Source organism: Burkholderia semiarida (genome assembly GCF_029268935.1).
Taxonomy (GTDB): Bacteria; Pseudomonadota; Gammaproteobacteria; order Burkholderiales; family Burkholderiaceae; genus Burkholderia; species Burkholderia semiarida.
In genome coordinates this window covers 1-230,686 of record NZ_JAHLCL010000005.1, presented here as the reverse complement: position 1 = coordinate 230,686, position 230,686 = coordinate 1, and the positions used below count along the sequence as shown (strand labels likewise).

The window sequence follows — 230,686 nt, the reverse complement described above, 5'->3', positions numbered from 1 at the left end:
ACGGCTTCGAGCCGCCGGCGCGCGGCGGCCTCGCGTCGGCGCGCGCGATCGCTCGTGACGCGCGTGCGATGCAGCATCGACGCGACCGCGCATACCAGCGCCCCGATCAGCATGAACGTGCCGAGCTGCACGAGCCGGTCGGGCAGCGGCGCCGTATAGGCAGCCGGATCGGACAGGAACAGCGTCCACACGAGCAGCCCGCTGACCACCGTCGACACGATGCCGAACAGGAACGACGTCACCCACGCGGCGCCGGCGAGCAGCGGGTAATACAACACGAACGGCAGATTCACGCCGCCGAAGCGGATCGCGAGCGTCTGCAGCACGGTCGCGATCGCGACCAGCATCACGGCCGTCGCGTAATTTCCGGCCTGCGGCCGTGCAATTTCGGTCATCGGACACGCTCCTGCTGGGACAGTCGGCGGCGGCCGGCGCGGATGCCGCCGGCAGGCACGGCGCGTGCTGGCCCGCATGCTGGCCGATTCGCACCGGCGGCCCGGCCGCTCACGATGGAGATCTTCACGCCATGCCCGACCCGACACGCTGGCTCGTCGTCTCGCCGCATCTCGACGATGCCGTCTTCAGTTGCGGGCAACTGCTCGCGCACGCGCCCGGCTCGATCGTCGTGACCGTCTTCGCGGGGATGCCGCCACCCGGCACGCCCGCGCCGCCGTGGGACCGCCGCGCGGGGTTTCGCCACGCCGACGAAGCGATGCGCGCGCGCCGCGACGAAGACCGCCGCGCGCTCGCGCTGCTCGACGCCCGCCCCGTGTGGCTCGACTTCCTCGACGATCAGTACGGCATACCGACTACGTCGACCGCGATCGCGACACGCGTGGCCGCGGCGATCGACGCCCACCCGGGCTTCGGCGTGCTCGCGCCGGCCGGCCTGTTCCACCGCGATCATCTGCAGGTGCACGAAGCCATGCTGCGCCTGCTGCGCGACGACGATGCGTCGCGCGTCTGGCGCTTCTACGAGGACGCGCCCTACCGCCGCATCGACGGGCTGATGGCCGAGCGCGTGGCCGGCTGGCGCGAGCACGGCTGGCTCGCGCATCCGGTCGCCCCGCCGGCCGGCAGCGGGACGGACGGCGCCGCCGCGAAAGCCGCCGCCGTCGACGCCTATGCCAGCCAGGTCACGCTGCTCGAGCCTCATATGCGTGCCGCTCTCCGCGAACCCGAAACGATCTGGCGGCTCGAATGCGACGTCACGTCCGCGTAATGCCCGCGCGCATCGCGCTGCCGCCGCGCGAGCCGCGCGTGACCGCAATCGTGCTGACCTGCCGGCGCGCGGCCGAACTCGCGCGCACGCTCGACCACCTTTCCGCGCTGCCCGACCGGCCGGCGATCGTGGTCGTCGACAACGCGGCGGACGCCGAGACGGCCACGCTGATCCGCGAGCGCTACCCGCATGTCGCGCTCGTGCACGCGCCCGGCAATCTCGGCGCCGCCGGCCGCAATCTCGGCGTCGCCGCGGCCCGCACGCGCCACGTCGCGTTCTGCGACGACGACACGTGGTGGGCGCCCGGCTCGATCGCCGAAGCCGCGAATCTGCTCGACGCGTATCCGCACGTCGCGGCCGTCACCGCACGCGTGCTGGTCGGCCCCGACGAGCGCGAGGACCCGACCTGCCGGCTGATGGCCGACAGCCCGCTCGACGCGCCGGTCGCGCTGCCCGGCCGCCCGATCCTCGGGCTGCTGGCCGGTGCGACCGCATTCCGGCGCGACGCGTTCGTGCGCGCCGGCGGCTACCATCCGCGCTACTTCCTCGGCGGCGAGGAAGCGCTGCTCGCGCTCGATCTGTATCGCGCCGGCCACTGGCTCGTGTATGCACCGGGCCTGACCGTCCATCATCATCCGTCGACGCGGCGCGACCGGACGATGCGCGCGCACACCGCCGCCCGCAACGCGGTGTGGACCGCGTGGCTCAGATGGCCCGCCGCCGCCGCGTGGCTGCATACGGTGCGCATGCTGCCGCTGCTGCGCCGCGAACGTGCGATCGTGCGCACGTTCGCCGGGCTGCCGTGGATCCTGCGCGAACGACGCACGATCCCGCCACGGATCGAACACATGCGCCGTCTGCTCGAGCGCGATACGCGCCGCGAGACCGGAACGGGCACATGAGCGGGAACGTAAACGCGATCGTAGCGGCATCAGGAATCGGGTTTTTCCGCTTCGTCTTCCAGTTGCGCGAGCCGGTTGTAGATCGTCTTCAGGCTGACGTCGAGCACCTCCGCCGCCTGCGCCTTCACGCCGCCGCATTGGGCGATCGTGCCGAGGATCAGCTTGCGGTCGACTTCCTCGAGCGGCGTGCCGAACGGCACCGTCACGCGATCCTCGTGCGAATCGACCATGCTCGACAGCTCGTCCATGATCGGCGGCGGCAGCGTGTCGATCACGTCGGCATCGGTGAAGATGCTCGCGCGCTGCACGAAGTTGCGCAGCTCGCGCACGTTGCCCGGCCATTCGTAGGTCTTCAGCGCTTCGCGCGCGGCCGGCGAGAAGCGCAGGTTGCGGCCGCTCTCCTCGTTGTAGCGCTGCAGGAACGCATCGGCGAGCATCGGGATGTCGTCGCCGCGTTCGCGCAGCGACGGCAGCGGGATCGGGAACACGTTGATCCGGTGAAACAGGTCGGGCCGCAGCTTGCCGTCCGCCATCGCGGCTTCCGGGTCGCGGTTCGTCGCGGCGACGATGCGCACGTCGACGTCGATCTCGCGCGTCGAGCCGAGCCGCGTGACGCGCCCGGTTTCCAGCACGCGCAGCAGCTTGACCTGCGACTCGAGCGGCATCTCGGTGATTTCGTCGAGAAACAGCGTGCCGCCGTCGGCGCGTTCGAAGAAGCCCTTGTGCTGGCGTTCGGCGCCGGTGAAGCTGCCGCGGTCGTGGCCGAACATCTCGCTCTCGACGAGGTTCGCGGCGATCGCGCCGCAATTCACCGCGAGGAACGGCCCGCGGCGGCGCAGGCTCAGGTCGTGCACGGTCTGCGCGGCGAGTTCCTTGCCGGTGCCCGATTCGCCGGTGAGCAGCACCGACGCTTCGGTGCGCGCGACGCGGCCGATCGCATCGTAGACGGCCTGCATCGCGGGCGAGCTGCCGAGCATGCGGCCGAAGCGGCCGAGGCGCTGCAGCTCCGAGCGCAGCTCCGCGATTTCCTCGTGCAGCGCGGTCGTGCGCGGCACGCGCGCGAAGATGCTGTTCAGCCGCTGCATGTTGAGCGGCTTCACCAGATAGTCGCTCGCGCCGCGCCGCAATGCGTCGATCGCGGTTTCGAGGCTCGCGTGGCCGGTGGTCAGCACCATTTCGCAATGCCCGCGCTTGGGCAATGCGTCGAACAGATCCATCCCGTTGCCATCGGGCAGCACGAGGTCGCACAGCACGAGATCGGGGGTATGCGTCGAGACGAGCGTGCGCGCTTCTTCAAGCGTCGCGGCCGTATCGCACGAGAGCTGCTGCGTGCGTGCGAGCGTGGCGAGCATCGTTCGCGTATCGGCGTCGTCTTCGACGATCAGGACGTAAGGCATCGAGGCTCCTTGTAATGCGGGCCGGCGCGTACATCGGCCGGCGCCGCGACACGTGCAGCGCAATGCGCGTCACAGAGCCCACGACGGCATCCTCCACGCTGCACACGAATCGCAGACAAGCTGTCCTGCAATGAAAACGCGTGCTTAGCAGTATAGAAGAACGGTGTCTCGCATTCGTCGCCCATCGAATAAATCTATCCGCCGACGCAAGCCGCATTGCCAGATTCAATGTCGGCGAATCGGCATAAAAGGTATTCTGAGTACCTGAAAGACGACGTGTGTCACGTCGTTTCTACCTGGCCACGACACATTCGGTCAAAACTTCCCAATCCGGTTATTACCCCATGTCGAAATCCCACGATGACGGCACGCGACTGTTCGGTCGTTCGCGAACAATTCAGGATCTGCTGCTGAAAGTGTCGCGCGTCGCCGCCACCCGCGTGAGTGTGCTGGTGGTCGGCGAAAGCGGCGCGGGCAAGGATATCGTCGCCCGGCTCATTCACGACATGAGCCCGCGCCGTCGCGGCCCGTTCGTGCCCGTCAATTGCGGCGCGATTCCGAAGGACATCGCGGAGTCGCAGTTGTTCGGTCACGAGAAAGGCAGCTTCACGGGCGCCGTCGCACAGCACGTGGGCATGTTCGAAGCCGCGCGCGGCGGCACGCTGTTTCTCGACGAGATCGCCGAGATGCCGCTCGAATTGCAGGTCAAGCTGCTGCGCACGCTCGAAACCAACACGATCGTACGCGTGGGCGGTCACGAGCCGATCCCGCTCGACGTGCGGATCGTCGCGGCCACGCATCACGATCCGGTCGAGGCGATGCGCAGCGGCAGGCTGCGCGAGGACCTGTTCTACCGGATCGCGCCGATCGCGTTGCACGTGCCCGCGCTCCGGCAGCGCGAGGACGACGTCGGCGACATCGCGGTGCAGATCGTCGAACGGCTGAACGCGCGGCACCGCACGCGAAAGCGGCTGTCCACCCAGGCGATGAAGGCGTTGCGCACCTACACGTGGCCCGGCAACGTGCGCGAACTGCGCAACGCACTCGAGCGCGCGTTCATCCTCGCCGACGAGCAGATCGAACTGCAGTTGCCGCGCCGTCCGCCACCGCGCGAGGAAGTGCGCCACAACGCGATGACGCTGCATATCGGCACGACGCTCGCGCACACGCAGCAGCGCTTCATCGTCGCGTCGCTGCGGCATTTCAACGGCGACAAGCCGCGCACCGCGAAGGCGCTCGGCATCAGCCTGAAAACGCTGTACAACCGGCTCGCGCTGCTGTCCGAAAGCGAGCGCAACGCGGCAAGCGGCAACGCGCCACCGGCCGGGAATGCATCGAACGGCGGCGGCGCCCCCGCTGGGCCGCCTGCGTCGCCGTCCGCGACGACGCCGTGAGCGCGGCGGGGCACGCCGCCGCCGTCGCGTCGGCGGGTCACGCCGTCATGTCGCGCAGCGCGGCGTCCCAGTCGCGTGCGAAGCGTTCGATGCCGAATCGCTCGCACGCGTCGCGCCTGGCCGCCGCGCCCCACTCGCGCGCCAGGTCCGGATCGCGGATCAGCATGCGCATCGCGTCGATCAGCACGCCCGGCCGCGTATCGGCCACGCCGTTGCTGCCGGTCCTCACGAGTTGCGCCATCTCCGTCGTCGCGAGCGCGACGATCGGCAGCCCGATCATCATCGCCTCGATCACCGCGAGCCCGAGGCTCGTGTAGCGGATCGGATTGAAGAAGAACCGGTAGTGCGACAGGAACTGTGGCAGCGCGGGGTTCGGCACCTCGCCGATCCCGCCGAGTTCGGCCGACCCCATCCCGACGAGGTCGATCGGCACGCTGTGCCGCACGACCTCGAACAGATCCGCGCCGAGGCGCCGGCCGCGCCGCGCGAGATTGTTCACGACGGCCACGCCCTTCGGCAGCGTGCCGCGATACTCGATGCCTTCGGGCACCAGCACGCCATGCTCGATCACGCGCGTCGGCGTCACGCCGTTGTCCCACATCAGCGCGTTGAACGGCGTCACGTGCACCAGCAACACGTTCGGGTCCTGCACCGGATGCAGCGTGTCGGTCGGATGCTCGCGCGGCGGATCGTGCTCGACGAACAGCGTCGGCAGCGCACGTTGCGCTTCGCTCAGCAGCCGCAGGCGGTCGTGCTGGTAATGCTTCACGTGCTGGTACAGCACGCAGTCGAATTCGGTGTCGCGCACGCACTCGGCCGGCACCTCGTGCACGTTGTCGCCCCACGGCAGGTGCCCGACCCGGCCCGCATAGCCGGGCGGATGCTGCGGCTTCGTCACGATGTAGAAATCGTGCGGCGCCTGCGACAGGTAATACAGATAGTTGCCATGCACGTGCCAGGTCAGCACGCGCAACCGCTTAACAGACATGACGCTTCTCCTCCGCGAGCAGTTCGCCCGCCCGCTCGATCACGTCGCCGACGCCGATCGCCGTCGCGCACTCGTGCCCGTACGGACAGGTATCGAACATGCACGGCCGGCATGCCGGGTAGTTCGCGAGTACGCGATGGCGTTCGGCGTCGAGCGGCGCCCAGCGGGCCGTATCGCTGCCGCACGCGACGACGATGCTCGGCGTGCCGAGCGCCGCCGCCACGTGCGACACGCCCGTGTCGTTGCACAACAGCAGCCGCGCACGGGCGATCAGCGCGGCGAGCGCGCCGAGCGGCGTGCGGCCGCACAGATTCACGCACGGCCGCCCGAGATGCTCGGCGAATGCGGCGGCCAGCGCCAGTTCCGCGCGCGTGCCGGTCAGCACGATCTGCCAGCCGTCGTCGGCGAGCTGCCGCGCCGCCAGCGCGAAGCGCTCGACCGGCCAGCGGCGCGACGCCATCCGCGCGCCGGGATGGACGATCACGTAGCGGCCGGGATCCAGCCCATGTTCGTCGCAGAGCACGTGCCACAGCGCGTAGTCGAGCCCGCCGAGCGGGAATTCGAGGAAGTCGCCCCAGTCCGCGTAGCCGAGCTTGCGCGTGAGCGCCAGGTAGCGCGTCACTTCCGGCTCGTCGTCGCGCCACACGAGCGCGCAGTCGAGCGCGGCCGTGCCGCCGTCGGCCGGCACGAAGCCGGCCGTGCGCGCCGCGCCGAGCGACGCGACGATCGCGTTCGTGTGCGCGCCGCTGCCGTGCAACTGGATCGCGAGATCGAAGTCGCGCGCGCGGCATTCGGCGATGAATGCCTCGCGCGTGGCCGCGTCGGGTTCGGGCTGCTCGCCGAGCCCCGGTGCGCCGGGGAACGCGATGAAGCTGTCGACGTAGTCCGAAAAGCGCGACGCGAATTCACGCGCCCACGGCAGGCCGATCAGCGTGATGCGCGCATCGGGTTCGCCGCGCCGCAACGCCCGCAGCGCGGGCACCGCGCACAGCATGTCGCCGAGCTGCAGCGCGCGGAACACCGCGATCCGTTTCGGGCCGCGCGGGCCGTCGGAATCGAGGTCTGGATCGAGCTTCATCACGATCTGCTCCGGGAAACCCCGCCATGGATGGCGGGAAGGAAAGGTAGGGGGACGTCAAAGGAAAAGCACACGGAAGTGAAGCGCGCCGCGCATGCGCCAGTACAGCGACACGGGCGGAATCGCGATGGAGGTGACGATCATCTCGGCCACATGCGACGGCGTGAGCTGCGTGCCGCGCAATCGCTTCGCGCAGAACCCGGCGGTAATCGCGGCCCACACCGCCGCGCACACGATGGCCGGCGCCGGCCAGCCGGCCGCGAAACAGCCGAGCGCGCCGAGCGCGGCGAGCACGGCCGCGTAGTAATGCCACGGCGGCACGGGCCGGATATGGCGCCGGTAGGTCGCGCGATGCTTCTTGTACAGCAGCGCATCGAAATACACCTTCGACTGCGCGCCGATGCTCGATCCCCAGCGGGCGGGACGCACCGGATGCACGATGCGCGCGGCATCGGCCTCGACGATCGGCCCCGCGTGCTCGCGCAACGCGAACATCAGGTCGGCGTCCTCGCGCCACGCGCGCGTGAAGCGTTCGTCGAAGCCGCCGACGCGTTCGAGCGCCGCGCGCCGCACGAAGCAGTTCGCGGTCGCGAATTCCGCATGGGCGAGCCCCGCCGCGTCACGTTCGTAGTCGGTCGGGCACGGCCGCAACGGCACGTCGATCCGGCCGGCCGCGGCCGCCGCCGACGGCGCGGCCAGCAGCGCGGCCGCGCCGTTGCGCAGCCAGGCCGGATCGGGAATCGTGTCGTCGTCGGTGAACGCGATCAGCGCGCCGTCCGCGCTGCGCCACCCGACGTTGCGCGCGCCGGCCGGCCCCTGCGTGTCGGGCGCCGTCATGTAGCGGATCGCCGGCACGTCGGTCACGCGCGCGCGGCACGCATCGACCACGGCGCGCGCGCTGCCGGCCGGATCGTCGTCCACCACGACGATCTCGTAGGTGGCCGGATCGAACGCCTGCACGCACAGCGCATCGAGGCAGCGTTCGAGCAGATCGGGCCGCCGGTAGGTCGGCACGACGACCGACACGACCGGCGCCACGTGCGTGTCGCGCATGTTCATCTCGGCTTCTCCAGCAGGAACGGGCCGATCACGAGCGCGTCGAGCGGCGAGGTCCAGAAGCATTCGATCGCATCGCGCGGCGAGCACACGATCGGTTCGCCGCGCGTGTTGAACGACGTGTTGACGAGCACCGGCACGCCGGTGAGCGCGTCGAACTCGGTCAGCAGTGCATGCAGCAGCGGATGCTGGGTTTCATCGACGGTCTGCACGCGCGCGGTGCCGTCGATGTGGCGCACCGCCGGAATCTTGTCGGCGCGCTCGGGCAGGACGTCGTACACGAACAGCATGAACGGCGCGCGCAGCGGCGTGCGCCGGCCGCCGCTGAACCAGTGATGCGCGCGATCCTCGAGCACGACCGGCGCAACCGGCCGGAAATCCTCGCGATCCTTGATCCGGTTCAGCTTGCGCTGCATGTCGGGGTCGATCGGCGACGCGAGGATCGACCGTGCGCCGAGCGCGCGCGGGCCGAACTCCATGCGCCCCTGGAACCAGCCGATCACGCGGTTCGCCGCGAGCAGCGCGGCCGTCTGCGCGGCGACGTCGGCGAGCCGGCGGTACGGCAACTGTGCCTCCTTCAGGAACGCCTCGATCGCGTCGTCGTCGTAGGCCGGGCCGAGATACGCGTGATCCATGCGCCAGTCGCCGCGCGCGCCGCGCATCCGGAAGTCGGTCCACAGCGCGGCGCCGAGCGCCGTGCCCGCGTCGCCGGCGGCCGGCTGCACCCACACGTCGTCGAACGGGCCGCGATCGCGGATCCGCGCGTTCATCACGCAGTTCAGCGCGACGCCGCCCGCCATCGCGAGCTGCCGCTCGCCGGTCTCGGCGGCCAGCCAGTCGACCGCCCGCAGCGTCGTCTCCTCGAGCACCAGTTGCAGCGCATGCGCGATGTCGCAGTGATGCGGCTCGATCGGGCCGCCGCGCTCGCGCGGCGCACCGAACAGCGCGGCCAGGTCCGCGTCGACCACTTCATAGCGCCCTTCGCCGCGATACTGCACGAGCTTGCGCATCTCGTCGGCGAACACCGGCTTGCCGTACGACGCGAGCGCCATCACCTTGTATTCGTCGGACGAGTGCAGGAAGCCGAGATAGCGCGTCACGCGCTCGTACAGCAGCCCGAGCGAATGCGGCAGGTTCACCTGCCCGAGCCGCCGGTACGAGCGGCCGTCGAACACGCCGTAGCTCGTCGTCGCGCGCTCGCCGCGCCCGTCCATCGTCATCACCGCGCAGCGCTCGAACGGCGCCGCGAGAAACGCGCTCGCCTCGTGCGCGAGATGGTGCTCGATGAAATGCCAGCGGAACGGCCCGTCGTGCGTGACGCCGCGAAAACGCCGCTGCAGATGATGCGGCGCGCCGCCCGCGAGCTGGCGCGGCGCGTTGACGATCGACGACAGGAACAGCGGATGCCACGGCGACGCGCCGTCCTCGCGCGGCGCATGCGCGGACGGCGACAGCGGCAGGGTCAGCGCCGGCGCGGTGCCTTCGCGATCGAGTTCGAACCACGGGTCGTACGAATACGCGACGTGGTCGACATCCGCGAGCGTGATGCCGGCTTCCGCGAGGCAATAGTCGATCGCGTGGAAAGGCAGCTCCCAGGTCGAGAACGGCACCGGGCGCTTCGCGTGCTTCACGTGCGTGAAGCGTTCGTCCTCGGCCGCCGCGATCACGACGCCGTCGCGCACGATGCACGCGGCGCTGTCGTGGAAGGCGGCGTTGATGCCGAGCGTATGGATCGGGTCTGGCATGCGTCAGTTCCTCGTGATGACGTGCGCGAACGGAATCACGTTCGATGCGTGCGCCGCGGCCGGCTCTTCGCCGTGCACGGCAGCCCGCGCGGCCGCGCGTTGCGCATGGCGCGCGCTGCCGCGCAGCAGCGCATGCACGGCCGCGACCACGTCGTCGACGCTCACGCCGCGCAGGCACGGATGGCCGGGCTGGTCGCACACGCTGCGGTAGCAGTTGCGGCACGGCACATCGACGTTCAGCACACGGTGCGGCACACGCCACGGCGTGTGCTGCGGGTTGGTCAGCGCGTACAGGTCGACCACCGGCGTGCCGAGCGCGGCCGCGAGATGCACGGGGCCGCTGTTGTTCGACAGCAGCAGGTCGGCCGTCTCGATCAGCGCGCCCAGTTCGCCGAGCGGCAACGCGCCGGCGAGCGGCACGGCGCGCGGCCCCGCCCGTTCGCACACCGTGTCGACCAGCGCGCGTTCGTCCGCACTGCCCGTCACCGCGATGCCGTCGAACAGCGGCGCGACGGCGGCCGCCGCTTCACCGAACCGCTCGGCCGGCCAGCGCCGCGACGCCGCGCTCGCGCCCGGATGGACGACCAGCCAGCGCGCGCGCCCGGCATCCGGCTCGCGCGCGCCGCCGACGCGCTGCAACGCGGCCTGCAAGCGCGCGTGCACCGCATGCCGCGCCGCGTCGCCGGGCGCGAACGCCATCCGCCAGTCCGACGTCTTCGCGCCGACGGCGCGCACCAGCGCGAGCTGGCGCGCGACCTCGTGGCGCACGTGCGATTCCGGCTCGGTTTCCGGCACGCGATCGGTCAGCAATTCGTAGGGGTTTTCGCGGCAATGCGCGAGCCGCAGCGGAATACCGGCGAGCCAGCACATCATCGCGGCGGGCAACGGGTTCTGGCTGTACACGGTGAAGATCACGGCGGCGTCGAAGCGGCCGGCCAGCAGCCGGTCGATCATGTCGAGATCGGCCACCGGATCGCCGCGCACGTCGGGATGCTTGACCCACGGTGCGTCGTAGCTCCACACGTCGTCGACCATCGGCAGATGCCTGGCGAGCGCGGCGCCCGTGCGCGACGTCAGCAGCGTCAGCCGGCGGTCGCTGCCGCTTTCCTTCAGCGCACGCAACGCGGGCGTGGTCATCAGTACGTCGCCGATGCTGTCGAGCCGCACGCACAGGATGCGGCGGGCGCGGCTCCAGGCCGTGTTCATTGCCGCACCCACGCGCCGTGCCGGCGCACGGCTTCGCGCACGACGATGTCGGCGGCCAGGTCGACGCGATCGACGACGTGGTGCGGTGTGCGCGCCGCGTCGACACGCCATTCCGTCTCGTGGCCGCGGTCGACGAGGATCGTACCGCAGCGCGCGGTGCGGCCGGCTTCGACATCGTCGAGAATGTCGCCGATCATCCAGCTCCATTCCGGCACGGCGTCGAGCGCGGCCAGCGCGCGGCGCAGCATGCCCGGGCGCGGCTTGCGGCAGATGCACTCGACGCTATAGCGCGGCACGCTGCCCTGCGGGTGATGCGGGCAGTAAAAAAAATCCGCCAGCGTCGCGCCGTTCGCTTCGAACAGTTCGGCGAGACGCTGGCGGACCGCGCCAAGCTCGTTTTCGGTAAAGCGGCCGAGCGCGACGCCCGACTGGTTCGACACGACCGCCAGCGGCATGCCGGTCGCGCCGAGCGTGCGCAGCGCGCGCGCCGCGCCCGGCGCGAGACGCATGCGCGCGGGATCGACGTTGTACGGCACGTCGTCGAGCAGCGTGCCGTCCTTGTCGAGCAGCACCGCGCCGGGCAGCCGCCGTTCGCGCTTCAGGGCCATGACGTCTCCTTCATCGGCAGCACCATCAGCTCCGGCACCACGGTGCCCGGCGGCTGCGTCAGCACGAAGCGCACGGCGGCCGCGACGTGCTCGGGCGGCTGCAGCGTGTCCTCGTCGATGTCCGGAAAGCGGTCGAGCAGGAACGGCGTGCGCATCCCGCCCGCGACGATCGCCGACACGCACACGCCGCTCGGCCGCAGTTCCGCATGCAGCGCGTGCGAGAGCCCGAGCAGCCCCCACTTCGTCGCGTGATACGCGGACGCGTTCGGCCACGCCCGCTTCGACGCGGTCGACGCGATGTTGACGATGTGCCCGTTGCCGCGCGCCTTCATCATCGGCACGGCAGCATGGCACATCAGGTACGGGCCGAACAGGTTCGTCATCAGCACCTGCTGCCATGCGTCGACGCTCACGTCGTCGATCGGCGCGGTCACGTCGATCGCCGCGTTGTTCACGATCACGTCGAGATCGCCGAGCGACTCGCGCGCATCGTGCATGACCTGCAGCACCGATGCCTCGTCGCGCACGTCGAGCGGCCGGCCTACCGCGTGCCCGCCGTGCCGTTCGAGCCGCTGCGCGACGGCCGCCGCGCGGTCGCCGTCGAGATCGGCGACGACCACATGCGCGCCGTGCCGCGCCAACTCCTCGCAAATGGCTTCGCCGAGGCCGCGGCCGCCCCCGGTCACGAGTGCGGTCCGGCCGGCGAGCGGCGGTCTGGCTGGATCGTGAGTCGCGTTCACCTGCACCTCCTGTCGATGTCGGAAAACAATCCGGCTGACGGCGACACTTGTCGCGACAACCGTCCGTGCATGAGGTACAGCGAAAACCGTGCCGGCCTGCGCACGCATGCGCCACATCGGGCTACTGCATGCGCGCGCTGGCTTTTTTATAACCGGCTGTAAAAACGGGTCCGGGCGCCCGCGCGTGGGCGGCCCGATCCGGGCGGCCCCACCTGGGCGGCCCCACCTGGGCGGCCCCACCTAGGCGGCCCCCTCAGATCGCGAGCGCGTCGGGCGTCGCCTGCGCGCGGTGCTTCGCGAGCGCGCGCAGGCAGTGCGCGATGCAGCCCGCGAACGCCTCGTCGAACCACGGCTGCGCGCCCGACACACCCACCACGATGCCGCCGAGCGCGACGCCGCCCCACAGGTTCGTGTCGCCCGCGCGCAGCCGGTACGGCTCCAGCGCCTGCACGACATGCCCGTCGCGGCCCGTTTCCCAGGACAGCCGCGCCTTGGCGCGCGCGTAGGCGCGGTAATCGGCGTCCCAGTCCTTCGGGTCGGGCAGCGAAAACTCATACAGGATCGCGTCCTCGAACGCCGCGTCGCGCGGCCCGAGCGCCGGGTCCATGATCACGATGTGCAGGCAGCCGCTGTCGCCGACGAAATCGCTTTGCAGCGCGGCGGACAAGGTCGGCAACAGCAGCTCGACGGCCGCCACCGCGGCCTGGCGGTCGGCGAACGCACTACCGCCGCGACGCGCCGCGTTCGGGGCTTCGGGTGTCGTCGGATTCAGAAGGTTCGGCATGGATTTCTCCGGAGGAAAACGCGAGCGCACGCAACGCCGCGATCAGGTCGGCCGCTACCGCGGGCTTGGTCAGGTACGCGTGGAAACCGGCTTCGACCGCGCGCGCGCGGTCGTGATCGCGCGCATGGCCGGACAAGGCAAGCGCCTCGAGCGGCGCGCGGCCGTCGCGATCGCGTACGGCGTCGAGCTGGCGCACGCGCGCCATCACCGTGTAGCCGTCCTCTTCGTCGTCGCCGAGGTCGATGTCGCAGACGAGCAGCGCCGGCCAGTCGGCGCGGCGCGCGCGCCACAGGTCGTCCAGCAACGCCTGGCCCGACGCATACGCGCGCACGTCGGCGCCGGCCACCTTCAGCAGCGCGCCGAGCGCGTCGCGCGCCTCGTCGTGGTCGTCCACGCACGCGATGCGCAGGCCGTCGAGCGGCTTCGCCGCGCCCGGCGCACCGGCGCCCGCACGCGGCACGGCGTCGCCGGGTTGCATCGACGCCGGCGCCACCGCGCAGACCGGCAGCGACAGATGCAGCTTCACGCCGATGTCGTCGCGTTCGCGCACGACGTAGCCGCCGGCCTCCTCGATCGCGTCCTGCAATCGTTCGAGATCGATCAGCGACAGCTCGGTTGCGTCGACGCCCGCGCATGCGATCGTGATCCGCGCTTCCGGATCGTGGCGCCCCGTGCGCACCTCGAGTTGCCCGCCGCGGCTCGCGTCGACCGCACCGCGGCACAGTTCCCACACGAAGCGCCGCAGCGCGGCCGGATCGGCCTCGACGACGAGATCCTCGTCCGACAGATGGCGGAACACCGGCACGCCGCGCTGCGCGGCCGCCTCCGCCAGCGAATCGAGCACCTGCGACACGAGCGGATTGATGCGCACCGGCTGCCGCGCGAACTTCGCCTCCGTGCGTTCGAGCTCACGCTGCTTCGCCTGCAGCGACCACATCTGCGCATACACGCCGCCGCTTTCGAGCAGTTCGTCGTGGGTGCCGTGCTCGACGAGCCGGCCGTGCTCCATCACGAGGATGCGATCGGCATCGACGATCGTCGACAGCCGGTGCGCGATGATGAGGCTCGTGCGATGCCGCGCGACGCGCATCAGCTCCTGCTGGATCGCGCGCTCCGAGCGCGTGTCGAGCGCCGACGTCGCCTCGTCGAACACGACGATCGGCGGCGCCTTCAGCAACGCGCGCGCGATCGCGACCCGCTGCCGCTCGCCGCCCGACAGCCGCACGCCGCGCTCGCCGACGCGCGTGTCGTACGCATCGGGCAGCCGCTCGATGAACGCGTCGAGCTGCGCGCCGCGCGCGGCCGCGATCACTTCGCCGCGGGTCGCGTCGCGCTTGCCGTACGCGATGTTGTACGCGAGCGTGTCGTTGAACAGGATGGTGTCCTGCGGGACGATGCCGAGCGCATCGCGCAGGCTGCGCTCGGTGACGAGCCGCAAGTCCTGGCCGTCGATGCGGATCGTGCCCGCATCGGGCTGATACAGCCGGAACAGCAGCCGCGCGAGCGTCGATTTGCCCGAGCCGCTGCCGCCGACCACGGCGACCGTCTGCCCGGGCTCGATGCGGAACGACACGTCGGACAGGATCTGCCGGCTCGGCTCATAGCCGAAATCGACGTGCTCGAACTCGATCGCGCCGCCGCGCACCACGAGCGGCTGCGCGCCGGGCGCATCGCCGTCCTCGCCCGGCTTGCCGCGCGCGTCGAGCAGCCCGAACAGCCGCTCGATGTTCGTCATCGCGTCGTTCGCCTCCCGGAACACGAAGCCGAGCGCATTCAGCGGCAGGCTGATCTGGATGATGTACGCGTTGATCAGCACGAGATCGCCGACCGTCAGCGCACCGCGCGCGACCTGCTGGCCCGCGAGCAGCATCACCGCCGCGATCCCCGCGCCGATGCACGCGCTCTGCCCGATATGCAGCGTCGACAGCGCGTACTGGTTGTCCACGCCGGCTTCGCGCCATGCGTCGAGCACGCGGTCGAGCCGGTCGCGCTCGACGTCCTCGCGCGCGAAGTACTTGACCGTGTCGACGTTCAGCAGGCTGTCGACCACGCGCGAATTCGACTCGGCTTCCAGCGCATTCACGCGCCGCTGGTAACGCATGCGGCGGCGCGTGAATACGACCGTATACGCGGCATAGACGGCGAACGTGACGAAAATGATCGCGGTAAAGCCGCCGCCGTACTTGCTGATCACGATCACGAGCACCGAGCCGATCTCGATGGCCGTCGGCACGACCGTAAACACCGCGACGCCGAGCAGATAACCGATGCCGGCCGTGCCTTTCTCGAGATCGCGCACGACGGCGCCCGTCTCGCGCCGCGCATGAAAGCGCGCGCCGAGCCGGTGCAGGTGGCCGAACGTGCGCACGGTAAACGACGCGACCGTATGCTGCGTGACCTGCACGAACGTCATGTCGCGCACTTCGTTCAGCGCGTTCGACGCGAAGCGCACCACCGCGTAGGCGAACAGCAGCAGCACCGGCCACGCGACGGGCTGGGCGGCCGCGCGGCCGAAACCGTCCACGATGTCCTTGAGCAGCAGCGGCACCGAGACGGCCGCCGCTTTCGCGAGCACCAGCAGGACGACCGCCGCCACCACGCGCGCACGGTAACGCCAGATCGCGCGCCAGAGTTCGACGGCGATCCTGAGCCTCAAGCCCCGCTCGTCCCGGCGCTGCCGGCGCTCGCGGCCCGCGGCCGCATCACGGTCCTTGATTGGCGTCTCGTCGATTCCGGTCGTCATGCAGGCAGTGCTCGCGGTCGGGGCGCGCCGTTTCACGCACGGGCAGTCAGTGGCGCGGTTCGCGCTCCCGGCCGCCGACGACGGTGCCGGGCTCGGGATCACGCGCGGCGGGCTGCGTGGGCGTGACGGTCCGCTGGTGCGGATGCAGCACCATGCCCGTATCGTGTTCGCCGTCGCGGCGCACGCGCACGCGATTCTCGACGTCGCGCACGCCGAGGCAGCCGTCGGCCAGATCCTCGATGCCGTGCTTCATCCAGCGTACCGGCACCGTGCCGTCCAGCTCGACGCGACCGTCGGTCACCTGCACGGTGACGTCGCTCACGTCGATCTCCAGCGCATGCGCGAGCCGCTCGCATACGTCCTCGCGAATCCGCTCGTCCGAGCGCGTGTAGCCTTTCGGACCGCGGCGACGGCGCAGCGCATCGCGTTCGGCATCCCCGCCGAAACGCGACAGATCGGGGGCGCCGCCGTAGCGCGGGTCGCCGCCATCGCGCTCGCCGCCGTACCCGCTCATCCGGTGCGGGTCGCGCCATTCCGGGCGCTCGCCGCCATAGCGGCCTTCACGGCCCTCCACGCGGCGGCCCGGTTCGCCGTAGCCGCGCTCGGCGTCCCGCGCCAGCGGGCGCGCGCCGCCCTGCCGGTCCGCGTCGGCCGCGCCGCGCCGCTGCTCGACCGGCCGCGCCGCGCGCTCGGTCCATTCGCTGCCCCAGTCTTCCGGGCCCACGTCCTCGCTCGCGAAGCGGCGGTAAGCCGATTCGTCGTCCTCTTCCGGCCATCGTGCCGGATCGTCCGGGATGCCGCGCTCGCCAGCGCCCCGGTACGCGCGCTCGTCGCGCGCGTGCCAGTCGGGCGGGCCGCCACGCTCGCCGTACCGTCCGGGATATCGTCGTTGCATCGTGTCTCTCCTTGATCGCCTGCGCCGCGCACGGCGCCAAGCCGCGTCGCCGCACGCGTCGGTCGGGGCGACGCAAATCGCGTGCCGGCGTGGTTGCCGGACCGCGATGGTTGCGCGTCGCAGCGCGGGGACACCGTCAGGCGCCCCAATCTGCAACGCGATTGCAGTTTTTGCGCGCCGGGCGTCACGACACGTCGTCCGGGTCGCCCGATTCGTCGATGCGGCCGGGCTCGCCCAACCGCTCGGTGCGGTCCGGCTCGATGTCGGCGCCTTCCTCGAGCGTCGAGTCGCCGTCCGCCGACGCACGCTCGCCGGTGCCCGCGCGGTCCGTGTCGGTGTCGAGCGACGCGTCGCCGCGTTCGAGCGCGTGGTCGTCCAGCGGCGAATCGACGTCGAACGGATGGCGCCGCGCGCCCGCCGTGTCGCTGCCGCTGTCGGACGAGTCGCTCGGGCCGAGCGCGCGGCCGTCGCGGCCGCGGCTGGCGTTGTCGTCGTCCGGGCCGGCCGGTTCGTTGTCGGGATTCAGCGTGCTGTTCATGTCGGCCTCCTTGCCTGGCTCGCCGCCGGGCGATCGGCCGGACGGCCGCCGCCCGGCAGGCGTACTGCCCCGGTCGTGCAATCGGCATGCCGCGCCGGCCGCTGGCGCCCCGTCGTCGCCGGCACGCTGCACGGCACGGCCGATGCGCACCCATTGATCAGCTGAATCGAGTTCCTTTATTCTTTCGGAGGTGCCAATCGACCGTATGGCCGCCACGGGCTTGCCCGGCGGCGGTCGGGCGGCGTGCGGCCCACCGCGTTTCCGACCTGCTGCCCCGATGAAGAAAGACGACGCCGATCTTCACCCGCATCCACCGCCCGCCAGCTCGCCCGGCGCGCGGGACCTGCTGCATCGCTTCGCCGAATTCCGGTTCCAGACCGTGGTGGAGTCGATCACCGACTACGCGGTGTTCATGCTCGACCCGCACGGCAACGTCGCGACCTGGAACGCCGGTGCTGAGCGCATCAAGGGCTACCGTGCCGCCGAGATCGTCGGCCACCATTTCTCGCGTTTCTACCCGGCCGACGCGGTCGCGGCGGGCCGGCCGGCGCACGGGCTCGCGCGGGCCGCCGCGCAGGGCCACTTCGAGGACGAAGGCTGGCGCGTGCGCAAGGACGGCACGCAGTTCTGGGCGAGCGTGACGATCACGCCGGTGTACGACGCGACGCATGCGCTGTGCGGCTTCATCAAGATCACGCGCGACATGACCGAGCGCAAGCGGCTCGAGGAGCTCGAAGCGTCGACGCACCGGCTCAGCGTGTTCATCGCGATGCTCGCGCACGAGCTGCGCAATCATCTCGCGCCGCTGCGCAATTCGGTTGGCGTGCTGCAGAACCTGCCCGATCCGCCGCCCATGCTCGCGCAGTGCCGCGACGCCGTACACCGCCAGGTCGGGCAACTGACGCGGCTCGTCGACGATCTGCTCGACGTCGGGCGCATCACGGCCGGCAAGGTCGAACTCGACGATCGCCCCACGACCGTGCGGGACATCGTGTGCCGCGGCGTCGAGAGCGTCCAGCCGAAACTGGCCGCGCGCGGACAGTGGATTCGCGTCGACCTGCCGGACGATTCCGTGGTGCTGCACGGCGACGACGCACGGCTCGTCCAGGTGTTGCACAACCTGCTCGACAACGCGTCGAAATTCTCGCCGCACGGCGGCCGCATCGACGTCGTCGCGCGTATCGAAGGGCCGTCGGTCGCGATCCGCGTCGTCGATCACGGCGTGGGCATCGCCCCCGGCGCGCTCGAAACGATTTTCGATCTATTCGAACAGGAAGGCGCGACGGGCCGCTCCCCGTCCGGCGGTTTCGGGCTCGGTCTCGCGATCTGCCGGTCGTTCGTCGAACTGCACGGCGGGCGGATCGTCGCGGAGAGCGACGGCCCCGGCCACGGCGCGACGTTCACGGTATGGCTGCCGATCGCGCAGGTGGCCCGCGGCGGGCACGCCGCCGCGCCCGGGCCTGCCGCGCCCACGCAGCCGGCCGTCGAGCCGCTGCGCATCGTCATCGTAGACGACAACCGCGACTCGGCCGATACGCTCGCGGTGCTGCTGCAACTGAAAGGGCACGCGCCGCGCGTCGCGTACAACGCGAACGAAGCGCTCGCGCTCGCCCGCGACTATGCACCGCACCTGATGATTCTCGACCTGACGATGCCGGACGTCGACGGCTTCACGCTGCTGCGCGAACTGCGCGCGATCGACGCGCTGCGCGACACGACCTGCGTCGCGCTGTCCGGCCATGCGCGCGCATCCGATCTCGAGCGTACCGAAAGCGCGGGCTTCGACGACCATCTCGTGAAGCCCGTCGAGATGGCCGTCCTCGACGCGCTGCTGCAGCGCGTCGCGCGCGAGGTTCAGGGCACGCGGTAGCGCCTGTTCACGCTCAGGCCATCGCACGGCACATCGCCGCGCACGCCTCGCATGCGAGCGCACAGCGGCGGCAATGCTCGTGCGCATGCCGCGAACACTCGGCCGCACACAGATCGCACGCGTGCGCGCACAGCGCGCAAATGCGCGGGGCGAGCCCGCTGCGGCGCGCCATCGCGCCCGACGCGAACCGGCACAGCTGCGCGCATTCGATGTCGAGCGCGATGCACGTGGCCAACGCGTGCACGTCGCGCTCCGCGAGGCAGGCGGCCGCACAGGTGTCGCATGCGTGCGCGCAGGCGTCGCACGCGGCCATGCAGTTGTCGTACTGATCGTTCATAGCAGTGCTCCCGGTTTCGGTTTGCATCGTTTCGGTTCCTGTCGTCACGGCGTCAGCTTCACCTTCATCCAGCCCGGCTCGCGCACGTCGAACGCGCGATACGCATCGATCGCGTTCGTCAGCGGCTCGCTGCGCGTGAGCACCGACAGCGGGTCGAACGCACCGCTGCGCACGAGTTCGACGAGCGGCGGCGTGACCGTCCGGTGATTGCAGTTGCCCATCTTGATCGTGAGGTTGCGGTTCATCGCCTCGCCGATCGGAAACACGCGTGCGGCCGGCGGATACACGCCGATCACCGAGACCGTGCCGGCCTTCGCGACCGCGCGCACCGCCCATTGCAGCACCTGCGACGGCCCGTCGCCCGGCACCCAGTTGCGGCCGTCCGGCTTGCGGTGCGGCGCGACCGCGTCGACTTCCGCATCGAACGCGCGCGCGGCGTCGCGATCGGCCGCGGCCGGCCCGTGCGTCGCGCGCATCGCGTCGACGCCCACCGCGTCGATCACGCGATCGACGCCGATCCCGCCCGTCAGCCGTAATATCGTGTCCACCGGATCGTCCTCGGAAAAATCGACGATCTCGGCGCCCTGCGCGCATGCCATCTCGAGCCGCGACGCGATGCGGTCGACCGCGATCACGCGCCCCGCGCCCATCAGCTTCGCGCTCGCGATCGCGAACTGGCCGACCGGCCCCGCGCCGAACACGGCGACCGTATCGCCCGGCTTCACTTCCGCGAGCTGCGCGCCGAAATAGCCGGTCGGGAAAATGTCCGACATCAGAATCGCGCGATCGTCGTCGATCGCATCGGGCAGCCGGATCAGGCTCGCGTGCGCAAGCGGCGTGCGCGCATATTCGGCCTGCAGCCCGTCGAACGGGCCCGTATCGGCCGGCCCGCCGAAGAACGCGGTGCCCGCGCGCGGCCCGCCCGGGTTCGCGACGTCGCACTGCGCGGTGTAGCCCGCGCGGCAGTACGCGCAACTGCCGCACGCGATCGTCGACGGAATCAGCACGCGATCGCCGCGCCGCAGGTTGCGCACGTCGCGCCCGACCGCCTCGACGATGCCGACACCTTCATGGCCGAGAATCGTGCCCGGCTTCATTCCGCCGAGCGTGCCGCGCACCATGTGCAGATCGGTGCCGCAGATCGCGCTGGCCGTCAGGCGCACGACCGCGTCGGTCGCCTCGGAGACTTCCGGATCGGGCACCGTGTCGATGCGAATGTCGCCGATGCCGTGAAATACGACTGCTTTCATGTCAGGCCCTCCTTGTCGAAAGCGGTAACGGTGAATGTGACCGTCGAGCCGATCGAGCAAGGGGTGCGCCTGTGCAGCGCGTGCGGCGCCGTGATGCGCGGAGCGGAAGCGCTTCGGTTTCGGGGAGGGATCGCGCCTGCGCGTCAGTCCGTCGGTGGGCTGTTGCCGCTGTTGCCGCTGTTGCCGCTGTTGCCGCTGTTGCCGCTGTTGCCGCTGTTGCCGCTGTTGCCGCTGTTGACGTCACGCGCGTTCGAGATCGCTTCGACGAGCTTCAGTTCGTCGTCGATCGACAGCGTCGTGTCGGTCACGTCACCGCCCAGCGGCGCGAGCGCCGCGCTCAGCGCGTCGATGTCGAGCTGCGTCGCGGCCAGCCCGAGCGACACGGTGCCGGGGCGCGCCTTGCGCGCGACGCGATCGGTCAGCGCATCGTCCACCGGCCGCTCGCGCCACGCGTCGAGCGACGATTCGATGTGCGCGACCACGCTGTCGAGCAGCGATCCGGACGACACGCGGCCCGCGTCGATTGCGTGCGTGCGCAACTGTCCGTCGGTCGAGCACGCGACGATCACGACACCCGACAGCGCGACGACGTGCCGGTCGCGCAACGTGCCGAGTTCGGCCAACGCGCGACGGGCCGCGTCGAGATCGGGATAGGACAACACGATCAGCGTGTTCATCGGCGACTCCATGCAATCGGATGGGCGTGCTCAGTGCGGCAGCCCGAACGCGGCCTTCAGGCTCGCGACGACCATCTGCATCGCGATGGCCGCGAGAATCATCCCCATCAGGCGCTGCGTGACGGCCGTCACGCGCGGCGACAGGTAATGGCCGATCACCGGCGCCGACAGCAGCGACGCGGCCAGCAGCACGAGAAACGCGCCGAGCCCGAGCGCGAACGCGAGTTCCTGCCCGGTCGCGACGGCACCGTGCCCGAGCACGATCATCGTCGCGATCGTGCCGGGGCCCACCAGCAACGGGATCGTCAACGGGTAGATCGCGACGCTTTCGGCGGCCGTCGGATCGGCGCCTTCGTCGCTGCCCGGCGCATGCTGGCGGCTCGGCGCACCATGCAGCATCGACAGCGCGATCAGCAGCACCAGCAGCCCGCCCGCGAGGCGGAAATCGTCGATCGTCAAACCGAACACGCGCAGGATCGCGCCGCCCGCGACGGCCGACACGATGCAGCCGACCGTCACGCCGATCGCGGCCGTGAGCGCGACCTTGCGGCGCACGCCGTCCGCCGCGCCTTCGGTCAGCGACAGGAACACCGGGATGTTCGCGATCGGGTTCATGATCGCGAACAGCGCCGCGAACACCTTGACGGAAAAGGTCAGGTCGAAGGCCACAGGGTCGCTCCCGTCTCGCGCGGCAAGTGAAACGCCCACGCCGGTTCGTTTTCGATGCGCGGCGCACGCCATGCTGATACGATCCACGCACGACGTTCAATCACGACGGAGGGCCCCGATCGATGCAAGCCACCGACACTTTCATGGGTCACGAGATTCGCGTCGACGCGACGCGCAACGCGAACGGCGCGTGGGTTGCGCAGGTGCGGATCTTCCGCGACGGCGCGCCCGTCGATCTGCCCGCGCCCGAACTCGTCACGCCCGAATGGCTGACATGCGACGAAGCGCTGCGCGGCGGTATCGACCAGGGGCGCGTGATAATCAGGACGCGCGACCGGTAACCGCACCCGGCTCATCCGCGCAGCGTCGGCCGGCATCGCACGATGCAGGTCACGCATCGAAATCGAGGTCGCCGATCAGGATCTCGCGATCGCGCTGCGTCCGGGTGCTGAAATCGACCGGCAACTCCATCTGCCAGCGCTCGATCGTGACCGGCAGCGCCGCGAGATAGCGATCGAAGCGGCTGTGGTCGGGCTCGGCCAGCAGACCGGCGATCGCGTCGTCGCGCCACGCGAGCCGCGCGTTCAGCCGGTTCGGCAGGCCGACCGTCGACGTGAGGCCGATCACGTCGACACAGGTCGGGCTACCCTGCCCGTCGTGCGGCACGACGTCGACCTTCACTTCGCCGGGTTGATACAGGCCACGCAGGCGCGTCGCGATGCGCGGCGCAAACTCGGTTTCGAAACGGGCACGAACGTCGGGGTTCATTTCGCCTCCATTCAAGGTTCGGTGTGTATCGTCATGCTGCTTTCATGCGGAAGCCATCTGCCGCTCGAACGCTGCTTCGGCCTTCAGGTTGTCGAGATCGCGGGCGATCGTCGCGACCGCGAGCCGCGTGTTGCCGCGCCAGTACGCGATCGAGCAGTCGTGCGCGCCGAGGTCGCCGTCGATCTCGACGCGATCCCATTGCGCCGCATGCCCGACATAGCGGATCGTCACGTCGTAATGCTGGCTCCAGAAAAACGGCACCGCGTCGAACGGCCGCTGCTGGCCGAGCATGTTGCGCGCGGCGACGATGCCTTGCCGCTCGGCGACGACCCAGTGCTCGACGCGAATCCGCTCGCCCGTCAGCGGATCGGGCCAGCGCGCGATATCGCCGGCCGCGTAGATGCCAGGCGCGCTCGTCTGCAGGAAGCGGTCGACCGTGACGCCGCGTTCGACGGCGAGCCCGGCGTCCTGCGCGAGTTCGACGTTCGGATGCACGCCGATGCCGACCAGTACGACGTCGGCCGGCAGCACGTCGCCGCTCGACAGCGTCACGCTGTCCGGCCCGATCCGCGCGGGCGTCGCGCCGAGATGGAATACGACGCCGTGCGCTTCGTGCAGCGCCTTGATCGTGTCGCCGAGCGCATCGCCGAGCACGCGGCCCATCGGATGCGGATCGGGCGCGACCACATGCACGTCGAGCCCGCGCGTGCGAAACGCGGCGGCCGCTTCGAGCCCGATGAAGCTCGCGCCGACCACCACGCAGCGGCGCGCCGTTTTCAGCCTGGCGATCAGCGCGTCGCAATCGGCGCGCGAGCGCAACGTACACACGTGCGGCAGATGGGCGCCGGGCACGTTCAGCCGGTTCGGTTCGGCGCCCGTGGCAAGCAGCAGCGCGCCGTACTCGATACGGCTGCCGTCGGCGAGCTCGACCGCGCGTTGCGCCGGATCGATGCGCGCGACGCGCGTGTTGCAGCGCACGTCGATGCGCTGGTCGGTATAGAACGACGGCGCGCGCAACGGCAGCCAGTCGGCCTGCGCCGTGCCCGCGAGGTAATCCTTCGACAGATTCGGCCGGTCGTACGGCGGATCGGCATCGGCGCTCAGCAGCGTAATCGCATGCGGATAGCCTTCCTGCCGCAGCGTCACGGCCGCCGCGATCGCAGCGGCGCCGCCGCCGACGATCACGACCGACGCGGGCAGCCCGCTCGTCTTCAACGCAGGCGGCACCGCGGCCGGCCGCGCATCGAGTACGACCGCGCGGCCATCGCGCCGCTCGACGCGCCAGCACGGCAGCCCGTCGAGCGCCGGCGCGCGCTCCATCTCGCCGGTGCGCAGGCAGAACGCCGCGTGATGCCACGGACAGCGAATCGTGTCGCCGACCAGCAGGCCCTTGGCCAGCGGGCCGCCATAGTGCGGGCATTGCGCGCCCACCGCGAACAGTTCGTCGCCGCGGCGCACGAGCAGCACCGCCGCGTCGCCGACATGGCCCTCGATCATCGCGCCGTCGGCGAGATCGTCGAGCGCGATCCCTTGGGTGAGATCGGGCGAGGACGCAGCATCGCTTCCAGTCATGACGTGGCTCCCGAAAAGTCAGGTGACGATCCCATTATCGGCATTCGTCCTGAAAAGAAACAGGTACAGACGCCCCGCAGCGCACGCAAACGCGGACTGTAGCTTGCACGCGCTCCATGACCGGCGTGGAACGTGGTCGACGTTGCGGCGCAACACGCCGGCCGCGCTGCCACGGGGCGCGCAAGCCGCGCCGCACGCCGCGGCGCGCTCAGTCGATGCACGTTGCGACTAGCTTGCCGACGACGACAACCGCCTGCTCGATCTCCTGCGACCACGGGCTGCTGTAGTTCAACCGGATGAAGTTCCGGTAGTTGTCCGTGATCGAGAACATGTAGCCGGGCCCGATCGTGATCCCCTGCTCCAGCGCGAGCTGGTACAGCCGCATCGCATCGACCTGCGCGGGCAGCTCGACCCACAGCACGTACCCGCCCGCCGGGCTCGAAATGCGCGTGCCCTCCGGGAAGAATCGCGACACCATCGCGCGCATCAGGTTCGCCTGCTGCGCATACGCCTTGCGAATTCGCCGCAAGTGATGCTCATAGCCGTCGCGTTCGAGAAACTCCGCGATCGCGAGTTGCGGCAACGACGGCGTCGCCAGCGTATTCAGGAACTTCAGCTTCTCGACCTGTTCGCGATAGCGGCCCGGCAGTGCCCAGCCGATCCGGTACGCGGCCGTCAGGCTCTTCGAGAACGACGAACAGTGCAGCACGATGCCATGGCGGTCGAACGACTTCAGCATGCTCGGATGCGTATTGCCGAAATACAGTTCGTTGTACACGCCGTTCTCGATGATCGGCAGGTCGGCCTTCGTTGCGAATTCGACCAGTTCGCGTTTTCGCTCGTCCGGCATCTGAAAGCCCAGCGGGTTCTGGAAATTCGGCATCACCATGCACGCGGCGATCGGCTGCGACTTCGCGATCGCGGCCAGCGCCGCGATGTCGATCCCGTATTCCGGATGCGTCGCCACCTCGATCGCCTTCATCCCCATCCGCTCGATCGCGTGCAGCATCGCGTAGAACGTCGGCGACTCCACCGCGATCGTGTCGCCCGGCTTCGCCACCGCCTGCAGGCACAGGTTGATCGCCTCCGTCGCGCCGACCGTCACGATGATCTCGTTCGGGTCCACCGACATCCCGTTTTCCAGGTAGCGGCGTGCGATCTGCCGGATCAGCCGCGGATGGCCCGGCGGCAGCCCGTCGGTCACGCCCCACAGCGACTTGTCGCGGCCGGCCGCGTACGCATAGCGGTTCAGCTTCTCGAACGGAAACAGGCTCGGGTCCGGATACGGCGAGCCGAGCGGCACCGCATCGTCCGTGCCGATCGAGCGCAGCGTCGACAGCACGAGCCGGCTCACGTCGACCGACGACGAGATCGCGATCGGCTTCGACGGCCGCAGCTCGCGCACCGGCGCATGGCCGTCGTCGCGCCGCAGGTTCACGAAATAGCCGGACTGCGGCCGGCTTTCGAGCAGCCCGCGGCTTTCCAGCAGCAGATACGCGTGCAGCACGGTCGTGATGCTGATCCGGTGTTGCTGGCTCGCCTGCCGCACCGACGGCACGCGATCGCCGTGCCGATATACCCCTTGCCGAATGAGTCGCTCTACGTCGTTCGCAAATTTCTCGTAGAGCTTCATCCGCCTCGCCCCGCGAGCGATGAACCGGCCTGCGCGGCATGGGCGGCCCGGCCGCGCCGACGCACGAAGCCGGATAGCCGTCGCCGGGTGCGGGTGTCCCGGCTGGAACCTCGTCCGTTACCGAAGTTGAAGGCGAATAGCAATGCGAATCTCATGAAGACAAGGTTCGGCATCCTACTGCGTCATTTCGGCGAATGTAAGTGACAGTTTGGCGGGGAAACGGCAATTCCGGCCGGCGTGGTGAACAGATGCGAATGCGACGGCGCGGCCCGCGCGCGATTGCGCGGCAGCCGCTCGCCCGGCGCACGTCATGATGCATCGCAGATGGCGGCGCGCCGGCCGCCGCGAAGCGCGGCCTGCTCACGAATGCGCGCGCCCGCTCGCCCTCACGCGTCGTCGACGTTGTCCGCGTAGTGGTCGATCGCAACCTTGCACTCGTCGGACACCACCGTCAGCAGCGCGACGTCGTTCGACTCGAGCCACTTGCGGATCTGCAGGAACTGGCCGGTGCCGAGATTGGCGAGGCGGCCCGGATCGTCGGTCGTCACGTCGACGCTCGCGATCGCGCGGTTGCCGGGTAACGGCGACAGCGTCGCCGCGATGTCGAAGCGCCGGTACGATTGATCGATGCGCATGCGGTTCTCCCGAATCGGTTCGAAAGGTGCGCGCTCAGCCGAGCGCCTGGCGAAAGACCTTGCCGCCGAATCCCGTCACGACGTTGTTGACCGAGAACGGCGTGTCCTCCTTCGCTTCGAGAATGACCGCGACGCTGCCGGGCACGAGCCGCGCCGCGACCGTCTCGACGAACGTGCCGTCGAGCAGCGCGTTGCCGGCCGCCTGCGCGAGAATGCCGGCACCCGCGCCGGCCGCCATGCCGGTCACCACGCCGAGCGGCCCAGCGAGCAGGCCGAGCAACCCACCCGCGAGCGCGCCGATCACGCCGCCCTTGAACGGCCGCGATTCGGCGTCGAGCACCGCGAGCTTGCCGTTCGCGTCCTTCTCGACGACGATGCCATTCTCGATGTGGAATCCTTCGTTCTTCTCCGACAGCGCGTCGATATCGTGCGCGGCCTGGCGGGCCGTCTCGACGCTGCCGAACACGGCGACGATCAATTGTCTGGTCATGCAACACCTCGCGTAATTGAATGAGGGCGGAGCCGCCGCGCCGTGTACGGCGCGTCGGGCTTCGCTTCGAACGCCGCCCGCGCGTTACCGGCCGGCATGCACGTCGTCCTCGACATCGTCGACGTCCGCCGGAAAGCGATGCTGGCCGAAGCTCAGGATCAGCACGCCGACCGCGAGCAGCACGATCCCGAAGGTCGTCATCAGCATCCGCTCGGGGCTGTCGGTCGCGCCGCGCAGGATCAGGTCGCGCGCGAGCGACGTCATCGCGATGAACAGCGGGAACCGCACCGGCAACCGGCCGAGCCGCAGGTAGCGCAAGTCCATCGCGAGCACTTCCAGATACAGGAACATCAGCAGCAGGTCGGTCAGCGACACCTCGCCCGCGAGCACGACCTTCCACGCCTCCTGCGCCATCGCGAACGCGGTCGCGAGCCCGATCACGACCAGCCCGGCCAACTCGGCCGCATGAAGGAAATGGCCGAAGCGGCGGCGGATGCGTTCGGCGGCCGTATCGGCGGATGCAGTGGATGTATTCAACGCGCTCATAGTGTCGTAGGTGCCGCGATCGACGCGCCGTCGCCGTGGCAAGGGATCTCGGGGAACGGAAAGCCCGCGCCGGACGGCCCGCCGTGCCCGACGATTGCACCGAAAATACGCATCGCTTCCAAAAGGTTCATCATGATGACCGTCGCCGGGCGGAGCGAACCCAATCTACTGCATGCGCCACGCCCGCTCAAGAGCACAGCGTCGCCGGCTTCAGGAGTACAGCTGCACGCGCGCCGCGCCCAATCGGACCTCGATCAACCCATTCGAATGACAGATCGTCGATACGTGTTCCAAAGACCCGCCGAAGCTGCTAGATTGCAGGCTCGACGACGTTACGCGGTGCAGGCGGTCACGCGCCGGGCGAACGCGCGGCCCCCACGTCTGCCTCCCCTTCGCGCCGGGGGGCCGGCCGCCGCAGCGGCCCGTTGCGCGATGCCCGCGCAACGTCCTTCATCCGCACGTCACAAAGAGATCAGTCGCATGACACAGTCCAACCGTTCGCCTTCGCGCGCCGCGGCTGCCGCGGCCCGTCCGTCCCGACATGACTGACCGGCAGGCCGCGATGCAAACCAACCGTCCCCCGCTTTCCCAGGCCGTTCACAGCCCGATCACGCGCAGCGCGATCTTTCTCGTGGCGACGATCAATCCGGGCGCCGATCACGCCGACACGATCCGTTCATGGTGCGGCGACATCGCCGCGCTCGTGCGCTCGGTCGGCAAGCGCGTGCCGGGCGGCAACCTCACGTGCGTATGCGGCTTCGGCTCCGACGCATGGGATGCGCTGTTCGGCGAGCCGCGCCCCGCGTCGCTGCATCCGTTCCGCGAATTCGGCGCCGGCCAGCGCGTCGCCATCGCGACGCCCGGCGACATCCTGCTGCACATCCGCGCCGAAGCGATGGACCTGTGCTTCGAGCTCGCGACGCAACTGCTCGGCGCGCTCGGCGATGCGGTCACGGTCGTCGACGAGGTGCACGGCTTCCGCAATTTCGACCAGCGCGCGATGATCGGCTTCGTCGACGGCACCGAGAACCCGGAAGGCCGCGAGGCCGTCGACTTCACGGTGATCGGCGACGAGGACGCCGAATTCGCGGGCGGCAGCTACGTGCTCGTGCAGAAGTACCTGCACGACATGGCCGGCTGGAACGCGCTCGCGGTCGAGACGCAGGAGCGCATCATCGGCCGCACCAAACTGTCCGACATCGAGCTCGCGCCGGATGTGAAGCCGTCGTGCTCGCACAGCTCGCTGACCACGCTCGACGAGGGCGGCCAGGAAGTGAAGATCCTGCGCGACAACATGCCGTTCGGGCGCCCGGGCGCCGGCGAATTCGGCACCTATTTCATCGGCTATGCGCGCTCGCCGGCGCCGATCGAGCAGATGCTCGAGAACATGTTCGTCGGCCGCCCGCCCGGCAACTACGACCGCCTGCTCGACTACAGCCGCGCGGTCACCGGCTCGCTGTTCTTCGTGCCGTCGGCCGACCTGCTCGAAGCGCTCGCCGACCGCCCGGCGCCGGCCGCCGACGCCGCCCAACCGGAATCCACGCCGCCCGCGCCTTGCGCACCGCAGCGCGACGGCTCGCTGAACATCGGCTCGCTGAAAGGAACCCCGACCTATGAATAACCTGCATCGCGAACTCGCCCCGATCTCGTCGTCCGCGTGGGAACAAATCGAGGAGGAAGTGGCGCGCACCTTCAAACGCTCGGTGGCCGGGCGCCGCGTCGTCGACGTCGAGGGCCCCGCAGGCCCCGAACTGTCGGCGGTCGGCACCGGGCACCTGCTCGACGTCGCCGCGCCGCGCGAGCTCGTGAACGCGCGGCTGCGCGAAGCGCGCACGATCGTCGAGCTGACGGTGCCGTTCGAGCTGAGCCGCGACGCGATCGACAGCGTCGAGCGCGGCGCGCGCGACGCCGACTGGCAGCCGGCGAAGGAAGCCGCGCAGCGGCTCGCGTTCGCCGAGGACGGCGCGATCTTCGACGGCTACCGCGCGGCCGGCATCGTCGGCATCCGCGAAGGCACGTCGAACCGCCGGCTCACGCTGCCGGCGGATGTCGCCGCGTACCCGGACGCGATCAGCGACGCGCTGGAAGCGCTGCGCCTCGCCGGCGTCGACGGCCCGTACTCGGTCGTGCTCGGGTCGGACGCGTACACCGCGCTCAGCGAAGCGCGCGACCAGGGCTATCCGGTCCTCGGCCATATCAAGCGCATCGTCAGCGGCGAGATCATCTGGGCGCCGGCGATCAGCGGCGGCTGCGTGCTGTCCACGCGCGGCGGCGATTACGAGCTGCACCTCGGGGAAGACGTGTCGATCGGCTACACGAGCCACACCGACAAGAGCGTCCGCCTGTACCTGCGCGAAACGTTCACGTTCCTGATGCTGACGAGCGAGGCATCGGTGGCCGTGGCGCCGCAGGGCAACGCGGCCGCCTGAGCGCGGTTGCCGGCGCGCGGTGCCCGCGCGGGCGTCGCGCGCGACGGCCGCGACGCCGGCCGCAGGTTCGTCGCCGATCCAGCCCATCTCGCATGGAGGATGTCATGAGCGAATCGAATGACGCATTACAGGCGCTGCAGGCGTCTGTCGCTACCCTGAAGCAGACGGTCGACGCGAACGCGGGCCGCCAGGCCGGCGACACCGCCGTGCTGTTTACCGTCGTGTCGCTGATGCTGGCCGAGTTGCCGCCCGACACACGCAACCTGATCGAGGATTCGTTCTCCGTCTGGGCCAATGGTCTGCCGAATGCGGCACTGTCCGCCGACGTGAAACAGATCGCACGGCAACGGCTCGCGATGAACCTGTCGGACTGATCGCGGCTCACCATGGTTGCGCGATGCCCGGCGTCTACCGTGCAACCCGCCCTCGCCTTCGCCGGCCCCACGGCGCGCATCGGCTGCGGTGCGGGCGCGGTCGGACGTCACCGGTTCGCACCCGCGCCGCGTGTTGCATTGCGTGTTGCGCCCCGTTTCGCTCCCCGTTTGCCGGCGGCCGGCACCATGCGCGCCGATGTCGCACCGCGTGCCGTTCGCACGCCGTCGGTTCCCGCCCCCTTCCACCGCCAGCCGCACACGCCGCGCACGCCCGCGCCGCCGCGCGCTTGCCCGTCTGTACTCCTTGCCGCCGAATCGCGCGCCCATGTGAGGGTGCAATTCGCGGCCGGCCCGGCCAGGAACTGTGTCTTGGATGGCCCACGCCGATTCGTTATTTTGAACGCAGTCGAAGCGATGCCGCGGGCTCCTCGCGGCACTCGCGCTTCCCGCCCCGACCGCGACCGTGCGCCACGCCGGCGCGCGCCATGCGACCGCACGGGTGCGGCGCGCGCGCCGCCGCGGTGCGCGCCGTGCACGTGCGGTCGGGACGCGCGAGCGCCGCACCGCATCGGGCCGCACCTTCGACCCACCTTCACCGACAGGAGCCAGACCACCATGCCCGCACTTTGCGATATCTGCCACGCGCGGCCGGCCGTTGCGCGCGCAACCGTGATGCAGGACGGCGAGCGCAAGACGATCTCGATCTGCGATTACCATTTCCGTCAACTGATGCGGCATCAGAGCATGCTGAATCCGTTCGATTCGCTGCTGGGCGGAGGCGGACCGTCGTCGCTGTTCGGCGGGCTCGGCGACGAATCGCCGCTCGCCGCCGAGATTCCGCGCGAATCGGTCGACCCGACCGACGCGTTCAGCGAACAGACGCTCGAACTGCTGCAGCGCGCGGCCGAGAAGGCGCATGAATTGCGCCGCAGCGAACTCGATTCCGAGCATCTGCTGTACGCGCTCGCGGACACCGACGTCTGCGCCGCGCTGCTGAAGGAACTGAAGCTGTCGCCGGACGACATCAAGTCGTACATCGACGCGCATGCACACACCGGCACGGCCGCCCCCGATGCGCCGCTCGACAAGCTGTCGATCTCGCCGCGCGTGAAGAAGGCCGTGCAGTATGCGTTCCAGGCGTCGCGCGATCTCGGCCACTCGTATATCGGCCCCGAGCACCTGCTGATCGGGCTCGCGGCGGTGCCGGACAGTGTCGCCGGCACGTTGCTGAAGAAATACGGCGTGACGCCCGAGGCGCTGCGCCAGAAGGTCGTGAAGGTGGTCGGCAAGGGCGCCGAGGACGGCCGCGTCGATGCGCCGACCGGCACGCCGAACCTCGACAAGTTCGGCCGCGACCTCACCGCGATCGCGCGCCAGGGCAAGCTCGATCCGGTGCTCGGCCGCGCGCAGGAAATCGAGAGCACGATCGAGGTGCTCGCCCGCCGCAAGAAGAACAACCCGGTGCTGATCGGCGAGCCGGGCGTCGGCAAGACCGCGATCGTCGAAGGCCTCGCGCAGCGCATCGTCAACGGCGACGTACCCGAAGTGCTGCGCGACAAGCGGCTCGTCGAAGTCAACATCAACTCGATGGTGGCCGGCGCGAAGTATCGCGGCGAATTCGAGGAACGCGCGAAGCAGCTGATCGACGAGGTGACCGCGAAGCAGGACGAACTGATCCTGTTCATCGACGAGCTGCACACGATCGTCGGCGCGGGCCAGGGCGGCGGCGAAGGCGGCCTCGACATCGCGAACGTGCTGAAGCCCGCGCTCGCACGCGGCGAGCTGAGCCTGATCGGCGCGACGACGCTCAACGAATACCAGAAGTACATCGAGAAGGACGCCGCGCTCGAACGCCGTTTCCAGCCGGTGTTCGTGCCGGAGCCGAGCGTCGAGCAGACGATCGTGATCCTGCGCGGGCTGCGCGACAGCCTCGAGGCGCACCACCAGGTGACGTTCGCCGACGACGCGTTCGTCGCGGCCGCCGAGTTCGCCGACCGCTACATCACGTCGCGCTTCCTGCCCGACAAGGCGATCGACCTGATCGACCAGGCGGCCGCGCGCGTGCGGATCGGCGCGACGTCGCGCCCGGTCGACATTCAGGAAGGCGAAGCGCAGATCGCGCAACTGAAGCGCGAGCAGGATTATGCGACGTCGCGCAAGCGCTTCGACGAAGCGAAACAGTTCGAAGAGCAGATCAACGCGAAGCAGAAGGCCGTCGACGAGATGATGGAGGCGTGGCAGCGCAAGACCGGCTCGGAAACGCTCGAAGTGACCGTCGAATCGGTGGCCGAGGTCGTGTCGCGGCTGACCGGCATTCCCGTATCCGAACTCACGCAGGAAGAACGCCAGAAGCTGCTGAAGATGGAAGAGCAGCTGCGCGAGCGCGTGGTCGGCCAGAGCGATGCGGTGGTCGCCGTCAGCGATGCCGTGCGGCTGTCGCGCGCGGGGCTCGGCCAGACGCACCGGCCGATCGCGACGTTCCTGTTCCTCGGGCCGACGGGTGTCGGCAAGACCGAACTCGCGAAGGCACTGGCCGAGACCGTGTTCGGTGACGAGCAGGCGATCATCCGCATCGACATGTCCGAATACATGGAGCGGCATGCGGTCGCGCGCCTGATCGGCGCGCCGCCCGGCTACGTCGGCTACGACGAAGGCGGCCAGCTCACCGAGCGCGTGCGGCGCCGCCCGTACAGCGTGATCCTGCTCGACGAGATCGAGAAGGCGCATCCGGACGTCTACAACGTGCTGCTGCAGGTGTTCGACGACGGGCGTCTCACCGACGGCAAGGGCCGCGTGGTCGATTTCAGCAACACGATCATCATCGCGACCAGCAACCTCGGCGCGGCGATCATCATGGACAACCTCACGCAGCCGGAAGCCGCGCGCAAGACCGACAAGGCGATCCGCGACGAACTGATGCAGGTGCTCAAAGGGCATTTCCGCCCCGAGTTCCTGAACCGGATCGACGAGGTGATCGTGTTCCACGCGCTGTCGAAGGAGAACATCCGCGCGATCGTGCAGATCCAGCTCGACCGCGTGGTGCGCACGGCCGCCGCGCAGGACATCACGCTCGTGATGGGCGACTCGCTCGTCGCGCACCTGACCGAAGCCGGCTACCAGCCGGAGTTCGGCGCGCGCGAGCTGAAGCGTCAGATCCGGCAGACCATCGAGACGCGGCTCGCGAAAGAGATCCTCGCGGACCGGCTGAAGTCGGGCGACAAGTGCGAGGTCGACTACGACAAGGACAGCGACGAAGTGACGTTCAACAAGCTCGCCGCGCCTGAAGCGAAGGAAGCGAAAGACGCGAAGGACGCCGACGGCAAGGCCAAGCCGAACGGCAAGACCGCCAAGGCGGCAGCAGACGCGAAGCCGGAAGACACGCCCGCGGACGCCCCACCGCCTGCCGCGAAGCCGTCGGGCAAGAAGTCGTCCGGCGCGAAGAAGGACGCGCACTAAAAAAACGCATGCCCCGCCACCCGGGGCACGCATGACCGGCTCCGTCCGCCGGACGGAGCCGCCCCACGCCGCGACACGGCGCAACCGAGCCACCCGCATCGGGCCCGGCTATTGGAGATTCACCATGACAAATCGACGCGAAGTGCCAGGCATCAGGAAATACGACGGGCCCGCCGGCGGTTGGGGCGCGCTTCGCGCGACAGCCGATGCGGTGCGCACGCAGATGGAAACCATCGAGGCGCCGATCGTGCTGATGCGGACCAACCAGCCCGACGGCTTCGACTGTCCCGGCTGTGCGTGGCCGGACAAGGAGCACAAGTCGACGTTCCAGTTCTGCGAGAACGGCGCGAAGGCCGTCACGTGGGAAGCGACGACCAAGCGCGTGACGCCCGAGTTCTTCGCGGCGAACACCGTGTCGTCGCTGCTGCGCATGTCGGACTACGAACTGGAGAACATGGGCCGGCTCACGCATCCGCTCGCCTACGACCGCGCGACCGACACGTTCCGCGCGATCGAATGGGACGATGCATTCGCGCGCATCGGCGAAGTGCTGCGCGCGCTGCCGCCCGAGCAGGTCGAGTTCTACACGTCCGGCCGCGCGTCGAACGAAGCCGCGTACCTGTACCAGCTGTTCGCGCGCGAGCTCGGCACCAACAACTTCCCCGATTGCTCGAACATGTGTCACGAGCCGACCAGCGTCGGCCTGCCGCAGTCGATCGGCATCGGCAAGGGCACCGTGTCGCTGGAGGATTTCGACCACTGCGAGCTGATCATCTCGATCGGCCACAATCCCGGCACGAACCATCCGCGGATGATGGGCACGCTGCACGAGTGCGCGCGCCGCAACGTACCGATCATCGTGTTCAACCCGCTGCGCGAGCGCGCGCTCGAACGCTTCGCCGATCCGCAGGACATGATCGAGATGGCGTCGTTCGGCTCGACGCGGATCGCGTCGACGTACTACCAGGTCGATGCGGGCGGCGACGCGGCCGCGCTGAAGGGCATCATGAAGGCGCTGCTGAAGCTCGAAGCCGAGCAAGGCGGCGTGCTCGACCGCGACTTCATCGCGCAGCACACCAACGGCTTCGATGCATTCTCGGCCGACCTCGAAGCGACGTCGTGGGACGACATCGAGCGCGCGAGCGGCCTGAGCCAGGCGCAGCTCGAACAGGTCGCGCTCGCGTACGCGAAGTCGAACGCGACGATCATCACGTACGGGATGGGCGTCACGCAGCACAACAAGGGCACGGCCACCGTGCGCCTGATCGCCGACCTGCTGCTGATGCGCGGCAACATCGGCAAGCCGGGCGCCGGCGTGTGCCCGCTGCGCGGCCATTCGAACGTGCAGGGCAACCGCACCGTCGGCATCACGGAGAAGCCGTCGGCCGAATTCCTGAAGAAGATCGAGGACGTGTGCGGCTTCACGCCGCCCGCGCAGCACGGGCACGACGCGGTACAGGCGATGCAGGCGATGATCGACGGCACCGCGAAGGCGCTGCTGTGCCTCGGTGGCAACTTCGCGGTCGCGCTGCCCGATCCCGAGCTGTCGTTCCCGGCGATGGCGAAGCTCGACCTGAGCGTGCATCTCGGCACGAAGCTGAACCGTTCGCATCTGCTGGTCGGCAAGGAAACCTTCATCCTGCCGGTGCTCGGCCGCACCGAGTTCGACATGCAGGCCACCGGCCCGCAGTCGATCACGGTCGAGGATTCGATGTCGATGGTCCACGCGTCGGCCGGCAAGCTCAAGCCCGCGTCGGACCAGTTGCGCTCGGAGCCTGCGATCGTCGCCGGCATCGCGCACGCGACGCTGCCGAACAGCAAGGTCGCGTGGCTCGACCTGATCGCCGACTACGACCGCATCCGCGACCTGATCGACAAGACGGTATCCGGCTTCGAGGCGTTCAACGAGCGGATCCGCACGCCGGGCGGCTTCCGCCTGCCGCTGCCGCCCACCGAGCGCGTATGGCCGACGCCGACCGGCAAGGCGATGTTCTCGGTCTACAAGGGCGTGAAGGAGGACGCGGACGTGCTCGGCGCCGAGCAGGTGCTGCGTCTCATCACGCTGCGCAGCCACGATCAGTACAACACGACGATCTACGGTCTCGACGATCGCTATCGCGGCGTGTTCGGCCGGCGTGACGTGCTGTTCATGAACGCGGCCGATCTCGACAAGTACGGGCTCGAGCACGGCGACCTCGTCGACATCGAGACGGTCACCGCGTCGGGCCGCACACTGCGCCTCGAGAAGATCACCGCGATCGAGTACGACATCGCGCCGGGCTCGGTCGGTGCGTACTATCCGGAAGCGAACGTGCTCGTGCCGCTCGACTACATCGACAAGGAAAGCGGCACGCCGTCGTACAAGTCGGTGCCGGTGCGCGTCGCGCGCTCGGCGGTGGTCTGATCCGCGGGCGGGCGGGGTCGCGGCACACGCCGCGCCCTTCGGCCCGCCTGCCGCCCTGCTCCTCGGCCTCGCGGCCGCCGCATCGCTACCGATGCAGCGGCCGTTTCATTCGATCGCGTCGAACGACGCCGCGTTTACCGCGCCGCCGTCGGCGGCAGATGCGCCGCGCCCTGCCGGCGCCGGTACGCGCTGTCGCGCGTCGCGAGCCAGTAGTACAGCGGCGAGGTGAGCAGCAGGCCCACGAGCCACGACAGGTCCGCGCCGCCCAGATGCGCGGGAATCGGGCCCGCATACATCGGCGTGTTCATGAACGGAATCTGCACGACGATGCCGATCGCATACGCGAGCAGCGCCTGGGGGTTGAAGCGGCCGTACACGCCGCCGTCGGCCATGAAGATCGACTGAATATCGTACTTGCCCTTGTGGATCACGTAGAAGTCGATCAGGTTGATCGCCGTCCACGGCACCAGCACCACCAGCAGCGCAAGCACCAGATCGACGAGGTTGCCGACGAAGTTCGTCGACGCGCCGATCGCCGCATAGCAGCACGCGACGAAGATTACAACCGATACCACCGCGCGCGCCTTCGCGGTCGGAATCCACTTGTACGCGAACGTCTGCACCGACGTGATCACCGCGAGCACCGCGCCGTACAGGTTCAGCGCGTTGTGGCTGATCACGCTCAGCAGGAACAGCACGAGCATCAGCGGGCCGAGCGGGCCCGTCGCCTGCTTGACCGCATCCATCGTGTCCGCGCCGGCGGGCACCGCGAGCACCGCGACCGCGCCGAAGATGAACGCGAGCGTCGAGCCGATCGTGCAGCCGAGATAGGTCGCCCAGAACGTCGACGCGACGCCCACGTCCTCCGGCAGATAGCGCGAATAGTCCGACACGTACGGCGCGAACGCGATCTGCCACAGCGCCGACAGCGACACCGTCGCGAGCCAGCCCGCGAAGTCGAAACCGCCGCGCGTGAGGAAATCGGCCGTGCTCACGTGCGACAGGATCATCCAGAAGCCGACGGCGATGCCGATGCCGAGCACCCACGTGCCGATGCGGTTCAGGATGTGGATGAACCGGTAACCGACGATCCCGATCAGCCCGGAGCCGACCGCACCGATCACGATGCCGACGGGCACCGGCACCGACGGTGCGATGCCGTGCACCGACTTGCCGGCGAGCACGATGTTCGACGCGAAGAAACCGACATACATCACCGCCGCGATCACCGTGACGAGCAGCGCGCCCCACGAGCCGAACTGCGCGCGGCTCTGGATCATCTGCGGGATGCCCATCTGCGGCCCCTGCGCCGAATGCAGCGCCATCAGCACGCCGCCGACCGCCTGGCCCACGACGATCGCGACGATGCCCCACATCAGGTTCAGGTGGAACAGCTGCACGCCGAGCGCGCCGGTCACGATCGGCAGCGGCGCGATGTTGCCGCCGAACCAGAGCGTGAACAGGTCGCGCACCTTGCCGTGGCGCTCCGTGGGCGGCACGTAGCCGATCGTGTGTTTCTCTATCATCGGGGACGCATTGCGTTCCGCGTTCGTCATGGTGATGCCTCCTGTCGTGCGCGGCAATGCGCGCGGGCCGTTTTCGCCGGTGCGCGCCGGGATGCGCGCCTGCAATCGGGTCCGGATGCGCGATGCGCGGCAGACGGGGGCGGATGACGCCCGCCGGCGTACGCGGCCTCGTCGCGATCCAGGTTGGAGACGATGGTGCGCCACGTGGGTGGGGACCGGAAAATACTAAAAATATTTTCGGGATATACGAAAAAGCTCTGCAGCGGAATGTTCGGCGCCGGACGACTTCGGGTAAGGTGCCAGGGTCTGTTTCCCTATGGAACGCACGTGCGCCCGCGGCGGCACGCCGGGGCCGGGCATCAGAGGTGCTTGTGGCTCACTACACTTTGCGGCAACTGAAATACTTCATCACGACGGTCGAATCCGGCAGCGTCGCCGAGGCGTCGCGCCAGCTCTTCATCGCGCAGCCGTCGATTTCCAGCGCGATCAAGGGGCTCGAGGAAAGCTTCGGCGTGAAGCTGTTCATTCGCCATCACGCGCAGGGCGTGTCGCTGACGCCGAGCGGCACGCGCTTCTACCGGAAAGCGCAGGAACTGCTGCGCATCGCGCACGAGTTCGAACAGAACGCGCTCGCCGACAACGACGTGGTCACCGGGCAGATCGACATCGGCTGCTTCGAGACCGTCGCGCCGCTCTATCTGCCGCAACTGATCGCCGGCTTTCGCGAGCGCTACCCGGGCGTGAACATCCGGCTGCGCGACGGCGACCAGCAGGAACTCGTGCAGGGGCTGACGTCGGGCACGTTCGACCTCGCGCTGATGTACGACCACGATCTGGACGGCACGATCGAAACCGAGCCGCTGATGCCGCCACAGCAGCCGTACGTGCTGCTGCCGGAGCACCATCGGTTCGCGGGCCAGACGCACGTGTCGCTGCGCGACCTGTGCGTCGAGCCGATGATCCTGCTCGACGTGCAGCCGAGCCGCACGTACTTCGTCAGTCTGTTTCATGAACTCGGGCTCACGCCGAACATCGTGTTCGGCTCGCCGTCGATCGAGATGGTGCGCGGGATGGTCGGCCAGGGATTCGGCTTCTCGCTGCTCGTCACGCGTCCGCACTCCGAATACACGTACGACGGCCAGCGCGTCGTGACGATCGCGCTCAGCGAAACGGTGAGCCCGTCGGGGCTCGTGAGTGCGCGGCTGAAGCGCGGCCAGCTCACGAAGCAGGCGCAGTCATTCGTCGACTTCTGCCGCGAGCGGCTTGCGCAGATCGTCGCTCGAGCGGCGCGGTAAGCGCCGCGATCGCAAACAGGAACGGGAACAAGCACACGCACGCGCCGCACGATGCGATGCGTGCGTGTCGGCCGCCGGTTCAGCCGGCGCAAGCGAGATATGCGGCGAGGCGCGCCATCATCGCGTCGCATCCGTGCAGTTGTTCGAGCGTGACGAACTCGTCAGGCTTGTGCCCCTGATCCATGCTGCCGGGCCCGCACACGACGGTCGGGATGCCGGCCTGCCCGAACAGGCCGCCCTCGGTGCCGAACGCCACCGTGCCGAACGCGTCGGACCCGCTCAACGTCGCGAGCAGGCGCGCGGCATCGCTGTCCGGCGCGGTCGCCAGCCCCGGATACGCACCGAGCGGCTGCAGCCGGATGTCGGTATCGGGCTGCACCGCGCGCATCTTCGGCAACAGTTCGGATTCCGCATAGTCCTGCAGCGTTCTCGGCACGTCGTGCGCATCGAAATCGGGCAGCGCCCGCACCTCGAAATCGAATTCGCATTCGGCCGGCACGATGTTCAGCGCGCGGCCGCCCTTGATCAGCCCCGTCTGCACAGTCGAGAACGGCGGATCGAAACGGCTGTCGTGCCGGTCGGGCCGCGCGAGCGCCGCGCCGATCTCGCCGAGCCGGCCGATCAGCTTCGCCGCGTAGTCGATTGCGTTGACACCGAGCGGCGCATACGCCGAGTGGCACGCCGCGCCCTTCACGTGGCACCGCATCGCGAGCTTGCCTTTGTGGCCGAGCACCGGCTTGAGCTCGGTCGGCTCGCCGATCACGCATACGCGCGGGCGGTGCGCACGCTTGGCCAACTCGGCGAGCATCGGCCGCACGCCGACGCAACCGATTTCCTCGTCGTACGAGAACGCGAGATGCACCGGTTCGCGCAACGGCCGCGCGACGAACGCCGGCACGGCCGCGAGCACCGACGCGATGAAACCCTTCATGTCGGCCGTGCCGCGGCCGTACAGGCGGCCGTCGCGCTCGGTCAGCCGGAACGGCTCGACCGTCCACGCCTGCCCGTCGACCGGCACGACGTCGGTATGGCCTGACAGCGCCACGCCGCCGCGCACGTACGGGCCGATCGTCGCGTACAGGCTCGCCTTTGTGCGGTCCGCGTTGTGGAACAGCTCGCTCGCCACGCCAAAGCCCGCGAGATAGTCGCGGATGAAGCCGATCATCTCGAGGTTCGAATCGCGGCTGACCGTCGCGAACGCGATCAGCCGTTCGAGCAACGCGCGGCTCGACGTGTCATTCATCGCCCGGCACTCCGTAGCTCGGCGCGGCGGTCGGGTCCAGCGCGCGCGTCTGGTAGTCCTGCATCTGCGGCCGATACGCACGCCATAGCGCATCGAGCTGCCCGATCGGGTCGGTATCGGCCCAGTCGACGCGCAGGTCGACGATCGGCCAGACCACGTCGCCGGCCACCTTCAACGCGGCCGAATGCACGGGCCCCGCCTCGCCGCCGGCTACCATCGCCGCGTGCATCGCGGCCAGCAGACGATCGGCGAGCAAGCCGGACGCCTGCTCGAACGCGCGCACCATCGCGCCGATCACGTCGGGCGAAGCCAGCAGGTTGCCGGCCGCCACGCATTGCTCGCCGCGCACCGCGTGGTGCGTGCCGAGCGCTTCCTTGCCGGTGAAACACGCCGTTTGCCCCTGCCCGTCGATCACCGTGACCTGCCGGTACTGGCTCCAGCCGTTCGCGCTCAGCGCGCGGTCGAGCGCGGCGGCGGGCGCGAGCTGCTCGTGCTCGATCAGGTCCAGCGTCTGCGGCCCAAGGGCCGGCAGCGTGACGTTCTGCGTCGCGACCGCGCCGACGCCCGCGCGCACCCACGGGCAGCGTGCGCCCACCGCGATGCTCGACGAGCTGATCGCGATACCGAGCTGGCCCGTCTCCGGGCAACGCCCGACGATGGAGAAAGTCATGTCGCCTCCTGTGCGCGGTTCGGCTGCCCGTTGTCGGGAATCACCGCAATCACGTCGATCTCCATCAGCCATTGCGGCTGGCCGAGCGCCGAGACGACGAGCCCCGTCGAGATCGGATAGACGCCCTTCAGCCACTTGCCGACTTCCTGGTACACGGGTTCGCGATAACGCGGGTCGATCAGGTAGGTCGTCGTCTTCACGATGTGCGTGAGGTCGCTGCCGGCTTCCTCGAGCAACTGCTTGACGTTCTTCATCGCCTGCTCCGCCTGCGCGCGTGCATCGCCGAGGCCGATCAGGTTGCCGCCGAAATCGGTGCCGACCTGGCCGCGCACGTAGACGGTGTTGCCGGCGCGCACCGCCTGGCACAGGTCGTTGTCGAGCGTCTGGTTCGGGTAGGTATCCTTCGTGTTGAACATGCGGATACGCGTATGGGTAGGCTGGCTCATCGAAATCCTTCGAGTGTCGGTATGATCGCCCGCCGCGCCGGAAGCGGTCGCGGCGCGGCGGAATGGGTCGGGAGGTCAGTTCGCCGCTTCGGCGAGCGCGCGGGCTTCGGGCCGTGCCGCGTGCGCGGCCGCGCAGTGCTGCGCCGCGTCGTGGTACGCGAGGTACTTGCGCTGCGTGACGATGTGATCGGCGATGTGCTTCGCGTCGTGCCACACGCCCCAGATGAAGCTGGAGCCGCGCCGCGACAGCCACGGCAGGCCAAGGAAATAGATGCCCGGCTCCTTCGACACGCCGCGCTGGTGCTGCGGCTTGCCGTTCGGCGCGAATGCGTCGACGTTCAGCCAGCCGTAGTCGACCGCATAGCCGGTCGCCCACACGATCGACGTGACGCCGGCGGCGGCGAGATCGAGCGAGAGGAGCGGATGCGCGACGCATGCCGGGTCAGGCAGGATGCGGCGGGCTTCCGGTTCTTCCGGCAGGTCGAGGCCGTTGCGGGCCACGTAGGCGTCGGCCGCGTCGAGCAGTGACAGGTAGTTCTCGTCGCCACGCGCGAGATTGATCGCGAGATCGCGTTCGAAAGTGGCCACGCCACCGTCGAAGGCCTTGGTCAGCCCGACCAGCGTCACGCCCTGATTCGCGAGCGCGCGGAAATCGACCGTGTGGCCGCCGCGCGCGCCGCTCACCGCGATCGTCACGTGTTCGCGGCCCGGGGTCGCGACTTCCTTGTCCCATTCGCCGAGCACGCCGAGCCACCAGCAGAAGTCGCGGCCGCGATATGCGCGCGGCGGGCGATCGTGCGGCCCGACCGACAGATAGATCTGCCGGCCCGCGCGCTGTAGTTCGTCGGCGATCTGCACGCCCGACGAGCCGGCACCGACCACCAGCACCGCGCCTTCCGGAAGCTGGCCCGGGTTGCGATAGTCGGCGGAATGGATCTGCACGACGCGCGCGTCGTCCGGTGCGATCGGCGGAATCACCGGGCGCTGGAACGGACCGGTGGCGACCACCACGCGATTCGCGTCGATCGTGCCGTCGGATGTCTCGACGACGAAGCCGGGCTTGCCGGTGTTGCGCACGACGCTCTTCACTTCGACGCCGGTCCGGATCGGCGCGTTGAATTTGCGCGCATACGCTTCGAAGTAGTCGGCGACCTGGTCTTTCGATGCGAACGCATCGGGCGCGAGGCCGTCGAATTCGAGCCCCGGGAAGCGGTCGTGCCACGCGGGGCCGTTCGCGACCAGCGAATCCCAGCGCCCCGTGCGCCAGCGCTCGGCGATTCGGCTGCGCTCCAGCACGAGATGGGGCACGCCCAGCTTGCCCAGATGCTCGCTCATCGCGATGCCGGCCTGCCCGGCGCCGACGACGAGCGTATCGATTGAAGTTGTTTCGACTGCCACGGCTGTCTCCTTCTGAAGTGCGGCTCGGTGCGACGCGCGTGCTGTCGCGTGAGCTGGAATGGAGACATTCTGCTGACACGCCGCCGGGGGCGAAATGATGATTTTTGTTGGTGTTGACGAGAAAAAAGCTGGGGACGGCCTGGACGGCCGGCCGTACCGGCGCGCAGCGCCGATACCGTCGGAGGACACTGCACCGGCGCCCGCCTGCATGGCGGGCGCCGGCTTCAGCCGATCGTTTCGGCTACACGTTGGTCCATGCGCCAGTGCCGTGCTGATACTGCATCACGCCGCCGTGGAGCCGCACCCGCAGGTTGCCGTCCGGCACCTGCACCCATTCGGTCATGTCGAGACTCATCATCAACGCGACGAAGAAATCCTGCAGCTCTTGCGACGTGCTGGCCTGCCAGAGATCGATGCGCCCGAGGCACGCGCGCATGTTGCCCTGCTGCTGCATGATCGTCTCGACCTGTCCGGCAACGTCCGCCGCCGGATCGTAGACATTCGTGCCGTCGGGGCTCACGATCGACAGATGAATGCCGCGCACCAACGTCGGTTGACCCGGCGTTTGCTCGACGAGCGCGATGCAGCTCGTCATCGCGCCGAAATCGATTTCCGCCGCATCTCCCCATTTGCGCTCGCCAACCCCCAGCGGCGCGGGACCGTTTACGTTCTGAATGATGTAGGACATGGATTCCTCACATGACTGGACAACACTGCCGGTAGCAGGCCGCGACGTATTCATCACGAACGTGCGTCGCGCCCGCCGCTCACATCCCGCCTCGGGCCCGACGGCCCGGCGGGTCGTGTCGATTGATACTGTCGCCGCACGCGCGGCAGCGATCGCCCCACGGCTCGCCGGGCATGCTTGCCCGCGACGCGCGTGGGCGACGATGCGCGCCACGCCCTACGTGCCCTTCTTGTCCAGCAGCGCCTGATACCTCTGCAGGCTCTCGTCGATCTTGTCGAGCGCGACGCTCGCGGCTTCTCCTTCGATCGCCTCCGCGGCGCCGGCGACGATCGCCGCGGTCGCGACGAACAAGTCCGTCAACAGCAGGCCCACCGCATCCATCGCCATGCCTTTCACGTTCTCGTCGATGGTCTTCTGCGCCAGGTCCTTCATCAACACGCTCTTGCCCGCGATCGCCAGCGACGTCGTCGCCTCGAAGTAGTTGGCCGCCGCCTGCGCGACCATGCCGCCCGCCTGCGTGATCATCATGTTCGGGCCGACGGCGATCTGCGTCGTCGCGTAGGACGCCGCCTCCGCGTTGATCGCCTGCACGGTCTGCAGCGCCGACGAGGCGGCCCCGGTGGCCCCCGCGATCTGGTCCGGCGCCTTCAGCGCGTCGGTGAACCTGCGCTGCCGGTTGACCGGCCACGTGCGCGTGCCGGCTGTCGAAGCCGTGGCTTGCGATGCGACATCGGCCGCCGTCGTTGCTTCGGCCGCGGCGGCCGCGCCATCGTCCGGCGCCGGCGTCGCGCCGTCGCCGCGTCCGCCCAAAAGACCTTTCATGTTCATGATTCAGGTATCCCGAGAGTCATCGCGTACTAATGCGTGGAACCCGTCTTCGGCGCGCCCGCCTCCGGCTGCGACGCGCCGCCCGAGGCCGGCTTCGGCGACGCTTCGACGGACAGGATCATGGCCACGGCCTTCGACACCACGGCGTTCGAAATCTGGTTCAGCGCGGCCTGCTGCTGCGTCATGTTCTGCGCCGAGATGCCGACGGCCTGGCTGAACATCTGGTAAAGCATGCCCAGCGCCTGGGCCGGCGATCCCGCCACGACGTTGACGTTGGTCTGCGTCACCGCGTCGGTAATCTGCTCATTGACTGTGTCTGCCACGAGGCCTCCTCGGATCTCGGCTCCGGCATGCGGTTGAAGGAACGGGCGGGCCGGCAGGCCATCGACGCCGCGCATGCCGTTAGGAACGCTGCGTGCCGGCATTCGTGAACGCGCTCACGCGAGTTCCTCGCGCAACTTCTTGCGCAGCAGCTCGACGCGTTTTCTGGCGAGCGGCTCGTTGATCCCGAGCGTCGCGGCGATGTGCAGATAGGGCCGGTCCTCCTCGAACTTCAGCGTGAACAGCATCTGCTGCTGCGGGGAAAGCATCGACAGCGCCTGTTCGAGACGCAGCAGCTGTTGCCGCAGCAGCAGTTGCTGCTCCACCGACGGCGCGTGGCCGGCGAGCTCGACGGCGTGATCGTCGTCCCAGCCCGAGTCGAATTCGAGCATGCCGCTTTCGCGCACACGGCGGCGCGCGCCATCGAGGAACGCGTGATTCAGCGCCAGAAAGAGAAAGCCCGTCAGATTCCGCACGCGCTCGGGCGAGCGCTGCAGGTAAATGTGGACCTTGAGCGCGGTATCGGAAAGCAGTTCGTCGGCGCGGTGAATATCACCCTTGCACAACAGGCGCGCACGGCGCCGCAATTTCCCCTGCATTTCCCGCCATGCGCGGTCGAGCTGCTGCGCCGGAGACTCGGGCGCCGAGGCAGCGTGCTGGTTCGAGGTTGTCATCCCGTGTCTTCCTTTTTTTATGGAAAACACAGAATCGATTCGACGCCGGGAATGGCGCTGTTACCCGCGTAACACCGATATAACGATAATCGGGCGCAGTAAATTATCTTGATTATTATGAACGGAAATTTTAATTAGCCGGCATAGCCCGATCCGTCGTTTCAGGTGCGCCGCCGGACCTGACTGAATAACGGCATTGCGATGAACAAGAACGACTACCGCCGCGATGCGTCCGTGCGTCGGCATGCTGCTTCCCGTGTCGGTCGATCGAGCGCGCTTGCCGCCGGAGCGCCGCCCTGTCCGGACTGCTTGCCGATTATTTCAATACTTTCATTATTCATTTTTCACGCAATGCCGAAGGCAGCGTTTTTCGCTAGGTGGCCGCATCGTCAAACAACCTCGCGCGGAAACCATGCCTGCCCTTGCTAACGCTCAAACGCTGCGCAATATACCGATACTCGCCGGCCTCCCGGAAAGCCTGATCGCCCACATCGAGCGGCACGTGACGCCCTGGCCCGAACACGGCAATCGCCTGTTGTTCTTCAAGGGCGATCCCGGGGATTTCGTCGCGTTCGTGCACAGCGGCCGCGTCTACAAGACACTCCACGAGCCCGGCGGGCGCGAGATCATTCTCGGCCACTCGATGCCCGGCGAACTCATCGGCGAAAACACGCTGATTCGCGCGCACCGGCGCAGTTTCACCGCCCAGTTGAGCGCCGACTGCCGCATTTCACTGCTGTATCGCCAGTACTTCGCGCCGCTGCTGGCGAACGCGGAATTCATGGGGCGCATCCATGAGCAGCTGTGCCGGCACCTTCACCAGTTGAGCGACTTCGTCGAGTCGGCATGCCTGTACCGGGTCGAAGCACGGCTCGCGCGCCATCTGCTGAACCGCATGCAAGGGAACGATCTCGAGGTGCCGTTGCCGGAGAACCAGAGCATCCTCGCCGCGATGCTCAACGTCAGCCGGCCGCGACTGAACAGCAGCCTGCGGAAGATGCAGCGCGACGGCCTGATCCGGCTACATGAACACGGCGTGACGATTCAGAAACCGGAGCAGCTCCGGACCATCGTCGACGCCAATTGATGCCGCGGCAAGCGCGTGCGTCGGGCAGCGCCGCCGGGCGGGCGGGATGCGCGCCGGGTCATGCGGCGCGCGGTGAAGGTCAGCCGCGCCCGTGACCGAGGGCGTTCATCAACTGCGCGACGGCGGCGAGTTGCGATACGAAGCTGTCGTTCGCCGAGCGCGCCGCGCCGGCCGCCGCCGCCGGCGACCCGGCATAGAGCTGCATGACGCCGACGGTCGTGGCGGCAAGGTTGGACATCGCCTGGTTCGCCTGCATCTGCACCGCGTTGTGAAGCAGGATCGCGGACGCATGGCTGTTCGACTGCATGAGCGTGCCCAACGCCACGGCGGGCGCTTCGCCCACCACCTTCACGTTGGCTTGCGTGACCGCATCGGTCATCGCGGGAGAAACCTGTTCCGGCATGTCGTTGCTCCTGGTTGGTTCGCCGCTGACGCGCTGTCACGGCGAAAGCATGAGTGGGTCGGTCGCTGCCGCGCGCGGCACGGCGCCGCCGATGCGCCCGCTGGGGCCCGCTTGCGCGGGCGTGTCGACACGGCGTCCGACGCCGGGCGGCAGCACCCGATGGGAGCCGCCGCCCGGCGTCCGCGCCAGCGATGCGTCAGGCAAGCGCCTTGCCGAGCGCGAGCACGTCGGCCAGCACGGAAAGCACGCCGTTCGAGCCGATTTCCGTCGCGGATGCGCCGGCGCTCGCCGGCCCGAGCGTGTACAGCTGCATCGTGCCCACGTTCGTCGAGGTCGGCAGTTGCACCGCGGCCTGCGACTGCTGCTGCACCGCGTTCTCGAACAACACGCTCAGCGAGTGGCTCTGCGCCTGGTACAGCGAACCCGTTGCCATCGCGGGCGCTTCGCCGACCACCTTGACGTTGGTCTGCGTGACCGCGTCGGTGATCGCGGCGTTGACCGCGCACGTCGTGCAGTTGCAGGGGTCTTTCGGATCGTCTACGTCGTTTGCCATCGTATTTCTCCTGATTGGCGAACGGGCGCCGCATCGAATCGGTGCTGCCCGTTCTGTCGATTGCTCCGGAACATCGCGCGGCACCGCTGTTCAGGCGCCGGCGGCCATGCTGCCGACTCGCGGCACGGCGGTGGCATGGGCGGCTCACGCCGCTTGCGCCGCCGCTCGACCACGGCGTTGCGATGGCGCGTCAGCCCTTGACTGCCTTCCCGATCGCGATCACGTCGGCCAGAATCGAAATGATCCCGTTCGCGCCGATTTCCGTGGCGGCCGCGCCCGCGCTTTCCGGCCCGATCGTGTAGAGCTGCATCGTCCCCACGTTCGTCGACGTTTGCGACTGGATCGCGGCCTGCGACTGCTGCTGCACCGCGTTCTCGAACAGGATGCTGAGCGAATGGCTCTGGGCCTGGTACAGCGAGCCCATCGCCATTGCCGGCGCTTCCGCGACCACCTTGACGTTGACCTGTGTGACCGCATCGGTAATCGCGGGATTGACCTGGCACACTTGACACGTATCAGCCATTTGTTGCTCCTTGGTTCACGTAGTTGAGAGGTCGCACTTCGGGGCCGGCCGGTTTCGCGTTCGGCCGCATGACCCGCGTGCTACTCCATGGACGCTGCGCCGGGCGTATCGTGAACGGCAGCGGTGGGTTCGGCCGGGCCGGCCGGGCCGGCGCCGATGCTCCGCAACCGGTCCTCCATCGCGTCGAGCCTGACGGCGATCCCTCCGGCGAGCCGTTCGGCGAGCCGTTCCGCGAGCGCATCGCCGTATTGCCGGAAGCATGCTTCGATTTCCTGCCGGATCAGCCCCGTCAGTTGTTCCCCGATCATCGTCAGCGCCTCGCGGGTGCTGTCCTGGATCTCGACCGCGCCGGACGCCTGCGCGTCGGCCGCCGGCTCGTGCGCGTCGAGTACGCCCGATACTTTCCGCTGCTCCGACGCGAGCATGCCGAGGGTCGTCTCGTTCTGCGTATCGATCGTCTGCAGGATCCCGCGCATCTTCTCGTACGCCTTTTGCTGGTTGAGCTGCAGGAAATGCTTGATCTGTTCGCGCGCCTCTTGCCGCGTTTTGAATTGCGGCAATGGCGGCTTCGCGGCGCCCGCCTGCGCGGCCGGGCCGCCGGCGGGCGGCGGCGGGTTCCCCTGCCGGCTCGGCAGCCGCTCGAGCAACGCCTGTTCTTCGGGCTCGAGCGGCCGTCCGAGTCGCTTCTCGGCAAGCTGCCGCAGCAGCGGGGTCAGTGCTTCAGTGCTCATGGCTTACCCCTCCTCGCCGGTCGCTCGCGGCGCAATTACGTGCGGTTCGGGTTCGGATGGACGCCGCGTCACGGCGGCCTCGTCGGGGTGCTGCAATGGATATCGCATGGTGTTCTCCGGGAAAGGGACGTGCGACGGCCTTGCCGGAAATGTCGGCAGGACCGCTGCAAGGACGAACCGTGCGACGGGGATGTGAAGTCGGGAGGCGGTGCGGGCGGGCGGTGTGTGTCAGGTGAGCCGGTAAGCACCGACAGGAGCGGCCGTCGTTTCCGCTCGGGGAGGATCGGCGGCTTGCGGCTTCTCCGGCGGCATGTAGCCATCGGGCACATGCACGCGGCCCGTACGCGGCGACACGGGATGCGCCGCGGGCTTGACCGGCGACACCGGCGCGGACGTCGCCGCCTTCGCCGCGTCGATCAACGTCTCCTTCTTGCCGTCCCACCTGCGATGCGGATTGAAGGCAGCCAGCGACATATTCCGAGGGAGAACATCGTTCCTCGAACAGGCTGTACACGCGAAGCACAGGAAAACAGAAACCAATTGCATGAAGCCAATACGGCTGGCAGCAGTCGGACGTAATTGATTTCGCACGATTTCGAATACCCACGCAAGAAAAGCGAACCCATTATCGCCCGCTCATTATGGTGCCCACGCGCGAGACCCAGCGGATCCATCCGGTTTTTTCCGGGTGATATCATTGGCCCCCGGCAGTCGCACGCGACCGAGAAATACCGCGGCCTCGGCTTCGCTCGCAGACCGAACGCGACGCGATCCATTCGGGCCATTGCCCTACAATTCCTGACTGTGCGTACCGCCCCGAACTGGTAGCATGCGCACCGCTTCGCACGAAACGATGCGTTCGCGGAACACATGATCGTTCCCCTTTAGATGCCCGCGCGTGCCCCGCCGCACGGGAAGCCAGATTGAGCCCCATTTCCCCGCAACACCCCGGCCTCGCCCCGCGCGACCCGTTGCAGTAACGTTGGAGTGGCGCACCTCGCGCCTGCAAGCATGAAGAAATCGAAGCAGCCCATCCATTCCCCACGCGACAAGGACCGCACGCCGCTCGTACGCGCCGGCGCGTGGCTGCTGATGGCCGGCCTGCTGTATCTGCTGTGGCCGTCCGCCGAAACCGCCTACCTCGCGATGGAGTCGGTGATCCGCTGACGCGCACGTCCCCGGACGCACTACGCTATACTGCCGCGATGGAAACCCGACCCGCCTCGCCGATCGTGCATTGCTGGTGGCGCGCCTGACCCAGGCGGCCCGTTTCCTTTTGCATGTCCCAAACGTGATGCCGCCAGCGATGGCGGCATTCGCGTTTCTGCGCCGACATCATGGCTGGCGGCCTCGACAACCCGGAGCCAACGACGACCATGACTCACCCCGCCCGCCCGACCATTCTCACCGGCGACCGCACGACCGGCCCGCTGCATCTCGGCCACTACATCGGCTCGCTGCGCGCACGCGTGCAGATGCAGCACGAAGCGCGGCAATTCCTGCTGCTCGCCGACACGCAGGCGCTGACCGACAACATGGGCCGCCGCCAGCGCGTCACCGAGAACGTGATCGAGGTCGCGCTCGACTACCTCGCCGTCGGCATCGATCCGGCGATCTCGACGATCGTCGTGCAATCGCAGGTGCCCGAACTCGCCGAGCTGTCGCAATACCTGCTCAATCTCGTCACGGTCGCGCGCCTCGAACGCAATCCGACCATCAAGGAAGAAATCCGCCTGCGCGGGTTCGAGCGCGACATCCCGGCCGGCTTCCTCACCTATCCGGTGAGCCAGGCGGCCGACATCACCGCGTTCAAGGCGACCCACGTGCCGGTCGGCGACGATCAACTGCCGATGATCGAGCAAACCAACGAACTCGTGCGCCGCTTCAACGCGACCGTCGAGCAGCCGGTGCTGGTCGAATGCGAGGCCGTGCTGTCGTCGGTCACGCGGCTGCCGGGCATCGACGGCAAGGCGAAGATGAGCAAGTCGCTCGGCAACGCGATCACGCTCGGCTCGACGCCGGACGAGATCGCGCAAGCCGTGAAGGACATGTACACGGACCCCAACCACCTGCGCGTGAGCGACCCGGGCCAGGTCGAGGGTAACGTCGTGTTCACGTTCCTCGATGCGTTCGAGCCCGACGTCGCGAAGGTCGACGAACTGAAGGCCCACTATCGCCGCGGCGGCCTCGGCGATAGCGTGGTCAAGCGCGTGCTCAACGAGCGGCTGCAGGCGCTGATCGAGCCGATCCGCGCGCGCCGCCGCGAATTCGAGGCCGACAAGGCCGAAGTGATGGCGATCCTGAAGCGCGGCACGCTGCATGCACGGGAAGTGGCAGGCGCGACGCTCGCGGAGGTGAAGGGTGCGATGGGGTTGACGTATTTCGACTGATACGTTCCGGCGGCATGCGTTGACCGTCGGCATGCCGAGTAAAGCGATATCGCTCGGGACGCGGGGCTCCGACGCAGTCGAAAACTAGCGGCCGCGGGGCCTCACCACCGTCACGGCCGCTCGCGCCCCACCCCCGCCGCATGACACACGGCCTCGATCCGGTTGCCGGCCGGATCGACCAGGAAAGCCGCGTAGTAGTCGCCGTGGTACTGCGGCCGCAAGCCGGGGGCGCCGTCGGACTGGCCGCCCGTCGCGAGCCCTGCGTCGAAGAACGCATGCACCTGCTCGCGGGAAGCAGCCTTGAAACACCAGTGCCGCTTGCTCGCCCCGATTTCGGCGGGGTCCAGATACACCGCCAGAAAAGTCGACTCCGGGTCATTCGCGCTGCAACGTTCGCCATAGCCGCGCGCGTTGGGCCGGTCATAGACCTTGGTCGCGCCCAGCGCAGCCATGACGGCATCGTAGAAGGGGCGTGCCAGGTCGATGTCCGGAACACTGATCGACACGTGATCGAGAAGTTGCATGGTATGGGCTCCATTGAACGAGCCCGAGTCTACACAACCGTTCCCGGCCCGGCCGATCAACCTTACCGACGACTGCACTACCGACCGCGCCGCCTACGTGATCTGATACGTCGACGCCGGCACGAACTCCTCCGGCATCGGCCGATCGCCGAGTTCGAGCACCGACCGCTCGATCGTGCGCGTGATCGCATCGAGCGCGAGCGCATTCGGCGCGAGCCCGAACGGTTCGGCCACTTCGTTCGCGATCGCTTCGAGCGCGATCAGCGTGTACGAGATGAACACGCAGATCAGCGGCGTGAAGAACTCCGTCGAATCGACGAGCCCGAACGGCAGCAGCACGCAATACGCATACACGGTGCGATGGAGCAGCACGCTGTACGAAAACGGAATCGGCGTCGACAGGATGCGCTCGCAACCACCGATCGACTTGCCGAGCTCGTCGAGTTGCGTCTCGAACATCCAGCAGGCCGTGTCGCTGGCGGGCGCGCGGCCCAGCGCACGGACGATGCCGCCGCGCAGTTCGTCGAGGATCGCGACCGGCTTGTAGCATTTGCCGCCAAGCGCCGCCGTGCGTTCCGCCCCGAGAATGCGCTGCAGATCCGCGGTCGGATCGGTATGACGCAACTGATGCTTCAACGCATACGCGAGCGCGATCAGCAGGTCGGCGAGCCGGTTGCGCTCGGCGTCGCTCACGCTGTCGGGCAGGTAGCGATGCAGTTGCGACGTCACCGCGCGTGCGGCGATCAGCAGGTTGCCCCACAGATGCCGCGCTTCCTTGAAGCGCTCGAAGCTCGCGTTGTTGCGAAACCCGAGGAAGATCGCGAGCGCGAGCCCGAACAGCGTGAACGGCGCGGTGTTGAGCGGAATCTTCTCGCCGAAGATGCGCCCGTTCGTGAAGACCGCCAGCGTGCTGACGATCGCCATGAACACGAGCTGCGGAATGATCGATTGCAGCACGGAGCCGTTCCATACGAACAGCATCCTGAGCCAGTTCTGTCGTGGTCTGACGATCATGATGTTTTCTCGACTGCCAAAGGAATGCGCAACGCAGCCCGTTGCGCCCGCACCCGATGCGCAACGGCCCGCGCGTGGCGGGCCGCTTTCTGTCGGGCACCGTGCCGGGCACCGCGCCGCGCGTGATGATACGCGAGCGCCGCGCCCTGTCACCTCGCGTGCCGCTCAGTGATAGCCGATGTCGCCCTCGCGCACCTTGCCGCGAAACACGCGATACTGCATCGCGTTGTACACGAGGATGATCGGCAGCACGATGACGGTGCCGACCAGCGCGAACAACTGGCTCGAATGGCTCGACGACGCGTCCCAGATCGTCAGCGACGGCGGCACGATGTTCGGCCAGATGCTGATCACGAGCCCCGTGTAGCCGAGGAACACGAGCGCGAGCGTCAGCAGGAACGGCGTGGCCTCGTGCGCACGCTTCACCGCGTGGAAGATGCCCCACACGCATGCGACGACGAGGACCGGCACCGGCAGGAACCAGCCGAGGTTGCCGCTGCCGAACCAGCGGTGCGCGACGGCCGGCAGCCCGATCACGGTCCACAGGCTCACGACGCCCATCACCGCGAGCAGCACGCCCGTGAGCGGCTTCATCAGCAACCGCATCTTGCGCTGGAGTTCGCCGTCGACCTTCAGGATCAGCCAGCCGCAGCCGAGCGTCGCATAGGTGACGAGCACGCCGATCCCGCACAGCATGCTGAACGGCGACAGCCAGTCGAACGGCCCGCCCACGAAATGGTTGTTCTCGATCTTGATGCCCTGCAGCAGCGAACCGAGCACGATCCCCTGGCAGAACGCGGCGAGCGCCGAGCCGCCGATGAACGCCAGATCCCACATGTGCTGCGTGCGGGTGGCTTTCGCGCGCAGCTCGAACGCCGCGCCGCGGAAGATCAGCCCGACCAGCATCAGCACCAGCGGCAGGTAGTTGGCCGGCAGCAGCGTCGAATACACGACCGGAAACGCGCCATAGAGGCCCGCGCCGCCGAGCACGAGGAACGTCTCGTTGCCGTCCCACACCGGCGCGACGGTGTCGAGCATCACCTGGCGCTCGGCCTTCGCATCGAAAAACGGAAACAGCAGCCCGATGCCGAGGTCGAAGCCGTCCAGCATCACGTAGATGAACACGCCGAGGCCGATGATCGCGGCCCAGACGACAGGAAGATCGATGTGCATGGTTACTCCGCCTCGGTGACGTTCAGCGGCGTGGACAGCGCGCTCTTGCGCAGCCCCGGATGCCGGTGCAGCTCGATGTACCCGGCCTGGGCGGCCGGCCCGCGCTTCATCAGTTTCATCATGTAGTAGATACCCGTTCCGAATACCAGGAAGTACACGACCACGAAAATCAGCAGCGATACGCCGACCTGCTGCGCGGTGAGCGGCGCGACCGAATCGATGGTGCGCAGCACGCCGTACACGGTCCACGGCTGGCGCCCGACCTCGGTCGTGATCCAGCCGGCCAGCAGCGCGACGATGCCCGACGGCCCCATGCACACGACGAGCCACTGGAACCAGCGCGTCTCGTACAGGCGCCCGCCCTTTCTCAGCAGCAGCCCGAGCAGCGCGGTCAGCAGCATCAGCATCCCCAGGCCGGCCATGATCCGGAACGTCCAGAAGATGATCGGAGAATACGGGCGATCCTGCGGCGCGAATTCCTTCAGCCCGCGGATCTCGCCGTCCCAGCTGTGCGTGAGGATCAGGCTGCCGAGGTGCGGCACCTGGATCGCATAGCGCGTGGTTTCGGCCTGCATGTCGGGCAGCCCGACGAGGTTCAGCGCGGTGCCGCCCTTCTCGGTTTCCCACAGCCCCTCGATCGCCGCGATCTTCGCCGGCTGGTATTCGCGCGTGTTCAGCCCGTGCGCGTCGCCGACGAAGATCTGGATCGGCGCGAGCACCAGCAGCATCCACAGCGCCATCGAGAAGCTGCGCTTCACCGGCTCGTCGCGGCGGCCCTTCAGCAGGTGCCACGCGCCGCACGCGGCGACGATGAAGCCCGCGACGATGAACGCCGCGATCGTCATGTGCGCGAGCCGGTACGGAAACGACGGGTTGAAGATCACCTTGAACCAGTCGACCGGCACGACGAGGCCGTTTTCGATCTTGTAGCCTTGCGGCGTCTGCATGAAGCTGTTCGACGCGAGAATCCAGAACGTCGAGATCAGCGTGCCGACCGCGACCATCAGCGTCGCGAAGAAGTGCGCGCGCGGGCTGACGCGCTGCCAGCCGAACAGCATCACGCCGAGGAAGCCGGCTTCGAGGAAGAACGCCGTCAGCACTTCGTACGTGAGCAGCGGCCCCGTGATGTTGCCCGCGACGCGCGAGAACCCGGACCAGTTGGTGCCGAACTCGTACGCCATCACGACGCCGGAGACCACGCCCATCCCGAAGCCGATCGCGAAGATCTTCGACCAGAACTGAAACATGGATTTGTAGGCGGCGTCGCCGGTGACGAGATAGCGCCATTCCAGCACTGCCAGAAAGCTCGCCATGCCGATGCTGATCGCGGGGAACACGATGTGGAACGACACCGTGAATGCGAATTGCAATCGGGCGAGATGGAACGCATCGAAGATTTCCATGACCGTAATTTGCTCGTGGTTTGTGAGGACGTACGCTCGAAGCAGGAAATCGCGCGACGGCTTGGCGGCGACACATGCGAACGCAACCGGTCGCTCGCACGGCATCGAAGCGTGAATGACGATATCGCGTTTGCAACGATACTCGCAATCATTCGGACGTGCGCTGAAACTGTGATGCCCGCTCCGCCAAAGATGTGTGCACGGAAAACACTTTCCGTGCCGGCGGGACGCTCAGCTGTACTGCTTTCCCCGTTGCGGCGCTGTACCTGCGGTGCGCTGTTCGCTCCACTTAACATGTGATGCAACGCCAGCCCGCGGCGGTCGCGCGCCCTTCGGCGCCCCGCCCGGCGGCATCGATTCCCGTCGTTCGGCGCATGCGCCGAGCCCGGCCGGCCCGCCGGCCGCCCCGCCTGGAGAAACCTGCATGGAGTCCTGCATCCGCCGCGACGATCCGACCGGCAGTACCGCGTGTCGGGTGACGCGCCATCGTGCCGGCGACGCGCGCGACACCGTCGATCGCGTCGTCGACGAGACGCCGGTTGCACTCGTGTTCAACGGCATCTCGCACACGGTCATGATGGCGACGCCGATCGACCTCGACGCGTTCGGCCTCGGCTTCGCACTGAGCGAAGGCATCGTCGAGCGCGCGTCGGACGTCTTCGATATCGAGAGCGAATGCCGGCCCGGTGGCGCCGAAGTGCGGCTGACCGTGTCGCAGCAGGCGTTCATGGCGCTGAAGGCGCACCGCCGCGCGCTGGCCGGCCGCACGGGCTGCGGCGTGTGCGGCATCGAAAGCATCGCGCAACTCGACCTGCAGCCGCCGCGCATCGCCGCCGCCGGCGCGGCCGCGGGCATCGGCGCCGACGCGATCGCACGCGCCGCTCGTGCATTGCCGGCCCGGCAGACGCTGATGCGCGAGACGGGCGGCATCCACGCGGCCGCGTGGTGCGACCGCGACGGCGCCGTGCTCGACGTGTTCGAGGACGTCGGTCGCCACAACGCGCTCGACAAGCTGATCGGGCAGCTCGCGCGCCGCCGCGCCGACTGGAGCGCGGGCTTCGTGTTCCTGTCAAGCCGCGCAAGCTACGAACTGGTGCGCAAGGCCGCGCGGGTCGGCATCCCGATGGTCGCGACGATCTCGGCGCCGACGTCGCTCGCGATCGACGTCGCCCGCGAAGCCGGCGTGCGGCTGCTCGGCTTTTGCCGCAACGACGGCTTCGTCGAATACGTGTCGCCCGCTGTCGCGCCCTTCCACTCAACGGCGCCCGCACCGGCGCACCCGGCCCATTCGTCATGAAACACCTGCTCGATTTCGATACCGCGCAGCAGCAATTCGCCGGCGCGTTCGCGCCGCTCGACAGCACCCGGTCCGTGCCGATCGCGCAGGCAGCCGGCCACGTGCTGGCCGCGCCGCTGACCGCGGTGCTCGACCAGCCGCCGGCCGACCAGAGCGCGATGGACGGCTATGCCGTGCGGCACGTCGACCTCGCGCACGGCGAGCCGCTGCGCGTCGCACAGTGCTGCTATGCCGGCGACACGCCCGCGCCGCTCGCACCGCGCACGGCCGCACGCCTCTTCACCGGCAGCCTGATTCCGCCCGGCGCCGACACCGTCGTGATGCAGGAGCATGCGCGCGAACAAGCGGGCGACGTCACGTTCGACGCGCCCCAACGCAGCGGGTCGCACATCCGCCGCCGCGGCGAGGAAGTGCGCGCCGGCGATCGGCTCGTGCCGGCCGGCGTGCGGATGGGCGCGATGCACGTTGGCGTCGCCGCCGCGCAAGGGTTCGCGCGCATCGACGTGCGTGCGGCGCTGCGCGTCGGTATCCTGACGACCGGCGACGAGTTGATCGCGTGCGGCCAGCCGCGCGCGCCGCAGCAAATCTACAACAGCAACGCGCCGATGCTCGGCGCGCTGGTGGCGGGCACCGGCGCCGACGTCGCGATGAGCGTGCACGCGGCCGATACGGCGGCCGCCGTCGATCGGGCGCTGCGCGACCTGCACGCGCAGTGCGACCTCGTGATCTGCGTCGGCGGCGCGTCGGTCGGCGACAAGGACCTGCTGCGCCCCGCGCTGGCCGCACTCGGCGCGTCGCTCCTCGTCGCCGGCGTGCGCATGAAACCCGGCAAGCCGGTCGCGCTCGCACGCCTCGATGCGCGGCCCGTGGTGCTGCTGCCCGGCAATCCGGGCGCCGCGATGACGGCGTTCGCGCTGTTCGTCGCGCCGCTGATCCGCCGCCTGCAAGGGCGCGACACGTGCCTGCCGGCCGTGCCGTCGCTGCCGATCGACACCGGCTTCGAGCCGGATGCGCAGCGCGATCGGTTCGTGCGCGTGTGCTGTACGGTGGGCGCCGACGGCGCGCCGGTGCTCGACACGTTGCGCCAGCAAGGCGCCGGCACGCTGCAGTCGCTGGTGCAGGCCAGCGGGCTCGCGCGGCTGCCGGCCGGGAGCAGCATCGCGCGCGGCGACGCGGTACCGTATTACGAATTCGCGCGCTGGCTCGCATGAGCACGACGCCGAATACCCGCCCCATGCGGCGCCTTCGGCCGATTCGCCGTGCGTGCCGAACCTCCCGCGCGGCGAACTGTATTCCTGCCATTCGGGCGCGATTGTGTCTCTGCCGACGAAACCCGGCGGACTATGCTCACGATGAGGCTCGTCACGACCTGTGCGCCGACACGTCGGCACCCGCACGGCCGGGCGGCGACGCCCCTCCGCTTACTTCATGCAGGCCGACGACCCGATCGTGAATGCCATCGTTTCCGCCGCGCCGGCCGCCGCCGCTTTATCCGGCGGCGCGTCACCCGGCGCTTCTCCCCGCCCGTTCGACACGCTCGGCCGCCCGCTGCGCGACATGCGCCTGTCCGTCATCGACCAGTGCAATTTCCGCTGCGGCTACTGCATGCCGCGCGAGAGCTTCGGCGCCGACTACGCGTTCATGCCGTCGTCCGAGCGATTGTCGTTCGCGCAACTGGAAAAGATCGCGCGCGCCTTCACGTCGCTCGGCGTCGAGAAGATCCGCATCACGGGCGGCGAGCCGCTGCTGCGCCGCCACCTCGAAGCGCTGATCGAACGGCTTGCCGCGCTGACGACCGTCGACGGCAAGCCCGTCGAAATCGCACTGACGACCAACGGCTCGCTGCTCGCCGCGAAGGCACGCACGTTGCGCGACGCGGGACTGACGCGCGTGACCGTGAGCCTCGATGCGCTCGACGACACGGTGTTTCGCAGGATGAGCGACGCCGACGTGCCCGTCGCGCGCGTGCTGGCCGGCATCGAGGCCGCGCAGGCGGCCGGGCTCGCGCCGGTCAAGGTCAACGCGGTGATCGAGCGCGGCGTGAACGACGACCAGATCGTGCCGCTCGTGCGGCACTTCCGGCATACGGGCGTGGCCGTGCGTTTCATCGAATACATGGACGTCGGCGGCGCCAGCTTCTGGTCCGGCGACAAGGTGGTGCCGGCCGCGCGGATGCGCGAGCTGATCGACGAGCACTATCCACTCGTGCTCGTCGGCGAACCGGGGCACGACGCCACCGCGATCCGTTGCGCGCACATCGACGGCGCCGGCGAAGTCGGCTTCATCGCGAGCGTGTCGCATCCGTTTTGCGGCACCTGTTCGCGCGCCCGCGTGTCGGCTGACGGCCAGCTCTATACGTGCCTGTTCGCGACGCAGGGCACCGACCTGCGGCCGTGGCTCGACGAAGCGACGTCGACCGCCGACCTCGCCGCCGCCGTGCGCGAACGCTGGACGCGACGCGACGACCGCTATTCCGAGCGCCGGGCCCTACGGCCGGCCCGCGCGCCGGGCAAGACCTATCCGACCGTGCGCATGTCGCTCGTCGGCGGCTGACGGGCCGCCGCGCGATACAGGATGCGCCGCCCACTGGAGAACCTGTCATGACCACTTTCACCGAATCCCGCGCCGGGCTGCCGGACGATCCGCTGCGCGCCGGCAGCTCCGCGCCGCCCGTCGACCCGACCGAACCCTACCCCGAAGCGGCGCCCGCGATTGCCGCCGGCTTCGAGGTGCGCGTGCAGCATGCGCCGATCGACGCGGGCGCGGAACTCGCGCCGATCGTTCGTAATCCGAATGTCGGTGCGGTCGTGAATTTTCTCGGGGTCGTGCGCAAGGAAGGCGATGTGGACGACGTCGTCGCACTGGAAGTCGAGCACTATCCGACGATGACCGAACAGGCGCTGTGGAGCATCGTCGAGGAAGCGACCGCGCGCTGGCGGCTCGAAGCGGTCAGGATCGTGCACCGCGTCGGCCGCATTCCGCTCGGCCAGCCGGTCGTGCTGGTCGTGGTGGCCGCCGCGCATCGCGCGTCCGCGTTCGACGCGTGCGAATTCCTGATGGATTTCCTGAAGACCCATGCGCCGTTCTGGAAGAAGGAGATCCGGCACGACGGCGAATCCGGCTGGGTCGAGGCGAAGGCGCGTGACGACCAGGCGATGCGACGCTGGGGCTGATTGCGTTCGCTTCGCGTTTCCGATTCCGCCGCTCCTGCTCGAGACATCCCAATGAAACTGACGATCAAATACTTCGCAAGCATTCGCGAACGACTGGCAATCGACGAAGAAACCGTCGAGATCGATGCCCGCGAACTCACCGTCGACGCGCTGCGCGGCACGCTAGCCGCGCGTGACGCGCGCAGCGCCGAAGCACTGCGGATGGACCGCCCCGTACGCGCGGCCGTGAACCTCGAAATGGTGACGGGGGAATTCGTCGTGCGGGAGGATAGCGAGGTTGCGTTCTTTCCGCCGGTGACGGGGGGATGACGGGACGCGCGGGGACGCGGGCTCGCATGCAGTCGTTTCGACGCGACGACCGCGAACGCGGTCGTCGGCGCCGGCCGGGAAAAACAAAGCCGGCACGAGGCCGGCTGTGTCATCGAAGCGCGGCGTACCGCGCGCGTCCATTCACCGCATGCATGCCGTGGCCAGCTTCCCGACCGTGATCACCGCCTGCTCGATCTCCGGCGACCACGGGCTACTGTAGTTCAGCCGGATGAAGTTCCGGTAATTGTCCGTGATCGAGAACATGTAGCCGGGCCCGATCGTGATCCCCTGCTCCAGCGCGAGCTGATACAGTCGCATCGCATCGACCTGCGCGGGCAGCTCGACCCACAGCACGTACCCGCCCGCCGGGCTCGAAATGCGCGTGCCCTCCGGAAAGAACCGCGACACCATCGCGCGCATCAGGTTCGCCTGCTGCGCATACGCCTTCCGGATCCGCCGCAGGTGATGCTCGTAGCCGTCGCGTTCGAGAAACTCCGCGATCGCCAGTTGCGGCAACGACGGCGTCGCCAGCGTATTCAGGAATTTCAGCTTCTCGACCTGATCTCGGTAGCGGCCCGGCAGCGCCCAGCCGATCCGGTACGCGGCCGTCAGGCTCTTCGAGAACGACGAGCAATGCAGCACGATCCCGGTCCGGTCGTAGGATTTCAGCGAACTCGGATGCGTATCGCCGAAATACAGTTCGTTGTACACGCCGTTCTCGATGATCGGCATGCCAGCCTTCGTTGCGAACTCAACCAGTTCGCGTTTTCGCTCGTCCGGCATCTGGAAGCCCAGCGGATTCTGGAAATTCGGCATCACCATGCACGCAGCGATCGGCTGCGACTTCGCGATCGCGGCCAGTGCCGCGATGTCGATCCCGTATTCCGGATGCGTGGCCACCTCGATCGCCTTCATCCCCATCCGCTCGATCGCGTGCAGCATCGCGTAGAACGTCGGTGATTCCACCGCGATCGTGTCGCCCGGCTTCGCCACCGCCTGCAGGCACAGGTTGATCGCCTCCGTCGCGCCGACCGTCACGATGATCTCGTTCGGGTCCACCGACATCCCGTTTTCCAGGTAGCGGCGTGCGATCTGCCGGATCAGCCGCGGATGGCCCGGCGGTAGCCCGTCGGTCACGCCCCACAGCGACTTGTCGCGACCGGCCGCGTACGCATAGCGGTTCAGTTTCTCGAACGGGAACAAGCTCGGGTCCGGATACGGCGAACCCAGCGGCACCGCGTCGTCCGTGCCGATCGAGCGCAGCGTCGACAGCACGAGCCGGCTCACGTCGACCGACGACGAGATCGCGATCGGCTTCGACGGCCGCAGCTCGCGCACCGGCGCATGGCCGTCGTCGCGCCGCAGGTTCACGAAATAGCCGGACTGCGGCCGGCTTTCGAGCAGCCCGCGGCTTTCCAGCAGCAGATACGCGTGCAGCACGGTCGTGATGCTGATCCGGTGTTGCTGGCTCGCCTGCCGCACCGACGGAATCCGATCGCCGTGCCGGTACACGCCCTGGCGGATCAGGCGCTCGATATCGTCCGCGAGTTTTTCATAGAGTTTCATCGTGCGTCTCCTGCCGGCACGCGCCATCGCACCGCTTCGCCGTGTGCGTCCCATACGCACGTGTTGCAGATGTTTCGCCCGCCGACCGGGCCGCCGTGATTCCTGATCTTTCCCTCCGGTTTTGCCTTTTCCATCGCACTGGCTCTCTCTTGAAGATGCGCCGGCAGGGTTCCGATACGGCTGGATCTGCAGCACTGTGCACTTGATGGTGGAATCTTAAGAGAAGAACAGTTGGCGGCGAGTACACACATCGAGCGCGCGAACAAGAGTACAGTTCGGCGCGAATCGCGCATCGCGGGGGAACTGTACGTCTTATGAAATGGCCGGACGGCCGGTTGGCCAGCACCGCGCGGCCGAATCGGCCCGGGATGCCCGCCCACGCTTCACCGGCACGGCGCGCGCCGGGGCGCCGTTGCCGATCGGCGGGCGCCATTCGGTGGTGTTTTCGGAAGTCGCGCGTGCGGTCGACCTGCTCGTCAGCGTGTCCGTGTCCACGTTCGCGCTCGACGACGATGCGCCCCGTACGGCGGCCGGTGCCCGCGCGACGAATCCGGTCCGCCAGCGCGATATCGGGACGCAACGCTGGCGCCGCCTGAACCGCTTGTAGGATTTACCACCGGGTGTGATGGCGCGACAGCGCAGGCAGGTGCTGTCGTCGTATTCGTCGAATCGGTTGCGCACGGCAAGATCTCGTTCGACGAGCGCGGCGACCTGATCAAGCCGCCGTACACGCTGTTCCGTGTCGAACAAGGACAGTGGCGCAGCATTCGCACGGTCGGCGGCGCGTCGAACTGATCGACGCCGAGCGGCAGGCGGCAGGCGGCGTCATCGCGCCGTCTGCTGCCGCTGCACCTCCTGCGCTTTCATCTGCAGATACGCGCCGCGCTCCACTTCATGCAGTTGCTGCGGATACTGCTCGGTCGCGTCGAACCAGCGCGCGAGGCGCTGGTCGAGCGGCTTGTCGAGCGTCGCGAGGTAGGTGTCGATCGCGAGGTAGTAGCGCATCGTGTTGCGCTCCAGCAGCCCGCGCACGCCGCCGATGTACTGCGGCTGCGCGGCCGACGCGCCGCTGGCGGGCGTGAACCCGACCTTGTCGCTGCCGACCGTCGCGAGGTAGGTCTTCATCGCCATCCGGCCGACCGTGCCGAAACCATACGAATACGTGAGGTGCAGGAACGTGCGCGACGCGCCGACCGGCACGGCTTCGAGCGCAATCCGGTAATCCTTCGTGCCCATCGGGCCGCTGTCGGCGGTCAGGTCGACCTGGAAATAGTCGGGCGTCGCGGCCGCCACGCGATAGCGGAACTGCACGCGATAGGTATCCGACAGCTTTTGCTCGACCTTGCGGCCGAGGTTCACGTCGAGCACCGGGCCGTTGCCGCCGCTCGACGCACGACAGTACTTCGTGTTCAGGTGCAGGATCAGCACCGCGCACCAGTTCGCGGGGCCTTGCGCGGGATCGTTGAGCTGGCCGTTCACCACCGCGAACGGATAATCGACGACCGCATAGATGTCGCCCTTCAGCGAAGACGACGCTTCCGACGATTCGAGCACCACCGGCCGGTGAAACGCGTTGTCCTTCAGTTGCGCGCCGAGGCTGCGATAGCGCTCGAGCAGCGCGGCCGCGCCGTTCGCGCCCTCCGCGCCGAACGACAGCGCGCTCCATCCCACGCACACGGTCACGACGAGCGCGCGCCAGGCGCGGCGCGCCAGCCGCGTGCCGCGCGAAGCTCCGGATGTCTCCATGTTGGTACTCCCTGGCGCACGATGGTCGCGCGCATGTGTCACAGAATACGCCTGCCTGCTATGCGGTGCGGCATGCGGCGCGTTCGTCATCGGCCGCGCTTCACCGGCAGCGGCAAGCGCGCGGCGGTGATCCGGATCGGCGTCGCCAGCCATGCGCGATCGTCCCGGCGATCGCCGAACAGCTTGCGCGCCGATACCGTACCGGCCGCCGCGATCTGCTCGACGATGAAATCGACGTACCCTGGCTCGATGCCATAGCGATCTCCGGAATCGAAAATTCGTCTGACCTGCGTCGATGCCGTGCCGTTCCACTCATTTGTCGATACCGAACGCGCTCGACATCTGCCGTGCCCGCTTCACGTCGTCGCCATGCAGATAGATCGACGTCGTCGAGATCGACGCGTGCCGCAGGTTGTCGCGCACCGTCGTCAGCTCCGCGCCGCGCGCCAGCGCGTGCGTCGCATGCGTATGCCGCATCCAGTGCGGGCTCGCCTGGCGCAGCTTGTGCGCGAGCGCCGGGTTGTCGGCTTCGACGGCATCGGCCGTCTGCGCGAAGAAGCGCTGCATCACCTTCCACAGCCGCACGCTCGTGATCGCGGCCGCGTCGTCTTCCGCGAGGCTCGGAATCAGCGGCGTATCGGGCCGCCAGCGCGCCGGCGTGACCGGCAACCGGCGCGCGACCAGATAGCGATCGAGCGCCGTGCGCGCGAGCGGCGGCAGCGCGACGCGGGCGGCCTTGCTGCCCTTGCCGACGACCTTCAGCCACGCGTCGCCGTGCGCGTCCGTCTCGATGTCGCCGAGCGTCGCGCCGACCAGTTCGCTCGCGCGCAGCCCGGTCGCATAGCCGAAATCGAGAATGAAGCGCAGCCGTTGCGCGGCGGCCGGCGTCCAGCCCGACCGCGGCGCACCATCGGCCGTGCGCTTGCCGAATTCGAGCCCGTCGGCGATCGTGCGGACCAGCAGCCACTCGCCTTCGGTGAATGCATGCGACGTATCGAGTGCGGTCACGCCGCGCGTGTCGCGCACCTTCACGCCCGCGAACGGATTCGCGAGCAGGTAGCGCTGCTCGATCAGCCAGCGGAACAGCGCGCCGAGCACCGACAGCGTATACGCCGCCGATCGCGCGGACAACGCACCCGAGAACGGCCGCCAGTCGGGCGCGCCGCGCGGCCGCACGGGCCCGACCCAACGCTCGTGCGGCGTCGGGCGGCGGATGAACGCGCGATAGGCGAGCGCGTCCTCGGTCGTCAGCGACGACAGCGCGCGGCCGCGCTCGACGATCGCCCACAGGATCAGCCGCTCGGCCTCCTTGCGGTACGCGCGCCGCGTCGCGGCCGATTCGTGCAGCGACAGCCACGCGTGCACGGCCGCGTAATCGTTGTCCGCGTCGAGCGTGCAGGTCGCGCGCGGCGCGCGGAACGTGCCGGCCGAGCCGTCGACTTCGTGCGGCAGCTTCAATTGCTCCCACGGCACGATGCTGCCGCGCGGCGTCGCGGCGATCAGCGCACGCGCCCGTTCGGTCAGGTCCGGATGCGCGGCGAAGAACGCCTCGATGCGCCGCGCGCCGGCCATGCCGAGGCCCGCGATCGTGCGCCACCACTGGCGCCGGCGCGGAATCCGCACCGTCAGGTCGGCGAGCGTCGCGATGCCGTGCGCACGCAACGCAACGACCGCGCGTGCCGGCAGCCACAGGCCGACGTCGTCGCCCATCTGCGGGACCGGTGCGCGCGCATGACGCAACTGGCCGATCGCGTCGGTGGCCGCTTTCGCCTGCCGCAAACGCTCACCGTCCGGATGGCCGAGCCGTTCCACGAGATCGGGGCGGCCGACCTGCCGCGCGACGCGCACGAGGCGGCGGCGAATCGCGCCGATCACGCCGCGCGCCGAGCGCCCGTCGCCGAGCCGGTCGGGCAGATAGCGCTCGACGGCCTGGCGCACGGCCATGCCCGCGTACCACGCGCGCAGTGCGGCCAGTTCGTCGGCGTCGGGAAAGCCTGCGGGCGCAGGCGTGGAATCGGGGGAAAGCTGTGCAGTGAGGCGCGGTTTCATGGGCGCCAGTTTGACAGAAGCGCGGGCGGCCGGGTACGTCGCGCGCGAACCTCCAGAACGCAACGATGCGCGTGCGCGACCCCGAACCCTCCTCCGGGCATCACGCGAGCGCATCGGACCGTTCGAACCGACCTCAACCCGTGACGACAGGCGTGCGGCGCACTTCGGACAGGTAGATGAGAATCAGCGACACCCACACGATTCCGTACAAAAACATGAAGCAGGTCGTGCGCACGCGCAGCAGGTCGAGCAACATGCCGAACAGGATCGGCAGCAGGAAACCGCCGAGCCCGCCCGCGAGCCCGACGATGCCGGTGACGACGCCCATATTGTCCGCGAAATCGTCGGCGACGTACTTGAACGTCGAGGCCATCCCGAGCGCGAACACCGCACCGAGCACGAAGGTCAGCGCGACGAAGCCGGCCACCGGCATCGCGACGTTCAGCGTCGCGGTGCCGTCGATCGTGTGGATCACGAAATCGGTCGCCGGATACGACAGCAGGAACAGCGCGATCCACGCGACCCACAGCCCCCACCACGTGACCGCATGCGCGCCGAAGCGATCGGACAGCGCGCCGCCGAGCGCGCGCAGCACGGAGCCCGGCAGCGAAAAGCCGGCCGCAAACGCGGACGCCATCACCAGCGACATCCCGTATTCGCTCTTCAGGTACTGCGGGATCCACAGCGACAGCGCGGTGAAGCCGCCGAACGTGATCGAATAGTACTGGCAGAGCCGCCACACGCGCGGGTCGCGCAGCACCTTGAACGAATCGAGCATCGATCCGCCGCGCTTGCCCGCGCCCGGATCGGGCGCCGACGCGAACCAGAAGATCAGCGCCGTGACGAGCAGCGCGACCGCGTAGATGCGCGGCACGACGCGCCAGCCGTACGCGTCGAGCAGCACCGGCGTGACGAACAGGTTGACCGCCGCGCCGCACGTCCCCGCGCCGAACACGCCCATCGCAAGCCCGCGCCGCTGCGGCGGGAAAAAGCGCGCGACATACGGCGTGCCGACCGCGAACGACGCACCGACGCAGCCGAGGAACAGCCCGATCAGCAGGAACTGCCACAGCTGCGTCGCGTAGCTGACGACATAGACGGGCACCGCGCACACGACGAGCAGCACCGTCATCACGATGCGACCGCCGAAGCGGTCAGTCCAGGTGCCGAGCGGCAAACGCATCAGCGCGCCGGTCAGCACCGGCGTCGACGTGAGCATCCCGAACTCGGTGCTGTTCAGGCCGAGATCGGCGCGCAGTTGCACGCCGAGCACGCCGAACATCATCCACACGACGAAACACACCATGAATGCGAGCGTGCTCGCGGCCAGCACCGACCACGCGCGCAGCGGGACGGCCGGCGCGCTCACGACCGGCCCGGCGTTACCTTGTTGAGTTGCCATACGTCAACCTCGTTTTCATTGGACCAGCGGCCCGTTCGCACCGTCGAAGGTCACGCCTTCGACCCGTGCGCCGCCCGCGAGAATCGCCACGTACTGCCGCATCGCCTGCTGCCGTACGCGCGCGGCCAGGTGCGCGGCGATCTGATCGGCTGCTTCGTCGAACGGCACCGCATCGCCCGGCACGCGGCGCTCGATGCGCACGATGTGGAAGCCGAAGCGCGTGTTGACGAGCTTCGGCAGCACGCCGATGCTGTCGGTGTCGAACAGCGCGGCCTCGAATTCCGGCACCGTGTCGCCGCGCAGCAGTTGCCCGAGGCTACCGCCGACTTCGGCCGACGGACAGTTCGACGATGCGCGCGCGACCGTCTCGAACGTATCGGGCGCGGCCACGATGCCGGCGAGCGCCCGTTCCGCGCGCTGCCGCAGCGGCGCGAGCGGCACGCGGTCCGTCATCGCGAACAGCACGTGGCTCGCATAGACGATGTCGTTGCGGCGAAAGCGCGCCGGATGCCGCGCGTAATAGCGCTCGCACGCCTCGCGGTCGGGGTCGGGCACGTGTGTGAGTTCGCGTCCGAGCAATGCGTCGACCGCCGCGTCGTCGAGCGCCGCGCTTTCGTCGAGCAGCGCGAGCGACACCGCGCGCTGCCGCAGCAATTCGCGCACCGCGAGCGCGCGCCGCGCCGCATCGAGCGGATCGGGCGCATCGCCGTGATGCGCGGCTTCGGCCGCGATCGCGTCGTTGCCGATCGCTACGCCGTTGACCGTGAGCGGCGCCGTGACGACTTCGGAGAGAACGTCGTTCATGCAGCCTCCTCAGCGCTTGCGCACGAGCTGGTACGGGCGGATCAGGTACGCGACCGACGCGATCCCGCTCCAGACGTGCACCATCCGCGTGAACGGCGATACGAGGAAGATCGTGAAGCCGAGCAGGATGTGCAGCCGGTACGTGAGCGGCACGCCGACGAGCAGGCTCGCGATGTCCGGACGGAACGTGACGACGCCCTTCACGTAATCGGTGAGCTGTTCGAACATCACGCCGTCCATGTGGCGCGTCGACAGCACGACGGTGCCGAGCCCGAGCGCGAGCTGCACCCACAGCATCAACACGATCAGGATGTCCGACGTGCGGCTGTTCTTGCGGATGCGTGCGTCGCCCAGGCGGCGCCAGATCAGGATCGTCAATCCGATGATCGCCGCGACGCCGGCCGCGCCGCCCGCAACCATCGCGACTAGCTGGTGCCCGGACGCCGACAGGAACGGCGACACGAGCCAGTGCGGCGCCAGAAAACCGCCGAAGTGCCCGAGCACGACGACCAGCACGCCCCAGTGGAACAGGTTGCTGCCGAGTCGCAGCATGCCGTGGCGCAGCAGCTGTGATGAATCGCTTTTCCACGTGTATTGCTCGCGGTCGAAGCGGATCAGGCTGCCGACCAGCAATACGGCGAGACAGATGTACGGGTAGATCCCGAACAGGAACTGATGCAAGTAAGCGTTCATGTCATTCCCCAATTGGGCCCGCGCTCACGCGCCGCGGGCCGGCCGCTTGTCGTGGAACCGCACGGTCTGCTCGGTCGACGCCGGCGTTGCCGCGCCGACGAAGCGCACGGCCTCGTCCGCATACGACGCGTCGAGCGTGCGGTAGTCGTCGGCACTCGGCCGCTCGGCGGCAACGTCGTCGTCGGCAGCGTCGGGCGCGTCGGCCGGCGCGAGCCCGGCCATCGGCAGCAGCGCGCCGACGACGAAGCTGTAATGGCTGCCGCGCTGCGCGAGCTGGCCGGCCAGCGCGCTCAGGATCTCGCCGGTTTCGGCGAGCAGCTTGCGGGCATCGGGCGCCGGCAGCCGCGACAGGTATTCGAGAAACACGGGCAGGTAGTCGGGCAGCTCGCCCGGGTTCAGGAACAGCCCGTGCCGCTCGTACATCTGCAGCAGGTCGACCATCGCCTGCCCGCGGTCGCGCGATTCGCCGTGCACGTGCTCGAACAGGTACAGCGACGTCGCGCGGCCACGGTCGAACAGCCCGACGTAGTTCTCCTGCAGCGTCAGCAGATCGCGCTCGCGCACGTACGCAAAAAACCGGTAGAGGCCCGCGCGCACCGCTTTCGGCAAACGCGTGCGCTCGCGCAGGTGCGCGTCGATCGAATCGAGCGCGGCGACCAGCGATTCGTCGGGATAGTCGAGCAGCGCCGCGAGCGCCGCATAGGTCGGATCGGGTGCGGTGCTCGTCATCGGGCAGCCTCGTGAATCGGAATCGTCTTGTTGCCCTTCCTCGGGCTGAACAGGCTCGTCTCGGAACGGCCGTCCGAGCAGCCGTTGCCGAACGAAAAGCCGCACGACGCGCGCAGGTCGTACGCGTTCTCCGCGTATTCGCGGTGGGTGGTCGGGATCACGAAGCGATCCTCGTAGTTCGCGATCGCCAGATAGCGATACATCTCCTCGACCTGCGCGAGCGACAGCCCGACCTGATCGAGCACGCCGCGCGCATCGATGCCGTCCACGTGGCGCGCGCGCATGAACGCGCGCATCGCCAGCAGCCGTTCGAGCGCGCGCTTCACGGGCGCCTCGTCACCGGCCGTCAGCAGATTGGCCAGATAGCGCAGCGGAATGCGCAGCGATTCGACGTCCGGCAGGTAGCCGTTCATCCCCAGGTCGCCGCTATTGGCGGCCGCGTTGATCGGCGACAGCGGCGGCACGTACCACACCATCGGCAGCGTCCGGTATTCCGGATGCAGCGGGAACGCGATCTTCCAGTCGATCGCCATCTTGTAGGTCGGCGAACGCCGCGCGGCGTCGATCCACGCGGCCGGCACGCCGTCGCGCTCGGCCTGCGCGATCACGGCCGGATCGTCCGGATCGACGAACAGCGACAGTTGCGCTTCGTACAGATCCTTCTCGTTCGCGGCACTGGCCGCCTCGCCGATCCGGTCGGCGTCGTACAGCAGCACGCCGAGGTAGCGGATGCGGCCCACGCAGGTTTCCGAGCACACGGTCGGCTGGCCGGCCTCGATGCGCGGATAGCAGAAGATGCACTTCTCGGCCTTGCCGCTCTGCCAGTTGTAGTAGATCTTCTTGTACGGGCAGCCCGACACGCACATGCGCCAGCCGCGGCACTTGTCCTGGTCGATCAGCACGATGCCGTCTTCCTCGCGCTTGTAGATCGAGCCCGACGGGCACGACGCGACGCACGCCGGGTTCAGGCAGTGCTCGCACAGGCGCGGCAGGTACATCATGAAGGTGTTCTCGAACTGCCCGTAGATGTCCTTCTGCACGTTCTCGAAGTTGATGTCCTTCGCGCGCTTCTCGAACTCGCCGCCGAGGATTTCCTCCCAGTTCGGCCCCCACTCGATCTTCTCGAGCCGCTGGCCGCTGATCACCGAACGCGGCCGCGCGACCGGCATCGCGCGCGTGTTGCCGGCTTCCTGCAGGTGCGCGTAATCGAATGTGAACGGCTCGTAGTAATCGTCTATCTCGGGCAGGTGCGGGTTCGCGAAGATCTGCGCGAGCAGCCGCCACTTGCCGCCGAGGCGCGGCTCGATCCTGCCGTCCGCGCGCCGCTGCCAGCCGCCGCGCCAGCGATCCTGGTTCTCCCAGTCCTTCGGATAGCCGATGCCCGGCTTCGTCTCGACGTTGTTGAACCACGCGTATTCCATTCCTTCGCGGCTCGTCCACACGTTCTTGCAGGTCACCGAGCAGGTATGGCAGCCGATGCACTTGTCGAGGTTCAGCACCATCGCGATCTGTGCGCGGATTTTCATGACGTTTCTCCGATGCGAACGGCCTGCGTTGTCGGGTCGCTCGCGGCGTCTTCCCCGTCGAGCCAGTCGATCCTGTTCATCCTGCGCACGATCAGGAACTCGTCGCGATTCGAGCCGACCGTGCCGTAGTAGTTGAAGCCGTACGACAGTTGCGCATAGCCGCCGATCATGTGAGTCGGCTTCAGCGCGATGCGCGTGACCGAGTTGTGAATGCCGCCGCGCGTGCCGGTGATCTCGGATCCCGGCGTGTTCACGATCTTTTCCTGCGCGTGGTACATCATCACCATCCCGGACGGAATCCGCTGGCTCACGACGGCCCGCGCGCACAACGCGCCGTTCGAGTTGTAGCACTCGATCCAGTCGTTGTCGGCCGCGCCGATCGCCTTCGCGTCGTCCTCCGACATCCATACGATCGGGCCGCCGCGCGACAGCGTCAGCATCAGCAGGTTGTCGGTGTACGTGCTGTGGATCCCCCACTTCTGATGCGGCGTCAGGAAATTCAGCACGCGCTCCGGGTTGCCGTTCGAACGCTTGCCGACCATGTGCGCGTAGCTGCCGGTGTCGATCGGCGGCTTGTATGCGCACAGCGATTCGCCGAACGCGCGCATCCACGGGTGATCCTGGTACAACTGCTGACGGCCGGTCAGCGTGCGCCACGGCACCAGCTCGTGCACGTTCACGTAGCCCGCGTTGTACGACACGTGCTCCGATTCAATCCCGCTCCACGTCGGCGACGAGATGATCTTGCGCGGCTGCGCCTGGATGTCGCGAAAGCGGATCTTCTCGTCCGCGCGCGCGGCGGCCAGGTGCGTGTGGTCGATACCGGTGATGCCGGACAGCGCGCGCCATGCCTTCACCGCCACTTCCCCGTTGGTCTCCGGCGCGAGCGCGAGAATCACCTCGGCCGCGTCGAGCGCGGTGTCGATGCGCGGGCGGCCTTGTGCAGCGCCTTGAGCGACCGTGTAGTTGAGCTCGCCGAGCAGCTTCACTTCATCCCGCGTATCCCACCCGATGCCCTTGCCCGCGTTGCCGAGCTTGTCCATCAGGGGCCCGAGCGACGTGAAGCGCGCATACGTGTTCGGGTAGTCGCGCTCGACCGCGATCACGTTCGGCATCGTGCGACCCGGCACCGGTTCGCATTCGCCGCGCTTCCAGTCCTGCACGTCGAACGGCTGCGCGAGCTCGCCCGGCGTGTCGTGCGCGATCGGCGCGAGCACGACGTCGCGCTCGACGCCGAGATGCCCGTCGCACAGCTCGGAGAAGCGCTTCGCGATCCCCTTGAAGATCTCCCAGTCGCTCTTCGATTCCCATGCAGGATCGACCGCCGCCGACAGCGGATGAATGAACGGATGCATGTCGGACGTGTTCATGTCGTCCTTCTCGTACCACGTCGCGGTCGGCAGCACGATGTCCGAATACATGCAGGTCGTCGACATCCGGAAGTCGAGCGTGACGAGCAGGTCGAGCTTGCCGCGCGGCGCGTCGTCGCGCCAATTCACTTCCTCGGGGCGCGCGCCGCCCGTCGCGCCGAGGTCCTCCCCTTGCACACCGTTGGTGGTGCCGAGCAGATGCTTCAGGAAATACTCGTGGCCCTTGCCCGACGAGCCGAGCAGGTTCGAGCGCCACACGAACAGGTTGCGCGGGAAGTTGCCGGGTGCGTCCGGGTCCTCGCACGCCATCCGCAGCGTGCCGGCCTTCAACCGTTGCGCGATGTCCGCACCGGCCCGCGACGGGTCGTCCAGGCTCGCGCCGACCTTCAGCGGATTCGCCGCGAGCTGCGGCGCGGACGGCAGCCAGCCCATCCGTTCCGCACGCACGTTGTAGTCGATCGGCGAGCCGTGGAACTGCGCCCTGTCCGCGAGCGGCGACAGCAGCGCGCCCGGGTCCATCGTGTCGTAGCGCCACTGGTCGGTGTGCGCGTAGAAGAACGAGGTCGCATTCATGTGCCGCGGCGGCCGGCTCCAGTCGAGCGCGAACGCGAGCGCGGTCCAGCCGGTCTGCGGGCGCAGTTTCTCCTGGCCGACGTAATGCGACCAGCCGCCGCCCGGCTTGCCGATGCAGCCGCACATGATCAGCATGTTGATGATCGCGCGGTACGACATGTCCATGTGGAACCAGTGGTTGATCCCCGCGCCGATGATCACCATCGACTTGCCCTGCGTCTTGTGCGCGTTCTCCGCGAACTGCCGCGCGACCGAGATCACGTCCGCGCGCTTCACGCCGGTGATTGCCTCCTGCCATGCGGGCGTGTAGGGCAGGTCGTCGTCGTAGCTCGCGGCCACGTCGCGCCCGCCCAGCCCCTGGTCGAGCCCGTAGTTCGCGACGAACAGGTCGTAGACGGTCGCGACCAGCATGTCGCCGTCGCGGTTCGCCACGCGCCGCACGCCGATCCGGCGCGACAGCTCGGATGCGTGCTGCGTCGAATTGAAGTGCGCATGCGGCTGGTTGCCGAAGTACGGGAACAGCACGTCGACCACGTCGTCGTGCGCGGTCGTGCACGACAGCCGCGGCGACAGCGCCGCGCCCTTCGACGTCTCGCCGCGCAGGTTCCACTTGCCCTTGTCGCTCGATCCGTCCTTGCCCTGCTGGCCCCAGCGGAAGCCGATCGAGCCGACCGGCACGACGAATTCACCGGTCGCGTCGTCGATCATCACGGTCTTCCACTCCGGATGCGCGGCTTCGTCGAGCGCGTCGTCGAAGTCGGACGCGCGCACGAGGCGCTCGGGCACGTAGCCGTCGCCGTGCGGCACGAGGCGCACGAGCGCCGGCATGTCGGTGTAGCGCTTGCAGTAGTCGATGAAGTAGTCGCTCTTGCGCGCTAAATGGAACTCCTTCAGGATCACGTGCCCCATCGCGAGCGCGAGCGCCGCGTCGGTGCCCTGCTTCGGATGCAGCCACAGGTCGCCGAATTTCGCGCCTTCCGAGTAGTCGGGGAACACCGACACGACCTTGGTGCCGCGATAGCGCGCCTCGACGAGGAAGTGCGCGTCGGGCGTGCGCGTCTGCGGGACATTGGAGCCCCACATCATGATGAACGTCGAGTTGTACCAGTCGGCCGATTCCGGCACGTCGGTCTGCTCGCCCCAGGTCTGCGGCGACGCGGGCGGCAGGTCGCAATACCAGTCGTAGAAGCTCAGGCACACGCCGCCGATCAGCGACAGGTAGCGCGAGCCGGCGGCGTACGACACCATCGACATCGCCGGGATCGGCGAGAAGCCGACCACGCGATCGGGGCCATGACGCTCGACCGTGTAGACGTTTGCGGCCGCAACGAGCTCGTTGACCTCGTCCCAGCTCGCGCGCACGAACCCGCCGAGCCCGCGCCGGCTCTGGTACGACCGGCGTGCTTCGTCGTCCTCGACGATCGAGCGCCACGCGTCGACGGCGCCCAGCGTGCGGCGGCGTTCACGCCACAGCTTCACGAGCGCGCTGCGCACCATCGGGTGCTTGAGACGGTTCGCGCTGTACAGATACCACGAGTACGATGCGCCGCGCGAGCAGCCGCGCGGCTCGTGGTTCGGCATGTCCGGGCGCGTGCGCGGATAATCGGTCTGCTGGGTTTCCCACGTGACGATCCCACCTTTCACGTAGACCTTCCACGAGCACGAACCCGTGCAGTTCACGCCGTGGGTCGAGCGGACGATCTTGTCGTGCTGCCAGCGCATCCGGTAACCGTCTTCCCACTTGCGGTCTTCGTCTGTGACAGCGCCGTGTCCATCGGAAAAGCGTGGCCTCGTGGTGGAGAAATAACGCAATCTATCCAGGAAATGGCTCATGGGGATCTCGTTTTTCCGGTCTTTTTGCAGACCCTGATTATTTAAGGAGGTGAAATGCCGGTTGTAAAGGACAATCGGATTTCGATCATTTCGCCCTGCTCACCGTGGTCGAACCCATTGTCAGACGGATCCAAATATCACAAGTTGATACAAATCACGGAATCGTTCATCTGCCCGCAACAATGAGGGCAAAGGGAGAGCGCTCGAATCGCGCCGCCTGCTATGCTGCGCGCAACAACCGCGGCCGAACGTGCGCGACCGGCTGTTTCTGCCCGGCCAGGTCATTGCGGGGGTGCCCGTCAAGCCGGACCAGCACGACAGCGTGATCTTCGGCACGACGGACGCGGCCGGCCGCACGGCGAGGATTCGCCTGCCGAAATGGCATCCGCAAAAGAAGTGGGTGTTCAACGCGGTCGTCGGCGACGGCGACCTCGGCGAGTCGTTCCATCTGATCGACCCGGGCGGCCAAAAGGTGCACGCCGGCGTCCCGTATCTGCTAGACGTGGAGAACGGATATCTGCCGTGCGGCCATTCGGATGCGAACGGCGACACCGACTACGCGCAGTCGCGCACGCCGAGCAACGTCGATCTTCCGACAGGATTCCAGACGATCGGCTGAACGACGTCGGCTATCGGCTCGCCGATGCGGGCGTCGCGGTCGAGCGCGGGCTCGCGATGATCGACACGCATCTCGCGCAATCGCCGGACGTGGCGTATGCGCTCGACAGCAAGGGCTGGGCGCTGTATCGCCTCGGCCGCAACGACGACGCGCTCGCATGGTTCGACCGCGCGATCGCAATCCTCGCGAAGGACGACGACGCGCGCGAAGCCCTGGCGATCGGGCTCGAGCGCAAGGGCGAAGTGCTGTGGAAGCTGGGCCACCGGGATGAAGCGCGCAACGCGTTCGCGCAGGCGGAGAAAATTCAGCCGGCGAACGCCGCGCTGGCGGAAACGTTGAAGCGGTTGAACGTGCAGGCGCGCTCGGCCGGTGCGACGGCGCCCGGTACGAGCCGCACGTGACGACACGCGCGGCAAGCCGTGATCGTCGGGAAACCCCACATCACGGCTGGCGCGGATCGTCGCGGGACAGCATGTCGACGTGTGCGGATGCGTTCGCCATCGCGCGCGACGCGACGCATCACTCCTCGCCTTTCGGCCCCGGGTTCAACATCACGACGAAGCCGGCCACGCCGACGATCAACGCGATGGCGCCGCCGCGCAGCATCGTCGCGGCATCGAACAACAGGCCCGTCACGACGGCCATCATTCCGGCCAGCGACATGAACACGGCGATCGCCGCGACGACGATGCGGTACTGGCGGCGTATCATCGCGCGCACCGCGTCATGCCGCGGCCGAGGCCGCCTTCACGTCGGCGTCGTCGCCGCGAATCAGCAGCACCGGGCACTTCGAGCCGCGCACGAAGCGCTCGGCGACGCTGCCGAGCAGCACGCGCCGGATGCCGCGCCGCCCGTGCGTGCCGACCACCGCGAGATCGATGCCACGCTCCTTCACGTAGCGCTGCAGCCGCTCCGCGATGTCCTCGCCGATGCTCTCGGTCTCGACCAGTTCGGCTTCGCCCTTCGCGCCGGCCAGCGCGATGATCTGTTCGGCTTCGCGCAGCACCTTGCGCCCGTCGTCGCGGATTTCCTCGACGAGCGCGTGCGGATCGATACGGCCCGCATACGTGAACAGCACCGACTTGTCGACCACATACACGACGCTGACGTGCGCGTCGCCCGCCAGCGCCACCTTCACGGCCTCGGCAAGCGCCTGTTTCGACGAAGCGCTGCCGTCGACGGCCACCATGATCTTCTCGTACATGCGAACCTCGCTGGGGTGAGTTGCCGCGCGCGCTGTCGCGTGCGGCCATGTCGTCATCATCGGCCGACAGCGGGTTCCGGTCTTGACGACGATCAAGCCGGCAAACGTCCGGCCTGCGACCGGACGACGCGGGCGCCCGGACAAGCGGCGAAGCGGAACCGGAAGTGCGAACCACGTCGTCGATCAGGCCGCCGATCCGCATGTCGGTCCGAGCGTCCGGGCGGATTCCGCCGGCTTCCGTGCTCGCGTTGCCGCTCTCGATCCCGACACGACCGAACAGCCATCGCGCCGAAGGCGCTATCATCAACCATGCGACTTTCGTCCGGCCCTTTTTTGCCGGCCCCACTTTCAACTCGCTCAACCGACATGACAACGACTATCGAACGCGTGGACGGCGCCGCCCAGCATCTCGTCGCCGCCCGCCATGCCGGCTCGCCCGGCCCGCTGTTGCCCGATGCACTGCGTCCCGACGACATCGAGACCGCGCTCGCGATCCAGCAGCGCGTGGCCGATTTGCTCGGCGAACCCGTCGGCGGATGGAAATGCGCGCTGCCGCCGCCCGATCGCGTGATCCTCGCGCCGATCTTCGCGTCGACGATCCGCGAAGCCGATGCACCGTACCGCGTCGTCGGCGGACCGATCGTGCGGATCGAACCGGAAATCGCATTCGTGCTCGATCGCGACCTGCCCGCGCGCGAGCACCCGTACGACGAAGACGACGTGCGCGCGGCGATCCGCGAGGTGCGCATCGTGCTCGAGGTGCTCGGCTGCCGCTACGCGGAGCCCGCGCGCGCGTCGAAGTTCGAGCTGCTGGCCGACGGGCAATTCAACCAGGGGCTGTGCGTCGGCCCGGTCGTGCCCGATGGGTTGAACGTGCCGCTCGCGACGCTGGCGTTGTCGTTCGAAGGCGCGCTGAACCGCACGATCGACGGCAGCCATCCGGACGGCGATCCGCTCAAGCCGCTGGTGTGGCTCGTCAATTTCCTCGCGTCGCGCGGCGACGCGGTGCGCGCCGGCCAGATCGTGACGACCGGCTCGTACGCGGGCGCGATCGACGTGCCGCTCGGCGATGTGCTGACGGTCCGCTTCGGCGAGCTCGGCAGCCTGTCGGTGACGTTGACCGCGTGACGGTTCGGTCGCTTTCACGCTCCCGTCCGCCATGTCGCTGACACCGCTTCCCGCCCTGCTCGACGCGACGCTGCGCACCGTCGCGCGCCGTTACCGGCTGCCGCCGCTCGACCGCGCGTCGGCACTGACCGACGCGACGAATCCGGCCACCGCGCTGGCGATCGTGATCGAGGAAGCGCGCAGCATGCGGGCGGACGGCCACGCGCCCGGCGCGGACTTGCGGCAGCGCTTCATCGACGCGCTCGGGCGGATGATCCGCGATGCGATGGATCCGTCGTCCGGCGATCCGTCGTTTCAGGCATCGGTGCTGCGCCACGATGCGCCGAGCGTGCGCGAATACGCGTCGTTGTCCGCGCACGCGGAGCAGGACCGGCGCGCGCTGCACTCGGCCGTCAATGCGATCGCGCACCCGGCCAAGCTCGAGCGCAGCGCCCACGCATGGCAACGCGACGGCCTCGCGCGCCTGCACGCGGCCGCGGCCGCGGCGTCGTGGGCCGAACTGCACGCGGCGCTCGCGCACCTGCTCGCGCGGCCCGAGACGGCGACCGACGCGGCATTCGAGCAGGACATCGTCAGGCTCAAGGACAGCCCCGCGCTCGAACGCATGCTGCGGCTCGATGCGCTCGCCGCGGACGAGGACGTCCGTCGCTACCGCGCGTTGTGGGTGCGGCAGGGGCCGCTCGTCGGCAGCACGGTGGCCGTCGCGCAAGGCGCCGCGTCCCAGCGGCGCGGCGCGGCCGTCGAAGCGCTGGCGGCACAGGCGCTCGACGCATTGGCGCGCCGGCTCGACGCGGCGGACGAGCAGCGTACCTACCGCGTGGTCACGTCGATGCGCGTGCCGTCGTCGATCCCGGGCCGGCACGACCGCGCGAAAACCGAATGGGACGCGATCCTGCTCGAACGGGCGCGCGGCAGCGACCCGGCGCCTGCGTGGAACGTGCGCTTCCTCGTCGAGGCGAAGGCCTCCGCGGATGCCGCGACGACCGATCTGCCGCGGCTGCTGCGCGGCCTGAACCTGCTCGCGCAGGCGGATCCCGACACGGTCTATGCATTCGAGACGCACCAGGGCACGGTGCGCGTGCATGGCGCATCGCTGCACGCATTGACGACCGACGAAGCGGCGCTGCCGCGCGAAGTACTGTATTGCTGCGACGCGTCCGCGGACGCGACGCCGCGCCTGCTGGGCGCTGCGAGCCGGATGCAGTTGCTGTCCGCGCAGGCGAGCCTCGAATACGCGAGCGCGCTCGCGCGGCGGCCGGACGCCGATCCGGACGGCCTCGGCGTCATCTGGCATGCCCTGCTGACGCTGCCGCAATGGCAAGCCGTGCTGCATCAGTACCCGTCGTTGCGGCAAGTGCGCGAGCTGATGGTGGCCATCGACGATTTGCGCGCCACGCTCGACGAAATGAACGACGGAGGCATCGCCAGCAGCGTGTGCGCGTGAGGCGCGGGCACGGCCGCGACGCTCGCGCGCGCCCGGCTCGGTTGGCGCCCCGCCGGCCGTCACGCGCCGTGAGGTACGATACGCGCCGGGGCAGCGCGCCCCCTGAGAGACCCGGCCGTCGCGGCCCCTAACCAGCACAAGAAAAATGCGAAAAACACCGACGCTGCACCGCCACCTGTTCGCCGCGCTGGCGGCCAGCCTGCTCTGGATGCCGGCCGCCCATGCCAGCGGCGACGACGGCTGCTACGTGCCGACCACGCTCCGGCAGGCTTCATACTCGTGCGGCAACGTGCCGATGCTGACGCCCGCCAACGACACGCGCATCAACGCGATGCTGATGATGGCCGACAGCGCCAAGGTCGCGCAGGTGTTCCCGGACCCGAAGACCATCCCGGCGAAAGAGCGGATCAACCAGATCGTCGTGCCGTTCCCGATGGATTTCTCCGGATGGATCTACATCGGCCAGAAGGAGCCCGACAAGACCGGTAGCGCGGCGGACGCCGATGCGTCGTCGAACCGGTACGCGGACGGCGAAGGCAGCATCTGCCGCAGCATGAGCGCCGGCGTGGACGCGTTCAACGAAGCACTCGGCGGCGCCGGCGGCCTGCCCGCCGACGAAGCCGCCCGCCTGCGCGCGGCGCGCGCCGACATCGCGCAGAAAACCTGTGGCGCGGGCGCCGCGAGCGCCGCATGGGCGAAGCCGCCGGTCAAGTCGCCGCTCGGCCAGCAGTTCGCCGCGTACCTCGACGGCACGAACGCGTTCTATCGCGCCGACTTCCTCACCGCGACCCGCGCCTTCGCGAACGCATCGCACAGCGCGGACCCGTGGCTGAAGGAAACCGGCCTCTACATGGCCGGGCGCGCGCAGTTGAACGCCGCGCAAGCCAACGTATTCGACCACGACAGCCCGACGCCGACGCGCGCGCGCGTGACGAAGGTGTCGCTCGACGCGGCGAACACCGTGTTCCGAACCTACCTGAAGGTGTATCCGAAGGGACGCTATGCGGTGTCCGCGGCCGGGCTGTTGCGACGGGTCGCGTGGCTCGGCGGCAACGTCACGCAGCAGGCCGACCTGTACAGCCATGCACTCGCGCGCTGGTCGCCAGCGACGTCGAACGTGCCGCTGATGCAACTGGCGAACGAACTCGACAGCAAGCTGCTGTTCGGCCCGGAATTCGACGCCGGCCAGATCCAGTCGCCGACCGTACTCGCCACCGTCGACCTGCTGCGCATGCGCGCGTCGGACAGCAGCGATGCGAGCCGCAAGCCGATGACGCTCGACGAACTGCAGGCGCAGAAGCCGCGCTTCGCGAACGCGCCCGCGCTGTACGACTACCTGCTCGCGACCTGGTACGTGCAGATCGGGCACAAGCCGGACGCCGCCCTCGATCTGCTGCCGCGGACGCCCGCCGCGCCGCTCGACTACTTCGGCCTCAGCCAGCAGGCGCTGCGCGGGTTCGCGCTGGAGGACAGCGGCCAGAACGACACGGCCCGCCAGCTGTGGCGCGACCTGATCCCGCTCGCGAAATTCCGCTTCCAGCGCGAAATGCTGGAACTCGCGCTCGCGATCAACCTGGAACAGGCCGGGCTCGTCAACGACGCATTCGCCGACGATTCGCTCGTGCAGAACGCCGCGATCCTTGCGGTGCTGCTGCAGCGCGCGGCCAATGCCGACCTGTTGCGCGCGCAGGCGCAGAATCAGGCGACGAGCGGCGCGCTGCGCGACACCGCGCTGTATACGCTGCTGTACAAGGAACTCACGCGTTCGCACTACGCGGACTTCCTCGCCGATACCGCGCTGGTATCGGGCACGCCCGCCGATCCGTTGAAGCCGTTCATCGCCGCCGGCGCGAAAAACGAGGACGGCTACACGTGCCCCTCGGCGCGCGACATCGCCGCGACGCTGCAGCAGAATCCGGCCGATCCGAAAGGGCTGAACTGCCTCGCCGATTTCGTGCGCGTGCATCCGCCGGCGTCGGGCCTCGAAATCGATCCGGTGCCCGCGTGGGTCCGCAACGGGTCGAGCGCGGCCGCCACGCGCGTGCCGCCGACACTCGGCGCGGCGCCGTCGCAGTTCGCCGGCAAGCCGTACGAGCGGATGTCGAGCTACGTGACGGTGATGGCCGATACGCAGGCGAACCCGAACGATCGCGCGTACGCGTTCTACCGTGCGATCAGGTGCTATGCACCGGCCGGCGCCAACGAATGCGGCGGCAAGGAGGTGTCGAAGAGCACGCGCAAGCGCTGGTTCGACACGCTGAAGACGGCCTATCCGGGCAGCCCGTGGGCGCAGAAGCTCCGCTACTACTGGTAGGCCGCATGAAGCGCATCGCGTGCGTCGCGCTGCTGCTGGCCGCGCGCGTCGCGCTGGCCGGCACCGTCGACGCCGCGCGGTACGACGCGTTCTGGCTGTGGGCGGGCGTGAAGCCGCAGGCGGTCGTGCGCGACGCGCGCATCGTCTACGTGCTGCAAGGACAGATCGAGGCGTCGCCGCGGGACGAGTCGCAGGTGCGCGTGATCGCGCAGGGCGTCGCACTGCCGCCCGCGCCCGACGCGCGCGTGTGGCTCGTCTATCGTGCGCATACGCTGCGCTGGACACCGCGCGTCACGCAGATCATGCTCGCGCAGCTCGCGCGCTGGCGTGCGTCGGGCCGCACGATCGCCGGCATCCAGATCGATTTCGATGCGGGCACGCGCCACCTGCAGGATTACCTCGCGTTCCTGCGCACGCTGCGCGAGACCTTGCCCGCCGATTGCCAGCTCAGCATCACGGGGCTGCTCGACTGGAGCAGCCGCATCGATACCGACCAGGTCAACGCGCTCAAGGGCATCGTCGACGAGGTGGTCGTGCAGACCTACCAGGGCCGCCGCACGATCCCCGACTACGCGGCGTACCTGCCGCGCGTCGCGCGGCTGCAACTGCCGTTTCGCATCGGCGTGATCCAGGGCGGCGACTGGGACGCGCCGCCGTATCTCGCGACGAACCCGTGGTTCCGCGGCTACGTCGTGTTCCTGCGCAACGGCTGAAACCCGTCCACGCTGATAACGGGCCGCACGCGGCGCCAACGAAGCGGTAACGCCGAACGCCGCGGCAGTACGCTGCACTAAGCGGCGCCCGCGATCATGCTGCCGAGCCCGGCGAGCGCAATCGCGAGCAGCGCGAGCGCCGACGACGCCGAGATCCATCGCTGCTTCCGATGCATCGCCGGGTGGTTGATCGCCGCCATATAGCCGGTCAGGATCGTGAAATCGACCGCGATCCACAACGCGGCGAGGATCGCGAGGCTCACGCGCGAATCGGGCGTGATGGCGACGAACTGCGGAAAGAACGCGACGAAGAACAGCAGGTCCTTCGGGTTCGCGATGCCGACGAGGAAACCGCGCACGATGCCCGGCAAACCGCGCGGCCGCGCCACGGGTTCGCCCGCCGCGGGTTCGCCCGCCGCCGCCTCCGCTGCGGCCGCGCCGTCGCCGCCACGCTCGCGGGCGGCGCGCCATTCGCCGAGCAGCGTCCGGATGGCAAGCCCCGCGATGAACAGGCACCCCGCGACATGCAGCCCGGCAAGCAGGCGGGCGCTGACCATCACGACGCCGAACACCATCAGCATCGCACCCGCGATCATCACGAGGCTCGCGGCGTTCGCGCCCACCGCGGTCAGCACGCCCTGACGGAACCCGCGTCGCGCGACGGTGCCCGTCACGAGCATCACGACCGGGCCGGGCGTCGCGATGAGCAGCACGATCGCGGCGAGGTAGGCGAACAGCAGCGGGTAATGGAGCGTCATGACAAAAAGTTCTGTTTGATGAGTCGGGGGCGTGTACGTCACAGTGGCATCATGGAGGTCCGATATCGCGAAAGACACGGCGATAAGCAGTATCACGCGCCCGCTCTGTCGAGCTAAAACGGAAAATCCTGTCTGATGACATGAGTTTTATTCATATTCGAAATCCATGAAAGCCAAACCGCTTCCGCCCGTCTACGCGTTGCGCGCATTCGAGAGTGCCGCGCGCACCGGCTCGTTCACGCTGGCCGCCGAGGAACTGAGCCTGACGCAAAGCGCGGTCAGCAAGCACGTGAAGACGCTCGAAGCCTACTTCGGCCGGAAGCTGTTCGTCCGACGCGGGCCCAGGATGACCGTGACGGCGGAAGCCCATATCTTCGCGGCCGGCCTCAGGCGCGGGTTCCGGCAGATCGAGGAAGCGTGCATGCTGTTCCGCACGCAACGCGACGTGCTGCGGCTCAAGGCGCCCTCCACGCTCACGATGCGCTGGCTGCTCGACGCGCTGGCCGCCTTTCGCGGCACGCGGCCGGCGTTCGAGGTGCAGATCGCGAGCGTGTGGATGGATGTCGATACCGTGGATTTTTTCAGCGAATCCTACGATTGCGCGATCCTGCTCGGCGCGGGCAAGTTCGGCGAAAGCACGCATTGCGTGAAGCTGTTCGACGAATGGCTGATTCCGGTGTGCTCGCGGGCCACCGCCACGCTCGCGCGTACGAATCCCGCCGCGTGCGAGCTGATCCATCCGTCGCCCGACCGGCGCGACTGGCGCCGCTGGCTCAACGGCAGCGGTCACGATCTCGATGTGGACATCACGCGCGGGCAGGTGTTCGACATGCTCGAACAGGGGATCGCGGCGGCCATCGCCGGCCACGGGATGTCGATCGGCGACCTCGCGCTGTGCGCGACGGCCCTCGACGAGAAGCAGCTCGTGCTGCCGTTCAAGACGGCCGTGAGCACCGGCGATGCGTACTACCTCGTGTGGCCGGAAGACTCAGCGAAGACCGCGCAGGTGCGCGAGTTGCATGCGTTCCTGGCCGGCCGGATGCCGCGCCTCGCGCATCCGGGCGTTCGCTTCGTCGATTTGGGGTGAAGCAGAGGGCGGGCGATCGGCCCTTTTGCTCGCGCGGCCGGATCGCCGGTTTTCAATCGCGGCGCCGCCCGCCGCGGCGGGCCGGCGCCGCCACCGTCATGCCCGCACGAACGCCAGCAGATCGGCGTTCAGCACGTCCGCATTGACCGTCAGCATGCCGTGCGAATAGCCCGGGTACGTCTTCAGCGTGCCGTTCTTCAGCAGCTTGATCGACTTCAGCGCGGCATCCGCGATCGGCACGATCTGATCGTCCTCGCCATGCAGCACGAGCGTCGGGACGGAGATCGACTTCAGGTCGTCGGTCTGGTCCGTTTCCGAAAACGCCTTGATGCCGTCGTAATGCGCCTTCGCGCTGCCTTCCATCCCCTGCCGCCACCAGTTGCGGATCACGCCCTGGTGCACGGTCGCGCCTTCGCGATTGAACCCGTAGAACGGACCGCTCGCCACGTCGAGGAAGAACTGCGCGCGATTGTCGGCGAGCGCTTTCCGGAAGCCGTCGAACACCTCCAGCGGCAGGCCTTCGGGGTTCGATTCGGTTTTCAGCATCAGCGGCGGCACCGCGCTGACCAGCACGGCCTTCGCGACGCGGCCGGCCGGCTCGCCGTGCTTCGCGACGTAGCGCGCCACTTCGCCGCCGCCCGTCGAATGGCCGACATGCACCGCATTGCGCAGGTCGAGCGCCTCGACGACCGCGAACGCGTCCGCCGCGTAATGGTCCATGTCGTGGCCGTCCCAGACCTGCGCCGAGCGGCCGTGCCCGCGCCGGTCGTGCGCGATCACGCGATAGCCGTGCTGGACGAAGAACAGCAGTTGCGCATCCCAGTCGTCGCTGGACAGCGGCCAGCCGTGGTGGAACATGACGGGCTGCGCGTCTTTCGGACCCCAATCCTTGTAGAAAATCTCGACGTTGTCCTTCGTGGTGACGTATGGCATCGCGGTACTCCTGTGAGGTGGATGAACGTGGCGAACGGGCCGCCGCCATTATCGGCTTTATTGTGAAACCACGACGCTATCGTGCAATGCGATGGCCGATCATCCACCGGCAGGAAACGGACGCGGCGGCACGCGTCAGCCGTCGGTCGACACCGTCAGCGCCTCCCACGCGCGGATTTCGTCGTCCAGCGCCGCCAGCTTGCTCCGCACGAGCCGCAGCGCGTCGCTGCCGAGCAGCAGATGCGCGGGCGGATGGTCCGCCGCGATGACGGCGAGCATCGCCCGCGCGGCCTTCGCGGGGTCGCCCGGCTGCTTGCCGCTCTTTTCCTCGCGCGCACGGCGGATCGGGTCGAACAGCGCGTCGTAGTCGGCGATCGAGCGCGGCGTGCGCGCCATCGAGCGGCCGGCCCAGTCGGTGCGGAACGAACCCGGCGCGACGGCCGTCACCGCGATGCCGAACGGCTCGAGTTCCTTGCCGAGGGTCTCGGAAATGCCCTCCAGCGCGAACTTGCTGCCGCAGTAGTACGCGATGCCCGGCATCGTGATGTGCCCGCCCATCGACGTGATGTTCAGGATGCGGCCGCGCCGGCGTTCGCGCATGAACGGCACGACGGCCTTCATCATCGCGACCGCGCCGAACACGTTCACGTCGAACTGCCGGCGCATCTCGTCGAGCGGCGACTCCTCCATGATCCCTTCGTGCCCGTAACCCGCGTTGTTCACCAGCACGTCGACGGGCCCGACGTTCGCCTCGATGTCCGCGACGACGCCGTCGATCCGCTCGAAATCGGTCACGTCGAGCACGCGTGCGACGGCCGCCTGCGCGGACAGCGCCTCGAAGTCGCGCGCCGCCTGCGCGCTGCGCACCGTGCCGACCACCGTGTGGCCGGCGGCCAGCGCTTCCTGGGCCAGCGCGCGGCCGAAACCGCTGCTGACGCCGGTAATGAGCATGATGTTGCCGGATGCCATGTGAGCTTCTCCCGAATGTCGATTCAAGCGTGCATACTAGTCTGACGAAGGACGCCGAATAAGCCCGATTCCGCTGATTTTCTTGCACAAAACTATGAGCATCGTGCCCGTCTCCGCCCAACCTCCAGCGCTGTCGCCGCGCGACCGGAAGCGCCTGGTGGCGCTGCTGCGCGCGCTGGCGCCGAACGAGGGCTACAACCTGACCGCGCTGCCGAGCGTGCGCATCCTGCGCTCGAACCGCGCGCTGTCGCGCACGCCGGTGCTGTACGACCCGGGCATCGTGATCGTGTGCCAGGGGTCGAAGCGCGGCTACTTCGGCGGCGAGTGCTATCTGTACGACGAACACCATTACCTGGCCGTCTCCGTGCCGGTCCCGTTCAGCATGGAAACCGACGCGACGCCGGAGCGCCCGCTGCTCGCGCTGTACCTGCACCTCGATTTCACGCTGGCCGCCGAACTCGCCGCGCAGATCGATCGCGCGGGCGTCGCGGAAACGGTGCAGGCGCCGAAGAGCATGATGTCGACGCCGATGGACGAAGCGATGCACGCGTCGGTGCTGCGTTTCGTCGACGCGATGCAGCGGCCGCTCGACGCCGCCGTGCTCGGCCCGGCGCTGCTGCGCGAGCTGTATTTCCGCGTGCTGACCGGCGCGCAGGGCCATGCGATGCGCAGCGCGCTGGCGATGCGCGGGCAATACGGCCGGATCGGGCGATCGCTGCGCATGATCCACGCCGATTACGCGCGGCCGCTCGACGTGTCGCAACTGGCCGACGAAGCCGGCATGAGCGTGCCGAGCTTTCACAGTCACTTCAAGGCGATCACGCAGGTGTCGCCGATGCAGTACCTGAAATCGACGCGGCTGCATCAGGCGCGGCTGTTGATGGTGCGCCAGGACCTGACGGCGGAGGCGGCCGGCTATGCGGTCGGCTATACGAGCCCGTCGCAGTTCAGCCGGGAATTCAAGCGCCTGTTCGGCTTGACGCCGGCGAAGGAAGCGCGGCGCATGCGCGCGAGCTTCGCGATTCCGGAGGCGTTCGACGATGCGGTGTTCGTGTCGTCGCATTGACGTCGTTGACGTGCGCCGCCCCCCCGCCGCGACGCGCGCGTTCATCGCGCCGCATCGAGCGCGCGGCCGGGCGGCGACTTCAGGATGAACGCGGTCACGCCCCGGATGCCCTGCGGCGCCAGCGCGAGACTTCGGCTCTCGGGCCGGCCGCTGGCCGTCGCGGTCGCGGACAATACCGAGGCAGTGATGGCGGAATTCGGCGACCCGTCGCCCGACCACGCGACGCTGACGACCCATCCGGTCATCGCGCTGCTCGCGGTCGAGTCCATCAAGGCCGACGTGAGCGGCCGCGTCTTGATCGACGCGATGAGTCCGGCAGAATACCGGAAAGTGCTGAAGCATCCCGACATGCAGGCGATGCTCGCACCGCTCGACAAACAGGGCTGACCCACACGAGATACCGATGACCCAGTACACCTTCCGCCTGCTGAACGTCTTCGCCGAATCGACGTTCGGCGGCAACCCGCTGTGCGTGTTCGACGATGCGCGCGGCATGGACGACGCGACCATGCAGGCGCTGGCCGTGCAGTTCAATCTGTCGGAGACGACCTTCGTGCTGCCGTCCGAGCGCGCGCATGCACGCGTGCGCATCTTCACGCCCGGCTACGAGATGGCTTTCGCGGGCCATCCGACGCTCGGCACCGCGCACGTCGTGCGGGACCTGCTCGAGGCAGGCGATGCGCTGTCGCTCGAATTCAAGGCCGGCGTCGTCGACGTCGCCGCGCGCGGCGACGTGTGGACCTTCATCGCGCCGCACGCCGGCATGCCGAACACGGCGCCGTGCGCGTTGCCGAATGCGCAGGTCGCGGCGCTGCTCGGAATCGCGGAAAGCGACCTGCTCGCGCCGCCGCTGTGGGTCGACACCGGTGCCGACCAGTTGCTGGTCGCGCTCAAGGACCCGGCCGCCGTGCGGCGCGCGCAGCCCGATAGCGCGCACCTCGACGTCTGGCCGCGAAGCAGCCTCGGCCGCAAGACCGCCTATGTGTTCGCGTTCGATGCCGCGCGCCCGGGGACGGTCGTGTCCCGCTACTTCTTCGTGAAGCAAGGCGGCGGCGTGTCGGAAGACCCAGGCACCGGATCGGCCTGCGCGAATCTGGGCGGCTGGCTGCTCGCCGCCGGACACGATCTGCCGGCCGCGTTTCGGGTCGAGCAAGGCGAAGCCGTCGGCCGGCCCTGCCTGCTGCGCTTGTCGGTCGATGCCGCGGGCGAAATCGGCGTCGGCGGGCGCGTGATCGAAATCGGGCGCGGCGTGATCAACGTGTGACCGACGCACGCCCGCCGATGCCGACGCCGACGCTCATCGCGCGCCTACCCGCCACACCGTCACTTCGTGCAGCGTCTCGCCCGGCTTGAGCGCCGTCGACGGGAAGGCCGGATGATTCGGCGAATCGGGAAAATGCTCGGCCTCCAGCGCGAACGCATCGGTTTGCCGGTAGGCCGTCCCGCCCTTGCCCGCGACACTGCCGTTCAACCCGTTGGCCGTATAGAACTGCAGCCCCGGCTGCGTCGTGTACAGCTCGAGGAACCGCCCGGACGCCGGGTCGTAAGCACGCGCGGCAAACGCCGGCGCCGTCTGGCCGCCCTGGTCGAGCACCCAGTTCTGGTCGTAGCCATGCGCGATCGCAAGCTGCGGATACGCATCGCGCAAATGCGCGCCGATCGGCGTCAACTGGCGCAGATCCATCGGCGTGCCCGCGACGCTCGCCAGTTGCCCGGTCGGAATCGACGTGCCGTCGGTCGGCGTGAAACGCGATGCGGCGATCTCGATCAGTTGCCGCTCGACGCTACCGGCTGCCTGCCCCGCCAGATTGAAGTAGCTGTGGTTGGTCAGGTTGACGACCGTGTCCCGGTCGGTCGTCGCGCGGTAGTCGATGCGGATCTCGTCGTCGCGGGTCAGCGTGTAGGTGACGTCCGTCGTCAGCGTGCCGGGGAAGCCGTTCTCGCCGTCGGGGCTCACGTAGCGCAGCGTGACGCTCGAACCGGCCGCGTCGCTGTGCGTACCGGTGACCTTCCACACCTTCGCGTCGAAACTGTCCGGGCCGCCGTGCAGCGTGTTCGGCCCGTCGTTGACCGGCAGCGTCCACGTCTTGCCGCCGAGCGTGAAACGCCCGCCCGCGATGCGGTTCGCATACCGGCCGATCAGCGCGCCAAAATGGATGTTGCCGTTGTGCGCTTCGTAGTCGCGCAGCGAATCGAAGCCGAGCACGATGTCGGCAACGTGGCCGGTGCGGTCGGGCACGTCGAGCGCGGTCACGATGCCGCCGTACGTGATGACTTTCAGCGTCACGCCGTGCCGGTTCGCGAGCGTGTACTGGCTCACCGCCTGCCCGCTCGCGGTCGTCCCGTAATCGGCGCGGCTGATCGACACGTCGGGCGCCGCCGATGCGGCGGCTGCATGCAGCGCGAACGTTGCGAACACACCTATCGCGAGCATCGGTTGTCGCGGCCAGCGTCGTTTCATGAAAATCTCCAAGGTGGTGCGGCCCGTGCAGGCGCGCAAGTTGCATGCCCGCACGGCGCCACGTTTGCCATGCTGCGCGCATCGTCCGCCCGAGCGATCGCCGTCATGAACGCCGTCTCCGCCGATATCGCACGCACGCTGCGCGCCGCCCGCGATGCCTGCTTCGGCGCGGCGGCCGTGTGGCCGCTCGTCGAGCGCGCATACGGCGAGCTGCGGCGCTTCGATCACACGCTCGCGCATCTGGCGGAATTGTTCGCGCACCTCGCGCCGTATCGTACGGAACCGCCGTGGCCGGCCATCGAGCTCGCGGCTTGGGCCCATGATGTCGTCTACGCGACGACGCTGCAGGACGACGCGGACAACGAAGCGCGCAGCGCTCGTGCGGGTCGCGAACACGCACTGTACCGCGTCATGGTTGCACGCGCACGCATCGCATCCGTCCATGGGCCGCGATCTCGTGCTGGCCACGCAGTTGCACCGGCTGCCCGAAACATACGCCGCCGATCCGCCATGGCAGCGCGCGGGGCGGACCGGCGCACCCCGCCTTCGCATCGTGACGATCACGATCACGTATGGTCCGCGCGCCACCGGCGAGGCGTGACACCGGTCAAGCGCGTGAAGGTTCGCGAGAAATGGCTCTGATCGGCGAAGCCGCACGCGGCGGCGATCAGGCTCAACGGCACGTCCGGGTTGCGCATCCATTCCTTCGCCCGTTCGACGCGCTGCACGATGAGCCAGCGATGCGGCGGCAGCCCGGTCGTCCGATGAAACGCCTTGACGAAATGACTGCGAGACAGCCCGCACGCGCTCGCCACGTCGGCCAGCCCGATGTTGCCGTCGAGATGCGCGAGCAGCAGTTCTTTCGCACGGCGCGCCTGCGACGGCGTGAGCTTGCCGTCCGACTTTTCCCGCCGTTCGCCGATGCCGCCGTACCGGCACGCGACGTGCGCCTGAAACGCCAGCCCCACGTGATCGATGAAGATCTGCGACGCCTCGCCAGGCCGGGCCAGCGCGGGCAGCAGCGCGCGTCCGAGCGCATGGATGACCGAATCGTGGGTGCTCAGATGCGGCGGCAGATAAAGCTGCGGCCGCCGCCGGCCGCCGAGGTCGTCGACCGTTTCCTCGAGCATGGGGCGCGGCAGGTGGAAATGCAGGCAATCGAACGCGCCCTTCAGGTCGGCCACCCAGCGACGGTCGAGATCGTAGATCGACACGGTTCCCGCGTCGTACGGAACGAACGGCGCGGGGCGGCCATCGAGCCACAGATCCTGTTCGCCGAACGCATGCAACTGCAAGACGATCAGATCCGTATTCTCCAGTTCATAGGGCGCGGTCAGCCCCATGTTCCGGCGCAAGGTCTTGAGTCGGACGATACCGATTTGCCCCTTCGGCAACGCCTGCGTGACGATGGTCTGCCTGACGTCGGCCGGGATGAAATCGGAGGATGCGGTGTCCGGCTGAGCGGTGGTCATGGGACGATGCGAAGAGACGAATGACAGGAGTGGCCACTCTAGCAAATCACGGTGACGCGCGCCGCTCGCGCCGCGGCGGCACTGGTATGATGCGCCAGCCACCCCCTACCGGAATTTGCGATGAAGCTGTCATTCGAAGCGCTCGAAGCCCTGGACGCGATCGACCGCACCGGAACCTTTGCCGAAGCCGCGGAACTGCTGCATCGCGTGCCGTCCGCGCTGACCTACCTCGTGCAGAAACTTGAAAGCGATCTCGGCGTGGCGCTGTTCGACCGCAGCGGCCGGCGCGCGAAGCTCACGCATGCGGGACGCATCGTCGTCGAGGAAGGCCGCCGCCTGCTGCGCGCGGCCGAGCAACTCGAGCTGAAGGCGCTGCGTGCGCAACAGGGCTGGGAAACGGAAGTGCGCGTCTGTATCGACGAAATTCTGCCGTTCGGCGCGCTGTGGCCGTACGTCCACCGCTTCTACGCGCTCGGAATGGACACGCGGCTGCGCCTGTCGACCGAAGTGCTCGGCGGCGCGTGGGATGCGCTGATTTCGCGGCGGGCCGATCTCGTCGTCGGCGCGGCGGGCGAACCGCCGGAATTGCCGGGCATCGTCGCGCGGCCGATCGGCTCGCTCAGGCACGTGTTCGCGGTCGCGCCGTCCCATCCGCTCGCGGCGTTGCCCGAACCGCTCGCGATGGCGTCGGTCGTCCAGTATCGCGGCGCGGTGATCAGCGATACGTCGCGCGAATTGCAGCCGCAGTCCGTCGCGATCGATGCGGGCCAGCCTTACCTCGCGGTACCGACGCTGGCCGCGAAACTGGAAGCGCAATGCGAAGGGCTCGCGGTCGGCACGCTGCCGGAATGCATCGCGGCGCGCGCGATCGCCGACGGCAAGCTCGTCGCGCGCCAGGTGACGGGCATGCGCGACACCACGCACTGCTATCTCGCGTGGCGCGGCGACGAGGCGGGCCGCGCGCTGCACTGGTGGGTCGAGCAACTCGACCAGCCGGATCTCGTCGAGCGTTTCACGACACCCGACTGACGCACCCGTTCCCCGCCCGCCGGCACGCCGGGGCCGCACGCGCTGCCGCCCGGCCGCCCGCCGATGACTGACGGCCCGGCATCGCACGCGTCACGCAGCGCCCCGGCACGGCGCCACGCGCCGCGACGGCAAGCGCACGTCCATCCCGTCCCGCCGGCGACCCTCGCCATCCGCGCCGCGCGTCAGCCGAGCGAATCGTGCAGCCGCTTCATTTCCTTCTCGAGCCATCCGATCAGGCTGAACCCCGCGTGCGCCTGCTCGACCGGCGGAATCATCATCCTTTCCTCGGTCGCGACATGTTCGGTGAGCGACTCGCACATCAGCCTGCCGAGCGCCGGCTTCCTGCCGATCAGCGCCGCCAGATCCTCGCTGCGAAGCTGATGCACGGTCATCGCGGTCACCGCGTGGACGGTCGCATGAAGCCGCGTGCCGGCGAGCACGACCGACTGCCCGATCGCATCGCCGGGCGCCATCCGACGGACTTCGACGTCGCCCGCCGCGCCCGGCACGAACACCGCCGCGACACCCGATTCGACGATCGTCAGCACGCGCGACTCGGCATTCGACGCATAGATCACGTCGCCCTTGCCGAACGAACGCGATACCAGCGCATCGGCCAGCACGGCCAGATCGTCGTCGTCGACGCATGCGAACAATTCGACCGCCCGCAACAGCAGCAGCCGGCGCGATACCGGATGCGCTTGCGATGTCGATGGCGACGCACACGCCGGCGCGGCGCCCGCGAGCGGCCGCCACGCGACGCCCGCCGCGGCCAGGTGCCGATGCGCGAGATCGTAGAGCGCGTTGCGCACGGTGGTTTTCTTCTGCAGTGCGTCGACGTAACAGACGAGTTCGTACTGGATCGCGTTCGCGCGGAACGCCTTCACGACGGCGATCGGCGCGGGGCGCGCGAGCACGTCGAGCGAACTCGCCGCGGCCCGCTCCAGTGCGCCGACGGCGACGGCCGGCCGCACCGCGGGATCGAGGTCGAGCGCGAGCGTGACGCCGTGCAGGCCGGCCGGCTCGCTGAGGTTCACGATCGTGGCGCGCGCCGCCGCGCTGTTCGGCACGACGACCAGGTTGCCGAGGCTGTCGATCAGCTTCGTCGCGCGCCAGTTGCTCTCGACGATCCGCCCTTCGAGCTCGCCGATCGACACCGTATCGTCGAGCCGGAACGGTTGCGTGGTATTCAGCACGAGCCCGGAGAACACGTCGTTCAGCGTGTTCTGGAGCGCGAGACCGAGTATCACCGCGACGGCGCCGGAGGTCGCGACGAGGCCGCTCAACGGCAGGCCGAGCACGTAGCCCAGCGCGGCCACCGCGGCCGCGCCGAACACGATGCCCGCGGCGATGTCGTGAAAGAGCCGCTGGCTGTGCCATGCACGCGGCAGCAGCAGATGATTGAGCAGCAGGCTGAACACGATCGCGCACTGGAGCCACCATGCGATGCAGATCGCCTGGACCGCGATCCGGTCGAGCCCGCCGATTGATGCGGGCACCGCGAGCGGGCTCACGCCGGTCGCGAACAGCACGGCGCTCAGCGCGGCGAACGCCGCACAGCGCCGGATCGCGCGCGTCACGGGGCGCGCGTGCCCGAACAGCCGCCACGCGGCGAGATCGGCCAGCACGATCGGCGCGCCGTAGATCGCCGTATCGGAGAAATTCAACATGTCGGATCGCCAGCGCGGCGCGCGAAAGGGTCAAGGCGGCAAGACGAACGTCGCCGCGGGAACGGAATCATCGGACGCATCGCGTGCCGGCCGCCGTCGCGCCGGTCGCGGCTAGTCCCGCCGGCGCGCGACGCCCGGCAACGGCAACACGTAGCGGCCGGCGCCCGCGATCGCGATCGTGCCGAACAGGATCAGCAGCATCCATGCGAACTGCGCATCGCGCAGCGGCCAGTCCGGGTGCACGAACACCAACGCGACGAGCGTGACGATCATCACCGGCAGCGCCGCGAGCCTCGGGTACAGGCCGACGATCATGAAGATCGGGCACACGACCTCCGCGAAGATCGCGAACACGATCGACAGCGTGCGGCCGAGATGGAACGGATCCTCGATGGCCGCGGCTTCGGCCGTGTAATGCAGGATCTTCGGCAGGCCGTGAACCACGAGCAGCAGCACGCTGGCGGATACACGCAGGAACAGCAGGCCGAGATCGGTCGCGTGGCTGGAAAGGTCGGAGTGGGCAGGATTCATACGGCGTTTCGTCGATTGAGCGGGATGCACGGCGGCGTGCGCCGGGTGGCATGCCGGCGCCCGCCGTCCAGGCAATCTACGCGTGCCGCCTGCCGCTGTCCTGTATCCGGGCTGAATCGTTCTGAAACAGGCGAGCAGCGCGCGAACCCGGCGTCACGACTCGCGCGACGGCAACTCGGCCTCGGCCGCATCGAATCCGAGCGCGTGCACTTCCGACCACGCATCATGCGCAGCCTGCGTCGACTCCGCCGTATGCGCGAGCGCAGCCGCATACGCGGCCAGCAAGCGCACGCGCGCATCGTCGGACACCAGGGCGGCATCCGCGTCGCGCATCGCATCGAGCGCGACGCGCGCGCGCTCCCGACATTCGTCGACGAGCGACAGATCGAACAGGCAAGGCACCGCGACGGCCGCGAGCGCGATGCCGAGCGCCGCGTCGCCGCGCGCCGAAAATGCCCAGTCGAGCGCAGCACGCAGATTGCCGAGTTCGCACCGGACCGCGTCGAGCCGGGTCGTGCCGCCCGGCTCGACGCCCGGCTGCTCGCCGCCGTGGGTCGCGCTCCGGAACAGCGCGAGGAAGTAGGCCGCATGCGCGCGGGCGGCAGCCTCGCCCTCGCCGTGACTGTCGAGCTGCTGTTGCGCGTAGGCCCGCGTGGTCGTCAGCAGCCGGTAGCGCGGCGCGCCGTGCGCGGTTTCGAGGATCAGCAGCGACTTCGACACGAGGCCGGCGATCGTATCGAGCAGGTCGGCGCCGGCCAGCCCGTTGGCGCCAACGACCTCGCGCACGGCCTCGATCGCGAAGCTGTCGCGGAACACGCCGAGCCATCGCAGCAGCAGGCGCTCGGACTCCCCGAGCAACCGGTAGCTCCAGTCGTACATCGCCTGCAGCGTCTGATGGCGCGGCAACGCGGTGCGAAATCCGCCGGTCAGCAGCCGGAAGTGATCGTCGAGATGGGCGGCCAGCACGTCGATGCCGAGCACGGCGGCGCGTGCCGCGGCCAGCTCGATCGCGAGCGGCAGGCCGTCGAGGCGGCGGCAGACCGACGCCATCAACGACAGGCTGCGCGCATCGAGCGGAAAGCGCGGATCGGCCGCACGTGCGCGCGCCGCGAACAACTGCACCGCGCTCGCGCTCATCGCCTCGTGATCGCCGGCGTCTTCGCCCGGTATGTCGAGCGGCGGCACCGGGCACACGCGCTCGCCGTGGATGCGCAGCGATTCCCGGCTCGTCGCGAGGACGCACAGCCCGTCGTCCGCATCGGTGAGCGCGCTCGCGATCCGCGCGGCGGCATCGAGCAGGTGCTCGCAGTTGTCGAGCACGAGCAGCATCCGGCGCCGCGCGACGCTGGCGAGCACCGCTTCGAGCGTCAGCGAGCCGGTCGGCTGCGTGATGCCGAACGCGCCGGCGAGCGCGTCCGGCACGAAGCGCGGACACGCGACGGTGGCGAGCGAAACGAATACGGTGCCTTCCGGAAAGCGCACGTCGGCGCGCGCCGCCGCTTCGATCGCGACGCGCGTCTTGCCGATGCCGCCCGCGCCGACGAGCGTCACGATGCGCGCCGTGCGCAGTGCGTCCAGCACGTCGGCGACCGTCTGTTCGCGGCCGAACAACGCGCCCGGCGCGGCGGACGGCCGCCACGTGGCCGGGCGCACGGGCGCGGCGCCCGCGTCCTGCCCGGAAACCAGCCGATAGCCGCGACCGGGTACCGTCACGATCAGGTTCCGGTCGCCGGCCAGCGCCTTGCGCAGCGATGCGATGTGCACCTGCAGGTTGTTTTCTTCCACCACGGTGTGCGGCCACACGCGCTGCATGATTTCATCTTTCGATACCAGCGCACCGTTCGCCCGAATCAACAGTTCGAGAATTTCGAATGCGCGGCTGCCGATGCGCAGCAGCTTGCCGTTCGAACGAATTTCACGTCTGTCGAGAAAAACGTGAAGTGTTCCAATCCGGATCATGGGAATTTCTTGAGGGTGACATTCAACGGCGCCCGGCTGAAATCGGGTGCCGGTTCGCCGTCAATGCTACGGTATTTGCATGATCGAATGATTCAAATTATCAGAATGGACGGCTCGAATTTTTTGAAATGACGAAAATGCCGCGGCGGGCGCGGCGCCCGACACGTCCGCATGCACCGGCATGCGGCACGACGATGCCCGTTTCATGTGCAAATCATGGATGCGCCCATGAACGCGATTTCGATATATCAGACGAAATTGCCGAGCGGAAATGCCGCGCATTTTCCTTTTCGATTCGCCCGGCCGATTCCCGATTCATTTCCCGCTCGATCCGTTGCACCGGCCGAATATCCGCGGGATTATCGGCATCGCCTCGAATCGATTCGCCGCGCGGCGCCGCGGCGCGCGCTCAGGACCGCGCGAACGCCAGCAGCTCGTCGTTCAGCCGCGTCGCGTGCGTCAGGTAAAGCGCATGCGGACCGCCTTCGTAGACGCTCAGCGTCGCATGCGGGACCAGCTTCGCCGTCGCGGCGCCGGTCAGCGCGAGCGGAACCGTCTGGTCGTCGTCGCCGTGAATCACGCGCGTCGGCACGTCGAATCGTTGCAGGTCGGCCCGAAAATCGGTCTCGGAAAACGCGCGAACGCAATCAAGCGTGCCCTTCAGCCCGGCCTGCCACGCCATGAACGACGTCCAGTCGAGCGCGGCGCGCGAAACCGTCGAACCGTCGCGGTTCGACCCGGTAAAGAGGGGCCAGAAGCCGTCGAGAAAGGCGGCGCGATCGGCCGCGATGCCCGCGCGAATGCCGTCGAAGACCGCGACGTCCACGCCTTCCGGATGATCGTCGCGGCGCGCGATGAGCGGCGTCACCGAACCGATCAGCACCGCCTTCGACACGCGCTTCGTGCCATGCCGGCCGATGTAGCGGGCCACCTCGCCGCCGCCCATCGAAAAGCCGACGAGCGTCACGTCATGCAGGTCGAGCGTGTCGAGCAGCGTCGCGAGATCGTCGGCCAGCGTGTCGTAGTCGTAACCGCCCCACGGCTGGCCGGAGCGGCCGAAGCCGCGCCGGTCGTATGCGACGCAGCGCAGGCCGTGCGACGCGAGATGGTGCATCTGCACGTCCCACATGTCGGCATTCAGCGGCCAGCCGTGAATGAACACGACCGGGCGGCCGCTGCCCCAGTCCTTGTAGTGAATCGACACGCCGTCGCGGGTGGTGAACGTGCTCATGAGGGTTCCTTTCGAATAGGGAAGCCGCGCCCGCGGATGTGGGCGCGGCCGAAGCGTGCGGCGCGGCGCGTCATGCCCGGGACTGCCGGGCGGCGAACTGCTCGAGCGCCGCCGCGAGAATCATCTCGCGGCAGTTCGCGGGGCGTCTCTCGCCGCGCCATTGGGGTTTGTAGATCACGTCGCCCACCCGGATCGGTTGCCCGGTGAGCGCGCAGCGCGCCAGCCTGCGCGCCTTCGCGCAGATCCAGCGTTGCTCGTCGTAGCGACAGCGCGTCGGATCGCTCCATGACACCAGCATCGACGAATCGGTCTGCCGCTCGACGGCGACGATCGCGCTGCGGCGGCGCACGTCGCCGCTCGATGGCGTGGGCGCGTCGTCCCGATGCGGGCGACAGGAGCCGTCCGCGGTCCGCTCGCGCGGCATCATCCGGAGGCTCGCGGCGGGCGACGGCCTGAGCGACGTGATCATGTGCTCCCAACGATTGAAGGCGTCCATGGCGGCTTATCCAGGCAAGTGACGGGCGGTGCGGGCGTGGGGGCCCGCTCGCGTCGCGGCAAACACACGGCGGGTGACCCGATGCTGACGATAGTCGCCGTGCGCTGAAGAGTCCCGGTCACGCGCTTAATTTTTCTGCAGTGCGGCAATGCCGCTCGCGGCGCCGCGGCGTTCAAGAAAATTCAGCCGGATTTCAGTACGGCGCGCACCGCGCCGGGATACGCTCCTGACGGCATCCGATCGTCCGCGCGCACCAACCGACGCGACGGCGCACGCCGGACGGCCGCCGGGCGGGATGGCCGCGGCCGGCCGCCACCGATCCACCATCCCGCGGCCTCGCCGCCGCACACCTCAGGAGTCCAGATGCATCCCGAACAGACCGACGCCGTTTCGTCGGCTCGCCGCCGCGACATGCTGCTCGCCGGCGCGACCGCCGTCGCGGCCGCCGCGCTGCCCGCGATGGCGGCCGCGGCCGGCACGCCCTCCCGCCACCCCTCTTCCGCGCATTCAGGAGCGCACACGATGAACACGATCACCACGAAGGACGGCACGCAGATCTACTTCAAGGACTGGGGCAGCGGCCGCCCGGTCGTGTTCTCGCACGGCTGGCCGCTGTGCGCGGACGCGTGGGACGCGCAGATGCTGTTCCTCGTGCAGCACGGCTATCGCGTGATCGCGCACGACCGCCGCGGCCACGGCCGTTCGAGCCAGCCGTCGAACGGCAACGACATGAACACGTACGCCGACGATCTCGCCGCGCTGCTCGACGCGCTCGACGTGCGCGAAGCGACGCTCGTCGGCCACTCCACCGGCGGCGGCGAAGTCGCGCGCTACATCGGCCGGCATGGCACGAAACGCGTGTCGAAGGCGGTGCTGATCGGCGCGGTGCCGCCGCAGATGGTGAAATCGGCGACCAATCCGGGCGGCCTGCCGATGGAGGTATTCGACGGCATCCGCAAGAACGTCGCGGAAAACCGTTCGCAGTTCTACAAGGATCTGGCCGTGCCGTTCTTCGGTTTCAATCGCCCGAACGCGAAGGTGTCGCAGGGCACGATCGACGCATTCTGGTCGCAGGGGATGATGGGCGGCATCCATGGCCAGTACCTGTGCGTGAAGGAGTTTTCCGAAGTCGACTACACGGACGACCTGAAGAAGATCGACGTGCCGACGCTCGTGCTGCACGGCGACGACGACCAGATCGTGCCGATCGACGATTCGGCCCGGCTGTCGTCGAAGATCGTGAAGCACGCGGTGCTGAAGGTGATCGAAGGCGGCTCGCACGGCATGTGCGTGGTGAGCGCCGATCGCATCAACGCCGAGTTGCTGGCGTTCCTGCAGGCGTAAGCCTGCCGTCCGTCGCGGCGGCGCGCATGCCGCCGCGACGGACGCCGCAGGTGCCGTTCAGGACTTTTCAGGACATTTCAGCCCATGCGGCGCCGCATTCACGGCGCCCGCACCGGGCGCAACAGGATGCCGAGCAGTGCGCCGGCGAGCGCGAACGCCATCGCCACGCGAAAGTTGTCGGCCAGCGCGAGCGTCGTGGCCTGCACGCGCACCGCACGATCGACGAGCGCATAGGACGCCTCGTTGCCCGTCGCGAACGTGGCGCCGTGCGCCACCAGCGACGCCGCGCCGGCCCGCAGCCGTTCGAGCGTTTCCGGATCCGACAGCGACACATGCAGACCGACGAGATTCGAATGGGTAGCCTCCCTGATCCGCTGAATCACCGCGATCGACGTCGTGCCGAGCTGCCCGCTCAGCAGGCGCGTCGTCTGCACGACCGCGCCGAACGTCAGCGCATGCTCGGCCGTCACGTGCCTGCCGAAGAAGACGATGACCGACGTGAGCGCCATCGTCTGGCCGAGCGCCTGCAGCAATTGCGACGGAATGAAGTCGGGTTCGGCCCACACCGGCGTGAGCCGCGAGCCGAGCGCGAACGCGATCGCCACCACCGCGAAGCCGGCGACGATCAGCCGGCGCGGGTCGACACGCTGCAGCAACAGCGCGACGCACGGCGCGAACAGCAACTGCGGAATCGCGATCCAGCGCAGCGTATCGCCGATCTGCAGCGGGCGCAGCCCGTACGTACTCGCGAGGAACAGCGACGGGATGAAGCTCGTGTTGAGCACGGTGAAGCGCACGAGGCCGACGAGCACGATCAGCAGCGCGACGTTCGGCCGCGCGAGGTAGCCGAGATCGATGCCCGCGCGCGGCGACGCGAGCTCGTGGATCAGAAACGCGGCGACCATCAGGATGCCGACGGCCAGCAGCGCGACGATCAGCGGCGACTGCAGCCAGAACAGCCGCTCGCCCTGGTCGAGCGCGATGCACAGGCAGGCGAACCCGCCCGCGCCGAGCAGCATGCCGCGCGCGTCGATGCCGGACGCGAAGCGCTTGACCGGCTCGTCGGCGAGCGACAGCATCAGGCAGGCGATGAACGGCAGGGTCAGCACCGCGTTCTGCCAGAACAGCCAGCGCCAGCTCAGGTGCTCGCTGTACCAGCCTTCGAGCGTGGCCGACAGGTTCAGCGACATCTCGAGATTCATCGCATACGCGGCGATGCCGAACGGAATGAGCCGCGGCGGCAGCGTGCGCACGACGAAGCCGATCGTCAGCGGCACGAACACGCCCGATGCGCACCCGGCGAGCGCCTGAAACACGATGAACGCGCCGAATCGCGTGCAGAGCGGCAGCACGCTTTCGGCGCAGAGAAACACCACGGCGCCCGCGAGCAGCACGCGGCGTGTGCCGAACAGGTAGGCCGCGGCGATCGCCAGCGGCCCGACGAACATCTGCGACGCGGTAAATGCGGTGTTGATCCACGCGCCTTCGTCGACGCCGATGCCGAGCGCGCCGCGCACGTCGGCCAAGCCGAGCGACGTGATGCGCGACGTCAGCGTCGCGATGACCGCACCGAGCAGCACGGCCGCGATCGCGGCGATCGACCGGAACGTCGGAACGTCGGAGGCCGGGCTCGAGGCCGGCCCTGGCGCGGCATTGCCGGTGGCGAACGTCGTGTTCATCGTCGAGCGGCTCCCGTTTGTCAAGCTGGCGCAAGCATAACGCGATGCGCCGAATCCCGTCCGTACGATGGAGTGTGCCGATCATGACCCCGCCCTCGCCCGATACCCGATCTTCCGCGGCCTCCGTGCCTTCCACGCCCGCGCCCGCGCGCTCGCGCCGGCCGGCCGTCGTCGCGATCGCCGTGCTCGCGCTGCTGCTCGTCGCGTTGCTCGTGTACGAGTTCGACGCACGCGATCGCGGCACCGACGACGCGTACGTGACCGGCCACCTGCACGTGATCTCGCCGCGCGTGGCCGGCACGGTCGAGCGCGTGCTCGTCGACGACAACCAGTTCGTGCATGCCGGCGACGCGCTCGTGCAGATCGATCGCCGCGATTTCGACGTGCGCGTCGCGGCGCAGCGCGCACGCGTCGCACAGGCGCATGCCGATGCGAGCCGCGCACGCGCGCTGATCGAACAGGCGGACGCGGCGCTCGTGTCGGCGCACGCCGATGCCGAAAAAGCCGAACTCGATTACGCACGTGCCCGCGAGCTGACCCGCGAGACGCCGCGCGGCTTGTCGAAGCAGGAGTTCGATGCGGCCGATGCCGCACGCAAGTCGGCCCGCGCGCGCGTCGCGGCGGCCGACGCGCAACGGCGCAGCGCCGCCGCCGCCGCTCAGGCCGCCGATGCCGCGTCGAGCCAGAACGATGCCGAGCTGCGCGACGCGCAGTTGCAGCTCGGGTACACGACGGTCGTCGCGCCGTCGGACGGCTACGTCGGCAAGAAGACCGTCGAGACCGGCGAGCATGTCGCGCCCGGTCAGGCGCTGCTCACGCTGGTCGAGCCGCATCCGTGGATCGTCGCCAATTTCCGCGAGACGCAACTGCGGCACGTGCGCGCCGGCGACGCCGTGCAACTGCGCTTCGATGCGCTGCCGCAGCGCGCGTTCACCGGCCGCATCGACAGCCTGTCGCCCGCGACGGGCGCGCAGTTCGCGCTGCTGCCGCCCGACAACGCGACCGGCAATTTCACGAAGGTCACGCAACGGGTGCCCGTGAAGATCCTGCTCGACGGCCCGGCGGCGACGGAACCGCGCATCCGGCCCGGGCTGTCGGTCGTCGTCACGCTGCAACCCGGCGGTGAATCGCGATGAAGCGCGCATGCATCCTCGTCGCCGCGAGCGTGCTGGCCGCGTGCTCGATCGCGCCGCAGCCGCTCGCGCCCGTCCCGGTCGGACACGACGGGTTCCGCCATGCCGATCCGTCGACCGATGCGGGTGCGCCGTCGCTCGCGGCATGGCCCGCGTGGTTCGGCGATCCGCAGCTCGGCCGCCTCGTCGACGCCGCGCTCGCGCACAACCTCGATATCCGCGCGGCGGCCGCGCGCGTCGACCAGGCGCGGGCGCTGCTCGGCATCCGCGATGCCGCGCTCGCGCCGACCGTGCGCGTCGATCCGTCGTTCAGCCGCACGCGCGTATCGGGCACGGTCGACAATGCGCTGCCGAAGCGGACGATGCACAACTGGTCGGTTCCCGTCGCCGCGAGCTACGAAGTCGATCTATGGGGGCGCTTGCGCGGCGACGCCGACGTCGGCGAACAGAACGTGCTGCAGGCCGCGGCCGATCGCGATGCGATCCGCTTGAGGATCGCGACCGAAGTCGCCGTCGACTACCTGACGCTACGCTACGTCGACGACGATCTCGCGACGCTCGACAGAGCGATCGGGCTGCGCCGCACCGCGCTGGACGTGATCGCCGCACGCGTGCGGGCCGGCGCGGCGAGCGACCTCGACGGGCTGCGCGCGTCGGCCGACCTCGATACCGCGCATGCCGATCTCGCGGAAAGCCGCCGGCTGCGCGACAACCTCGTCGACGCCATCGCGGTGCTGACCGGCGTGTCGCCGACTGCGTTCGACGTCGACACGCGCGCCGTGCCCGTGCGCGTGCCGGACGTGCCGGCCGGGCTGCCGTCCGCGCTGCTGGCGCGACGCCCCGACGTGTTCGCGGCCGCGCGGCGCGCGGATGCGGCGTCGCTCGAACTGGGCATCGCGCGCACCGCGTGGTTGCCCACGCTGACGCTGACCGCCGACGGCGGTTTCGCCACCCGCGACCTGCGCTCGTTTCTCGACCGCAACAGCTCGCTGTGGAGCCTCGGCGCGAACGTCGCACTGACGCTGTTCGACGGCGGCAAGCGCGACGCGGCGGTTGCCGCCGCGCGGGCCGGCACGGACATCGCCGACGCGAACTATCGCGCGACGGCGCTCGGCGCGCTGCGCGACGTGCAGGACGCGCTCAACGACATCGCCGCGCAAAAGGAACGGATCGCACGCTACGCCAGCGCCGCGCGCGCGACCGACGCCGCGGCGCGCCTGTCGCTGAGCCGTTACGCGCACGGTTACGTCAGCTACCTCGAAGTCATCGATGCCGATCGCGACGCACTGAACGCGCGGCGCCAGCTGATTCACAGCCGGCAGGCGCTCGCGATCGCGACGGTGAGCCTCGTGCGTGCGTTGGGCGGCGGGTGGACGCCGCCGGCGCGGACGGGCCGTGACGGGCCGTGACGGGTCGCGCGATTCGACGCAGGCCGACGCCGGATGAAACCGCGATCCGGGGCGGTCGCGACGCCTTCGCACGCGCGTCAGGCCCTCGCGAGGCGATGCGCGTCCTCGCCGAGAAACCGGTGCACGAAGGTCACGGCCATCGCGCCTTCGCCGACCGCCGACGCGACGCGCTTGACCGACCCCGATCGCACGTCGCCGGCCGCGAACGATCCTGGCACGCTGGTTTCCAGATGGTACGGCCGGCGCTCGAGCGGCCACACGCGCTCGAACGCCGGACAGTCGTACAGGTCGCCGCCGGTCACGAGATAACCGTCCGGATTGCGGATGATGTCGGTATCCTTCGCCCAGTCGGTATTCGGCGCGCCGCCGATGCACACGAACAGGCGCGTGGCCGGCAGCCGTTCGCGCGTGCCGTCCGCCGAGCGAAGCTCGATCGCGTCGAGCCACCCGTCGCCGTGCAGGGCAACGACGCTCGACTGGTAGCGGACCTCGATGTTCGGCGTCCGCTCGATCCGGTCGATCAGGTAGCGCGACAGCGTGTCGGCGAGCGACGCACCGCGCACGAGCATCGTCACCTGACGCGCGTGCCGCGAGAAATTCATCGCGGCCTGGCCGGCCGAGTTGCCGCCGCCGACGATGAACACCTGCTCGCCCGCGCACATCGGCGCTTCGCTCGAACCGGCGCCGTAGAACAGCCCTGCATTCAGGAACGCCGGCTCTTCCGGCAGGCCGAGGCTTCGATATTCGATGCCGGTCGCGCAGATGTTCGCGCGCGCGACCAGGGTCGACCCGTCGGCGAGCTCGACGCGGATCTTGCCGTCGACGAAGGTCGCATGCACGCCCTCGCGCATCGTCAGCAGCTCGACGCCGAACTTGACCGCCTGCTCGCGCGCGCGTTCCGCGAGTTCCGCGCCCGGAATGCCGTCGGGAAAGCCCATGTAGTTCTCGATCAGCGAACTCGTGCCGGCCTGCCCGCCCACCGCGCCGCGCTCGATCACGACCGCGCGCAGCCCTTCGGACGCCGCGTAGACCGCCGCCGACAACCCGGCCGGCCCGGCGCCGTAGATCGACACGTCGTATTCGACGAAGCGCGGCCGCGCGACCCAGCCGAGCCGCGCGGCGATGTCGGCCAGCGTCGGCTGGTACAGGCGCGAGCCGTCCGGAAAGATCACGACCGGCAGCCGGATGTCGCGCAGCGGCGCGATGCCGAGCTCGCGCGCGCAGTCGGCGTCGGACGTCAGCTCGCACCAGTCGTACGCGACCATGCGCCGCTGCAGGAAATCGCGGATCGCGTACGCGTCCTTGCTGTGCGGCAGGCCGACGATCCGGACCAGTTGCGACTGAATCATGTGCGGCTCCCGAAGAAATCGATGCTGGATACGGTCCGGCCGTCGCCAGGGTGAAAGGGTGAGCCGGACGCACCGCGACTGTACGCCGCGCCGACGCGCCGCACGCGCGATTTCATAACAATTAAGGCGCGGCCGCCGCGCGGCGCCGCACAATGCGGCATCTCCGTCTCCGCTTGCGGCATCGCGCCGGCCGCGTCGCAAGCGTCGTTCCTCGCGCCGGCACCGGAGCGCAAGATGGCCATCGCCTGTACGCATCTCGACGAAGCACGCGTGCTCGACACCGACAAGGACTACTGCGAGGAATGCATCAAATCGGGCAGCGGCTGGGTGCATTTGCGGATGTGCCTGATCTGCGGACACGTCGGCTGCTGCGACTCGTCGCCGAATCGCCACGCAAGCCGGCATTTCCGCGACACCGGACACCGGCTCGTCCGCTCGATCGAGCCCGGCGAGCGCTGGATCTGGTGCTACGAGGACGAAGTCGTCGCCGGCGAGGTGCCGTCGTAACGTGACGCGCGGCGCACTCGGCGCCCGTTCGTCGCCGATTCGCCCCCGGTTCCGGGCCAAGGGTTAACACGGCTGGATCACGGCTTTGCGCCGCGTCGTTTTCGGCCTAGAATTTATCGAACGATAACTTATCCTTCGATAAACAAGAGGTTCGCCATGCCTGTCTCGCGACTCGCGCATTACTCGATCCGCACGCCTGATCTCGAAGCCTCGTGCCGCTTCTACGAACGCGTGCTCGGCTTCAGACGCGGCTACCGCCCGCCGTTCGACTTTCCGGGCGCGTGGCTCTATCTCGGCGACGACGAAGCCGATTACGGCACGGTCCACCTGATCGGCATCGATCCGGCCAACCCCCACGGGCTGGCCGCGTATCTCGGCGACAAGCCCGTGCCGGCCGCGGGCACCGGCACCGTCGACCACATCGCGTTCGTCGCGACCGGCGTCGAGGCGATGTGGCGCACGCTGCGTGACGAGCGCATCGCGTGGCGCGACCGCACCGTGCCGAGCCTCGGGCTGCATCAGGTGTTCATCGAGGATCCGTCGGGCGTGACGATCGAACTGAACTACCCGGCCGCCGAAGTCGCCGGCCTCGACATACGCGGCGCCGCAGCGGCCGCCGCCACCCGTGGAGACTGACATGCGCACCACTTCGACGCATCGCAAGGCCGCCATCGTCGGCGGCTCGCTGGGCGGGCTGTTCGCCGCGAACCTGCTGCTGCGCCACGGCTGGGACGTGGACGTGTTCGAACGCGTGCCCGACGCGCTGTCCGGCCGGGGCGCCGGCATCGTCACGCATCCGGAGCTGTTCGACGTGCTGCGCGCGGCCGGCGTGCGCATCGACGCATCGATCGGCGTGAACGTCGAATCGCGCATCACGCTGGCGCGGGACGGTTCACTCGCCGCCGAGCGGCAACAGCCGCAGACGCTGACCGCATGGAGCAAGATGTACCACGTGTTGCGCGCCGCGCTGCCCGACCAGCACCATCACGCGGGGGCCGTCGTCGCCGACGTCGCGGACGGGCCCGAGCGCGCGACGCTCACGCTGGCCGACGGGTCGGTCGTGCATGCCGACCTCGTCGTCGCGGCCGACGGCTTCCGTTCGGCAATCCGCGAACGGTTGCTGCCGGACGCGCGCCTGCAGTACGCGGGCTATGTCGCGTGGCGCGGCCTCGTCGACGAACGCGAACTGTCCGGGCGCACGCATGCGGCGCTGTTCGACAAGTTCGCGTTCGGCCTGCCGCCGCACGAGCAGATCCTCGGCTACCCGGTCGCCGGCCAGCACAACAGCACGCAGCCCGGGGAGCGCCGCTACAACTTCGTGTGGTATCGCGCGACCCGCGAGGACACCGACCTGCCGAACCTGCTCACCGACGCGACGGGCAAGCTGTGGGCGGCCGGCATTCCACCGACGCTGATCCGCCGCGACGTGCTCGCCGACATGGAAGACGCCGCGCATGCATTGCTCGCGCCGCAGTTCGCGGAAGTCGTGTCGCGCGCCGCGCAGCCGCTGTTCCAGCCGATCTACGATCTCGAGGTGCCGCGCATGGCGTTCGGCCGCATCGCGCTGCTCGGCGATGCCGCATTCGTCGCGCGGCCGCATTGCGGAATGGGCGTCACGAAGGCCGCGGGCGACGCGCTGGCGCTCGTCGGCGCGCTGGCCGCGCATGCCGATCCGCTCGACGCACTGCACGCGTACAGCGACACGCGCACCGCGTTCGGCGCCGCGATCGTCGAACACGCGCGCCATCTCGGCGCGTACATGCAGGCGCAACTGAAGAACGACACCGAACGCGAGATGGCCGAGCGTTACCGCACCGCGGAAGTCGTGATGCGCGAAACGGCCGTGCCGCCGTCGCTCTGACCATCGACGGGCGCATGCACGACGTGTCGCGCCCGCCGCATCGCGCCCCATCCGACACCGACAAGGAGACACCGTGAACCGCTCGATTCCGGCTGCCGCCGGCCCCGCACCCGATCCGGACCTGCCCGCCGCGGCCACGCATCCGCTGCCGCGCGATGCCCGCTTCCGCCATCTCGTCACGCGAAGGAGGCGATTCGCGTGGTCGCTGACCGCGGTCATGCTCGCGCTTTACTTCGCATTCATCCTGTCGCTCGCGTTCTCGCCGGCATGGCTCGGCCGACCGATCGTGGCGGGCCGCCCGACCACGTGGGGCATCCCGGTCGGTTTCGGCATGTTCGTCGCGACGTTCGCACTCGTCGCGCTGTACGTGTGGCGTGCGAATGCGGTGCACGACGCGCTCGTCGCGTCGATCCGCGACGGAGGCGGCCAATGAAACGCACCGTCGCCATCCTCGTCACCGCGGCCGCGATCGCCACGGCGCCGGCGTTCGCGGCCGGCCCCGCCGCGCTCGCCCACATGCACAATCCGGTCGCCATCGGCATGTTCGTGCTGTTCGTCGCGTCGACGCTCGTCATCACGCGCTGGGCCGCCCGCCAGAACCGCAGCGTCGCCGATCATTACGCGGCCGGCGGGCGCATCACCGCGCTGCAGAACGGCTGGGCGATCGCCGGCGACTACATGTCGGCCGCGTCGCTGCTCGGCATCTCGGCGCTCGTGTTCACGAGCGGTTACGACGGGCTGATCTATTCGGTCGGCTTTCTCGCGAGCTGGCCGATCATCCTGTTCCTGATCGCGGAGCCGTTGCGCAATCTCGGCAAGTACACGCTCGCCGACGTCGTGTCGTATCGGCTGCAGCAACGGCCGATCCGTGCGTTCGCCGCGTCGAGCTCGATCGTCATCGTCCTGCTGTATCTCGTGTCGCAGATGGTCGGCGCCGGCAAGCTCGTCGAGCTGCTGTTCGGGCTCGACTACACGGTCGCGGTAGTGATCGTCGGCGTGCTGATGGTCGTCTACGTATTCTTCGGCGGCATGCTCGCCACCACGTGGATCCAGATCGTCAAGGCCGTGCTGTTGCTCGCCGGCGCAGCCTTCATGGCGTTCATGGTGCTGAGCCGCTTCGGCTTCAGCCTCGACGCGCTGTTCGCGCAGGCGTTGCGCGTCCATCCGAAGCACGCGGCCATCATGCGGCCGGGCGGCCTCGTGTCCGATCCGGTGTCCGCGGTATCGCTCGGCCTCGCGCTGATCTTCGGCACGGCCGGCCTGCCGCACATCCTGATGCGCTTCTTCACGGTCGGCGACGTCGGCGCGGCGCGCAAGAGCATCCTCCATGCGACGGGCATCGTCGGGGCCGGCTATGCGCTGATCATCGTGATCGGCTTCGGCACGATCGCGCTCGTCGCGGCGGACCCGCGGTATCACGATGCGTCCGGCGCGGTCGCGGGCGGCGCGAACATGGTGGCGATCCATCTCGCGCATGCGGTCGGCGGCAACTTTTTCCTCGGCTTCATCTGCGCGGTCGCGTTCTCGACGATTCTCGCCGTGGTCGCCGGGCTGACGCTCGCCGGCTCGTCCGCGATCTCGCACGACCTCTATGCGAACGTGCTGCGCCGCGGCCGGGCGACCGACCGCGACGAAATGCGCGTCGCACGCGCGACGACGCTGGTGCTCGGCGTGCTCGCGATCGTACTGGGCATCGCATTCGAGAAGCAGAACATCGCGTTCATCGTCAGCCTCACGTTCTCGATCGCCGCCAGCTCGAACTTTCCGGTGCTGCTGCTCTCGATCTACTGGCGCGGCCTGACGACGCGCGGCGCGGTGGCCGGCGGCACGATCGGCCTCGTCACGGCGGTCACGCTCACCGTGCTGAGCCCGACCGTCTGGGTCCAGGTGCTCGGCCATGCGCACGCGCCCTACCCGTACGAATATCCGGCGCTGTTCTCGATGGCCGCCGCGTTCATCGCGATCGTCGCGGTATCGGCCACCGACGGGTCGGCCCGCGCGCGACGCGAACGCGCGCGCTTCGACGCGCAGCTCGTCGCATGCGAACTCGGCACCCTGCCGCGCCACGGCGCGCGGCAACACGACAATCCCGACCTGGAGACGATTCGATGACCTGCCCCTGCTGTCTGTCCGCCGGGCGCCGCCGCATGCTCGGCGCGTTCGCCGCGCTTGCCGGCGCGACCGTTGCCGGACGCCCCGCCGCGGCGGCGCAACCGGCGCAACCGGCGCCCGCGTCGGCCGCGTCGGCCGCGTCGCCCGCTTCGGCCACGCTGGCTGGCCGGCGTCCGCGCGCGATCGACATCCACGCGCATTACTACCCGGAAAACTTCTGCGACCTCGTCGGCGGCGAAGGCCAGCGCTTCGGCGGCGCATTCGCGTGCGACGGCACAACGTTCACGTTCCGCACGCCGGCCGGCGGCCTCGGGCCGCTGCCGATGAAATTCATCGACGTCGATGCGCGGCTCGCGGACATGGACGCGTCGGGCGTCGACGTGCAGGCGCTGTCGCTGAGCGTGCCGATGGCGTACTGGGGCGACCGGCCGTTCAACGCGAAACTGGCGCGCGCATGGAATACGGCCGCGTCGCGCGTGCACCAGCAGCATCCGGCGCGCTTCGTCGTACTCGCGACGCTGCCGATGCTCGACGCGGCCGACGCGATCGACGAGCTCGAGCGCGCGTCGACGCTGCCGGGCGTGCGCGGCGTGTACATGGGCACGAACATCGACAACCGCGACCTCGACGATCCGCGGTTCGCGCCGGTGTTCGCGCGCATCGAACAGCTCGGGCTGCCGGTATTCCTGCATCCGCAGCAAACCGTCGGCGGCGCGCGCCTCGGCGATTTCTACCTGAGCAACCTGCTCGGCAATCCGTTCGATACGGCCATCGCGGCCTCGCACCTGATCCTCGGCGGCGTGCTCGACCGCCATCCGGCGCTGCATGTCACGCTGCCGCATGCGGGCGGCGCGCTGCCGATCCTCGTCGGCCGGCTGGACGCCGGCTGGACCGTCCGGCCGGAAACGCGCCGGCTCGCGCACAAGCCGAGCAGCTATTTGCGGCGCTTCAGCTACGACACGGTGTCCCACTCGGGGCCGGTGCTGAGCTTCCTGATCGAGAACGTCGGCATCGACCGGCTGGTGCTCGGCAGCGACTATTGCTTCGACATGGGCTACGCGCAACCGGTGCGTTTTCTCGATCGGCTGGACCTGCCCGACGACCAGCGCGCGATGGTGCTCGGCGGCAATGCGGGCCGGCTGCTGCGGATCTAGCTGGCGCGCGCGTGCCGGATGTCGCCGAACCGGCCCAGCCCGCCGTTCAGAACGTTTCAGCCGGACTTCAGGAAATGATGCGGGCGTCTGCGTAGACTGGCTGCAAGAGCGACCGCGCTGGCCAGCCCGCGCGCCTTTTCGACTGATGGAGTGACGACGTGAATCCAGTTGCCAATTACCGCCTCGCCGCAACGCGTTCGCGGCCCGGCCGGCCGCCGCACGACGGCCCGGGCACGCCGCGCGCGACGTGCGGCGCACCGCTTCGCGCGGAGCGCGCATGAAGCACAAACGACTCTGGTTCGGCGCGTCCGGCATCGCGGTCGCCGGCCTGGCGATCGCGATCGGCATCATGGTGCGGCCGTCGATCGCGCCGATCGATCCGCCCGCCCCCGCTTCGTTCGATCCGCAACTCGTGCGCGCCGGCGCGCGCGTCGTCGCGCTCGGCGACTGCGTCGTGTGCCACACCGCGAAGGACGGCAAGCCGTTCGCGGGCGGGCTGCCGCTCGCGACGCCGTTCGGCACGATCTACGCGACCAACATCACGCCGGATGCCGAAACGGGGATCGGCCGCTGGTCGCGCGACGCGTTCGCCCGCGCGCTGCGCACCGGCATCGGACGCAACGGCCAGCCGCTCTACCCGGCGTTTCCGTACATTCATTTCACGCGGATGTCCGACGACGACATCGCCGCCGCGTATGCGTACCTGATGACCCGCGAGCCGGTGCGCGCGACGACGCCCGCCAACGACCTGATATTCCCGCTGAACTTCCGGCCGCTGGTGGCGTTCTGGAACGTGCTGTTCCTGCACGAAGGCGCATATCAACCCGACCCTGCGCAGTCCGCGCAATGGAACCGCGGCAGGATGCTCGTCGACGGGCTCGGCCACTGCGCATCGTGCCATTCGCCGCTGAACGCGATCGGCGGCGAGCAGCGCGGCCGCGCGTTCGACGGCGGCATTGTCGACGGCTGGGAAGCGCCGCCGCTCAATGCGCTCGGCGATGCCGCGCGGCCGTGGACGCAGGCGCAGCTCGTCACCTACCTGCGCACCGGCCGCGCGAGCGAGCACGGCGCGGCGGCCGGGCCGATGCTGCCTGTCACGCGCGACCTCGCGACGGTGCCGGTGGAGGACGTCGAGGCGATCGCCGCGTACATCCTGTCGATCCAGAAACCGGCGAACGCACGTGCGGCCGCGGCTGCGCATCCGGTCGAACGCGTCGCGACGACGCCGGCCGCGCAGCGCGGCGCGGTGCTGTTCCAGGCATCGTGCGCGCAGTGCCACGGGCCGGCCGCGCCGATGCAGTCGATCGGCGAACGGCCGACGCTCGCGTTCAGCACGGCGGTCAACGCAGACACGCCGCGCAACGCGATCCAGATGATGTTCAACGGCATCGGCTGGCACGGCGAGGATACGCTCAACTACATGCCGTCGTTCATCGACCAGTACGACGACGCGCAGATCGCCGATCTCGCCGCGTACGTGCGAGAAACCTATACCGACCGCCCCGCGTGGTCGGGCGTCGACGCGATGGCCGCGAAGCTCAGAAAAGAGGACACCGCACGATGATCACCCTCACCGTCAACGGCGTGCGCCACACGCTGGACATCGACCCGTCCACGCCGCTGCTGTACGCGCTACGCAACGACCTGCACCTGCACGGCGCGAAGTTCGGCTGCGGCCTCGGGCAGTGCGGCGCGTGCACCGTGATCGTCGACGGCAAGCCGACGTTCTCGTGCCTGATGCCGGTGGCCGCGGTCGGTTCGCGCAGTGTGCGTACCATCGAGAGCCTCGGCACCGCCGAGCGTCCGGGCCCGCTGCAACGCGCGTTCGTCGAGCATCAGGCCGCGCAGTGCGGCTACTGCATCGCCGGGATGATCATGCGCGCGCAGGCGCTGCTCGAACGCAACCCGAAACCGACCGAACAGGAACTGCGCACGCACATGGAACCGAACCTGTGCCGCTGCGGCACGCACATGCGGATTCTCGCGGCGGTGCGCTCGGTCGCGGGGCTGCCGGCCCCCGAACCCGCTTCCGCTCCCGTCACGATCAGCAAGGGGCTGTAATGAATTCCCACGACGACATCGACGAAAGCCGCCGGCACTTCATCGTCTCCGGCGCGCTGTTCGTCGCGTTCAGTCTCGCGCCCGCGTCGCGCGCGGCCGCGCAGCTGGTGATCGCCGACGAAGGCGCGGCCGTGCACGTGGCGAAAGCCACGCAGGCGCTCGCCGGCAGCCTGAAGACCAATCCGCTGCTCGACGCGTGGATCAAGATCGCGCCCGACGGCAAGGTCACCGTGTTTACCGGCAAGGTCGAGCTCGGCACCGGCGTGCGCACGGCGCTGCTGCAGGTGGCCGCCGAGGAACTGGACATGAAGCCGTCGCTGATCACGTTCCTGACAGCCGACACCGGCGCGTCGCCCGACGAGGGCCTGACGGCCGGCAGCCACACGATGGCCGACAGCGGCTCCGCGCTGCTGAACGCGGCCGCGCAGGTGCGTGCGCTGCTGGTGGAAGGCGCGGCGAAGCGCTTCGGCGTCGAGCCGCGCGTGCTGACGACCGCCGACGCGGTGATCACGGCGCCCGACGGACGCACGATGACCTACGGCGACGCGATCCGCACGGTCGACCTGCATCGCAATGCGACGCCCACGTCGCCGCTGAAGAACCCGGCGACGTTCGCCGTGATCGGCACGTCGCTGCCGCGCGTCGACATTCCGAACAAGGTCACGGGCGGCGTCAGCTACGTGCAGGACATGCAGTTGCCCGGCATGCTGCACGCGCGCGTCGTGATGCCGCCGGTATATGAAGCGAAGCTGCTGTCGTTCGACGAAGCCGCGGTCCTGAAGCTGCCGGGCGTCGTGCGGGTCGTGCGCAACGGCAGCATGCTCGCGGTCGTCGCGCAGGGCGAATGGCAGGCGGTGGTCGCGCAGCGCGCGCTCGCCGCCGGCTGCCGCTGGTCGCCGGGCCGCACGCTGCCCGAGCGCGGCACCGTGCACGCGGACCTGAAGCGGATCGCGACACAGCGCATCGAGATCGCGAACACGCACGCGGCCACCGCACCAGCCGTGAAGACGCTCAATGCGACGTTCCTGAAGAACTACCTGCTGCACGGGTCGATCGGGCCGTCGTGTTCGGTCGCGCATCTCGAGAACGGGATGATGACGGTGTGGACGCACTCGCAGGGCGTCTACCCGCTGCGCGACGCGCTCGCCGAGATGCTGTCGATGCCGAAGGCGAGCATCCGCTGCATTCACACCGAGGGGTCGGGCTGCTACGGGCACAATGCGGCGGACGACGCGGCCGCGCACGCCGCGCTGATCGCCGCCGCGATGCCGGGCAAGCCGATTCGCGTGCAATGGATGCGCGAACAGGAACACACGTGGGACCACTTCACGCCCGCGATGGTGACGGAGGTCAGCGCATCGCTGGACGCGAGCGGGCGCATCGTCGACTGGAACTATGCGTTGTGGAGCAGCTCGCACAACGAGCGGATCGTCAACGCCGGCCGGCTGCTGCCGGCGCGCATGCTGGAGCCGCCGTTCGTGCCCGCTCCGTCGACGCCGATGCTGCAACCGGAAGGCGGCGGCGACCGCAACGCGATTCCGCTGTATGCGCTGCCGAACCAGCACATCGTCAACAACTTCTCGCCGACGATGCCGCTGCAGACCTCCGCGATGCGCTCGCTCGGCGCGCACACCAACGTCTGGGCGATCGAAAGCTTCATGGACGAGCTCGCGCACGCGGCCGGCGTCGATCCGGTCGAATTCCGGCTGCGCCACATGGACGACCATCGCGCGCGGCAGGTGATCAAGCTCGCCGCGACGCACTTCGGCTGGCCGCGGCCGCCGCGTGCGCGCAACCACGGCGTCGGCTTCGCGTTCGGCAAGTACAAGAACCTGATGGCCTACGTCGCGATCGCGGTCGAGGTGTCGGTCGTGCCGGAAACCGGCCAGGTGACGCTCGAGCGCGCGGAAGCGGCGGTCGACGCGGGCCAGGTCGTGTCGCCGGACGGGATCCGCAACCAGATCGAGGGCGGCATCGTGCAGGCCGCGAGCTGGACGCTGTACGAGGCGCTGAAGTACGACACCGAACGGATTCGCAGCTTCGACTGGAGCAGCTATCCGATCCTGCGTTTCTCGGCGGCGCCGCAAAGCGTGAAGGTTCATCTGATCAATCGTCCCGGCGCGCCGTTTCTCGGCGCGGCCGAGGCGTCGATGGGGCCGACCGCCGGCGCGCTGGCCAACGCGATCTTCGACGCGACCGGCCAGCGCATGCGTGAAATGCCGTTTGCCGGCGACGCGCTGAGAAAGCGCATCGACGCATAGCGGCCCGGTCGCCCCCGCTACGCGATACCCGATATCCGACCAGACGGCGCCGGCACGCACCGGCGCCGCATGCCGACAGGCTGGAGAACTTCCGACGATGGATACCTTGCTTTCGATGCGCGTGTTCACGCGCATCGTCGAAACCGGCAGCTTCACGCGCGCGTCCGACACGACCGGCCTCACCACGCCGCGCGTGTCGGCGCTGCTGAGCGGTCTCGAGCAGCACCTCGGCTGCCGGCTGCTGAACCGCACCACGCGCCGCATCTCGCTGACCGAGGACGGCCAGGCCTACTACGAACGGTCCGTCGCGGTGCTGCGCGAGATCGACGACATGGAGGCGTCGGTCTCGCAGGCGCGCAACGTGCCGCGCGGCCGGCTGAAGGTGAACCTGCCGCCGGCGATGGCGAAGCAGGTCGTGGTGCCCGCGCTGCCGGCGTTTCTCGACGCCCATCCGGACATCATGCTCGAACTCGGCGTGACCGACCGGCAGATCGACCTCGTCGGCGAAGGGGTCGACTGCGTGGTGCGCATCGGCGCGCTGGACGATTCGGGAATGATCGCGCGGCGGATCGGCAGCCTGACCACCTGCACGTGCGGCTCGCCCGCGTATTTCGCGCGGTTCGGCGAGCCGGAGACCGTCGACGATCTCGCGCGGCACGTCGCGGTCAGTCACATCTCCGCCGATACCGGGCGGCCGCGCGCGTGGGACTACGTGGTCGACGGCGAGCCGCGCATCGTGCAGATGTGCGGCACCGTGGCCGTCAACGACGCGGACAACTACATCGAGTGCGGCGTCGCCGGCATCGGGCTGATCAAGACGTCGCTGTACCTCGTCGAGCCGTACCTGAAATCGGGCCGGCTGCGCGAGGTGCTGACCGATTTCAACGCGCCGGCCCGGCCGATCTCGGTGCTGTATCCGCCCAATCGCCACATTCCGGTCAAGCTGAAGGTGTTCGTCGACTGGCTCGCGGGGCTGTTCGAGCAGATTCCGACGCTGCAGGGCAAACGCGGCTGAGCCCGCCCGGCGCGGCACCTTTGCGTGCCGCGCAACGCTCGATTGCGCGGCGTTCCGCTTCCGGCTTTATCGATTGATCAATAGTATTGACGGCAATGCGGTGCACCGTATCGCGGCCGGCCTCCATGCCGGCGCGGCGCTCCGGTAGCCGGCCTTTCCCTTTTCCAGGAGTCGACCATGTCAACGGATTCAACACCGCTCGCGCCGCCCGCGCACGGCGCCAGGCTCACGCAGGGGCTGATCCTGCTGTTCGCCTTCAGTTGCGGCGCGATCGTCGCGAACCTGTACTACGCGCAACCGATCACGGAGCTCATCGCGCCGAGCCTGCACATGTCCGGCGACACGGCGAGCCTGATCGTGTCGCTGACGCAGATCGGCTATGCGTTCGGCCTGTTCTTCATCGTGCCGCTCGGCGACCTGCTCGAGAACCGCAAGCTGATGATCGTGACGGCCGTCGTGTCGATCGCGAGCCTCGCGGCGGCGGCGCTCGTGCGCACGCCCGGGCTCTTTCTCGCGGTTTCGCTGCTGATCGGGTTCAGTTCGGTGGCCGTGCAGATTCTCGTGCCGCTCGCCGCGCACCTCGCGCCGGATCATTCGCGCGGTCGCATCGTCGGCACGATCATGAGCGGGCTGCTACTCGGCATCCTGCTGGCCCGCCCGCTGTCGAGCGTGGTGGCCGACGCATTCGGCTGGCGCTTCGTGTTCGCGGCCGCGGCCGTGCTGATGACGCTCGTCACGGCCGTGCTCGCGCTGACGATTCCGTCGCGCCAGCCCGATCACCGCGCGACCTATTTCGAGCTGATCGGCTCGCTGCTGCACCTCGTTCGCACGATGCCGGTGCTGCGCCACCGCGCGTTCTACCAGGGCCTGATGTTCGCGTCGTTCAGCCTGTTCTGGACGGCCGTGCCGGTCGAACTGACGCGTCACTATGGACTGTCGCAATCGGCGATCGGCCTGTTCGCGCTGGTCGGTGCGATCGGCGCGACGTCGGCGCCGGTAGCCGGGCGTCTGGCGGATGCCGGCCATACGGTGCGCGCGACGCTGATCGCGCTCGTGGCCGGCGCGCTGTCGTATGCGGTCGGGTTCGTGCACGGCACCGGCCTGTACGGGCTCGTCGTCACCGGCATCGTGCTCGACTTCGCGGTGCAGATGAACATGGTGCTCGGCCAGCGCGAGATCTACGCACTGCACGCGGCGAGCCGCAACCGGCTGAACGCGCTGTACATGACGAGCATCTTCGTCGGCGGCGCCGTCGGCTCCGCGCTCGCGAGCCCGCTGTACGAGCGTGGCGGCTGGCCGCTCGTCGCCGCGGCGGCCGGCGCGTTCCCGATCGTCGCGCTCGCCCACTACCTGCTCGTCGGGCGGACGCACGCGCAACGTCACGCCGCGGGTTGAGCCGCCCTCACCCATCGAATCGATCCGTTCGCGGGGCGCGCCGCCGCCCCGCTCCACGTCGAACCACAGGAGTCCATCATGTCTTCCCTGCTCAGTGCCTACGATCTGCGCGGCCTCGCGCTGCCGAACCGCGTCGTGATGGGGCCGATGACGCGCTCGCGCGCGCCGTCGCGCGGCCTGCCCACCGAACTGATGGCCGAGTACTACGCGCAGCGCGCGTCGGCCGGCCTGATCGTGACCGAGGCCACCAACGTCAGCGCGGCTTCCGCGGCGTTCGAGCTGACGCCCGGCCTCGTCGACGATGCACAGGCCGCCGGCTGGAAAATCGTCACCGACGCCGTCCACGCGAACGGCGGGCGCATCTTCGCGCAGCTGTGGCACGGCGGCCGCGTCAGCTCGCTGACGCTGCTCGGCGGCGCCGCGCCGCTGTCGCCGTCCGGCGTGAACGACGACCTCGAACAGTTGCAGGTCTGGGCACAGTTGCAGAACGGCTACTACACGAAGATTCATGCGACGCAGTCGCGCGCGATGACGACCGATGAAGTCGTCGCGACCGTCGACGAATTCCGGCAGGCGGCCGCGCGCGCGATGGCCGCGGGCTTCGACGGTGTCGAGATCCATGCGGCCAACGGCTACCTGCCGCACCAGTTCCTGTCGTCGACGCTGAACCGCCGCGACGATCGCTACGGCGGCTCGGTCGCGAACCGCGCGCGCTTTCTCGAGGAAATCGTCGACGCGGTCGGCGGCGTGATGCCGTTGAACCGCGTCGGCGTGCGCATCTCGCCGTACGCGAAATACAACAACGTGCGCGACGCCGACCCCGACGCGACGCTCGCCTACGTCGGCCGGATGCTCGACGCGGCAGGCGTCGCCTATCTGCACGCGGCCGATACCAACGGCTGGAGCGGCGAGCCCGATCTGCCGCGCATCGTCGAGCACGCGCGGCGGTCGTTCCGTGGCACGCTGATCGTCAACGGCGGCATTTCACCGGACGCGGCGAACGCGCTGATCGACGCGGGCGACGCCGATCTCGTCGCGTTTGCGCGTGCGTACATCGCGAACCCGGATCTCGTGGAGCGCATCGCGGCCCGCGCACCGCTCGCGGAGCCGAAGACCATCGGCTGGTACGGCGGCGACCGCGCCGGCTACGTCGACTATGCGCGGCACGACGCCGCGCAGTCGCACGCGTGATCCGCGCATGCGGCGCGCAGGGCCCGGCATGCCGGGCGCGGTGCCGCAACGCGTCCGGCCACCGCGTGCCGGAGCGGCGCCGTCACGTATCGTTCCACCGCGCGCCCAGCACGCGCCCGCAGAAATTCGGCCGATGAAAATCCGGATCCGCGCGTTCGAGCACGTCGGCACTCCACGTGCCGAACGTCGATTGCGGCCGATGTTCGACGCCGCGCGCGACCGTCGCGAGGAACGTTTCGCGAAAACCGCTGCCGCGCGGATACGCGGCCAGCAACGCGTCACGCTCGTCGAGCGTGTATGCGTCGAAGTCGGTCGCCATCAGATCGGTCGACACGGCGGCCGCCAGCGCGCGCGCGAGCGGCGACGCGCGGGCGGCCACGCCGGGCGTCGTATGCAGCGCGATCGCCTGCCACACGTCGTCGCGCACGCGTCGCGAGCGCCGATGGCGCAACAGCAGCGCGCATGCGGCATCGGCGCCGTCGAGCTCGTAGCGCTCGGTCGAGCGGCAATACGCATGGCTCAACCCCATGTTCGCGTACATCGCGGCGACGTACAGCGCGTCGGCGTCGCATGCGTTGCATGCGTCGCCTGCCCGCCGCGCGGCGAGCGACGCGAACACGAACACGCGCGCCGCGTGATCGACCAGCACGGCGGGCAACGACGCGCGGGCCGCGTCGGCCGCATCGAGCGCAACGGGCGTGCGCGGAATGCGAACGCCGGCCACTTCGTCGCCGATGGCCGGTGCGCGCGGGTGCGCAGCATTCATCCTGTCTCCTTCATGCCCCGCGCACGGGGCGGAAAATCGTTCAATGCCCGGGGGCGTCCGGCGCGCGGCGCGTCGCACACCGGCACGCGCCGCTCAAAACGCGACGCAGCAGCGGCCGAACGCTTCGCAGCGCTCGGCGGCCGCACTTGCCGTCGGATAGCGCGGCCGCGCGAAACGGCGGCCGTGACCGCGCGCCCGGCACGCATCGCTGCCGGGCGCCGCGCATGCGTCGCCCGCCGCCGATGCATGCGGACGGGCGAGCGCCGCGCCGCCGACGCCGCCTTCCGCGACCGGCGACCATGCGGGACTGACGGGCGGCGGCGGCGGCGCCAGCGGCGCGAATTCCTGCTCCGCGTGCACGACCTTGCCGTCGACGACCGTCAGCACCGACGACAACGCGGGGATGCGCCGTGCGTCGATCGTGAAGTAGTCGTCGCTCAGCACCGCGAAGTCGGCGTACCGGCCGGGCACCAGCGCGCCCTTGCGGTGCTCGTCGGCGGAGAACCATGCGCTGCCGACCGTATAGCGGCGCAGCGCCTCCATCGGGCCGAGCCGGTTGCGCGCCGGATACAGCGCGGTGCCGCCGACGGAGCGCCCCGACACCATCCAGTACAGCGCGACGAACGGGTTGTAGCTCGCCGCGCCCGTCGCCCCGGAGCCCGCGCCGACCGGCAGCCCGGCCGCGAGCATCGCGCGGATCGGCGGCGCGCGCGTGGCCGCCGCCGCGCCGTGGCGGGCGATGAAGGCTTCGCCCTGGAACGCCATGCGCGGCTGCACGGTGATGCCGCCGCCCAGCGCCGCGACACGCGCGATATTGGCATCCGAGATCGTCTCGCAGCGGTCGAAGCACCAGCGCAGCCCGTCGAACGGCGTGTCGCGATCCACCGCTTCGAACACGTCGAGGAAGCGGCCGATCGATTCGTCGTAGGTCGCATGCAGCCGGAACGGCCAGCGATGGCGCACGAGCAGCCGGACGACGGCCGCCAGGTCCGCGTCGACCGACGCGGCCATCTCGACGCACGGTTCGAGAAAATTCCCGAGATCGATCGCCGAGCACAGCAGCCGCTCGCCCGCGCCGCTCACGCGCAGGAACGCGTCGCCGTCGCCGGGCGCCGTCCGCGCGATCCATGTCGCGAAATCGTCGAGCTCGCGGCCGGCGTGCCGCGCGCCCAGCGCATAGGCGATGCGCGTCGTCAGTTCGCCGCGCCGCGCGAGCGTCGCGACCGCCGCGTAGTCGTCCGGATACGCGAGGCCGTCGCCGCCGGCGTCGATCGCGCTCGTCACGCCCACGCGGTTCAGCGCGCGCATGAACTGGCGCGTGGAGTTGAGCCGGTCGGCCGCATCGAGCATGGGCGCGCGGGCGAGCGCCGCGAACAGCACGGCCGGATCCCGACGCGCGAGCAGCAGCCCGGTCGGCCGCCCGTGGCGGTCGCGCCGCAGTTCGCCGCCGGGCGGATCGGGCGTGTCGCGGCCGTAGCCGAGCGCGCGCAGCGCGGCCGCATTCAGCCACGCGCTGTCGCCCAGATGCTGAATGAATACGGGCGTGTCGGGCGCGATCGCGTTGAGCTCGGCCACCGTCGGGCCGCGCTTTTCCGCGAACTGCAGCGCCGTCCAGCCGCCCGCCACGCGCGCCCATTGCGGCGCGGGCGTGCGTCGCACCTGCCGGCCCAGCAGTTCGAGCGCGTCGGCAAGCGACGGCACGCCGTCCCAGCGCACCTCGAGGTTGAAGTTCATGCCGCCGCGGATCGCCTGCAGGTGCGCATCGATCAGGCCCGGAATCACGGTACGGCCGTTCAGATCGATACGGGTCGTGCCGTCGCGCGCATGGCGCAGCACGTCGCGATCGTCGCCGGTCGCGACGATGGTCCCGTCCTTCACGGCGAGCGCGCGGACGAACGAGCGTCGTTCGTCCTGGGTCGCGATCTTGCCGTTGAAGACGACGAGGTCCGCCGAGCGCGCGGGTTCCGTCGCCCTAAGCACCGTCAGGCCTCCCGTGCGCGCCTGCGTGCGACATGCTGCTTGGCGCCGCTGCCTGACAAGCGGCCGCACCGCGCGCGTCGGCACGCATGCCGCGATCGCGCGGGCGCGCTGCTGCACCGGATTCGCGCATCGCTATGCCGCCTGCTGCGCCGCGTCGGCGGCATCGCGTCGCGCGCGCGTCCGGCACGGCGCGAGCGGCGCCTCCTGACGGACGAAGTTCTGCACGCGCAGCAGGCGACGCACGTCGTGCGCGCGCGAATCCGGATCGAAGTGCCGCGCGCCCGCGGCGACCAGCGTCGACGCCTGCGCGGTGTGCCCGCGCTCGATCAGGTGATCGGCGAGATCGAGCGAACTGCGCAGCGCCCACATCGCGGCGCCCTGCGCGTTCGCGGTCTGGATCGCCATCTGCAGATGACGATGGCCGTCGGCCTCGTACGCCACCGCGAGATCCGCGCCGACGGTGCGCGCCTGTTCGAGCATCGCGACGCCGTTCACCCGCAGCAATTCGGGGACGAACAGGTGCTCGCCGTGCGCGCGGCAGCGCGCGAGCGTCGCATCGAGCCGGGAGCGCGCTTCGTTCGCGCGACCGGTCCGCACGAGGCCCTCCGCGTACGCAACGGTCAACGGCGCGAGCAGACGCCGGAAACCGCTCGCCTCGACGCGCCGCAGCGCCGGTTCGAGGCGGGCGAGACCGGCGCCGGGATGGCCGGCCTGGATGTCGAACTGTCCGGTCAGGCATTCCGCGTGACTGCGCCAGATGTCGAAGCCGTGCGCGTCGGCGGTCGCGCGCAGCGTCGCGAGATAGTCGGAGGTGATGTCGTGATCGCCGTAGCGCAGTGCGATCGGCGCGGCGGCCGCACCGAGCACGATGCACAGCGTGAGCGCCGACGGGCCGCGGCGCGCGCACTCGACCGCCTGCGCGGCGACGCGCATCGCATGCTCGGGCTCGCCTTGCATCCAGAGCAGACGGATCAGCATCGTGCGCCCCAGCGTCGCCATGTCGACGCCGAGCGCGGCCTGCGCGCACGCCGGTTCGTCCGCGTCGGCGAGTTCGGCCGTCGCCGCTTCCAGCCGCTCGCGCGCCTGCGCATGCTCGCCGAAGTAATGCAGCGACGTCGCGACCATCGTGTTCGCCAGCAACCGCTGCGACCGGTCCCCGCGCCGCTCGGCCGCGCGCTCGAAGCGCGTCGCGTAGCGCAGCGATTCGTGGATGTCCGACAGCGTCAGCATCGTATGCCACAGCCCGACCAGCGCGCGCGCGTCGAACGCATCGTCGCCGATATGCGCGGCGAGACCGAGCGTGCGGTTCCACATCGCGGCGGCGGCCGGCGCATCGCCATCGGTATGCAGCAGCGCCGATGCGCAGGCCGCCCGCAGCCGCATCTCGCGCGCGGCGTCGACCGGGCCCGCGGCGCCCGTGTCGAGTGCGTCGAGTACCTGGCGCGCGCGCGCCGTGCACGCGCGCATCCGCGCCGGCTCGAGCAGCGCACGCGCCAGCCGGTCGGGCTCGGGCACGCCTGCGGCCACGGCGGCCACGGCGGCCTCCGCCGGTTCGTCCGCGGCCGGCGCGGGTGCATCCGCGGGCAGCGCGTCGGCGAGCGTCGCGGGACGCGCGGGCGCATGCTCGCGCTCGTACGCCGCGTGGCGCGCGACGATGCGTTCGAATTCGCCTTCGTTGTGCAGTTTTTCGAGCGCGTACGCGCGCGTCGATTCGGTCAGCCGGTAGCGCGCATACGCGCCATGGAACTCGACGGTCACCAGCGACTTCGCCACCAGCTCGCCGAGCACCGCGATCATGTCCGCGGCCGACGTGCCGGGCTCGGTCGCGACCGCGCGCGCGGCATCGAACGAAAACGGCCCGATGAAGCATCCCATCCGGCGAAACAGCGCGCGCGCGGCCGGATCGAGCAGCACGTAGCTCCAGTCGAACGTCGCCCGCAGCGTCTGATGACGCGGCAGCGCCGAGCGCAGCCCGCCCGTCAGCAGGTTCAGCCGGTCGTCGAGACGCGACGCGACGACCGCGAGCCCGAGCGTCGCCACGCGCGCCGCGGCCAGCTCGATCGCGAGCGGCAGCCCGTCGAGGCGCCGGCAGATGTCCGCGATCACCCGCACGCCGGCTTCGTCGACCGGGCAATCCGGCGCGGCCGTGCGCACGCGCTCCAGGAACAGCTCGACGGCCGAACAGCGAACCATTTCCGGGACGGACGCGCCGCCGTCCGGCACCGCGAGCGGGCTCATCCGCAGCACCGCTTCGGCCGAGATGTGCAGCGGCTCGCGGCTCGTCACGAGCACGCGCGGCGAGCCGGCGCGCGACGTCAGCGTTTCGACGAGGCTCGCCACCAGATCGACGATGTGCTCCGCGTTGTCGAGCACGAGCAGGCAGCGCGACGTCGCGAACGCGTCGCCGATGCGCTCGATGGCCGGCACGCCCTGCGTGTCGAGGCCGAGCTCGGCGGCCAGCGCGATCAGCATGTCGTCGCGCGTCGACGCGCGCGCCAGCTCGACGAACAGCACGCGCTCGCGCGAGCGGCTGCGCACGCCGTGCGCGACGCGCACGGCAAGACTCGTCTTGCCGATGCCGCCCGCGCCGACGAGCGTGACGACCGGCGTGCGCTCGAGCATGTCGACGATCTGCGCGATTTCGGCGTCGCGCCCGACGAGCGGCGCGAGCAGCGACGACGCGGGGGCGTCGGGCGGCGCCGCGACGGCCGGCGCGTCGGCCGCGGGCACGAGGTCCGGGCCGGGCGACGGGCTCGCGACCAGCAGATAGCCGCGCCCGGGCACCGTCTTGATCAGATCGCGGCTCGCGCCGAGCGCCTTGCGCAGCGTCGCCACATGCACCTGCAGCCGGTTTTCCTCGACGATCAGGCCCGGCCAGACCGCATCCATGATGTCGTCTTTCGACACGACCGAACCGCTCGCGCGGTGCAGGACCTCGAGAATGTCGAGCGCGCGCGCGCCGATGCGCAGCGACGCGCCGTGACGGCGAATGTCCCGCTGCTCGAAATCCACCGACAAAGTTCCGATCTGGACCATGGCCGCCTCCGGGTACCTCGGGATGAGCGCCGGGTGAACGCGGCAGTTCGCCCGGCGGAGAGTCCAAGTCCGGCGTGCTGCCGCGCCGGACGATAAATGTCGAAATACGGGTCGAGTGTAGAGGGGCATGCCGTGAAAATCTTGAAGGAAAATGCGCTGTCCGCGCATGCCGCGCACGCGCGGCCGGCACGATCGCTTGCGTGTAAAAGTGGGGCGCTATACTCTGCCGGGCCGCTCGCGCAGGCGTCGCGCCGGGGTACGCACTCACCGCGCGCACGCATTGAAAGCAATTTGTCAGGATGAAGAGCGGACGTTTATGCAAATTCATTTTGAACGTTCGCGCGCGCATCTAAACTGGACTCGTCATTTCACGCTCCGAGTCCCTCGCTGGGGAATTCCATGTCAGACTCCGTCATCGCAGCCCCGACGGCATCGCCTCCGCCACGGCCGAAAGACACGCTCGGGTGCGTGTCGAGCCTGCTGGCGAAGGATGTCGAGACGGCATCCGGCGGCCTGAAGCTCCACCGCAAATGCATGCGCGAAGCGCACGTCGAGCGAATCGACATGCCCGCGTGCGACCGCGGCTTCCTGGTCGGCGTGTCGCTGAACGGCGGCCACCGCCGCACGCTCTATGGGCGCGCCGGCGCGAGCGAGCGCCGGTTCCAGCATCACTCGATCTACATTCGCGACTTCTCGCGCCATTTCCACGCGGACCTGTACGGCAACTTCGACTTCGTGCTGGTCGAGCTGCCGCACCCGTATCTGGCGCGCATCGGCCCCGAACACGGCGGCAGCCCGGTCGACGGCCTCACGTGCCGCGTCGATGCGCGCGACCCGGTGCTCGGGCATCTCGCGCACGCGGTGGCCGACAGCCTCGACGCGCCCGGCCCGCTGAACGCGCTGTTCATCGAGCAGGTCGGGCTCGCGATGGGCACGCATCTCGTGCGCCGCTACGGCAACGTGCGCGCGCGCGAACTCGAGCACAAGGGCGCGCTGTCTCCCGCGAAGGTGGCGCTCGCCAAGGAGCTGTTGATGGAAAAGGCGGACCTCGGCGTGTCGATCGAGGAAGTGGCGAACGAATGCGACCTGTCGCGCGGCTATTTCATCCGCGCGTTCTCGCGCACCACGGGCCGCACGCCGCACCAGTGGCTGCTCGAACAGCGCGTGATGCGCGCGCGCGAACTGATCGAGACGTCCGACATGACGCTGGCCGACATCGCGGTCGCGTGCGGCTTCGCCGACCAGAGCCACCTGAACCGCGTATTCGCGCGGATCGTCGGGCACCCGCCCGGCGCGTGGCGGCGCGCACGGGCGCGCTGACCGGCGGCATGGCGCACGCCGGGACGTCACCGCACCGGCGTCGCGTCGTAGTTGACCGGCACCCAGTCGTATTGCGCACCGTCCCGGCGCAGGTGGCCGAGCCCGGGAAACGCGATATGCGCGGCCCCGACGAGATAGCGCCGCTCGGCGACGCGCTTCAGCGTATCCCGCCGCGTGCGGCGGGCGGCCTCGGCATCGCTGTCGTACTGGACCGTCGCGTCGACGTCGCGCAACTGGATCGCCGCCACGTGCACGATGTCGCCCCACGCGAGCAGGCCCGCGCGGCCGCTCTCGATCAGGTAAGCCGTATGGCCCGGCGTATGGCCGGGCATCGGCACCGCGCGAATGCCGGGCGCGAGCGTCGCGTCGCCGCGAAACGTCTTGAAGCGGCCGGCCGCGACGTACGGCGCGACCGCCGCGGCGGCCGCATCGAAGAACGACGCGAGAAACGCCGGCGCGTGCGCCTTGTTCGCCGGATCGAGCCAGTACGCGGCCTCGACGGCGTTCACCCGCACGACGGCATTCGGAAACGTCATCGCGCCATTCGACGCAATGCCGCCGACATGGTCCTTATGCAGGTGCGTGAGCAGCACTTCGTCGATCTGCGCGGGCGCGTAGCCGGCCGCGCGCAGATCGTCGAGCAGCTTGCCGCAGCAGTCGCCGTACAGCGTGCCGGCGCCCGCGTCGACGAGGATCCGCTTCGATCCGGTATCGACGAGGAACGCGTTGATCGACCCTTGCACGGGCGGCTCGAGGAATGCGCGGTCGAGGTCGCGCCGGATCTCGTCCTTCGAGATGTCGCGAAACACCGAGTCGACCGGAAACGGATGCGTGCCGTCGGACAGCGCGATCACCGTGAAGTCGCCGATCTTCAGCCGATAGAAGCCGGGCGGCTGCCGGCCCGCGGCGGGCACCGGCGCGTCGGGCTGCACGCCGGACGGCGCATCGGCCCGCACGCCGGCCTGCGCATGCGCCGCGGGCGCCAACAGGCCCGCGCACCCGGCCACGATCAACCAACGGGCCGTCTGCGCGACGCACGCGTGCCGAAACAGGTTCTTCATCGGATCTCCGTGACGAATCGTGCGCGTGGCCCGTCACGAACGGAACGGCCAGCGCAGCACGCGATGTCGCGCAGCTTATCGGCCGCCGCGGCGAAAATCCTGAGCGACGCCTGAATTGTCCTGAAGACACGCCGCACGCGATCCGGCCGCCGCGCCGCCCGGCGCTAGAATGCGAACCGCATGCAACGCGACGTTGCCACCCGCCCAAGGACGATCTCATGGACAAATTCTCCGCGCTGCGCGCGTTCGTCGAAGTCGCGGAAGCCGGCGGCTTCTCGAGCGCGGGGCGCCGGCTCGATCTCGCCGCTTCGTCGGTCGTGCGCGCGGTGGACGCGCTGGAGGCGTCGCTCGGCACCGTGCTGCTGAACCGCACGACGCGGCAAGTCACGCTGTCCGACGCGGGCGCCGTCTACTATGCGCGGGCGAAACGCGTGCTCGGCGAGCTCGCCGATGCCGACGCGCTGGTGGCCGACCGCGGCGACGCGCCGTCCGGCCCGCTGCGCGTATCGGTCCCCGTCGCCTACGGGCTGCGCCGCATCGCGCCGCACGTCGCCGCGTTCGTCGCGCGCCATCCGAAGCTCGACCTCGATCTGCAACTGACCGACGAACGCGTCGATCTCGTGGCCGCGCGGATCGACGTCGCGATCCGGCTCGGCGACGCGGCCCCGACCGCGGACGTCGTCGCGCGTCCGCTCGGCACGTTCCGGCGCTACGTGGTCGCGAGCCGCGGCTACCTCGACGCGCACGGCACGCCGGCGACACCCGGCGAACTCGTCGATCACGCGTGCCTGCGCTTTCATTTCGGCGTCGATCAGCAGGCGTGGACGTTCGCCGGCCCGCCACGCACGACGCAGGTCGTCGTCACCGGGCGGCTGAAATCGAATCACAGCGAGGTGCTGCGCGAGGCCGCGCTCGACGGCGCCGGCATCGCGCTGCTGCCCGACTGGCTGGTCGGGGCGGATATCGAAGCCGGCCGCCTGCAGCGGCTGTTCGACCAGTACGACGTGACGCCGGGCTCGGCGCGCGCGGTGATCACGGCCCTGTACCTGCCGAACCAGCGCGGCTCGAAGCGCGTGACCGCGTTCATCGATTTCGTCGAATCGCTCGCCCGCACGCAGCCCTGATACGCGAGAGCCGGGCGCGGCGCGTCACCAGCCGAACTTCGCTTCCATCCCGACATAGTCGGCATTGCGCGCGCCGAGCGCGCGAATCGACGAGCCGAGCTGGAAGTGCACGGCTTCGAGCGCGAGCGCGACGTTCGCGTTCACGAGCCAGTCGACGCGCGCCTGCGCGTACATCCCCGTCCACGCGCCGCCCTTGCCCGCCGTGCCCGGCACTGCCGACATCCCCTGCCCGTAGATCGCGTCGGCCGTCGTCTGCCGCCACTGGAAGCCGACGGCGGTGAGCACCGTCACCGAGCTTGCCGGCTTGAAGGTCAGCGACGGCTTCACGTGGATCAGGTTGCTGTATCCGGTATACCCGGCGAGCGTGAAGTAATAGCCGTTCGGAAACATCGGGTTGAACGTGCCGACGCGCCGGTCGCCCGGATGCGCGTCGCCCGATGCGCCGTCGACCTGGATGCCGACGCGCGGCGTGCCGGCCGTCTTCGCGAACGTGTAGCCGCCCAGCGCGCCGAACGCCCACGCGCCGATCGTGTCCTGCCCGACATGGCCCGTCTGCAGCATCGCCTCGACGTCCCAGTCGAACCCGTCGGACTTGCCCGCGTAGCGCATGTCGAACACGTCGCGCCGCTCGGTGCCGGATGCATCCGGATAGCGCGCGTTGTCGCGCGTGTAGCGCGACCAGTACGCGGACAGATCGCCAGGCCCCGTGCCCGTGCGCTCGACGCGCACGCCGTCGAATCGCAGGTGCCGGTTCGACACGTCGTCGAACGCGGCCGCGTTGCGATACTGCACCGGGCGCGTCACATAGCCGATCACGCGCCATTTGCCGATTTCGTAATCGGTCCACAGTCCGTCGTACGCCTGGCGCACGTTCGGGCCGTCGCGCACCGACACGAAGCGCTGCAAGTCGAACGCCATCTCCTGCCGGCCGATCCGCGTCTTGAACGTGCCGGGCCCCAGTTGATCGACGTACGCGACGAACGCCTGCTGGAGGTCGAGCTGGTCCTTGTCGACCGGGCCGACCGTATCCTTGCCGAACGGCCGCGCATCGACGAACTGCACGAACGCCTGCAGGTGCCCGCGATAGCGCAGGTCCGCATGCACGTTCGCGCGCTGGATCACGTAGTTGTCGTCGTGCGCGGCGCCGAGGCCGAACAGCGGCGCGTTGTTCAGCTCGAAGCGCTCGCGCAGGTTCGCGCCGAGCGACAGATAGGTCGACGGGTCGTCGCCGAGCGGCACGTATTTCAGCGCGTCGAACGGCTTGCGCGGCACGCACGGATTCGCGAGCGCCGACCAGTCTTCCTGCCAGCGGTTGAACAGCACCGTCGGGCGTTTCGCGGTGCACGACGCGGCGGTGGCAGCCGGCGACGCGGCCGCGCCGGCCGACGCCGCATCGGCCTCGGCGCCGACGGCGGTACCCGCGTGCGACGCGGCACCGCCCGCCAGCACGACGCACGACAGCGCGCCGCGCCACGATCGCTTCATCGGCCGGTGCACCGTCATTTCGACCGCGCGTGGATCTCGGCGACGTAGCCGCCCGGGAACTGCACGAGCGCCGCGTCGCGCCCGTCCGACTTGAACGGCGGCACGAGCACCGTCACGCCCGCGGCTTCGGCCTGCTTCAGCGTCGCGGCGAGATCGGCCACTTCGTAGCCCGTCATTTCACGCCCGAACGGGTACGGCAGATGGCCGTCGGTCGCGAGCACGGTCATCTTGCCGAAGCCCGACTCGATGCGAATGCGGCGATACGTGTCGTTCGGCCGCCCGATCTCGATGCCCGGCGCATGGCGCACGTCCGACACGATCTTGCCGTGCGAGAACGCGGCGAAGTCGCGCGCGAGCTTGCCCGCGCTTTCCGGCGACACGTATACGCGATTCTCCGGCACCGTCTGCAGCGGGTCGTAGTTCGGCGCCTGCGTATGCCAGTACAGCTGCATGTTCACGCCGCCCGGCCAGCGGACGATCGCGTCGCGGCCGATCGGGTCGGGGAACGTCGCCACGACGATGTCCGCGCCATGCGCGCGCGCCGACTTCACCGCGACGTCCATGTCGGTGACGAGATAGCCGGTGCGCTCCTCGCAGAACGGATACGGAATCGGCGTCTTGAAACCGAACACCGAGATCGTGCCGACCGGCGTCAGCACGAGCTGCGACATCGTCTGGCTTGGCGTCGGCGTGACCTGGAACACGCCCTGCTTCGACTTCTTGCCGCCGAACGTCGCGACGAAGCTGTCGGTGAAGCGGTCGAAGTCCTCAGGCGCGACGCATACGTGGGTCGTGTCGTACTGCGGGCCCACCGCAATGGCGGGGAACCACGCCGCGGCGGCCGGCGACGCGATGTCGTCGAGATGGGTTTCGTCGGCGAGCGCCGGCGCGCCGGCCAGCAGCGCGGCGAGCACGGCCGACGTCGCGGCGGTCATGCGCAGCATGTTGCGCAGGTTCAATAAACTCATCGGTTTTCTCCTTGATGGTGATGCGCGCGGCCAGCGCCGCGCGCGGATTCGGATTCAGCGGGATACGGGCCACGCGTCCGGGCGGCCGGACGACCGGCGAGAAACACGAGCGGCGCGCGCGGCTTCCCGCCCGGCGGGAGACGGCGCAGACTCGTCGTTTCAGCGCGGTCGCCGCAACGTCGCCGAATGGCGGGAACGCTGCCGGTCTGGCGTCGTATATCGTCGAGCACGGTGACGCGCTGCTGGATTTCCCCTGGCCGCGACGGCAGCGCGCGGACCCACGCCGCGGTGTCGCAAGTGGCACGCATCGCCCTGTCAGACCGCCCAGCACGAACAGCCGAACGCGCCCCAGAAACCCTTCGCGTCAGACGTCGGCAATGCGTTCGCCCAAGCGCTCGCGTGCGCATGCTGGTGAACGTTGCATTCGTTCGCGCAGCCGCACATCGCGGCGGCCGCCGCGCGCTGCAACGGCGCGCCGGCCCGCTGCGTCGCGCCCCAGCCGCCATAGCCGCCGAACTCGCGCACCGGCGACCAGTCCGGCATCGCCGGCGGGATCGGCGCGTCGTGCGACGCGAACGGCCCCGCGCCCCACACGATCTTCCCGTCGACCATCGTCAGCAACGCGGTCGTGCCGGCGATATCGTCTTCCGCGCACGCGAAGAAATCGCGATCGGGGACCACGAGGTCGGCAAGCTGCCCCACCGCGATGCGCCCTTTCTTGCCTTCCTCGTTCGAGAACCACGTCACGTACTCGGTCCACATCCGCAGCGCGGTTTCCCGATCGAGCAGGTTGCGCTGCGGATACAGGCGCATGCCGCCGACCGTCTTGCCCGTCACGAGCCACGCGAGCGACACCCACGGGTTGTACGACGCGACGCGCGTCGCGTCGGTGCCGGCCGACACCTTGAGCCCCTTGCCGAGCATCTTCGCGACAGGCGGCGTCGCCTCGGCGGCCTGTGCGCCGTAGCGCTCGACGAAGTATTCGCCCTGGTACGCCATCCGGTGCTGCACCGCGATGCCGCCGCCGAGCGCGGCGATCCGGTCCATCGATTTCTCGGAGATGGTTTCCGCATGATCGAAGAACCAGTTCAGCCCGTCGAGCGGGATGTCTTCGTTGACCTTCTCGAACACGTCCAGCGCGCGGCTGATCGTTTCGTCATAGGTCGCGTGCATGCGCCACGGCCAGCGGTTTTCCGCGAGCACGCGCACGACGCCTTCGAGATCGTCCTCCATCTGCGCGGGCAAATCCGGCCGCGCGACGCGGAAATCCTCGAAGTCGGCCGCCGAAAACGCCAGCATCTCGCCCGCGCCGTTATTGCGGAAGTAGTCGGTGCCGTCGTGGTACTTGACGCTCTTCGTCCAGTTCACGAAGTCTTCCTTCTCCGCGTTCGGCTTCTGCGTGAACAGGTTGTACGCGATCCGGATCGTCATCTCGCCCGCGTCGTGCAGCTTGCGGATCACTTCGTAATCGTCGGGATAATTCTGCGAGCCGCCGCCCGCGTCGATCACGCCCGTCACGCCGAGCCGGTTCAGCTCGCGCATGAAATGGCGCGTCGAGTTGTACTGATACTCGAACGGCAGCTTCGGCCCCTTCGCGAGCGTCGCGTAGAGGATCGTCGCGTTCGGGTTCGCGAGCAGCAGGCCGGTCGGATTGCCCCCGGCATCGCGCAGGATCGTGCCGCCCGGCGGCTCCGGCGTGTCCTTCGTATAGCCGACCACGCGCAGCGCGGCCGCGTTCAGCAACGCGCGGTCGTACAGGTGCAGGATGAACACGGGCGTATCGGGCGCGACCGCATTGAGTTCGTCGATCGTCGGCAGCCGTTTCTCGACGAACTGATGTTCGGTGAAGCCGCCGACCACACGCACCCACTGCGGCGCGGGCGTCACGGCGACCTGACGCTTGAGCATCTCCATCGCGACCGCGAGCGACGGCACGCCGTCCCAGCGCAGCTCCATGTTGTAGTTCAGGCCGCCACGAATCACGTGGCAGTGGTTGTCGATCAGGCCCGGCAGCACGCCGCGGCCGCCGAGATCGACCACTTTCGTCGCGCGGCCCGCGAGCGGCATGACGTCCGCGTCGCTGCCGACGGCGACGAAGCGGCCGGCGGCAATCGCGACGGCCGTCGCGACGGGGTTCGCGCGGTCGAGCGTCGTGAATCGTCCGTTATGCAGGATCAGATCCGGTTGGGTCACGGTTGCGGTCATGTGCATCACCTCTTGTTGATCAGAAGCCAAACAGCTGTTTCACGGTGGGTAACGCTTGCACGCCGATCAGCATGCCGAGCAACCCGACCAGCGCAATCAGCGGCGGTGCGGGAGAGCGAACCTTGATGGCGCTGTAAATCACACCGATCAGCAGGCCCGCACCAAGGGAAACCAGATAAGGTTTCATGCGATCAATCTCCCGGACAATTTCAAATGCAGGCGCGGTGTGCCGAACGGCATGCCGCGGGCGGCATTCGTGTTTCGGTCACGTCCGCCGCCCGCGGCAATGGAGCCGATGCGGCGCGTTCGCATCGAACCCGTCGCACCGGCATCCGCCGTTGCAGGCCGTCCGCGCTTACTTCGCCGGAACGGGCGCAATCGACTCGTGCGGCGTCGCGGTACGCTGCGGCGCCTTGTGGAGCATCGTGTACGCGTAGTCCACGCCCATCCCGTATGCGCCCGAATGCTCCTTCGCGATCGCCATCACCGCGTCGTACGTCTCGCGGTGCGCCCAGTCGCGCTGCCATTCGAGCAGCACCTGCTGCCACGTGACCGGCACCACGCCGGCCTGCACCATGCGCTGCATCGCGATATCGTGCGCGGCCTGCGTCGTGCCGCCCGAAGCGTCGGCGACCATGTAGATCTCGTAGTCGCCCTCGAGCATCGCGCACAGCGCGAACGTCGTATTGCAGACTTCGGTCCACAGCCCCGACACGACCACCTTCTTGCGGCCGTTCGCGGCGAGCGCGTCGCGCACCTTCTGGTCGTCCCACGAGTTCATCGACGTGCGTTCGAGCGTCTTCTGGTTCGGGAACACGTCGAGCAGCTCGGGATAGGTGTGGCCCGAGAAGCTCTCGCTTTCGACCGTCGTGATCGTGGTGGGAATGTTGAAGACCTTCGCGGCCTTCGCGAGCCCGACGACGTTGTTCTTCAGCGTCTGCCGATCGATCGACTGCACGCCGAAGGCCATCTGCGGCTGCTGGTCGATGAAGATCAGCTGGCTGTTGTGCGGGGTAAGTACTTCAAGCTTGGGGTTGCTCATGGTGATGATGTCCTTTGACGCGGAGAAAAATGAGACTCGCCTGGCCGACGAATCCGCGAGGCGTCCAATGCGCGGTGTCGGAAGCGTCGGCAGCCGGCCTGCGTCATTCAATACGCGAACGTGCGGCCGCACCAGTTAATTGTTCTGATTCTCGCCACGCTGGACATTCAGACTGAAAAGTTCTGAATTTCATTGAATGCGCTAACGACGAACGCGCGGACCTGATAGGCTGGCCCAAGACTTTCGGATCGACGCCAGACCGGTAGGTATCCGTATTTTTAACGGCTGTCATTTCATTCCAGAACGATGAAACCGTACACTGCTTCGCTTTTCGCCGGCATCCTCGCCGGCGTCGTCTACGCGCTGATCGGCGTGCAATCGCCGGCGCCGCCCGCCGTCGCCCTCGCCGGCCTGCTTGGCATTCTGGCCGGCGAACAGATTCTTCCCGTGGTGCGACGGATGCTCGACGGCATTCGACCGGGAACCGCGTGGCGCGACGCGAAGTGCAGTCAGCACATGTTCGGCCCGTTACCTGGCGCTCACACCTCCGACGCTTCCGTGAAGCACCGCGAATCGACACCGACGTGACAGGCACACGTCGAGCGAAGCTCACGCGCATGGGCCGCGTCGTCGTCGACGAAGGCCGTCATCTTCTTGATGCTGCCGAACAGCGTGAACGGAAGGCGCAGCGCGCGAAGTCGCGCGTTGTGCGTGATTTGCGCATCCGCCACCCCGAGTGTCGGTTTCCGGGCGATCAGCCGTGAACGGTCGAGGCGTCTGGCGCTTGCCGACCCGAATCAAGCCATTCTTGAAGCCAGCGTTGACGGAATGAAGAAACGGGAGCGGCTTCGCCGCCGCCGATGCTGCAGACAGCCGACGCCGCGTGCGGCATCGGCGTTCAACGCGCCGCGGACGTCTCGCCGGTCCGGCCGGCGCGCCAGGTGAGGAAAGCGAGCATCGCGAGCGGCAGCGCCAGCGCCCAGAACGCGGCGTACAGGTAGGCGCTCGCGCCGGCGCCCGCACCGAGCGCGAACCCGGCGACCGGCGGCAGCGTGCGTCGCAGCCGCGCGCGCGCGGCTTCCCGTTCGGCCGGCGCGGCGATCGGCACGAGCCAGTCGAATGCATCGATGACCGCCTGCGTGACGTTGCCGGTCATCACGGTGTTCGCGACGACGGTGCGCGCGGTCAGCCGGCCGTGCGCGTTCTGCACGCCCATTGCCGCCGCACCCAGCAGCCCGCAGACGATCGTCGCGGGCGCATCGGCGCTGCCGATCGGCGACGCCGCGACGCCCGCGAGCATGAAGCCGGCCAGCAGGATCGTCTGCAGCGCGTACAGCGAGCGCGCCCGCGGGCCATGCCCGCGCACGCGCATCCGGTGATCGAGCAGGCGGGCGGCCACGATGCCCGCGATGAATGCCGGAAACGCGAGCCACTTGATCATCAGGCCCTGGCCGACACCGGCGAGGCCCGAGCCGATCAGGATGAAGTTGCCGGTAACGTGCGCGGTGAAGAGCCCGAACAGCGCGACGAAGCCGAGCGTGTCGACGTAGCCGGCGATCGATGCGAGAAACACATCCTCGCCGCGCAGGCGATCGGGGGCCGCCGCGCCCGCTGCCGTTACTTGCGCGGGCTGCATGTCGTGGCTTCCGCGGTTGGGTCGACGGTGCCCGCATCGCGGACCTGCGCGGCGCGCGCGCGCCATTGCGCCCGCGCGAGCGCGATCGCATGCTCGCGCAAGACGAGGCCGAGCCGGCCCGCCAGGGCGATCGGCGGCGGCGCGGGCGATTGCACGCGCACGAGGGGGTGCGGGAGGCCGACTGCGATGCCGGCTCCCGGCGAGATCAGGTAAGGCATGGTCCGTTCCGGTTACGCCGCCGGCCGGGCCGGCCGAAGGGATTCGGCCGCGTGCGGCGGCTCGGGAGCAAGACTACGGAATGCGGGCCTGAAAGTCATGGCGGCGAACTGAATCGTTCTGAACGCGCGGGGCGGCGACGCCCGCGCCGCGTGGCCGGCTTCGCGGTGGCGCGCCTTGCTATTTTTCGATCGATAAGTGCAGAATGGCCGCATTCAGGAGCCGACGCATGACCGACACCAAGCGCAAGGCAGCGCCCCGCACGCGCGGGGCGACCGCCGACGACACCGCCGCCACATCGGGCCGCCGCCTCACGCCGGAAGCGCGCGAGCGGCAGATCGTCGAAAAGGCGGTCGAACACTTCGCGACCCACGGTTTTTCCGGCAGCACGCGCGAGCTCGCGCGGCAGATCGGCGTGACCCAGCCGCTGCTCTACCGGTATTTCCCGAGCAAGGAAGCGCTGATCGATCGCGTATACGACGAGGTCTACACGTGGGATCCCGAGTGGGAAAAACTGATCGCCGACCGCTCGGTTCCGCTGCAGCAGCGGCTCGTCGCGTTCTACCGGTCGTATGCGCAGACGATCCTGCGGCGCGAATGGATTCGCACGTTCATCTTCGCGGGGCTCAGCCGCGAGGGCTTCAACACGCGCTATCTGTCGCGGCTGCGCGAACGCGTGTTCCTGCCGGTGCTGCGCGAGCTGCGGCATGCGTACGACATCGCGACGCCGGCGTCGGAAGCGCAGCGCAATGCGGAAATCGAACTGGTGTGGAGCCTGCACGCGAGCATCTTCTATCTCGGCGTGCGCAAGTGGGTATACGGGCTGCCGGTACCCGACGATCTCGACGCGGAAATCGAACGGCAGATCGACGCGTTCCTGAACGGCACGCCGGCCGCGCTGAAGCGTGTCGCGTCCGACGCAGCCGCGAAGCGCGCCCGCCGCTCGTGATGCCGCGGCGCGGCGTGGCGTTGCACCGCGCCCGGGCCGATTCAGAACGATTCAGCCGCGACGGTCGCTGCTTGCCCTATGCTCGGACAGCATTGGACGCGTGCCGTACCGCGCACCGTCCGCATCGAACCGGGGCTCCCACATGACGACCGACACGCTCGCACTCACCCATCACACCATTACCGCGAACGGCATCCGCCAGCACGTCATCGATGCCGGCGCCGGGCCCGTCGTCGTGCTGCTGCATGGCTTTCCCGAAACCAGCTTCGCGTGGCGCCACCAGATCCCGGTGCTCGCGCGGCACTATCGCGTGATCGCGCCCGACCTGCGCGGCTACGGCGAAACCGACAAGCCCGCGGCCGGCTACGACAAGCGCAACATGGCGCGCGATCTCGCCGCGCTGCTCGATGCGCTCGGCATCGACCGCATCGCGCTCGTCGGCCACGATCGCGGCGCACGCGTCGCGACGCGTTTCGCGAAGGACTTCCCCGCGCGCGTCGAGCGGCTCGTCGTGATGGACAACGTGCCGACGCGCATCGTCGCGCAGAACATGACCGCGCAAACGGCGCGCGCGTACTGGTTCTTCCTGTTCCACCAGGTGCCCGACCTGCCGGAGGCACTGATCGCGGGCAAGGAAGCCGAATGGCTCAGCTATTTCTTCTCCGACTGGTGCTACAACCCGCATGCGATCTCGGGCGATGCATTCGACACGTACGTACGCGCGTATCGGCGCCCGGGGGCCGTGCGCGGCGCGCTGGCCGACTATCGCGCGAACGCGGAAGACGTGCAGCAGGATCTCGTCGATGCGGATGTCAGGATCGGGTGCCCGACCATGGCGATCTGGGGCGAGGATTTCTACGCGGTCGGCAAGATGTTCGACATGATGGCCGTATGGGAAGGCATGGCGGCGAACCTGCGGGCCGAGCCGATCGCGCAGTGCGGGCACCTGCCGCACGAGGAGCAGCCCGAGCGCGTGAACATGCTGCTGCTCGATTTCCTGCGCGGCTGGGCCGGCTGACGCAACGCCGCTGCACGCGGCATCATCGGAGGACCATCGGATGGGACACGGATCGGGCCGCAAGGCCGTCATCGCCGGCGGATCGGTCGGCGGGCTGTTCGCGGCGATCGCGTTGCGCGCGGCCGGCTGGGACGTCCGCGTATTCGAGCAATCGCCGCACGAACTCGACAGCCGCGGCGGCGGCATCGTGCTGCAGCCGCCGATCGAGCGCGCGTTCGCGTTCGGCGGCGTGCCGCTGCCGCGCGCGGCCGGCGTCGATTCGATCGACCGGATCTACGTCGACGCACAGGACCGGATCGTGCAACGCTTCGCGATGCCGCAGACGCAGACCGCGTGGAACGTGATCTACACGGCGCTCAAGCGTGCGCTGCCGGCCGGCATCCTCCACGCCGGCGACGCGTTCGAGCGGTTCGAGCAGGACGGCGCGCGGATCGTCGCGCACTTCGCGAGCGGCCATGCCGAGACGGCCGATCTGCTGATCGGCGCGGACGGCGGTCGCTCCACCGTGCGCGCGCAGTTGCTGCCGGACGTGCGGCCGACGTATGCGGGCTATGTCGCGTGGCGCGGGCTCGTCGACGAACGCGCGCTGCCCGAGCAGGTGCTGGTTCTGCTGCGCGAACGCTTCACGTTCCAGCAAGGCGACCGGCACCTGTTCCTCACCTATCTGGTGCCCGGCGCCGACGGCGCGCTCGAACCAGGCGAGCGGCGCGTGAACTGGGTGTGGTACCGGCGTCTCGCGTCCGACCGGCTGGCATCGCTGTTCCTTGCACGCGACGGCACGCGGCGCGACGGGTCGCTGCCGCCCGGCGCGATGCGCGACGACAACCGCGCGGAACTCGTCGACGCCGCCGACCGGATGCTCGCGCCGACGCTCGCCGCGCTGGTGGATGCGACACCGGCGCCGTTCGCGCAGGCGATCCTCGATCTCGCGGTCGAGCGGATGGCGTTCGGGCGCGCGGTGCTGCTGGGCGACGCCGCCTGCATGGTGCGCCCGCACACGGCGGCGGGCGTCGCGAAAGCGGCCGACGATGCGGTCGGTCTCGCGCAGGCGTTGCGCGACGTCGCGCCCGGCAGCACGTTCGACGCCGGGCTGGCCGGCTGGGACGCCCGTCAGCGCGCCGCCAGCGCATCGATCGCCGCGCGCGGAATCGCGCTCGGCGCACGTTTGATGGGCACGGCCTGAGCGTTCGCGGGCCACGTGTCATGCGCCCGGCGCGGCGCATCGGACTCCGGGTCGAGCGCGTGCAGCACGCTCGCGCGCCCGCCGTCGTCATCCGGCAGTTGCGGCTGGCCGCGCGCGAAGGCCGGCGTGGCGGCGGCCGTGCCGAGGCAAAGAGTGAGCAACGCGGCGGCGACAAGCTTGCGATTCATGATGACACTCCCGAGAACGATTCGATGGGGACGCGCCGCCGGCACGACCGCGCGAGCGAAAGCGATTCGTTGCGTCACGTGTGCGTTGCCGGCGTCGAAAGACCCGACGCCGGCGGCGGACGGCGGCTGAAAAAACCGCGTTCAGTGGTGCTCGAACAATTGCTGCGTGTCGAGCGACGCGAGCGACGGCACGCCCGTCCCGGCGGCGGCATCCGGCCGTGCAGCGACCGACTGCGGATGCTGGGCGGCGACCTTCGCCTCCGCTGCCTGGATGTCCTCGGGATAGTAAGGATCGCTGCCGACCGGCCGATAACCGGCCTTTTCGACACGGACGAGATCGGCGCGCACGTCGGCCCGTGTGAGCGCATGGTCGGCGGTTTGCGCAAATGCGACGATCGGTGCGCTCAGCGCACAGGAAAGCAGGACTGCACGAATCAGGTTGTTCATGATGTTCACCTCTCAAAGATGGCGTGTTCGCGTCCGCAGATCAGGCCGGACATCCGCTCCCCATCGATGTGATGAAGAGTTGGGATCATTCTGCGATTCGCGCGCTTTCCTGAAGGTGAGGCTTCGATTACGGTTTTGTTATCCGGGCGCGGGCGCCCGTCGTGCAGGGGCGCCCGGCTCGCCGGGCACGGCGCAGGCGCGCACGTCGGACGACCGTCGCGTTCATGCGGACGCGTCGAGCGGCCGCACTTCCGGAATCATCGCGGCCTGGCCGCGCACGATTCCGTCTGCGTCCGTGAGCTGCCACACGGTCGCGCGCTCGATCCAGAACCGCTTGCCGGATTTCGTGACCCGCACGCCGCGGTATCCGGACACGAAGCCGTCCCGCATCACCTTGTCGAGGAATATCTGCCGCTCGCGCCGCTCCATCGGCTCCGCCGACAGGCGCGACGGCAACGCCGTCAGTTCGTCCCAGTCGTATTCGAAAATCGCCTGCGCGCGCCGATTGCCGTACACGAACACCGGATCGGCCGACGTGTCGTGCGCCAGCACGCCGAACGGCGCCGTCTCGTACAGCCACGCGGCGCCGTCGGACGCGCTCATGCCGTCGGGAACGAGCGGGCGGTGCAACAGCCGGCGGTAGGAATCGGCGAGAAGGAGGAAGAAATCTGCATCGGTGCGCAACGACATCGGTCAGGCTCCTGAAAGCGGCGGGATACGGGAACGCGTGAAGGTTCACGGCCGGACATTATAGGGACGAAGCGGCGCGGCCGACGCCGCCGCGTCCGCACAGATAACGACTTCGTAATCTTCGGGTCAGGGTCGGGTCAACGCCGCGCCGGCAGACTGCATGCTCGTCGCATCGAATGCGCATCCGAGCCTTGCTTCGAGGAGCACCATCATGTGGATCGTCCGGCTGGCGTTACGCAGGCCCTACACGTTCGTCGTACTCGCGCTGCTGATCTTCATCGCGGGGCCACTTGCCCTGCTGCGCACGCCGACCGACATTTTTCCGAGCATCGACATTCCGGTCGTCAGCATCGTCTGGTCGTACAACGGCTTCTCCGCGGAGGACATGGCCAAGCGGATCACGTCGAACTACGAGCGCGCGCTCACGTCCGACGTCGACGACATCGAGCACATCGAGTCGCAGTCGCTGAACGGCGTGTCCGTCGTGAAGATCTTCTTCCATCCGGGCGCCGACATCAATCGCGCGATCGCGGAAGCCGCGAGCAACGCCGCGTCGATCCTGCGCATCCTGCCGCCCGGCACGCTGCCGCCGAACATCATCACGTACAACGCGTCGACGGTGCCGATCCTGCAGCTCGGGCTGTCGAGCGGCACGCTCGCCGAGCAGCAGCTGTACGACCTCGGCAACAGCTTCATCCGCACGCAGCTCGCGACCGTCCAGGGCGCGGCCGTGCCGCTGCCGTTCGGCGGCAAGATCCGCCAGATCGTCGTCGATCTCGATACGCGCGCGCTGCAGGCGAAGGGGCTCGCGCCGATCGACGTCGTGAACGCGATCAACGCGCAGAACCTGATCCTGCCGGGCGGCACCGCGAAGATCGGCACGCACGAATACAACGTGCAGATGAACGGCAGCACGCAGACGGTCGCCGCGCTGAACGACCTGCCGGTGAAGACGATCGGCGGCAATGTCGTGTACGTGCGCGACGTCGCGCACGTTCGCGACGGCTACGCGCCGCAGACCAACATCGTGCGCGTGGACGGCAAGCGCGCGGCGCTGCTGACGGTCGAGAAGACCGGCAGCGCGTCGACGCTGACGATCATCGACCAGGTGAAGGCGATGCTGCCGAAGATCGCGGCCGGCCTGCCGAAGGCGCTGCACATTTCGCCGCTCGACGATCAGTCCGTGTTCGTGAAGGCGGCGGTCCAGGGCGTCGTGCGCGAGGCGCTGATCGCCGCGTGCCTGACCGCGCTGATGATCCTGCTGTTTCTCGGCAGCTGGCGCGCGACGCTGATCATCGCGGTATCGATTCCGCTCGCGGTGCTCACGTCGCTGCTCGCGCTGTCCGTGCTCGGCCAGACCATCAACATCATGACGCTCGGCGGGCTCGCGCTCGCGGTCGGGATCCTCGTCGACGACGCGACCGTCGCGATCGAGAACATCACGCATCATCTGGAGCTCGGCGCGCCGCTAGAGGAAGCCATTCTGACCGGCGCGGGCGAAATCGCGGTGCCGACCTTCGTGTCGACGCTGTCGATCTGCATCGTGTTCGTGCCGATGTTCCTGCTCACGGGCGTCGCGCGCTATCTGTTCGTGCCGCTGGCCGAGGCCGTGATCTTCGCGATGATCGCGTCGTACTTCTTCTCGCGCACGCTGGTGCCGACGCTCGCAATGGCGCTGATGCGCGCGAAGGGGCAAGGCCGGCCGCCGCGCGGCGTATTCGCGCGCGTCGCGCGTTTCCAGGCCGCGTTCGAGCATCGCTTCGAGGCCGTGCGGCTGCGCTATCGCGCATTGCTCTCGGCGGCGATCGCGCGGCGCCGCCGCTTCGCGGCCGCGTTCCTGCTCGCGTGCGTCGCGTCGACGGGCCTCTACGCGTTCGCCGGGCAGGACTTCTTTCCGTCGGTCGACACCGGCGAAATCCGCCTGCACCTGCGCGCGCCGACCGGCACGCGGATCGAGGAAACCGCGCGGCTGACCGACGAAGTCGAAGCGAAGATCCGCGGCGTGATCCCGGCCAACGAACTCGCCGGCGTGCTCGACAACATCGGCGTGCCGGTGAGCGGGATCAACCTCACGTACGACTCGTCCGACCCGATCGGCACCGAGGACGCCGACGTGCTCGTCACGCTGAAACCGAATCACGCGTCGACGGCCGCATACGTCGCGAAGCTGCGCAACGTGCTCGCGCAGTCGTTCCCCGGCGTGACGTTCGCGTTCCTGCCGGCCGACATCGTCAGCCAGATCCTGAACTTCGGGCTGCCCGCGCCGATCGACATCCAGATCGTCGGCAACAAGCTCGACCAGAACCGCGCGGTCGCGAATGCGCTGCTCGCGAAGCTGCGCGGCGTGCGCGGGCTCGTCGACGCACGCATCCAGCAGCCCGGCGACGAACCGGCGATCAACGTGAACGTCGACCGCACGAAGGCGATCCAGGCCGGCCTCGAACAGCGCGACGTCGCGCAGAACCTGCTGATCGCGCTGTCCGGCAGTTCGCAGACCACGCCGAACTTCTGGCTCGATCCGCGCAACGGCGTCAGCTACCCGGTGCTCGTGCAAACGCCGCAATACACGGTGAATTCACTGCAGTCGCTCGCGAACGTGCCGCTGCCGGCCGGCACCGCACGCGCGCCGCAGACGCCGGCCGGCGGCCCGGCCGCGGGCGCGCCCGCGCAGAACCTGCTCGGCTCGTTGGGCACGTTCTCGCGCTCGACGCAGCAGGCCGTGGTGTCGCACTACAACGTGCAGCCGGTGCTCGACATCTTCGCGTCGGTGCAGGGGCGCGACCTCGGCGGCGTCACGGCCGACGTGACGAAGCTCGTCGACGCCGCACGCGCGCAACTGCCGCCCGGCTCGTCGATCGTGCTGCGCGGCCAGGTGCAGGCGATGCACGAATCGTTCACGGGCCTGCTCGGCGGCCTCGCGCTCGCGATCGCGCTCGTCTACCTGCTGATGGTCGTGAACTTCCAGTCGTGGCTCGATCCGCTCGTGATCGTCGGCGGGCTGCCGGCGTCGCTCGCCGGCATCGCATGGATGCTGTTCGTCACGCGCACCACGCTGTCGGTGCCCGCGCTGACCGGCACGATCCTGTGCATCGGCATCGCGACCGCGAACAGCATTCTCGTCGTGAACGCGGCGCGCGAGCTGCTCGCGGGCGGCGCGTCGCCGTGGCAAGCAGCGCTCGATGCCGGCTTCAACCGCTTCCGCCCCGTCGTGATGACCGCGCTCGCGATGCTGATCGGCATGCTGCCGATGGCGCTCGGCCTCGGCGATGGCGGCGAACAGAATGCGCCGCTCGGCCGCGCGGTGATTGGCGGCCTCGCGTTCGGCACGGTGTCGACGCTGCTGTTCGTGCCGGTGGTGTTCGGCTTAGTCCACGCGTGGCTCGCGCGGCGCCGCGACGCCGCGGCCGCCCGGCGCGCGCAGCCCGCGCCCGATACGCCGGCACTGCGTTGAGCGCGCACGGCCGCCCCTTCCCATCCTTCGATTCGCCCGACCCCGGACCCATCATGAACGACTCGATCGAACCCGTCGCCCCGCCGCCGGCCGCCGAAACGGCCACCGCGGCCCCCGCTGCCGCAGCCGTGCCGCCCGCCGCGCGCGGCGCCGCCTCCGACACCCCGCCGGCTCGCCGCGGCCGCAAGCTGACCGTGCCGCTCGCGGCCGCCGCGCTCGCCGCCGCGCTGCTCGCGCTCGGCATCGTGCCGCGTATCGACGCGCGCGCCGCGCAGCGTGCGCAGGTGGCCGCGCAGCAGGCGCTGCCAGTGTCGGTCGTCGTGCCCGGCACGGCGCCGGCCGACCAGACGCTGACCTTGCCCGGCGCGGTGACGCCGTATGCGGACGCATCGATCTATGCGCGCACGAGCGGCTATATCGCGCACTGGAGCGCCGATCTCGGCACGCACGTGAAGGCCGGCCAGACGCTCGCGCAAATCTCGGCGCCCGATCTCGACGCGCAGTTGCGCCAGGCGCGCGCGGACGAAGCGAGCGCGCAGGCGAACTACGACTATGCGAAATCGACCGCGCAGCGCTGGCAGGACATGCTGAAGACGCAATCGGTGTCGCAGCAGGACACCGACACGAAGGTCGCGGACATGAACGCGAAGCGCGCGATGCTCGCCGCCGCGCAGGCGAACGTCGCGCATCTTGCCGAACTCGTGTCGTACGAATCCGTCACCGCGCCGTTCGACGGCGTGATCACCGCACGCAACGTCGACGTCGGCACGCTCGTCACCGCGGGCGGCACGCCGGGCAGCCCGGGCCTGTCCGGCGAACTGTTCCACCTCGAACAGACGGACACGCTGCGCGTGTTCGTCGATGTGCCGCAGGACAGCGCGACGGGCGTGTCGACCGGCACACCGGTCTACCTGACGACGCCGCAGTATCCGGGGCGGCGCATCGCCGCGCGCGTCGCGCGCAGCGCGGGCGCGATCGATCCCGTCACGCGCACGCTGCGCGTCGAGATCGACGTCGACAATCGCGACGGCACGCTGATGCCCGGCGCGTACGCGCAGGCGCATCTCGTCGTGCCGAGCGCGGCGCCGGCGCTCGAGCTGCCGGTCAGCGCGCTGCTGTTCCGCCCGAACGGCGTGACGGTGGCCACCGTCGGCGCGAACGGGCGCACCGCGCTGAAGACCGTGCAGATCGGGCGCGATTTCGGCACGCGGGTGGAGATCGTCGCGGGGCTCGCGGCAACCGATCGCGTGATCGACAACCCGGGCGATGCGATCACGGCCGGGGAGGCCGTGAAGATCGTGTCGACCGCGCACGATGCAGCGCCGGTCGCTGCTTCGCCGGCTTCGGCCGCTTCGGCCGCTTCCGCCCCGCAGGCCGCGCAACCTGCGTCTGCGGCCGATGCACGCAACGTGCCGCCGCCGCGCGCGGCCGGCGCCGCACCGGCTACATCGACACCCGCTGCCGCGCCCGCCCGCGGCTGACCCATCGACGACGAATCACGAGATACCTGCCATGCGCCTCCGTCATCCGCTTCCGTTCGCACGTCGCATCGTCACGCTCGCCGCCACCGCCGCACTGACCGCCTGCTCGACGCTGCCGCCCTATTCGCCACCCGCCGTCGCGGTGCCCGCGCACTACGCGGGCGCGCCGGCCGCACCTGCCGCGCAGGCCGGCTGGCACGTCGCGATGCCGGCCGACGCCGCCGCGCGCGGCGCGTGGTGGACGGTGTTCGGCGACGCCGCCCTGAACGCGCTCGAAGCACGCGTCGACGTGTCGAACCAGACGGTGAAGAAAGCCGTCGCCGATCTGCAGCAGGCACGCGCGATGGTCGACTATCAGCACGCCGGATTCCTGCCGACGATCACCGCGGGCGTCGCGCAAAGCCGCGCGCGCGTGTCGCAGAACCGGCTCGGCTCGTCGCTCGCCGGCAAGACGACGCCCGACTACCAGGCCGGCGTGGCCGCGAGCTGGGAGCCGGACGTGTTCGGCCGCGTGCGCGATGCGGTGACGGGCGCGCAGGCGAACGCGGCCGCGAGCGCGGCCGACCTGCAGGCCGTGAAGCTGTCGGTCACGGCCGAACTCGCGACCGATTATTTCGCGCTGCGCTCGCTCGACACGCAGAAGCAACTGCTCGACGACACGGTTAGCGCGTACGCGGACGCGCTGACGCTGCTCAGGCAGCAACTCGCGGCCGGTGCGATCGACGCGTCGGCCGTCGCCCAAGCTCAGACGCAACTCGAATCGACGCGCACGCAGGACACCGACATCGACGCGTCGCGTGCGCAGTTGCAGCACGCGATCGCGACGCTCGTCGGCGAAAGCGCGTCGACGTTCGCGCTGCCGCCCCGCGTGCAGGCGTTCCACGTGCCGGCCATTCCGGCCGGCGTGCCGTCGCAACTGCTAGAGCGGCGGCCCGACATCGCGGCGGCCGAGCGTCGCGTCGCGGCCGCGAACGCGCAGATCGGCGAGGCGCGTGCCGCGTTCTTTCCCGATCTGGTGTTGTCGGCGAGCGCCGGCCTCGAGAGTTCGTTCTTCGCGCCGTGGCTCACCGCGCCGAGCCTGTTCTGGTCGATCGGCCCGCAGCTCGCCGGCACGCTGTTCGACGGCGGCCGCCGCAGCGCATCGCTGCGCGGCGCGCATGCGCAATACGACGGCGCGGTCGCCGATTACCGGCAAACCGTGCTCGTCGCGTTCCAGCAGGTGGAGGATCAGTTGTCCGCGCTCGATGCACTCGCTTCCGAAGCCGGCAGCCAGCAACGCGCGACCGACGCGGCCGATCTGTCGCTGCGGCTGACGACGAATCGTTTCAACGCCGGCGCCGTCAGCTATCTCGATGTGGTGACCGCGCAGACGATCGCGCTGACGAACCGGCGCACCGCCGATCAGATCGACGCGCGCCGGATGGAGGCGGCGGTCGGCCTGCTGAAGGCGTTGGGCGGCGGCTGGCAGGCGGGCGCGGGCGCGGAATCAGGCGCGGAATCGAACGCCGGCGCGAAGGAACACGCGGGGGCCGTGCGGCCCGAACCCGCCGTCACGCAGCCCGCGGCCGGTTGAACGTGAGAGGCGCGCAGCCGTAGCACCATTTCAACTCTTCGATCGGCGGACGAAAGGTTGCACGTCGGTAATACGGCTCGTTGACGTCACACTGCGACATATCACCGTCAGTCATGCGAACCATGTCTTCCCCATCACTTGCGCCCGGGTCGATTGCCTTGCGGTAGTTGGGTGCCACTCTCCGGTCTCGTACGTCCGGTTGACCTGCCGCTGGCAAGCGAATGGTCCCCGGCCTCGTTCTGGATCAAGCTCCAATAATGCTGGGGCGTGCTCGCGTAATTGTCCATCTGCGAGCAGGGCTTCGACCAATTCGCCGGCAATGACGTCGCCGAGACGCTCCGCATCGAACAGCCGCCCACGGTTGCACGCGCCAACGCCGTGCGCGCCGCATTTGAGGCAGCGAACCGACGCGTTGATCGCACTGTCGATTGGGATGTCACTTACCGGCGAGGCCGGCGTTTCCCGTCATTCCAAAATGGTTTGCAGGCGAGCGAGCGCATCTTCGACAACTTCAATGGGGGCACGCTCGACCTTGCGTGCGCCGCGCGCCTCGAGGTCGAGCGTGCGGACCATGTTCACCAGCGCCACGCCCTGCGTCTCCGTCCCCGAACCCGAGAGCGGCACAGCGAATCCCGCGTATCGCGCGAATTCGCCGCCCTGCGTAATTGGCGCGACGAGCGCCACGCCAAGCGTGTTGAACGCGGCGGGTGACAGAACCAGCGCGGGACGGAAATCCCCTTGCTGTTCTTTGCCCACTGTCGGATTCAGGCTAACCCGCACGATATCGCCACGGTCGAACTTGACGCGCCTCACCATGCCTCACGTCCCACGGGCTTGACTTCACCCCACGCAACGAGGTCTGCCGGTTGCGGAGCCTTCGGATCGCATTGCGCAACGAGTTCATCCAGCGAATATTTGCGCCGCGCGGGTGAAAGCAACACGCCATCCGGCCGTACATCGGCGCGCAGAGAACTGCCAGCCGACGCGCCGATCTGCTCCAACAACACAGCAGGAAGCCGTACGGCCGCACTGTTGCCCCACTTCTGAATTTTGAGTTCCATATCATGCTCCGAATGTTTATCCATTGTAGACACGCGCCGCAGAAATGGCAAGCCGTTTGTATCTACATTGATTCTACATTCGGTTCGTTTGAAGACCCCGCAAACGGCTGCCCTGTTTCGAACGCCGGCACGAAGGACCACGCGGCGGCCGCGCAGCCCGAACCCGCCGTCACACAGCCGGCGGCCGGTTGAACGTGAGCACGAAGCGCGTGCCGCGCGCGTCGCTTTCGACCTGCGCGGTGCCGCCGTGCAGTTCCATCACCGAGCGCACGATCGCGAGGCCGAGCCCTGCCGTGCCGCCCGGCGCGCCGCCGCTGCGCGCGGGGTCGCCGCGCACGAAGCGGTCGAAGATCCGCGGCAACAGCGCGGGATCGATCGGCTCGCCCGGATTCGCGACGACGACGCGCACCGCGTCGGCGGTTTCATCGACACTCAGCGTGATGACGCCGCCGGCGGGCGTGTAACGCAGCGCGTTCGCGAGCAGGTTGCCGACCGCGCGGCGGAACAGCTCGACGTCGGCGGTCAACTGCCCGTGCCCGTCGACGCGCAGCGCCGAGCCCGCCTCGTCGGCGAGCCCCTCGAAATACTCGGCGATGCGCTCGAGTTCGTCGCGCACGTCGAATGCGCGCTGCCGCGTGACGAAGCTCGGATGCTCGGCGCGCGCGAGAAACAGCACGTTCTCGATCATCCGTGCGAGGCGATCGTATTCCTCGAGATTCGATTCGAGCAGCGTCTGGTACTCGTCGGCCGAACGCGGCCGCGCGAGCGCGACTTCGGTGGCGCCGCGCATGTTGTTCAGCGGCGTGCGCAAGTCGTGCGCGAGATCGGCGCTGAATTGCGACAGATGCGCGAACGCCTGCTGCAGGCGGCCGAGCATCGCATTCTGCGCATCGACGAGCGCGCGCAGCTCCGGCGGCGCGCGCGACGCGTCGAGCCGCGTGTCGAGCTTGTCGACCGTGATCCGGCCGGTGTCGTCGACGATCTCGCGCAGCGGCGCGAGCGCCTTGCGGATCAGCCAGTAGCCGAGCAGCAGCGCGAACAGCGCGCCGACGCCGCCGGCAAGCATGAGCCGGTTGCGGTAGCCGTCGAGCAGTTCGGCCCGGTCGCGCATGTTGCGCGCGATCGCGATGCGGATCGGCGTGCGGTCGCCGAGCGCGGCCTCGATCGCGACGCCGCGCATCGGCGTGCCGCCGGCGGCGGTCCATGTGACGAGCCGGTCGGCCGTGATCCGGTCGTTCGCGGGAACCGGCGCCGCGTGCGGCGCGAACAGTTGCGCGTCGGCCAGCGGAACCGATGCGGCCGCGGGTGCATCGTCGAGCGCGACGAGCCGGACGTTGTGGCGCGCGAGCACGTCGCCCTGCGCATCGACGACGACCATCGACAGCGCCTCGTTGCCCAGCACCTGGCTCGTCAGCCGCTCCGCGTGCGCGCGAACCGCATCGAGCGACTCGAGCTCGCCCGCGAGCCGGCGCGTGTGGCGCGCGGCCAGCACGATGTCGAGATCGTCCTGCGTGTTCACCTGCCGCTCGAGGCCCGCATACACATACGCGCCGACGAGCGCGAACGCGGCCAGCGTGGTCGCGGCGAAAGCGAGCGCGAGTGTCGCCGCGAGCGAGCGCGCGCGCGTCATGCGCCGTCCTTCGGCTCGAGCACGTAGCCGACGCCGCGCACGGTATGGATCAGCTTGACCGGAAACGCGTCGTCGATCTTCGCGCGCAGGCGCCGGATCGCGACCTCGACGACATTGGTGTCGCTGTCGAAATTCATGTCCCACACGTACGATGCGATCTGCGTGCGGCTCAGCACCTCGCCCTGCCGGCGCGCGAGCAGTTGCAGCAGCGAGAATTCGCGCGGCGTCAGGTCGATTCGCGTGGCGCCGCGCTTCACGCGGCGGCGCACCACGTCGATTTCCAGATCGCCGACCGCCAGGTGCTCGGTCTCGCGCGGCGGCCCGCGACGCGCGAGCGTGCGGATGCGGGCCAGCAGCTCGACGAACGCGAACGGCTTCACGAGGTAATCGTCGGCGCCGAGTTCGAGGCCGTGCACGCGGTCCTGCACGTCGTCGCGCGCGGTCAGGAACAGCACGGGCGTCGTATGCGTCTCGCGCAGCCGCTTGAGCACGCCCCAGCCGTCGAGCACGGGCAGCATCACGTCGAGCACGATCACGTCGTAACGCTCTTCCTGCGCGAGCATCAGCCCTTCGGCGCCGTCCTTCGCGAGATCGACGCTGAAGCCCGATTCCTCGAGCCCTTTCTTCAGGTACGCGCCCGTTTTCGGTTCGTCTTCGACTATCAGGATGCGCATGGCCGGCTCCGTCGCATTCGTGGTGACATACGGCGATGTTACCCGGAAACGGCGACACGGCCGCGCTCCGTGCAGGCCCGAGCGGCGTAGATGACAAAACGGTAATCGGCCCGTCAGCCTGGCGTGCGGTCGCGGCGCCAGGCGGCGGATTCCCGTCCCGTCGGTCCAGCGCGATCGCGGCGCGTATGCCTAAACACGCCGGCTCTACGGCGCTTCACCGCGTCCAAGGCGAAAAACCGAGATGACCTCCACCCGTTCCCGTGACTGCTGGCGCAGACTGACCGCCGCCGCCGCCGTTTGCTCGACCAACGCAGCGTTTTGCTGCGTGGCGCGCTCCATCTGGCCGACGGCTTCGCCGATCTGGGCCACGCCGAGCGATTGTTCGGCGCTCGCGGCACTGATTTCACGCATCGTCTCGGTGACGCGACGAATGGAGTTCACGACTTCGGTCATCGCCACCCATGCGCGCTCGACTTCGGTCGAACCTTGAGCAACGCGCCCCACGCTCGAGCCGATGAGCTTCTTGATCTCCCTGGCCGCATCGGCGGAACGTCCGGCCAGGCTGCGCACTTCGCTGGCGACCACCGCGAAGCCCCTGCCCTGCTCGCCGGCGCGCGCGGCCTCGACCGCCGCATTCAAGGCCAGAATGTTCGTCTGAAAGGCAATGCTGTCGATGACACCCGTGATGTCCGAGATTTGGCGGGAGCTGTCGTTGATGCCCTTCATGGTTTCCACGACGTGACCGCGACACCGATTTGCCGGGACTAGTCATTGACCAGCCGCTCGGTCTGCAACGGCCGGGCAAAGCGATTTTCATCGCCTCAATGGATCAACATGTTCTCGGCGATCGCGTGCTTCAACTCCTTCAGCACAAGCGCGAGCAGACGAGATACCTGCATTTCGACCTCGTCGCCGTCGAAAGTAACGAGGGCACGCACCCTGTTGCCTTCGATGCCGCCGAGCCAGTCGAGGTGTTGCGGGCGTGTCGACCACATCAGCAACGGCACGCCTCGCGGCAATCGACTCAATCGGCAATCCGCGCTCGTCTTCGCCGCATCCGGGACGTTACCCGGCATGAGCGACTCGCTCCATGCACGATGCGCATCGACGGGATCGTCAATCTGGAGAAGCGCGACTTCCGGCATCGCCGCGAAGCGGGCTACGGCCGCTGAAACTGCGGCCGCGCCGGGGCTCGGATCCATGACGACACACACGCGAGCCCGCTCCGAAGGCGGCAACAGCCAGTTCCACGTCGAAGCCCCCGACGATACCGCGTCCAGTTTCCTTGCACTCATGCCGATCACCTCGCATGTCGTCGAAACAAGTCTCGCGCCGCACCCGGCGAAGCCATCGCCCGGCCGTGCGGCGTTCTCTCGATGCGCTGCCTTATCGGAGATTCAACATCGATCGACAGCCGCGCAATGCAATCAGACTCAGCACGCCGAGCAGCATCAGATAAAACGCCGGCGATGCCAGATTGCCCGTCTGATGGATCAGCGACGCGACGATCAGCGGCGCGAAACCGCCAAACAGCGTGACGCCGATGTTGTAGCTGATCGCCATGCCCGTCGCTCGCGTTTCGGTCGGAAATACTTCCGCCATCAGCGCTGGCAGCGCGCCAAAATAGACCGCCTTCAGCGTCCCCATCCAGGCCATCATCGCAATGAGTCTTCCCAGATCGGGATGCGCGCCAAGCAATTTGAAAACCGGGTAAATGGTCAGAATGAAGGCTACTCCGGCCCAGATCATCAGCCTGATGCGGCCGATCCTGTCCGAGAGATGACCGACGAACGGCGTAACGAACGTCAGGATGGCGCCGGTCAACGTCGTTGCAATGAAACCGAAACTGGCAGGCAGATGAAGTTCACGTACCGCGTAGGTCGGAATATAAAGAATGACGTAACTGGCGCCGGTGGAAAGAACGAGCGTACCGATCGCCAGCAACATTCTGGCCTTCTGATTGACGAACACTTCCCTCACCGGGAACGATGCGGGCCTTTCACGCCTCGCGCCGTCGGCCTCATGCACGTGCTTTCGCAAGTACAGGCCGACCGGGCCGATCAACACACCAAAGAGAAACGGTATGCGCCAACCCCATGCGTCGATGGCGTCTCCATCGAGGATCAACGTGAGGAGAACGCCGAAACCGGCCGCGAGCATATAGCTCAATCCTTGACTCGCGAACTGGAAGCTGGCGAACAATCCCTTGCGCTCGGGACACTGCTCCACCAGAAACGCGGTCGTGCTGCCGAACTCGCCGCCCGCGGAAAATCCCTGAAGCAGCCGAGCGCAGATGACCAGAATCGGTGCGATCACGCCGATCGACGCGTAACTCGGCATCAGTGCGATCGTCGTCGTGCCGATCATCATCGTCACGATCGACACCATCATCGACGCCTTGCGGCCGCGACGATCCGCATACGAACCCAGCACCAGCGCTCCGATCGGCCTGGCCAAATACGAGATCGCGAACGTCCCGAACGTCAGAAGAAGGGATACCCCGCTGCTCGACGCTGGAAAGAAAGCCTTTGAAATCGAGATTGCGAAGAATCCGTAAATCAGTATGTCGAACCATTCCAAGGCATTGCCGACGGTTGCGGCGGACACCAGCCGCAACACGTTTGGAGCTTGTTCTCTCGTCGGCGCGGCATCCACCATTTCCATAGTACGCATCTCATTCTCCGTTCACTTACGATGACAAGTGCATTAAAAAATTGGCGTCTTATGCGTGGACGACAAGCGCTCCTTCCTTGCGCCGATCCCGGACGGCGGATGCCGACTCCCCGAGATCCCAAAATATGCCGGCCATGATCTGCAGCGCCTCACGCGCGACACTTCCAAGGAGGTGTTCGTTCGGTGCGTGCTGGGAGCAGGCTCCGTATGAGTGCGGAATCCAGATCGTCGGAAGGCCCAGAACCTCGGAAAAGACGTCGTTGGGCAGCGACCCGCCAAGATTGGGAAGCAAATCCGGCTGCTTTCCGGTCGTCCGCTCGATCGAATCGAGCGCCCATGCGACCCACGGATCTTCCGGCGGCAGACGCGTGGCGCCCATTCGCTCGCCGATTGCAACCTCGACCCTGTCGAACCCGCATTCGTCGAGGCGATGCCGTAGAACTTCTTCGATACGCTCGCAATCCGTACCGACGACGTACCTGAGTTGGCAATGCGCGTGCGCGACGGGCGGAATCGCGCCGATCGGGCTGGTCGGGTTACCGGTGGTAAAGGCCAGTACTTCGAGCGCGTTCCATGCATAGACGCGCTCCTGGGCCGTCAAATCGGGCTCGCCCCAATTGCCATCGACGTGAGGATCGTCGGGCCCGCCACCGACGGCAATATGCTTCAGCGCCGTGCGTACCGAAGCCGGAATATGCGTCGGCAACAGCGCGTCGACGAGGATCCGCCCGCGCCCGTCGACGAGCGACGAAATCGCGTTCGCGAGCACGGTTCCGGCATTGCCGAGCGCTCCTCCCCAATTTCCGGAATGATGGGCGCCCGACCGGAGCCGGACGGAAAGCATGAAGTTCACGAATCCACGCGACCCGAGAAAAACGCAGGGGACGTTCGACCTGGCCCGAGGGCCATCCGAAGCGATCAGAACGTCGGCGGCGAGAAGGTCCTTGTTCTGCTCGCAGACCGCGCGCAGCCCGGGCGATCCGGTTTCTTCCCCCATCTCGAGCAGCAGCGTCGCATTGAAGCCCAGGCGTCGATTCCTGGCCTCGATGACTTGCTCCAGCGCGGCCAGGTTGATCGTGTGTTGCCCTTTGTTGTCCGCGGTGCCCCGCCCGAACCATTGGTCTCCTTCAACCGTAACGTTCCATGGCGACATCTGGTCCTTCCACTGTCCGTCATGGCCACGGACGACATCACCGTGCCCGTACATCAGGATCGTCGGAAGCGAGGGGTCCTCGATACGCGTCGCGATCAAAAACGGCGCGCTCCCCGCAACCGGGTTCTCGACGATACGAGACTCAAAGCCGATACGGTCGATCGATGGGACGATCTCGTCGACGAGGTATGCTCGAAGCTCGCCTTCCCGTCCGGAATCCTGACTTTCCGTCGTCATGGAGACGCGTCGCGCGAGATCTTTCAGAAAGCCCCCCGAATCGAAATATGTTGTGGCAGAGTCGATTGCTTGATGGCGCGTCATGGTGATCCTCGCGTGTATCGTGGAAGAGCGGCTTGTTCGACCTTGATGGATCAAGCGTACGGAGCCAAAACGCGCACTACAATTGACTTTTTTGCGTGCCCTGCTTTCGAATAACGCAAACTTGGCGGCCCGTCATGCACAACGCTGCACTCCGATACTTCCTTGCCGTTGCCAATACAGGTTCGCTGAGCGAGGCGTCCGAGAAGCTGCACGTTTCGATCTCGGCGATCAGCCGTCAGATCACGAAGCTGGAGGAGGAGGTTGGCTGCCCGTTGTTCGAGCGTCAGGCGCGCGGCATGGTCCCCAACAAGGCCGGGGAGCTGCTGGCTGCCCATGTTCGTAGAACCCTGCTCGAAGGTCAGCAGGTGATCGAGGAGATCAAGGCGCTGAACTCGTTCGATCGGAGCACGATCCGCGTCTCGACGTCGGAAGCGTTTGCCCGGGATGTCCTCCCTCGCGCCATCACGCAATTTCTGGAGAAGTCGCCCGGTACCCGTTTCGAGGTAGCGGTGACGGCGCCGAAGGAGGTGACGGCACACGTACGGAGCGGCGAAGCGGATATCGGCCTGACTTTCGGTGTTGTACGAGAGCCGGAGATCAACGTCGAGTACACGCAGAGCGCGCCCATTTGCGCCGTCATGCCGCGTTCTCACGTGCTGGCTGGTCGCGCGACGGTATCGATGGCCGAGTTGCGGAATTTCCCGATTGCGTTGCTTGACCGTGGCACGACGATCCGTCAGCTTTTCGATACGACGGCGAGCCTCGAGAATCTTCTTTTCGAGCCTGTCCTGACCTGCAACAACTCCGGCACGCTGTATGCATTCACTCAAATGTCGGGGGTCGTGTCGCTGACCAGCCGCCTGACGGTACGGGCGCGTCTGGCGACGGACGGCCTGGTGGCGATACCGATCGACCATCCGGGCATGTCGTTGCGTGCGATCCAGATCCAGACCTTGTCGGGCCGCGAGTTATCGACTGTACTGATCGACTTCATTGGCGAACTGGTGAAGCAACTGCATACGGCCGACTAGACACGTGGCGACCCGTACCCGTGTCCCCACCGAGCCCCGACATCCCGCGACTACGGTGGGCAAAGAAACCACGAACCTGAGCAGAACCTCCTTTGCCGTCCGCCCAAGGACGCGCCTTTCTTTTGGTTACTTTTCTTTGGAAGACAAAGAAAAGTGACCGCCGCCCCGCGCAGGGGCGACGCTGATAGACCGATAGCAAGACAGGTTCAACGACAAGGGCGTGGAGAACCACTTAAAACAACGACCCACGCACATATTCGACAGAAAGCACACGTTAGTACGCCACCACCCCGACGACACCAGACGCCCCCGACCGTTGGCGGGCCTCATTCCCCACCACCGGCCCCTCGAGGGCCTTCAACCCGGCCTGCACGATGGCCTGAGCATCCACCTCAAAATACCGCCGCAACTGCGCGCGCGAATCGCTTCGACCGAACCCGTCGGTCCCAAGCGTGACATATCGCCGTCCTTCTGGAATATATGCACGAACCATTTCCGGAAGCGCTTTCACATAGTCCGACGCGGCGACGATCGGCCCAACGGTCGCGCGCAGCTGGGTGGAAATCCACGATTCCCCGATGTCTCCGGAACCGAGCCGCCATTCCCGCTCGCATCGCGCGCCATCCCGCCCCAGCTCGACATAGCTGGTAATACTCCACACGTCCGCGGACACCTCATGCAACCGCTCGAATTCGTCCGCCGCCTTGAGAACCTCCCCCATGATCGCGCCGCTGCCGAACAACTGAACCCGCCTCTGAAAGCGGCCGCCCCGTCGAAACAGATACATGCCTTTCACGATACCTTCATGCGACGCATCGGCAATACTTGGTTGCGCGACGTTTTCATTGGTCACGGTGACGTAAAAGAACTCGTCGTGCGCGTCACTCAGCATGCGCCGCAACCCGTAGTCGACCAGGACCGCCAGTTCACCGGCAAAGGACGGATCGTACGCCCGACACGTCAGTATCGTCGACGCGAGAAGATGGCTCGAGCCATCCTGATGCTGCAATCCTTCTCCTCCCAGCGTCGTGCGGCCTGACGTGGCGCCGACGAGAAAGCCTCGGGCTCGCTGGTCGGCAGCCGCCCAGATCAAGTCGCCGATACGCTGAAAACCGAACATGCTGTAGTAGATATAGAACGGCATCATCGGAATACCGTGCACGGCGTAACTCGTCGCGGCGGCCGTCCACGACGAGATGGCCCCCGCCTCCGTGATGCCTTCCTCGAGAATTTGACCATCGGACGCTTCACGATACGAGAGCATCGATGAATTGTCTTCCGGATCGTACAACTGACCGAACGGCGCGTAGATTCCGACCTGACGAAAAAGATTCGCCATGCCGAACGTTCTGGCCTCGTCCGCCACGATCGGAACCAATCGCGGGCCGAGGCTGGCGTCCTTGAGCAGCGCACCAAGTTGCCTGACGAAGGCGGTCGTCGAACTCATGACCTTGCCGTCCGCATTCAGCGAGAAGCCCGCGACGCTCGCCAGTTCGGGCACCGCCAGTCGCTCGGATGCCGCACGTCGCTGAGGGAGATAGCCGCCAAGCGTCTCGCGACGCTTGCGCAAGTACCGCAGTTCATCGCTATCGTGCGGCGGCCGATAGAACCGCGCTTCCGATGCCTCTTCGTCGGAAAGCGGGAGCGCGAATCGATCCCGAAAGGCAAGCAGGTCGTCCCGCTCCAGCTTTTTCTGCTGATGCGTCGTCATGCGCCCTTGCGCGATCGTGCCCATGCCATAGCCCTTCATGGTCTTGGCCAGCACAACCGACGGCCGACCATTCCTGACCGTCGCCGCGGCAAAGGCGGCATGGATTTTCACGGGATCGTGTCCGCCGCGCCGAAGCATCGCGATGTCGTCGTCGGACAACGAATCCACCAGCGCTCGCAGTTCCGGCGTCCGGCTGAAGAACGTCTCGCGATTGAATGCGCCGTCATTGGCCGACAACGTCTGGAAATCACCATCGACGGTGTTCGCGAAAGCGCGTTCGAGCACACCGCCATGATCGCGGCCGAGCAACGCATCCCACTCGGAGCCCCAGATGCATTTGACGATGTTCCATCCGGCGCCGGCGAACAATGCCTCGAGTTCGTCGATGACCCGGCCGTTGCCGCGAACGGGGCCATCCAGTCGCTGGAGATTGCAGTTGATGACGAATATGCAGTTGTCGAGCCGCTCGCGAGCCGCGAGTGTCAACGCGGCGATCGACTCGGGCTCGTCCATTTCTCCATCGCCGAAAAAACCCCACACGCGACGATCGCCGTGCGCCTTCAAGCCACGATTTTCCATGTACCGCATGAACCGCGCCTGATAAATGGCGTTGAGCGGCCCCAGCCCCATCGATCCGGTTGGAAACTGCCAGAAGTCCGGCATCAAAAAGGGATGAGGATATGAGCTCAATCCCCGGATGCCGCCGGCCTCCGCCACGATCTCCTGGCGATAATGGGACAGCGATTCTTCCGACAGTCGCCCCTCGAGAAATGCCCGCGCGTAGACACCCGGCGCCGAGTGCGCCTGGAAAAACACCAGATCGCCGCCGTGCACCGCATCCGGGCCGCGGAAAAAATGCTGGAAACCGACCTCGAACAGGTCCGCGGCCGAAGCATAGCTCGCGATGTGTCCGCCCAGTTCGCCCTGCGCCCGGTTGGCGCGGACCACCATCGCGAGCGCGTTCCACCGTATCAACGCCGCGATCCGCCGCTCGATTTGCAGATCGCCCGGATAGGCAGGCTGCTCGTCGGGCGCCACGGTATTGACGTACGGCGTGATCAGAGGCGGCCTCCACGCGACGCGACGGGCGTGTGCATGCGCCAACAACGAGTCGAGAAGATGGCGTGCACGTTCCTTGCCTTGATCGCCGCCCCACGCATGCAACACGCCATCGAGCGCGTCGCACCATTCCCGGAGCTCTTCCGGGTCGGGATCGGTCGTCGTGGTCGGAAGTCGATTCTGCATGTCCATACTTTGCACCCCGAATTGACGATATACACGCCGCGTTCCGACTCCACTTGCAGTCGGAACGCGGCCAAGCCTCAACCGTTCTTGAACAGGAAGCTGTATGCGTTCAATGCGGGGACGCCGCCGAGGTGTGCATACAAGACACGGGACCCTTCCGGAAACTCGCCCCGGCGCACCCTGTCGATCATGCCATGCATCGACTTGCCTTCATAAACCGGGTCGGTCAACATCCCCTCGGTCTTCGCGCACAGTCGAATCGCTTCGAGCGTACCTTCCGACGGAAGGCCGTATTCAGGGCCCCCGTAGCGCGTATCCAGCACCACGTCCGCGTCCCCGATCGGCCGATCGAGTTCCACGAGATCGGCGGTGTGGCGTGCGATGCGAAGAATCTGCTCGCGCGTCTGCGCGGGTTTGGCCGACGCATCGATACCGATCACGCGATCCGCGCGCCCGTCTGCCGCGAAGCCGACGACCATGCCGGCCTGCGTGCTTCCCGTCACCGAACACACGACGATGTAGTCGAACTTGAATCCGAGTTCAGCTTCCTGGGCGCGCACTTCCTCCGCGAAACCGACGAACCCCAGGCCGCCAAGCCGATGCTCTGAACAACCGGCTGGGATCGGATACGGATTCCCTCCCGCGTCGCGAACGCTCTCCATCGCCTGCTCCCAGCTCGGGCGAATGCCGATGTCGAAGCCGTCGCTGACCAGCCGAACGTCGGCGCCCATCATGCGGGACATCTGAATGTTCCCGACGCGGTCATACACGGCGTCCGAGTAGTTGACCCAGTTTTCTTGAACCAGCACGCATTTCAGGCCAAGATGAGCCGCGACCGCCGCGACCTGACGCGTCTGGTTCGACTGGATGCCGCCGATCGATACCAGCGTGTCCGCGCCGCTCGCCAGAACGTCCGGCACGATGTACTCGAGCTTCCGGGTCTTGTTGCCGCCGAACGCCAGGCCGCTGTTGCAGTCTTCGCGTTTTGCATAGAGATGAACTTTTCCACCCAGCGCCTTGCCGAGGCGGGGCAACTCGTGGATGGGGGTGGGTCCGAAGGTCAGCTTGTGGCGAGGAAAGCGATCGAGGTTCACGGAGGTTCTCCGAAAGGTGGGCGGTGGATTCCGACGCCCGATGTCGTCAGAGCGACCGGGCACGAAGAAATTCTAGTGAAATACCCACGAAACGTGGTTGCAAACATCCACCGATCACCACGCTTTGAAATACAATTTTCCCCATCCTCACGAATGTATATTTTTTAGAATCAATGAAATCGACAACAAAATTTCCTGGAAAATCGCGCCCCGACGACGCGAGCCACGTCGAACTTGACCGTACGGACAAAGCGATCCTGCGAGCCCTTCAAAAAGACGCATCGATCTCGAACGTCGCTCTGGCGGCGAAGGTGAATTTGAGCGCGCCGGCGTGTTTGCGCCGCGTCGAACGGCTCAAGAGCCTGGGTTTGATCCGAGGAATCGTCGCGTTGCTCAACGCGCCTGCCCTCGATGCAGGCATGGTCGTCATCATCGGCGTCGTACTGGATCGATCGACTCCCGAATCCTTTGCCGCGTTTGAAAAAGCGGCCCAGAACGTATCCGGCTGCATGGAATGCCACGTGGTGACCGGCGAGTTCGACTACTTCATGATGCTGCGCACACGCGATAGCGAAAGCTTCAACCGACTCCATGCCGAACAACTGCTTTATCTGCCCGGCGTGCGCCAGATTCGGACTTTCATGGTGCTCAAACAGGTCTTTTCCTCGACGCAGATCGCCATATAGCGGCTGGGCAAGGCAGCCGTTTGCGGCTTACGCCGGAACTCGCCGACGACAATCACATGGAAAGCCGCGAAGCGGCTCGGCTTCCGCTCGCGTCGACTTCCCGCGGAGCACCGGGGCCGCGCCCGTCAGTGCGCGAGCGCGCGACCGATCCTGAATACCCCGACCACGTCGCGCAGCGTGTGGTGTTGTTCGTTATGTCGGCACGCAAGCAAACTCGCTGCACTGTACGCACTCCCCGCCTGACCAGACATTTCGCAAAGATGGCCGGCCATGTCGGTCGGCTTGCGCTGACACGCAGCCGCATCGGGTCACTATCCGTCCTCGCAAACGAGGGCCGGCCGGCGCTGCCGACTCACGCGTCACGGTTCGCTCGAGCCGACGCGGTCCACCCACCCCCGGTAGAACGCGCGGTACTTGAGCACGAGCTTGTCGTACTTGCTGTACGCGCCGCCGCCGTCCGGCTTCATCCCGTTCCAGATCCTGACGTCGTACCCCGCGGCCTGCCGGGTCTGGAGCCCGAACAGCACGTAGTCGGTCGCGCGGCGCAGGAGGCCGCCCACCTTCCTGATCGAGATCAGCATGTGCATGACGTTCTTGCCGTCGCTTATCGGCGTCACGCACTGGAGCAGCTTGTATTTGGCATCTCCGTCCAGCGCGACGGTCATCACGCACCCGCCGGGATAGCCGTCGAAGTGCAGGTTCATCTGCGACATGTTCAGGCCGAGCGCGCGCGACAGCATGCCGAGCGGCCCGAAGTACCGGTCCACCGTGAAGTCGATCCCGGCGCCGAACCACGCGCCCGCCCGCGCCAGCGGCTCGACCTCCGGCCATTCGCGCCAATCGTCGAACAGCTTGAGCTCGAAGGCCGAGACCGGGAGCGCGTGGACGGGCGTCGCGTGCTGCGCGTCGTAGAAGTTCTCGACGATCCGCAAGACCGCCGTCGTCGTCTCGAACGCGAAGTGCAGATGCATGAAATCGTCGTTGTCGACGTCGGCCGCGGCGATGTCGGGCAGCGGGTGCAGTGGCTGCGCGGAACCGTACCAGACCCACACGTAACCATACCGCTCGGCGGTGACCCACGTCGGCTGGCGCGCGCCGCGCGGAACGGGCTCCAGCCGGTGCACCGCCGGGCTATGGCCGGGAATGTGCACGCACTGGCCGCGCTCGTCGTATCGCCAATGGTGAAACGGGCACTGGATGCACCCGTCCCTGATTTGCCCGTCGGCCAGGTTCGCGCCAAGGTGCGCGCAGTGGCGGTCCATCACCACGGCCCGTCCCGACGCGCCGCGCCACGCGACGCACGGCCGGCCGAAGAGCGTCAGCGCCGTCGGTTTGTCCTTGAGGTCGGCCGAGCGCATCGCGACGTACCAGCTCGCGGCCACGCGCGTGGTCGCGTCGTACGCTGCCGCGGGGCGCTCCCTGGCCCCCGCCTCGTTCAATTGAATGTCTTCGATCATTTTCATTCCGGAGGTCGGCCGACTACTTCAGCGCCAGGCCGATGCGGGTCGTGATGTACGCCCTGAGCAGCGCGAACATCGGGTTGTAGTCGAAATACCTTTTCACCTCCGCCGGCGCGCTGGTCTGCGTCCAGTGCAGCAGCTTCATCGCCGGCAGCAGGCTGTACTTCGAGTTGTTGAGCTGCGGTTTGGCTCCGGTGATGCAGTACCCGAAACCGAACATCGGCTTCGCGAACTCCCGTTCGTCGATGAGGGCGTGAATGCGCGCCGCGGCCTCCTCGGCCGGCTTGCGCCCGGCGCTCACGGCTTCGACCTCGGCTTTGGCGTCGTTGAACAACTGGTAGTACCCCTCCATGTCCGCGCACAGGTACCCGAGGTACGGGGGGTTGTCGTCGAGGTGATCGAGGTCGCGCTCGTCGCGCGACGCACGGAACCGCGCGTGCGCCTGCACCAGCCGGAACTGCCCGAGGATCGTGCCGACCGCCCACAGCCTGTGGAACGCGTCCCACAGGCGGAAGTCCGAGAACGCCGTGTAGCAGCAACTGACGAAGTCGTCGTTGTGGTCCAGAAGCTTCTGCTGCAGACGCTCGATGTACTCGAAGCGCTCGGGGGAGAAATCGTCGTCGCGCAGCGCCTTGATCAGGCGCGCCGCGAGCGCGTGGATGGTTACCGCGGTGTTCTCGAGCCCGCGGGAAAAAAGCGGATCGATGAACCCGTTGGCGTGCAGCATCAGGCAGTAGCGGTCGCCGACGCAGGCGCTCGACGAGAACTGCAGGCGATCGGTCCTGACCCAGTCGCGCACCGGCACGGCGTCCCGGAACTGCGCCGCGATGCTCGGGAACCGCGCGAGGAATGCGTCGAATTCCTGCTGCGCGGAGATGTCCGTTTTCGGATGGATACGCGGGTCGAGCTGCAGGCCGACGCTCACCAGGTTGTTGGTCGAACGCGGATGATTGTTGAACGGAATCACCCAGAGCCAGCCGCCCTCGAACATGTGGTGCAAGGTGCCCTCGTGCCAACGCCAGCGCTGCCCCTTGACCTTGAAGATGTCGTCGAACGGCTTGACGCCGAGCATGTGCGTATAGAGGCTGCGCGAGTGCGTCTTGAAGCGGCACGGCTCTTCGCGGAGATTGAACTTGGTCGCGAGCGGCGCGCGGGGCCCGCCGCAGTCGATCATGTAGCGGCCGGTGAACCGTTCGCCCTGCGCGGTCGCGACCGCGACGCCATCCTTGTCGGCGTGGTATTCGGTCACGCTCGTCTTCTGGCGAACCGTGCAGCCGTACTTGATGGCGGCTTGCAACAGGTACGCGTCGACGTCCTGCCGGTAATAGTGGCTCTCCGGCCCCCACGGCAGCTCGGGAATCACGCACTGCGTGAACTCCTTCGGGTCGTGTTCCTCGCCGGGCCTGTGGAACACGAAGCCGAAGTTGCGCTTGATGCCGGTGCTCGACGCGACGTAACGCTGCGTCGCATAGAACGACGTGATGTGATCAAGCTCGGGAATGCCGTAGCGATCGGCGATGATGCGATTCATCAGCGACGTCTCGGGGATCGACGATTCGCCGATCGTGAAGCGCGGGTGCGACGATTCCTCGATGATCAGCACGCGAAACCGTTGCTTGGCCAGGATGGCTCCCATCTGGGTGCCCGACATGCCCGAACCGAGGATGATCACATCGAAGTGGTTGCTGTCGCGCCCGTTCGCGGGGCTCTGTTGAGTCATGAGGGCACACTCTCCTGTTGAGATGGAACACATGGCCGCGCGCGTCGCGCGTCAGGATTCGTCGAGCGCGGCGCGAACGCGCGACCGTGCCGCACGCGTGAGTGCGAGCAGATCGCCGAGCATGCTGGGCGCGTACCCGCCGCTGCCGATCGTGGGACCGCTTCGCCCGACTTCGTACGCGCGCTCCGCCAATTTGACGTGAGGCGCGCGAAAGCGCAGCAGAATCTCGAATACCCGGTCGAGGGCCGCCAATCCGGCCTCGACGGGCTCGCCCCGCGCGCGTGCCGCCTGCACTTCGCCGAGCACGCGGTCGATGAGCGCCGGACGCCCGGCGAACCGCGCGTAGATCGCCCTGAACGCGGGAAGCACGTAAGGCAGGTACGTCTCCTTGAATTCCCGGTAAGCGGCGTGGTCCGACTGCGAACCCCACAGCACGTGCTCCAGCACGAAGAGGGGCATTTCGACCGCACCGGGGCCCAGGTAGTGCTGGCCGCCGACTCGAATCGGTTCGTAGAACGGACGAAGCTCGTCGTAGAACACCTGCAACGAGATGAACCGGTACGCGTAGACGATCGAGTCGACCATTTTCTGCAGATGGACCGCGAGCGCGTCGCACCCTTGCGCGAACGCGGGCGACCTCAGCGGCACGTCGGTCAGCTCGACGGTCAACGCGATGGCCGCCTCGAGAGCCGCCATCGAGATGCGCACGCTCTCGAGCAGGTGCGCCTCGTCGCGCAGCCCGGTGTAGCTGCGCTGCGCGTCGGCCGCCGCGGGGTTCCAGACCGTCACGTGCAGCAGCGTCTCGCGCGGCGGCAGGCCGGTCGCGCGCGCCAGCTCGAGCAGCACCGGCTCGAGCCCGGGCACCACGTCCACGGGCTCGTGTCCGTGCCGCTTGAGCGACCCGAGGAAGAACCCGATGTCCCGCATCGCGGCGGCGGCTTCGACGAAGCCCCAGCCCGAAGGGACGCCGCGCGCCGGCAGGAACGCGCGCAACAGCCCGACGATGCCGCGCACGTCCCGTTGACGGTTCAGGCCCGGCAGCCGCAGGACGAGCGCGCGCGCCTGCAGCGGATCGCAGGCCGCCACCGCGGCGTGCGTGGCCGCGATCGTGCGTACGCGGTCCGGGGCGCGGTCCACTACAGGATCTCCGGCGTCGCGAGCGTCGGCCCGGGCTCGCTGCGAGACAGCGCCGCATCGCCCTCGCGCAGCGAGCGCAGGTAATCATGGTTCGTCGGCAGCGTCGTGCGCAGACGCTCGGCCTCGCGCCGGATCCGCGCGAACATCGCCTCGGCCTTGTCGATCGACTCGGGCCGGTGCCGCAAGAGCGGCAGCGACCGGTCGGGCAGCAGCCCCAGGCCGGCAAAAATGCAGTAGTAGTTTCCGTTCAACCAGAAGTTCTTGAATTCGTAGTCGAAGGTGTCGTAGTACGTGGAATCGTCGAACGACGTGGTGGTCAACGGCAGCCCCGCCTTGTAGCGTTCGACCTTCTCCTTGATCGCGTCCGACAGCCGCAGGTCGTGCCGGTTCGCGCGCCAGAACGGCGTGTCGTCGCGCGACGTGGTGAAATAGTGCGCCTGCACGAAATCCCGGCAGTCGTCGAACATGTAGACGATTTCGGCGTTGAACGCGTCGATCAAGCGCGGATCGAACGACGTGTCGGGGAAGTGCTTCACGAGCTGGTACAGCGCCGCGTAGATGAAGTAGATGCCGGTCGATTCCAGCGGCTCCAGAAAGCACGACGACAGCCCGACAGAAACGCAGTTGTTGACCCACGCGCGCCGGTTGCGCCCGACCCGGAACTTGATCTGGTTGAGCGGCTGCTTGTCCGAAAGCCCCCAGAGGCCGAGGAAATCGGCGGTGGCCCGGTCGCGCGACGTGAACTTGCTCGAGAATACATAGCCGCTGCCGAACCGGCCCAGCATCGGGATCTTCCAGGTCCACCCCGAGTTCATCGCGATCGCCGACGTGTACGGTTCGATCCCGTCGCGCGCGTCGTCGGCGGGCACGGCGCTGGCGACCGCGCTGTCGCACAGCAGGTGATCGGACATGTCGATGAAGGGCTCCTTCAGCGCCTGGTTGATCAGGAGCCCTCGCATGCCCGAGCAGTCGATGAACAGGTCGGCTTCGAGCGTGCGGCCTTCCTTGGTGGACAGGCGGGAGATGTAGCCGCGGTCGTCCAGGTGAACCTGCTCGACCTCGTCCACCACGCGCTTCACCCCGCGTTCGGTGGCCCAGCGCTTCAGGAAGTCGGCCACGAGATGCGCGTCGAAGTGCCACGCGTGGGACATCTGGCGGGTGCCGTCGGCCAGGCACGGCGCGAGCTTGCCGTCGAGCGCCTCCGTCTGCGGGTAGCACGCGTACTCCATCGGTTGCTGGAAGCCCTGTTCGCGCTTGCGCAGCCAGTAGTGGGTCAGCGGCACGCCGTCGCAGTTCGGCACGTTGCCGAACAAATGGTAGAAGTGGTCGCTGCGCGAACCGTCGGGCGACTTCCTCCAGTTCACGAACCGGATGGCAGCCTTGAACGCGCCGTTCACCTGCGGCATCCATTCCCGCTCCGGTATCCCGAGGAAGTCGAAGAACACCTTCTGCAAACTCGGGATGGTCGCCTCGCCCACGCCGATCCGCGGAATCGCCGCGGACTCGATGAGCGTGATGTTCGCCTGCTGCTGGAGCGCGCGGACGAGGTACGACGCGGACATCCAGCCCGCCGTGCCGCCGCCCACGATGACAATATTCCTGATCGGATTGCTCATGACACGCTTCCCATGGGATTTGAAACCTGAATGGATAGTGCCGCCTCGTCGAGTTGAACCGGAAAATCGTTCGTCAATACGTCATGACGTGTTTCGTCCATCATGACGAATGGCGTCGAAAAGGCACGTGAATTGCAGCGAAGTCAGGCAACAACGCGAATCCCCATTTCACGCGGCGGCACACCGCGCAACGGATTCCACGTCGACAAATTGGCTTGCCGACGCGTCGATCGCCATTGGTGCATGGATTTATTCAGTTTGCCTAATTGCAGTCAGGATTGTCACACCGTGCACTTGACCTCCGGGACACACCATAGCAGCGTTCACGATGGTCTATCTCGAAAAATTTCATATCAATCCCGGGTTGTTCAGAGAAATTCTAAATCCCGAGGAATTTCGACGAAATATCCCGCATCAACCGATTTAATTTTATCGAACTAATAAATTCACTTTTTCATTCAATGTCCATCATCAAATGTCCTTGTTTTACAAAAAAACGATAAATGGCCAACCGAATTCAAGGGAAAGAAATAAAACCTTCGCCATTACCAAAACAAAGATGACGATCTTTTCTCATTTCGGCAGCTTCGATCTCGACCCCAAAAATAATTCAACGCGCCTGCGGAGAAATTCGTCATGATGTGTCCGGGCGAACATGAGCGATGCTCGCCAGACGCATCGGACAGGAAGCGCCGAGTAAGCAGATCGAACGGTTGCGCGTACCGGGCCACCGCCAGTTCAACGGTGCACCCCGCCTGGACCGGACGCAAACCGCGACACTGACGAATCGAGGAGGCCGCATGCCCATCCAGGAAGCGTTGCTGAAGATGTCGATGTACGTATCGCTGGTGCTGATCGTGCCGGGGCCGACCAATACGCTGCTGCTGTCGTCCGGGTTGAAGGTCGGCCTGCGCGGCACCTGGCCGCTCGTGATCGCCGAAGCGCTCGGCTACGCGATCGCGATTTCCGTATGGGGATTCTTCCTCGCCGCGTTCGCTGCCGGCCGGCCCTGGCTTTATGACGTGGTCAAGCTCGCGAGTTCCGTCTACATTCTTTTCCTCGCGCTCAAGATGTGGACGCACAGCCGCGTGCTGCAGGACGTATCGAGCACGCCGGTGAGCTTTCGCGACGTGTTCGTCGCGACGATGATGAATCCGAAGGCGCTGCTGTTCTCGAGCACGCTGTTTCCGCTGGAGGCGTTCCGGTCGGCGCACTATTTCGCATGGACGCTCGTCGTATTTCTGCTCGTGCTCGCGCCGATCGGCGTGGGCTGGTCGTCCCTCGGCGGCCTCGTCACTTCGCAACGCGCATGGGCCGCCCGCACGTCGACGCTGCTGCGCGGCGCCTCGCTCGTGCTGTTGATGTTCTCCGGCACGCTCGTGTACTCGGTCGTGAATCGCTGAGCGCGCTGCCGATCGTTGCGACGCGCGGGCATGCATCGCGCCACGATTGGTCTCTGCCCGGGCAGGCCGTAGCGGCCTTGATTCGCGCACCGGCGGATCGTTTTCGTACGTGGTTCGGATAGTCCTTAACGTCGATCTCGTCGAGCACGGCTTGCGCATCGCGCTCCCACGGATGGCCGTAACCAGCACCGCCTGCCGCGATGTGACACACCGCATCTCCCGAATCGGTGACGAAGCCATAGTCGGAGATGTTCAGCGGCAGACGCGCCTCGACCAACTCGACCGGCTGGTTCGACAGATTGCCGGGCGGATTCGCAATGCCTTCGTGCCGTCATTGCGACCGCCGCCGCCCCAACTGCCGAGAATACCGTCGATGATCAGCCAGTTCCCGCCCGCGCCGAGCGCCGGAATCGCGTCGGGCACGACCTGCGCAAACGCCGCTTGCAGCACGTCGAACATCCGGTACGCCATGATCCGCGCGCCGCGCACGCGGCCGGCTCAACGCCATCATCACACTAGAGGAACCAAGGTGGCGCGAATGGTTCCGCAATACAGCCTTCGACCGCAGGCCGAAGGCTCATGGGTAACGGAACGCTCACGCTCGACACGGCCAAGCAATCCGATCGGCTTGCTCCGAATGTTCGCGAACATCGATGTAGTGGGGATTTCCGGCAGCGACACTGCAACGAGTTGCCGCCCCCCCGCATTCACGGCTTCACCAACAGCGATCCCGCGCCAGTCCTCACGCCGCCACGTTAATGACCTTCGTTTCCAGGTAGTCCTCAAAACCAAACGCGCCCCATTCGCGTCCATTGCCGGATTGCTTATAGCCGCCGAACGGCGCTTCGAAAGACTGATCGGCGCCGTTGAGGCTTACCATACCGGCACGTAGCTCCCCGGCCACGGATTGCGCCAACTCCGCATCTCCCTGCAAATATGCAGCAAGCCCGTACGGCGTGTCATTTGCAATGGCGATCGCCTCATCGAGACTGCGATACGGGATCATCGTCAACACGGGGCCGAAAATCTCCTCGCGCGCGATACGCATCTCGTTATGCACATCGGCGAACACCGTCGGTTTCACATAGTAGCCGCGCTCGAGACCAGCCGGCGCATCCGGCCCGCCAGCGACGAGCGTCGCGCCTTCGTCGATGCCGGCCCGGATGAGCGCGCGGACTTTCTCGAACTGAACGCGCGACGCCACGGGGCCGATATGGTTGCCGCGATGATCAGGTCGACCGACGCGAATTTCGTTGGCCGCGTCACGGGCGATTTCGACCGCGGCAGCGTATTCGTTCTGGGGTACGAGCATGCGCGTCGGCGCATTGCATGACTGTCCGCTGTTCGCCATGCAATGACGCACACCTCTCTCCACTGCCGCGTGCAGGTCGGCACCCTCGAGAATGATGTTCGGCGATTTTCCGCCCAGCTCCTGCGTGACGCGTTTGATCATTTGCGCGCCCACCGCGCCAATCGTGCTGCCGGCGCGCGTTGAACCCGTAAACGAAATCATATCGATGTCCGGATGCGCCACGAGCGTCGCGCCCGCGGCCGCCCCGTCGCCGTTGATCAGGTTGAACACGCCCGGCGGCAAATCCAGCTCGTCGATCATTTCGGCCCATAACAGCGCGCTCAACGGCGTGACTTCGCTCGGCTTGAGCACCATCGTGCATCCGGTTGCGAGGGCGGGCACCACCTTGCACGCGATCTGGTTGATCGGCCAGTTCCACGGCGTAATCAATGCACATACGCCGATAGGCTCCCGAACCACGGTCCCGCCAGTGACCGAATGCCGGAAGCGGAACGTCCGCAGGGCGTTGATGCCGGCTTCGATGTGTCCCTGTCCGGTGCGCGCCTGCGCCGCGACTGCGAAATCGATCGGCGCGCCCATTTCAAGCGAGATGACGCGTGCCATCTCGTCATAGCGACGGTTGTAGATCGACAGCAGCTTGACGAGCCAGCGCTCCCGCTGTTCGACGGTGGTCCGCGAAAATTCGCCGAACGCCGCTTTCGCGGCCGCCACCGCACGATCGACGTCGGACGCGGAGGCGGCGGCAATCGTCTCGATGACCGCTTCGTCCGCCGGATTTTCCACTTCGATGTGAGCGCTTGAATCGGGCGCTTGCCATTCGCCCGCAATGTAGAACCGCTTCGCATGGGTCATTCGAGTCTCCAGTTGTTGAATTGAGAACGTGGTTCGCTCTTGCCGTCATCGTCATCGCACCATCTGCATGGCCTTCGGAAAGGCTCGTGACTCTCCGCCTCCGTTGCCACGATCGAGCCGTACGCTTGTGCGCGTCACGATCAAAGAATATGATGCATCATATATTCAATTTCCACAGGAGGAAAGTCCATGACGAAAGTTGCAGTAGTAACGGGCGGAGGCACCGGTATCGGGCGCGCTATCGCGGAAGAGTTCCGGCGCGCCGGTCTGTACCCCGTGTCAGTCGGCAAGGATGCGGACGAGGATCTCGATCCCGCCATCGAGTTCCGGCGGGTCGACGTGACATCGGCTGCTGCCGTGCGTGACGCATTCGGCGATCTGGCGCGGATTGACGTGCTCGTCAATGCTGCCGGAATCATCCTTCACGATCGCGCCGAATTCGATTCGGCGGGATTTCGGAAAGTGGTCGATGTCAACCTGAACGCCTGCCAGCTCACGACCGAAGTCGCGCTCGAGAAGCTGTCCGCGGTGCGCGGCTGCATCGTCAATATCGCGTCGATGTGGAGCTTTTTTGGCTCGGCCCGGAATCCTGCCTATACGGCAAGCAAGGCCGGCGTGGTGGGCCTGACGCGCGCGCACGCCGCAGCTTTCGCAGATCGCGGAGTGCGCGTCAACGCGGTAGCGCCGGGCTGGATCGAAACGCGGCTGTCGGCCGGAGCGCTCAACGACCCGGAACGCAGTGGTTCCATTCGCGCGCGTGTGCCGCTTGGGCGCTGGGGGCACCCTTCGGATGTCGCCAGAGGCGTGAGATTCCTTTGCTCGGCCGATGCAGATTACATCACGGGGGTGGTCCTGCCGATCGACGGCGGCTTCAGCATCGCGTGATGACGCAATGAGTATTCACGGCGGCGCGAGGCCGCCGTGCGCCATTACCACCAACGCATGCGGTAACGCAATCGGAGCGTGCGGCTGCTTACGTCGCCGCCACTTCGTCACGCTCACGCTCGGCCATCCATTCGAGCAGCACGCGCTGGCCCCATTCGATGTCTTCCTGGATCGCCTGGGATGCGCCTTCCGCATCGCCCTTGCGCAGCGCGGCAAGCACGCGATAGTGAGGATGCGATCGGTTCGATATCTCGCGGGGCGGCAGATGTGAATGGAACGTGTGCAACAGCGGCCCCATCCTGACCCACATGGTTTCCACGGTCGCGCTGAGCGTGGGCATTCCGGCGGCTGCCATCAATTCGAAATGGAAATCGCGGTTGCGCTCCGCTGCCTCCGACGGACTCACGGCAACTGCCTCGATGAACTCGTCGTGCGTCAGGCTCAGATGGCGGATTTCCTTCGGGGTAATGCGCTGCGCGGCCTGCTTGGCCGCCGCGCCCTCCAGAAGGCGTCGCATCAATTGGATCTCTCCAACGGTATCGGCATCCAGCGCCGGCACCATGATCGACGTGGCCGCAGTCATCTCGAGTGCCTGTTCACTGACCAGACGGAAAATCGCTTCGCGCACGGGCGTGATGCTCGTGCCCAGTTTTTCGGCGAGATCGTTGATGCGGAGTCGGTCGCCAGGCGCGTACTGACCATTCATGAGTCGGGAGCGAATCTCTTCATAGATGCGTGACGAGAGATTGCTCTTTTCCACACGGGCGAGGGGCTTCATTCTGATAACGGGACGAAAAAGAATGTTGTCATGCATGATACATCACGCTTCCTCGCTGCAACAGGCGGCGACCTCATCGGCACGCCGCGGCAACCGTGCGCGGTCAGTCGAATACGGCGACGGGCCGGCCTTGCCCGGTATGAGCCTTCAGCGATTCCAGCGCCTCGGGCAAGCGCGATACCGACGTCGGCTCGATCGGCAGCGGCGCCAGCGCACGATGCAGCACATCCGTGAGCAGACGCTCGCCCGCGTCGACCAGCGTGCGCCACTGCGCGGCCGACCCGTGTGCGTGCAGTGCATTGAGGGCCACCTCGTGCAGCGAGATTGCAGTCGTGAACGGCGCGACCGGCGACGTGTCCAGACGATCCTGGATACAGACGAGATGGCCGTTCGCGCCCACGGAAGCGGCCAGCCGGACGGCATGCTGACCGCTCACCGTGTCGAACACTGCATCGAACGGCCGACGCGATGAAAAGGCACTGCTTCCGATATCGGGCGACAGGCAGGTCGAAGCGCCAAGACGCGCCATCCGCTCGAAATGACGGGCGTTGCACATGACGGAGACGCGCCAGCGCGCACGTACGGCAAGTTGGACCAACAGCGTGCCGACCGCGCCACCGGCCCCGCTCACGAGCGCCTCGGCGCCAGGATGGTGCGGCACTTTTTGCATCGCTTGCCACGCGGTCAGCATGGGGCACGGCAATGTCGCGGCCTCGGCAAAGCCCAGGCCCGGTGGCAAGCGCAACACTGCGCGGGCCGGCACCACGGTGTACTGCGCGAAACTACCGTCGCGCGCGAGCGACTGATGGTAGGCCACGCGCACACCCAGCCATTCCCGTTGTATCCCCGCGCCGACGGAAACGACCTCTCCCGCGCCGTCGACACCGGGCACGTGACCCGGCCGCCAGTCGGGCGCACCCCAATCGATGAACTTCCAGTCGACCGGATTGAGCCCTGCGGCGCGGTTGCGTACGAGCACCTCCCCGGGCCCCGGCGCCGGCCTCGGAACCCGCTGCCACACGAGCGCGGAAGGGGCGCCGGCGATCTGCCAGGTCCACGCGCCCATCGTCTCCACCGTGCTGTTCATGTCCATCGTCACGTCGTGTTCCACCATCGCTACACCACCGCGTCGAGCGCTGCGCTGTTCAGCAGCGATTTGCCGAGCACGTAGTCCGCCCCCTTCTCGCCTATCATGATCGATGCGGCGTTCGTATTGCCCGACACGAGATTCGGCATGATGGATGCATCGATCACCCGCAATCCGTCGATGCCGCGCACGCGCAATTCCGGATCGACCACTGCGCGCTCGTCCACGCCCATCCTGCACGTGCCGACCGGGTGATAGACGGTCTTGGCGCGCTTGCGAATGTAGTCCATCAGCCCGGCGTCGGTCGCGACGCCAGCACCCGGCAGCGCTTCTTCCCCCGTATAGGCGCGCAGAGCGGGCTGCGCGAGAATTTCGCGCGCTTTTTTCAGGCCGGCAACGGCGACGCGCCGATCTTCGGCATGCTGGAAGTACTTCGGATCGATCCACAGCGCAGCGGCCGGGTCCGCGCTGCGCAGGCGAATCTCGCCACGGCTTTGAGGGCGTAGCACGCACGGATTGATCGTCGCGCCTGCCGACTTCACGTGGTCCTGGTCGAGGTCCAGAAACACGATAGGCACGAAGTGCATCTGGATGTTGGGCCGCTCTTGCGGCGCGTCGACGTTGACGAACGCGCAGGCTTCGGTCACGTTCGACGTGACAGGACCGCTCTTGAACAGCAAGTACTGCAGTCCGTTTTTCAGCGTATTGGCGAAGCTGTCCTGACCGTAGTAGCCGTAGTTTCCGGTGCAATACGAAACCGCGGGAAACTCGATATGGTCCTGCAGGTTCGCGCCGACGCCCGGCAGATCGTACACCGTCTCAATACCGTGCCGGGCGAGTTCGGCGGCCGCGCCGATTCCCGAAAGCAACAGCAAGCGGGGCGACTGCACGGCTCCGGCCGACACGATCACCTCCTTGCAGCCCTTCTCCTGGACGACCTCGCCATTGCTGACGTATTCCACCCCGACGGCCCGGCCTGCGTCGATCAGGATCCGGTCCACGCGGACATCGGTGCGGATCGTCAAGCGGCCGCTCGCCTCGGCCTTGCGCAGATAGGCCACGGCGGCGCTGCAACGACGCTTGTTGCGTGTCGTGATCTGATTGAAACCGACGCCGTTCTGCGTGGCACCGTTGAAGTCGTGGGTAAAAGGAATGCCAGCCTGCTGCGCGGCACGCACGAATGCTGTCGACAATTCACAGCGCTGCGTGAGATCGGATACACCAAGCGGCCCGCCTACGCCGTGATAGCGATCGTTGAGTCGCTCGTTGTCCTCGGCGCGCTTGAAGTACGGCAACACCTCGTCGTAAGACCATCCGGAATTGCCTAGACGATCCCATTCGTCGTAGTCCTCGCGTTGGCCGCGGATATAGATGAGCGCGTTCACGGAACTGCCGCCGCCCAGCACGCGCCCTTGCGGCACGATGCGCGGACGGGCATCGAGTCCCGTTTGCGGTTCGGTTTCGTAGTGATACAGCAGGTCCGTGGACAGCAGCCTCGTGAAACCCGCCGGAATGTGCACCAGCGGATTCCTGTCACGCGGCCCCGCCTCCAGCAACAAGACGTTCGCGCCGGCCTCGATCAGCCGACCGGTGACGGCACTGCCCGCCGAACCGCCCCCAATCACGATGTAGTCGTATTTCAATGATGTCTCCTGTGTCCGGTTCTGGTGTCAATTCAACGGGACAGCCTCGCGAGGGCCTCGGCGCCGCTTCCCGTCACGATAGATATATGATGCATCATCATAGAGCAATGGCCGGCGCTCCGGTAGAGCCAACTTGTTAGGGCAAATACCCATCTAACACGAAGCCATGCGGATATATGATGCATCATGCATGTCGCATCAGCCACATGGCACCGCAGGTTCGCTCAGGCACCCGCGATGAAGTTCGCAGAATGCAAAACACGATCACAGAGGAGACGATGAGCAACCATCTGGTCATGCGCAACATCAGCAAGCACTTCGGCGGCGTACACGCGCTGCGTAACGTCAGCCTCGATGCATACGGCGGCCAGGTGCACGCGCTGATGGGCGAAAACGGCGCGGGTAAATCGACGCTCATGAAAATACTGGCGGGCGCCCACACGCCCGACGAAGGCGAGATCCTTCTGGATGGTCGCCAGCTTGCGATCGACAGTCCCCACACTGCGCGGGCACACGGGATCTCGGTCATTCACCAGGAGTTTTCGCTCGCAAAGCATCTTTCCATCGCGGAGAACATCTTCCTGCACGACATCGGCGCGGGAACGTCGATCATTCGTTGGTCGAAACTTTATGCGCGCGCCCGCGAACAGCTTGCCGCGCTCGGCTTCGGCGAACTGGACGTATCGCGCCCCGTATCGACGTTGTCGGTCGCCGAACAGCAGATCGTCGAGATCTGCAAGGCGCTTTCCCGGACGTCGCGCGTTCTCGTATTCGACGAGCCGACCGCGGTGCTGACCGCGCGCGAAACCGAGCGTCTGTTCGCCCTGCTGGAACGGTTGAAGCGCGACGGCGTCTGCATCATTTACATCTCGCATCGACTCGAAGAAATCTTCGGACTGTGCGACAGCGCCACCGTGCTCAAGGACGGCACCTTCGTCAGCACGGTGCGCATTGCCGACATCGACGAGAGCCGTCTCGTTCAACTGATGGTGGGCCGCGAGCTCCAGGATCTGTTCCCCAGACGCGACGCGTGCATCGGCGACAAACGGCTCGAAGTCCGCGAGCTGTGCGCGGGCGAAAACGTGCGCGATGTGTCGTTCCATGTGCGCGCGGGCGAAGTGTTGGGATTCAGCGGTCTCGTCGGCGCCGGGCGCACGGAAACGATGCGCGCGATCTTCGGCGCAGACCGCAAGAGCAGCGGCCAAATCCTCGTCGATGGCCGGCCAATTCCAAAACTCAAACGTCCCCGTCACGGCATCGAAAGCGGCATCGGCATGCTGCCCGAGGATCGCAAGCAGCAAGGCGTGCTGCTCGACATGCCAATCCGCGTCAACGCGATGATGACGCCGCGCAACGGGCTCGCGCGCCTGCGCTGCATTCTCGATCATCGTGCCGAGCGCGTGCGCACACGCGAATTGATCAAGCAGCTCCGGGTGAAGGCGCGCGACACCGAGGTCGACGTGTCGACGCTCTCCGGCGGCAACCAGCAGAAAGTCGCGCTGATGAAGTGGCTCTCGAACGGATGCCGCGTATTGATTCTTGACGAGCCGACCCGGGGCGTCGATATCGGCGCCAAGATCGAGATCTATCAGGTAATCAACGAACTCGCGCGCACCGGCGCCGCCATCATCGTGGTTTCCTCCGACATGCCGGAGATCATCGGCTTGTGCGACCGTGTGGTCGTCATGCGCGCAGGCCGTATCGCGGGCGAACTCAGCGGCCCCGCCATCAATGAAAAGTCGCTGATATCGCTGGCCATGGGAGTGAAGTAATGGAAGGAATCATGCAAACGCAGCGCGCCGACGTACCGCTGCTTCGCAGCGTGGCGCGCTACAACGCGCTGATCATGCTCATCGTGCTATTCGCCGTATCGAGCATCATGTCACCGGCGTTTCTGAGCGAGGAAAACCTCTATAACCTGCTGCGGCAGTTGACACCGCTGTTGCTCGTCAGCCTGGGCATGCTGCTCGTGATCAATACCGGCGGCATCGACCTGTCGGTGGGGTCGATCGCGGCCGCGGGCGGCCTGCTGGCAGCCATGCTGGTGCCGGTGATGCCGTTCGGCGCCACGCCGGGGCTCCTCCTCGCAGTCGTGCTGTCCGTCACGCTTGGCGCGCTTTTCGGCGCATTCAACGGAATATTGGTGACCGCCTTCGGCCTCGCGCCATTCATCGTCACGCTCGCCATGATGACCATCGCGCGCGGCGTCACGTACATGATGTCGAACGGCCAGCCGACGATGCTGCCACTCGATCTGCCCGCAGCGGAGTTGCTCAACGAATTCGGCAGCGGCAGCGTACCGTGGCTCAACGTACCTTGGCCCGTCGTACTCGCCGCGGGCGTCGCGCTCCTGTTCTACTTCTTGATGAACTACACCACATTCGGACGCATGGTCGTCGCCACCGGCAGCAACGAAATGGCGGTGCGGCTTGCAGGTATTTCCGAGCGCCGCTACAAGTTCTGCGTCTACGTGATTTCCGGCGCACTGAGCGCCGTCGCCGGCATCATTTACACGGCCCGAACGGGTGTCGGCACACCGATCACTGGCGTCGGCCTGGAGCTCGACGGGATCGCCACGTGCGTGATCGGTGGTGCACTACTCTCCGGCGGAAGGGGCTCAGTTCTCAACACCGTGATTGGGGTGCTCGTGCTGGGGCTCATCGGCAACGTGATGAATCTGCTGAGCGTACCGGTGTATCCGCAGCAGATCATCAAGGGCGCCATCATCATTCTCGCCGTTCTGGTTCAGCGCATCGGCCAACGCTGAACAGCGCGTCCGTGCAAGAGGCCGCCGCGCGGCCTTCCGCTCCACGCCTTACTTCGTCAAACAATATCGTTCAGGAGACTCAAATGCGCGTTGCTCGCAAGGCACTCGCCGCAGCCGGCATGCTGGCGTTCGGCATCACCGCCCCGATCCATAGCGAGGCCAAGGCCAGGATCTACACGCTGCTACCCAACACCGCCCTGTCGGGCGTAGTCGATCCCTCGCTGCCGGATCGGACTGCGATTCGCAAGGCGTGGCCGAAACAGCCTGCCAATCCAAAGGAGATCAGAATCGGCTGGACAGAGATCACGCTCGGTAATCCATGGTTCGTGGAGCTTATCAAGGGCGCGCGGGCGAGCGCCGCAAAGTACGGCTATTCGATCGACGTGCAGGTCGCCGACGGTGATCTCCAACGCCAATGTGCGCAGATCGACAATTTCGTCACGCGCAAGCTGGATGTCATCGTGGTCGATCCGACCGATACACTGGGCGTATCCGCGTGCGTCAATCGCGCCGTCGATGCCGGCATTCCAGTCGTCACCGTCGGCACGACGCCGGACGCAAGCGCCCGCGTCCTTACCACGCTGCTCGGCAATCCGTATGCAAGCGGCTTCGAGGTCGGCCAATATGTGGCGAAAACAGCCGGCAAGGACACGCCGATCGACGCAGCCGTCATCATCGGCGTGCTCGGAAACTCGACGTCGGAAAGCCGAATCAACGGTCTGATCACGGGCATCGTCTATCAGCGCATGCGCGACCAGGCCCCCGGGGCGAGCCGCGATGACGCCATGCTGCGCGGCTTCGAACTGTTCCAGACGCTGAAGAAGACCGGGAAGTTGAGCGCACCGGACATCAAGTTCAATGTGCTCGCGCTTGGCGTTGGCAAGTGGACCGAGGAAGGCAGTCTCGCGGCAACCGAAGACATTTTGTCCGCGCACGGGAGCAAACTGAATTTCATCCTCTCGGAAAATGACTTCATGGGGCTCGGCGCATTACGTGCCGTACGCAACATGGGCAAGCAGGGGAAGATCCGCATTGCCGATGCAGCCGGCGGCTATCGCGGCGAACTCGATCAGATCAAGAAGGGCAACATCCTCGTGTCCGGCGAGAATTCCGGCGAGCAGACGGGCGTCGCGGCCATTGAATTCATCCACAACGCATTCACGCGGCGCGTCGATGCCAACAACCTGCCGCTAGGTTCCGGCTTCCCGCCCGCAATCATCACGCAAGGCAACGTTGATCAGAAGATCGACCCGAACCCGGCCAACCTGTTCTACAAGTACACGATCCCGCCCGTCCGGTCGATTCCGGAAATCCGCGGGCAAGGCAAGAGCGACTGAGTCGTTTCAACTGCCCCTTTCCAATGCAACGGCGCGCATACACTCATTGTTTCCGCCGCGCCGCGTTAAAGGAGTTTCACTTCATGAGCTTTGACAATGGCACATTTTGCGCCGATCTTTTCGCGGGAAAACACGTGGTCGTTTCCGGCGGCACAAGTGGCATCGGGCTGGCCATCGCGCGCACGTTTCACCGACTCGGCGCGCATACCACCGCCACGGGATCGTCGATGAAGAAGCTCGACGCGCTTCGCGACGACGCATCCCTGTCGGGGCTGCGTTTCGCCGCGCTGAACGTGCGCGACCAACGAGAAATAAATGCATTCTTCGGCAGCCTCGCGCGCGTCGATGTGCTGATCAATGCGGCCGGCGTGGCTCGTCCGCGCGACGAATACACGGACGACGTCTTCACCGATGTGCTCGATGTCAACCTGCGTAGCGTGATGCGCGTTTCGCAAGCCGCGCGCCCGCTGCTCGAACAGTACCGGGGCTCGATCGTCAACATTGCCTCGATGCTGAGCTACCTCGCCGACGCCGACGTACCGGCCTACTGCGCAAGCAAAACCGGAGTCGTCGGCCTGACTCGCTCGCTGGCACACGAATATGGGCGCAGCGGCGTGCGCGTCAACGCCATCGCGCCGGGTTATCACCGAACCGAGATGACCCGGATATTCTGGGAGTCGGAAGCGTTGTCGAACAAGATCGTGGCGCGGTCTGCGCTCGGACGCTGGGGCGAGGCAGACGACCTGGCGGGTGCCGCGGTGTTTCTTGCCTCCCCTGCGGCCGCATTCGTGACTGGCGTGACGCTGCCCGTCGATGGTGGTTATGTATCAGGCTTTTAAGCCGATTTGGGACCCGGTTCGAAGTCGATTTGATGAAATGGCCGCGGGTGCCGGCCATTTCATCTTTCAATCGGACCTCGATCGGACGGCGTTCAGACGATGCCGCCGAAGCACAAGTACTTTATTTCTAGATAGTCGTCGAGACCATGGCGGGATCCTTCCCTGCCGAGGCCGCTTTCCTTCACGCCGCCAAACGGCGCGACTTCCGTCGATACGATCCCGTCGTTGATGCCGACCATGCCGTATTCGAGCGCCTCCGCGACCCGCCAGACGCGCGCGATATCGCGCCCGTAGAAATACGAAGCCAGGCCAAACGGTGTATCGTTCGCCAAGGCGACAGCTTCGGATTCCGTGTTGAACCGGAAAACCGGCGCAACGGGTCCGAACGTCTCTTCGTCGAAGATTCGCATGTCTCGTGTCGCATCGGCCAGGATAGTCGGTTCGAAGAAGTTTCCGCCGAGTGCTGCGCGCTGGCCGCCCGTCACGATGCGTGCGCCCTTCGCGAGCGCGTCCTGCACATGCTCTTCGACTTTCGAAACGGCGCTGCCGTCAATCAGCGGGCCGATTGTGACGCGTTCATCAAGACCGTTTCCAACCACGAGCTCGGCGACTGCCTTCTCGAGTCGCGTGACGAAGTGATCGTAGATTCCATCCTGCACGAGCAGGCGGTTCGCACATACGCAGGTCTGCCCGGCGTTGCGATATTTTGACGCGATCGCGCCGCGCACGGCAGCGTCGACATCGGCATCGTCGAATACGATGAACGGTGCGTTGCCGCCCAGTTCCATTGACGTCTTCTTGGCCGTCGCCGCACATTGGGCAAGCAGTTGTTTGCCGATTTCGGTCGAGCCGGTGAATGAAAGCTTGCGCACGGCCGGATTCGACGTGATCTCGGCGCCAATCTGGCTCGCGTTGCCCGTCACGCACGAAATCACGCCGTCGGGAATGCCTGCACGAACGGCCAGCACACAGAGTGCCAATGCGCTGAACGGAGTTTGACTCGCCGGTTTGAGCACCATCGTACAACCGGCTGCCAACGCTGGCGCAAGCTTGCGCGTGAGCATCGCCGCCGGGAAATTCCATGGCGTGATGGCCGCGCATACTCCGATGGGCTGCTTCAGCACGACGATCCGCTTGTCGGCCGCAGTCGACGGAATCGTGTCGCCGTACGCGCGCTTGCCCTCCTCGGCGAACCACTCGACGAACGACGCGGCATAGTTGATTTCGCCGCGGCTCTCGTTCAGCGGCTTTCCTTGCTCGAGCGTCATGATTTTCGCCAGATCTTCGCGATGCGCGAGCATCAGATCGTGCCACCGTCGCAGCAGCGCCGCGCGCTCCTTCGCGGTTTTGGCCCGCCAAAGCGGCAGGGCCCGGGACGCCGCGTCGATCGCGCGTCGCGTTTCGGCGGCACCCGCCCGAGGTACGCTACCGAGCACTGAGCCAGTCGCAGGGTTGAATACGTCGATCGTAGCCCCGTCGTCTGCCGCAGTCCATTCACCGTCGATCAGGCATACATCTTTCAGAAGGTCCGTATCGCGCAGCTCGGCGCCACGCCAGCTTTCGCCATTCAACATCGCTATTCCCACTTTTGTCAAAACCGGCGCGAAATGGTGGCGCCCGGGTCTCGATATCCGGGACGGATGGACGAACGAGACCCGATGCACCCTTCGCGAACCATTAACATCGACACGCCTGCACCGCCCGCGATATGGATGTTCATTTAGCGGGCGGCCGATCGATCAGGTTGCCTTCGCAAGCGCGGCGCGTGCGACGCGCGCGATGCCAGGACCGTCGAGTTCGTAGTGCGCATACAGATGCGTCGGTGGCGCGATCAGGCTGTACTCGTCGTAGATGCCATGCCGCACGAGCCGCACGCCGAGGCCCTCGTCGGCCAGGACCTCCGCCACTGCCGCACCGAGGCCGCCAATCACGTTGTGCTCCTCCACCGTGACGAGCACGCTCGACTGCCTGGCCGCCGCGATAATGGCGTCGCGGTCGAGCGGCTTGATGGTCGGCATGTCGATCACACCGGCAGAAATGCCTTCCGCTCCGAGCTTGGTCGCTGCCTCGAGCGCACCTGCGACGGGCAAGCCGCAGCCGATGATCGTGACGTCGTGCCCGACCGAGTGAACGATCGCCTTGCCGATCGTGAACTCGACACCGTCTTCGTAGACTTTCGGATCGCGCCCGCGTCCGATGCGGAAGTAGATCGGGTCCGGCCACGTGGCTGACGCGCGAATCGCCGCGGCCAGTTGCGCACCGTCAGCCGGCGAGATGACGGTCAGGTTAGCGATCGCGCGCATCGTCGAGATGTCTTCCGTCGCATGATGCGAGGTACCGTAGAAGCCGAGCGAGATGCCGGTATGGTGACCGACCAGCCGCACCGGTAGCTTGCAGTACGCGACATCCATGCGGATCTGCTCGCAGCACAACAGGCCGAGAAACGATGCGAAAGTCGCGACGAAGGGCATCAGGCCGGTGGTCGCCATGCCGGCGGCCGCGGAAACCATGTTCTGCTCGGAGATGCCGAATTGCACGTAGCGCTCCGGAAACTCGCTGGCAAACTTGTTCAAGCCATTCGAATACTGGAGATCGGCGGAGCCGGCGACGACGGGATGGCCTTCGCGCACGAGGTCGATCAGCGCATCGGACAAATAGTCGAGCCCAGGATTGCGCGCGTTGAGCGCCCGGTATTGCCACGAATCGGGATTTTGCGGAGTAGACATGCTTAGATCACCTTGCTCTTGATTTCTTCGATCGCACGTTGCGCGTCGTCGGGTGCCAGATAGCCGAGATGCCAGCCCGGCTCGGTTTCCATGTACGACACGCCCTTGCCCTTGATCGTCTTCGCAATGATGCAGGCCGGCTTGCTGCGTGCCGTGTCCGCCTTGACCCGACGCAACAACGGCACGAGGGCCGCCAAGTCGTGGCCGTCGACTTCATGCGTCTCCCAGCCGAACGCGCGCCATTTATCTGCGAGTGATTCGATGCCGATGACGTCGTCGACCTTGCCGTCGAGTTGATAACCATTGCGATCGACAATCGCGACGAGATTCGAAAGGCGGTGGTGCGCCGCGAACAACGCGGCTTCCCATACCTGCCCTTCCTGCATTTCGCCATCACCCAGTAACGTGAAAACCTTGAAGGGACTGCCTGCCAGCTGCGCCGCCTTCGCCATGCCGGCCCCATTCGACAGCGCATGGCCGATCGACCCCGAGCTGAAATCGACACCGGGGACCTTGGTCATGTCCGGGTGGTCGCCAAGCGGGTTGCCGAGCCGCGTGTAGCCATCGAGGGTCTCGCGCTCGATGAACCCGTACTCGGCGAGAATGGGAAAGAGGCCGACGGCAGCGTGTCCCTTGCCCATCGTGAACCGGTCGCGGTCCTTCCAGCGCGGCTCGCCGGCTCGCACCGACATGACGTCGTAGTACAACGCCGCAAAGATTTCGGCTGCTGAAAACACCGATGTGTAATGACCCGTCTTCGCGATTTCGATCAGACGGATCGTCTCGAGGCGGACGAATTGGGCCTTTTCGCGCAACCGCGCGAGCGTCTCCGTGGAAAGCGCATGATCGCTCTCCTGCAATGCTGTCGACATAGAGTCTCCTGTTGGAACCTGAAAAGAACGAGGCAAGCACGCCATTTTTGCCCGCCGCATTGATGCATGATGCATCATATATTTTTCGAATGCAACGACGAAGCCATCAGCGGGCAAATAGCAGTTGCGGGGCACTCGAATAATGATGCATCATATATCATCAAGAACACGGAGACGCGTATGCTCACCACCCCACCCTCCTCGCCGATCGTCAATGGCGAAACACAGCTCATCGTCCTGATGGCATGGCCTGCCACTCATGTCCGCACGCCGACGCTGTTCAATACGCTCTGCGCCAGCCGGAACGTCAACGCCATCATGGTCCCGTGGGCCGTGCGTCCCGAACATCTCGTGCAGGCATGCGACGGTTTGCGGCACATCGCCAATCTGGCCGGCATCGTCCTCACGATTCCGCACAAGCAGGCTGCGGCCGAACTGTGCAACGAGCTCGAGGGGGACGCATCGCTGCTGAGCGTCGTCAATGTGCTGCGCCGCAACGCTGATGGCAGCTACACGGGACGCATGTACGACGGCTCCGGATTCGTCACCGGCATGCGGCGGGAGGGTATTGCGCTTGCGGGCAAGCGCGTGCTTCTACTGGGTGCCGGCGGGGCGGCAACCGCCCTTGCGCTGGCATTGGCGCGCGAAGGGATTGCGCGGTTGACCATTGCGAACCGGAATCGGGAAAAGGCGAACGATCTGGCCGCACTCGTCGGAAAGGCGGTGCCGGACTGCGCGGTAACCGCAGACAGCGGCGAACCCGACCGCCACGACATCGTGATCAACGCGACGTCACTCGGGCTCAAGCCTGACGACGCCCTGCCGTGCGACACCTCGCGGCTCACGGCGGGCATGGTCGTCGCGGAGGTCGTCATGCAACCTGCCGTCACGCGGTTTCTGATGGAAGCCGAAGCGCGGGGCGCTCGCATTCACCGCGGCGAGCACATGGTTACATCGCAACTTGACCAGTTTGTCCAATTCTTGCTTCCGGCCGCAGGCCGCACGGATTGATGCATCCATGCTGCCGGGCGTGTTGGCAAATACGCCATCCAAGCCGTGCTTCATGGGGCCGAGCCGCCCGGCCATTCTGGAATGCGTATTACATCGGTGGTCATCGGCGCGTCAGTTTGATTGCATCCGGTTTAGACCCCGCATCGATCCATCTTCTCTGTTACTCGAAATCATGACTGCACTCATTTTTGGATCTCCAGGGCGATACATTCAGGGAGATGGCGTCCTCGACGAGATCGGTCAATACATCCGCGATTGCTCGGAGCGTGCATTGGTTCTTTGCGACATTTTCGTGAAAAGGCAGTTCGGCGCGCGCATCGCGGCATCATGTGACGCACACGGAATCGACGTCCTCTGGCTGGCGTTCGACGGTGAACTCACGGATCGCAAAGTGCGCGAACTGGAGCGTGCCACGCAATCGTTCGACTATGGCGTCGTGGTCGCAATCGGTGGTGGCAAGACGCTGGACGCCGGAAAGGCCCTCGTCGACACTGCTGGTTGCGCTTTGATCACGGTGCCTACCGTGGCATCGAACGACTCGCCGACTTCCAAGAACTATGTGCTTTACGACGACAACCATCAACTCGCATCGGTCAGGCACCTGCCGCGCAGCGCCGCGTACGTGCTGGTCGATACCGCGGTGATCGCGAAGGCGCCGACACATTTTCTGCTGGCCGGAATTGGCGATGCGATCAGCAAATACTTCGAGGCAGAGCAGTGCTTGCGCAGTGGCGGAAAAAACATGTTCGGCGCCAGGTCGTCGTACTCCGCGTACATTCTCGCGCGTGAATGCTTCTCGCTGATCCGCTCCGACGCCGAAACGGTGCTGGACGAACTCGCGCACGGCCGCACCGGCCATGGGTTCGACCGACTCGTCGAAGCGGTCATTCTGATGAGTGGCCTGGGCTTCGAGAGCGCGGGGCTCTCGATCGCACATTCAATGACGCGCGGCCTCTCCCGAATCGAAACGGCGGCCGCAGCGCCACACGGGTTGCAGGTCGCATATGCGCTGCTCGTACAGCTACAGCTCGAAGGTCGAGCACCGGACTTCATGCGCGATCTGACCGGCTTGTATGAACGCATCGGCCTGCCTGTCCGGCTGAGCGACCTGGGCCCCGGGGCCGTTACGCGGGACCACTACGAGACCGTCGCCAGATTCACGTTACAGGCGCCTCATTCGGCGAATTTCGAGCGTCCGCTCCGCGTCGAGGACCTCGTCGCGGCGATGGATGCAATCGACCACGCAACCGCCTGAGCCTCGGCATTGCGCGAATCGGGCGCGCATCCAACCCCGCATCAAAAACAACTGGAGACGTCATGACTTACCTTTCCCATCTTTCTACGTCGCGACCCGCGGCGTTACGATCGTCCTCTCATCGGCGATCGCTGATCGCATCTAGTCTAGGCAATTTGCTTGAATGGTTCGACTGGACGATCTATACGGTGGCATCCGTCTATATCGCCGGCGCGCTGTTCGACAACACGGACAAGACATCGTCGCTGCTCGGTACACTGGCCGTGTTCGCCGCGGGCTTCTTCGCTCGCCCGTTGGGCGGCATGGTGTTCGGCGCGATAGCGAACCGGGTCGGGCGCCGTTCGGTACTCTTGAGCACGATGCTGCTCATGGCGTTTGCCAGCCTCCTGATCGCCATCATCCCGTCATACGACGCGATCGGCAGCTGGGCTTCGGCTGCCTTGTTACTCGCGCGACTCGTGCAGGGCGCGGCACACGGCGGCGAGACGACGGCGTCCTATGCGTATGTTGCCGAGATCGCCCCCGCGTCCCAGCGAGGCTTGTGGTCGAGTGCCGTATTCATTTCGGTCGGCGCCGGCTCGTTGATTGCCACGTTTTTTCTCGCGTCGTTGACGGCGTTCCTTTCACCGGATGCCATGCAGGCGTGGGGATGGCGAGTGCCGTTCGCGACGGGCGGCTTCCTCGCGATATTCGCGCTCTGGCTGCGCCGCAACATGGTGGAAAGCATCGACATCGATACATCGGCCAACACACGTCATGCGCCGTGGCCCCGGGCCAAGGTCATCCGCGAAGGCCTCAAGCTGTTCGTGTACGAAGCCGGATCGACGCTGACCTACTATACGTGGGTAACGTCCGCCGCCATCTATGCAATCACGGTCAAGCACATGGATCCGCACCGTGCGTTCACCATGAGCTGCATCGCGCAGGTGATCTATCTGATCGTGCTTCCGCTCATTGGGCGCCTTTCCGATTACACCGGGCGCAAGGTGACCACGCTCATTTCGTTGCTCGGCATCTCGATCACCATCTTTCCGCTATGGAGCCTGATTTCCAGCGAGCCATGGACTTTGCTGGCCACGCAATCAATCGGGCTCGTTCTCGTTGCGTTCATTACCGGCAGCAAGCCTGCCGCCATTTCGGAACAAGTACCGACGCGTTACCGCACTCGTCTGTTCGGCTTCTTCATTTCGCTCGCGGTGGCGCTCTTCGGTGGCACGGCATCCTATCTGAACGCGTGGCTGTATTCGATTCAAAAGGGACAGCTATTCAACGTCTATCTGATCGTGGTGGCAATCATCGCGAGTTGTGCCGTCGTGACCTGGAAGAACAACACCGGGGTAAAGCTCGACGATATCGAATGATGCCGCCGAGTGCCGGCCGATTGAGCCGAGGCGGAGCCATGCCGGGGCCCCGCCTCGGCCGCGTGCGGTCGCTCCGAGCTTACCCGTGAGCCCCTGCGCGGCTTCGACCGTCATCGTGATCCGGTCGTACGGTCCGTCCCCCTTCAGCACGATCCGGAAGATTCCCGACGCCCATTGCGGCAACGATTCGACGGCCACGCGAACCGCGCTCGGGAACACGTTGATGCCGCGCACGTTGAACATGTCGTCGGTGCGGCCGGTGACGCGGAATCGCCATGCCGTGCGACCGTCCGGCCCGCGATCGACGCCGGTCACGGTGACGACGTCTCGCGTGCGGTAGCGAACGAGCGGCTGGCACTCCTTCTGCAAGTGCGTGCAGACGAGTTCGCCGACGGTCCCCGTCTCGATCGGCAAGCGTTGCAGCGTGGCGGGATCGACGATTTCGGCAAAGACCACGTCGCTCGCGTGATACAGCAAGTCGTTGGTCCAGTCGGTTTGCCCGCCGAGAATGCTCAGCACTTCCGACAAACCGAAGTTGGCGTTACGGATCCGGAAGCCCCACTTCTCTTCCATCGCGCTGCGCAGATCCAGATTGTCGAGCCCGGCCTCGCCGCCGAACAGGTCCAGCGTCAGCTTCAGGTCGCGAGGACGAAGGTCGGTCGATTCGCGCAGGATCTGTTCGATGAGCCCCGGATACGAAGGCGTGCACGAAATCGCGTTGATGCCGAGATTGACGATCGAATCGATCAGCAGACGCGTATTGCCCACGCCGAACGGTACGACCGTCGCGCCGGTCGCCTCCAGAATCGTGTGATCGGTAAAGCCGCCGGTCCACATGCAGTAGTTCAGGCAGTGCACCACGCGATCCGTCGGCCGCAATCCAGCGGCCCACATCGACCGCGCGCCGACCCGTGCGACCCGGTACGCATCGGCCGCGCTGTTCGCAAGAATCAGCGGGCGTCCGGTCGTCCCGGAGGTGCGATGCAGCCGGGACACGCCCGCCTCGCCGCACGCCACGTAATCGCCGAATGGAGAGGCCGCCTCCTGGCTGATCCGGAGTTCGTCCTTCTCGGTAAAAGGCAGCTCCTGTAGCGCATCCAGCGTCACTTCTCGGTCGATCCAGCGCGACAGCTTCCCGCGATAGAACGTCGACATCGAACGGATGTAGTCCCACTGCGACGGCCATAGCGCGTCTTGATGCCGGCGCACCTGCCCGGGAGGCAGGGTTTCGAATGCTTCGTCGAAAAGCGCGTTGCCTGCGTTGACTGACGACTCCACTTTCATGTTCCCGTTTCCTTTAGCATGACGAACCCATATCGCCGACACGGCCGCGACGGCTTGCGCACTGAAACGCGAGTGCGGAACGCTCCACGATCGAGCGCGCGTGACTCGCGCTCGCCACCGAACTGGCCGCATCGGTCGCCACGACATCGAACCAGTACCGTTCGCCATCGAACGCCCGGAACGTCGCGGTGACGACAACCGGGACATCCAATGGCGTCCGCGCCAGATGCGTGACATGCGTCATGCGGCCGATCGATCATTCGTCGCGCCGCATTCGCTGGCACATCGCGTCGACGCAAGCGGCTTCCATGAGGCCCATCAACGCGGACATCGACAGCACGTCGGGACCGCATGCCGCTGCGTCGCTGGAGCGACGCTCGCCCGGCTCGGGTATCCCGATCACTTTCGGGATCGACGTACGTACCGCTGGCATCGGGCGCCTCCTCCGGTTCGTTACGCTCCAGTACTGCAAAGCCCGTGCCAATATCGAATCGACCGGGAAGCGTTGTCTGGTGGGCGGGTGCGGTCGACGCGACCATCCGCCGTATTCGATCTGAACGGAAAGAATCTTTACGATCGGAAGGAAAATCGACAGTGACCGACGAGCAGGCCAGACGCGATCCGGCCAGAAAACGCGGCCTTCAGAAGGCAGGGCTGCGCCAGTGCCGCGCGCGGGTTCGATGTGGTCTGCGCGAGCCGACGTTGCAGCGCGTGCTGCTGGTCGAAACGACAGCAAAGGCTTGCTCGCTCGCCTCAAGCTCGTGCGCGGCTTCGACCAATGCCATCTCGGTATCACGCGGCAACGCGCGGCGGCATCCGGCAGGACCATCTGATACGCTGCCGCGAGTATCTTGTTCGGTAGGTCGTCGAGCACATAATGCGCGTCCGTCGCGCCGTTTTCAGCGCACGGAATCAAGCCAACCGGCCTGAATTTGAACCAACCGGCCTTCTCGAAAGCCGGGTTGGTTCATACGACGTCAATTAGTAGCGCCGGAAAGATTGGATTGTCTCAATACCAGCCGGTATCTCGACGCTCGCAGTCTGCGAACGCATTAAATTCGACAAGCGATGGCGCTCCGTGTCGAAGACATCGATATCATTGCCGTCCGCCCGATCGCTGCCAGCCTCGATCGTGCTGCTAAGCGACCTCAATTTTTCGTAACGCTTGTGGTTCTTCTGCTTTGCGTAAAAGCTTTTCCCGGTATGGAGTTGAACCTCGAAATCTTTGCCGTCAGCGGTCCGCAGCCCGACGTTAATTCCGCGATATGTACCGTCATCTTCCACGAAAGCATTGCGAACCCGCATCACCTCAAAGCCGTTCTTAGGGAAGTCCTCGAGTAATCGCTTTGCGGACGCAGTAAACGACTCGGGTTTCAGTTTCACCGTATAGCGAAGCGCGTCGCGCACGTGCTGGGCCGCTTCGTCCAAAGTCAGGCCCCGCTCGCGTCTAATCACGTCGATTTTGCGCGCGATGGATGCCTCCTTCTTCAGCAATGACGCACGCCATTTTTCCCCCTCGGCCCATTCGCCGCCGACGCCTTTTATCAATTTCTCGACAGTCGGTGTGCACACCTTCTCCAGTTGCAAGGCCGAGCTCGCCAACGCCCCAGCTCTCTGATTCGCCGGCCCCCACGCAACCATTCCACTCAAACGCGGCGCCTTCGGCTTGATATCCTTTGGACGGGCCACCTCTCGAGTCCAGTCATCGATCTCGAGCCATCCTTCCGGCTTTGGCATCGCCTTCGTCTTCTCAAGGGTACCCGCGAGCAACTTCGCTCGGTCCTCGTGCCGGCCTTCCAGCTCAAGCGCATGTGATAACTTGTACTGGTCGTGGTTGGCTTCCTTGAGCTCAAAGCTTTCAGCGGTATGGAATTGAATCTCGACGAGTCGGCGTTCTTCATTACCTTGATCGTTTGGCACGTTCAGTTCGCAGGTGACCGACACTGCGTTGAATGCCTCCGACGGCTTTCTGAAATGGTTGACTACCTTCACGCGCTCCATTCCGCTCTTCGCCAGCTCAGCGATCGCCAGGTCATACGATTTGGCAAACGTAGCCGAATCCAGCACCACGGAATATCGCACGGCGTCGTTCACGCCGGCGCTCGCGTCTGCGAGCGATAGCTTGCGCACTCCGATGAAGCGCCTCAACTTCTCCTGCAGCGAACCTACGGATTTGAGCCGATGGTCCATATTCTTCAAACTGCCGCCCTCGATCTTGCCCACGACATTGGTCACTAAAGGCGTCGCGACTTTCTCGACATGCGCAGCGGTCGCTCGGATGCGCTTTGCTTCCGCCTCGATCTCCGCCTGTGACGCAGTTTGCGCGATGCGCTCACGCGGAGTGAGCGATCGCGCCAACAGACCGAAGCGCTGCTGCTGCTCGATCGAGGTTTCCATGACGGCTGCAGCCATGGAAGGCATCTTACGCAATTGTTCCAACGCGCTATCGGCATCGAAGCGGTCATCTCGCAACAGGCGCGCTGTCTCTTTTCCGTAGGGAACCGTCCTGACACGTTCGTCGTATTGCTTCTCGACACGTTCGAACAACGCCATGACCGACATGAAGGTCTCCGTCCCGGTGTTCGATTTGAGCGCATCAGTACCCACTTTGACTGCCAGCGTCAGCAGATTGCGCGCCGTAAGTTCGACTTCTCCTTTCACATAGCCAGGTTGCCCTTGCGGGAATTTCGATGCCGGCAGGCGACACACGGGATAGTGATCGAGGATTGCGGCGATTCGATCGACGGGCGCTTGTGCCTTGCCGTAGCTCTCCGCCAATTCCGGAAACCGCTTTTGAAGTTCAGCACCGGTCGAAACGGCTGGCGTTGCCTTCTCGCCGTCCAGCGTCCGCCGCCAATCGGCGATGGCCCCGTGCAATAGTTCAGCGACCTCCTTGGCGACAGGATGATGAGCCGCCTCGACGGCCTGCTGCGCCGCCTCGAACTGCTCGTCGAGCATCGCGCGATTCGGGCTGCTGTCCGAAATCAGATCCTGCAACGTATTGCGAAGATCGCGATCGACACCGTCATAGGTACCGAACATCCAGTCCTCCGCCATTTTGTGACGCAATGCCTCAGGTTGCGCCATAAAGCGGACGGCCGCCATGCTGGCCTTGCCTACGAGCGCATCTCCCTGTTGGGCGTCGATGATGTTTCGCGCACGCCCCGCGTGGTAGTGACGATCCGAATCAAAGGCCGTCTGTGCCGTCTTCGGCGGCTTAAACGAGCGATGTACGCCCTTGCGACTTGCGCGATCCGTTACAACTTTCGCGATGTGTTCGGTGAGTTTGGGATAACCGGCAAATACATATGCGTCATCTCCATCGGTGTCCATGTCCCGCTTGCGCAACTCTCTGATCGGCACCGCGCCTAGTTCGCCAGGCAACAGCAGATCCTTCACACGAAGGCTGCCCGTTGTCGTCATCGACGTGGGCGATTGCGCGCGGTTTCGAGATTCCGTCCAAGTAGACAGCGTCTTCATGTCTTCCGTGGAACATGCTAGATCAAGGTGCTGGTACGCCTCTGGCCAGGATCCTTTCGGCGGAATAATCAGCATCCCTTTGCTATGGAGAATGTCTGCATCCGACTGCTTGGCGTCATCGAAGCCCGCATAACTATATTGGATCGCAAAGCAGTCGTTACTCAGGAACTTCGCCGTGACATCGCCAGACCCTATCGTCTTCACACGGTCTTCCTCAATAGGCAACAAGTTTTCCTTGTCGTACGGCGGCTTCCCCAGCAGGACGGCACCGCCCTTTTTGTCGAACGTCTCGCCCTTTTGCCTGGGTAGGTGGAGGTTGTCGTCGGCAGACGGCACCGCCCGGATCTTGCGCCCTTCGTAGCCGCCGTTGACGAGCAATCGATACTGCTCGAGCTTTGTGACGTTGTCCGGATCCAGAGGACCAGGCCGGCGCGCGTCGAGCCCCGGTGCCTTGCCGACAACCGTCGTTGCCTTGACCAGTTCATTCAGCTTTTCCTCGATAAGATCGCTCGCCTCCTTGACCGCTGCTTCGTCGCGAGGGAAATGCTGTAGCGCCTGGGGAGCCATGTAACTGGGCTCTTGCTTGAACGACTCGATTAGCTTGCGCTGTGCTTGGTCGGCGTGACCATCTCGACAAGCGGTCCACGCATTGATGAGCTCAGCCACGACCGGAATCTGCATGGCGGCCTCGTAGCGCAAGAACCCACAGCCGTCGTTCGGACATAGCTTTATTTCCTTGCCGGAGGCGGGATCCACCGGCTTGAACGGATGTTCCGGTCCGGGCACGTCCGGGAACCAGCCAATCCTCACCGTCCCTTCCACGGCGTGGTCGGCGGGCACGATCTCGAGTAGAGAGCGCTGAATTCGCGACCAATCCTCTCGCTGCGGCCCCAGCTTTGAGACCAGCTTCATAAATGGGCTCGTCGGCGCGCTGTCCGAGTACCGAATCGCCGGAAGCCGGCCGTATCCACGCTTTGAACCCGCCAGGATGGCTTGCGGACGCATACTCGGCACCTTCAAATGGCTGCCGCCGAACATATCGAAGCGCCACTGCTCGCCGTTGTGGTTGATCGTGCGCGCCAGCATGAAGGGGCTCAAGGGACCAGGTAGCTTGACTTCTGTCACAGGCTGGCCCGTCAAGCGTGAATAGAAGGAATACTGGGGTCCTCCTTCGGACTCTTCGCTCCGCAACGTCTTGCCGGTCATATCAATGAGCGTGTAGTGCGGCGATCCTTCTCCTGGCCGAACCGGACGCAGCGTGCCTGGCTTCGTCTTCATGCTCGCCTGCAGCTTATCGAGGTCGAGCGGAATGGGTTTGCTCTTTGCCGTCAACAAAGCTTCATCTCTGCGCATACGAACATCCAGCGCATTGAGAATGTCGTCGCCGACTTCGATCTGCGCAATGAGATTCCAACTCATCTCCTGCAGATCGGTGGTGACCGTGTCGCGCGTGCGCTCGAGCAGGCTTTCGACCCAACCTTTTAGCTCCGCACGCTGCTGTGCCACCTCGGTACGTGGCGCGTCTACCCAGCGCGTTTTCCACAAGCTTTGCGTGATCGCAAACGACTTCAGGATGTGCACGAAAGTCAGGGCGGGGCGACGCGTATCGAACTGTTCTGCCGGCTCGCCAGTAGCAGACTGATCCTCTCGACTATTTCCGGGTGTGGAATCTGCCTGATCCAACAACAATTGAATCTTACGATCCGCAATCGGCTTTAGCCGATCCATCAGCTTTAGTGCGGCTTTGCGATGACGCACGAGTTCCGGGCTTCGCTGTACCGGCACGAGGCCCATGCACAGTGTTCCCAGCGACTCCAGGTTTTCGCCGCGCAGGGCGTCCGTGTCGATCAACGCATGGACGCGTCCAAGGGCAGTCGGGACGAGCGGCTTCATCGCCTTCTGCATGTTGGCCGAACCTAGCGCCTTGAAGATAACGCCGATATGTTTGGCGGAAGCTGTTCCGAGCAGCTCGATCTTGTGCGTGTCGAGATGGGCCGCAAGCATGTGCAGACATGTCTGCGAAAGAGCTTGTAGGTCGTCGGCACTATCGTCCGCCGAATGGAGGCGTGACATCGCATTCGCGAGTTGCGCGAGCGACACCATGTTGAACTCGCTCCATTGCCGCTTGCCCTCGGATAGCGTTTCGGCGATGGCCTGCAAAGCGGTGGTGCATGCCGGCTCACGAGGCCAGCGACTCAACGCGTTGGCGATCGTGGCAAGCGAACGCGCTTCAAATTTCTCCGGATAGGCAAATTCAGCACGGCGCTCGATGAGCGCCTCGGCAAGCGCCCGTCCACCTGCAACACACTGCTCATCGTCAGGCCATTTACTCAGTGCGACGAGCGTGTTCGACAGTCCCTGATCGTTGAACGTCGCGCAAAGACCATCGTCCTCATGAATCCGCTGACCAAGCGCACCGGCGACCTTTAGGGCGGCCGGCTCGGCGGTCCAATGTGACAAGGCGTTAAGCGTGTTGCTGACGTCCTCGCTGTTCATCGCGTTGAGCTTGGACCTGTCTTGATCAAGTTGCCTTGCCAACTCCCGAGCAGCTTCTGCACTACCTGGAAGATCCGGCATCTTGCTGAGCGCGTTCAGCGTCCCACTCATTTGATGAGCAGAAAAGCCTTTGCGTAACTCTGCATCGCCGACGAGGCGTGCGGCTAATGCGGCAGCAAGTTCTGTACAGGAGTCGTACTGCGGGAATTTGCACAGCGCGACGAGCATGCCTGAAATTTCCTGTGCACCGGCAGTAGCGATTGCCTCCTCGTCACTGCGCAAGCGTTGGGCGATCTCGCGGGCCCCGTCGGGGAATTCCAGGACATGTGCAAGCCGCGCCATTGCAGATAGCGCATTGAGGGAATCCAACGGGTGCTTCACCAGGTCGCCTTCTGCACGCAAGCGACGAATCAGAGTAAGTGCCGCATCGCGGCACTGGTCGTCTTCCGGCCAATAACTGAGCGCATTCGCTGTCAAACTGACGTGGCCCCCAGTGAGGCGACGGGCTAACGGACCTTGATCGTTTTCACCCGGCACGAGAACGCCGGCCAGTGCGCGAGCCGCCTGCATACATCCGGGGTGCTTCGCCCACGTCCGCAATGCATTGAGCGTTTGAACCGCCTCCTGCTGGTTGAAAGAGCGTACGACGCTCGGATCGGTCGCGATGCGCGGAATGAGCGTGAGCGCGGCTTCCTTGCAATAGGGCAAATCCGGCCATTTCGACAGCGCGCCTAATACGTTGCTGATCTCCTGTTCATTGAAGCCGACCTGAAGGTCGCGTTCAGAAACGACACGCTCGGCAAGCGTGCTCGCGACCGCCTTGCAGACAGCCTGCTCCGGCCATTTCGATAGGGCGGTCAACGCATTCGCAAGGGACTGCTCTTGCAGCTTTTCCCGCAATGCCGGCTCGTTTTTGAGGCGACCAGTAAGCGCTTGCGCGACTTCGATACAGGGGCGCGCCGAAGGCCATTTGCTGACGATATTAAGTACGCTGGCGACTTCCTGTGCGCTCAGCTGACTGCGCAGCGCGGACTCGTTTTGCAGACGCTCGACAAGAAGCCGTAACCCCGTTTGCGATGGGTCTTTGAGTCCGTCTCGCGCCAGCGACGCGAGCGCGTTGCTAACACCCTGCGGCGACAGATCGGCAAGGATCGTACTGCTGTTGTTCAAGCGTGCGGCGACATTTTCGGTTGCCGCCGCGCACAAAGAATCTCCCGGCCACTTGGCAAGCGCGCCGAGCACGTTGCTTACGCCTTGCGCGTCCAGCGTCGTCGCCAACGTCGGCGTGCTCGCGAGACGCTGAGCAAGATTCGCTGCCGCTTGCGCACATTGGGAGACGTCAGCACTTTGCGAAAATGCATTGAGTGCCATACTGAGGCCCTGTCCTTCCAGTCTGGCGAGGCAGTCCCCGTCTTCCAGCAGAACATTTGCGACATGGGATAGCGCCGCATTACGCGGTTCGCTCGGGAGCTTCGAAAACGCGTTGAGCAGAAGTGCCGTCACCTTTAGATCCCTAAAGTCCGCGTCTCCCCCACGTCCCATCACCTCGCGAGCGATTTTCTCGATTGCACCCAGAGCTGCGGGAAGACGTTCGAACTTGCTCAGCCGGTTCGACAAGTGGGCCAGGTGATAGACGGACCCGCCATTCAACCACTCCGCCTTGACCAAGTAGTGCGCCACATCCTCTATGCGCTGCTCGACCTGCGGGTCTTGCAGAGGCTCGTGCCGGCCGTCCCCCGAGCGCAGCGTGCATTTGTCGAGCGCGTCCACATACCGGCCAAGCAAAAACAGCGACACATCTGTCTTGCCCTCCGGATCCAGAAAGGCGAGCGCCCTCGGATGCCCCTTTTTCCCTGCAAGCACGTTGGCGGTCGCAAGGTCCAGCACGTCCGCGCGTGAATATCTGGCGGTATGTTGCAAATAGAGCTGTTGCCGCTTGCGCTGTTCGAGCAGGACCTTCGCATCGAGGCCACCAACAGGACGGTAGGCGATTGCCTCCCGAGATGGCCCTTTCCTCGCAAAGTCGTAATCAACCGTGCGAACTCCCCGCTGCGACCCGGCGAGGCGCTGAGGCCGCGCTGGCACCGGTTGGGTAGCATGTTCACCAAGCGTACCTGTTCCGGTCCCTGAGAATACAGAGGGCCTGCGGGGCGTACGGGAAAGGTTTATGAAATTGCCCGACTGCCGAATGGAGCCGGAACCTATGGACGCCGTGTTCTCGGATCGGGTATTTGCTCGCGACTGGAAATTCCCCGGCATCCCTGCTGGCCGAAACACGGCTCGCGGTTGCGATGCAACCGAAGACGATGGCGACAAATTTTCCGGCGTGGTATCTGCTTCCCTCGAAATGCTGGGGGAGTTCGAAACCTTTGGTCTCATGGCATTGGCCTCCGTAGGCATCGCGGTCTAAAGACGCTACAGTAATGAGGTCGTGCGCATCGTCAGGTACTCGCGCGAAGAAATGTGCCACCAGGCGCAACGAAGCCGCCGCATCTTGTGCCATGCAGCACGTCTTCCGGAAAGCGAAAACCGGGTCGCGTGGCTCGCGCTGCGGGAGGCGGCTCGCAGTGCGTATGTTGTGGCGTCCAACTCGTCACTGTAATGCCGGGGCACTTCGCCGCTTGCCTATCCAGCGGATCTGTAATCCGCTCGGTTCCTGAGAGACGGTTTCATCAAGACGGCTCGACGCGCCGGAGGGTATTCCAGCAGATCAGGCAGCGACCGAGTTTGAGGAACGCGCCGTGAACGTCCGTACGTCGCTCGAAACGAATACGGAGGCGACGGAAGCGATGCAGCCAAGCATGCGTGCGTTCAACGACCCAGCGCTATTTGCCAGGGCCACAGCCATGTCCGGTACTGCGCATGGCGATCACCGGTTCGATACCCTGCTCGCACTGAGTGGATTTCCGGCCTAGGTCTTTTTGCACATTGCCTCCCTTCATCCAAGTGCGACCTTTTTCGTATGCCGACACCAGGATGGAGTTTTCACCCGCCTGCCCGTCGACCAAAAAGTGACCCCACTAACATCACAGGATTGCATTTTCACACTTCATGTTATTTTATTATCATATTTCGTGAACCGCCGACCACGCGCGCGGTCGCCCCCCTATACCAAGGAAGAGACAACAGATGGAGACAATCGCCGTCATCGGCAGCAACATGGTCGACCTCGTGACCTATGTCGCGCGCATGCCCGTTCGGGGCGAAACGCTCGAGGCGCCGAACTTCGAACTCGGCTGCGGCGGCAAGGGCGCGAACCAGGCCGTCGCGGCCGCGCGGCTCGGTGCGCGCGTCGTGATGGTCACGAAGGTCGGCGACGACGTGTTCGCCGACAACACGATCCGCAACTTCGAGCGCGAAGGCATCGACACCACGCACGTGCGCAAGGTCGCCGGCGTGTCGAGCGGCGTCGCACCGATCTTCGTCGAGCCCGATTCGAGCAACAGCATCCTGATCGTCAAGGGCGCGAACCGCCACCTGCGGCCCGCCGACATCGACGCGGCCGCGCCGATGCTCGCCGAATGCGCGCTGATCGTGCTTCAGCTCGAAATCGAGCTCGACACCGTCTATTACGCAATCGAATTCGGCGCGCGGCACGGCATTCCGGTGTTGCTGAACCCCGCGCCCGCCGTGGCCGACCTCGATTTCGAACGCATCCGTTCCGTCGAATTCTTCGTGCCGAACGAAACCGAGCTCGCGATCGTGTCGGGCATGCCGGTCGATTCGCGCGAGCGTGCCACCCGTGCCGCCGAAGCGCTGGTCGCGCGCGGGCTCAAGCACGTGCTCGTCACGCTCGGCAGCAACGGCTCGCTGCTGGTGTCGCGCGACGGCGCGCGGCACGTGCCGGGTGTCCCGGTCGACGCGCGCGACACGACGGGCGCCGGCGACGCGTATATCGGCTGCTTCGCGCGCTGCTATGCCGCGTCGCGCGACGCGCTCGACGCGATGCGCCACGCGTCCGCGTACGCCGCGCATTCGGTCACGGGCCTCGGCACGCAGAAGTCGTACGCCGACGCCGCGACGTTCGAACGCTTCCTCCGCGACGCCGGCCTCTGACCGGCGCCTTCATCGACGAGACATTGGGAAGGAGACACCCATGAGCCGAGCCCGGATCGAACACGCCCCCGACGGCTATTACCTGAACCGCACGCCGCTTTTCGCGTTCACGCTGCTGTGCTGCCTGTTCGCGCTGTGGGGCACCGCCGCGAACCTGAACGACGTGCTGATCGCGCAGTTCAAGAAATCGTTCTTCCTGTCCGATTTCGAATCGGCGTTCGTGCAGTCCGCGTTCTATCTCGGCTACTTCTTCCTCGCGATTCCGGCCGCGACCGTCGTGAAGAAGTTCAGCTACAAGACGACGATCCTCGTCGGCCTGCTGCTCTACACGACCGGCTGCCTGCTGTTCTTCCCTGCCGCGTCGATGGCGAAGTACGGGATGTTCCTCGTCGCGCTGTTCGTGATCGCCGCGGGCCTGTCGTTTCTCGAAACGGCATCGAATTCGTATTCGACGCTGATGGGCCCGCGCGACACCAGCACGCGGCGCCTGAACATCTCGCAGACGTTCTATCCGTTCGGCGCGATGGCCGGCGTCTACATGGGCAGCTTCCTGATCTTCAAGGAAGGCGACGCGTCGCATGCGCAACTCGCGGCGATGTCGGCCGCCGACGCGCACAGGCACCAGCTCGCGATGATCCAGGCCACGCTCGAACCGTACAAGTGGCTGATCGTCGTGCTCGTCGCCGTGTTCATCGTGTTCGCGCTCACGCCGTACCCGGCGTGCAAGGGCCACGGCGCGGGCGCGCTCACGCACCGGATCGACGCGCGCGGCACGCTCGCGCGCCTGTTCGGCAACCGGCGCTTCGTCGCGGGCGTGGTCGCGCAATTCCTGTATGTGGGCGCGCAGGTCGGCGTGTGGAGCTTCACGATCCGGCTCGCGATGCAGATCGGCGGCCTCACCGAGCGCGGCGCATCGCGCTACCTGCTCGCGACATTCTTCGCGTTCTTCGTCGGCAAGCTGGTCGCGACGCTCGTGATGAAACGCGTCGGCCCGGCCAAGGTGCTGATCGTCTACGGCATCCTGTGCATCGCGCTGCTCGCGTACACGATCGGCGTGCACGACATCACCGCCGTGTATGCGGCCGTGTGCGTGAGCATGTTCCTCGGCCCGTGCTGGCCGACGATCTACGGACTGACGATCGACGGCCTCGGCAAGGACACCGAATACGGCGGCTCGATCCTCGTGATGAGCATCGTCGGCGGCGCGGTCGTGCCGCTGATCCAGGGGCTGATCTCCGATCACACCGGCGGCAACATGCAGCTCGCGTTCGTCGTGCCGCTCGCATGCTTCGTCGTGATCGTCTACTACGGCTTCTACTGCCTGCGCCACCTGCCGGCAGCCACGCCCGACGCGGCGGCCGACGGCCATGCGCCCGCGCGCTACGCCGCGACGCGCAACACGTCGGGAGCGTGACCATGCGGGGCGAGATCGAACTGCGGCGCGACGACTTCCGCGAAGCGCCGCGCACGCTGTACCGCACCGACGGCCTCACCGTCACCGCGTTCGCGTACCCGTCCGGCGTCGAGGCGCTGAAGCTCGACAACCGCCGCGGGTACCTCGTCGTGCTGCCGTATCTCGGCCAGATGATCTGGGCCGCCGAATTCGACGGCCGCGACCTGACGATGAAGCACATGTTCCGGCAGCCGAAGCGCGCGGCGTCGATCATCGATACCTACGGCTGCTTCATGTTCCACAGCGGGCTGCTGCGCAACGGCTGCCCGGGGCCGGACGACACGCATGCGCTGCACGGCGAGATGCCGTGCGCGCCGATGGACCGCGCGACCCTCGTCGTCGGCTCGGATGCGCGCGGCGCGACGGTCGAAGTGACCGGCGAGTACGAATACGTGCAGGGCTTCGGCAGTCACTACGTCGCGCGTCCGTCGGTGCGGCTGGCCGAGCACGATGCGCGGATGACGATCGCGATGGACGTGACGAACCTCGGCGGCACGCCGATGGACCTGATGTACATGGCCCATCTGAACTACGCGTACGTGCCGGGCGGGCGCTTCGTGCAAGCGTTGCGTCCAGGCGGGCTGCGGCTGCGCGACAGCGTGCCGGCTCACGTGAAGCCGACCGCCGCGTGGCGCGACTACACGGCCACGCTCGCGCGCGATCCGGCGCGGCTCGCGACGCTCGATGCGCCCGCGCTGTACGACCCCGAAATCGTGTTCTTCATGAACGACGTTGAAACGGACGCCGACGGCGTCGCGCATTTCCGGCTCGTGCATCCGGACGGCGGCGCGTTCCACACCTCATACCGCCCCGAGCAATTTCCGCATGCGACGCGCTGGATCCTGCACAACGCGGACCAGCAGGTCGCCGCGTTCGCGCTGCCGTCGACCTGCGAGCCGGAGGGTTACGCAGCCGAACGCCGCAAGGGCCACGTCGCGGCGCTGGCGGCGGGCGCATCGCGCCGCTTCGAAGTGCTGACGGGCTACCTCAGCCCGGCGGAAGCCCGCGATGCGTGATGCGATGAGAGGCGCGACGAGAAGCGCGCTGCATGGCGCGCCGCCCGCCCGCGCCGCATCAGGTCACGAGCGCGATCCCGTGCTCGCGGATCGCCGTTTCGTAGCGACGGCTCAGCTCCCCGTCCGAGATCACGTAGTTGAAATCGGTCAGTTCGGCGAAATAGGCCGCGCGCACTTCGTCGAATTTCGTGTGATCGACCAGCAGGAAGCGGTTCTGCGCGCGCGCCATCACTTTCTTCTTCGCGTCGACTTCGTGGAAGTTGAAGCACGTGACGCCGCAGCGCTCGCTCACGCCGGCCGCCGAAATGAACGCCTTCGACACGCGCACCGAATCGAGGATGCCCGTTTCGGCGACCGATTCGAACACCATGTTCTGGCGGTGATACGCGCCGCCGCACAGGATCACGTTGCAATGCGGCTTCTGCTGCAGCTTCGCGAACACGTTCAGCGAATTGCACACCGCCGTGAATTCAAGGTCGTCGGGAATGAAGTCGACGATGAACGGCGTGGTCGACCCGCAGTCGACGAAGATCGTGTCGCCGGTCGTCACGAATTGCGCGGCGAGCTTGCCGATGCGGCGCTTTTCCTCCGTCTGCCGGTTGTTCTCGGCGCTGATCAGGTATTCGCCGATGTCGCTGCGCTGCGCGGCGAAATGGCGCGTCACGTAGCCGCCGATCAGGCTCAAGCCGTGCGGGTTGTCCGCGAGATCGCGACGGATCGTCATTTCGGACACGCCGAACAGTTCGGCGACTTCCCTCAGATGAATCGCGTTCTGCCCTTGCAGCACGTTCATCAAGGTCTTGATCCGTTCGCCCTTCTTTGTTTCCATGCCGGTATCCTGCGTGCCCGCCGCGTGAGTCGTTCGTCGTGCCGGGCGCGCGGGCCCGGCCGGAATGTCGTATTTGTAACAAACCGATGTGAAAACATCAACTTTCCGTGTGCCCTTTCCGCACACGATCCGTGGAGTCCTGACACATGCCGCTTTCCAACGCCCAGCTCGCCCAAACCATCGATCACACGCTGCTCGCGCCCGACGCGAGCGACGCGCAGATCCGCGAACTCTGCCGCCAGGCGGCCGAGCATCGTTTTTACTCGGTCTGCGTGAATTCGGCGAACGTGCCGCTCGCCGCGCGCGAGCTGGCTGAAACCGGCGTGCTCGTCTGCGCCGTGGTCGGCTTTCCGCTCGGCGCGGGGTTGTCCGCCGCGAAGGCATTCGAAGCCACCGCCGCGATCGCGGCGGGCGCCGGCGAGATCGACATGGTGATCAACATCGGCGCGCTGAAAAGCGGCCGCGCCGACGACGTGAAGGCCGACATCGACGCCGTGCATCGCGCGTGCGGCACGGTGCCGTTGAAGGTGATCCTCGAAACGGGGCTGCTGACCGACGACGAGAAGGTGCGCGTGTGCGAGATGTGCCGCGATCTCGGCGTCGCGTTCGTGAAGACGTCGACCGGGTTCGGCCACGGCGGCGCGACGCTCGCCGATGTCGCGCTGATGCGCCGCACCGTCGGGCCGACGCTCGGCGTGAAGGCGTCGGGCGGCGTGCGCGATCGCGCGGCCGCGCTGGCGATGCTCGAAGCCGGCGCGACGCGGCTCGGCACGAGTTCAGGCGTGGCAATCGTGACCGACCAGGGCGGCGGCGGGTCGGGGTACTGACGCGCGAACGGCGGGCCTTTGCGCGCGTACGTCATGCGTCGGGCTCGGCCGTCGGAATCCATTGCACAAGCGGCAGCCCGCGGCGCGCCGATGGCAAAATACGCGCGCCGCTCGTCTAAAGCCGCACCGCCTCTTCCGAGCATGCGACAGCCCCGGCACAATGCCGCCCATGCGCAACGACAACGCCTTCATTTACCCGTCCACCGGCCTCGCCGGGCGGCTCGCCAACCGGATGGTCGCGAGCCGTCCCTTGCTGCGCGCACGCCGCGCGCTGCTGTCGCGGCTGCCGTTCCTGCAGCTCGCGAGCGACGTCGAGCATGTCGTATATTGCACGTGGGTCGTCGACGTCGCGGCCGTCGAGCATCTCGTGCCGCGCGGCGTCACACTCGCGAGCCGAGGCGGCCGCACGCTGTTCACGACGCTCACCTACCGGCATCGCCACTTCGGCCCGCGTCTCGCCGGGCCGCTGCGCCGCGTGTTTCCGTCGCCGCTGCAAAGCAACTGGCGGCTCTACGTCGACGCGCTGCCGGACGGCGTGCCGGCCGAGCGCACCGTGCTGTTCGTGAAGAACGTGTTCGACCACCCGCTCTATGCGCTCGGCAGCCGGCTGTTCAGCGACGCGCTGCCGTCGCATCTCGCGCGGCCCTTCACGCATGCGGCGCGCGACGGACGCTACGACACGCGGCTGGCGGCAAGCGGTGGCAGCGCACCCGACTTCCGCTGCACGGCCGAAGCGTCGCACGACCGGACGCTGCCCGCCGCCTTCGCACCGTTCTTCGACGACTGGCGCGCGGCCGTGGCCACCCTGTCGCTGCAGCACGCGGCCGTCGCCCACGTCGAGGACTGCGACCGCCTCGCGTATGCGTCGATCGACCTGCCGATCGACGTCGACGCGGTGCGACCGCTGAAGACGGTCGGCCCCGTCGGCGGCGGCGACTTTCTCGCCCGCATCGGCGCGACCGGCGAACCGCTGTGCTTCGTCGTGCCCGACGTCGCATTCCGCGTCCTGTCCGAGCGGCTGCTGTAGCGCGACCTGTCGGTACACGACGCGTCATCACGCCGCGCGCGCCATACAAAGCACGCGGCCGCCCGAAGGCGGCCGCATGAAACACCATGGGACAACCGGCTTACTTGCCGTAGTCGTACACGCCGCGCCCGGTCTTCCTCCCGAGCCGCCCTGCCGACACCATCTCGCGCAGCAGCGGGCACGCGCGATATTTCGGGTCGCCGAAGTCCTTCAGGAACACGTCCATCACCGCGAGGCACACGTCGAGCCCGACCAGGTCGGCCAGCGCGAGCGGCCCGATCGGATGGTTCGCGCCGAGCTTCATCCCCGCGTCGATCTCCTCGGCCGACGCGATGCCTTCGGCCAGCACGAAGAACGCTTCGTTGATCATCGGCACCAGGATCCGGTTCACGACGAAGCCCGGCGAATTGCGCACGCCAATCGGCGACTTGTCGAAACGCTCGGTCAGCGCGCGCACGGCCGACGCGGTCGCATCGCTCGTCTGCAGCCCGCGAATGATCTCGACGAGCGGCATCAGCGGCACCGGGTTGAAGAAATGCATGCCGAGGAAACGCGACGGATCGGCGAGCGGCGCCGCGAGCGCGGTGATCGAGATCGACGACGTGTTGGTCGCGATGATCGCGTCCGGGCGCGCGACGGCCTCGATCTGCTTCAGGATGCGGCCCTTCAGCTCGACGTTCTCGGTCGCGGCTTCGATCACGATGTCGACCGCGGCGAGCGTCGCGTAGTCCGTCGACGTCGTGATGCGCGCGAGCGCCGCGTCACGCGTGGCCGCGTCGAGCTTGTCCTTCGACACGAGCCGCTCGAGGCTGCCCTTCAGCGTCGCGAGGCCCTTGTCGAGCGCGGCGTCGCTGACGTCGATCATCACGACGTTCAGTCCTGCAACGGCGGCGGTTTGCGCAATGCCGTTACCCATGGTTCCGGCGCCCACGACGCCGACGGTTTCGATGGCCATGACGATTCCTGTGTATTCGGAGGCTGAGCGGTCGATTATCAGATGTTCTCGAAGATCGCCGCAATCCCCTGGCCGCCGCCGATACACATCGTCACGAGCGCGTAACGCCCGCCGATGCGCTTCAGTTCGTACAGCGCCTTCACCGTGATCAGCGCGCCGGTCGCGCCGATCGGGTGACCGAGCGAGATGCCCGAGCCGTTCGGGTTGACCTTGGCCGGATCGAGGCCGAGTTCCTGCGTGACCGCGCAAGCCTGTGCGGCGAACGCCTCGTTCGCTTCTATCACGTCGAGATCGCCGATCTTGAGGCCGGCGCGTTCGAGCGCCTTCTGCGTGGCCGGCACCGGGCCGATGCCCATGTACGCCGGATCGACACCCGCGTGCGCATACGCGACGAGACGGGCGAGCGGCTTCACGCCCTGCGCGCGCGCGGCGTCCGCGCTCATCATCAGCACGGCGGCGGCCGCATCGTTGATGCCCGACGCGTTGCCGGCCGTCACGGTGCCGTTCTCCTTCGCGAACACCGGCTTGAGCTTCGTGAAATCGTCGGCACTCGCGTCGTGACGCACGTGCTCGTCGGTGTCGAACGCGACCTCGCCCTTCTTCGTGCGGATCGAGATCGGCAGGATCTGGTCCTTGAAGCGCCCTTCGGCGATCGCGCGCGCCGCGCGACGATGCGATTCGAGCGCCAGCGCGTCCTGCGCTTCACGCGAGATGTCGTATTTCCTCGCGACGTTCTCGGCCGTCACGCCCATGTGGATCGTCTGGAACGGATCGTGCAGCGCGCCGAGCATCATGTCGACGAGCTTCGCGTCGCCCATGCGCTGGCCGAAGCGCGCGGCCGGCACGGTGTACGGCGCGCGGCTCATGCTTTCCGAGCCGCCGCCGATCGCGACGTCGGCGTCGCCGAGCATGATCGTCTGCGCGGCCGACACGATCGCCTGCAGGCCGGAGCCGCACAGGCGGTTCACGGTCAGCGCCGGCGTGTGCTGCGCGACGCCGCCGTTGATCGCCGCGACGCGCGCGAGATACATGTCCTTCGGCTCGGTGTTGACGACGTGGCCGAATACGACATGGCCGACCGCATCGCCGGGCACGTTCGCGCGCGACAGCACTTCGGCAACCACCTTCGCGCCGAGGTCGGTCGGCGAGAAATCCTTCAGGCTCCCGCCGAAATCGCCGATCGCGGTACGGACACCGCTCACCACCACGACTTCCTTCGCTGCATTGCTCATCGTCTCACTCCGGTTCGTTCGCGCCCGCGGGCGCGGGGATGCGTTTGCGTTACATGTTCGGGTAATTCGGCCCGCCGCCGCCTTCGGGCGTGACCCACACGATGTTCTGCGTCGGGTCCTTGATGTCGCAGGTCTTGCAGTGCACGCAGTTCTGCGCGTTGATCACGAGCCGATCGCCGCCATCGTCGTTCTTCACGAACTCGTACACCGCCGCCGGGCAGAAACGCGCCTCCGGCCCCGCGTACGTACGCAGGTTCACGTTCACCGGCACGCTCGCGTCCTTCAGCGTCAGGTGCGCCGGCTGGTTCTCCTCGTGGTTCGTGTTCGAGATGAACACCGACGAAAGGCGATCGAACGTCAGCTTGCCGTCCGGCTTCGGATACTCGATCGGCTCGCACTGCGACGCCGGCTTCAGCATCTCGTGGTCCGCGTGCTGGTGATGCAGCGTCCACGGCACGTTGCCGCCCATCACCTTCTGCTCGATCCCGACCATCAGCGTGCCCAGATACAGGCCCTTGGCCATCCACTGCTTGAAGTTGCGCGCGCGGTACAGCTCCGTGTAAAGCCACGATTGCTTGAACGCGTCCGGGTACGCGTTGAGCTCGTCCGACTGACGCCCGGCCTGCACCGCGTCGAATGCCGCATCGGCCGCCAGCATCCCGGTCTTGATCGCCGCGTGGCTGCCCTTGATCCGCGATGCGTTCAAAAAGCCCGCGTCGTCGCCGATCAGCGCGCCGCCCGGGAACACCGTCTTCGGCAGCGACAGCAGGCCGCCCGCCGTGATCGCGCGCGCGCCGTACGACACGCGCTTGCCGCCTTCGAGGAACGCGCGGATCGACGGATGGGTCTTGTAGCGCTGGAATTCCTCGAACGGCGACAGGTACGGGTTCGTGTAGCCGAGGCCCACGACGAAGCCGACCACGACCTGGTTGTTGTCCATGTGATACAGGAACGAGCCGCCGTACGTATCGGACTTCAGCGGCCAGCCGGCCGTGTGGATCACGAGGCCGGGCTTGTGCTTGGCCGGATCGATTTCCCACAGTTCCTTGATGCCGATCCCGTACGCCTGCGGATCCGCGTTCGCGTCGAGCTTGAACTTCGCGATCAACTGGCGGCCGAGGTGGCCGCGACAGCCTTCGGCGAACAGCGTGTACTTCGCGTGCAGCTCCATGCCGAGCTGGAAGTTCTCGGTCGGCTCGCCGTCCTTGCCCACGCCCATGTTGCCGGTGGCGACGCCTTTGACCGAACCGTCGTCGTTGTACAGGATCTCCGCGGCGGGGAAGCCCGGGAAGATTTCCACGCCCAGCGCCTCGGCCTGCTGGCCGAGCCAGCGCGTGACGTTGCCCAGCGAGATCACGTAGTTGCCGTGATTCTTGAAGTTGTCGGGCAGCGCCCAGTTCGGCGTCGTGACCGCGCTCTTCTCGGACAGGAACAGGAAGCGGTCTTCCGTCACCTCGACGTCGAGCGGCGCGCCGCGTTCTTTCCAGTCGGGAAACAGCTCGGTGATCGCGCGCGGGTCCATCACCGCACCCGACAGGATGTGCGCGCCGATCTCGGAACCTTTCTCGAGCACGCACACGCCGATCTCGGCGCCTTTCTCGGCGGCCAGCTGCTTGAGCCGGATCGCCGCCGACAGCCCGGCGGGGCCGCCGCCGACGATCACGACGTCGTATTCCATCGATTCGCGCGGGCCGTACTGCGCGAGCAAGTCCTGTGTGGTCAAAATCCTGTCTCCTGCTGCGTCCCGACCGTCAGCGGTCAGAACTGGTCTTCCGTCAACGCGAGCACGCTCTCGTTGCCCTTCGCGCCGACGATCGACGCCTCGAGCGCACCCGCCTGCACGAGCACGTGCTCCGCATAGCATTGCGCGATCGCGATCTTCGCGTCGAAGAACGCCGTGTCGCTCGCACGGTTCGCGTGCGCGGCCAGCAGCGCACGCGCCATCTGCCAGCCGCACAGCACGACGCCCGCGAGCTTCAGATACGGCACGCTGCCCGCGAACACCGCGTTCGGGTCCTGCTTCGCGTTCGCGAGCACGTAGTCGACCACCGTCGACAACGCGCGCGCGCCCTTCTCCAGTTGCGCCTTCATCGACGCGGCCGCCGCGCCGTCGATCTTGCCGAGCGCCGCGACGGTCTCGCCGATCTCCGCGATCAGCGCCTTCGCGACCGCGCCGCCGTCGCGCAGCGTCTTGCGGCCGACGAGGTCGTTCGCCTGGATCGCGGTCGTGCCTTCGTAGATCGCCAGGATCCGCGCATCGCGGTAGTACTGCGCGGCGCCGGTTTCCTCGATGAAGCCCATCCCGCCATGCACCTGCACGCCGAGGCTCGCCACGTCGTTCACCATCTCCGTGCTCCAGCCCTTCACGATCGGCACCAGATATTCGTAGATCGCCTGATGACGCGCGCGCGTCGCGTCGTCCGCATGGCGGTGGGCAATGTCGCTGTGCGCGGCGGCCACATAGGCCAGCGCCCGCGCGCCTTCGGTCAGCGCACGCATCGTGCCCAGCATCCGGCGCACGTCCGGGTGATGGATGATCGTCACCGACTGCTTCGCCGAGCCATCCACCGGGCGGCTCTGCACGCGTTCCTTCGCGAATGCGGCCGCCTTCTGATACGCGCGATCGGCCACGCCGATCCCCTGCATCCCGACCCCGAAGCGCGCCGCGTTCATCATGATGAACATGTATTCGAGGCCGCGGTTCTCCTCGCCCACCAGATAGCCGATCGCGCCGCCGTGATCGCCGTATTGCAGCACCGCCGTCGGGCTCGCCTTGATCCCGAGCTTGTGCTCGATCGACACGCAGTGCACGTCGTTGCGCGCACCGAGCGAGCCGTCGTCGTTGACCAGGAACTTCGGCACGATGAACAGCGAAATGCCCTTCACGCCTTCCGGCGCATTCGGCGTGCGCGCCAGCACCAGGTGGACGATGTTGTCCGCCATGTCGTGCTCGCCCCACGTGATGAAGATCTTCGTGCCGAACACCTTGTACGTGCCGTCGCCCTGCGGCTCCGCGCGCGAGCGCACCAGCGCGAGGTCGGAGCCCGCCTGCGGCTCGGTCAGGTTCATCGTGCCCGTCCATTCGCCGGAGATCAGCTTCGGCACGTAGCGCTGCTTCTGCGCGTCGGTGCCGGCCGTCAGCAGCGCCTCGATCGCGCCGTCGGTGAGCAGCGGGCACAGCGCGAACGACAGGTTCGATGCGTTCAGCATCTCGATGCACGGCGTCGCGATCAGCTTCGGCAGCCCCTGGCCGTCGTATTCGGCCGGATGCTGCAGCCCCTGCCAGCCGCCCTCGACGAACTGGCGGAACGCTTCGCCGAAGCCCGGCGTCGCGGTCACGACGCCGTCCTTCCAGCTGCTCGGATTGCGATCGCCTTCGACGTTCAGCGGCGCCAGCACCTCGCCGCAGAATTTCGCGGACTCGTCGAGCACGGCCTGCGCCGTGTCGTAACCCGCATCCTCGAAACCCGGCAACTGCGCGACGGCGTCGATGCCCGCGAGTTCCTTCAGCACGAACAGCATGTCCTTGACGGGGGCGTTATAGCTCATGGTCGATGTTCCAATCAGGCGGTGAATTGGGGGCGCCACGGGGTCCGATACGGCAGAACCGGCCAGGACCGGGCGACGTGATGGGCCATCCTAACGCCGGGGGTCCGGATTTTCATTGTCATATCCGGCCCACATGGTGACAAAATCGGCCACGCCGCGCACCGGCGGCGACCCTGCCGCCCGGCGGAGAAGCCCGCCGCGCGGGCGTCGGCGCCCGATCCGCCCGTATCGGAGATTGCGGTGAAGCGCGCCAAAAAAACGGCCACGCGTACGCGCGGCGGCCCCGCTCGGCGCAGCAAAGGGAGCCGGTTATGGGAGTGTCCTCTGAAGAACCGGCCATGAAAACCGCCAAGGTGTCCGGTTATGGGATTCCATCCGCGGCACCGCGAATCGGTGACACCCGGCGCCGCGCCCGCGTCACGCCCGGCGCCGATACGTCCCCGGCGTACTGCCCGTCCAGTGCCGGAACGCGCGATGAAACGCGCTCGGATCGTCGAAGCCGATATCGGCGCCGATCGCCGCGATCGTGTCGGGCGTGTCGGTCAGCCGCTGGATCGCGATATCGCGCCGCAGCTCGTCCTTCAGTACCTGGAACGTCGTCCCTTCGGCGGCCAGATGACGGCTCAGCGTGCGCACCGAACAATGCAGGTGCTCGGCCGCCTGGTCGATCGCGGGCAGGTCGGGCAGCGCCGCCGACAGGTACTGCCGCACGCGATGGCACACGAGCTGTTCGCTGAACGATTCGAAGATCCAGTCGCCGGGCGCACGCGCGAGGAACTTGCGCAGGTTGCGCTTGCTCTGGCGGATCGGCGCGTCGAGGTAATCGGCGCTGAAGCGCATCAGCGTACGCGCGCAGTCGAACTGCACGGCGCCGGTGAAGAAGTACAGGTGGTCGACCGCATGGCGCGGCCGCGGGCACGCGAACTCGATCTGCAGCAGCGGAATCTTCTGCCCGATCAACCAGGAGCACACGCCGTGCACGAGCTTGAGCATCAGCTCCTGGCCGAGCGCGCCGATCGGGCCGATGGCGTCGTTCGGGCGCAGCAGCACCTGCGCGACGAGCTCGTCGCGCTTCGATTCGACGAAGAAGTCGTCGAGCAGGATATGGAAGAATTGCCCGAAACGATGCAGCGCCGTTTCGAGGTTGCGCGCATCGAGCAGGCTCAGGCACAGGTACTTCAGCGTGCCGCCGCGCAGCGGACGCGAGAAGATGCCGGGCATCTCGTCGTCGAGGTCGATCGCGAGCGTGCGGTACAGCGTCGAGAACTGCTCCTCCGTCACGCGCGCATGCGGCTCGCCGAGCAGCTCGATCGGAATGCCGGCGCCGCGCAGGTAGCGCTCGACCACGTCGCGCCGCGCGCCCGCGCTCGCGAGAAAGCCGTTGACGAGCGAGATCGGCACCGTCGCGCTCGGCGACGGCAGCGCACGCCCGGGCCGGGCGGAAAGTGAATCTGAGCCGGTCATCGCGTCCCCGTCGATCGAACCGACCGCATTGTACTTGAGCGGCCCGCGCGCGACCTTCGGGGTTGGACGCGCACCGGGCCGGGCCGTGCCGGGCCGCCGCGGCCGCGCGGCGCGTGGCCGCCATCAGTCGGTGCGGCCGAGTTCCCGGCGCAGGATCTTGCCGACCGTCGACTTCGGCAGCCGGTCAACGAAGCGCACCAGCTTCGGCACCTTGTACGCGGCCAGGCTCGCGCGGCAGTGCGCGACGAGCTGCGCCTCCGTCACGTCGGCGTCCGGCGCGCACACGACGAACAACTTGACGGCCTCGCCCGTGCGCGGGTCCGGCACGCCGATGCACGCGCATTCGGCGACGCCCGGCAGCGCGGTCGCGACCGCCTCGATCTCGTTCGGATACACGTTGAAGCCCGACACGATGATCATGTCCTTCTTGCGATCGACGATCCGCAGGAAGCCCGCCGCGTCGAACACGCCGACGTCGCCGGTGCGGAAATAGCCGTCCGCGGTGAACGCGGCCGCGTTCGCGTCCGGCTTCCGCCAGTAGCCGCTCATCACCTGCGGCCCCTTCACGCAGATCTCGCCCGCTTCGCCGATCGCCACCTCGCGATCCTGGTCGTCGAGCAGCTTCACGTCGGTCGACGGCAGCGGCACGCCCGTGGTGCCCGTGAAGCGGTCGATCGACTGCGGGTTGAACGACACGACCGGCGACGTTTCCGACAGCCCGTAGCCCTCGCGGATGAAATTGCCCGTCACCGCCTTCCAGCGCGACGAGATCACGTCGATCACCGCCGCGCCGCCGCCGGCCGACAGCTTCAGCCGCGACCAGTCGACCTCCTTCAGGCGCGGATGGCCGGCGAGCCCCGCGTACAGCGTGTTCACGCCGACGAACACCGTCGGCCGCGCGGCCTTCAGCACGTCGATGAACCCGTCCATGTCGCGCGGGTTCGCGACGAGCCAGTTCTGCGCGCCGATCGCGAAGTAGGACAGGAAGTTCACCGTCAGCGCGAAGATGTGATACAGCGGGATCGCCGTGACGACGACTTCCTCGCCCGGCCGGCGCGCATCCGGCACGATCGCCGCGAACTGCGCGATGTTCGCGACGAGGTTGCGATGCGACAGCGCCGCGCCCTTCGACAGGCCGGTCGTGCCGCCCGTGTATTGCAGCAGCAACAGGTCCGCGCCGCTCAGCGCAACCGGCTCGCACGCGAGCGATTCCCCGGCGGCGATGGCGTGCGCGAGCGCGGTCGAACCGGGCGGCAGCGTGTCGCACGTGCCGGCCGGCGCATCGACGACGCCGAGGTCCTCCCGGCCCACGCTCAGCACGATGCGCACGCGCGTGCGGCCGACCACGTCCGCGAACGTGCCCATCGACCCGCCGCAGACAATCGCCACCTCGACCCCGGCGTCGTCGAGCTGATGCTCGAGCTCGCGTGCGGTGTAGTGCGGATTCACGTTGACCTGCACCGCGCCGATCTTCGCGACGGCGACGAACACGACCGGGAACGCGAGCACGTTGGGCAGCATCACGGCCACGCGGTCGCCCTTGCGCACGCCGACGACCTGCTGCAGATACGCGGCCAGCGCGGTCGACAGGTGCTCGACGTCGGCATAGGTGAGCGTGCGGCCGCATGCATGGAACGCCGGACGATCGGCGAAGCGGCGCATCGCGTCGTCCAGCAGCGCGCTTACGGAAGGATGGCGATCGGCGTCGATCTCGGCGGGGATCGAGCCATACGACCCGATCCAGTGTCTCTTCGTCATGTCTCACTCCTCTGGGCGCGGCACGCCAGCGTGCGTACCGCTCTCACGGCGGCCTGCACGCCGAAAGGACGCGGGCCGCCGCCTGACCGGCGACTATCGCCCGCGCGATGCGCGTTGCAAATGATCCGCGCGGCCGAAAACATGATCGAAACGGACACGCGAACGCACGCGCCTGCGCCACTCACACCGCGAACACCCGTCCGGCCGGCCTTTTCCATCGCTGCATCAGGGTGAACCCTGTGGCGGACGGGACCGTTCCCGAGCAGAATTGCGGGCCGTCAACGATATCGATTCGGACGCAGGATCCCGCCATGCCGCGCAGCGCGCTGTTGAAACCGACCGACGCCCGTCCCGCCCGGCTGCCCGACGCCGAGGCCGCCCACGCGTTGCGCGCGCAGCGCTTCACGCCGGCCAAGCTGGCCGTGCTGGTCGACGTGGCCGCGCACGCCGGCCTCGATCCGGCCACGGTGCTCGCCGGCACCGGGCTCACGCCGGCCGACGTCGTCGATCCGTTCACGCTCACGTCGCCGCTGCAGTTCCTGACGGCCGCGCGCAATGCGGTCGGCCGGTACGACGGCACCGACCTCGGCGTGCGCGTCGGCCGCCGGCTGCACGCATCGAGCTACGGGATGTACGGCTACGCGATGCTGTGCTCGGAATCGCTCGCGCGCGCGTTCGATTCGGCCGTCAAGTATCACCGGCTCGCGAACGGCATGCTGCCGATCCGCTGGGTCGAACAGGGCGATACCGCGTCGTGGCTGTTTCCGGCCCGGCATGAGGTCACGCTGCCCGATCTCGACGCGCCGCTGTACCGTTTCCTGATCGACATGCAGTTCGCGCTGCACGTGACGGTCATCAAGGACGTGATGGGCGGATGGTGCGTGCCGGCGCGCGCGCAGTTCGCGCAGCCGCGGCCGCCGCACGCGGCGCTGCTGGCCGATGCGCTCGAATGCCCGATCGCGTTCGACCAGCCGCATCACGTGCTCAGCTATCCGGCGGCATGGCTCGCGCGCGCGCCGCAGCTCGCGAACCCGATCACCGCCGCGCAGATGTCGTCGCACTGCGCCCGGTTGCTCGACGAATTACGCAGCCAGTCCGGCATCACGCGACGCGTATACGAGGAGCTCACCCGCACGCCGGGACAATTCCCGGACATCGACGCGATCGCCGAAATCCTCTGCATGACCTCGCGCACGCTGCGCCGCAAGCTCGAAGCCGAAGGCACGTCGTACAGCGAACTGCTGACGAGCGTGCGCAAGGCGCTCGCGATCGACTACCTCGGCACGACCACGCTCAGCATCGAGGACATCGCGTTGACGCTCGGCTTCAGCGATGCGGTGGGATTCCGCCACGCGTTCAAGCGCTGGACCGGCACGACGCCGACCGACGTGCGGCGCAAGCGCGGCGGCTGACGCCGCCGCCGGCGGTCAGCGCGCGTCGCCGGCGGCCGGCGACGCGACCGCCAGCGCAAACTCGAACACCGCGCCGTGCCCGGCCCGGTCGACGAGCCGGATGCTGCTGCCGTTGAGCGCCAGCATCCGGTGCACGATCAACAGGCCGAGCCCGCCGCTCGTCGCCGTGCCGCCGCTGATCGGCCGCTGCGGCCGCTGGAACAGCCCTTCGCGCCGCGCCGCCGGAATCCCTTCCCCGGTATCCGACACCGTCACGACCACACGGTCTTCCCGAGGCTCGAGCGCGATCTCGACCTCGCCCTGCGAAGGCGTGTGCCGCAGCGCGTTGTCGAGCAGGTTGGTCAGCACGCGCTCGATCATCCCGAGATCGGCCGACACGACCGGCACGCGCGGCGGGATCCGCGCATGCAACGCGACGCCGCGCGATTGCGCGGTCAGCTCGAACTTCTGGAACACGTCCTGCACGAGATCGACGAGCGAGAATGGCTCGCGCTCGGCCTGCACGCCGCCCGATTCGAGCCGCGCGAGCTCGAACAGCGCCTGCGCGAGCCGCCCGACCTTCGCGCTCTGCGCGAGCGCGATCGACAGGTAGCGCCGCCGTTCGGGCTCGGCCAGCGTGTCGGCCTTCAGCGACAGCGTCTCCAGATAGCCGTGCAGCGACGTGAGCGGCGTGCGCAGGTCGTGCGAGATGTTCGTGATCAGTTCGCGCCGCTGCTGGTCCTGGCGCGTCAATGCGCGCCACTGTTCGCCGATCCGGTCGGCCATCTGCGCGAACGCGGATTCGAGCACCGCGATGTCGTCGCCGCGGCGGCCCGGCGGCAAGCGCAGCACCGGCGGCTGCGTATCGGGCATGGCGGGCATGGCTGGCGCGCCGGGCGCGCCGTTCGCGTCGAAGCCGCGCATCGCGGCCGTCAGCCGGCGCAGCGGGCGCGTGATGAAGCTGAAGGCGACGAGGCCCGCGAGCAGGCCGAGCAGTGCGACGATCGCCATCGACCACAGCGTCGTGCGCAGCACGTTGCCGGCGTCGACGCGCGCGGCGAGCCGGTCATGCGCCTCGCCGAGCAGCACCACGTAGATGTAGCCCGACGGCGGCTGCCCCGCGCGCTGCAGCGGCGCGGCGCTGAACACCTTGCGCGCGTCCGGGCTGCGCGGGTCGTCGCCGAGAATCGGCAGCGGCTGGCCCGCGATGAAGCGCTGCACGGGCGCGAGATCGACGCGGTCGCGCTTCACGTGGCCCGGCGGCGCGTCGTCGCCCTTGATGCGCCCCGCGTTGTCGAGCAGGTACACCTCGACGCTCGGGTTCACGCCCATCAACTGGCCGAACAGCGTGCGCACGGCGTCGGGGCGCAGCCCGTTCGCGTCCATCAGCGGCGCGCTGCCCGCGATGTTGGCGGCCAGATCGCGCGACAGCGCCTGCACGACTTCCTTCTCGCGCATGTCGTTCGCGCGGATCTGCAGCCACGCCGACGCGCCCGAGCACGCGAGCAGCAGGATCGAGAACACGAGCGACAGCCGCCGCGTGAGCGTGAGTTTCATCATGCGTCCCGCTGCCCCGGCGCGGCGAGCTTGTAGCCGCGGCCCCAAACGGTGAGGATCCGCACGGGCTCGGCCGGATCGGCCTCGATCTTCGCGCGCAGCCGGTTGATGTGGGTATTGACCGTGTGTTCGTAGCCTTCGTGCTGGTAGCCCCACACCGCATTGAGCAGGTCCATCCGCGAAAACACCTTGCCCGGGTGCCGCGCGAAGAAATACAGCAGGTCGAATTCGCGCGGCGTGAGGTCGATGCGCACGCCGTCGACGCTCGCCTCGCGCGCGATCGGGTCGATCGCCAGCCCGGCGACGTCGAGCGTGCCCGCGTCGATCCGCGAATCGCGCGCGAGCGCATCGACGCGCCGCAGCAGCGCCTTCACGCGCGCGACGAGTTCGAGCACCGAGAACGGCTTCGCGAGGTAGTCGTCGGCGCCGAGTTCGAGGCCGAGGATCCGGTGCACCTCGCTTGAGCGCGCGCTCGTGATGATGATCGGCGTGTAGCGCGTCATCGCCCGCGCGCGCCGGCAGATTTCGAGGCCGTCGACGCCCGGCAGCATCAGGTCGAGGATCAGCGCGTCCCAGTTGCCCTGTTCGAGCAGGCGCAGCCCTTCGGCGCCGTCCGCGCTGTGCACGACCTCGTAGCGCTCGTCGCGCAGGTGCAGGCTCAGCACGTCGGCGATGTCGGCGTCGTCCTCGACGATCAGGATGCGTTTCGGTTGGTCCATGGCGGTGGGCGGCGGCACGTCGGCGCGACGCTCGGTGAGGGTTGTCGGGCGGTTGCCGGGCGGCGCTCGGTCGCCCGGAACGCCGCCCGGCGAAAGGCCGCGCTGCCGTCATTGTGCAAAATTTTGCGGCGGAGAGTGATCACAAATCGTTTAAATCTGGATCGTACTCGTGATGTGAGCGAATCTCGGCGAGGCTTCCCGCTCCGGCCCCTCGAACCCGATTCGACGCGCTCCGGCGCAAACGCCAAAAGGCCGGTTCGAAAAGACGGCACGGTTTCGCCATCTCGGCTCCCATGCGGTCAGAACCGGGAATTGACGCGCACATATGCGGACTGCGCCGACACGTGGCTCGTATCGATCGTCGCATCCAGCCCGAGCGATACCGTGGTCGTCTTGGCGGCCTGCAGCGTGACACTGGCGCCCGTGGTCAGGAACGCGCGCGGAAGATCGGTACCCGGCGCCGCGAACACGGTCCCGTCCTGGCTCTGCACCTGGACGACGCGGCTGCCGCGCAGCACCTCGTGCGCATAGCCGACGCGAAGCTGGACGCCGACCGGGCGCACGGCGTCGCCGAACGCCTTGTCGAGCGACACGCCCGCGTAAGGCTGAAGGCTTCTCGCACTGTCGGGCCCGACGTTCAGGTTCTGGCCGTTGGCGCCGTTCTCGCCGAAGCCGGTGCCGCGCACGTACGCATACCGCAGTCCGATGTGCGGCGTGAACCGGAAACCGCCGGCTTCCATCGGCAGACTGGCCTGCGTGGCGGCGGTGAATTCGTGGCCGAGATGGTCGCCTTCGGCGGTACCCACGCTGCCGAACGGCCGCTTCTGCGACAGGAAATCGAGACCGTAGCCGAGCGCCGCCGACAGATTGACGGCGCCGATCGGCCGCGCGCCGTACAGCGCGACGCGCAGCGTGTCGATGGCGCCTGATGCGCCTGTCGTGTCTTCCGCCAGCGTGGTGTGCGTGTAGCCGCCCGCCGCACCGACCGTCGCTTCGCCGAGCCGCCCCTGTGCGCCCGCCAGGAACCCGTACGCGTGCGTGAGGAAGCCCGGCGCGCCGCCCGTGCCGCCCACCTTGGTGCTGGAACCATTGGCCACGGCCCACACGTTGCTGGCACCCGCCGCGTCATCCTGCCGGCCGGCGAGACGCCCGAGCAGCGTCGAACTGGCGTCTTGCGCCTGCAGCAAGGCCGTCGTGCCGAGCGCCGTGTAGATCGACGTCCTGGTCGGCGCGATGACCGTTGGGCCGGCCGGCGTGCCCGGGCCGGCCGGCGTGCCGGGCCCGGCCGGCTCGGCGAGCAGCAGGTCGACCGCATTGGCGCCGTAGTCCACCGACGATTGCAACGCGCCGAGATTCGCGCCGGCCGTGCTGGTGCCGACGTTCGAGAAACGGCCCGTCACGCCGTTGGCCGCGCTCAGCACGGTGTAGCGGCGGGCGGTATAGGTGCCGGGATCGAACAGAACGGCCAACGAACCGCCGAGCGTCGCGGTGCCGCCCACGCGCAATTGCGATGCTTCCGTCGGGCTGACCTCGATCGACAGCGTGCCGCCCGCCGCCTGCGTGTAGTTGCCGCCCACGGTCAGCGTTCCGATCGAACCGCCCGGCGCGACCACCCCGCTGCTGCTGACGGCGCCCGCTACCGTGCCATGGCCGCGCAACGTGCCGAGCGCATCGACCACGACATTGCCCCCCAGCACTGCACCGGCATTCGCCGCGTCGCCAACGGCCAACGTGCCGCCCGCCACCGTCGTCGTTCCGGAGAACGCGTTGCTGATACCGTTCAGCGTCAGCATGCCCGCGCCTCGTTTGACCAGGCCGCCGGTGCCGACGAGGCTGCCGCTGAAGGTTTGCGACGAGTCGTCGGCCAGCGTGAGCGCGCTGCCGCCCACCACTACGCGGCTGCCTGCCACGCCGGACAGATGCGCGACCGTCTGGCTGCCGGCCGCGGACAGGTCGAGCGCGGCCGCTTGGCCGGCCAGCGTGACCGACGTGGACGACGCCAGCCGGCCGGCGCCCGACAACGCGAGCGTGCCCGCGTCGACCGTCGTCGCCCCGGTGTATGTGTTCACGCCGGACAGCGTTTGCGTGCCGCCCGCCACGGTCAGCCCGCCGGTGCCGTCAATCACACCGCCGAACGTGCCGGCCGCATTGGCGAGCGTCAACGTGCGACCGCCCAGCGCGACCGTGCCCGTACCCGTGAGCGCATTGATCGTCGCCCCGGCGGTCGTCCCCGAGATATCGAACGTCCCGTTGTCGACGACCGCGCTGGAGGCCGCAATGCTGCCCGAACCGGTCAGCGCCAGCGTTCCGGCATTGACGGTGGTAGCGCCCGTGTAGGCGTTCGCCGCCGACAGTGTTTGCGTACCGCCGCCGACGGTCAGTGCGCCCGTCCCGTTGATGGTTCCGCCGAACGTGCCGGCCGCATTGGCCAGCGTCAGCGTGCGGCTGCCCAGCGCCACCGTGCCCGTGCCGGTCAGCGCATTGATCGTCGCCCCGGCGGCGGTCGCCGAGATGTCGAACGTGCCGTTGTTGGCGATTGCGCTGGAGGCGGCCAGGCTGCCCGAACCGGTTAATGCCAGCGTGCCGGCGTTGATCGACGTTGCACCGGTAAAGCCGTTCGTACCGGACAGCGCCTGCGTACCGCCCGCAACCGTCAGGCCGCCGGTGCCGCCGATCACGCCGCTGAACGTGCCGGCCGCATTCGCGAGCGTCAGCGTGCGACCGCCCAGCGCCACCGTGCCCGCGCCGGTGAGCGTATTGATCGTCGCCCCGGCCGTCGTCCCCGAGATATCGAACGTGCCGTTGTTGGCGATTGCGCTGGAGGCGGCCAGGCTGCCCGAACCGGTCAATGCCAGCGTGCCGGCGTTGATCGACGTTGCACCGGTAAAGGCGTGGGCGCCCGACAGCGTTTGCGTGCCGCCCGCCACGGTGAGCCCGCCGGTGCCGCCGATCACGCCGCTGAACGTGCCGGCCGCATTGGCGAGCGTCAGCGTCCGGCTGCCCAACGCGACCGTGCCCGTACCCGTGAGCGCATTGATCGTGGCGCCCGAAGTCGTCCCCGAGATGTCGAACGTGCCGTTGTTGGCAATCCCGCTGGAAGCAGCGATGCTGCCCGTGCCGATCAGCGCGAGCGTGCCGCCGTTGATCGCGGTGCTCCCCGTATAGCTGGCGGCGCCGGATATCGCGAGCGTGCCGGTACCCGCCTGCACGAGGCCGCCCGCCCCGCTGACGGTGCCGCCATACGTCACCGTGTCGCTGCGGTTGAACGCCAACGTGCCATTGTTGACGATGTTGCCGACGACCGAGCCCGTGGTCCCGCCGCTGCCGATCTGCAGCGTGCCGGCGCTGATGGTGGTGCCGCCGGTATAGGTGTTGTCTCCCGTCAGCGTGATCGTTCGGCCGCCGCTCACGGCCACACTGCCCGCCCCGGATACCACGCCTGAAACCACTAGGCCAGTCGCGCCGGAATTGAAAGTCACCCGGGACGCGGCATCGCCGAGCGTCACCTGGTTGGACAGCGTGAGCCCGGGGGAGCCCGCGATGATGGTGGCCGCCGCCGCAGCAGCCACCTCGAGGTTTCCGACGATGTTGGACCCGGTCACCAACTGCAGTGTATTGTTCGCGCCGTTGAACCGGACGGCTGCCGCGCGCGTGACGCCGTCCGCGTACAAGCCGCCCGAGATCGTACCGCCGTTGACGACGAAATCGCCGCCATTGACGATGACGCCGGCCCCGGCGGCCGCGCCGTTGCCGGCGCCGCCGGCGATCGTGCCGACGTTGGTCAGCACGGTGAAGCCGCCGGCCAGGTTGACACCGGCGCCGCTGGCTCCGGCCGTGCTTGCGCCACCGCCGCTGACGCCGCCCACACCGCCGGTGATGGTCCCGAGGTTGGTCACCTGCGAACCGGGCCCCAAGGTCAGCAGCCCGTCGCCGCCCCCGCCGCCGCCCGGGTTTCCGCCACTGCCCCCGTTGCCGCCGTTTCCGCCGACGAGCGCTCCCTGGTTCGTCACGTCGGCCGCCGGCGTCACCATGACGAGCGCAGCGCCCCCGCCGCCTCCACCGCCGCCGTTCGACGCAGGCCCCGACGTGCCGGCTCCGCCATTCCCGCCGGTGCCGCCCTGCACCGTCACGCCGTTGTTGACGGTCACGCTGGTGCCGGTCGAATACACGCCCGCGCCGCCGCCACCGGCACCGCCGGCGAAATTGAATCCATCGAAGGCCTGACCGGCGCCGCCTTGCGCGTTCGCGTTGACCACCGCATCGCCGGCGAGCACCACGGCTGGCGCTCCGCCGGGGCCGCCCTGGCCGCTGTCGTTCGTCGCACCGGTGCCGCCTGTCCCGCCTGACGTGGCCCCGCCGGGGACCTGGACCGTGGCCGAGCCTCCGCCCAACGTAGACGAACCCCCGCCACCGCCGTTACCGCTGCCGCCGTTGCCGCTTCGGTCCGGGATGCCGTCGCCGCCGGGCGCGCTGCAATTCGCGATGGTGGCGGACGAACACGTGGCGGCCCAACCCGGGACGGCCGCGCCGGCCAGACCGAGCGACACGCCGATCGAAACGAGGCAGGCGCGGCGGCGCGCGGGCGTGGCGCCATGGCCGGTGTCGACTCCGCCGTGCGACGCCCTCGTGCGTTCGGATACCACTTGCGGAGCATGCAAGCTGCGGCTCCAGACCAGCCGATAGACCCGGTTCATGTCGATCCCCTCGGTGCATAGACCCATGGGCCTGGCGCCGGTCACGGAGAGGCTGCCCCGATGGCGCGACGGACCCGTTCTAGTTGTCTTTCTATGGCGCGCCGGTCCGCGGATACTGATTGTGTTGGTTCATCGGTCGGGGCGCATGCGCGCGCAATATAACACCTACGTCGGCAGCCCATCCAGGTTGTCGTGGCCCCGTCACGCTCCGGCGGCGAGCGGAAGACACGACGCGGTCGACGACGCCTCGTGGTCGCCCCCGGCTACCCGATGTCTTCCGTCCGTACGCCTGACACACGGCGTCTTTCAATGCGCGACCGCCGCTCGGTCTCCACGTGCCCGCCGGCCTGCCAGCCGGTTCGGGACCGACACGGAAGACAACGCCAACACGCCCGTCACGCGCCTTGACGACCACACCGGCTTTCGTCCGACTCGTCTGGAAACGAGAACGATCAATTCTCGGCAGCGGGGATTCTGCCGCAGCCGACGAGTTTCTAGACTTACCGCAAGCGATGAGACCTGCTCGTCGCACCTGCCCAAAGGACACCGTCATGAAGCTCTACGTTCACCCGCTTTCCGGTCATTCGCACCGCGCACGCCTGCTCATCTCGCTGCTCGGCATCGAGCACGAACTGATTGAAGTCGACCTGGCCGCCGGCGCGCACAAGTCGCCTGAATTTCTGGCGCTGAACCGCTTCGGTCAGGTGCCGGTGCTGGTGGACGGGGACACCGTGATCGCCGATTCGAATGCCATTCTCGTGTATCTCGCCCGCACGTCGGGCAACCACGACTTCCTCCCGCCATCGCCCGTACAGGAAGCCGCCGTGCAGCGCTGGTTGTCCGTCGCGGCCGGCGAGATCGCATTCGGCCCGGCCGCCGCGCGGCTCATCACGGTGTTCGGCGCGAAGTTCAACGCCGACGAAGTGATCGCCCGTGCGCATCGCATCCTCGCGCTCATCGACGCCGAACTCGCGGCGCGCGACTTCATCGTCGGGCCGAAGCCGACCATCGCCGACGTCGCGTTGTACAGCTACGTCGCGCGCGCGCCGGAAGGCAACGTGGATCTGTCGGGCTATTCGAACGTCGCGGCGTGGCTGCGCCGCATCGAAGCGTTGCCTGGCTTCGTCGAGTTCGTGAAGACGCCGGTCGGGCTCGCGGCGGCTGCGTGAGCGAAGTCGGCCCGTCGCCCGTGCAGGCCGACGGGCGACGCCGGCGCGCCCAATGCGTCATGTGCAAATTCCGTCGAGGAGACACATCTTGAGCACGGTATCGAATGAATCGAACTCGCCGTGGCATCGGGGCGAACTCGAGCTGCAGGAAAAGACAGGCGTGATGCAGAAGATGGACAGCGTGGGACGGCGCTTCGTCAGGAACCACATGCCCGACCAGCATCGAGCGTTCTTCGCGCAGTTGCCTTTCGTCGTCGTCGGTGCGGTGGCGGACGACGGCGACGTATGGGCGACGTTCGCGTTCGGCCGGCCCGGCTTCATGCAGTCGCCGAACGACAAGCGTCTGCGCATCGACACCGTATTCGATCCGAACGATCCGGCTGCCGGCGGCACGCGCGACGGCGCGGCGATCGGCCTGCTCGGCATCGAACTGCATACGCGGCGTCGCAATCGGCTGAACGGCGTGATCCGCCGCGGCGAGACGCGCGCATTCGATCTCGACGTCGTGCAGAGCTTCGGCAACTGCCCGCAATACATCCAGTTGCGCGATTTCGCGTTCGTACGCGAACCCGATACGTTTTCCGCAATCGCACCTGAGCAGAGCGATCATCTCGACGATCGCGCCCGCGCGATCATCGCGGCTGCCGACACGCTGTTCGTTGCGTCCTACGTCGGCGACGGCGCCGAACGTCAGGTCGACGTTTCGCATCGCGGCGGCAAGGCGGGGTTCGTGCGCATCGGCGACGACGGCGTGCTGACGATCCCCGATTTCGCCGGCAACCTGTTCTTCGCGACACTCGGCAATTTCCTGGTCAATCCGCGCGCGGGCATCGTGTTCGCCGACTTCGAAACCGGCGACGTGTTGCAGATGACCGGTGAAGCCGAAGTCGACCTCGATTCGCCCGAGATCGCCGCATTTCAGGGCGCGGAGCGACTGTGGCGCTTCAAGCCGCGCCACGTCGTTTATCGCGCCGGCGCATTGCCGTTGCGCTGGACGTTCCGGGCGGAAGGCTGGTCGCCCAACTCGCTGATGACGGGAAGCTGGGACGAGGCCGCGCGCCGCCTGAAAGCGGCCGAACTGGCACGGGCGTGGCGTCCGTTCAGGGTCGCGAAAATCACCGACGAGAGCATGCTGATCCGCTCGTTTCAGCTCGATCCCGAGGACGGCGCCGGATTGGTGCCGCATCTGGCGGGCCAGCACGTGCCGATTCGCGTGAACCTGTCGGAGAACGGCGCTCCGCTCATCCGCACTTATACGTTGTCGAGCGCGCCGTCAGACGGCGTGTATCGCATCAGCGTCAAGCGCGAAGGACGCGTGTCGTCGCATCTGCATGACATGGTGCAGGTCGGTGACCGCATCGACGTCCGGGCGCCCGCCGGGCAATTCACGATCGATGCGCTCGAGCGCCGTCCCGCCGTATTACTGGCGGCCGGTGTCGGGATCACGCCGATGCTGGCGATGTTGCGTCACATCGTCTACGAAGGCGCGCGCAAGCGCGGCACGCGCAAGACCTGGTTCTTTCACGCCGCACGCTCCGTGAAGGAACGCGCGTTCAGCGACGAGATCGCCCAGCTCGCATCGGCGGCGAACGGCGCGGTGAACGTGGTGCGCGTCCTGTCGGACGCGAGCGGCGCGCGCGAGGGCGACGAGTTCGACGTCGTCGGCCGCATCGATGCGAACCTGCTGCGCGCCACGCTACCGTTCGACGACTACGACTTCTATCTGTGCGGACCGTCGGGCTTCATGCAGGCGGTCTATGACGGGCTGCGCGACCTGAACGTGGCGGACGACCGAATCCACGCGGAGTCGTTCGGCCCTTCCGGGCTCGAGCGTCGCGCCGATCCGGGCGCGCGTGCCCCGCTGCGTGCGCCGGCGGATACGCCGACACCCGTTGCATTCGTCAAGTCGGGCAAGGAAGCGCGCTGGCAACCGGGCGGCGGCTCGCTGCTGGAGCTGGCCGAGGCGCGCGGCCTGACGCCCGAATACGGGTGCCGGGGAGGCAGTTGCGGCACCTGCCGCACCCGGATCGTCGAAGGCGCGGTGACGTATCCGGTCGTGCCGGAATTCAAGGTAGCGGACGACGAAGCGCTGATCTGCTGCGCGGTGCCCGCGCATCGCGAATCGGGCGGCGGCGACCGTCTGCTGCTCGACGTGTAATTCAGAACCCGCGTCACGCGGCGGCGATTGCCAGCGAAAGGCGTTGGATCCGGAAAGACGTCAACGTCGTGCTCGGGCGGCCCGACGATCATCCCGGCCTGAGCGATCTCGGCCTGCAGGGCCTGCTTGCAGACGGAATGCGATGCTTGCTATGCGCGCCGTTCGGGATGGTTCCGCCGCGCGCGCCGTGCCGACTCGCCGCTGTCGGCTATGCAGACCACATCGGCGCCTTGGCTCTCAGCTTTTCGACGCAGAGATCGATGAAGGCGCGCGCCCTCCGGTTCGCGTGCCTGCCCTCCCGATGCACGACATGAACCGGAAGCGGGGCAAGTTCGTGCTCGGCCAGCAGCACGCACAGCGTGCCTTGCGCGAGCTCGTCGACCACCTGATAGGACAGCAGGCGCACGATTCCGAGGCCGGCCGTCGCCGCGGCGATCGCGGAATCGTTCGTCGTGGTCACGAGGCGCGGCTGGATGGGGACGGTGAGCGTCTTGTCCCGCGCGCGCAAGCGCCATTCCGGCGCCGGCGTGATGCCCGTCGCCTGGATCGTGACGTGAGCCGCGAGATCGTCCGGATGCCGCGGCGTGCCGTGCGCACTGAGATAAGCGGGAGAAGCGCACAGCACGCGCCGCACCTTGCCGACCGAGATCGCCTGCAGCGACGAATTCGGAAGCTCGCCGATGCGCACGGCCACGTCGGCGCCTTCATCGACGAGATTGACGACGCGGTCCAGAAACCAGCAGTTGAGATTGACGAAAGGATGCTGCTCCAGATACTCGAGCGCGATCGGCGTCACGTAGGTCTTGCCGAACAGCACGGGCGCGGTGACGGTGAGCTGGCCGCGTGGCGTATTGCCGGTGCCGGTGGCGGAAAGCTCCGCCGCGTCGATGTCCGCCAGGATTCGCCGGCAGTCTTCGTAAAACGACGCGCCCGCATCGGTGATGCGGACCACGCGCGTCGTCCGCGTCAAGAGCCGCACGCCCAGATGCTCCTCGAGCTCCGTCATCACGCGGCTGATTACCGACGGCGATACGTTCAGCTTGCGCGCCGCCGATGCGAATCCTTCCGTCTCGACCACCGTGACGAAGGTGGTCATGGCCTGGAGCCTGTCCATGTCTGAAAGCTATCCGGGTGAAGTGAACGTGTCCTGACGCGCAGTGCGTATCGTGCGCATCCATGTCGCCGCATGGCGGCGGCCAGCATAGCAAAGTTTCGAACCCGCTCCGCGTACGAGATCGGTGCGCGACGATCATGACTCGTGCATGCACGAGCGTCGTCGACGGATGGGTGGTCGCCGGCCGGCCACGATCGACGCGGCAACATGGCGCGGCCGATCCGCATCCCGGCAATTACGCGAACGCCGTGCCCGGGCGGAACCGACGGGCGAACGCAGCGTGCGCATCGTCCGTCACGCCGAACGCGCCTGCGGCTCCGCGGTTTGCGACGACCGCATGCGCCACTTCGCCGGCGTCATGCCTACCTGCCGTTTGAACACCCGTTGGAATGCGGCCTCCGATCGATATCCGACCGATTCGCCGATCTCCGCGACGGACATCGTCGTTTGCGCCAGCTTGCGGCCGGCCAGCGCCATGCGGATTTCCGTCAGCACATCGCTTGCCGAGCGGCTGATTGCCTCTTCAAAGTGGCGTGCGAACGTGGCACGCGACATGTGACAGAGCGCGGCCAGTTGCGGAAGCGTCCACGGCTTATCAGGTTCATCGAACATGGCCGCGAGCGCCGGCTGCAGCCGCTGACGCTGCGCAAGCGCCAGCAGGCCGCGCGGCGCGTGGCCGGTATCGGACGCGCATCGCAGGGTCAACGCAAACAGCGCGCCCGACAACTGGTTCACGACCGTCGCGCTGCCCGGTCGTTGCTCGAACGCTTCCTCGCGCATCAATTCGATGACGCGGGCCAGCCTGGTGGCCGCGAATGCGGCGTCGCGCGCCGGTCCGTCGCCCTCGCTCACGCTGCTTACCAGCAAACGCCCCGGCAGATGGTCGCGCAGCAACTGCTGCGGCACCGCCGGGAGGATGAAGCGGCCGCAGAGCACATCGGCGCCATCGCGTGTGCGGCCGTTCGTGACAATGGTCAGGCCGTCCTGATGCCGCTCGCGTGCCGGGCGGGGCGGCTTGCCGCTGCCGTCGCGCAGGCTGTGCGCGCTGCCGGAAGGAAACAGCACGATATCGCCGGCTTTCATTCGAAGCGCGGGTTCGCCTTTCGCGCCGGCGTCGCCTTCCACCACGGCCTCGCCGCGCAACAGCACGTGATAGGGAAATTCCCACTCGTTCGACTCGGGATGGTCGATGCGCCACGGCGAGCCGAAGTGGCATCGCACATCGAGCCGTCCGGTGACCGGCATCAGCGCGAGCAGTCGGTCCAGCAGTTCCATATGAGACGTTTGGGCATGAAGTTGCGGAATTATGGCATTAAAGAACTCGCCGTGCACCCCTACACTGACTCCCATGCCATACGACATGGCTAAGCGGTTCAACCCTCAATCCGAACGAAGGAGTCGATCATGTCCCGTCTCACCACCATTCGCCCCGAAGACGCAACCGGCCCGGCCGCCGAAGTATTCGCGAAGATCAAGAAGGCCGTCGGCAAGGTGCCCAATGCGTACGCAACCATCGGAACGCACAGCCCCGAAGCACTCGGCGCGGCGCTGGCATTCGACGCCGCTGTCGCGTCGAGCACGCTCGGCAAGGCAGACATCGAAGTCATCAAGCTGGCGGTCAGCGAATACGCGGGCTGTGACTACTGCGTCGCGGCTCACACGCTGATGGGCAAGCTGGCCGGCCTGACGAGCGATCAGATGAAGCAGGTGCGCGCGGGCGAGGCAACCGGCGACGCCGCGCGGGATGCGCTGGTCACGTATGTCCGCACGCTCGTCGGCACGCACGGCACGGTCCCCGGTGCAGTCGTCGATGCAGTACGTGCAGCTGGCTATACGGAACGTCAGCTGATCGAGATCAATCTTGCCATCGCGTCGATCACGTTCACGAATCTCGTGAACCGCGTGAACGACACGACGCTCGATTTTCCCGCCGTGGAGTAACGGCGCGTCCGTGCGCGGCGTCGGCAACCGAATCCGGATGATTCAGCCGTCGGCCTTCATCGGAACGGATACTCGCCGACGCGCCCGGAACACGGGCGCCGGCGTGCGCTGCCGCCACGCCGGGTGCACACGTGCAGCAAGCTCGAATGACCCGTTCCGAAGTCGTCGATCGACATGCGCAGCCGCGCCGGCACCGCGTATCAGCGCGCGGCCGCCTCCGGGTTCCGGACGCTGCCCAGAAACCGCGTCAACTCCACCGTCTGCGGCCGCTCGAAGATCTCGTCGGCCGTTCCGCTCTCCCACACGCGGCCCTGGTGCATGAACACGATCCTGTCGCTCACCGCACGCGCGAAGTTCATCTCGTGCGTGACCATGATCAGCGTCATGTCCTCGCGCGCGAGCTGCTCGACGACGCCCAGCACCTCGCCGACGAGCTCGGGATCGAGCGCGGACGTGATTTCGTCGCACAGCAGCACGCTCGGCTTCATCGCGAGCGCACGCGCGATCGCGACGCGCTGCTGCTGGCCGCCCGACAGTTGTTCCGGAAACGCGTCGAACTTGTCGCCGAGGCCCACGCGCTCGAGCATCAGTTCCGCGATCGCGCGCGCCTGCTGACGATGCGCCTTCTTCACCACCGACTGCGCGAGCATCACGTTTTGCCCGGCGCTCAGGTGCGGAAACAGGTTGTATTGCTGGAACACCATGCCGACCTTGAGCCGCAGCGCACGCAGGTCCGCATGCCGCGCATCCACGCGTTCGCCGTCGACCGAGATCGAGCCCGCGTCGATGCTCTCGAGCCCGTTGAGCGTGCGCAGCAGCGTGCTCTTGCCCGAGCCGCTGCGGCCGATGATCGACACGACCTGCCCGCGCTCGACGGAGAAATCGATGCCCTTGAGCACATGATGGGTGCCGAAGTTCTTTTCGAGACCACGGGTTTCAACGAGCGGCATGCCATCTCCTTTGCAACGTGCGCGCGTAACGGGTAAGCGGATAACAGAGCGCGAAATAGATCAGCGCGACGAGGCCGTACACGACGAACGGCCGGAACGTCGCGTTCGAGATCGCGATACCGACCTTCGTCAGCTCGGTGAAGCCGATGATCGACACCAGCGCCGTATCCTTCACGGCCTGCACGCCGAAGCCGACCGTCGGCGCGATCGCGATGCGCGCGGCCTGCGGCAGGATCACGTGACGCAGTTGCTCGACGTAGCTCATCGCCAGGCTCGCCGATGCCTCCCATTGCCCCTTCGGCACGGCCTCGACGCAGCCGCGCCAGATTTCCGCGAGATACGCGCTGGTGAAGAACGTGAGCCCTGCCGTGGCCGCGACCCACGGCGGCACGTCGAGCCCGACGAGCGGCAGGCCGAAGAACACGATGAACAGTTGCATCAGCAACGGAGTGCCCTGGAACACTTCGATATACAGCTTCGCGACGCCGCGCAGCAGCGTCGAACTCGATACGCGCATCACGAGCAGCCCGAGGCCGACGAGGCCGCCCGTCACGAACGACACGATCGACAGCACGATCGTCCAGCGCGCGGCCAGCAGCAGGTTCGTGAGAATCTGCCCGAACGTGAAATCGGTCATCGCGCACCTCGCAGGCGACGGGAGAACAGGCGGCGGCCCATCGCGCCGAGCGTGGCGCGCAGCAGCAGCGCCATCGCCAGATACGCGAGCGTGATCACGAAGTACGTCTCGAACGCGCGGAAGTTGCGCGACTGAATGTAGCCGGCCGCATAGGTCAGGTCGGCCACCGAGATCTGCGACACGACCGCCGAACCGAGCATCGTGATCACGATCTGGCTCGACAGCGCGGGAAACACCTTGGCGAGCGCCTGCGGCAGCACGACGTGGCGCAGCATCTGCGCGCGCGACATCGCCAGTGCCGACGCGGCCTCCAGATGCCCTTTCGGCACGGCGGCCACGCCCGCGCGCACGATCTCGATCGAGTACGCACCGAGATTGAGCGTCATCGCGAGGATCGCGGCCGTGTATTCATCGATGTGCACGCCGAGCGCCGGCAAGCCGAAGAAGATGAAGAAAAGCTGGACGACGAACGGCGTGTTGCGGATCGCCTCGACGTACGCGCCGATCAGCGGGCGCAATCGTACGGCCGCGCGCGCGTCGGCGCTGTACGCGGCCGCGCCGAGCACGCCGACCGCCACGCCGAGCACGGTCGCGACCGCGGTCAGCGCGAGCGTGATCGCCGCGCCGCTCGCGAACACGCCGACGTATTCGGCGAGCTCGCCGAATTGAAGCTGGTAGCTCATGGGAACGGAATGAATTCGGGTTCGGACAACGACACGCGCCGCGCCCGGCATGCCGGCAGCGGCGACGTGTCAGGCGACACGACGATTCGTCACAGTCCGGCCGGCAGCGGCTGGCCGAGCCACTTCCGCGACATCTCGCCCAGCGTGCCGTCCTGCTTCGCATGCGCGATCGCATCGTCGATCTTCGCGAGCAGGCGCGGTTCGTTCTTGTTGACGCCGACGAAGCACGGCGAATTCTTGATCACGAACTTGACCTCGGGGCGGCGCGGCGGATTCTTCGCGAGAATCGCCGCCGCGACGATGTTGCCGGCCGCGATCAGTTGCACTTGCCCCGACAGGAACGCCTGGATCGTCGCGTTGTTGTCCTCGAAGCGCTTGATCGTCGCGTTCGGCGCGAGCTGCGACAGCGCGATCTCCTCGAGCGCGCCGCGCGTGGCGCCGACCGTCTTGCCGGTCAGGTCGGCGGGCGCGCTCACCTTCACGTCGGACGGGCCGAACACGCCCTGGAAATACGGTGCGTACGCGCTCGAGAAATCGATGACCTTCTCGCGCTCCGGCGTCTTGCCGAGCGACGAGATCACCATGTCGACCTTGTTGGTCGTCAGGTACGGAATCCGGTTCGCGCTGTTCACGGGCACCAGCTTCAGCTTGACGCCGAGCGCCTTGGCGAGCAGGCCGGCCATGTCGATGTCGTAGCCCTGCGGCTGCATGTCCGTGCCGACCGAGCCGAAAGGCGGATAGTCCTCGGGCACCGCGACGCGCAGCGTGCCGTTTTTCGCGATGGTGTCGAGCGCATCGGCATGGGCCGGCGCGACGGCGAACAGCGCCATCACGGGTGCGGCGATCAACGCAGCCAGCCAGGTGCGTCGGGGGAACGGTCGGGTCGTCGGGCTCACGGTGAATCTTCCTTGTCTGGTATGTCGTCGGGGCGCGCGCAACCGTTGCGCGGCCCGACACGACTCCAGCAAGAACCGGGCCACGCCCCGTGCAACGCTTGCCGCACCGACCCAGCCGGGCGACCCGTCGATCCACATTCCTCATTTCGGTGCATGAGCCGGCGCCGGCGGCGGCGGTTGCCCTCACAGGGCGCGCCGGCGCACCAAATTAACTGACCGGTTCACCCGCCGCCCGGCCCCTATGCACGGATTCGAACAGGCCCAGTCGAAATTTGCATTCCGTTTGTGACGGGAATTACGGCTGAATACGTTCGCGACGTACCGTGCCGTTCGCCACGCCCGGCGAATCGCAATCAGGACAGGTGCGCTTGATTCCGCGCCCTCGTCCGCCGGTACCGGTGGTCCCGATCGCCTCGCGATCGGGATGAATTCAATCCCATCCGTGCGCGAGGATACCGTCATGGCATCGATTCCCGAACCGTCGACAACCGGCGAAACCGACAAACGCAGCTGGCTCGAATCGCACGAAGCCGGCTATCACAAGACCCTCGGCAATCGACAGGTGCAGATGATCGCGATTGGCGGGGCCATCGGCACCGGGCTGTTTCTCGGGGCGGGCGGCCGGCTGCAGGCCGCCGGCCCGTCGCTCGCGATCGTCTATCTGGTATGCGGCGCGTTTTCGTTCCTGATCCTGCGCGCGCTCGGCGAGCTCGTGATGCATCGCCCCAGCAGCGGCAGCTTCGTGTCGTACGCGCGCGAATTCCTCGGCGAGAAGGCATCGTTCGTCGCCGGCTGGATGTACTTCCTGAACTGGGCGATGACCGGCATCGTCGACATCACCGCCGTCGCGCTCTACATGCATTACTGGGCGCCGTTCGCGGCCGTGCCGCAGTGGATCTTCGCGCTCGTCGCGCTCTGCATCGTCGCGACGATGAACCTGATCGGCGTGAAGTGGTTCGCCGAGATGGAGTTCTGGTTCGCGCTGGTCAAGGTCGCTGCGATCGTGCTGTTTCTCGTGATCGGTTCGGTCATCCTCGGCACGGGCATGCCGGTCGCCGGCCATGACACCGGCATGCATCTGATCACCGACAACGGTGGGTTCTTTCCGCACGGACTGATGCCGGCGCTGGTGCTGGTACAGGGCGTGGTATTCGCGTTCGCGGGCGTCGAACTCGTCGGCACGGCCGCCGGCGAATGCAAGGATGCACGCAAGGTGCTGCCGCGCGCGATCAACAACGTGATCTGGCGCATCGCGATTTTCTACGTCGCGTCGGTGGTGCTGCTGGTGTGCCTGCTGCCGTGGAGCGCGTACAAGGCGGGCCAGAGCCCGTTCGTCACGTTCTTCGGCGCGCTCGGCGTGCCGGGCATCGGCTCGGTGATGAACCTCGTCGTGCTGACGGCCGCGCTGTCGAGCCTCAACTCCGGCCTGTATTCGACGGGGCGCGTGTTGCGTTCGCTGTCGATGGGCGGCTCGGCTCCCGCGTTCCTCGCGCGAATGAGCGCGCAATCCGTGCCGTACGCGGGCATTCTGGTGACGGTCGCGATCTATGTGGTCGGCGTGCTGCTCAACTATCTCGTGCCGTCGAGCGTGTTCGAGATCGTGCTGAACATCGCGTCGCTCGGCATCGTCAGCACATGGGGCTTCATCGTCGTGTGCCAGATGAAGTTCCGCGCCGCGGTCAGGCGCGGCGAGGTGGACGACGTATCGTTCAGGATGCCGGGCGCACCCGTGACGTCGTGGCTCACGCTGCTGTTCCTGCTCGGCGTGCTGGTGTTGATGGCGTTCGACTACCCGAACGGCACGTGGACGATCGCATCGATCCCGCTGGTCGCGCTGCTGCTCGTGGCCGGCTGGAAGTGGCTGAGCCGTCGCGCGCGCCGCGCGTTGCTCAAGCCGACGATTCCGTCGGTCACGCTCACGCAGAACGTACTGGAGAAAGGAGACGACTGAATCCCGGCCCGGCGCGACTCGGCGACCGTTCCCGCCGAGTCGTGCCGGGTGTCCGACGACGCCGTGTGGCAACGATCGGGGACGAGCACCCGGGACGCCACGTCGCACGGCATGGCTCACCGACCGGCAAGGCGCTCGCAATGAGTGGGGCGCACGCGACAAGCGGCCGGCGGCATCCCGCCGGCCCCGTCGGCGTCAGTTGACCTGAAGCTGGCCACCGCGGCCCAGCCCGCCCTTCACGTCCTGCGCCTTGTAGCTGCGCAGCGCGACGACCATCTTGTTCCACGCGTCGATGAACGCGACGACCGTCGCCTTGCCTT

General features: G+C 67.4%; 197 protein-coding genes and 3 pseudogenes (1 of these 200 cut by a window edge). 78 read left to right on the top strand and 122 right to left on the bottom strand.

Annotation, left to right across the window (positions count from 1 at the left end; genetic code table 11):
• On the bottom strand, window positions 1-395 hold the beginning of the coding sequence (locus KPB06_RS07880) for a hybrid sensor histidine kinase/response regulator (RefSeq protein WP_226226000.1). It extends 1,912 nt beyond the left edge of the window; only the first 395 of its 2,307 coding nucleotides appear in the window; its start codon is at window positions 393-395; its stop codon lies beyond the left edge, outside the window.
• Between the two features lie 131 nt (window positions 396-526).
• On the opposite strand from KPB06_RS07880, the gene KPB06_RS07875 reads away from it, so the two are divergent.
• Together KPB06_RS07875 and KPB06_RS07870 are read left to right on the top strand one after the other, a co-directional pair.
• Window positions 527-1,222, top strand: coding sequence for a PIG-L family deacetylase (locus KPB06_RS07875; protein ID WP_124860345.1), 696 nt, complete (start codon window positions 527-529; stop codon window positions 1,220-1,222).
• Entirely contained in the window at window positions 1,201-2,124 is a 924-nt protein-coding gene (locus KPB06_RS07870; protein WP_275905401.1) for a glycosyltransferase family 2 protein, read from the top strand. The genes KPB06_RS07875 and KPB06_RS07870 overlap by 22 nt, the downstream gene beginning before the upstream one ends.
• 29 nt (window positions 2,125-2,153) lie before the next feature.
• Here KPB06_RS07870 and KPB06_RS07865 read toward each other — a convergent pair whose 3' ends face one another.
• Window positions 2,154-3,521 carry a sigma-54-dependent transcriptional regulator gene (locus KPB06_RS07865; protein WP_059575013.1) on the bottom strand — a complete coding sequence of 456 codons (1,368 nt, stop codon included), beginning with the start codon at window positions 3,519-3,521 and terminating at the stop codon, window positions 2,154-2,156.
• 344 nt (window positions 3,522-3,865) lie between these two features.
• Here KPB06_RS07865 and KPB06_RS07860 point away from each other — a divergent pair, with 344 nt between their 5' ends.
• Window positions 3,866-4,915 (top strand): sigma-54 interaction domain-containing protein, encoded by a 1,050-nt coding sequence (locus KPB06_RS07860; RefSeq protein WP_275905402.1) that lies wholly within the window; start codon window positions 3,866-3,868, stop codon window positions 4,913-4,915.
• Window positions 4,916-4,952: 37 nt separating this feature from the next.
• Here the strand turns inward: KPB06_RS07860 and KPB06_RS07855 are convergent, their stop codons facing one another.
• From KPB06_RS07855 to KPB06_RS07805, 11 genes are all read right to left on the bottom strand, one after another.
• A complete protein-coding gene (locus KPB06_RS07855; protein WP_059575008.1) occupies window positions 4,953-5,903 on the bottom strand; it encodes a glycosyltransferase in 951 nt (316 codons plus the stop codon).
• Window positions 5,893-6,981: a glycosyltransferase family 9 protein gene (locus KPB06_RS07850; protein WP_059575006.1), complete on the bottom strand. Its 1,089-nt coding sequence runs from the start codon at window positions 6,979-6,981 to the stop codon at window positions 5,893-5,895. Before KPB06_RS07850 ends, KPB06_RS07855 begins: the two co-directional genes overlap by 11 nt.
• A gap of 57 nt (window positions 6,982-7,038) precedes the next feature.
• Complete coding sequence (locus KPB06_RS07845) at window positions 7,039-8,040, bottom strand: glycosyltransferase family 2 protein (protein ID WP_059575004.1); 1,002 nt, start codon at window positions 8,038-8,040, stop codon at window positions 7,039-7,041.
• On the bottom strand, window positions 8,037-9,782 hold the full coding sequence (locus tag KPB06_RS07840) for a carbamoyltransferase family protein (RefSeq protein WP_089466123.1): 1,746 nt from the start codon (window positions 9,780-9,782) through the stop codon (window positions 8,037-8,039). The genes KPB06_RS07845 and KPB06_RS07840 overlap by 4 nt, the downstream gene beginning before the upstream one ends.
• Window positions 9,783-9,785: 3 nt before the next feature.
• The gene (locus KPB06_RS07835; protein WP_060011143.1) at window positions 9,786-10,988 is read right to left on the bottom strand and encodes a glycosyltransferase family 9 protein; all 1,203 of its coding nucleotides are present in this window, start codon (window positions 10,986-10,988) and stop codon (window positions 9,786-9,788) included.
• Window positions 10,985-11,596 (bottom strand): D-glycero-alpha-D-manno-heptose-1,7-bisphosphate 7-phosphatase, encoded by a 612-nt coding sequence (locus tag KPB06_RS07830; RefSeq protein WP_059575000.1) that lies wholly within the window; start codon window positions 11,594-11,596, stop codon window positions 10,985-10,987. Before KPB06_RS07830 ends, KPB06_RS07835 begins: the two co-directional genes overlap by 4 nt.
• Complete coding sequence (locus KPB06_RS07825; RefSeq protein WP_059575202.1) at window positions 11,587-12,336, bottom strand: SDR family oxidoreductase; 750 nt, start codon at window positions 12,334-12,336, stop codon at window positions 11,587-11,589. The genes KPB06_RS07830 and KPB06_RS07825 overlap by 10 nt, the downstream gene beginning before the upstream one ends.
• Before the next feature lie 253 nt (window positions 12,337-12,589).
• The gene (locus KPB06_RS07820) at window positions 12,590-13,120 is read right to left on the bottom strand and encodes a hypothetical protein (protein ID WP_060967411.1); all 531 of its coding nucleotides are present in this window, start codon (window positions 13,118-13,120) and stop codon (window positions 12,590-12,592) included.
• The gene (locus KPB06_RS07815; RefSeq protein WP_226093985.1) at window positions 13,059-15,863 is read right to left on the bottom strand and encodes an ABC transporter transmembrane domain-containing protein; all 2,805 of its coding nucleotides are present in this window, start codon (window positions 15,861-15,863) and stop codon (window positions 13,059-13,061) included. Before KPB06_RS07815 ends, KPB06_RS07820 begins: the two co-directional genes overlap by 62 nt.
• 46 nt (window positions 15,864-15,909) lie before the next feature.
• Window positions 15,910-16,758: a BON domain-containing protein gene (locus KPB06_RS07810; RefSeq protein ID WP_275905403.1), complete on the bottom strand. Its 849-nt coding sequence runs from the start codon at window positions 16,756-16,758 to the stop codon at window positions 15,910-15,912.
• Between the two features lie 184 nt (window positions 16,759-16,942).
• Window positions 16,943-17,296 (bottom strand): chemotaxis protein, encoded by a 354-nt coding sequence (locus tag KPB06_RS07805; protein WP_275905404.1) that lies wholly within the window; start codon window positions 17,294-17,296, stop codon window positions 16,943-16,945.
• Window positions 17,297-17,573: 277 nt separating this feature from the next.
• Here KPB06_RS07805 and KPB06_RS07800 point away from each other — a divergent pair, with 277 nt between their 5' ends.
• Window positions 17,574-19,166, top strand: a complete 1,593-nt coding sequence (locus tag KPB06_RS07800; RefSeq protein ID WP_275905405.1) for a hybrid sensor histidine kinase/response regulator — start codon at window positions 17,574-17,576, stop codon at window positions 19,164-19,166.
• 13 nt (window positions 19,167-19,179) lie between these two features.
• On the opposite strand, the gene KPB06_RS07795 is transcribed toward KPB06_RS07800, so the two are convergent.
• The 4 genes from KPB06_RS07795 to KPB06_RS07780 all read right to left on the bottom strand — a co-directional run bounded on the left by KPB06_RS07795 (window position 19,180) and on the right by KPB06_RS07780 (window position 22,099).
• Window positions 19,180-19,503: a four-helix bundle copper-binding protein gene (locus tag KPB06_RS07795; RefSeq protein WP_185716505.1), complete on the bottom strand. Its 324-nt coding sequence runs from the start codon at window positions 19,501-19,503 to the stop codon at window positions 19,180-19,182.
• Between the two features lie 44 nt (window positions 19,504-19,547).
• Window positions 19,548-20,753 carry a zinc-dependent alcohol dehydrogenase gene (locus KPB06_RS07790; RefSeq protein ID WP_059574991.1) on the bottom strand — a complete coding sequence of 402 codons (1,206 nt, stop codon included), beginning with the start codon at window positions 20,751-20,753 and terminating at the stop codon, window positions 19,548-19,550.
• Between the two features lie 143 nt (window positions 20,754-20,896).
• Entirely contained in the window at window positions 20,897-21,430 is a 534-nt protein-coding gene (locus tag KPB06_RS07785) for a hypothetical protein (protein WP_275920432.1), read from the bottom strand.
• Window positions 21,431-21,460: 30 nt separating this feature from the next.
• A complete protein-coding gene (locus KPB06_RS07780) occupies window positions 21,461-22,099 on the bottom strand; it encodes a MarC family protein (RefSeq protein WP_089466118.1) in 639 nt (212 codons plus the stop codon).
• Window positions 22,100-22,221: 122 nt separating this feature from the next.
• Here KPB06_RS07780 and KPB06_RS07775 point away from each other — a divergent pair, with 122 nt between their 5' ends.
• The gene (locus tag KPB06_RS07775) at window positions 22,222-22,440 is read left to right on the top strand and encodes a DUF6566 family protein (RefSeq protein WP_006481288.1); all 219 of its coding nucleotides are present in this window, start codon (window positions 22,222-22,224) and stop codon (window positions 22,438-22,440) included.
• A 49-nt stretch (window positions 22,441-22,489) separates the two neighbouring features.
• Here the strand turns inward: KPB06_RS07775 and KPB06_RS07770 are convergent, their stop codons facing one another.
• From KPB06_RS07770 to KPB06_RS07745, 6 genes are all read right to left on the bottom strand, one after another.
• Window positions 22,490-22,867: a DUF5594 family protein gene (locus KPB06_RS07770; protein WP_059574984.1), complete on the bottom strand. Its 378-nt coding sequence runs from the start codon at window positions 22,865-22,867 to the stop codon at window positions 22,490-22,492.
• 42 nt (window positions 22,868-22,909) lie between these two features.
• The gene (locus KPB06_RS07765; RefSeq protein WP_275905407.1) at window positions 22,910-24,439 is read right to left on the bottom strand and encodes an FAD-dependent oxidoreductase; all 1,530 of its coding nucleotides are present in this window, start codon (window positions 24,437-24,439) and stop codon (window positions 22,910-22,912) included.
• Window positions 24,440-24,647: 208 nt separating this feature from the next.
• Window positions 24,648-26,072 (bottom strand): aminotransferase-like domain-containing protein, encoded by a 1,425-nt coding sequence (locus tag KPB06_RS07760; protein ID WP_275905408.1) that lies wholly within the window; start codon window positions 26,070-26,072, stop codon window positions 24,648-24,650.
• Between the two features lie 386 nt (window positions 26,073-26,458).
• Window positions 26,459-26,707, bottom strand: a complete 249-nt coding sequence (locus tag KPB06_RS07755; RefSeq protein ID WP_275905409.1) for a hypothetical protein — start codon at window positions 26,705-26,707, stop codon at window positions 26,459-26,461.
• A gap of 34 nt (window positions 26,708-26,741) precedes the next feature.
• Window positions 26,742-27,197: a DUF1269 domain-containing protein gene (locus KPB06_RS07750; RefSeq protein ID WP_275905410.1), complete on the bottom strand. Its 456-nt coding sequence runs from the start codon at window positions 27,195-27,197 to the stop codon at window positions 26,742-26,744.
• An 84-nt stretch (window positions 27,198-27,281) separates the two neighbouring features.
• Window positions 27,282-27,734, bottom strand: a complete 453-nt coding sequence (locus tag KPB06_RS07745; protein ID WP_059575194.1) for a phosphate-starvation-inducible protein PsiE — start codon at window positions 27,732-27,734, stop codon at window positions 27,282-27,284.
• Between the two features lie 550 nt (window positions 27,735-28,284).
• Between KPB06_RS07745 and KPB06_RS07740 the strand changes: the two genes are divergently transcribed.
• The 5 genes from KPB06_RS07740 to KPB06_RS07720 all read left to right on the top strand — a co-directional run bounded on the left by KPB06_RS07740 (window position 28,285) and on the right by KPB06_RS07720 (window position 36,406).
• Window positions 28,285-29,364: a Dyp-type peroxidase gene (locus tag KPB06_RS07740; RefSeq protein ID WP_275905411.1), complete on the top strand. Its 1,080-nt coding sequence runs from the start codon at window positions 28,285-28,287 to the stop codon at window positions 29,362-29,364.
• A complete protein-coding gene (locus tag KPB06_RS07735; RefSeq protein WP_124864268.1) occupies window positions 29,357-30,172 on the top strand; it encodes a family 1 encapsulin nanocompartment shell protein in 816 nt (271 codons plus the stop codon). The genes KPB06_RS07740 and KPB06_RS07735 overlap by 8 nt, the downstream gene beginning before the upstream one ends.
• Before the next feature lie 104 nt (window positions 30,173-30,276).
• Window positions 30,277-30,546, top strand: a complete 270-nt coding sequence (locus KPB06_RS07730; RefSeq protein WP_275905412.1) for a hypothetical protein — start codon at window positions 30,277-30,279, stop codon at window positions 30,544-30,546.
• Between the two features lie 615 nt (window positions 30,547-31,161).
• Window positions 31,162-34,002, top strand: a complete 2,841-nt coding sequence (locus KPB06_RS07725; RefSeq protein ID WP_275905413.1) for an ATP-dependent Clp protease ATP-binding subunit — start codon at window positions 31,162-31,164, stop codon at window positions 34,000-34,002.
• A 124-nt stretch (window positions 34,003-34,126) separates the two neighbouring features.
• Window positions 34,127-36,406 (top strand): FdhF/YdeP family oxidoreductase, encoded by a 2,280-nt coding sequence (locus KPB06_RS07720; protein ID WP_099318410.1) that lies wholly within the window; start codon window positions 34,127-34,129, stop codon window positions 36,404-36,406.
• Window positions 36,407-36,540: 134 nt separating this feature from the next.
• On the opposite strand, the gene KPB06_RS07715 is transcribed toward KPB06_RS07720, so the two are convergent.
• Complete coding sequence (locus KPB06_RS07715; protein ID WP_059642907.1) at window positions 36,541-37,962, bottom strand: purine-cytosine permease family protein; 1,422 nt, start codon at window positions 37,960-37,962, stop codon at window positions 36,541-36,543.
• Window positions 37,963-38,303: 341 nt separating this feature from the next.
• Between KPB06_RS07715 and KPB06_RS07710 the strand changes: the two genes are divergently transcribed.
• Window positions 38,304-39,227 (top strand): LysR substrate-binding domain-containing protein, encoded by a 924-nt coding sequence (locus KPB06_RS07710; RefSeq protein ID WP_059574969.1) that lies wholly within the window; start codon window positions 38,304-38,306, stop codon window positions 39,225-39,227.
• A 79-nt stretch (window positions 39,228-39,306) separates the two neighbouring features.
• Here KPB06_RS07710 and argE read toward each other — a convergent pair whose 3' ends face one another.
• The 8 genes from argE to KPB06_RS07670 all read right to left on the bottom strand — a co-directional run bounded on the left by argE (window position 39,307) and on the right by KPB06_RS07670 (window position 45,495).
• A complete protein-coding gene (gene argE / locus KPB06_RS07705) occupies window positions 39,307-40,470 on the bottom strand; it encodes an acetylornithine deacetylase (protein ID WP_059642821.1) in 1,164 nt (387 codons plus the stop codon).
• Window positions 40,463-41,140 (bottom strand): DUF1028 domain-containing protein, encoded by a 678-nt coding sequence (locus KPB06_RS07700; RefSeq protein ID WP_059642824.1) that lies wholly within the window; start codon window positions 41,138-41,140, stop codon window positions 40,463-40,465. Before KPB06_RS07700 ends, argE begins: the two co-directional genes overlap by 8 nt.
• Complete coding sequence (locus tag KPB06_RS07695; RefSeq protein ID WP_059574963.1) at window positions 41,137-41,586, bottom strand: RidA family protein; 450 nt, start codon at window positions 41,584-41,586, stop codon at window positions 41,137-41,139. Before KPB06_RS07695 ends, KPB06_RS07700 begins: the two co-directional genes overlap by 4 nt.
• A gap of 75 nt (window positions 41,587-41,661) precedes the next feature.
• Window positions 41,662-42,984 (bottom strand): flavin-containing monooxygenase, encoded by a 1,323-nt coding sequence (locus KPB06_RS07690; protein ID WP_275905414.1) that lies wholly within the window; start codon window positions 42,982-42,984, stop codon window positions 41,662-41,664.
• A gap of 241 nt (window positions 42,985-43,225) precedes the next feature.
• On the bottom strand, window positions 43,226-43,885 hold the full coding sequence (locus KPB06_RS07685; protein ID WP_275905415.1) for a hypothetical protein: 660 nt from the start codon (window positions 43,883-43,885) through the stop codon (window positions 43,226-43,228).
• A 3-nt stretch (window positions 43,886-43,888) separates the two neighbouring features.
• Window positions 43,889-44,494, bottom strand: coding sequence for a hypothetical protein (locus tag KPB06_RS07680; RefSeq protein WP_230951133.1), 606 nt, complete (start codon window positions 44,492-44,494; stop codon window positions 43,889-43,891).
• 35 nt (window positions 44,495-44,529) lie between these two features.
• Window positions 44,530-44,823, bottom strand: coding sequence for a RebB family R body protein (locus tag KPB06_RS07675; protein ID WP_059574955.1), 294 nt, complete (start codon window positions 44,821-44,823; stop codon window positions 44,530-44,532).
• 114 nt (window positions 44,824-44,937) lie between these two features.
• Window positions 44,938-45,495 carry an RNA polymerase sigma factor gene (locus tag KPB06_RS07670; protein ID WP_059574953.1) on the bottom strand — a complete coding sequence of 186 codons (558 nt, stop codon included), beginning with the start codon at window positions 45,493-45,495 and terminating at the stop codon, window positions 44,938-44,940.
• Window positions 45,496-45,739: 244 nt separating this feature from the next.
• Here KPB06_RS07670 and KPB06_RS07665 point away from each other — a divergent pair, with 244 nt between their 5' ends.
• Window positions 45,740-46,582 carry a Crp/Fnr family transcriptional regulator gene (locus KPB06_RS07665; protein WP_226093982.1) on the top strand — a complete coding sequence of 281 codons (843 nt, stop codon included), beginning with the start codon at window positions 45,740-45,742 and terminating at the stop codon, window positions 46,580-46,582.
• Window positions 46,583-46,661: 79 nt separating this feature from the next.
• Here the strand turns inward: KPB06_RS07665 and KPB06_RS07660 are convergent, their stop codons facing one another.
• The 5 genes from KPB06_RS07660 to KPB06_RS07640 form a co-directional block, all read right to left on the bottom strand.
• Window positions 46,662-46,985: a RebB family R body protein gene (locus KPB06_RS07660; RefSeq protein WP_059574949.1), complete on the bottom strand. Its 324-nt coding sequence runs from the start codon at window positions 46,983-46,985 to the stop codon at window positions 46,662-46,664.
• Window positions 46,986-47,181: 196 nt separating this feature from the next.
• Window positions 47,182-47,538: a RebB family R body protein gene (locus tag KPB06_RS07655; RefSeq protein ID WP_124864258.1), complete on the bottom strand. Its 357-nt coding sequence runs from the start codon at window positions 47,536-47,538 to the stop codon at window positions 47,182-47,184.
• Window positions 47,539-47,728: 190 nt separating this feature from the next.
• Entirely contained in the window at window positions 47,729-48,061 is a 333-nt protein-coding gene (locus KPB06_RS07650) for a RebB family R body protein (protein ID WP_059574945.1), read from the bottom strand.
• An 80-nt stretch (window positions 48,062-48,141) separates the two neighbouring features.
• On the bottom strand, window positions 48,142-48,792 hold the full coding sequence (locus KPB06_RS07645; protein WP_275905416.1) for a hypothetical protein: 651 nt from the start codon (window positions 48,790-48,792) through the stop codon (window positions 48,142-48,144).
• A gap of 228 nt (window positions 48,793-49,020) precedes the next feature.
• Window positions 49,021-49,338, bottom strand: coding sequence for a hypothetical protein (locus KPB06_RS07640; RefSeq protein WP_230951132.1), 318 nt, complete (start codon window positions 49,336-49,338; stop codon window positions 49,021-49,023).
• Between the two features lie 465 nt (window positions 49,339-49,803).
• On the opposite strand from KPB06_RS07640, the gene KPB06_RS07635 reads away from it, so the two are divergent.
• Both KPB06_RS07635 and trpS read left to right on the top strand, forming a co-directional pair.
• A complete protein-coding gene (locus KPB06_RS07635) occupies window positions 49,804-49,959 on the top strand; it encodes a hypothetical protein (protein ID WP_167351636.1) in 156 nt (51 codons plus the stop codon).
• 209 nt (window positions 49,960-50,168) lie between these two features.
• The gene (gene trpS, locus KPB06_RS07630; protein WP_059575188.1) at window positions 50,169-51,182 is read left to right on the top strand and encodes a tryptophan--tRNA ligase; all 1,014 of its coding nucleotides are present in this window, start codon (window positions 50,169-50,171) and stop codon (window positions 51,180-51,182) included.
• Between the two features lie 110 nt (window positions 51,183-51,292).
• Here trpS and KPB06_RS07625 read toward each other — a convergent pair whose 3' ends face one another.
• The 4 genes from KPB06_RS07625 to KPB06_RS07610 all read right to left on the bottom strand — a co-directional run bounded on the left by KPB06_RS07625 (window position 51,293) and on the right by KPB06_RS07610 (window position 55,296).
• Window positions 51,293-51,706 (bottom strand): VOC family protein, encoded by a 414-nt coding sequence (locus tag KPB06_RS07625; protein WP_275905417.1) that lies wholly within the window; start codon window positions 51,704-51,706, stop codon window positions 51,293-51,295.
• Between the two features lie 93 nt (window positions 51,707-51,799).
• Complete coding sequence (locus tag KPB06_RS07620; RefSeq protein ID WP_059574938.1) at window positions 51,800-52,720, bottom strand: bestrophin family protein; 921 nt, start codon at window positions 52,718-52,720, stop codon at window positions 51,800-51,802.
• Window positions 52,721-52,885: 165 nt separating this feature from the next.
• Window positions 52,886-53,893: a cytochrome d ubiquinol oxidase subunit II gene (gene cydB / locus KPB06_RS07615; RefSeq protein ID WP_059574936.1), complete on the bottom strand. Its 1,008-nt coding sequence runs from the start codon at window positions 53,891-53,893 to the stop codon at window positions 52,886-52,888.
• Window positions 53,894-53,895: 2 nt separating this feature from the next.
• Entirely contained in the window at window positions 53,896-55,296 is a 1,401-nt protein-coding gene (locus tag KPB06_RS07610; RefSeq protein WP_059574934.1) for a cytochrome ubiquinol oxidase subunit I, read from the bottom strand.
• Between the two features lie 424 nt (window positions 55,297-55,720).
• On the opposite strand from KPB06_RS07610, the gene fdhD reads away from it, so the two are divergent.
• The 5 genes from fdhD (at window position 55,721) to moaD (ending at window position 60,075) form a co-directional block, all read left to right on the top strand.
• A complete protein-coding gene (gene fdhD, locus KPB06_RS07605) occupies window positions 55,721-56,593 on the top strand; it encodes a formate dehydrogenase accessory sulfurtransferase FdhD (RefSeq protein ID WP_059574932.1) in 873 nt (290 codons plus the stop codon).
• Window positions 56,590-57,804, top strand: a complete 1,215-nt coding sequence (locus KPB06_RS07600; RefSeq protein ID WP_059574930.1) for a molybdopterin molybdotransferase MoeA — start codon at window positions 56,590-56,592, stop codon at window positions 57,802-57,804. The genes fdhD and KPB06_RS07600 overlap by 4 nt, the downstream gene beginning before the upstream one ends.
• A gap of 217 nt (window positions 57,805-58,021) precedes the next feature.
• Window positions 58,022-59,146: a GTP 3',8-cyclase MoaA gene (gene moaA, locus KPB06_RS07595; protein ID WP_059574928.1), complete on the top strand. Its 1,125-nt coding sequence runs from the start codon at window positions 58,022-58,024 to the stop codon at window positions 59,144-59,146.
• A gap of 47 nt (window positions 59,147-59,193) precedes the next feature.
• Window positions 59,194-59,766, top strand: a complete 573-nt coding sequence (locus tag KPB06_RS07590; RefSeq protein ID WP_059574926.1) for a molybdenum cofactor biosynthesis protein MoaE — start codon at window positions 59,194-59,196, stop codon at window positions 59,764-59,766.
• A 51-nt stretch (window positions 59,767-59,817) separates the two neighbouring features.
• Window positions 59,818-60,075, top strand: a complete 258-nt coding sequence (moaD, locus tag KPB06_RS07585) for a molybdopterin converting factor subunit 1 (RefSeq protein ID WP_059574924.1) — start codon at window positions 59,818-59,820, stop codon at window positions 60,073-60,075.
• A 141-nt stretch (window positions 60,076-60,216) separates the two neighbouring features.
• Here moaD and KPB06_RS07580 read toward each other — a convergent pair whose 3' ends face one another.
• The 10 genes from KPB06_RS07580 to KPB06_RS07535 all read right to left on the bottom strand — a co-directional run bounded on the left by KPB06_RS07580 (window position 60,217) and on the right by KPB06_RS07535 (window position 74,366).
• A complete protein-coding gene (locus KPB06_RS07580) occupies window positions 60,217-61,641 on the bottom strand; it encodes an aminotransferase-like domain-containing protein (RefSeq protein ID WP_059574922.1) in 1,425 nt (474 codons plus the stop codon).
• 312 nt (window positions 61,642-61,953) lie between these two features.
• Window positions 61,954-62,391: a hypothetical protein gene (locus tag KPB06_RS07575; protein ID WP_143328777.1), complete on the bottom strand. Its 438-nt coding sequence runs from the start codon at window positions 62,389-62,391 to the stop codon at window positions 61,954-61,956.
• Between the two features lie 75 nt (window positions 62,392-62,466).
• Window positions 62,467-63,387 (bottom strand): hypothetical protein, encoded by a 921-nt coding sequence (locus KPB06_RS07570; protein ID WP_060009258.1) that lies wholly within the window; start codon window positions 63,385-63,387, stop codon window positions 62,467-62,469.
• Window positions 63,388-63,699: 312 nt separating this feature from the next.
• A complete protein-coding gene (locus KPB06_RS07565; protein ID WP_275905418.1) occupies window positions 63,700-65,436 on the bottom strand; it encodes a site-specific integrase in 1,737 nt (578 codons plus the stop codon).
• Window positions 65,437-65,569: 133 nt separating this feature from the next.
• Entirely contained in the window at window positions 65,570-66,838 is a 1,269-nt protein-coding gene (locus KPB06_RS07560) for an MFS transporter (protein WP_059574912.1), read from the bottom strand.
• Between the two features lie 15 nt (window positions 66,839-66,853).
• Window positions 66,854-67,642, bottom strand: coding sequence for a peptidylprolyl isomerase (locus KPB06_RS07555; RefSeq protein WP_059574910.1), 789 nt, complete (start codon window positions 67,640-67,642; stop codon window positions 66,854-66,856).
• A 9-nt stretch (window positions 67,643-67,651) separates the two neighbouring features.
• Window positions 67,652-68,335 carry a respiratory nitrate reductase subunit gamma gene (narI, locus tag KPB06_RS07550; protein WP_059574909.1) on the bottom strand — a complete coding sequence of 228 codons (684 nt, stop codon included), beginning with the start codon at window positions 68,333-68,335 and terminating at the stop codon, window positions 67,652-67,654.
• Between the two features lie 24 nt (window positions 68,336-68,359).
• Window positions 68,360-69,064 carry a nitrate reductase molybdenum cofactor assembly chaperone gene (gene narJ, locus KPB06_RS07545; protein WP_059574907.1) on the bottom strand — a complete coding sequence of 235 codons (705 nt, stop codon included), beginning with the start codon at window positions 69,062-69,064 and terminating at the stop codon, window positions 68,360-68,362.
• Window positions 69,061-70,590: a nitrate reductase subunit beta gene (gene narH / locus KPB06_RS07540; protein WP_059574905.1), complete on the bottom strand. Its 1,530-nt coding sequence runs from the start codon at window positions 70,588-70,590 to the stop codon at window positions 69,061-69,063. Before narH ends, narJ begins: the two co-directional genes overlap by 4 nt.
• On the bottom strand, window positions 70,587-74,366 hold the full coding sequence (locus KPB06_RS07535; protein ID WP_059574902.1) for a nitrate reductase subunit alpha: 3,780 nt from the start codon (window positions 74,364-74,366) through the stop codon (window positions 70,587-70,589). The genes narH and KPB06_RS07535 overlap by 4 nt, the downstream gene beginning before the upstream one ends.
• 250 nt (window positions 74,367-74,616) lie before the next feature.
• Here KPB06_RS07535 and KPB06_RS07530 point away from each other — a divergent pair, with 250 nt between their 5' ends.
• Together KPB06_RS07530 and KPB06_RS07525 are read left to right on the top strand one after the other, a co-directional pair.
• On the top strand, window positions 74,617-74,985 hold the full coding sequence (locus KPB06_RS07530; RefSeq protein ID WP_275905419.1) for a hypothetical protein: 369 nt from the start codon (window positions 74,617-74,619) through the stop codon (window positions 74,983-74,985).
• Window positions 74,986-75,041: 56 nt separating this feature from the next.
• Window positions 75,042-75,386: a tetratricopeptide repeat protein gene (locus tag KPB06_RS07525; RefSeq protein ID WP_059574898.1), complete on the top strand. Its 345-nt coding sequence runs from the start codon at window positions 75,042-75,044 to the stop codon at window positions 75,384-75,386.
• A gap of 118 nt (window positions 75,387-75,504) precedes the next feature.
• On the opposite strand, the gene KPB06_RS07520 is transcribed toward KPB06_RS07525, so the two are convergent.
• Together KPB06_RS07520 and KPB06_RS07515 are read right to left on the bottom strand one after the other, a co-directional pair.
• Entirely contained in the window at window positions 75,505-75,696 is a 192-nt protein-coding gene (locus tag KPB06_RS07520) for a DUF2964 family protein (protein WP_059640780.1), read from the bottom strand.
• Between the two features lie 13 nt (window positions 75,697-75,709).
• Window positions 75,710-76,189, bottom strand: a complete 480-nt coding sequence (locus KPB06_RS07515) for a universal stress protein (protein ID WP_124659122.1) — start codon at window positions 76,187-76,189, stop codon at window positions 75,710-75,712.
• 366 nt (window positions 76,190-76,555) lie between these two features.
• Between KPB06_RS07515 and KPB06_RS07510 the strand changes: the two genes are divergently transcribed.
• The 4 genes from KPB06_RS07510 to KPB06_RS07495 all read left to right on the top strand — a co-directional run bounded on the left by KPB06_RS07510 (window position 76,556) and on the right by KPB06_RS07495 (window position 81,788).
• Window positions 76,556-77,317, top strand: a complete 762-nt coding sequence (locus KPB06_RS07510; RefSeq protein ID WP_275905420.1) for a 2-keto-4-pentenoate hydratase — start codon at window positions 76,556-76,558, stop codon at window positions 77,315-77,317.
• Window positions 77,318-77,348: 31 nt separating this feature from the next.
• Entirely contained in the window at window positions 77,349-78,761 is a 1,413-nt protein-coding gene (locus KPB06_RS07505; RefSeq protein WP_059574890.1) for a hypothetical protein, read from the top strand.
• Between the two features lie 145 nt (window positions 78,762-78,906).
• Complete coding sequence (locus KPB06_RS07500) at window positions 78,907-81,075, top strand: PA5441 family protein (protein ID WP_060009267.1); 2,169 nt, start codon at window positions 78,907-78,909, stop codon at window positions 81,073-81,075.
• A gap of 5 nt (window positions 81,076-81,080) precedes the next feature.
• Window positions 81,081-81,788 (top strand): DUF3142 domain-containing protein, encoded by a 708-nt coding sequence (locus KPB06_RS07495; RefSeq protein WP_059574885.1) that lies wholly within the window; start codon window positions 81,081-81,083, stop codon window positions 81,786-81,788.
• Between the two features lie 77 nt (window positions 81,789-81,865).
• Here KPB06_RS07495 and KPB06_RS07490 read toward each other — a convergent pair whose 3' ends face one another.
• The gene (locus KPB06_RS07490; RefSeq protein WP_059574884.1) at window positions 81,866-82,546 is read right to left on the bottom strand and encodes a LysE family translocator; all 681 of its coding nucleotides are present in this window, start codon (window positions 82,544-82,546) and stop codon (window positions 81,866-81,868) included.
• Window positions 82,547-82,712: 166 nt separating this feature from the next.
• On the opposite strand from KPB06_RS07490, the gene KPB06_RS07485 reads away from it, so the two are divergent.
• Window positions 82,713-83,633, top strand: coding sequence for a LysR substrate-binding domain-containing protein (locus tag KPB06_RS07485; RefSeq protein ID WP_059574882.1), 921 nt, complete (start codon window positions 82,713-82,715; stop codon window positions 83,631-83,633).
• A 96-nt stretch (window positions 83,634-83,729) separates the two neighbouring features.
• Here the strand turns inward: KPB06_RS07485 and KPB06_RS07480 are convergent, their stop codons facing one another.
• Window positions 83,730-84,566 carry an alpha/beta fold hydrolase gene (locus tag KPB06_RS07480; protein WP_059574880.1) on the bottom strand — a complete coding sequence of 279 codons (837 nt, stop codon included), beginning with the start codon at window positions 84,564-84,566 and terminating at the stop codon, window positions 83,730-83,732.
• Between the two features lie 135 nt (window positions 84,567-84,701).
• Window positions 84,702-85,535 carry an oxidoreductase gene (locus tag KPB06_RS07475; RefSeq protein ID WP_059574878.1) on the bottom strand — a complete coding sequence of 278 codons (834 nt, stop codon included), beginning with the start codon at window positions 85,533-85,535 and terminating at the stop codon, window positions 84,702-84,704.
• 94 nt (window positions 85,536-85,629) lie between these two features.
• Between KPB06_RS07475 and KPB06_RS07470 the strand changes: the two genes are divergently transcribed.
• The 3 genes and pseudogenes from KPB06_RS07470 (at window position 85,630) to KPB06_RS07460 (ending at window position 87,865) form a co-directional block, all read left to right on the top strand.
• On the top strand, window positions 85,630-86,601 hold the full coding sequence (locus KPB06_RS07470; RefSeq protein ID WP_059574876.1) for an AraC family transcriptional regulator: 972 nt from the start codon (window positions 85,630-85,632) through the stop codon (window positions 86,599-86,601).
• Window positions 86,602-86,712: 111 nt separating this feature from the next.
• Window positions 86,713-86,988 (top strand): annotated as a pseudogene (locus KPB06_RS07465) (phospholipase D-like domain-containing protein); the annotation flags it as partial.
• Between the two features lie 16 nt (window positions 86,989-87,004).
• Complete coding sequence (locus tag KPB06_RS07460) at window positions 87,005-87,865, top strand: PhzF family phenazine biosynthesis protein (protein WP_059574872.1); 861 nt, start codon at window positions 87,005-87,007, stop codon at window positions 87,863-87,865.
• A 33-nt stretch (window positions 87,866-87,898) separates the two neighbouring features.
• On the opposite strand, the gene KPB06_RS07455 is transcribed toward KPB06_RS07460, so the two are convergent.
• Window positions 87,899-89,062, bottom strand: a complete 1,164-nt coding sequence (locus KPB06_RS07455; RefSeq protein ID WP_059575186.1) for an aldose epimerase family protein — start codon at window positions 89,060-89,062, stop codon at window positions 87,899-87,901.
• Window positions 89,063-89,504: 442 nt separating this feature from the next.
• Here KPB06_RS07455 and KPB06_RS07450 point away from each other — a divergent pair, with 442 nt between their 5' ends.
• Window positions 89,505-89,663 carry a hypothetical protein gene (locus KPB06_RS07450; protein ID WP_181035508.1) on the top strand — a complete coding sequence of 53 codons (159 nt, stop codon included), beginning with the start codon at window positions 89,505-89,507 and terminating at the stop codon, window positions 89,661-89,663.
• On the opposite strand, the gene KPB06_RS07445 is transcribed toward KPB06_RS07450, so the two are convergent.
• Window positions 89,629-90,534, bottom strand: coding sequence for a helix-turn-helix domain-containing protein (locus tag KPB06_RS07445; protein ID WP_059574870.1), 906 nt, complete (start codon window positions 90,532-90,534; stop codon window positions 89,629-89,631). The two genes, KPB06_RS07450 and KPB06_RS07445, sit on opposite strands and share 35 nt — an antisense overlap.
• A 120-nt stretch (window positions 90,535-90,654) precedes the next feature.
• Here KPB06_RS07445 and KPB06_RS07440 point away from each other — a divergent pair, with 120 nt between their 5' ends.
• Complete coding sequence (locus KPB06_RS07440) at window positions 90,655-91,563, top strand: LysR family transcriptional regulator (RefSeq protein ID WP_059574869.1); 909 nt, start codon at window positions 90,655-90,657, stop codon at window positions 91,561-91,563.
• Between the two features lie 182 nt (window positions 91,564-91,745).
• Here the strand turns inward: KPB06_RS07440 and KPB06_RS07435 are convergent, their stop codons facing one another.
• From KPB06_RS07435 to KPB06_RS07415, 5 genes are all read right to left on the bottom strand, one after another.
• Window positions 91,746-93,233, bottom strand: coding sequence for a mechanosensitive ion channel family protein (locus KPB06_RS07435; RefSeq protein ID WP_059574867.1), 1,488 nt, complete (start codon window positions 93,231-93,233; stop codon window positions 91,746-91,748).
• Between the two features lie 111 nt (window positions 93,234-93,344).
• A complete protein-coding gene (locus tag KPB06_RS07430) occupies window positions 93,345-93,764 on the bottom strand; it encodes a DoxX family protein (RefSeq protein ID WP_059574865.1) in 420 nt (139 codons plus the stop codon).
• Between the two features lie 153 nt (window positions 93,765-93,917).
• Window positions 93,918-95,723, bottom strand: a complete 1,806-nt coding sequence (locus tag KPB06_RS07425; RefSeq protein ID WP_275905421.1) for an ATP-binding protein — start codon at window positions 95,721-95,723, stop codon at window positions 93,918-93,920.
• Window positions 95,724-96,132: 409 nt separating this feature from the next.
• Window positions 96,133-96,954, bottom strand: a complete 822-nt coding sequence (locus tag KPB06_RS07420; RefSeq protein WP_275905422.1) for an alpha/beta fold hydrolase — start codon at window positions 96,952-96,954, stop codon at window positions 96,133-96,135.
• A 70-nt stretch (window positions 96,955-97,024) separates the two neighbouring features.
• Window positions 97,025-97,450, bottom strand: a complete 426-nt coding sequence (locus tag KPB06_RS07415) for a DUF3331 domain-containing protein (protein ID WP_059574860.1) — start codon at window positions 97,448-97,450, stop codon at window positions 97,025-97,027.
• A gap of 363 nt (window positions 97,451-97,813) precedes the next feature.
• Between KPB06_RS07415 and KPB06_RS07410 the strand changes: the two genes are divergently transcribed.
• Window positions 97,814-98,794 carry an alpha/beta fold hydrolase gene (locus KPB06_RS07410; RefSeq protein ID WP_059574858.1) on the top strand — a complete coding sequence of 327 codons (981 nt, stop codon included), beginning with the start codon at window positions 97,814-97,816 and terminating at the stop codon, window positions 98,792-98,794.
• A 98-nt stretch (window positions 98,795-98,892) separates the two neighbouring features.
• On the opposite strand, the gene KPB06_RS07405 is transcribed toward KPB06_RS07410, so the two are convergent.
• Entirely contained in the window at window positions 98,893-100,473 is a 1,581-nt protein-coding gene (locus KPB06_RS07405) for an MFS transporter (protein ID WP_275905423.1), read from the bottom strand.
• An 83-nt stretch (window positions 100,474-100,556) separates the two neighbouring features.
• On the opposite strand from KPB06_RS07405, the gene KPB06_RS07400 reads away from it, so the two are divergent.
• Together KPB06_RS07400 and KPB06_RS07395 are read left to right on the top strand one after the other, a co-directional pair.
• Window positions 100,557-101,609, top strand: coding sequence for an HlyD family secretion protein (locus tag KPB06_RS07400; RefSeq protein ID WP_124863946.1), 1,053 nt, complete (start codon window positions 100,557-100,559; stop codon window positions 101,607-101,609).
• On the top strand, window positions 101,606-103,015 hold the full coding sequence (locus KPB06_RS07395) for an efflux transporter outer membrane subunit (protein ID WP_275905424.1): 1,410 nt from the start codon (window positions 101,606-101,608) through the stop codon (window positions 103,013-103,015). The genes KPB06_RS07400 and KPB06_RS07395 overlap by 4 nt, the downstream gene beginning before the upstream one ends.
• Before the next feature lie 77 nt (window positions 103,016-103,092).
• Here KPB06_RS07395 and KPB06_RS07390 read toward each other — a convergent pair whose 3' ends face one another.
• The gene (locus KPB06_RS07390) at window positions 103,093-104,364 is read right to left on the bottom strand and encodes an NAD(P)/FAD-dependent oxidoreductase (protein ID WP_059574852.1); all 1,272 of its coding nucleotides are present in this window, start codon (window positions 104,362-104,364) and stop codon (window positions 103,093-103,095) included.
• Between the two features lie 234 nt (window positions 104,365-104,598).
• On the opposite strand from KPB06_RS07390, the gene KPB06_RS07385 reads away from it, so the two are divergent.
• From KPB06_RS07385 to KPB06_RS07330, 12 genes are all read left to right on the top strand, one after another.
• The gene (locus tag KPB06_RS07385) at window positions 104,599-104,871 is read left to right on the top strand and encodes a UBP-type zinc finger domain-containing protein (RefSeq protein WP_059574850.1); all 273 of its coding nucleotides are present in this window, start codon (window positions 104,599-104,601) and stop codon (window positions 104,869-104,871) included.
• A gap of 156 nt (window positions 104,872-105,027) precedes the next feature.
• On the top strand, window positions 105,028-105,507 hold the full coding sequence (locus KPB06_RS07380) for a VOC family protein (RefSeq protein WP_099318384.1): 480 nt from the start codon (window positions 105,028-105,030) through the stop codon (window positions 105,505-105,507).
• Window position 105,508: 1 nt separating this feature from the next.
• The gene (locus tag KPB06_RS07375; protein WP_060310508.1) at window positions 105,509-106,732 is read left to right on the top strand and encodes an FAD binding domain-containing protein; all 1,224 of its coding nucleotides are present in this window, start codon (window positions 105,509-105,511) and stop codon (window positions 106,730-106,732) included.
• A 73-nt stretch (window positions 106,733-106,805) separates the two neighbouring features.
• Window positions 106,806-107,165 (top strand): DUF485 domain-containing protein, encoded by a 360-nt coding sequence (locus KPB06_RS07370; RefSeq protein ID WP_060310509.1) that lies wholly within the window; start codon window positions 106,806-106,808, stop codon window positions 107,163-107,165.
• Entirely contained in the window at window positions 107,162-108,844 is a 1,683-nt protein-coding gene (gene actP, locus KPB06_RS07365) for a cation/acetate symporter ActP (RefSeq protein ID WP_275905425.1), read from the top strand. Before KPB06_RS07370 ends, actP begins: the two co-directional genes overlap by 4 nt.
• A complete protein-coding gene (locus KPB06_RS07360; RefSeq protein ID WP_059574841.1) occupies window positions 108,841-109,998 on the top strand; it encodes an amidohydrolase family protein in 1,158 nt (385 codons plus the stop codon). Before actP ends, KPB06_RS07360 begins: the two co-directional genes overlap by 4 nt.
• 277 nt (window positions 109,999-110,275) lie before the next feature.
• Complete coding sequence (locus KPB06_RS07355) at window positions 110,276-111,562, top strand: c-type cytochrome (protein WP_059574838.1); 1,287 nt, start codon at window positions 110,276-110,278, stop codon at window positions 111,560-111,562.
• Window positions 111,559-112,059 (top strand): (2Fe-2S)-binding protein, encoded by a 501-nt coding sequence (locus KPB06_RS07350; RefSeq protein ID WP_059574836.1) that lies wholly within the window; start codon window positions 111,559-111,561, stop codon window positions 112,057-112,059. Before KPB06_RS07355 ends, KPB06_RS07350 begins: the two co-directional genes overlap by 4 nt.
• Complete coding sequence (locus tag KPB06_RS07345) at window positions 112,059-114,320, top strand: xanthine dehydrogenase family protein molybdopterin-binding subunit (RefSeq protein WP_275905426.1); 2,262 nt, start codon at window positions 112,059-112,061, stop codon at window positions 114,318-114,320. The genes KPB06_RS07350 and KPB06_RS07345 overlap by 1 nt, the downstream gene beginning before the upstream one ends.
• Before the next feature lie 97 nt (window positions 114,321-114,417).
• Window positions 114,418-115,335 (top strand): LysR family transcriptional regulator, encoded by a 918-nt coding sequence (locus tag KPB06_RS07340; protein ID WP_059640765.1) that lies wholly within the window; start codon window positions 114,418-114,420, stop codon window positions 115,333-115,335.
• 177 nt (window positions 115,336-115,512) lie between these two features.
• Entirely contained in the window at window positions 115,513-116,730 is a 1,218-nt protein-coding gene (locus KPB06_RS07335; protein WP_275905427.1) for an MFS transporter, read from the top strand.
• A gap of 78 nt (window positions 116,731-116,808) precedes the next feature.
• Complete coding sequence (locus KPB06_RS07330) at window positions 116,809-117,921, top strand: alkene reductase (RefSeq protein WP_275905428.1); 1,113 nt, start codon at window positions 116,809-116,811, stop codon at window positions 117,919-117,921.
• 82 nt (window positions 117,922-118,003) lie between these two features.
• Here KPB06_RS07330 and KPB06_RS07325 read toward each other — a convergent pair whose 3' ends face one another.
• From KPB06_RS07325 to KPB06_RS07315, 3 genes are all read right to left on the bottom strand, one after another.
• Entirely contained in the window at window positions 118,004-118,687 is a 684-nt protein-coding gene (locus KPB06_RS07325) for an HD domain-containing protein (protein WP_059574825.1), read from the bottom strand.
• A 93-nt stretch (window positions 118,688-118,780) separates the two neighbouring features.
• A complete protein-coding gene (locus tag KPB06_RS07320) occupies window positions 118,781-120,667 on the bottom strand; it encodes an amidohydrolase (protein ID WP_275920431.1) in 1,887 nt (628 codons plus the stop codon).
• A gap of 132 nt (window positions 120,668-120,799) precedes the next feature.
• Entirely contained in the window at window positions 120,800-123,703 is a 2,904-nt protein-coding gene (locus tag KPB06_RS07315) for an ATP-binding protein (protein ID WP_060967347.1), read from the bottom strand.
• 399 nt (window positions 123,704-124,102) lie between these two features.
• Here KPB06_RS07315 and KPB06_RS07310 point away from each other — a divergent pair, with 399 nt between their 5' ends.
• Window positions 124,103-125,023 (top strand): helix-turn-helix domain-containing protein, encoded by a 921-nt coding sequence (locus tag KPB06_RS07310; RefSeq protein ID WP_059574821.1) that lies wholly within the window; start codon window positions 124,103-124,105, stop codon window positions 125,021-125,023.
• 26 nt (window positions 125,024-125,049) lie between these two features.
• On the opposite strand, the gene KPB06_RS07305 is transcribed toward KPB06_RS07310, so the two are convergent.
• A complete protein-coding gene (locus KPB06_RS07305) occupies window positions 125,050-126,084 on the bottom strand; it encodes an MBL fold metallo-hydrolase (protein ID WP_275905429.1) in 1,035 nt (344 codons plus the stop codon).
• Between the two features lie 218 nt (window positions 126,085-126,302).
• On the opposite strand from KPB06_RS07305, the gene KPB06_RS07300 reads away from it, so the two are divergent.
• Window positions 126,303-127,208: a LysR family transcriptional regulator gene (locus tag KPB06_RS07300; protein ID WP_275905430.1), complete on the top strand. Its 906-nt coding sequence runs from the start codon at window positions 126,303-126,305 to the stop codon at window positions 127,206-127,208.
• A gap of 24 nt (window positions 127,209-127,232) precedes the next feature.
• On the opposite strand, the gene KPB06_RS07295 is transcribed toward KPB06_RS07300, so the two are convergent.
• From KPB06_RS07295 to KPB06_RS07275, 5 genes are all read right to left on the bottom strand, one after another.
• Entirely contained in the window at window positions 127,233-128,693 is a 1,461-nt protein-coding gene (locus KPB06_RS07295; protein ID WP_275905431.1) for an alginate export family protein, read from the bottom strand.
• Window positions 128,694-128,707: 14 nt separating this feature from the next.
• Window positions 128,708-129,661 (bottom strand): VOC family protein, encoded by a 954-nt coding sequence (locus KPB06_RS07290; protein ID WP_275905432.1) that lies wholly within the window; start codon window positions 129,659-129,661, stop codon window positions 128,708-128,710.
• A 315-nt stretch (window positions 129,662-129,976) separates the two neighbouring features.
• Window positions 129,977-131,866 carry an amidohydrolase gene (locus tag KPB06_RS07285; protein ID WP_275905433.1) on the bottom strand — a complete coding sequence of 630 codons (1,890 nt, stop codon included), beginning with the start codon at window positions 131,864-131,866 and terminating at the stop codon, window positions 129,977-129,979.
• Between the two features lie 19 nt (window positions 131,867-131,885).
• Window positions 131,886-132,053: a DUF1427 family protein gene (locus KPB06_RS07280; RefSeq protein ID WP_059579100.1), complete on the bottom strand. Its 168-nt coding sequence runs from the start codon at window positions 132,051-132,053 to the stop codon at window positions 131,886-131,888.
• Window positions 132,054-132,221: 168 nt separating this feature from the next.
• Entirely contained in the window at window positions 132,222-132,908 is a 687-nt protein-coding gene (locus KPB06_RS07275) for a hydrolase (RefSeq protein WP_059579098.1), read from the bottom strand.
• 306 nt (window positions 132,909-133,214) lie between these two features.
• Here KPB06_RS07275 and KPB06_RS07270 point away from each other — a divergent pair, with 306 nt between their 5' ends.
• Together KPB06_RS07270 and KPB06_RS34550 are read left to right on the top strand one after the other, a co-directional pair.
• Window positions 133,215-133,496, top strand: a complete 282-nt coding sequence (locus tag KPB06_RS07270) for a XapX domain-containing protein (RefSeq protein ID WP_081066619.1) — start codon at window positions 133,215-133,217, stop codon at window positions 133,494-133,496.
• Window positions 133,497-133,525: 29 nt separating this feature from the next.
• Complete coding sequence (locus KPB06_RS34550; protein ID WP_373453028.1) at window positions 133,526-133,672, top strand: hypothetical protein; 147 nt, start codon at window positions 133,526-133,528, stop codon at window positions 133,670-133,672.
• 134 nt (window positions 133,673-133,806) lie between these two features.
• Here the strand turns inward: KPB06_RS34550 and KPB06_RS07260 are convergent, their stop codons facing one another.
• Entirely contained in the window at window positions 133,807-134,544 is a 738-nt protein-coding gene (locus tag KPB06_RS07260) for a YoaK family protein (RefSeq protein ID WP_089466076.1), read from the bottom strand.
• Window positions 134,526-134,762 carry a DUF1427 family protein gene (locus KPB06_RS07255; protein WP_275905434.1) on the bottom strand — a complete coding sequence of 79 codons (237 nt, stop codon included), beginning with the start codon at window positions 134,760-134,762 and terminating at the stop codon, window positions 134,526-134,528. Before KPB06_RS07255 ends, KPB06_RS07260 begins: the two co-directional genes overlap by 19 nt.
• 227 nt (window positions 134,763-134,989) lie before the next feature.
• Between KPB06_RS07255 and KPB06_RS07250 the strand changes: the two genes are divergently transcribed.
• From KPB06_RS07250 to KPB06_RS07240, 3 genes are all read left to right on the top strand, one after another.
• Window positions 134,990-135,709 (top strand): TetR/AcrR family transcriptional regulator, encoded by a 720-nt coding sequence (locus KPB06_RS07250; protein WP_060314486.1) that lies wholly within the window; start codon window positions 134,990-134,992, stop codon window positions 135,707-135,709.
• Between the two features lie 142 nt (window positions 135,710-135,851).
• The gene (locus KPB06_RS07245; protein ID WP_059579085.1) at window positions 135,852-136,727 is read left to right on the top strand and encodes an alpha/beta fold hydrolase; all 876 of its coding nucleotides are present in this window, start codon (window positions 135,852-135,854) and stop codon (window positions 136,725-136,727) included.
• Window positions 136,728-136,767: 40 nt separating this feature from the next.
• Window positions 136,768-137,910 (top strand): FAD binding domain-containing protein, encoded by a 1,143-nt coding sequence (locus KPB06_RS07240; protein WP_059579082.1) that lies wholly within the window; start codon window positions 136,768-136,770, stop codon window positions 137,908-137,910.
• On the opposite strand, the gene KPB06_RS07235 is transcribed toward KPB06_RS07240, so the two are convergent.
• From KPB06_RS07235 to KPB06_RS07225, 3 genes are all read right to left on the bottom strand, one after another.
• Window positions 137,838-138,098 (bottom strand): hypothetical protein, encoded by a 261-nt coding sequence (locus KPB06_RS07235; RefSeq protein ID WP_059579078.1) that lies wholly within the window; start codon window positions 138,096-138,098, stop codon window positions 137,838-137,840. The two genes, KPB06_RS07240 and KPB06_RS07235, sit on opposite strands and share 73 nt — an antisense overlap.
• Window positions 138,099-138,239: 141 nt before the next feature.
• A complete protein-coding gene (locus KPB06_RS07230) occupies window positions 138,240-138,545 on the bottom strand; it encodes a DUF4148 domain-containing protein (RefSeq protein WP_059579126.1) in 306 nt (101 codons plus the stop codon).
• A gap of 222 nt (window positions 138,546-138,767) precedes the next feature.
• Window positions 138,768-139,235 carry an MEKHLA domain-containing protein gene (locus KPB06_RS07225; RefSeq protein WP_059579075.1) on the bottom strand — a complete coding sequence of 156 codons (468 nt, stop codon included), beginning with the start codon at window positions 139,233-139,235 and terminating at the stop codon, window positions 138,768-138,770.
• A 211-nt stretch (window positions 139,236-139,446) separates the two neighbouring features.
• On the opposite strand from KPB06_RS07225, the gene KPB06_RS07220 reads away from it, so the two are divergent.
• From KPB06_RS07220 to KPB06_RS07210, 3 genes are read left to right on the top strand one after another with little or no spacing between them, the layout of a single operon-like run.
• Entirely contained in the window at window positions 139,447-142,686 is a 3,240-nt protein-coding gene (locus KPB06_RS07220) for an efflux RND transporter permease subunit (RefSeq protein WP_059579072.1), read from the top strand.
• 53 nt (window positions 142,687-142,739) lie between these two features.
• Window positions 142,740-144,167 carry an efflux RND transporter periplasmic adaptor subunit gene (locus KPB06_RS07215; protein ID WP_059579068.1) on the top strand — a complete coding sequence of 476 codons (1,428 nt, stop codon included), beginning with the start codon at window positions 142,740-142,742 and terminating at the stop codon, window positions 144,165-144,167.
• 31 nt (window positions 144,168-144,198) lie between these two features.
• On the top strand, window positions 144,199-145,740 hold the full coding sequence (locus KPB06_RS07210) for an efflux transporter outer membrane subunit (protein ID WP_059579066.1): 1,542 nt from the start codon (window positions 144,199-144,201) through the stop codon (window positions 145,738-145,740).
• 465 nt (window positions 145,741-146,205) lie between these two features.
• On the opposite strand, the gene KPB06_RS07205 is transcribed toward KPB06_RS07210, so the two are convergent.
• From KPB06_RS07205 to KPB06_RS07170, 8 genes and pseudogenes are all read right to left on the bottom strand, one after another.
• Window positions 146,206-146,556, bottom strand: a complete 351-nt coding sequence (locus KPB06_RS07205; protein ID WP_059579063.1) for a type II toxin-antitoxin system ChpB family toxin — start codon at window positions 146,554-146,556, stop codon at window positions 146,206-146,208.
• Window positions 146,550-146,801 carry an AbrB/MazE/SpoVT family DNA-binding domain-containing protein gene (locus KPB06_RS07200; protein ID WP_081066622.1) on the bottom strand — a complete coding sequence of 84 codons (252 nt, stop codon included), beginning with the start codon at window positions 146,799-146,801 and terminating at the stop codon, window positions 146,550-146,552. The genes KPB06_RS07205 and KPB06_RS07200 overlap by 7 nt, the downstream gene beginning before the upstream one ends.
• A 169-nt stretch (window positions 146,802-146,970) precedes the next feature.
• The gene (locus KPB06_RS07195) at window positions 146,971-148,431 is read right to left on the bottom strand and encodes a heavy metal sensor histidine kinase (RefSeq protein WP_059579061.1); all 1,461 of its coding nucleotides are present in this window, start codon (window positions 148,429-148,431) and stop codon (window positions 146,971-146,973) included.
• Complete coding sequence (locus KPB06_RS07190) at window positions 148,428-149,105, bottom strand: heavy metal response regulator transcription factor (RefSeq protein WP_059579057.1); 678 nt, start codon at window positions 149,103-149,105, stop codon at window positions 148,428-148,430. Before KPB06_RS07190 ends, KPB06_RS07195 begins: the two co-directional genes overlap by 4 nt.
• A gap of 204 nt (window positions 149,106-149,309) precedes the next feature.
• Window positions 149,310-149,843, bottom strand: a pseudogene (locus tag KPB06_RS07185) (methyl-accepting chemotaxis protein); the annotation flags it as partial.
• Between the two features lie 83 nt (window positions 149,844-149,926).
• Entirely contained in the window at window positions 149,927-150,400 is a 474-nt protein-coding gene (locus KPB06_RS07180; protein WP_275905435.1) for a hypothetical protein, read from the bottom strand.
• Window positions 150,401-150,491: 91 nt separating this feature from the next.
• Window positions 150,492-151,778 (bottom strand): MFS transporter, encoded by a 1,287-nt coding sequence (locus KPB06_RS07175; protein ID WP_099318366.1) that lies wholly within the window; start codon window positions 151,776-151,778, stop codon window positions 150,492-150,494.
• Between the two features lie 49 nt (window positions 151,779-151,827).
• A complete protein-coding gene (locus tag KPB06_RS07170) occupies window positions 151,828-153,252 on the bottom strand; it encodes a M20 family metallopeptidase (protein WP_275905436.1) in 1,425 nt (474 codons plus the stop codon).
• A gap of 134 nt (window positions 153,253-153,386) precedes the next feature.
• Between KPB06_RS07170 and KPB06_RS07165 the strand changes: the two genes are divergently transcribed.
• A complete protein-coding gene (locus KPB06_RS07165) occupies window positions 153,387-154,283 on the top strand; it encodes a LysR family transcriptional regulator (protein ID WP_059579045.1) in 897 nt (298 codons plus the stop codon).
• A gap of 274 nt (window positions 154,284-154,557) precedes the next feature.
• On the opposite strand, the gene mdeB is transcribed toward KPB06_RS07165, so the two are convergent.
• Both mdeB and KPB06_RS07155 read right to left on the bottom strand, forming a co-directional pair.
• Window positions 154,558-157,245, bottom strand: coding sequence for an alpha-ketoglutarate dehydrogenase (mdeB, locus tag KPB06_RS07160; RefSeq protein WP_124659079.1), 2,688 nt, complete (start codon window positions 157,243-157,245; stop codon window positions 154,558-154,560).
• Between the two features lie 71 nt (window positions 157,246-157,316).
• Complete coding sequence (locus tag KPB06_RS07155; protein WP_059579040.1) at window positions 157,317-158,333, bottom strand: 1-aminocyclopropane-1-carboxylate deaminase; 1,017 nt, start codon at window positions 158,331-158,333, stop codon at window positions 157,317-157,319.
• A gap of 173 nt (window positions 158,334-158,506) precedes the next feature.
• On the opposite strand from KPB06_RS07155, the gene KPB06_RS07150 reads away from it, so the two are divergent.
• A complete protein-coding gene (locus KPB06_RS07150) occupies window positions 158,507-159,019 on the top strand; it encodes an Lrp/AsnC family transcriptional regulator (RefSeq protein ID WP_059579037.1) in 513 nt (170 codons plus the stop codon).
• Between the two features lie 359 nt (window positions 159,020-159,378).
• Here the strand turns inward: KPB06_RS07150 and KPB06_RS07145 are convergent, their stop codons facing one another.
• The 4 genes from KPB06_RS07145 to KPB06_RS07130 are packed head-to-tail and all read right to left on the bottom strand — an operon-like array spanning window position 159,379 to window position 164,952.
• The gene (locus KPB06_RS07145) at window positions 159,379-160,473 is read right to left on the bottom strand and encodes a Rieske 2Fe-2S domain-containing protein (protein ID WP_059579123.1); all 1,095 of its coding nucleotides are present in this window, start codon (window positions 160,471-160,473) and stop codon (window positions 159,379-159,381) included.
• A 25-nt stretch (window positions 160,474-160,498) separates the two neighbouring features.
• Window positions 160,499-162,199: an NAD(P)/FAD-dependent oxidoreductase gene (locus KPB06_RS07140; RefSeq protein WP_059579034.1), complete on the bottom strand. Its 1,701-nt coding sequence runs from the start codon at window positions 162,197-162,199 to the stop codon at window positions 160,499-160,501.
• Between the two features lie 51 nt (window positions 162,200-162,250).
• Window positions 162,251-163,285 carry a monodechloroaminopyrrolnitrin synthase PrnB family protein gene (locus KPB06_RS07135; protein ID WP_196485204.1) on the bottom strand — a complete coding sequence of 345 codons (1,035 nt, stop codon included), beginning with the start codon at window positions 163,283-163,285 and terminating at the stop codon, window positions 162,251-162,253.
• 50 nt (window positions 163,286-163,335) lie between these two features.
• Entirely contained in the window at window positions 163,336-164,952 is a 1,617-nt protein-coding gene (locus tag KPB06_RS07130) for a tryptophan halogenase family protein (RefSeq protein WP_059579028.1), read from the bottom strand.
• 800 nt (window positions 164,953-165,752) lie between these two features.
• On the opposite strand from KPB06_RS07130, the gene KPB06_RS07125 reads away from it, so the two are divergent.
• Complete coding sequence (locus KPB06_RS07125) at window positions 165,753-166,355, top strand: LysE family translocator (RefSeq protein ID WP_059579025.1); 603 nt, start codon at window positions 165,753-165,755, stop codon at window positions 166,353-166,355.
• Between the two features lie 252 nt (window positions 166,356-166,607).
• Here KPB06_RS07125 and KPB06_RS07120 read toward each other — a convergent pair whose 3' ends face one another.
• Window positions 166,608-166,814, bottom strand: a complete 207-nt coding sequence (locus KPB06_RS07120) for a hypothetical protein (RefSeq protein ID WP_275920430.1) — start codon at window positions 166,812-166,814, stop codon at window positions 166,608-166,610.
• 283 nt (window positions 166,815-167,097) lie between these two features.
• Window positions 167,098-168,519: an aldehyde dehydrogenase family protein gene (locus KPB06_RS07115; RefSeq protein ID WP_059579018.1), complete on the bottom strand. Its 1,422-nt coding sequence runs from the start codon at window positions 168,517-168,519 to the stop codon at window positions 167,098-167,100.
• Between the two features lie 189 nt (window positions 168,520-168,708).
• Here KPB06_RS07115 and KPB06_RS07110 point away from each other — a divergent pair, with 189 nt between their 5' ends.
• On the top strand, window positions 168,709-169,404 hold the full coding sequence (locus KPB06_RS07110) for an SDR family NAD(P)-dependent oxidoreductase (RefSeq protein ID WP_059579015.1): 696 nt from the start codon (window positions 168,709-168,711) through the stop codon (window positions 169,402-169,404).
• A gap of 88 nt (window positions 169,405-169,492) precedes the next feature.
• Here the strand turns inward: KPB06_RS07110 and KPB06_RS07105 are convergent, their stop codons facing one another.
• From KPB06_RS07105 to KPB06_RS07095, 3 genes are all read right to left on the bottom strand, one after another.
• Window positions 169,493-170,218: a GntR family transcriptional regulator gene (locus KPB06_RS07105; RefSeq protein ID WP_081066620.1), complete on the bottom strand. Its 726-nt coding sequence runs from the start codon at window positions 170,216-170,218 to the stop codon at window positions 169,493-169,495.
• Between the two features lie 67 nt (window positions 170,219-170,285).
• On the bottom strand, window positions 170,286-171,296 hold the full coding sequence (locus KPB06_RS07100; RefSeq protein ID WP_104013159.1) for a zinc-binding dehydrogenase: 1,011 nt from the start codon (window positions 171,294-171,296) through the stop codon (window positions 170,286-170,288).
• 2 nt (window positions 171,297-171,298) lie between these two features.
• A complete protein-coding gene (locus KPB06_RS07095) occupies window positions 171,299-172,912 on the bottom strand; it encodes a GMC family oxidoreductase (protein WP_059579010.1) in 1,614 nt (537 codons plus the stop codon).
• A 278-nt stretch (window positions 172,913-173,190) separates the two neighbouring features.
• On the opposite strand from KPB06_RS07095, the gene KPB06_RS07090 reads away from it, so the two are divergent.
• The 4 genes from KPB06_RS07090 to KPB06_RS07075 all read left to right on the top strand — a co-directional run bounded on the left by KPB06_RS07090 (window position 173,191) and on the right by KPB06_RS07075 (window position 177,855).
• Complete coding sequence (locus KPB06_RS07090) at window positions 173,191-174,684, top strand: sugar ABC transporter ATP-binding protein (RefSeq protein ID WP_059579116.1); 1,494 nt, start codon at window positions 173,191-173,193, stop codon at window positions 174,682-174,684.
• Window positions 174,684-175,679: an ABC transporter permease gene (locus KPB06_RS07085; RefSeq protein WP_081066621.1), complete on the top strand. Its 996-nt coding sequence runs from the start codon at window positions 174,684-174,686 to the stop codon at window positions 175,677-175,679. Before KPB06_RS07090 ends, KPB06_RS07085 begins: the two co-directional genes overlap by 1 nt.
• Window positions 175,680-175,762: 83 nt before the next feature.
• A complete protein-coding gene (locus KPB06_RS07080) occupies window positions 175,763-177,016 on the top strand; it encodes a sugar ABC transporter substrate-binding protein (protein ID WP_059579007.1) in 1,254 nt (417 codons plus the stop codon).
• An 83-nt stretch (window positions 177,017-177,099) separates the two neighbouring features.
• Entirely contained in the window at window positions 177,100-177,855 is a 756-nt protein-coding gene (locus tag KPB06_RS07075) for an SDR family NAD(P)-dependent oxidoreductase (RefSeq protein ID WP_059579005.1), read from the top strand.
• 92 nt (window positions 177,856-177,947) lie between these two features.
• Here the strand turns inward: KPB06_RS07075 and gabD are convergent, their stop codons facing one another.
• From gabD to KPB06_RS07060, 3 genes are all read right to left on the bottom strand, one after another.
• The gene (gene gabD, locus KPB06_RS07070; RefSeq protein ID WP_060010772.1) at window positions 177,948-179,429 is read right to left on the bottom strand and encodes an NADP-dependent succinate-semialdehyde dehydrogenase; all 1,482 of its coding nucleotides are present in this window, start codon (window positions 179,427-179,429) and stop codon (window positions 177,948-177,950) included.
• Window positions 179,430-179,594: 165 nt separating this feature from the next.
• Window positions 179,595-180,581 carry a transketolase family protein gene (locus KPB06_RS07065; protein ID WP_059578999.1) on the bottom strand — a complete coding sequence of 329 codons (987 nt, stop codon included), beginning with the start codon at window positions 180,579-180,581 and terminating at the stop codon, window positions 179,595-179,597.
• A gap of 2 nt (window positions 180,582-180,583) precedes the next feature.
• A complete protein-coding gene (locus KPB06_RS07060) occupies window positions 180,584-181,453 on the bottom strand; it encodes a transketolase (protein ID WP_060010775.1) in 870 nt (289 codons plus the stop codon).
• Window positions 181,454-181,633: 180 nt separating this feature from the next.
• Here KPB06_RS07060 and KPB06_RS07055 point away from each other — a divergent pair, with 180 nt between their 5' ends.
• The 3 genes from KPB06_RS07055 (at window position 181,634) to KPB06_RS07045 (ending at window position 185,080) form a co-directional block, all read left to right on the top strand.
• Window positions 181,634-182,464, top strand: coding sequence for a shikimate dehydrogenase family protein (locus KPB06_RS07055; protein ID WP_059579109.1), 831 nt, complete (start codon window positions 181,634-181,636; stop codon window positions 182,462-182,464).
• Between the two features lie 172 nt (window positions 182,465-182,636).
• Window positions 182,637-183,719, top strand: a complete 1,083-nt coding sequence (locus KPB06_RS07050) for a glycerol dehydrogenase (RefSeq protein WP_059578994.1) — start codon at window positions 182,637-182,639, stop codon at window positions 183,717-183,719.
• A gap of 62 nt (window positions 183,720-183,781) precedes the next feature.
• A complete protein-coding gene (locus KPB06_RS07045; RefSeq protein WP_059578991.1) occupies window positions 183,782-185,080 on the top strand; it encodes an MFS transporter in 1,299 nt (432 codons plus the stop codon).
• Here the strand turns inward: KPB06_RS07045 and KPB06_RS07040 are convergent.
• The 4 genes from KPB06_RS07040 to xopAD form a co-directional block, all read right to left on the bottom strand.
• The gene (locus KPB06_RS07040) at window positions 184,982-186,187 is read right to left on the bottom strand and encodes a phenylacetate--CoA ligase family protein (protein ID WP_226093955.1); all 1,206 of its coding nucleotides are present in this window, start codon (window positions 186,185-186,187) and stop codon (window positions 184,982-184,984) included. The two genes, KPB06_RS07045 and KPB06_RS07040, sit on opposite strands and share 99 nt — an antisense overlap.
• A gap of 190 nt (window positions 186,188-186,377) precedes the next feature.
• Window positions 186,378-186,608 carry a thioesterase, FlK family gene (locus KPB06_RS07035; protein WP_089466058.1) on the bottom strand — a complete coding sequence of 77 codons (231 nt, stop codon included), beginning with the start codon at window positions 186,606-186,608 and terminating at the stop codon, window positions 186,378-186,380.
• A 12-nt stretch (window positions 186,609-186,620) separates the two neighbouring features.
• Window positions 186,621-186,797, bottom strand: a complete 177-nt coding sequence (locus KPB06_RS07030; RefSeq protein ID WP_155634578.1) for a hypothetical protein — start codon at window positions 186,795-186,797, stop codon at window positions 186,621-186,623.
• 548 nt (window positions 186,798-187,345) lie between these two features.
• Window positions 187,346-194,227 (bottom strand): XopAD/skwp family type III secretion system effector, encoded by a 6,882-nt coding sequence (xopAD, locus tag KPB06_RS07020; protein WP_275905437.1) that lies wholly within the window; start codon window positions 194,225-194,227, stop codon window positions 187,346-187,348.
• 280 nt (window positions 194,228-194,507) lie between these two features.
• Between xopAD and KPB06_RS07015 the strand changes: the two genes are divergently transcribed.
• A complete protein-coding gene (locus KPB06_RS07015) occupies window positions 194,508-194,750 on the top strand; it encodes a hypothetical protein (protein ID WP_124659082.1) in 243 nt (80 codons plus the stop codon).
• Between the two features lie 262 nt (window positions 194,751-195,012).
• Here KPB06_RS07015 and KPB06_RS07010 read toward each other — a convergent pair.
• Window positions 195,013-195,231, bottom strand: a pseudogene (locus KPB06_RS07010) (transposase); the annotation flags it as partial.
• A 238-nt stretch (window positions 195,232-195,469) separates the two neighbouring features.
• Between KPB06_RS07010 and rbsK the strand changes: the two are divergent.
• From rbsK to KPB06_RS06995, 3 genes are read left to right on the top strand one after another with little or no spacing between them, the layout of a single operon-like run.
• Window positions 195,470-196,396, top strand: a complete 927-nt coding sequence (gene rbsK, locus KPB06_RS07005; protein ID WP_059578976.1) for a ribokinase — start codon at window positions 195,470-195,472, stop codon at window positions 196,394-196,396.
• A gap of 40 nt (window positions 196,397-196,436) precedes the next feature.
• Window positions 196,437-197,810, top strand: coding sequence for an L-fucose:H+ symporter permease (gene fucP, locus KPB06_RS07000; RefSeq protein ID WP_060010783.1), 1,374 nt, complete (start codon window positions 196,437-196,439; stop codon window positions 197,808-197,810).
• 2 nt (window positions 197,811-197,812) lie between these two features.
• Window positions 197,813-198,865, top strand: a complete 1,053-nt coding sequence (locus KPB06_RS06995; protein WP_060010786.1) for an aldose 1-epimerase family protein — start codon at window positions 197,813-197,815, stop codon at window positions 198,863-198,865.
• 58 nt (window positions 198,866-198,923) lie between these two features.
• Here KPB06_RS06995 and deoR read toward each other — a convergent pair whose 3' ends face one another.
• On the bottom strand, window positions 198,924-199,694 hold the full coding sequence (gene deoR / locus KPB06_RS06990) for a DNA-binding transcriptional repressor DeoR (RefSeq protein WP_059578967.1): 771 nt from the start codon (window positions 199,692-199,694) through the stop codon (window positions 198,924-198,926).
• A gap of 146 nt (window positions 199,695-199,840) precedes the next feature.
• Here deoR and deoC point away from each other — a divergent pair, with 146 nt between their 5' ends.
• Window positions 199,841-200,521, top strand: coding sequence for a deoxyribose-phosphate aldolase (gene deoC, locus KPB06_RS06985; RefSeq protein ID WP_059578964.1), 681 nt, complete (start codon window positions 199,841-199,843; stop codon window positions 200,519-200,521).
• Window positions 200,522-200,681: 160 nt separating this feature from the next.
• Window positions 200,682-201,548 (top strand): DUF2071 domain-containing protein, encoded by an 867-nt coding sequence (locus KPB06_RS06980; protein ID WP_059608803.1) that lies wholly within the window; start codon window positions 200,682-200,684, stop codon window positions 201,546-201,548.
• A gap of 100 nt (window positions 201,549-201,648) precedes the next feature.
• Here KPB06_RS06980 and KPB06_RS06975 read toward each other — a convergent pair whose 3' ends face one another.
• The 6 genes from KPB06_RS06975 to KPB06_RS06950 all read right to left on the bottom strand — a co-directional run bounded on the left by KPB06_RS06975 (window position 201,649) and on the right by KPB06_RS06950 (window position 210,506).
• Window positions 201,649-202,503: a 3-hydroxybutyryl-CoA dehydrogenase gene (locus tag KPB06_RS06975; protein WP_059578957.1), complete on the bottom strand. Its 855-nt coding sequence runs from the start codon at window positions 202,501-202,503 to the stop codon at window positions 201,649-201,651.
• A 38-nt stretch (window positions 202,504-202,541) separates the two neighbouring features.
• On the bottom strand, window positions 202,542-203,735 hold the full coding sequence (gene bktB / locus KPB06_RS06970) for a beta-ketothiolase BktB (RefSeq protein ID WP_059578954.1): 1,194 nt from the start codon (window positions 203,733-203,735) through the stop codon (window positions 202,542-202,544).
• Window positions 203,736-203,784: 49 nt separating this feature from the next.
• Window positions 203,785-205,413, bottom strand: coding sequence for an electron transfer flavoprotein-ubiquinone oxidoreductase (locus KPB06_RS06965; RefSeq protein WP_104012260.1), 1,629 nt, complete (start codon window positions 205,411-205,413; stop codon window positions 203,785-203,787).
• Window positions 205,414-205,493: 80 nt separating this feature from the next.
• Window positions 205,494-207,284: an acyl-CoA dehydrogenase gene (locus tag KPB06_RS06960; RefSeq protein ID WP_059578950.1), complete on the bottom strand. Its 1,791-nt coding sequence runs from the start codon at window positions 207,282-207,284 to the stop codon at window positions 205,494-205,496.
• Window positions 207,285-207,701: 417 nt separating this feature from the next.
• Window positions 207,702-208,763, bottom strand: a complete 1,062-nt coding sequence (locus KPB06_RS06955; RefSeq protein WP_081059078.1) for an AraC family transcriptional regulator — start codon at window positions 208,761-208,763, stop codon at window positions 207,702-207,704.
• Between the two features lie 108 nt (window positions 208,764-208,871).
• Entirely contained in the window at window positions 208,872-210,506 is a 1,635-nt protein-coding gene (locus KPB06_RS06950) for an AMP-binding protein (protein ID WP_059578945.1), read from the bottom strand.
• Window positions 210,507-210,817: 311 nt separating this feature from the next.
• Here KPB06_RS06950 and KPB06_RS06945 point away from each other — a divergent pair, with 311 nt between their 5' ends.
• Window positions 210,818-211,918 (top strand): AraC family transcriptional regulator, encoded by a 1,101-nt coding sequence (locus KPB06_RS06945; protein ID WP_060009548.1) that lies wholly within the window; start codon window positions 210,818-210,820, stop codon window positions 211,916-211,918.
• A gap of 15 nt (window positions 211,919-211,933) precedes the next feature.
• Here the strand turns inward: KPB06_RS06945 and KPB06_RS06940 are convergent, their stop codons facing one another.
• The 3 genes from KPB06_RS06940 to KPB06_RS06930 all read right to left on the bottom strand — a co-directional run bounded on the left by KPB06_RS06940 (window position 211,934) and on the right by KPB06_RS06930 (window position 218,867).
• Complete coding sequence (locus tag KPB06_RS06940; RefSeq protein WP_104013536.1) at window positions 211,934-213,454, bottom strand: sensor histidine kinase; 1,521 nt, start codon at window positions 213,452-213,454, stop codon at window positions 211,934-211,936.
• Entirely contained in the window at window positions 213,454-214,173 is a 720-nt protein-coding gene (locus tag KPB06_RS06935) for a response regulator transcription factor (protein WP_059578940.1), read from the bottom strand. Before KPB06_RS06935 ends, KPB06_RS06940 begins: the two co-directional genes overlap by 1 nt.
• Window positions 214,174-214,472: 299 nt before the next feature.
• Window positions 214,473-218,867 (bottom strand): autotransporter domain-containing protein, encoded by a 4,395-nt coding sequence (locus KPB06_RS06930; RefSeq protein WP_275920429.1) that lies wholly within the window; start codon window positions 218,865-218,867, stop codon window positions 214,473-214,475.
• Window positions 218,868-219,418: 551 nt separating this feature from the next.
• Here KPB06_RS06930 and KPB06_RS06925 point away from each other — a divergent pair.
• Both KPB06_RS06925 and KPB06_RS06920 read left to right on the top strand, forming a co-directional pair.
• A complete protein-coding gene (locus tag KPB06_RS06925; protein ID WP_104013530.1) occupies window positions 219,419-220,036 on the top strand; it encodes a glutathione S-transferase family protein in 618 nt (205 codons plus the stop codon).
• 88 nt (window positions 220,037-220,124) lie between these two features.
• Window positions 220,125-222,194: a 2Fe-2S iron-sulfur cluster-binding protein gene (locus KPB06_RS06920; RefSeq protein WP_275905438.1), complete on the top strand. Its 2,070-nt coding sequence runs from the start codon at window positions 220,125-220,127 to the stop codon at window positions 222,192-222,194.
• Between the two features lie 208 nt (window positions 222,195-222,402).
• Here KPB06_RS06920 and KPB06_RS06915 read toward each other — a convergent pair whose 3' ends face one another.
• Complete coding sequence (locus KPB06_RS06915; protein ID WP_275905439.1) at window positions 222,403-223,308, bottom strand: LysR family transcriptional regulator; 906 nt, start codon at window positions 223,306-223,308, stop codon at window positions 222,403-222,405.
• Window positions 223,309-223,602: 294 nt separating this feature from the next.
• On the bottom strand, window positions 223,603-224,583 hold the full coding sequence (locus tag KPB06_RS06910; protein WP_059578927.1) for an AraC family transcriptional regulator: 981 nt from the start codon (window positions 224,581-224,583) through the stop codon (window positions 223,603-223,605).
• 129 nt (window positions 224,584-224,712) lie between these two features.
• On the opposite strand from KPB06_RS06910, the gene KPB06_RS06905 reads away from it, so the two are divergent.
• Window positions 224,713-225,249, top strand: coding sequence for a carboxymuconolactone decarboxylase family protein (locus KPB06_RS06905; protein WP_099318348.1), 537 nt, complete (start codon window positions 224,713-224,715; stop codon window positions 225,247-225,249).
• Window positions 225,250-225,449: 200 nt separating this feature from the next.
• Here KPB06_RS06905 and KPB06_RS06900 read toward each other — a convergent pair whose 3' ends face one another.
• The 4 genes from KPB06_RS06900 to KPB06_RS06885 all read right to left on the bottom strand — a co-directional run bounded on the left by KPB06_RS06900 (window position 225,450) and on the right by KPB06_RS06885 (window position 228,415).
• The gene (locus KPB06_RS06900; RefSeq protein ID WP_059578922.1) at window positions 225,450-226,199 is read right to left on the bottom strand and encodes an amino acid ABC transporter ATP-binding protein; all 750 of its coding nucleotides are present in this window, start codon (window positions 226,197-226,199) and stop codon (window positions 225,450-225,452) included.
• On the bottom strand, window positions 226,186-226,836 hold the full coding sequence (locus KPB06_RS06895; RefSeq protein WP_059638614.1) for an amino acid ABC transporter permease: 651 nt from the start codon (window positions 226,834-226,836) through the stop codon (window positions 226,186-226,188). The genes KPB06_RS06900 and KPB06_RS06895 overlap by 14 nt, the downstream gene beginning before the upstream one ends.
• Complete coding sequence (locus KPB06_RS06890) at window positions 226,833-227,519, bottom strand: amino acid ABC transporter permease (RefSeq protein WP_060967315.1); 687 nt, start codon at window positions 227,517-227,519, stop codon at window positions 226,833-226,835. The genes KPB06_RS06895 and KPB06_RS06890 overlap by 4 nt, the downstream gene beginning before the upstream one ends.
• Window positions 227,520-227,608: 89 nt before the next feature.
• Window positions 227,609-228,415: a transporter substrate-binding domain-containing protein gene (locus tag KPB06_RS06885; protein ID WP_275905440.1), complete on the bottom strand. Its 807-nt coding sequence runs from the start codon at window positions 228,413-228,415 to the stop codon at window positions 227,609-227,611.
• Between the two features lie 460 nt (window positions 228,416-228,875).
• On the opposite strand from KPB06_RS06885, the gene ansP reads away from it, so the two are divergent.
• Complete coding sequence (ansP, locus tag KPB06_RS06880; protein WP_275905441.1) at window positions 228,876-230,366, top strand: L-asparagine permease; 1,491 nt, start codon at window positions 228,876-228,878, stop codon at window positions 230,364-230,366.
• Window positions 230,367-230,686 lie beyond the last annotated feature (320 nt).

Excerpts from the sequence above, each read along its gene's own strand:
- KPB06_RS07510 (WP_275905420.1), top strand. The coding sequence starts at position 76,556 with ATGACAACGACTATCGAACGCGTGGACGGCGCCGCCCAGCATCTCGTC.
- KPB06_RS07600 (WP_059574930.1), top strand. The coding sequence starts at position 56,590 with ATGAAACACCTGCTCGATTTCGATACCGCGCAGCAGCAATTCGCCGGC.
- KPB06_RS07215 (WP_059579068.1), top strand. The coding sequence starts at position 142,740 with ATGAACGACTCGATCGAACCCGTCGCCCCGCCGCCGGCCGCCGAAACG.
- KPB06_RS07715 (WP_059642907.1), bottom strand. The coding sequence starts at position 37,962 with ATGACGAACGCGGAACGCAATGCGTCCCCGATGATAGAGAAACACACG.
- KPB06_RS07050 (WP_059578994.1), top strand. The coding sequence starts at position 182,637 with ATGACTGCACTCATTTTTGGATCTCCAGGGCGATACATTCAGGGAGAT.
- KPB06_RS07120 (WP_275920430.1), bottom strand. The coding sequence starts at position 166,814 with ATGTTCGACGTGCTGCAAGCGGCGTTTGCGCAGGTCGTGCCCGACGCG.
- mdeB (WP_124659079.1), bottom strand. The coding sequence starts at position 157,245 with ATGGACATGCAGAATCGACTTCCGACCACGACGACCGATCCCGACCCG.
- KPB06_RS07420 (WP_275905422.1), bottom strand. The coding sequence starts at position 96,954 with ATGAGCACGTTCACCACCCGCGACGGCGTGTCGATTCACTACAAGGAC.
- KPB06_RS07105 (WP_081066620.1), bottom strand. The coding sequence starts at position 170,218 with ATGCATGACAACATTCTTTTTCGTCCCGTTATCAGAATGAAGCCCCTC.
- KPB06_RS07785 (WP_275920432.1), bottom strand. The coding sequence starts at position 21,430 with ATGAACACGCTGATCGTGTTGTCCTATCCCGATCTCGACGCGGCCCGT.
- KPB06_RS07210 (WP_059579066.1), top strand. The coding sequence starts at position 144,199 with ATGCGCCTCCGTCATCCGCTTCCGTTCGCACGTCGCATCGTCACGCTC.
- KPB06_RS06910 (WP_059578927.1), bottom strand. The coding sequence starts at position 224,583 with ATGGAACTGCTGGACCGACTGCTCGCGCTGATGCCGGTCACCGGACGG.
- KPB06_RS07255 (WP_275905434.1), bottom strand. The coding sequence starts at position 134,762 with ATGCCTTACCTGATCTCGCCGGGAGCCGGCATCGCAGTCGGCCTCCCG.
- KPB06_RS07260 (WP_089466076.1), bottom strand. The coding sequence starts at position 134,544 with ATGCAGCCCGCGCAAGTAACGGCAGCGGGCGCGGCGGCCCCCGATCGC.
- KPB06_RS07130 (WP_059579028.1), bottom strand. The coding sequence starts at position 164,952 with ATGAGCAATCCGATCAGGAATATTGTCATCGTGGGCGGCGGCACGGCG.
- fdhD (WP_059574932.1), top strand. The coding sequence starts at position 55,721 with ATGGAGTCCTGCATCCGCCGCGACGATCCGACCGGCAGTACCGCGTGT.
- KPB06_RS07610 (WP_059574934.1), bottom strand. The coding sequence starts at position 55,296 with ATGGAAATCTTCGATGCGTTCCATCTCGCCCGATTGCAATTCGCATTC.
- KPB06_RS07315 (WP_060967347.1), bottom strand. The coding sequence starts at position 123,703 with ATGGTCCAGATCGGAACTTTGTCGGTGGATTTCGAGCAGCGGGACATT.
- KPB06_RS07870 (WP_275905401.1), top strand. The coding sequence starts at position 1,201 with ATGCGACGTCACGTCCGCGTAATGCCCGCGCGCATCGCGCTGCCGCCG.
- KPB06_RS07680 (WP_230951133.1), bottom strand. The coding sequence starts at position 44,494 with ATGAAAGGTCTTTTGGGCGGACGCGGCGACGGCGCGACGCCGGCGCCG.
- KPB06_RS06975 (WP_059578957.1), bottom strand. The coding sequence starts at position 202,503 with ATGGCCATCGAAACCGTCGGCGTCGTGGGCGCCGGAACCATGGGTAAC.
- KPB06_RS07840 (WP_089466123.1), bottom strand. The coding sequence starts at position 9,782 with ATGCCAGACCCGATCCATACGCTCGGCATCAACGCCGCCTTCCACGAC.
- KPB06_RS07495 (WP_059574885.1), top strand. The coding sequence starts at position 81,081 with ATGAAGCGCATCGCGTGCGTCGCGCTGCTGCTGGCCGCGCGCGTCGCG.
- narJ (WP_059574907.1), bottom strand. The coding sequence starts at position 69,064 with ATGACGAGCACCGCACCCGATCCGACCTATGCGGCGCTCGCGGCGCTG.
- KPB06_RS07100 (WP_104013159.1), bottom strand. The coding sequence starts at position 171,296 with ATGGTGGAACACGACGTGACGATGGACATGAACAGCACGGTGGAGACG.
- KPB06_RS06945 (WP_060009548.1), top strand. The coding sequence starts at position 210,818 with ATGCCGCGCAGCGCGCTGTTGAAACCGACCGACGCCCGTCCCGCCCGG.
- rbsK (WP_059578976.1), top strand. The coding sequence starts at position 195,470 with ATGGAGACAATCGCCGTCATCGGCAGCAACATGGTCGACCTCGTGACC.
- KPB06_RS07865 (WP_059575013.1), bottom strand. The coding sequence starts at position 3,521 with ATGCCTTACGTCCTGATCGTCGAAGACGACGCCGATACGCGAACGATG.
- KPB06_RS06915 (WP_275905439.1), bottom strand. The coding sequence starts at position 223,308 with ATGGACAGGCTCCAGGCCATGACCACCTTCGTCACGGTGGTCGAGACG.
- KPB06_RS07830 (WP_059575000.1), bottom strand. The coding sequence starts at position 11,596 with ATGGCCCTGAAGCGCGAACGGCGGCTGCCCGGCGCGGTGCTGCTCGAC.
- KPB06_RS07570 (WP_060009258.1), bottom strand. The coding sequence starts at position 63,387 with ATGGAGACATCCGGAGCTTCGCGCGGCACGCGGCTGGCGCGCCGCGCC.
- KPB06_RS07500 (WP_060009267.1), top strand. The coding sequence starts at position 78,907 with ATGCGAAAAACACCGACGCTGCACCGCCACCTGTTCGCCGCGCTGGCG.
- KPB06_RS07325 (WP_059574825.1), bottom strand. The coding sequence starts at position 118,687 with ATGAATGCTGCGCACCCGCGCGCACCGGCCATCGGCGACGAAGTGGCC.
- KPB06_RS07430 (WP_059574865.1), bottom strand. The coding sequence starts at position 93,764 with ATGAATCCTGCCCACTCCGACCTTTCCAGCCACGCGACCGATCTCGGC.
- KPB06_RS07515 (WP_124659122.1), bottom strand. The coding sequence starts at position 76,189 with ATGTACGAGAAGATCATGGTGGCCGTCGACGGCAGCGCTTCGTCGAAA.
- KPB06_RS07505 (WP_059574890.1), top strand. The coding sequence starts at position 77,349 with ATGTCGCTGACACCGCTTCCCGCCCTGCTCGACGCGACGCTGCGCACC.
- KPB06_RS07750 (WP_275905410.1), bottom strand. The coding sequence starts at position 27,197 with ATGACCAGACAATTGATCGTCGCCGTGTTCGGCAGCGTCGAGACGGCC.
- KPB06_RS07125 (WP_059579025.1), top strand. The coding sequence starts at position 165,753 with ATGCCCATCCAGGAAGCGTTGCTGAAGATGTCGATGTACGTATCGCTG.
- KPB06_RS07720 (WP_099318410.1), top strand. The coding sequence starts at position 34,127 with ATGACAAATCGACGCGAAGTGCCAGGCATCAGGAAATACGACGGGCCC.
- KPB06_RS07665 (WP_226093982.1), top strand. The coding sequence starts at position 45,740 with ATGCTGCTTCCCGTGTCGGTCGATCGAGCGCGCTTGCCGCCGGAGCGC.
- KPB06_RS07450 (WP_181035508.1), top strand. The coding sequence starts at position 89,505 with ATGGGCCGCGATCTCGTGCTGGCCACGCAGTTGCACCGGCTGCCCGAA.
- KPB06_RS06980 (WP_059608803.1), top strand. The coding sequence starts at position 200,682 with ATGCCGCCCATGCGCAACGACAACGCCTTCATTTACCCGTCCACCGGC.
- moaA (WP_059574928.1), top strand. The coding sequence starts at position 58,022 with ATGCAGGCCGACGACCCGATCGTGAATGCCATCGTTTCCGCCGCGCCG.
- KPB06_RS07270 (WP_081066619.1), top strand. The coding sequence starts at position 133,215 with ATGAAACCGTACACTGCTTCGCTTTTCGCCGGCATCCTCGCCGGCGTC.
- KPB06_RS07425 (WP_275905421.1), bottom strand. The coding sequence starts at position 95,723 with ATGATCCGGATTGGAACACTTCACGTTTTTCTCGACAGACGTGAAATT.
- KPB06_RS07625 (WP_275905417.1), bottom strand. The coding sequence starts at position 51,706 with ATGCAACTTCTCGATCACGTGTCGATCAGTGTTCCGGACATCGACCTG.
- KPB06_RS07085 (WP_081066621.1), top strand. The coding sequence starts at position 174,684 with ATGGAAGGAATCATGCAAACGCAGCGCGCCGACGTACCGCTGCTTCGC.
- KPB06_RS06965 (WP_104012260.1), bottom strand. The coding sequence starts at position 205,413 with ATGGAATACGACGTCGTGATCGTCGGCGGCGGCCCCGCCGGGCTGTCG.
- KPB06_RS07240 (WP_059579082.1), top strand. The coding sequence starts at position 136,768 with ATGGGACACGGATCGGGCCGCAAGGCCGTCATCGCCGGCGGATCGGTC.
- KPB06_RS07835 (WP_060011143.1), bottom strand. The coding sequence starts at position 10,988 with ATGAACACGGCCTGGAGCCGCGCCCGCCGCATCCTGTGCGTGCGGCTC.
- KPB06_RS07395 (WP_275905424.1), top strand. The coding sequence starts at position 101,606 with ATGAAGCGCGCATGCATCCTCGTCGCCGCGAGCGTGCTGGCCGCGTGC.
- KPB06_RS07800 (WP_275905405.1), top strand. The coding sequence starts at position 17,574 with ATGAAGAAAGACGACGCCGATCTTCACCCGCATCCACCGCCCGCCAGC.
- KPB06_RS06890 (WP_060967315.1), bottom strand. The coding sequence starts at position 227,519 with ATGAGCTACCAGCTTCAATTCGGCGAGCTCGCCGAATACGTCGGCGTG.
- KPB06_RS07635 (WP_167351636.1), top strand. The coding sequence starts at position 49,804 with ATGAAGAAATCGAAGCAGCCCATCCATTCCCCACGCGACAAGGACCGC.
- KPB06_RS07485 (WP_059574882.1), top strand. The coding sequence starts at position 82,713 with ATGAAAGCCAAACCGCTTCCGCCCGTCTACGCGTTGCGCGCATTCGAG.
- KPB06_RS07340 (WP_059640765.1), top strand. The coding sequence starts at position 114,418 with ATGGATACCTTGCTTTCGATGCGCGTGTTCACGCGCATCGTCGAAACC.
- KPB06_RS06905 (WP_099318348.1), top strand. The coding sequence starts at position 224,713 with ATGTCCCGTCTCACCACCATTCGCCCCGAAGACGCAACCGGCCCGGCC.
- KPB06_RS07355 (WP_059574838.1), top strand. The coding sequence starts at position 110,276 with ATGAAGCACAAACGACTCTGGTTCGGCGCGTCCGGCATCGCGGTCGCC.
- KPB06_RS07490 (WP_059574884.1), bottom strand. The coding sequence starts at position 82,546 with ATGACGCTCCATTACCCGCTGCTGTTCGCCTACCTCGCCGCGATCGTG.
- KPB06_RS07285 (WP_275905433.1), bottom strand. The coding sequence starts at position 131,866 with ATGACCGCAACCGTGACCCAACCGGATCTGATCCTGCATAACGGACGA.
- KPB06_RS07360 (WP_059574841.1), top strand. The coding sequence starts at position 108,841 with ATGACCTGCCCCTGCTGTCTGTCCGCCGGGCGCCGCCGCATGCTCGGC.
- KPB06_RS07045 (WP_059578991.1), top strand. The coding sequence starts at position 183,782 with ATGACTTACCTTTCCCATCTTTCTACGTCGCGACCCGCGGCGTTACGA.
- KPB06_RS07385 (WP_059574850.1), top strand. The coding sequence starts at position 104,599 with ATGGCCATCGCCTGTACGCATCTCGACGAAGCACGCGTGCTCGACACC.
- KPB06_RS07640 (WP_230951132.1), bottom strand. The coding sequence starts at position 49,338 with ATGCAATTGGTTTCTGTTTTCCTGTGCTTCGCGTGTACAGCCTGTTCG.
- KPB06_RS07775 (WP_006481288.1), top strand. The coding sequence starts at position 22,222 with ATGCAAGCCACCGACACTTTCATGGGTCACGAGATTCGCGTCGACGCG.
- KPB06_RS07700 (WP_059642824.1), bottom strand. The coding sequence starts at position 41,140 with ATGACTTTCTCCATCGTCGGGCGTTGCCCGGAGACGGGCCAGCTCGGT.
- trpS (WP_059575188.1), top strand. The coding sequence starts at position 50,169 with ATGACTCACCCCGCCCGCCCGACCATTCTCACCGGCGACCGCACGACC.
- KPB06_RS07790 (WP_059574991.1), bottom strand. The coding sequence starts at position 20,753 with ATGAAAGCAGTCGTATTTCACGGCATCGGCGACATTCGCATCGACACG.
- KPB06_RS07400 (WP_124863946.1), top strand. The coding sequence starts at position 100,557 with ATGACCCCGCCCTCGCCCGATACCCGATCTTCCGCGGCCTCCGTGCCT.
- KPB06_RS07815 (WP_226093985.1), bottom strand. The coding sequence starts at position 15,863 with ATGACGACCGGAATCGACGAGACGCCAATCAAGGACCGTGATGCGGCC.
- KPB06_RS07175 (WP_099318366.1), bottom strand. The coding sequence starts at position 151,778 with ATGCGTACTATGGAAATGGTGGATGCCGCGCCGACGAGAGAACAAGCT.
- KPB06_RS07225 (WP_059579075.1), bottom strand. The coding sequence starts at position 139,235 with ATGTCGTTGCGCACCGATGCAGATTTCTTCCTCCTTCTCGCCGATTCC.
- KPB06_RS06930 (WP_275920429.1), bottom strand. The coding sequence starts at position 218,867 with ATGAACCGGGTCTATCGGCTGGTCTGGAGCCGCAGCTTGCATGCTCCG.
- KPB06_RS07060 (WP_060010775.1), bottom strand. The coding sequence starts at position 181,453 with ATGTCGACAGCATTGCAGGAGAGCGATCATGCGCTTTCCACGGAGACG.
- deoR (WP_059578967.1), bottom strand. The coding sequence starts at position 199,694 with ATGGAAACAAAGAAGGGCGAACGGATCAAGACCTTGATGAACGTGCTG.
- KPB06_RS07180 (WP_275905435.1), bottom strand. The coding sequence starts at position 150,400 with ATGAGTGCAAGGAAACTGGACGCGGTATCGTCGGGGGCTTCGACGTGG.
- KPB06_RS07055 (WP_059579109.1), top strand. The coding sequence starts at position 181,634 with ATGCTCACCACCCCACCCTCCTCGCCGATCGTCAATGGCGAAACACAG.
- KPB06_RS07655 (WP_124864258.1), bottom strand. The coding sequence starts at position 47,538 with ATGGCAAACGACGTAGACGATCCGAAAGACCCCTGCAACTGCACGACG.
- KPB06_RS07280 (WP_059579100.1), bottom strand. The coding sequence starts at position 132,053 with ATGAAACCTTATCTGGTTTCCCTTGGTGCGGGCCTGCTGATCGGTGTG.
- KPB06_RS07335 (WP_275905427.1), top strand. The coding sequence starts at position 115,513 with ATGTCAACGGATTCAACACCGCTCGCGCCGCCCGCGCACGGCGCCAGG.
- KPB06_RS07560 (WP_059574912.1), bottom strand. The coding sequence starts at position 66,838 with ATGGCAACTCAACAAGGTAACGCCGGGCCGGTCGTGAGCGCGCCGGCC.
- KPB06_RS07110 (WP_059579015.1), top strand. The coding sequence starts at position 168,709 with ATGACGAAAGTTGCAGTAGTAACGGGCGGAGGCACCGGTATCGGGCGC.
- KPB06_RS07300 (WP_275905430.1), top strand. The coding sequence starts at position 126,303 with ATGGACAAATTCTCCGCGCTGCGCGCGTTCGTCGAAGTCGCGGAAGCC.
- actP (WP_275905425.1), top strand. The coding sequence starts at position 107,162 with ATGAAACGCACCGTCGCCATCCTCGTCACCGCGGCCGCGATCGCCACG.
- KPB06_RS07080 (WP_059579007.1), top strand. The coding sequence starts at position 175,763 with ATGCGCGTTGCTCGCAAGGCACTCGCCGCAGCCGGCATGCTGGCGTTC.
- KPB06_RS07250 (WP_060314486.1), top strand. The coding sequence starts at position 134,990 with ATGACCGACACCAAGCGCAAGGCAGCGCCCCGCACGCGCGGGGCGACC.
- KPB06_RS07855 (WP_059575008.1), bottom strand. The coding sequence starts at position 5,903 with ATGTCTGTTAAGCGGTTGCGCGTGCTGACCTGGCACGTGCATGGCAAC.
- KPB06_RS07115 (WP_059579018.1), bottom strand. The coding sequence starts at position 168,519 with ATGACCCATGCGAAGCGGTTCTACATTGCGGGCGAATGGCAAGCGCCC.
- KPB06_RS07845 (WP_059575004.1), bottom strand. The coding sequence starts at position 8,040 with ATGAACATGCGCGACACGCACGTGGCGCCGGTCGTGTCGGTCGTCGTG.
- KPB06_RS07245 (WP_059579085.1), top strand. The coding sequence starts at position 135,852 with ATGACGACCGACACGCTCGCACTCACCCATCACACCATTACCGCGAAC.
- gabD (WP_060010772.1), bottom strand. The coding sequence starts at position 179,429 with ATGTTGAATGGCGAAAGCTGGCGTGGCGCCGAGCTGCGCGATACGGAC.
- KPB06_RS07035 (WP_089466058.1), bottom strand. The coding sequence starts at position 186,608 with ATGACGCATGTCACGCATCTGGCGCGGACGCCATTGGATGTCCCGGTT.
- KPB06_RS34550 (WP_373453028.1), top strand. The coding sequence starts at position 133,526 with ATGGGCCGCGTCGTCGTCGACGAAGGCCGTCATCTTCTTGATGCTGCC.
- KPB06_RS07670 (WP_059574953.1), bottom strand. The coding sequence starts at position 45,495 with ATGACAACCTCGAACCAGCACGCTGCCTCGGCGCCCGAGTCTCCGGCG.
- KPB06_RS07220 (WP_059579072.1), top strand. The coding sequence starts at position 139,447 with ATGTGGATCGTCCGGCTGGCGTTACGCAGGCCCTACACGTTCGTCGTA.
- KPB06_RS07165 (WP_059579045.1), top strand. The coding sequence starts at position 153,387 with ATGCACAACGCTGCACTCCGATACTTCCTTGCCGTTGCCAATACAGGT.
- KPB06_RS07170 (WP_275905436.1), bottom strand. The coding sequence starts at position 153,252 with ATGACGCGCCATCAAGCAATCGACTCTGCCACAACATATTTCGATTCG.
- KPB06_RS07440 (WP_059574869.1), top strand. The coding sequence starts at position 90,655 with ATGAAGCTGTCATTCGAAGCGCTCGAAGCCCTGGACGCGATCGACCGC.
- KPB06_RS07030 (WP_155634578.1), bottom strand. The coding sequence starts at position 186,797 with ATGCCAGCGGTACGTACGTCGATCCCGAAAGTGATCGGGATACCCGAG.
- KPB06_RS06935 (WP_059578940.1), bottom strand. The coding sequence starts at position 214,173 with ATGGACCAACCGAAACGCATCCTGATCGTCGAGGACGACGCCGACATC.
- KPB06_RS07765 (WP_275905407.1), bottom strand. The coding sequence starts at position 24,439 with ATGACTGGAAGCGATGCTGCGTCCTCGCCCGATCTCACCCAAGGGATC.
- KPB06_RS07350 (WP_059574836.1), top strand. The coding sequence starts at position 111,559 with ATGATCACCCTCACCGTCAACGGCGTGCGCCACACGCTGGACATCGAC.
- KPB06_RS07235 (WP_059579078.1), bottom strand. The coding sequence starts at position 138,098 with ATGAATCGCAAGCTTGTCGCCGCCGCGTTGCTCACTCTTTGCCTCGGC.
- deoC (WP_059578964.1), top strand. The coding sequence starts at position 199,841 with ATGCCGCTTTCCAACGCCCAGCTCGCCCAAACCATCGATCACACGCTG.
- KPB06_RS07860 (WP_275905402.1), top strand. The coding sequence starts at position 3,866 with ATGTCGAAATCCCACGATGACGGCACGCGACTGTTCGGTCGTTCGCGA.
- KPB06_RS06995 (WP_060010786.1), top strand. The coding sequence starts at position 197,813 with ATGCGGGGCGAGATCGAACTGCGGCGCGACGACTTCCGCGAAGCGCCG.
- KPB06_RS07330 (WP_275905428.1), top strand. The coding sequence starts at position 116,809 with ATGTCTTCCCTGCTCAGTGCCTACGATCTGCGCGGCCTCGCGCTGCCG.
- KPB06_RS07475 (WP_059574878.1), bottom strand. The coding sequence starts at position 85,535 with ATGGCATCCGGCAACATCATGCTCATTACCGGCGTCAGCAGCGGTTTC.
- KPB06_RS07740 (WP_275905411.1), top strand. The coding sequence starts at position 28,285 with ATGACTGACCGGCAGGCCGCGATGCAAACCAACCGTCCCCCGCTTTCC.
- KPB06_RS06925 (WP_104013530.1), top strand. The coding sequence starts at position 219,419 with ATGAAGCTCTACGTTCACCCGCTTTCCGGTCATTCGCACCGCGCACGC.
- KPB06_RS07770 (WP_059574984.1), bottom strand. The coding sequence starts at position 22,867 with ATGAACCCCGACGTTCGTGCCCGTTTCGAAACCGAGTTTGCGCCGCGC.
- KPB06_RS06900 (WP_059578922.1), bottom strand. The coding sequence starts at position 226,199 with ATGCCGCTCGTTGAAACCCGTGGTCTCGAAAAGAACTTCGGCACCCAT.
- KPB06_RS07390 (WP_059574852.1), bottom strand. The coding sequence starts at position 104,364 with ATGATTCAGTCGCAACTGGTCCGGATCGTCGGCCTGCCGCACAGCAAG.
- KPB06_RS07305 (WP_275905429.1), bottom strand. The coding sequence starts at position 126,084 with ATGAAGAACCTGTTTCGGCACGCGTGCGTCGCGCAGACGGCCCGTTGG.
- KPB06_RS07650 (WP_059574945.1), bottom strand. The coding sequence starts at position 48,061 with ATGGCTGATACGTGTCAAGTGTGCCAGGTCAATCCCGCGATTACCGAT.
- KPB06_RS07405 (WP_275905423.1), bottom strand. The coding sequence starts at position 100,473 with ATGAACACGACGTTCGCCACCGGCAATGCCGCGCCAGGGCCGGCCTCG.
- KPB06_RS07460 (WP_059574872.1), top strand. The coding sequence starts at position 87,005 with ATGACCCAGTACACCTTCCGCCTGCTGAACGTCTTCGCCGAATCGACG.
- KPB06_RS07410 (WP_059574858.1), top strand. The coding sequence starts at position 97,814 with ATGCATCCCGAACAGACCGACGCCGTTTCGTCGGCTCGCCGCCGCGAC.
- KPB06_RS07805 (WP_275905404.1), bottom strand. The coding sequence starts at position 17,296 with ATGAACAGCACGCTGAATCCCGACAACGAACCGGCCGGCCCGGACGAC.
- KPB06_RS07200 (WP_081066622.1), bottom strand. The coding sequence starts at position 146,801 with ATGGAACTCAAAATTCAGAAGTGGGGCAACAGTGCGGCCGTACGGCTT.
- KPB06_RS07695 (WP_059574963.1), bottom strand. The coding sequence starts at position 41,586 with ATGAGCCAGCCTACCCATACGCGTATCCGCATGTTCAACACGAAGGAT.
- cydB (WP_059574936.1), bottom strand. The coding sequence starts at position 53,893 with ATGCACATCGATCTTCCTGTCGTCTGGGCCGCGATCATCGGCCTCGGC.
- KPB06_RS06960 (WP_059578950.1), bottom strand. The coding sequence starts at position 207,284 with ATGAGCTATAACGCCCCCGTCAAGGACATGCTGTTCGTGCTGAAGGAA.
- KPB06_RS07310 (WP_059574821.1), top strand. The coding sequence starts at position 124,103 with ATGTCAGACTCCGTCATCGCAGCCCCGACGGCATCGCCTCCGCCACGG.
- KPB06_RS07015 (WP_124659082.1), top strand. The coding sequence starts at position 194,508 with ATGAAATTGCCCGACTGCCGAATGGAGCCGGAACCTATGGACGCCGTG.
- KPB06_RS07445 (WP_059574870.1), bottom strand. The coding sequence starts at position 90,534 with ATGACCACCGCTCAGCCGGACACCGCATCCTCCGATTTCATCCCGGCC.
- bktB (WP_059578954.1), bottom strand. The coding sequence starts at position 203,735 with ATGAGCAATGCAGCGAAGGAAGTCGTGGTGGTGAGCGGTGTCCGTACC.
- KPB06_RS07795 (WP_185716505.1), bottom strand. The coding sequence starts at position 19,503 with ATGAACGATCAGTACGACAACTGCATGGCCGCGTGCGACGCCTGCGCG.
- KPB06_RS07645 (WP_275905416.1), bottom strand. The coding sequence starts at position 48,792 with ATGAGCACTGAAGCACTGACCCCGCTGCTGCGGCAGCTTGCCGAGAAG.
- KPB06_RS07435 (WP_059574867.1), bottom strand. The coding sequence starts at position 93,233 with ATGTTGAATTTCTCCGATACGGCGATCTACGGCGCGCCGATCGTGCTG.
- KPB06_RS07620 (WP_059574938.1), bottom strand. The coding sequence starts at position 52,720 with ATGATCGTCAGACCACGACAGAACTGGCTCAGGATGCTGTTCGTATGG.
- KPB06_RS07480 (WP_059574880.1), bottom strand. The coding sequence starts at position 84,566 with ATGCCATACGTCACCACGAAGGACAACGTCGAGATTTTCTACAAGGAT.
- KPB06_RS07230 (WP_059579126.1), bottom strand. The coding sequence starts at position 138,545 with ATGAACAACCTGATTCGTGCAGTCCTGCTTTCCTGTGCGCTGAGCGCA.
- KPB06_RS07470 (WP_059574876.1), top strand. The coding sequence starts at position 85,630 with ATGAGCATCGTGCCCGTCTCCGCCCAACCTCCAGCGCTGTCGCCGCGC.
- KPB06_RS07415 (WP_059574860.1), bottom strand. The coding sequence starts at position 97,450 with ATGGACGCCTTCAATCGTTGGGAGCACATGATCACGTCGCTCAGGCCG.
- KPB06_RS07535 (WP_059574902.1), bottom strand. The coding sequence starts at position 74,366 with ATGAGCCATTTCCTGGATAGATTGCGTTATTTCTCCACCACGAGGCCA.
- KPB06_RS07295 (WP_275905431.1), bottom strand. The coding sequence starts at position 128,693 with ATGAAGCGATCGTGGCGCGGCGCGCTGTCGTGCGTCGTGCTGGCGGGC.
- narI (WP_059574909.1), bottom strand. The coding sequence starts at position 68,335 with ATGAACGCTTACTTGCATCAGTTCCTGTTCGGGATCTACCCGTACATC.
- KPB06_RS07205 (WP_059579063.1), bottom strand. The coding sequence starts at position 146,556 with ATGGTGAGGCGCGTCAAGTTCGACCGTGGCGATATCGTGCGGGTTAGC.
- KPB06_RS07565 (WP_275905418.1), bottom strand. The coding sequence starts at position 65,436 with ATGAAACCGCGCCTCACTGCACAGCTTTCCCCCGATTCCACGCCTGCG.
- ansP (WP_275905441.1), top strand. The coding sequence starts at position 228,876 with ATGGCATCGATTCCCGAACCGTCGACAACCGGCGAAACCGACAAACGC.
- KPB06_RS07660 (WP_059574949.1), bottom strand. The coding sequence starts at position 46,985 with ATGCCGGAACAGGTTTCTCCCGCGATGACCGATGCGGTCACGCAAGCC.
- KPB06_RS07195 (WP_059579061.1), bottom strand. The coding sequence starts at position 148,431 with ATGACGCGCGCGCGCTCGCTCGCGGCGACACTCGCGCTCGCTTTCGCC.
- KPB06_RS07760 (WP_275905408.1), bottom strand. The coding sequence starts at position 26,072 with ATGAAGCTCTACGAGAAATTTGCGAACGACGTAGAGCGACTCATTCGG.
- KPB06_RS07735 (WP_124864268.1), top strand. The coding sequence starts at position 29,357 with ATGAATAACCTGCATCGCGAACTCGCCCCGATCTCGTCGTCCGCGTGG.
- narH (WP_059574905.1), bottom strand. The coding sequence starts at position 70,590 with ATGAAAATCCGCGCACAGATCGCGATGGTGCTGAACCTCGACAAGTGC.
- KPB06_RS07725 (WP_275905413.1), top strand. The coding sequence starts at position 31,162 with ATGCCCGCACTTTGCGATATCTGCCACGCGCGGCCGGCCGTTGCGCGC.
- KPB06_RS07810 (WP_275905403.1), bottom strand. The coding sequence starts at position 16,758 with ATGCAACGACGATATCCCGGACGGTACGGCGAGCGTGGCGGCCCGCCC.
- KPB06_RS07455 (WP_059575186.1), bottom strand. The coding sequence starts at position 89,062 with ATGAAACGACGCTGGCCGCGACAACCGATGCTCGCGATAGGTGTGTTC.
- KPB06_RS06950 (WP_059578945.1), bottom strand. The coding sequence starts at position 210,506 with ATGACGAAGAGACACTGGATCGGGTCGTATGGCTCGATCCCCGCCGAG.
- KPB06_RS06895 (WP_059638614.1), bottom strand. The coding sequence starts at position 226,836 with ATGACCGATTTCACGTTCGGGCAGATTCTCACGAACCTGCTGCTGGCC.
- KPB06_RS07290 (WP_275905432.1), bottom strand. The coding sequence starts at position 129,661 with ATGAGTTTATTGAACCTGCGCAACATGCTGCGCATGACCGCCGCGACG.
- KPB06_RS07520 (WP_059640780.1), bottom strand. The coding sequence starts at position 75,696 with ATGATACGCCGCCAGTACCGCATCGTCGTCGCGGCGATCGCCGTGTTC.
- KPB06_RS07190 (WP_059579057.1), bottom strand. The coding sequence starts at position 149,105 with ATGCGCATCCTGATAGTCGAAGACGAACCGAAAACGGGCGCGTACCTG.
- KPB06_RS07380 (WP_099318384.1), top strand. The coding sequence starts at position 105,028 with ATGCCTGTCTCGCGACTCGCGCATTACTCGATCCGCACGCCTGATCTC.
- KPB06_RS07755 (WP_275905409.1), bottom strand. The coding sequence starts at position 26,707 with ATGCGCATCGATCAATCGTACCGGCGCTTCGACATCGCGGCGACGCTG.
- KPB06_RS07590 (WP_059574926.1), top strand. The coding sequence starts at position 59,194 with ATGACCACTTTCACCGAATCCCGCGCCGGGCTGCCGGACGATCCGCTG.
- KPB06_RS07555 (WP_059574910.1), bottom strand. The coding sequence starts at position 67,642 with ATGAACGACGTTCTCTCCGAAGTCGTCACGGCGCCGCTCACGGTCAAC.
- KPB06_RS07820 (WP_060967411.1), bottom strand. The coding sequence starts at position 13,120 with ATGCCGAACCTTCTGAATCCGACGACACCCGAAGCCCCGAACGCGGCG.
- KPB06_RS07090 (WP_059579116.1), top strand. The coding sequence starts at position 173,191 with ATGAGCAACCATCTGGTCATGCGCAACATCAGCAAGCACTTCGGCGGC.
- KPB06_RS07375 (WP_060310508.1), top strand. The coding sequence starts at position 105,509 with ATGCGCACCACTTCGACGCATCGCAAGGCCGCCATCGTCGGCGGCTCG.
- KPB06_RS07140 (WP_059579034.1), bottom strand. The coding sequence starts at position 162,199 with ATGACTCAACAGAGCCCCGCGAACGGGCGCGACAGCAACCACTTCGAT.
- KPB06_RS07850 (WP_059575006.1), bottom strand. The coding sequence starts at position 6,981 with ATGAAGCTCGATCCAGACCTCGATTCCGACGGCCCGCGCGGCCCGAAA.
- KPB06_RS07875 (WP_124860345.1), top strand. The coding sequence starts at position 527 with ATGCCCGACCCGACACGCTGGCTCGTCGTCTCGCCGCATCTCGACGAT.
- fucP (WP_060010783.1), top strand. The coding sequence starts at position 196,437 with ATGAGCCGAGCCCGGATCGAACACGCCCCCGACGGCTATTACCTGAAC.
- KPB06_RS07345 (WP_275905426.1), top strand. The coding sequence starts at position 112,059 with ATGAATTCCCACGACGACATCGACGAAAGCCGCCGGCACTTCATCGTC.
- moaD (WP_059574924.1), top strand. The coding sequence starts at position 59,818 with ATGAAACTGACGATCAAATACTTCGCAAGCATTCGCGAACGACTGGCA.
- KPB06_RS07275 (WP_059579098.1), bottom strand. The coding sequence starts at position 132,908 with ATGAGCAACCCCAAGCTTGAAGTACTTACCCCGCACAACAGCCAGCTG.
- KPB06_RS07730 (WP_275905412.1), top strand. The coding sequence starts at position 30,277 with ATGAGCGAATCGAATGACGCATTACAGGCGCTGCAGGCGTCTGTCGCT.
- KPB06_RS07075 (WP_059579005.1), top strand. The coding sequence starts at position 177,100 with ATGAGCTTTGACAATGGCACATTTTGCGCCGATCTTTTCGCGGGAAAA.
- KPB06_RS07580 (WP_059574922.1), bottom strand. The coding sequence starts at position 61,641 with ATGAAACTCTATGAAAAACTCGCGGACGATATCGAGCGCCTGATCCGC.
- KPB06_RS07150 (WP_059579037.1), top strand. The coding sequence starts at position 158,507 with ATGAAATCGACAACAAAATTTCCTGGAAAATCGCGCCCCGACGACGCG.
- argE (WP_059642821.1), bottom strand. The coding sequence starts at position 40,470 with ATGAATGACACGTCGAGCCGCGCGTTGCTCGAACGGCTGATCGCGTTC.
- KPB06_RS07065 (WP_059578999.1), bottom strand. The coding sequence starts at position 180,581 with ATGTCTACTCCGCAAAATCCCGATTCGTGGCAATACCGGGCGCTCAAC.
- KPB06_RS07525 (WP_059574898.1), top strand. The coding sequence starts at position 75,042 with ATGATCGACACGCATCTCGCGCAATCGCCGGACGTGGCGTATGCGCTC.
- KPB06_RS06940 (WP_104013536.1), bottom strand. The coding sequence starts at position 213,454 with ATGAAACTCACGCTCACGCGGCGGCTGTCGCTCGTGTTCTCGATCCTG.